The sequence below is a fragment of the Amycolatopsis sp. PS_44_ISF1 genome (genome assembly GCF_032335455.1).
Taxonomy (GTDB): Bacteria; Actinomycetota; Actinomycetes; order Mycobacteriales; family Pseudonocardiaceae; genus Amycolatopsis.
Genome location: NZ_JANUXO010000002.1, coordinates 1,601,454 through 1,832,139, shown reverse-complemented (window position 1 = coordinate 1,832,139; position 230,686 = coordinate 1,601,454). Strand labels below are relative to the sequence as shown.

The following is a 230,686-nucleotide window of genomic DNA, read 5'->3' as shown; positions in this document are numbered from 1 at the left end:
TGTCCGTGGGCCCCCTCTTCGCGCGCTGGTCAAGGCGGTCATCACGCACTCGACGCCACTTGTGCGCCGGCCACCACAGCTTGGCACCGTCAGGGTCCGCGCGGACGTACACGCCGCAGCCGTACCACCGGTTGGCGGTCAGGCGCATGGCCCATTCCTCGTGGAATAGCTGCCTGAGCACCTTTCTGACGAGGCGAACCGATGTCCCGGCTGAGTCAGGCTCGTCAGTCAGGCCTCGGGCCGCGTCAATCGCCGCCGTGATGGACTGGGCCGAAGCGGGCAGCTCCAGCGACTCCAGGACAGCCACGACGCTCTGCCTCGAAGGGCGGTGCCGCCGCCGACGCCATCCCGGCATTCTCACGCTTCTGCCCTCCCCGATCCCGAACCGATCCGCCGACGCCCAGTATGTCCCGTTCACCCCTACGGCCACACAGCGATCGATGGGCACCACCCTCACGGATCAACCGCGCCCCGTCTCCAAAAGAAACCCCGACATGATCACCATCGCCCGATGTGGGCACCGAGTCGTGCCGAGTCCACTATGGACGTCGGTTCATAGACGGCCTCTGAGGAAGAAAGTGCTTATGCCGCGCACGATCAGGCCGCGGTGTCGCCGGCGGCGACGTTCGGCGGGCGGTCACCGGAAGCGCGAGCAGCACGCCCTCGTCGCTGACGTCCGGCTGCTGAGCACGCCACTCGCTTTTCGTCACATGGCTGTGTCGTCGCCTTCGCGATCTCATGCTGGCATTCGTTGACCGCCATTCCGGAGATCAGCGCGGTCAGGTCGTAGTGGTCGGGCGTCGTCCGGGGCTCCGTCCGGAACGTGGAAGAAGTTCCCGTTGTCCCCGCTCGGCTGCTCCATGCAGCATCTCACTTTGCGTCAGCGTCGATGACGGACAGGAAGCTCCAGTGTGCCCGGAAGACACGGACGCGACGGGCCGAACCTCGAATGGGTGATGGTCGTGGCGCGGAAGAAAGGACCACACTGGGGTGAGACCTGTAACAGCCGGTGATCATGTCAGTCGTTCATGTGTCACGCGTGGTTCCTGACGTTGCGGGCCCGTCGCTCCCGGTGTCCGCCGGGTGGTTACGAGCGAAGGGAAACTGCGATGTCCCGTTCTGAGTCTGACGCGAAGTCCTGCGAACCCGGCAGTAGTGAGAGTGGTGAGGTCCGCAGACGGCCGGTGGTGCGGTGCCTGGGTGGTGTGGTGGCGGTGGTGTCGTCGGTGGGGTTGGCTGGAGTGGGGCTGGCACCGGCGGCCTACGCCGCTTACGACCACACTTTTACCGCGTCCGGAGCCGGGTCGGTGTCGATCCCGGCGGGTGTCACCACGATCACGGTCACCGCGTGGGGGGCCGGCGCCGCCGGCGGTGCCCCCAGCGGTGATCGCACATACAGTGCCGGGGGCGCGGGCGCGGGCGGCGCGGTGTCCTGCACGGTGCAGCTGGCCGCCCACAGCACCGCTCTGAGCATCCCGTTCTACGTCGGCGCATCAGGCAGGGTCGCAAGAGGCCCGATCGGCGGTTTGGGCGGCGCCGGCGACTCGGCCCTCAACAACGGGCAGAACGGCGGCGCCGGTGGCCTCGTCGGCTCGGGCACCGGAGCTACCGGTGGCGGTGGCGGTGGCGGTGGCGCGGCGACCACGGTCGGGGGGACGCTGCTGTTCATGATCAACGCTCCCGGTGGTGGTGGCGGCGGCGGTGCCGCCGACAGGCGAAATATCCTGGACCCGGACAGCGGTATCGGCGGTGGTGGTGGCCGCGGCGGTGGCGCCGGCGGAGGTGCGGGCACTTCCTCGAGTACGGGTGACGGTGGCGGGGGCGGTGGGGGCCTGGCCGGTACGTGTGTGGCAGTCTCCGGCGGCGGGGCAAGCGTCAGCGCCTCGGGCGCCTCCGGGGGTAACGGCACAGCCGGCAGTGGCACCGTTGACGGCAGAGGCGGTGCGGCGGCTGTGGTGGATGGTCAGAGCGCCGGAGCCGGCGGCGGGGCTTCCACGGATGGCCGAATAGGTGCGGTGCGTATCCGGTACTGACCGGATCCCGATAGCGTGGTGGCGGCCGGTGGGACGGGATTCTGCCGGCCGCCCGGCCGCCCGCCGGGGTTCGCCCGCCCGGCTGTACTCCGGGAGCGCGCGGGGGCGAGCGCAAGAGGACCTCAGGTGTGGGTATCGAGGCCTACCGGTGCGACGCAGAAGCGCTGCGAAAGGTGCTCGCCGAAGCCCGATGATCACATGTCGCGGGCTCGCTGCTTTTCGACCTGGCGGTGGTACTTCTCCGTCAGCGACCCGTCGCTGGTCGGCACGTGACGGCGGTGCAGCTCGGGCTCGTCGTCGTGGTGGAAGTACCGGTACCGCGCGTCGTGGGCTTGCGTGGCGACCCAGATCCGCCAGGACGTCGCCAGCACGTCCTCCAGCCAGCGCCGGGCGAACACGCGCCGGTTCGCCACCCGCGACATCACCGCATCCAGCAGATTCCCGATCTCCTCGTGCAGTGCCTCGCTGTCCGGGTCGAGCAGCGACAGACATTGCTCGGCAAGCATCCGCGCCTCGTCAGGCAAGGACCCGCGGGTCTCGCCGACGCGGAACGGGAAGCTGGCGTAGCGGCGGTAGCAGTCGATCACGTACTCGGGGAAGCCGGGGAACCGCTGCGGCCAGTCGTCCCCGCCGGGCAGGGTGTAGTAGTCCAGCAGCATGAACAGATCATCGAGGTGCAACGCGTCCTCGGTGACATCCGGGCTGGGCTCGTCGAAGTTTTTCACTCGGGCTACTTCTCCCGTCGGCGACATGTGATCACAGCGGGAGCGCTGCACAACGCCCCGAGGAACCGTAACGAACCGGCTACCGTCGTGGTTCCCGATGTCGCTGACGTCTGCGGTCAGGTATTGCCGGGACGGCGACAGGCGAGGATCCATTGGGGGGTCCGTTGGGGGTACCAACAGGGGTTCATACGGGGGTGGAGGTTAGAACGGAACCCCCTCGCCGGCGACAGCATCGGCGTTGACCGGCAGAGACGTGCCGGTAAGGGGATCCGCTGGTCTCCATGTCCTGCACCCCCGGTTGGGGCAGTCCTCCGGCGAACATCGACTAGACGATGATGGTCAGGGCCAGCTCGCCCGTGGCTTCGGGCACTTCGATCCGTTGAACGTTGCGTCAGGAGCCGGCCAGTGCCTGGGGCTTGCGGGTCAGGCGCGACATCCTCAGGCACCACACAGACAACATCCCTCACGATGCGCCACCAGCCGTGCCAACCATCGCCCGTACCTCTGCGCCATCCTGGGCCTAGCCCAGAAACATCACTCCCACTGGGCGGGCGGCACCCGCCAGCACCTGTTGTCACACGTGGGCGGCCGGATTCGCCGGGGTAGTGGTCGTCTCGGTGTGCTGGCCTGGTGGCCTGCATTCGTTCGTTGGGGTCGGCGACGCGACCACAACGAACCTGATCGACGTGCTGGTCTCGGTGGGGCATGTCCGGCGCGACCTGTGGCACGAACTTACCTGTGATGGGCTCGCTGCCGACCATGCCGCCAGCGCGACCTCTGGGCTGCGGCTGGCTCAGCCTGGTGTCACCGGGTGGCCGGGCAGTCCTATTGTGACGGCGCTGAAATCACCACGCCGACCCGTGAATACGGCGTCAGCCGCGTCGCGGTCCGCACCGCTGTGGCCGATCTGGCCCGTTGCCGGCCCGACAAACCCGTATCGGTGGCCATCGAGGCGAAGCCGATGTGGAGCGAGATCCATAGCTGCACGAACCGGGGTTCTAGGTCAAGACCCGCACTGATTTCTCCTCTTGCCGACTGTCCGTGGCCGGGGCCTAGCCCTCCAGGCGCCCGGTCCTTCACGATGGCTTTCGCCGATCCGGTACTTGCGGGCCGTCCAGCCCCGATCCGAACCTCTCTCTCCGATGGTCTCGGCCGACCGTGTGCGGGCTCACACGCAGATCCGCGGAAGCGCGCCGGTAATTCGTAAGCCCGGCACCTCATACGACACCCCAGCCTGATCGGCTCTTTACACCTGCTCGGTGAGTCTCTCGTCTGCAGGTGGCCCACCGCCTGCACCGCCAGTCCCGATCGCGACGGGCCCCCTTTCGGGTGCCCCCGTTGCCCGATGGCCGCGCGGCCGGCCCGACAATCGGCGTTGTCCGCGGTGTCGCACGTTTACCAGGTGACGGGCATGGTGCGGGGTCCGCGTACGAGTGCTTGGTTGCGCCAGGTGGTGTTGCCGGTGAGGCGGAGGTGGGGGAAGCGGGTGAGTAGGGCGGGGAGGGCTTCGGTGATTTCGAGGCGGGCGAGGGGGGCGCCGATGCAGTGGTGGATGCCGTGGCCGAAGCCGAGGTGGGGGGTTTCGGTGCGGGTGAGGTCGAGGTGGTGTGGCTGGGTGAAGTGGCGGGGGTCGTGGTTGGCGGCTCCGGAGGCGACGAGCACGGGTTCGCCGGCGTGGATGAGGGTGCCGCCGATGGTGATGTCTTCGGTGGCGTAGCGCGGGAAGCTCGCGGCGTTGGTGAGGGGTACGAAGCGCAGGAGTTCTTCGACGGCGGTGCGGATGAGGGCTGGGTTTTCGCGGAGGCGGCGGGCTTGGGCGGGGTGGTCGAGCAGGACGTGGACGAAGTTGGCCATTTGGCTGACGGTGGTTTCGTGTCCGGCCACGAGCAGGTTGACGCACAGGTCGACGAGTTCGGGTTCGCTGAGGTGGTGGCCGGTGTCGTGGGCGTCGGTGAGGGTGGTGATCAGGTCGGGCCGGGGGTGGCGGCGGCGGTGGTGGATCAGTTCGGACATGTAGGCGTGGAGCTCGTTTTGGCCGGTGTCGTATTCGGGTTGGGTCATGCCGCTGGTGGTGAGGGCTTCTTCGCTCCAGCGCCGGAAGCGGGGGTGGTCCTTTTCGGGGACGCCGAGGATGCGGCAGATGACGGTGACCGGAATGGGCAGGGCGTAGTGTTCGATGAGGTCGGCTGGTGGGCCGGTGGTGTCCATCCGGTCGAGGAATTCGTGGACGATGCGGCGGACCTGGGGGCGGAGGTTTTCGATTCGGTGTGTGGTGAAGGCTGGGGTGATCAGGGTGCGCAGCCGGGTGTGGTCGGGTGGGTCGATGCCCAGCAGGCCGCTTCGGCGTCGTACCGGTGAGGTGCGTGGTTCGCCGGGGTGTTGCGCGTCGGAGCGGCTGAAGCGCCGGTCGCCGAGGACCTGGCGGGCGTCGGTGTAGCGGGTGACCAGCCAGGCCGGTTCGCCGTGGGCCAGGCGGACGCGTAGCAGTCCGTCGCGTTGCTGGGCTCGGGCGTAGTCGGCGGCGATGCGGAGACCGGGGTTGTGGTCGAAGGGGTAGGGCGCGGGGCCTGGTTCTGGGGTGGTCATCTCCGACCTCACTCAGGGGAGAACTCGCCTGTGGGCGCCAGATACTCGGCCGGACACGTGGATCCCGGGCGGCCGACTCCTGCGCCGCAGTAGTTTTGTGACGCGGTGGTGTTGTGGCGCAGGAGCCGGGAATTCTGCTGCGAAGGGGCCAGGCGCGGGGATGTGTGTCAGCGGTGCTTGATCAGATGATGGTGAGCAGCGCGTCGACGGTAGCGTTCGGCTCGGGGGTGGCGGCCGAGCAGGTGGTGGCGTCGGTGGTCGTGCCGACGAAGCCGGTCATGTGGCCGGCGAAGGTGCCCGAGGTGATGGTGCCGGGGAGGTCTTCGGTGCCGGAACCACCGGTCTTGGTCTCCGCGGTCTCCCCGCCCGCGGCCGTGCTCGTGGTTCCGTCGGACCACTTGAAGTGCCCGGTCGCAGTGTGGTCGGTGGTCGCGCCGGTGCACTGGGCGTGCTCGGTACCAGTCGCCGTGACGGAGATGGGCCGAAGTGCTGTCGTCCCCGTGCAGCCGGTGAAGGAGGTCGCTGTGTAGGTAAAGTTAATCAGCTGGCTGCCGACGGTGATCGAGGGGTGGAAGGTCACCGTACCGTGGGTTGTACAGCTCAGCAGGGACAGCGCGGGATGGGCCATGGGGGCCGCAGAGGCGGGGGAAACCCACATCCCGGCAGCGGCGGCCAGAGCGAGAGCGCTCAGGCCGGCGACGGACCGGCGGGCAGTGCGATGCATGGGTGTACTCCTATCGGGCGGACGAAATGAACGGGAAGCGGCGTCGGCGGCGCCACCAGACCGAGGGAACGGGAAGGCCGGTTAGGGCCAACCCCAGATTCCTCCCGCTTCCGGATTATGGCAATACGCCAATGGATGCGAATTCGGTGGCGCCGACCGTAGGGGCAGCAGTGCTCGGCGATTGGGCAGATCGTGCACCGTCGCGTGCACGGCGCGCATCCGTTCAACAGCAACGATGCACTACAGAGTGGGACTTGATATCGAGCCGGGACCGCGGGGTTCCTACACGCATCGGTTTTAGCTTGATCAAATGCCGAATATTCCATTCATGGGTTACGGACTAAAGCCGCGTGACTGAAGTGGGCATTTTTTTCAGCGCATCGTGCGTGTCGCAGGTCTTTTCGGGTGACATCGGAAACGGCAATGCGTGCGCGGACTCGTGATGTCGTCGCTCATGGTGCTCGACGGGGGGCGCCTACGGGCGGGAAACGGCGGACAGGGCGTTGAGTGCCGCGGGAGACAGCCAGGACGGTGAGCCTGCCGTAGGCTGACGCACCGCCCGGAGAAGGTGCGCTGCCAGGCCGGTGCGCGGTTCATTCGTGGTTGCCGTCCGCGGTGGCGTCGCGGCCGGGGCTGTGGGCGGGGGGCTTTCCGGCCGGGTCGAGGGGCGGCTTCGGTTGGGAGCCGGTCCGTATCGACCGCAGGAGGGAGCTGCCATCGGGGACGCACCGGGAGCAGATCCGGGCGTGGTTGTCCCAGTTGCGTCGCTGGGCGGCCCGCAGGCGCTCGACTGCCTCGTCCAGGCAGGCGGGCAGCGGATCGCTGCCGGGGTCGTCCCGGGTGGCGGTGAGCTGCTTCAGCAGGTCCCGCAGGAGACGGGTCATGGCGCGGTGCTCGGCGTTGAGGGTGCCGGACAGGCCAGGGGGCAGGTGGGGAGGCTCCATGGTGGGGCGGATCTCGTCGCGGTAGGCGTCGGGGGCGAAGGAGGCGGCGTAGGACATGGCGGCGGTGGCGGCGTCGAGCAGGACGGTGACGTCGTCGACCAGCCGGGCCAGCCGGCTCCACTGCGCGGCCCCGAGCGGGTCGAGGGCGCCCTCGAGGGTGGTACACATCTGGACCAGCAGCAGGTGGAAGAGCTGGTGCCCGCGTTTCCAGCGGTGCAGGCCGGGGTGCGGCGTGGTCTCGTCCGGCTCGCGGTCACCGGGTGGGGTGGTCCCGGCCCATGCGGTCAGGGCGGCCCGGTTGACCGCGGCGAGGCCGGAGCGGAGCCGGTCCTGTTCGGCGGGGTCCAGCCCGGTGCGGGCGAGGTCGCCGACGACCTGGTCCTGGAGGTCGAGGCAGGTTCTGGTCCAGTCCAGCAGGTCCGGCCGGCCCCGGACGATGGCGAAGTAACGCTCATAGTCGGCGCGGCCGGCGAGCCGCCCGCGGCCGGGAACCCGGGAATCCTCGGGAAGGCCGACCGGGTGGGGCTCCCCGGGCGCGTTCACGGTTTCACCCGGTCCTGGTGGTGCTGCCGCACCAGGTGCTCCACCCGCTGGTGGAGGTGATCCAGGTAGGGCTCGGCCTCGGGTTTCATCAGGACGCTGCGCAGCACCGTCACCTCGCTGCCGTCGACCGGGATCGCGGGGTGGCGGGCGGCGAAGGCGCCGGCCTCGACCCGCAGGGTGCTCAGGTACACGGGGTCCTCGGCCTTCATGCCGCGGTCGAGGACATCGGTGCTCGCGGCGCTGAGGGCGGCCGTACCGGTCCACGGCGTGGGGGACCGGGGGAAGTACGTCACGATGTCGAGGTCCGGCGGCTGGAACAGCTCCAGGTGCGGCGACTGCTGGATCATCCGGGCCCAGTTCGTGGCGGCCCGGCGGCCGGCGGCGAGGACGGCCCCGAGACCACCGCGGTCGAGCGGCAGCAGTTCCTGGGTCAGCCACAGGGCGGCGGCCGCCGCGCCCGAGCGGGAGCACTCGAGACTGATCTCACCGAGGTGCGGAGCGGACGAACTGAAGTAGGTGTAAGGCGAGTCGTGCCGGTAGAAGCGGGCCACCGCCGGGTCGCCGAACAGGACCGCACCACAGCCGTAGGGCTGCAGGCCGTGCTTGTGGGGGTCGACGACCAGGGAGTCGCAGCCGGCCAGCGCGCGCCAGGGCCGCGGGTCCACCAGGGCCGGGCCGTGGTCGGGATCGTCCTGGGCGAGAAGGGTGAAGAACCCTCCGTAGGCGGCGTCGACGTGCACGCGCGCACCGTGACCGCGGGCGAGAGCGAGGATCTCGTGCACCGGGTCCACCGCGCCCCGCCCGGTGGTTCCGGCCGTGGCGACCACGGTCCCCACGTCGCCGGTGGCCAGTACCTCCGCCAGGGCGGCCGGGTCCATCCGGCCGTGCGCGTCCGCCGCCACCGCGCGGGTGGGCAGTCCCAGGAGGTGGCACATGCGGGCGTGGGTGTAGTGCGCCTCCGTGCTGAGCGCCACCGCCGCACCCGGGTGGCACTCACGGGCGACGAACAGGGCTTCCAGGTTGGCGATGGTGCCGCTGCTGGTGAGGTGACCCAGATGGTTCTCCAGGCCGAACATGGCCGCCAGCCGTCCGACCGCCTCGGTCTCCAGCGCGGAGGTGGCGGGACCACCGTCCAGCGCGTGGTTGTTCGGGTTGATCAGCATCGCCGCCACGTAGCCGACGACGGCCACCGGATGGGGCGGCTTGAGCATCTGCCCGGCGTAACGCGGGTGGAAGAAGGGGTAGCTTTTGCGAAGCCGGGCGACGAGGACGTCGAGCGCTTCCCGCAGGGCCGGTTCGTCCACGCCCAGGGACGGGTGGACCGCGACCGGACCGTGACTGCTCGCCCAGTCCCGGATCTCCGCGGTCGCCCGTTCCAGCCACGGACTCAGCTCCATTTCGCTCCCCGGATCCAGGTCTGACGCGGAAACGTGCAATGCAGGTCATGCTGTCGCGCTGTGCATGATCAATGCGTACTGTGGTGCGTTGTGCGCCTGGCGGAAAATCCCCGCTCCGATGTCGTCGGCGCCGAGATGCTCCAGAGCAAGGAACAGCGCAACTGGCCGCGGAAAACCGATGACGGGCCAAGAATGCCTACCGCCGCCGAGTGTCGCTGTGCAGGCAATGGTGAACCGAACGCCCGCTGCCGTCGCAGTATCAGGGTGTCCCTCACGCGGGCATGTGCGCAACACCCATAAGGGTCGTTGACGGAAAACGCCGGCCGTGCGCAGTCCTCGCCCCGTGCCATACTCGGAGCCCGGATGGGCCAGGCCATCCTCAGGCGCTCACCGAGTTGGTCCTTCGCGCTCCCGTCGGCAGGTGCATCACGGTGGCAGCGGGGGAAGCCCGACGCCCGGGGACTACGCCGGATGTGGGGAGGACACCTATGGACCGCACCGTGCGCAGAGCCGGCGAGCAGGACCGGGAGGCGGTGGTGGGCCTGCTCGACGAGGCATTGCGCGACGACCCGGTGAGCAGCTGGGTCTTCCCCACCGGGACTCACCGCGCGGCCCGGCACCCACGCCTGATGGCGGCGTTCGTCGACCGGGCGCTGAAAGGGGGGTACATCGACATCACCGCGAATGTCAGTGCCGCGCTTCTCCAGATCCCGGTGCGGGAGAACGTCTCCTGCGTCGACGGCCGGGACAGTGGTTTCGGTGTCGATGCGCCGGCTCGCCTGCGCGAGGCCGTGGACCCGGGCAATGAACGTGTCGAACTCCTGGACCGGGTTCTCGCCACCGCGCATCCGCCGACGCCGGCGCACTGCTATTTCACGATGATCGGCGTCACGCCCTCGCGGCAAAGTGAGGGACTGGCCTCGGCGCTGATTGCCTGCGCGCTTGGCCACTGTGACGAGGAGGGCCGTGCTGCGTATCTGGAGGCGAGCAATATCCGCAGCCGACGCCTGGCAGAACGCTTCGGCTTCCGTCTCCACGGCCCCGGACTCCCGCTTCCCGGCGGCCCGGTGATGTGGCCCATGTGGCGCGATCCGAGCCGGTGAACGTCCCCGCCACCCAGGCCGTCACTGCCGGGCACACCGCAGTGCCGGCGGCAACGTCACGCCAGCGCGCAGGGACAGCCGGTCACATGCGCGCAGGCTGGCCCATCATGATCGGCGCTTCCCGGATCGGTTGCGGCGATGATCCCACCCGCTCAGGTGTGGTGTCGACATCCCTCACGAAATGCGCGACGGTAACTGTGATTCTGTAGAACAACTTATTGGGCTCGGTCACTTTAGGGCTAATCCCGTGCGGGCGCGAACCTGCCCGGCCGTTCCCGCCATACCATCACCGCATGCTGTCGAATCCAGTGAGAGCGGCAAGTGGCACTGATTGCCGGGCCGGCGTCCGTGTCATTCGGACGTCACGGTACGGCGGAGACGCTCGTCCTCGCCGTAGAGGCCCTTCTCCTCTGGCGTGACCGGAGCGGCCCGCGGTGCCATGGGCGCAGATCGCCGTCATGTAGGCGGGAGTGAGAGACGATCTGAGTGACCACGTGTGGAGGGAGCGCGGACGATCGTGGGAACGCCGGACGCTGAGGAATGCCGACGGCCGCAGCGTACTTCGGCCCGGCGAGCTCGGCCGGACAGTGAGCTTGCCGACCGTTGCTGAATTTTCGTCCCGTGCGCGAAGTACACCGATGGGGTGTTCGAGATCATCGCACCGGCGCCCGACTGGCCGTCGGAGAAGGTGGGTTCCGCCTGGGGTTGGGTGGCCCGCGAGCACCGGATCGGCGGGAAGCCGTGGTGAAGGACCGAGCGCTTGGAGAGCTACGCCCCGGCGACGGACAGTCAAGCATGAGGAGATACCCAGTGCGGGTCCTGACCTTGAACCCCGGTTCGTCCAGCTTGAAGGCGGCACTCGTCCGTGACGGGACTGCTGTCGGGTGGGCGGCCTGGCCCGGTGACTCCCCCGGCGCGGCGCTCGACGCCCTGCGGCGCTGGTCGCCGCCGGACGCGGTGTCGGTGCGGTTCGTGCACGGCGGCGGCCACAAGGACCCCGCTCTGGTCACCGACGGTCTGCTGGACGATTTGCAACGCCTGGTTCCCCTGGCGCCGAACCATCAGCCACTGTCCCTGGAACTGGCCCGCGAGGCCAGCAAGCGACTTCCGGCCGTGCCGGTGGTGGCCTGCTTCGACACCGCCTTCCACTCCGGCTTGCCCGATGCGGCCGCGCACTACCCCCTGCCCCGCGCGTGGATCCGGCAGTACCGGTTGCGCCGTCACGGGTTTCACGGTCTGTCCTGCCAGTACGCGGTGCGTCGCACCGCGGCATTGCTGGGTCGCGACGCCGGCGAACTGCAGGTCATCTGCGCCCACATCGGCGCCGGGGTCTCGGTCACCGCGGTCCGGGACGGGCGCAGCGTGGACACGTCGATGGGAGTGACGCCCCTTGAAGGCCCGGCGATGGCGACCAGGTCGGGCTCGATCGATCCGGGACTGCTGCTGCACGTCATGAGCACCGCGCCGATGGGGCCCGAGCAGATGGCCGAGGCCCTCTACCACCATTCCGGTCTCGCCGGGATGAGCGGGACCAGCGGTGATCTCGGTGAGGTGCAGGCCGCCGCGGCAGCGGGCAGCGCCGACGCGGCGCTGGCGATCGAGGTGTACGTGCACCGGCTCCGGCGGGAGATCGGCGCGGCGGCGGTGAACCTGGACCGGCTGGACGCGCTGGTGTTCACCGGCGGGGTGGCCGAACACCAGCCGGAGGTGATCACCACGGTTGTTGAGGGTCTGGGGGTGCTCGGCCTGCGGCCTGCGCCCCCGCGGCCCAGCGACGACGATGGGGTGATCAGCGATCCCGGTTCGGCGGCACCCGTGCTCCTCCTGCACACCCGGGAGGATCTGGAGCTCGCGCGGGGCGCGGACACCGTGCTGGCCGGTCTCAGGCACGGGTGCAGCTCGCGGTGATCACGTGGGCGCACTGTCCTCGCCCGGACCGGGACCGCCCGTCGACGGTGACCTTGGTCCCGGCGACCGGTGGCCTGTGGCCGTCGCGGTGATCGCACAGGCCGCAGTTGACTGAAGTTCGTCCGAAAAGCGCCGAGGGAGTGGCCATGATCAAGCAGGTCGTCAACGCACCCGAGTACCGGCCGGGCGGGTGGACGGTGGCGGAGGCCGAGGTGCTGGCGCGGTCGGTTCTGCGGGCACCGTCGGTGCACAACACCCAGCCGTGGCTGGTGGAGCCGCTGGAGGGGACAGTGCTGCTGCGGGAACGCCTGGACGTCGCGTTGCCGCACCACGACCCGGACCGGCGAGATCTGGCGATCTCGTGCGGAACGGCGCTGGCCCATCTGGAGCTGGCGGTGCGGGTCCTCGGCCGGCGCGCCGTGGTCACTGTGCTGCCCGATCCCGCGCGTCCGGGTGTGGTCGCGCGCATCGACACCCCGGTGTCGCTGCCGCCGTCCGACGAGGACTTGCATCGCTACGGCGCGATCATGGTCCGGCGCAGCCACCGTGGGCGGTTCACCGGTCTGCCGGTGCGCGCGGCTCAGCTCAGGCGCGTGACGCAGGCGGCGGCCACGGACGGGGTGCGGGTCCGGCGGCTGCACGGAACGGACGATCTCGCGCCGCTGCTGGAGCGGGCGGCGCGCACCGTACAGCACCACGGCGGTTACCAGCGCGAGCTGGCGCTGTGGATGATCCGCGATCACTCCGCGCACCGGCACGGTGTCGGTATCGGGTTTCCCGCGCTGCCACCCGGCCAGCTGCCCTGGGCCGGGCTCGTGCGGCGCGCGACGGTCCTGCCCGAACTACGGGTACTGCGCAAGCGGCTGCGCGCGGAAACCGTGCTGGTGTTCTCGACCGCCGGGGACACGCGGCTCGACCACATCCGGGCCGGGTACGCGCTGGAGCACGCCTGGCTCGAAGCGGTGACCATCGGGTTGTCCGGGGCGGTGCTCACCCAGCCGATGCACGTGCCCGAGGTGCGCGCAGCGCTGTCCGAGAATTTCCGGATCGGGGGCTATCCCCAGGTGCTGCTGCGGTTGGGCCGCACGATCGGGGGAGCACCGCCGAGCTTGCGCCGGGGACTGGCCGAGGTGCTGATCACGCGGGGCGGGTGCCGCGACGCCCGCGACGGTGACCACCGGCTGTGACGGCCGGCCCCGCACGATGCCCAGCTCGCGCCTGCGGCCCCGGCGTGGGCGTACCGAGGGCGAAGCTGCCGCACCGCGAACCTGATCGAGGAGGCAACATGCACGCACATCCAGGCGATTGGCTGGTGATCAAGGGGGTTCGGGTCGATCTCCCGGAGCAGCGCGGCCAGATCGTCGCAGTCGGCTCGCCGGAGGGCAGTCCCCCGTTCACGGTCCACTGGCTGGCTGACGACCGGATCTCGACGGTGTTCCCCGGGCCCGACTCGGTCGTGCTCACCGGGGCAGAGCTGGCGGCGCGTGACGAGGCCGACCGGACACGTTTCGAGCGGTCGAGCGCACTACGACACGACGGGAAAGGGACATTTCGTGCCCGGACCTGACGCGGCTGGTTGGGGGGCAAAGGCCACGGCGTCCGTGCCGGGATCCGCCGGTCCGGTGCCCCGGTGGCTGTGCAGGAGTAAGCCGCGCTGTTTCCCTGACGCTTGTCGTTGTGGCACGAGGAAAGGATGCGTCGCATGCTGGTACGCGCGCTGAGGTCGTCGCCGGTACGGACGGCACATCCGTGGACACCGGTGAAAGTGGCCGCCGCGATCCTGTCCGCGCACGGCTTCACCGCGCTGCCGGTGGTCGATGAGGACGAGCGGCTGGCCGGGATCGTGACCGAGGCGGACCTGATCTGTGACCGGGTTCCGGCCGAGGTGAGAACACGGCACCGGGAGCCCGTCGGTCCGGGGACGATCGACACGACAGTGGGCGCGGTGATGACGGCCCCGGCCATCGCGATGACTCCCGGCACCGACGCGGCCGAGCTGTGCCGGGCCCTGGCCGACGAGCGGATCCGGGCGATACCGGTCGTCGGCAATGCCCGGGTGGTCGGGATCGTCACCCGCGGCGACGTGGTGCGGGTCCTGGCCCGCCACGACCAGAAGATCGCCGTCGACGTGCGGCACCGGCTGGGGATCTACGGAGGACCCGGCCGCTGGAGGACCGAGGTCCGCGACGGCATCGTGCACATCGTCGACCACGGCAGCAACCGAGGCAGCAACTCAGGCAACGGGACCGATCACCACGCCGCGACGCTGCTGGCGCTGGCGGTGCCCGGGGCACACGCGGCGGACACCGGGTCCGCGGACGAGGAGGCAGGATCATGACCGATCGCAGCGCGACCGTGCTCGTCGGGATCGACGGGTCGGAGGGGTCCGCCGACGCGGTCCGGTGGGCGGCCCGGCTGGCGGCCGGGCGGAACCTGCGGCTGGAACTGGTGCACTGCGTGCCGATCGCGGCGCTGTACTACGGTGGCGGGCCGGTCGGCAGCGAGGTGCTCTTCGATCAGCTCCGTGAGGACGGCGACCGGATCGCAGCGCAGGCGCACACGCTGGCGCTGGACACCGCGCCCTCGGTGCAGGTGCGCACCGAGGTCTGCCTGGAGCCGGCGCCGGCGGCGCTGATCGAGCGGTCCCGGGGGGCGCGGATGCTGGTGCTCGGCCGCACCGGCACCGGTGGTTTCACCGGAATGCTGCTGGGCAGCACGGTCGCGACCGTGACGAGTCACGCCCGGTGCCCGGTGACGGTCGTCCGCGGACGTCCCGGTGGCGGCGCTGTGCCCCAGGAGGGGCCGGTGGTGGTCGGGGTGGACGGCAGCCCGGCCGGCGAGGCCGCGATCGCGGCGGGGTTTGAGGAGGCCGCCTTCCGGCGGGCACCGCTGGTCGCGGTGCACGCCTGGGCCGATGGCGCCCACGACGCGTTCCCCGCCTCGGCGGGCCCGGGACCGCGGTGGGAGACGCTGAAACCAGCCGAGGAACGCCTGCTGGCGCAACGGCTGGCCGGCTGGCCGGAGAAGTACCCCGAGGTGCCGGTGGAACGCGAACTGGTGCGGGACCGGCCACGCAACGCGCTGCTCGACGCGTCCGCCCGGGCGCAGCTGCTGGTGGTCGGCAGCCGTGGGCGCGGGGGGTTCACCGGGATGCTGCTCGGCTCGACCAGCCAGGCCGTGATCCACCACGCCGGGTGCCCCGTGCTGGTGACGCGGCCGGAGACGTCGTGGTGACCGCGCTCCCGGCCCGGGCCGGGACCCTCACCGACCTCGCACTGACTCAGCTCGACGCCCAGTGGCGGGCGGCCAACTACCTCTCCGCCGGCCAGATCTACCTGATGGGCAACCCGCTGCTGCGAGAGCCGCTGCGGCCCGGGCAGATCAAGCCGCGCCTGCTCGGGCACTGGGGCACCACCCCCGGCCTGAACTTCGTGTACGCCCACCTCAACCGGGCGATCCTGGCGCACGACCTCGACGCCCTGATCGTCGCCGGGCCCGGGCACGGCGGACCGGCCCTGCGGGCGAGCACCTGGCTGGACGGCAGCTACTCCCAGCTGTGGCCGGAGGTCTCCCGGGACGAAGAGGGGATGGCCCGGCTGTTCCGGCAGTTCTCCTTCCCCGGCGGGGTGCCGAGTCACGTGTCGCCCCACGTGCCCGGCTCGATCCACGAAGGCGGTGAACTGGGCTACTCCCTCGCCCACGCGTTCGGCGCCGCGTTCGACAACCCCGGGCTGCTGGTCGCGTGCGTGGTCGGCGACGGTGAGGCCGAAACCGGGCCGCTGGCGGCGAGCTGGCAGTCCAGCCGGTTCCTCGAACCGCACCGCGACGGTACGGTCCTGCCGATCCTGCACCTCAACGGCTACAAGATCGCCAATCCGGCCGTGCTGGCCCGGATCCCCGCCCCGGAACTGGATTGCCTGCTGCGGGGCGCCGGGTGGGCGCCGATCTACGTCGAAGGCGACGATCCCGGGCCGATGCACCAGGCCATGGCCGCCGCGCTGGACGCAGTCGTGGCCGACCTCGCCGTCCGGGGCCGGGACGGGCCCGGTCGTCCCCGGCCGATGATCGTGCTGCGGTCCCCGAAGGGCTGGACCGGACCGGACACAGTGGACGGTGTTCAGGTGGCGGGCACCTGGCGGGCCCACCAGGTGCCCCTGGCCCGGGTCCGGGAGGACCCGGCGCACCTGCGCCAGCTCGAGGACTGGCTGCGGTCCTACCGGCCGCACGAGTTGTTCGACGACCGGGGCCGGCCCACCGCGGCGGTCACCGCACTAATCCCGTCCGGTGACCGGCGGATGGGGGCGAACCCGCACGGCAACGGCGGGATCCTCCTGCGCCCGCTCGCCTTGCCGGACGTGGCCGAGCACGCCGTGGACGTCCCCCGGCCGGGTGCCGGCACCGCCGAACCGACCCGGGTCCTGGGCCGGTTCCTGCGGGAGGTGTTCCGGCGCAACGCCGAGGCGGCGAACTTCCGGCTGTTCGGGCCGGACGAGACCGCCTCCAACCGGCTCGACGCGGTGTTCGAGGCGACCGGCAAGACCTGGCAGCTTCCGCCCGGGCCCCCGGGGGACCACCTGGAGCCGGCGGGCCGGGTGATGGAAGTGCTGTCCGAGCACCTCTGCCAGGGCTGGCTCGAGGGCTACCTGCTCAGTGGCCGGCACGGGTTGTTCTCCTGCTACGAGGCGTTCGCGCACATCGTGGACTCGATGGTCAACCAGCACGTGAAGTGGCTGCGGACCCACCGCGACATCCCGTGGCGGCGCCCGGTGGCGTCGTTGAACTACCTGCTGACCTCGCACGTGTGGCGCCAGGACCACAACGGCTTCTCCCACCAGGACCCCGGTTTCGTCGACCACGTGGCGAACAAGGCCCCGGAGGTCGTGCGGGTGTACTTCCCGCCGGACACCAACACCCTGCTGGAAGTGGCGGCGCACTGCCTGCGCAGCCGCGACTACGTCAACGTGGTGGTGGCGGGCAAGAACGAGACCCCCGACTGGCTCGGTCCGCAGGACGCGGCCCTGCACTGCGCGCGCGGCCTCGGCATCTGGGAGTGGGCGAGCACCCGGCCGGACCGGGAACCGGAGGTCGTCCTCGCGTGCGCCGGGGACGCCCCCACGCTCGAAGTCCTCGCCGCGGCGTCGATCCTGCGCACGGCCCTGCCCGACCTGGCCGTGCGGGTGGTGAACGTGGTGGACCTGATGCGGCTGCAGCCCGCCGCCGAGCACCCGCACGGTCTCGGCGACCGGGAGTTCGACGCCCTGTTCACCCCGGACCGCCCGGTGATCTTCGCCTACCACGGCTACCCCTGGCTGATTCACCGCCTGGCCTACCGCCGGACCGGTCACCTGCAGTTCCACGTGCGCGGCTACACCGAGCACGGCACCACGACCACCCCGTTCGACATGCTGGTGCTCAATCACCTGGACCGCTTCCAGCTGGTCATCGACGTGCTCGACCGGGTGCCCGGGCTGCTGGCGACCACGGGTCCGCTGCGGCAGCGGATGACCCACGCCCAGGAACGGCACCGGCGGTGGATCACCGAGCACGGCGAGGACCTGCCGGAGGTCCGGGAATGGCAGTGGACCGGGCAGTAAAGCCGCGCGGACACCCGTGCGCGAGCTGGACAGACCACGGACCGGGCACGATATCCGATGGCTCCGGGTGGTTCGGCGGTGCTCGTAGGCGTCGTCTCGGCACCCGGCTGGGCCGGGTCGTGGCCGTGATGAGAACCGACTGGGATTCTCGCGGCGCCGTTTCGCTGCACCCCAAGACGACGGCGGGCCCTGCGGGCCGGCCGGGCAGGGCCGAAAGTCACTGGGCCGAACCAGCCGTCCGTATGCGGGGTCGGGGGCTTTCGGCCCTGGCCGGTCCGGCTGGCCGTGACCAGGATTGGAGTGGACGGAGCGCTGGTTAGCGCGTCCGGGAGGGAAAGGTCATGATCTCGTCCACCGCAGCGCTGACCCGGGCCGACATCGGCGTGCTGATCCGGGCCGTGAGCCGGGCTCCGTCGGTGCACAACACGCAGCCCTGGCGGTTGCAGTTCCGTCGCGCCGACATCGATCTCGTCGAGCGCGCCGACGTGTCGTTGCCCCGCCACGACCCGGACCACCGCGACCGGCGGCTTTCGTGCGGAGCGGCCTTGGCGCACCTTCACCTGGCGGTGCGGGTGCTCGGCCGCGCCGGTACCACATCCCTCGGCGGGGACGGGAAGATCGCCGCCACTGTCCACACCGGACCCGGACCGGTCCCGGGTCCGGCGGAGCTGGCCCGGTACCACGCGATCGGCCGGCGCCGTAGCTACCGCCGGCGGTTCACGGCGCAACCGCTGGGCCACGACGACGTGGCGGCACTGCTCGCGGCCGGCGGTGAGCTGGGCGTGCCGGCCGTGTCACCGGCGCGGGTGGGTGAACTGGGGACGATGCTCGGCTTCGCCACCCGGGTGCTGCGTGACGATCCGGCCTATCAACGCGAACTGGCCAGCTGGACCACCTCCACCACCGGTCGCGCCGCGGTGGGCAGCGGCGACGGTGTCCCCGCCGCCGCACTCGGCGACGGTCCGCCACCCGAAGCCGGCCTGGTCCGGCGGGGCACGCCGGTGCCGGACGACGCCCACCTGGCTCAGCGCCTCGCGGCGGAGACGGTGCTCGTCTTCTGCACCGAGGAGGACACCTGGCGGGCGCAGCTGATGGCCGGTGCCGCGCTCGAACGGACGTGGCTGGAAGCCACCGTGCGCGGCTTGTCCGGCTCGGTGCTCACCCAGCCGCTGCACCTGGCGGGATTCCGGGAGCGGCTGGCGCGGCGGCTGGACCTGCCCGGGCTGCCGCAGGCGATCTTCCGGTGTGGTCACCCGGCAGACGCGGTACCGCCGTCGCCCCGGCTGCCGTTCCCGGAGCTGCTGCCCGGCGAGATACCCGAAGGCTGGGCACCGGGCTCGTGACCGGGTTTCATCGTGCGAGCCCCAGCCGCCGGCGGGCACGACACCGGGACCGGTACCGGGCCGCGCTGGCCGCGTCCAGACGGAAGGAGTGAGACATGAGCCTGACGGGAGACCGCCTGAGGAGGTGGTGGCGCCTGCTCGTTCCCCGGCGCGACTCGGTGGCCCGGCCCTCCGACCGGGTCCAGGCGGTGTTGCTGCTGGTGGCCGTCGCGATCGGGCTGGTGGCGCTTCCGGTGTCGGCTGCGGTGGGTTCGGAGCTGTATGCGCGGCAGATGCAGGTGTCGGCCGAGCAGCATGCCCAGCGCAGCCCGGTGATCGCGGTTCTGCTGGCCGACAGCGTTGCGGCCACTCCGGGCGGGCGGGTCGACCTCCCGGGCGGTTCGGTGGCCGCCGACGCCACCTGGCAGACCCCGGACGGCAGTACGCACACCGGCCGGGTGCGCAGCAGGACCGGGATGCACCGCGGGGACGAGGTACCGATCTGGATCGACCGCTCCGGCCACCCGGCCGACGCGCCGCTGAGTTCCGGGACCGTGCTGGCGGACGCGGTGAGCGCCGGAGCGGGATTGTGGAGCGTGATCTGCCTGGTGCTGGCGTCCGGGTACGGGCTGGCGGTGGCCGGGCTGAACCGGCGGCGCCTGGCTCGCTGGCAACAGGAATGGGACGCCGGAGACGCCAAGCACACGCCGTCCTGAGCCCGCACCGGCCGGTGGCAGCCCGGCTCGCTCGGCCCGGGCCATGAGCCCGGCTACGGGCTTGGTCCGGAGCAACAGAGGGGACGCCGCGCCGATCGGGAACTACCGGATCCACACCCTCGTGGCCGGCACGGGGGCCTCCAGAGCTGACACCAGTGAACCACGGGACCGGCCCCGACCAGGGCGGGTCCCCCGGGAGATGAGGATGACCATGAACGACACCGCAGCCGGCGCCGCAGCCGGCGATCTCGTCCGCACCCTCGCCGGCGGGCGGGCCGCGGGCGACTCCACGATCGCGATCGTGGGTGCCGACCCGGTCTCGCCCTCGCCGCACCGGATCGCCGAAGCTTCCGCCGCGGTGATCGCCGCGTTCGGCCGTGAGGTCGCCGCAGCCGACGAAGACCGCGGCGCGCCCGCGCAACGGATCACCGTGACGGTGCCGGATGCCCTGGACCAGCTACGGGCCCCGTTCCTGGCCGAGGTCAACGGCGTCGGCCCGGAGGTGCTGTCCGACGACCCGGGCCTGCTGGGCCTCAACGCCTTCTACCCGGCCCGTGACGGCTGGGTGTTCCTGGTGTCGACCTATCCGCATCTGCGGGCCGCCGTGTGCGATGTCCTGGGGTGCCCGCCGACCGCCGAGGCGATCACCGACGCCACCCGGATGTGGTCCGCGGTGGAGCTGGAGGAGGCCGTGGTCGCCGCGGGCGGGGTCGCCGCCGCCGCCCGCACCGGCGGGGACTGGGCCGGGCACCCGGTCGGGCGGTATCTGGCCGCCCGACCGGTCGTGGAGATCGACCGCATCGGCGACGCCCCGGCCTGCCCCTGGCCGCCGGCGGGGCCGGGCCACCCGGATGAGGGACGGTGGGCGCCGCTGGCCGGGATCCGGGTGCTGGACAACACGCACGTCATCGCCGGGCCGCTGGCCGCGCGCCTGGCGGGTGCGTTCGGGGCCGAGGTCGTGCACACCTCGCGGCCCGACCGGCCGGATCCGATCGGGATGCTGGCCATCACCGGGGGCGGCAAACGCAACGCCTACGCCGACCTGCGCACCCCTGCGGGCTGCCGGGGGTTCGACGCGCTGGCCGCTGCGGCCGACGTCATGCTGTGCTCCTACCGCAACCTCGCGCGGTACGGGTTCGGGCCCCGTGACCTCGCCGCCCGCCATCCGGGGATCGTCGTGGCCGAGCTGCACTGCTGGGGTCCCGACGGCCCGTGGGGCGCCCGGGGCGGGTTCGATCAGCTCGCCTCGGCGGCCACCGGATTCGCGCTCGACGAAGGCGCCGCGCGTGGGCTCGAGCCCGGCCGCCCGGCGCTGCCCCCCACCCATCTGCTCAACGACTACCTGGCCGCCTATCTCGCCGGAGCCGGCCTCGTCGCGGCCCTGAGGCGACGCGCGGTGGAGGGCGGGTCGTGGCGGGTGCGGGTCAACCTGGCGCGGGTGTGCATGTGGGTGCGCTCGCACGACCTGTTCCCGCCCGGTGGCGTCGCCGGGATCGCCCTGCCCGAGCCCACCATCGCCCGGTACACGGTGACCGGCCCCCTGGGCACCCTCACCGAGCCGGTCATCCCGATCACCTTCTCCGGCCATCCCACTCCGACCCCGGGCGTACCCACCCTGCTGGGCACGGCCCCGCTCACCTTCACCGGGCAGGCCGCGGCTCGCGGCTCGCAGCGCCGGGCGTGACACCGCGCATCGTCACGCCCTGCCGATGCGATCGTGGTGGCCTCCGGGCGAGGCCGGCGAGGTCGTGCCCGCTGCCGGGGACTCTCGTCGACCACCGCCGGGCCGAGCCCGGCGGTCGTGCCGTGGACGCACGCTGCTGCTCCGTCCCCGGGGTCTCCGGCCGAGATCGTAGTGAGGAGTCGCCGGTGGCGTTCCGGCGTTCTGGCAGCCGCACTCCGCCGACCGGACCGCGGCGAGGCTGCCGTCGGATGTCGCGTTCACGGACCGGACTAGGTGTATCAACCACGAGCCTTGTTGACAGCGACGACTGGTGGCGGGGCTTGGCGGCATGGCGAGGCCGCAGCAGATGGGTGGAGTTTCAAATGATTGGATTATCCATGTACTATTGGGTTCATGGATGACGCACAGTTGAACGAAGAACTGCTCGACTGCCTGTTTGCGATCCGCACCCAGGTCCATGGCGAGTTGAAGGGGCTGGCCCGCGAAGCGGGACTCACCGACACTCAGACCGACGTGCTGTGGAGGCTGAGTCGTGGGGACGAGATGACCGCGCGCCGCCTATCCGATCTCCTGCATTGTGATGCCTCAACCGCAACGTCGATGATCGACCGGCTTGAGAAGCGCGGGCTGGTCCGCCGAGTTCCCCACCCCACCGACCGACGCGCGAAAATTATCCAGCTCACCCTAGAGGGATGCGCACTGCGCGACCGCGTCATCGAGCACACCACCCGGCACTCGCCCTTCGCCCACCTCGACCATGAGAGCAGATTGCGTCTTCATTCGCTGCTCCGAGAGGTGAACGACGGTGTCCGGTCGGCGGACGAGCCCATCCCCGGCAAGAACAACCACGACAAGGAATAACAGCAATGAGCAGCGCGACCACAGTCATCACTGGCGGTGCGTCTGGCCTGGGGCTGGTGACGGCACGTCACCTGGTCAAAGCCGGGCAGAGCGTCGTCCTCGTCGGCCGTGACGCGGCCCGCATCCGGGCCGCCGCCGACCACCTGCGCCCCCTCGCCCCCGCCGGAGACAATGCGCCTGCACTGCGGACGTACGCTGCCGATCTGGGGCAGTGGTCACAGGTGCGCGACCTCGCGATGAATCTGGCCGCCGATGCCGTCTCGGTGGACGTGCTCATCAACAACGCGGGTGCGGCCTTTCCCCGATATGAACAGACAGTTGACGGTGGTGAGCGCACCTACGCGATCAACCACCATGCTCCCTTCCTGCTCACGCACGCTCTGCTCGCGGGGGGCGCCCTCGCCCCCAAGGCGCGGGTCATCAACCTGTCCACCTTCGTGGAGAAGCGCGGCAGGCTTGACGCTAGTGACCCCGATGTTGCGGGGACATCGTGGAACAGCCGCTTCTACAACCAGATCAAAGTCTACGCAACCAGCAAACTCCTTAGCCTTCTAGCCACCCGCGAGCTTGCCCAACGCCTGCCCGATGGCATGAGCGTCTACAACGCCAATCCCGGCATGGTGAAAGGCACCGCGATCAACAGCAACGCCGGCGGTCTGATGCGGCTGACGGCCCCGCTCTTCCGTCCCTTCGCCATCACCCCCGACGAGGGCGTGCAAACCTCCGTCTGGCTCGCCACCACCCCGTCGGCCCCGCAGCCCAGCGGCGGCTTCTTCAGCCGGTCCCAGCCGGACTCCCCATCCCCCCTCTCCCAGGATGACGCCCTCGCCCGCATCGTCTACGAAAAGACAGCCGCCCTCCTCGGCATCGCACCCATGACATAAACGCAGCGCGAACACCAGAGGCCCTGCTACGGCAGCCGCCGAATGGTCACCGCCCGCTGCGCGTCGGATAGTTCGCGAAGTCCGCCGACGCTCCCGGCGCCGAACTGCTCGCCGCCCAGCGGGCCAGGGAAGTGCCCTTGGAGACCGTGACCACCGCCCCGGCCCCACCTCACCTGGGCGGGCTGGGGCGCCTTCTACTAAACACCCACAACCCACGACGCCCATGAGGCCCCTATGCCCCACCCCAATGCACGATTGACTACCCACGGCAGACGGCTCCTGGTCGCCCGCGTCCGAGCCGGCAGGCCCATCGCTTACGTGGCCGACGAGATGGGCATCTCCCGAGCAACTGCCCATAAGTGGGTCCGGCGATGGCGAGATGGAGGCGACGGAGGGTTGTATGACCGCTCCAGTCGGCCCTTGACGACACCGCACCGCACTTCGCCCGACGTCGAAAGCCGCATCTGCAAGTTGCGGCGCGAGCGCAAACTCGGTCCCGCACGCATCGGACCGATCTTGGACATCCCCGCCTCCACCGTCCATCGCGTCCTGACCCGCCATCAGCTGAACCGGCTGAGCTGGATGGACCGGCCCACCGGGCAAGTCATTCGGCGCTACGAGCGCGAGCGTCCTGGCGAACTGGTCCACGTCGACATCAAGAAGCTCGGCAACATCCCCGACGGCGGCGGACATCGGATCATGCCCCGCCAGCAGGCCGCCGGCAATCGACAGGCCACAACCGAAGCGCGCAAGAACGGCAGTCCCAAGATCGGATACTGCTTCGTCCACACCGCCGTCGACGATCACTCCCGCCTCGCCTACAGCGAGGTCCTGTCCGACGAGCGCAAGGAGACTGCAGCCTCCTTCTGGGCGCGAGCGAACACCTTCTTCTCACAGCACGGCATCACCGTCGAGCGTGTCCTCACCGACAACGGTTCCTGCTACCGATCCGGGCTGTTCGCCCAGACTCTCAGCGCCGCCAGCATCATCCATAAGCGCACGCGCCCCTATCGCCCGCAGACGAACGGCAAAGTCGAGCGCCTGAATCGCACCCTGCTCGACGAATGGGCGTACATGCGCCCGTATCCCAGCAACGCTGAACGCACGGAAGCCCTCACCGGCTTCCTCCACACCTACAACTACCACCGATGCCATGCCGCGCTCAGCGGTCAGCCGCCTATCAGTCGCGTCAACAGCCCCGCGGGTCAATACAACTAGGCCGCTGTCACTGCGGCACCCGGCGTTCCCCGTGGAGTTGCAGGGCTGGTCACCGGAGTGCCCGGCGACGCCGATGATGCGGCGCACGTCCCGGGCGGTGGTGTTCCGATTCCGCCCGGCGAGCCGTCGTTCCTGTGCAGAGTGTCCTGCTCGGTGTTTCGCGAGGTGCCTTTCCTGCCGGGGCGGGGGCGGCCGGGGGCGGTGTTGACCGGTCCGGGGGGGCGATGGTGTCAGCGCGCGACTTCGACGTCGTCCAGTACTCCCAGGGCATCCGGGACCAGCACGGCGGCAGAGTGATAGGCGGACACGAGGTAGGAGGTGATCGCGTGGTCGCTGGTCCCCATCAGCCGGACGTTGATGCCCGGCTGGTATTCGTCGGGGAGCTTTGCGGGGCGCAGCCCGATCACCCCGGCGTCGTCCTCGCCGGTGCGCAGGGCGAGGATGGAGGTGGTGCCGGTGGCGGTGACGGGAATCTTGTCACACGGCAGGATCGGCACTCCGCGCCAGGCGTTGACTCGTTTCCCGTCCACGACGGTGATGCCGGGGTAGACGCGGTGGGCGGTGCAGGCCCGCCCGAATGCGGCGATCGCGCGGGGATGGGCGAGGAAGAACTTCGTCTTCCGTCGCCGGCACAGCAGGTCGTCCATGTCCAGCGGCGTGGGTGGGCCGGTGCGGGTGGTCATGCGCTGTCCGAGGCCGGCGTTGTGCAGGAGCCCGAAGCCGGGGTTGTTGACCAGTTCGTGTTCCTGGCGTTCGCGCAGGGCTTCGATGGTCAGCCGCAGTTGTTGTTCGAGCTGGTCGTGGGGCTGGTTGTAGAGGTCGGTGACCCGGTTGCGCACCCGCAGCACGGTTTGCGCGACGGCGAGGTCGTATTCCCGCGGCGCGGGATCGTAGTCGGCGTAGGTGCCGGGCAGCGCCGGTTCTCCGTCATGCCCGGCGGACAGATCGATGGTGGCTTCACCCTTGGTGTTCTGTGGTTTCCGCGGCCGCCTCGCGGCGTCGGCCACATGGGTGCGCAGCGAGTCCAGCCGCCCGTTCAGCCGCGCGTAGGTCGCTGCCGGTAACACCAGGGTGGTGACACGGGTGGCCGCACGGGCGGTGAACGCCCACCTCGCACGCTCACCGGTGAGCAGTTCCGCGCCGAGGTGATCACCGGCGGTGGCGGTGGGCAGCGCGGTCTCGTCGCCGTAGTGGCCGGCGCGGTGGCGGGTGACTTTGCCGTGGGCGATCAGCACCACCATGTCCAGTGGGGTGCTTTCGCTGAGCAGGGTCGCGCCGGGTGCGTACTCGCGTTGCTCGAACGCCTCCGCCAGTGCCGTCAACGCCGCCTCGTCGTCGAAGTCGCGCAGCAGTTCGAGTTCGGTCAGTTCGGCGGGAACGACGTGGACCTGGGCGCCGGTGGTGTAGAAGGTGAGTTTCCCGTCGCCGAGGGCGTAGGTCAGCCGCCGGTTCACCCGGAAACTGCCGGCGGCGACGTCGACCCAGGGCAGCTGGGTGAGCAGCCAGCGGGGGGTGATGCTCCGCATCTGCGGCCGGGATTTGGTCGTGGTGGTCAGCGTCCGCGCCGCGGCGACATCGAGGGACCGCTGCGGGGCGGTGTTGTCGCCGGTGCCGGTCATGGGGTCGTCCGCCGATCCGGTTCGGCAGCGGGCCGTGTGGTGGTGGCGGGGGTGGTGCGGGCGGCGCCGGTGCCGAGCCCCGCCGGCCCGAGCCCCGCCGGCCCGAAGGCCGGCGGGGACAGGCCGGGCCCGGGCTTCGGCGGACGCACCTGCGGCGGTCGGGGCGGGGCCGGCATCAGCTTTCCCGGCCGAGTTCGACGTTTTCCAGCACCGCCAGCGCGTCCGGGACCAGGACCGCCGCGGAATAGTAGGCCGAGACCAGGTAGGAGATGATCGCCTGTTCGCTGATGCCCATGAACCGCACGTTGAGCCCCGGCTGGTATTCGTCGGGCAGCCCGGTTTGGTGCAGCCCGACGACGCCCTGGGCTTGTTCGCCGGTGCGCATCAGCAGAACCGGGCTGGTGCGGGTGTCCGACACCGGGATCTTGTTGCAGGGCAGGAGCGGGACGCCGCGCCAGGCGGGGATCTGATGGCCGCCGAGGTCGACCGAGCCGGGGTAGAGGCCGGCTTTGGTGCATTCGCGGCCGAACGCGGCGATGGTGGCGGGGTGGGCGAGGAAGAAGCCGGGGTCCTTCCAGACCAGGGTGAGCAGTTCGTCGAGGTCGTCGGGGGTGGGTGGGCCGGTGCGGGTGGGGATGCGCTGGGCGAAGTCGGCGTTGTGCAGGAGGCCGAAGCCGAGGTTGTTGACCAGCTCGTGTTCCTGGCGTTCGCGCAGGGCTTCGACGGTGAGGCGGAGTTGCTGCTCGATCTGGTTGTAGGGCTGGTTGTAGAGGTCGGCGACACGGGAGTGCACGCGCAGGACGGTCTGGGCGACGGAGAGTTCGTACTCGCGGGGCTGGGTGTCGTAGTCGGCGAAGGTGCCGGGTAGCTGGGGCTCGCCGTCGTGACCGGAGGCGAGGCAGATGTCGGCTTCGCCGTGGTCGTTGGACGCCGCCGTCCTGCGGGCTTGGTAGGCGCGCAGGTGGGTTTGGAGGGTCCCGGCGCGGGAGAGGACGTCGTCGAAGGCCGCGCGGGGGAGGGTGAGGACGGTGCAGGCGGTGACGGCTTTGGCGGTGAACTCCCAGATGCCGTCGGTGCGGGTGAGGGCGGTGTCGCCGAAGTAGTCGCCGTCGGCCAGGGTGGCGAGGGTGGTGTGGTCGCCGTAGGCGCCGGCGCCGATCTTGGTGATTTTGCCGTGGGCGATGAGGAACACGTGGTCGGCGGGGGAGCCGAATTCGGCGAGGATGTCGCCGGGCTGGTAGTCGTGCTGGGTGAAGCGGGCGGCGAGTTCGGTGAGGACGGTGTCGTCGTCGTAGCCGCGTAACGGGGCGAGTTCGCCGAGTTCAGGGGGGATGACGCGGACGGTGGCGCCGGTGGTGGTGAAGGTGACGCGGCCGTCGCCGACGGCGTAGGCGAGGCGGCGGTTGACGCGGTAGGAGCCGGCCTCCACGTCGATCCAGGGGAGGGCCTTGAGCAGCCAGCGGGAGGAGATGCCCTGCATCTGGGGCACGGACTTGGTGGTGGTGGCCAGGGTCCGTGCGGCGGCGCGGCCGAGGCTCAGTGGTGCCGGTCCGGGTTCCACCGGGTCGGTGACAGTCACAGCGAAAACCACCCAATCGGTTCGGAGAGTGTCAGGACTGGTAACGGGGGTTGGTGGCGTGCCAGGTGAAACCGCCACCCATCCAGGATCGGACCCCCACGAGGAAGCGCTGCAGTTCCGGGGACGGCACGGCCATCAGCTCGCGGTGGCCTTTCTCGAAGTCGTGGACGATCCGGTTGTGCAGCGCGATGGTGGCTTCGACCGCGTCCTCGACCGGGCAGCCCCGGTCCGCGGCGATCTGCAGGACCATGTTGCAGACCGGGTTCTCGTCGGCCGCGTCCTTGTCCACCGAGAACAGGTCGTTGACGAGCACCGACGCCGTTCCGGCCCGCATCATCGCCTCCCGCACCCGCGGGTCGTAGTAGAGGGGCGCGGCCAGCTCGTAGCCGCCGACGGCGTCGACCAGGGTCATTGACGTGTAGAAGCTGTCGTGCTGACGCGCCGCCAGATATTCCCATGCCGGTGGATAGCGGCCGGTGTGACGCCATGCCGCGTAGGCGTCCCAGCTGACGAACATCGCGAACGTCGCGTAGCAGACGCGCTGCACGAGCACCGGCGAGCCGTGCCGGCCCAGGTGGTCGATCGCCGAGTGCAGCCCGGCCAGGATCGGGTCGGCCCGCAGCGCTTGGTCGAGCGGTGCCGTGAACTCCCCGGCCGGCGCGACCGGATCCATGGCCGCCATCACGAGCGCCAGGCGCGGCGGGAGTTCGGTGGGCGCCGCACCGAGCTCGCTGTCGTCGGCGTAGTAGTCGTCTGCCGCCCACCAGACCGCGTTCAGCTGCGCCGCGACGAGCAGCCGGTCCGGGTCGTCGCAGTCGCTGTGGGCGAGCATCGCGAGCCTGCCGAATCCCGCGCCCGCGATCTGCTCGAGGCCCGCGCCGGTGAACCCGCAGTCCCCGGCCCACGCGACCAGCCGCCGGTCGACCTCTGCGGCGAGGGTGTCGTCGATGCGGCCCGCCACCGGGCAGTACAGCGGCGACGCGCTGCCGTCTCCCCACGGCAGATAGGCATACGCCGGGTCCGGTCCGGGCGCCGGCGCGAACTGCGTCGCGATCCGCGCCGCGGACGTGCCGAGGCCGAACGGTCCTGCCAGCGCCGACGCGGCGTCGCCGGCCGTCCACTGTGCACACCCGGTCATGGTGGTCTCCCTGGGCTCAGACGCGGTCGGCGGCGATGAGCAGGTAGTGGAAGCTGCCTTCGCGGTACGCCGTCAGGAACGGGTCCTCGATGCCGGTCGCGACCGACGACTGCGCCCGCAGCTCCCAGTAGGGGATCGTCGCCGCGGTCAGGTCGACGACGGTGATCGGCACGAACCCGTTGTCGGAGAGCGCTTTGAAGTAGTCGCCGCGGGGGTGGATGTTGCAGATGTAGTGCTGGTCGATCTGGCTCACCGCCCGCGACCGGCCACCGGTGACGTCGTTGTAGCACCCGGTGATCGTCACGTACCGCCCGCCCGGCACGAGCTGCCGCGCGTGCTCGGCGAACAGCTCGTGCAGGTCGACATACATCGTGCTCTCGTTGTTCCAGATACCCTGGAACGCCCCGGTCTCGAAACCGGTGTCGAGCATGTTCCGCAGGTGGTACCGCACCGAGCCGTCGATCCCGCGCTGCCGCGCGTGCCCGTTCGCGAACTCGATCTGCTGTTCGGAGATGGAGATGCCCTCGACCTGGCAGCCGAAACGCAGGTGCGCCATCACGCTCGTGCCGCCGCGACCGCAGCCGGCGTCCAGCAGCCGGTCCGAAGGCGAGATCGGGCCCAGGTGGTCGAGCAGCACCTCCGCTTGCGCCGTCTCGAGCCGGTGCATCTCCGCGATGATCGTTTCGTCACGCGTCGCCTCGGGCGTCTCGAGGACGGCCGGGTCGTAATCGCCGAGCCCGTAATGGTGGTGGTACAGACCGTCGACGTCGCCCAGCCGGAGGTTGACCGGATCCTTTTCCGCGTTCCAGTAGTCGGCGACCGACCGCTGGTAAGCGGTGCGGGCCACGGGCTGGTCGATAGCGGTCATAGGGCATCTCCTCGGTCGGTTTCGCTGGGGGGACAGGGGAATCGGCCATCGCCGGACCAGGTGCCCCGGCTTCGTCCCCTGGGGATCGACGCTAGCGCCGCGAGTTTCGCGGGGACAAGGAGCTTTCACTCGCGCCGCGCGGGCATTGCCCGTCTGGCCCAGCGACCGCCCTGCACGGGGTGGCGCCGCTACGGCCCGCGACACTCGATCGGGAGCCGGTGGGCCCGGCCGGGGGACGGCACGCCACCGTCGGTGCCAGGCGATGCCGGTGTGCTCCATCATGGCTCCAGCACGGCCCGCGCCGGGACATCGCCTGGGATGAGCGAAAGTATGCCGATCCGGGCCAGCAGGCGATCGGCGCCGGGCGCACGGGCAGCGGAACTTGCCGGTGGCTGCCGGCGTCGCCGGTATGACGCTGATGCCTCGGCGCCCGTGGACCAGTTCACCCGGCTGGGCGACTGGAAGAACACGTTGAGGCAGTCGATCCGGTGCCGCTTGATGTTGTGCCCGCCGGGTTGGGACCTGGCGTGGGCCAGGTAGCGCTCCAACAGCGGCCGGTCGACGTCGGCGAGCGAGTCGGCACCGACCATCGCTAGGAAGTCGCTGAACCGGGTCAGGGCATCGACTCCGGCGCGGGCCGCGCCGATGCTCAGCCCGGACGTCAGGCGCAGCCGAGTCCATCGCTTGCCCAGATGACGCAGCCGGGGATGGGTGATGCGGTCGAACCGCAACCGGTCGCGACCACAAGGGCGACCGCCAGGTCCGGCGATGCCCGGCAACCGGTCCAGCCGCCAGATATCCCTGGGATATCCGACTTCCCAGCCGTCGCCGTCGCGTAGTGCTTCGATCGCATAGCGGGCATCGAGCAGGAAGATCAGCGATTGATCCGGGCGAGCTGCGGCCGCGACGCGCCACTGCTCCTCGCTTAGGTCCAGCAACGAAGCGATGCCCAGCGTCGAGACGAGCCGGACAGCGGGTGTGACCATGCGCGGCGGTGCGACGCGGGAGCGCGCGTCGTAGCGACATTGCAGCGCGTACCGAAACTCTTGTCTCAACTGCGGAGCGAGACGCGCAGATCGATGTGGGCGGTACCGACCAACTCGCAATCGGTGACGAACCGTTCGAGATCGGGTCGACCGTGTCGAAGCCAGCGGGCATAATGGCCTTCGCAGAACAGTTTCGTGCGGCTCTCAACCCACAGATCACCGAACGGCAGCCGACACTGCGCTGATGCGAGGTTCTCGGGCGTCAGATCGGGGTCCTCCCAGGCGGAGAGGTCAGGCTGCCCGGCGCGCTTCCCATAGCCACAGTGCGTGCGGCACAACCCGCTTCGGTGCCACCGCGAATGTCGGCACCCTTCGACCATGCAGGCCGCCAGCGCCCTGCGACCCAATGTCGGCGGACCGGGATTGGCGAGGAACTGCTCCATCGACGAGTAGTTCTCCTTGCGGAAACGCTGCCAGTGGGCGCAGCACAAGCGTTGCTTCAGCGGTTCCGCGGTCCGGTCGCAATCGGCGGCGATGCACTGGTCGGAGATGAAGACAGGGTCGTTCGACGCGGGAACGTAGATCTCGGCGCGGAACTCCGGCCGGACCACAGTCATAATCCTCGCCGGCACCGAACCCGCAGCGGGCTTCTCGGCAGGTTTCACCAGCGGACCTCCCGCCCGGTGAACCAGCCCGCAGCCTCCAACGTTCGGCGGGCGTCCTCGACGGTGAGGTGACCATACGTGTCGATCGCGGTGGTGATCGAGGCGTGGCCGAGCAGCTCCCCGTTTGCATCAAAAAGACCGAGCAGCAAAGCTGTGGATCGCTCACTACAGGTGACTTATCCCAGGTCAGAGACTGTATCAGGTCCGGCGAGACAAGACAGCCACTGTCCTGTCTCGCCGGACCTGATGCGAGCACGCCGGAGTTGACGCGCGTCGCGCGCTACCTGATGCGGGTCTCACGAAAGTGATGCCGGGGGCCTCTCGCGCAGCTGTTCGGCAGGGCCGACCGGCCGCCGGGGCGCACATGGCCTTGTCCCGTGCCGCGACTGAAGACTTCACCGCTCCTCACCGTCTGCCGAATGGCTGTATTCAATCCGGCGAAAAGCGTAACGGTGCGCGGTCAGCCACGACTCACCAAGGTGAGAGCCACATCACAGAAGGGAAGTTCGTGATGACAACCCGCGCAGCCACCGTCGCAGCCGTGCTCACCGGCGGCATCCAGACCGGCCTCACCCTGCGGCGCTGCTGACCACATCGCGCCGAACGCCTGGGCCCATCCGAGCCGGGCCTGCCCCAGGATCGGGGCCAGACCCGGCCCGGCACCTCCCGCCAGAACGAACGCGTGAGCCCCCACGGCGCCGGACGCAACGATGAATACCCACCCGCCGCGGCGGGCGAGTTCCCGCCCGCGCACCTCGGGCAGCCACCACACCACGAAGGAGCACCCCACCATGATCACCTCATTACGGCGCACCGCCACCGCGGGCGCGATCACCGCCCTGGCCGCCAGCATCGTGGCCACCGCCCCGGCACAGGCCGTTCCCCAGGACCCGCCCGTTCTGGTCACCTGCACCGGCGGCCACGGCACCTACCGCATCCACCAGGACCAGACCGTCAACGGCCACGGCGAGTTGACCGGCTGCACCTCACCGTCCTGGGCCGGCACCCGGACCGCCACCACCACCAGCACCGGCACCGCCACCAGTACTGGCACCGCCACCACCAGTACTGGCTCCGCCACCATCGGCGGCTTCGAAGAAACGACGCTCCTGATGCGCACCGTCACTACCATCGTCTGGCATCTTGTGGACAACCCCACTACCACCGAGTCCACCGACCAGGTCTTCACCCGCACCCCCGCCACCACTGACTGGGGAACCGAACAAGGCACCGGCACCTCCACCGACGGCACCATCTTCACCCCCTCCACCTACGCCGACGCCGACCGCGTCACCACCGTCACCAGCACCGGATCCGGATCCGGGACAGGCAACCCAGTCAACGTCATTGTCCAGGTCATAACATCGATCCTGAACCTCATGAGGCTGCATCAGTAGCGGCGGCGGGGTGGTCCCGGGGCACGGGCTCCGGCCATGCCCGGCTCGGTCCTCGGGTGCAGGGCGTGGCGGCAGCGGTGAGGGTGACCGGCCAGGTACGGGTGATGGCCTGCCAGGCGGTGCGCAGCGACACGTCCTTGGGCCAGGACGAAGCCAAGATCCGCGGTCGGGTGTCCGAGCTGGATTGGGCCGCCCTCGCGCACGCCCAAGCGATCGTCAAGCTCGATGGCTCCCGCATTAGCCACTTTCTAGTGGAACAAAACCCCTCGATGTGGTCTCAACCGATCTGAGTCCGCGCAGGTCGAGAAAGGACGCAAGTGGCAGTTGTAACGAGCCAGGACAGCCGCCACGACGGTGCCGCCGGGCCCGCTAGCGGACGCCACGCCCCCGGACGGCCGGTGAGACCCCGGCCCGGGCCGCCCAGCCCGCACCGACGACTCCGAGCACCTGGTCGTGATCATCGGATCCCTCGACGATCCCGGCGAAGACCGGATCCGGGCCGGTCACACGAGACAGCGAGACCTGCTGACCGCCACCGCGGCCGGTCTCGACGCGACGCTGCTCGCTCCGACGGTCGAGGTGCCCGCCGCCCGGACCCTGCTGGGCGGGGGCTGGTGGCCCAGGCTGTCCTGCGCCTCGGGCACACCGCCCCCAGCCTCGCGACGGTGAACGACGTCGGCATTCGGGTCACCTTGCCCGGTCCGGCATCTGCATCACCCGGGCATCGGCCGGCGGGCAGGTTTCTTATCCGGGCGGGACCGGCGCGTCCGCGTGATCACCGTCGCGTGATCACCGCGGTTCATCGCCGAGTCCGGTGAGATCTGGCCGACGGTGTCCGCGCGGGTCCCGGATCCTCCTGGGTGGGCCGGAGGAGCACGGGTGCCGCCGGGACGGGCCAGGTGTCACCGTGGCCGCGCCTGCGTGGCCGGTGCGGTTCGCCGAGGCGAGCCGGGGTGTGCCGGTCGCGCGGTCACCGTGCGAGGTGATCCGGCTCAGCCGGTGATGCTCGCCGTCCCCGTTTCGAGGTGCCCGCTGAAGCGGCGCAGAAATCGCGGGTCGGCGTCGAGCGTGGCCGAGAGGTCGTACCAGCCGGAACCGTAGTCGATGACATTCCAGTCCTCGATCATCGTCTGGCCTGCTGCCAGTGGGTAGCTCCACGGGCCGTCAGCACGGTAGTTGCTCGCGGCCACGGTAATTCCGACCGTGGTCGTGCCGCTGTTGTGCATGGTGAGGCGCAGCTTGTTCTGCGCGGTGTAGCTCCCGGTGACCTCGACGCCGGCTCCCGCGCTGTTGGCGTCGCCGGTGAAGACCCAGCGGAACCGGTTGGGCCCGTGGACAGCGATGCCGTACTGGCCGCCGCCGAACATCTGGATTCGCCAGGTGTCGCTGATCTGGGCACCCGGCGCGAGGTCGTAGGGCCACGGCCCGTCGGTCTGCCCGTCGGTGCGGTAGGCCATCAGCTGCACCGCCGCGGTGCCCTCGTTGGCCAAGGTCGTGGTGAGGATCTGATGGTCGGCGCTCACTGCCGCCCCCACCGATGGCTGGTAGGGCAGCGGCCGGGCCGGGCGGGTGCCCGTTTCCTGGACCGGGGCCTGTTGCCCACCGGGGACGGGCGGTGCGGGCTTCGGCAGCTTCTGCTGGGTGTCGTCGGCCTGCTGGCGCATCGCGGTCGTGTCGGGCAGCACGGGGATCTGGAGGTTCGTGGCACTGAAGTCGAAGCACGTCATCAGGTCGCCGGAGATCGCGCGGCGCCACGCACTGATGTTCGGCTCGGCGACGCCCGTCCAGCGTTCCAGGAACCGGAGCACCGATGTGTGGTCGGTGACCTCCGAACTGATCCAGCCGCCGCGGCTCCACGGCGAGATCACCGTCATCGGCACCCGCGCGCCGAGCCCGATCGGCTTGCCGCCGATGTATTCCCCCGCGGTCCCGGGCGGTGCGATCGGAGGCGGGACGTGATCGAAGAAACCGTCGTTCTCGTCGTAGTTGATGAACACCACGGTGGATTCCCAGAGCTTCGGGTTGGCCCAGAGGGCGTTGAGCACGGCCTGGGTGTATGCGGCGCCGTCGACCGGGCGTGCTTCGGGATGTTCGCAGTAGCCGTAGGGCGCGACGATCCAGGACACCCGCGGCAGCGATCCGCTGGCGCAGTCGGCGGTGAACTCGGCCAGGACGTGATGGACGTCCTTGCCCTGTCCTGAGTCCGGGGCCCAGTCCTTGAGGACTCCGGCTCTGCGGGACAGCTCGCTCGCGTAGTCCTGGTGGTAGGCGTTGAAGAGCCAGAGGGGGTTGTCGCCGTAGTCGCCGATGAACGGGGGGTTCTTGTCGCCGGCGGCGGGGTGTTCGGTGTTGGCGTAGACCTTCCACGTGACTCCCTGCTGCTGCAGGCGTTCGGGGTAGGTCGTCCAGCCGAACACCGGCTGGTAGTCGTTGGCCGGGTTGCCGTTTGCCGGACCGCCGTTGCGTCCGTCGGCGTCGATGGTCCCGGTGAACAGATAGAGCCGGTTGGGTGTCGTCGCCCCTTGCACCGAGCAGTGGTAGTGGTCGCACAACGTGAACGCATCGGCCAGCGCCCGATGGAACGGGATGTCGCCGGCGCTGAAGTATCCCATGGTCATCTCACCCTTGGCGGGTATCCACATGGTGTTCGCCCCGCCTGCGATGGCCTGGTGCTGATCGGACCAGCCGTGGCCGAGGTCGCCGAGGTCCTGGCCGTCGACGCGGCTGGTGTCCACCTGGAACGGCAGGAGATAGCCACCGTCGGTGCGACTGGGGTCGGGCTGGTGGAAGATGTCGCGGCCGTCCGGCTGGACGATCGCCGAGCGGTCGCCGTAGCCACGGACGCCCTTCATCGTGCCGTAGTAGTGGTCGAACGAGCGGTTCTCCTGCATCAGGACAACGACGTGCTGGACGTCGTCGAGACGGCCGCGCACTCGGGGCTCGGCGAGTGCCTCGACCATGCCGGGCGCCAGGGCGCCGAGGGCGCCGGCGGCGGCGATCCCTCCGAGGAAGCTGCGGCGGGTGAGTCCGGAACGATGTGGGCCGGTCATGACGGAACCTCCAGGGAAATGTCGGCGGTGGGCAGCCGAAATGGAGAAAACCAGTGGCGGGGGTTGATTCGGGCAGGCATCGCGCAGCGCGGGATCGTGTCGATGTCCTCGGCGGCACCGCGCAACCAGCCTGCTGTGATGCCGCGGTGATCCGCGGTCCGGGCCGACGGCTGCCGGGGTCCGGTGCCTGCGGCCCTCGGCACCCGGCGCCTGCGGTTCAGGTCACGGTGAGGTCATCGCAGTAGGCATATCCGGTGCCGGTGCTCTGGAAGCAGTAGACAGTCGCCGTGCCGGCCGAGGCGCCGGTCGTGAACTGGACCGACCCCTGGGTGTAGCTGGTCGCCGTCACGGTCGCGTAGGTCTCGGGGCCGCCGTACGCCTTGACCCCGATCCGGACAGCGGCGCCCGTACCCGCGGTTTTCGCCCAGCCACTGAGGGTGTAGGTGGTGCCGGGCGAGACGGTGACCTGCTGCTCGGCCGAGGCGGGGGCGGTACCGAGCCGCAACGCGAAACCGCCGCCGTGGGTGTTCCCGGCCACTGCTGAGGCGTCGTGCCAGGCGTACCACGGCGTGAGCGAGCCGGACTCGAAACCACCATTGGCCAGGCGGGCGCAGCCGGGGGATACGGGCGAGCGCTGGTGAGCGCCGATGTCCGGCGCGCAGGAAGGGGGTACCGGGTTGCCCCAGTAGTCTCGCCCGCCGTTGCCGAGGATGGGCCTGCCGGCCCCGATCGCGGGGGAATCGGCGGCGATCTGGTATCCGCCGGCGCTGCTGATTCCGGTACCGGCGCCGCCGGGCGAGGTCAGCATCGGGTCGCCGGTCAGCTGGCCGGCGGGGCCGCCGGGGTGGTTGCCGTTGAGGATGTTGCTGGAGAAGGTGTACCGGCTGGCGTAGTGGGCGTCAAGGTAGCTGTAGCCGCCGGAGCCCTGGTTGACGATGATGTTGTTCGTGATCGCGAGCGCGGTCGCGGTGTTGTACTCCTCGAGGATTTTGGTGGTCGAACCGGGGCCGAGATACACGGTGTTGTTGTAGAACGCCCCGTCGGTGGCCCCCGCTGCCATGATGATCCTGGACTTGTCGTTCTGGCTGACGTTGTACCGCACCACGCCGTTCGCGGACGTTCCACCACAGCCGCAGTAGAGGATCATGCCGCCCTCGTTGTCGTGGCTGTAGTTGTACTGGAAGACGGTCCGGTCGGTGCCGTAGTCGATGTCGAAGGCGGTTCCGTCGTTGGTGTTCGCGGGCCGTCGCACACGGTATGCCTCGTTGTACTGGAATGTGACGCCGTCGGCGTTCCACGCCCAGATGCCCGCGTTGTTGACCCCGGACCGCATGTTGACGTCGTAGGCGACGTTGTATTCGGCGAGCCCGTCTGCGGTGTACTGCATGACGATGCCGTCCCCGCCGATGTCGTGCACGGTGTTGTTCCGCACGATGACATCGCTCCACGGGTAGTAGTTGTCCACATGTGCGGGGCACCCGTCCCAGCCCATCGATGCGCGGCACCTCCAGGTGGTTGACATGGTGATGCCGGAACGGTCCACCGAATAGACGTCGTTTCCGTCGAGCACCACGTCGGCGAACTTCGTCCGGGTCGTGTCACCGAGCACGTCGAGGTGGATGCCGGAGCTGCCGCCGAGATCCTTCGTGTTGTCCCCGTTGACGTCGTGCACCGTCAGGTTGGTCAGCCGGTAGTGGGTGCCGGTGCCGAAGTCCCGCAAGGTGATATAGACGCCGCGGCGGTTCCCGGCCGTGGCACCGTGGTTGGTGACCTCCAGGTTCCGGATCTCCCAGTACTGCTGGTTGTCCAGCCGGACGGCCTCGGGTGCGCCGCCGCCGGCGATCAGCGGCTTGGCGCCGGTGCCGTAGGTGTCCACGATTACCGGTGCGCCGGCCGCCCCGGAGCCCTGGGGCTTGAGCACCCCGTTGCAGCTCGTGCCGCGTTTGATCAGGAGCTGCTCTCCCGGCTGGAAGACCTGACCGTTGACGGCGGTGAGGGTGTTCCACGGGTGGGCGACCGTGCCGTCGCCCGCGGCGCCGCCCGAGCAGTCCAGGTAGTAGGCGGTGGCCGTCGCCGACGCGGGTGGCGAAACGCCGGCGGTGAGGCCCGCGACCGCAGCCGCGGTCAGGGTCAGGCGGCCGAGCAGGCGCCGGAAGGTGTGCCGCATGGTCAACTCCTCGAAGTGGGGGCGGGAACCGGGGACAGCAGGTCGTGCAGCGCCGGGACGATCCGCTGGGCGGGGGTGAGCCCACCCCATCGCTCGGCGATGATTCCGCCGCTGGTGACGAGAACGGTCTCGGGCACCGTGGCGGGCCGGTACACGGCGGCGGCGGCCGCGCCGGACGCCTTCCCGAGCACCGCGACGCCGGCCCGTCCGAGGTCCCAGTCGTTCGCGGCGTTGACCAGCTCGTCGTCACTGGCGCGGCCGGTGCCGTCCACCGCGAGCACGAGTGCGTCTCCGGCGTGCTGAGTGGCCGCACTCTTCAGTACGACCAGCTGGCTGCGCGAGGGCGAGCCGAGCCCGCCGGTGAAGTCGACGAACGCGAGCAGGACGGCACGCCGGGCCGCATCGACCCGATGTCCGTCGGCGGTCGTGCCCGTGACGGCGGGGACCGCCGACCCGGTCAGGGGCGCGGTGGCAGCGGAACTGCCCGCGACCGGGCCGGCGGCGCATGCGCTCGGGCCGACGATCAGTACCGCGGTCAGGAGCGGGGCGGCGAGCGGGCACTTACGTCGTCGGGTCATGGCCACCCTCACCAGTGCGTCAACAGAGTTGCTAAATAATCAGCGCGCACCTCTTGATTGTCAATAGTGTGGATGAATTCGGGGATATGGGGGTGCGGCAGGCAGCGGGGCGCGCGGACGCAGCACCGCCACGGTCGCTTCTTCAGTGCCTGCCGGGGACCTCAAGCGGCTGCGGGCGGGATGCCGTCGCGGCGCCGGGCTCGGGGAGGCCGGGCCGCGGTGGGCCGGCGCCGCCCGGTCGGAGGCGGCAGCGGGCGCGATCGGCCGCGATGGTGGCACCGGCCCGGATCCCGTCCGCCGGGCCGGCTTCCGCGCGAGGGCGAGCGCCGGTGATGCCGGGCTGCGGCGTTCCGGGGGCCGGCGGGAGACCCGCGGCGATGCGGTATTAAGGCCGGGGCGTCACGGCGGCGGCGAGGGATTATGGGGTTACGCCAGCTGTTCCCGCAGCGCCGCGACACGGGCCTCGATGTCCGTGCCGTCGCCGATCAGCGGGCGGCCGAGCCCGACGGCCAGCGCCCCGGCGGCCAGGTAGGCGCGCACCTGCCCGATCGCCACCCCGCCGACCGGTACGAGGGGGATGTCATCCAGCGGGGCGCGCAGGGCGCGCAGATGGTCCGGGCTGACGGCGGGGAAGAGCTTGACCGCGGCGGCCCCCGCATGCCACGCGGACATGACCTCGGTGGCCGTTGCGGCGCCGCACAGCACGGGAACGCCGAGCCGGCGGGCTTCGTCCAGGACCTCGGTCACCAGTGCGGGGGTGACCAGGAACGCCGCACCGGCCTCCACCGCCGAACCGGCGTCGGCGGCGGTGCGTACGGTTCCGGCGCCCACCAGCGAGTTCGCCGGCCGCAGGGTGGCGATGGCGTCGAGCGCGCCCGGCGTGTTCAGGGTGATCTCGACCAGCGGGAAGCCGAGGTCCGCCAGGGTGGCGGCCTGGCGCACGGCGGTGTCCGCGGACGGGGCACGGACGATCGCGAAGGCCCGCCGCTCGGCGAGGACGTCCGTGATCACCATTCGGCGAACGCTCCGTCCCGGTGCCGCCACACCTCGTTGCGCCATGCGTGGCCGAGCTCGGCGGCCCGGCGGACGGCGGTTTCGTCGACCTCGATCCCCAGGCCGGGACCGGTCGGCCGCGGGATGTGCCCGTCGGTCATGGCGAACACCGCCGGGTCGAGGAGATACTCCGGCGGGCCGCCGCCGGCGTAGCCCTCGCCCAGGCTTTGCTCCTGTATGAGGAAGTTCGGAGTCGCCACGTCGACGTGGAGGCTCGCGGCGAGGGTGATGGGCCCGAGCGGGCAGTGCGGCGCCACGGCGACGTCGTGCGCCTCGGCCATGGCCGCGATCCGGCGCACCTCGGAGATTCCCCCCGCGTGGGACAGATCAGGCTGGGCGACGGCGATGCCGGTGCCGAGCACGTCCCGGAAGTCCCAGCGGGAGAACAGGCGTTCTCCGGTCGCGATCGGAATCGTGGTGCCGGCGGCGACGCGGCCGAGATCGCGGGCGTATTCGGGGAGCACGGGTTCCTCGGCGAACAGCGGGAGGTAGGGCTCGAGGACGGGCAGGATGCGCCGGGACGCGGCGGTGGAGAACCGGCCGTGGCAGTCGATGGCGATGTCGACGGCGTGGCCGACCGCTTCGCGCACAGCGGCGACGCGCTCGGCGATGCCGCGGACCGCGTCGGCGGATGGGAGGTGGGGCAGCTGCCGGGACGGGGTGAATTTGACCGCGGTGTACCCGGCTGCGGCTTTGGCCGCCGCGTCGTCGGCCAGTTCGGCCGCGCTGTCGCCGTGGATCCAGGTGTACATCCGCACGCGATCCCGGACCGGGCCGCCGAGCAGGTCGTACACCGGCACGCCCAGGGCCTTGCCCTTGATGTCCCACAGCGCCTGGTCGATACCGGCCACCGCGCTCGAGAGCACGGGCCCGCCGCGGTAGAAGCCGCCCTTCGACATCGTCTGCCAGTGGTCCTCGATGGTTCCCGGGTCGGTACCGGTCAGTCTCTCGAGGAGAGTGGTGACGCAGGCCCGGACCGTTTCGGCGCGGCCTTCGACAATGGGTTCACCCCATCCGCTCACTCCTTCGTCGGTGTCGATGCGCAGGAACATCCAGCGGGGCGCCACGAGAAAGGTCTCGAAACCGATGATCTTCATGGTCTCCGTCCACGATTGCGCGGGCTCATGCGGTGGCTAGTAGCGCGGCGGCGATCCCGGGGGTTTCTCGCAGCACGAGCGCGGCACCGCCGAGGGCGCCGGCCCGCGCCCCCAGCTCGAGTGTCGCCGCGACCACCTCGACCTCCCGGGTGGCGGCCATCGCGTATCGGTGCAGTGCGGTCCGCAAGGGCTCGAGCAGCACCTCGCCCGCATGGGCGAGTTCGCCGCCCACGACGATGCGATCGGGGTTGAGTAGATTGCAGATGTTGGCCAGCACCCGGCCGACGAGCCGGCCGACGTCGTCGAGTACACCGAGGCACGCCCGGTCACCCGCCTCGGTGGCGGCCAGGACGTCGGTGAGCGAAACGTCCGGGCCCAGGCTGGGGCGGAGGGCGGCGAGCACGGCCGGAACGGCTGCGTACTGCACCAGGCAGCCCCGGTTCCCGCACGGGCAGGCCGCGCCGTCGATGTCCACCGACATGTGCCCCAGCTCGCCGGCGCCGCCGGACGCGCCGCGGTAGAGCGCACCGCCGACGAAGATGCCGGTGCCGATACCGCTGGAAAGCCCGACGTAGAGCAGCTGTGCGGTGTCGCGGCCGGCGCCGTACATCGACTCCGCGACTGCCTCCAGCCGGGTGTTGTTCTCCACGAAGACCGGCACGTCGAGATGCGCGCCGAATTCCGCGGCGACATTCGTGCCGGCCCACGGCTGGCCGGGCAGGGACGCCGCGACCACTCCCGACGCCGGCGAGACCTGACCGGGCACGCCGACACCCACGCCGATCAGGCCGCAGCGCAGGTGGCCGGAGGTGTGCAGCAGGTCCTCCAGCAGAGCCAGGCCGGCCGAGACTCGTTCGGCCCGCGAGGCGCCGGGCGGCACCGAGACGCCTGCGTCGGCGATCGGGCCACCGGAGAGGTTGGTGAGATGGCAGTGGATGTCCTGGAGCGTGAAGTCCAATCCCGCGGCCGCCCCGGCCGCAGGGTTGACCGACAGCACGTCGCGCGCCCGCCCGTCCACCGTGCGGTCGTTCGGCGGCTCCCGCTCGAGCACCAGGCCGCGGCCGATCAGCTCCGTGACGATGGTGGACACCGTCGTGCGGGACACCCCGGCCAGCCGGGCGAGCCGCGCTCGATGCATCGGCCCGTCCTCCAGCAGCAGCGAGAGCAAGCGCTCCTGATTGGTGCGCCGCAAGCTCTGGAGCGAACCCCCAGCCTCGGTCGTCATGGCACAACCATACCGCGTCGTCCATCATTTGCGTCAACTGTCTTGACATACTTCGGCGGAACGTTCAGGGTTCTGTCCCATCCCGACCCCGACGAACGAGGGACCAGCGCCGATGCCGCCGAACGCTTCGCTCCAGCCCCTGGTCGTCGTGACCGGCGGGCTCGGCCGGATCGGTGCGGTGATCGGTCCCGCGCTGGCCGGGTCCGCCCGGATCCGTGTCGTCGATCAGGCGACCTCACCGCCGCAGTTCGCCGCGGAACTGGTTTGCGGCGACCTGTCCGACCCGCGTACCGCCGACCGGGCGCTCGACGGCGCGGACGCGGTGGTGCACCTGGCCGGTCTCGGCGACCCCCGCGCCGGATGGGAGGAGGTCTACCGGGCCAACATCGTCACGACCCGGCACGTGCTCGAGGCGGCGGAGCGCCACGGTGTACGCCGGATCGTCCTGGCCGGCTCCGTGCACGCCATGGGTGAGTACAACCGGCCGGCCACCCGGCCGGTCGACCCGGCCCGCCCACCCCGCCCGTGTTGCGCCTACGGCCTGAGCAAAGTCGCCGTCGAGCTGCTCGGCCGCCTGCACGCCGAGCGGACCGCAGCGTCGGTGGTGGTCCTGCGGCTGGGCCTGACCGGCTGGCCGCTGACCGAACGCCGATACCTCGGCATGTGGCTGTCCGACCGCGACGCGGCGCACGCGGTCCTCGCCTCGCTCACCGCACCGCCGGGTTTCGGCGCCCACTTCGCGGTGTCGGCCAACACCCGCCGCCACTGGGACACCGGCTCCGCGACCAGCGCATTCGGCTACCGGCCCCGTGACGACAGTGAGATCTGGGCGGCGGTCACCGGACCGCCCGCCGAACACGTGTGCCGGCTCTTCGGTCCCGCCGAGGACCCGCCCCGCCCATCCCGCTACGACAGGAATCCCCGATGAAGCACATCCACCACAGACCGGCTCGCTGCCTCGCGGCCGGACTCACCGCCTGCCTGACACTGACCGCGTGCAGCAGCTCCGGATCCTCCGGTGCCGACGAGCTGACCTACTGGTCGCTGTGGCGCGCCGAAGAGCCCCAGGCACAGGTGATCAAGGCCGCGGTGGACAAATTCAGTGCCGCGACCGGGGTCAAGGTCCACCTGGAGTTCCAGGGCCGCGACGTGCGGACCAAGATCGGCGCGGCCCTGGCCGCCAACCGCGGGCCCGACCTGTGGGACCAGGGCTCGGATGTCATCTACTCGGCCACCGTGCTCACCGGGCAGGCTGCCGACCTGTCCGACGTCTACGCCACGGCCATCCCGGGTGAGGGCGCCAAGGTGGGTGACGTCGTCCCGGCCAAGTACCTCGACGTGCTGCCGAAGGACCCCGACGGCGGAAACCGGTGGATGGTGCCCTACGAGGTGGTCTCGGCGCAGATGTTCTACAACGGCGCCGACCCCGACTTCGCGAAGCCCCCGCGGACCTGGGACGAGTTCATGTCGTTCTGCGCGACGCTCAAGGCGAAGGACAAGCCGTGCCTGGCCTCCGACGGTGACCTCGGCTGGGAGAACTTCCTGCTCCTGGATTACCTGCTGGTCCGCGATCACGGCCCCGGTACCCTCGCCCGGCTCTACCAGGACAAGACCGCAGCCGCGTGGGCGGACCCGGGTATCCGGGCCACCGTCGAGCGGGTCGGGCAACTGACCCGTGGCGGTTACCTCAGTGCCGGTTACGACGCGTCGAAGGCGCCCACTCAGCAGACCAAGTGGGCCCAGGGCGGCGGCGGGTTCCTGGTCAACGGATCCTGGGTGCCCTCGGAGGTGGCGAAGCTGACCGCGCCGGGCGGGAAGCCGGCGGCGCCCGCCGTGCCGGTGACCGGAGGCGGCAACGACCAGGCCGACGTCACGCTGTTCGGCTGGTCGGTTCCCAAGAAGGCGAAGAACCCGGCCGCGGCCAAGAAGTTCATCGCCTACTTCATGAACAAGACCGTTCTGGGCGGCATCGCGACCACCGGCGGCAACATCACCCCCCGGACGGACATCCCGGCCCCGGCCGCCCTCGCCGACGTCCAGAAGATCCTCACGGCCTCGCCTTCGCGGCCCGTGCTGGACAACCTGCCCGGCGACTACGGCGACAAGGTCCTCTTCCCCGCCTACCTCGACCTGTGGCGCGGCAAGACCGATGCCTCCGGTTTCGTCGCCGCGGTGCGGGAAGCGCAGGCCGCCTACTGGAAGAGCCAGAGCTGATGACTGCTCTGGTCACCCGGCCGTCCGCGCCGCCGCGGCCCCGCCACCGCAAACGCGGACGCGGGACGAATGCGCTGGAACGTCAGCGCCGACGGATGTTCTGGCCGTTCGTCGGGCCTGCTCTGATCGTCTACGGTCTGCTCTTCCTCGCACCCATCGCCTATTCGGCGTGGACCAGCCTGTTCAAGTGGGATGGGCTCGGGGACATGCAATGGCGGGGACTCGGCAACTACGGCTCGCTGGTTCAGGACCCGGTCTTCCGCACGTCGGTCACCAACACGCTCAAGATCCTCGTCATCGGTGGCGGGCTGACCTTCGTCGTGGCCTTCGCGCTGACCCTGGCCCTGCGCGAGCTGAAGTCCCGGATGTTCGCACGGTCGGTGCTGTTCTTCCCGTGCCTGATCAACGCGCTCGTGTTCGGCGCCGCCGCCGGGTTCCTGTTCAACCCGGACGGCCCCGTCAACGCCGCCCTGCGGGCGGTCGGGGTCACGACCCCGCCGCGCTGGCTGGCCACCGACAACCTGTTCACGCTCATCCTGTGCGTGCTGGTGTGGAGCTCGGCGGGCTACTACACCACGATCATCATGGCCGCGGTCGACCAGATCCCCGGTTACCTCTACGAAGCGGCCGAGCTGGACGGCGCGGGTGGCTTCCGCCGTTTCTGGCACGTCACCCTGCCCCTGGCCTGGGACGTGGTGACGGTGTGCGCCGTGCTCTGGACGGTCAGCTCGGTGAAGGTCTTCGAACTGGTCCTGCTGTTCGGCGGGGGCAACGCCGGCAACCCACCGGCCGAGACGTGGACGACCGCGGTCTACGTCTACGCCACCGCCTTCCCCCAGAACTCTGCGCCGAAACTGGGCCTCGCCTCCGCCGCGGCGCTGGTGAGCCTGGTTCTGGTCGGCCTGTTCACGCTTCTGCTGCGGCGCATCATGCGGCGTGAGCCCATCGAGGACTGAGGAACATCGTGCGTTCTCCGCTGAAGAACCCCGCCCGAGTCCTGGGTGGAGGCCTGCTCTGGCTCATCGTCGTCGCCGACCTCGCCCTGCTCGCCTGGATCCTGCTCACCTCCCTGCGCTCGACCACCGACATTTTCCACTCCCCGTTCGCCCTGCCGAAATCGGTGGACATCGGCAACTACACGAAAGCCTGGCAAAGCGGCGGTTTCGGAGACGCCGCGCTCGCGAGCGTGCTGGTGGCGACGGTGTCGTCGGTGCTTGCCGTCGCGGTCGCGGCACCGGCGGCGTACATGCTGGCCCGGCGACGTACCCGTACGTCCTCCGCGCTCAGCATGACCTTCGTGATGGGTGTGGGGGTGCCCGGCCAGGTGCTGCTGGTACCGCTGTTCACCGGGCTGGCCCAGGTGGATCTGGTCAACAGCTACACCGGCCTGATCCTCGTCTACACCGGGCTCGCGCTGCCCTTCACCGTCTACCTGCTCACCGGATTCTTCGCCGGAGTCCCGGCCGTCCTGGAAGAGGCGGCGGTGATCGACGGCGCGAGCGGCTTGCGCACCTTCACCCAGGTCATCCTGCCGGTGGTCCGCGGCGGGCTGATCACCGCATTCCTGCTGCAGTTCATCAGCGCCTGGAACGAGACCCTGTTCGCCGTCGTCCTGATGCAGTCCGCGGACCGGGTGACGCTGCCCGTCGCCCTGGTCAACTTCGTCCGCTCCCAGCAGTTCAGCGGAATGGATTGGGGCACGATGTTCGCCGGGATGTGCATCATCCTGGCGCCCATGATCGCGCTGTTCTCCTGGCTGGGCAGCCGCATCGTCCAAGGCATGACAGTAGGCATCGGCAAGTGACCGCGAACCGCAGACGTCGCACGTCGCCGGAACGACCAAAGCTGGCGTGCCTCGCGCGAGCGACTGCTGCGCAGGTGAAAAGCAGCCCCCAGCCCATCCGGCCCATCCGCGCTGCCCACCCACCTGGGGCCGGCCACTGAGTGCAGATCCGTGAACCACACCGGCGGTCTGCTGGGTGAACCTGCGCTGCGCGGGTCCGGTCGCGGCCGGAGGGGTACTCGGCACCACCGGCCAAGACCGGGAGGTCGAGGGCCGCGCACAGGCCTCGACGGAACTGCAGGCGTGGCGCCGGAAATTGGACGCGGATCCCTCGCTACGGCGGTGATTCACTGCCGAAGCGGGCGCGGTGGACGACACCGCATTTCCCGCGGGGCGCCGTGAGCCGGGAAAACCGGACCATGCCGGCCCCGTCGAGACCATTCGATGGGGGTCTCCGCGCATGCTCACCGTCGCCGAGCAGGTACCGCTGCGCGTGGTCGGGGAGCGGGTCACCTGACGACTGGCGGCCCGGCAGGCCGTGTGGGCAGAGCGGCGGGCTGAAGACTACAGCCCTGAAGGCGGCGGATTTCGCGCTCGACCGTCGCTCCGGGCAACGGCAGTAGACCTGCTGCGAGAAACATTCCGACCACCGCGGCGCATTCACAGAGGGAGATCTCGGTGCGGTCACGGCGTGATCTCGCTTCAGCCAAGCTCATTGTAATGTCGATCACATCTCTTACCCTCAATGGGTGTTTACATTCGCCCATTAGGAGGTTGTGATGCGTAAATCGATTGCCGCCACGCTGGCCACGGGAGCGGCCGTGGCCATACTCGCCCTGGGTGGCGCCACTGCCGACGCCGCCACCGTCACCGGCTCCGCTAACGTCCCCACACTCGGTAGCAATTTGACAGCGTTTGTGGGAAACATCCTCATTTCCACAGGAAATATCACCGCCGCGTTCGACCTTGGCGCTAAATAGACAGTCACGCCTAGTGGCAGCGTCACCGGTGGGGCGGTGCCGGTATCTGATTGCCGTGGGCGGTAGGAGGTTGTCTTGATTTCCGGCACCGTTCTGCGGTGAGCGTGGTCGGTGTCTGACCGGGTGCGGAGCCCTCCGACCGGCGGGGACCGGGTGGAGGGCTCCACGAGCCTCACACACACCCGGCGCCGCGCCGCCCGATGCCGCCACCACCCGCGAATAACCGCGGCCGCTTCTTTCTGTTGCCACCGGCTGTCAGCGGCAGGCCTCGCTACGGCGGGTCAGGTCGATGCAATGCCGGTAGACAGCGGCGCCTGCGCACATCCGATAAGCCCCGCGCTGGTCCAGGGCCCCCGGGCGACGCCCTGCATCACCGCCGCGTCGAGCAGGGCCTGAGCGACGTCGGACGAGACGATGACCTGGCGGCCGCGGCGGGTTTCACGGCGCAAGGCAGGCCGGGCAACGGCACCCGGAATTTCGGGCGCGGGAGCCCTCGCCGCTGTGGTCGCGTCGGTGAATCCGGTGGCGCGCCGCCGATGCGGCCGGGCAGACTGGCTTCGGCGAACAGGTGGGTCTGGCGCGCGTGCTCTGCTCGTCGGTGGGCCGCCGTGTGCAGCCCAGCTCCGGCGCGACCCGCCCCTGCTTACCGCCCCGGGTCCACCCGCACGCCCACCTTGTCTGTCGCGACACTCTGCCGGGTCCGCTCATCGACTCGACGGGATTCCGGCGGGGCCAGGAGCGCCGTATCCGGGTGATCAGCCGATCCGGTCGACGCTCCGGGCCGGATGTCGTCACCGGATCCTTCGGCGACAGCGCTGCATCGGTGATCGTGCCGGATCGGGTGGTTTGCCTCCGGCGCGTGTGTTCGCGGCCGCGCGACGGTAGCCACGATACTGCCGGGGTGAGCGAAAGTCCTCAGCAACGCCGCGCCCGGGAACGCCGTGAGGTCTTAGTGGCCACCCGCCCTCGGCCCCAGTTTTCCCTAGCCGCCCGCGCCCCTGTGGCCAGGCGAGAGCAGCTCGCCGATGCCCAGCTGTGCCGGACGGCGACCCGGGACGACCGGGACACCGTCCGGGTGTCCTGGACTGCCGAGTGGGGCATCCGCGACGACAGCCCCGGCGTCGAGCAGGGCAGCGAGAACCTCGGCGAGCTCGTCGCGGTGATCCTGGACGACCTGCGATCACGGGCTTGCCACAGCATCATCAGGCTGGAGTGGACTTTCGAGGGTGACCCGCCGGAAAAGACGACGATCGAGAACGAAATCGCCAGGCTGGGTGTGGCGCTGCCGGCCACGGTGACGACATGAGCGAGCCGTAGCTCTCCTCCCGCACCGGCTCCCGAATTCTGAAGATGCGTGCGAGGCCTTGAGCCGTCCGAGTCTCGATGAGCTTGGCCGTCACAGGCGGTATTGCGGAGGAGAAGCTGCCGCGCACCGCCCGCTTCTACCATGCCCGGGCTCTAACTGCGGCGGGGCGGCCAGTGTGGCGAGCCGGACGTGCACATCCGCCGGCGGACACGAAACGGCGGGGAAGCGGCAGGCCCTGGTCCGGCCCTGCGACTTCCCCGCCCGGTGCCGGTAACGGCTCCAGTGTCAGGTCGCGACCACCAGGACCAAGACCAGGGTGACGGCGGCGCTGGCGGGGTGGAGCTGGCCAAGACATCTGGTTTCGTCATCAGGCTCCAGCCGGCCGGAACGACCCCCTGCGTGGGCGTTCGCGGTGAATATTCCATTTAAACGGGTATGGTCGATGACCGCGATTCGCATGCCCGTGGCAGGGCTCAGGGGCGGTAGAACCAGGATGAATCGATGGCGCCGTTGAGCCGGTTTCCGAGTTCGCGGGAAAATTTCAGCAGGAAGCCCAGAGGGCGGTGCTGGATGACGGCGTGGGTGATCATGCCGTCGTCGTCGGTGGTCAGCAACGTACTGCCGCTGAAGGGGGTGCCGTCGAAGGCCTCGCCTTGCCAGGTGAGGCAGGCGACGTTGGCGTCGGTGATGGTGCCGGTGAACTCGAGCTTGTCGTAGATCGAGGCTGCGGCTGCGAAACAGGTTTTGGCCAGATCGCGTCCGACGATGGGCTTGTAGATGGCCGGGGCCTCGACGACGACGTCCGCGGCGAAAGCTCGTTCGAAATCGGCGGCATCGCCCGAGGCGAACGCCGCCGCCCAGACCTGGTCAACGGCGGGTGTGCTGTTCATAGGATACAACTCCTTCGTGGTGACAACGGTGATGATGCGGGCGATGCCCGTGGAACGGGATGCCCGGCGGTACCCCGGACGTCCGCGATCGTGCCGCACGAGCACGATCGCCGTGGACCCGAATCGGACAGGGAAAGCGATGCTCTCCACGCCGGCGAATGAGCGATCCCTGGGATTCCGGGTCTTTGAAAATTGTTTCACCGGCAGTCCGGCATAGAAGCCAGTACACCAAAGGCTGCGATGCCCCGCCACCCGCGCACCTCGATCGGCGGACATTCCCGCCGATGTGCCCACACAGAGGGTGTCCTCTGTTTGACTCGGTGGTGGGTAACCAACCCCCGGTACCAGCTGCTAAAGAGTCAAGCATGTTTAGGTTCTTTCATGCAACGGGTTCAATGCTGTTGTGAAGCATCTTACAGATTCGCGGCGGCCCTGCTAAGAAATAGACAAAGTCGGTTAGGGTATGTCGTACGGGCTGGTGTCGGCCAAGCGAGGCGGGAGCACCCGCCGCCGGCGGCCCGGGTGATGCTCGCAGAGCCGAGGAGGACGCGATGGACGGGGATGTAACCGGGGTCGAGGTCGGCGAGGTGGCGGCGCCGGCCGAGGATGGCGTCATGCTGCGTGGCCTGCTGTACCGGCCGCCGGGTCCCGGGCCGTATCCGGCGATCACGCTGGCGCACGGATACGGCGGGGTGAAAGAGCACGGCCTGCTTCGGTACGCCGAGGCGTTCGCCCGCGCGGGTTTCGTCGCGCTGGTGCATGATCACCGCAACCTGGGTGCCAGCGGGGGCGAGCCGCGCCAGGATGTGGATCCCTGGCGGCAGATCGAGGACTGGCGGCGGGTGATCTCGTTCCTGGAAGCGCGGCCGGAGGTCGATCCCGGCCGGATCGGGATCTGGGGTACCAGCTATGCCGGCGGGCACGCCATCGTGCTGGGTGCCACCGACCGGCGGCTGCGCTGCGTGGTGGCGCAGGTCCCGACCATCAGCGGGTTCGAGCAGGGCAGACGGCGGGTCGCCCCGGAGGATCTCGCGGCGCTGGAACACACCCTGGACGAGGACGAACGGGCCCGTTTCCGCGGCGAGGCCCCGCGGTATCAGGCCTTGGTCAGTGCCGACCCGTCGGTACCCGCCTCCTACCGTTCTGCGGACGCGGTCGGGTTCTACTCCCAGCCGCTGCCCGAGGGGGTCGTGTGGGAGAACACGGTCACGGTGCGCTCGACACGAAAGGCGCGCATGTACGAGCCGGGAAGGTGGGTCCGGCGGGTATCACCGACCCCGCTGCTGCTCGTAATTACCGATCGGGACACCATCACCCTGACCGACACCGCGCTGGCGGCCTACGAGCAGGCACTCGAGCCGAAGCGGCTGGAACTGCTGCCCGGGGGGCACTTCGACCCGTATGTGGCCGGATTCGCCCAGTCCAGCCGTGCCGCCGTGGACTGGTTCACCACCCACCTGACCTGAACGGAACGAGAAACACACGATGACCTGGACGGCGACCTCCCGCTACGGCCTGTACCCGGCCCCCGGTTTCCTCGGTTTCGTGCACAACCTGCTCAACACCGAACCCGCGGGACGGCCCCGCCGGCCCGACCTGCTGGCCGATCTCGCCTCCGCGCAGGAGTGGGCCGACGCGGCGACCGGGGAGTGGGCGGCACTGGCCGGCACCGCGGCACCTACGGTGGTGTTGGGCGAGCCTGATCTGGTGGCCGTGCGTAATCTGCGCGCCGACCTGCACACCGTCGTCGCCGGGCACACCGCGCACGCTTCGGCGCTCCCTGTCCTGGCGCCCGTGCATCGCGCCGGCGCCACCGTGGAACTGGGCAGCGACGGGCGGATACGACTCGAACCGCGAGGCAGCGGCTGGCGGGCGATGGCGTCCCTGGCCCTCATCGCGATCACCCACGCCCAGGCCGAGGGCACCTGGCCGCGCCTGAAGGCCTGCCGCAACCCCCGTTGCCAGGCGGCGTTCTACGACCGGTCCCGCAACAACAGCGCCGTCTGGCACGACGTCCGGGCCTGCGGCAACCCGGCCAACTTACGCGCCCACCGCGCCCGCCAACGCGACGGGCATCGACCCTGAACGAACGGAGCATCGATGATGACCAGCAACGCGCCCACCGAGTTGTCCTACCAGGTGTTCGTCTCCGACGGAGTGCCCCGGCACACCGACGTGCGACTGCCCGACGGTGGGCCGATCATCTCATCCCCCCTGTCCTCCACCCTCATTCACGGGCGCCACGACGCCGTGCTGGTCGATCCCTCGTGGACGATCGAGCAGACCACCCGGCTTGGTGACTGGATCGAGGCAACCGGCGTACGCCTGCGCGCCATCTACATCACCCACGGCCACGGCGACCACTGGTTCGGCACCGCCCAGCTGCTCGAGCGGTTTCCCGGCGCCACCGTCTACGCCACCGACGGCACCATCCGGCTGATGCACCGGCAAGCCACCTCCCGACCCGAATTCTGGGACGTGCTGTTCCCTGGTCTGATCGGCGAGACCCCCGTCCTCGCACAATCGGTGCCCCACGACGGCTTCACCCTCGAAGGTCACCGCCTGGTCCCGGTGGAGACCGGGCACACCGACACCGACGACACCACCGTGCTGCACGTACCGGACCTCGGCCTGGTCGTCGCGGGTGACGTCGTCTACAACGGTGTCCACCAGATGCTGCAGGAGCTGGGCGAGACTGGCCTGCAGTCCTGGCTCGACGCGCTCGACACCGTCGAAGCCCTCCACCCGCGCGCGGTCGTCGCGGGACATAAGAACCGCGCACTGCCTGACGACCCCGCGGCCATCAGCCACACCCGCCAATACCTGCTCGACGCTCGCGAACTGCTGGCCACCAGCCCCAGCCCGTCCGCGTTCTTCGACGAAATGAGCGCCCGGCACCCACAACGCCTCAACCTCGGCCCCCTCTGGAACAACGCCCTCACCCTGCTCTCGTAACAACCGATCTCCCCCCTCCCCGCCGGCCTGGCCCGCGGCCGCGAGCCCGAACACCCCACAGGCAAAGCGGATACATCGGTGCGCTCCGTTTCCGGGCGCCAACGCGGAAATCCTCACACCGCCGCGATCGATCACCCGGACAGGTGGCATGCCGTCACCCGGAGGAATGGCGCGACAGCCATCGAACCGCTCGTCCCGTGCGCAGGGGCTGTTCACGGCCACGCTCGGATTACTGTCGGCGCCGGCGGATCAACGCCACTTGCCGACGGAGTGTCCCGGAGGCGGCAGCATTCTGCCGAGCTGAAGAGTTCCCGGCTGAACACTGTGCGACATCCGCCCCCGCGAGCCACGGGCGGCTGGTGTGACGAGGATGCCGAAAGTGTCCATGCTTGGTGCCTGCGCGCTGCTGCCTGACGACACCGCAGTGAAACCTTCGTCTCCGCGTCAACGGCCGGGCGCACGGCGGTGGACATGGTGCAGAAGCGCACAGCGCCGCGCCCGATGCCGCTAACTGCCCGGCAGCCACCGGGGTGGGCACGATCTACTGTTTGACCTGAGGGGGTTCTGTGCCCACAGTGCAGTGGAATGACGGGCGGGTTCCGGGCTGGCTGGCCGGGATCGCCGGCATGCCGGCGGGTACGCGATCCGTCCCCCAGGTGAGTCCGCAGTTGCCGGTGAGCGCGGCGGTGGCGTTGATGGACCGGTACCGGGCCGGGCAGCTGCCGGTGGTCGAGCGCGGTACGTGCGTGGGGATGCTGACCCGCCACGACGTGGCCTCGGCGGAACCCCGCAACGATCCGCGGTTTCCGTTGCTGGTGGGGGAGGTGTGCCAGAAGCCGGCGCCGGTGGTGCGCGCAGGCACGACCCCAGCACGGGAGACCGGCCCGGCGGTGGTCCTGTACGGGACGATCGTCCTGGGCGTGTGGGACCCCGCGGGTACCGAGGGTAAGAGGGGCGGGCCCCTGGGACGGCATGCGGGCCGACCCGCCACGGTAGCGCTGCACCGCGACGGTGCCACCGGGGGTCGAGGATCGTGGAGCCGATGGGTGTGGGTGAAAGCAAGGGTGTGGCCAGGCCGTGACCGGCGGGGTGGCCGGGTCCGTTCGGTTTACCGCTGCGGTGACGCCAGCCCGGAGTCGGCGGGGATGGAGGCCCGGGTGAGCCTGGTGCGGAACACCCAGTAGGTCCAGGCCTGGTAGGCGAGGACCAGCGGGGTGAAGATCGCCGCGACCCAGGTCATGATGTGCAGGGTGTAGGGCGTGGAGGAGGCGTTGGTGACGGTCAGGCTGTGCGCGGGGTCGGTGGTGGAGGGCAGCACGTCGGGATAGAGGCCCCAGAACAGGGTCGCCACCACCGCGATGATCGCGCCCGCGGTGCTCGCGAACGCCAGCCCGTCGCGGTCGCGGAGGGTGAACACCAGGCCCGCCACGAGCAGGGCCGCGCTGATCGTGGCCGTCAGCCAGGTCCAGCCGCCCTGCTCGTAGACCGTGTATCCGAGGAAGCACCCGCCCAGCACGATCGCCGCGCCACCGAGGGACCGGCTCAGCCGCTGAGCTCGGGACCGGATCTCACCGGCGGTCTTGAGCGCGAGGAACACCGACCCGTGGAAGGCGAACACGCTCGCCAGCGCCAGGCCGCCCAGCAGGGAGTACCCGTTGAGCAGAGTCAGGAAGGTGCCGGTGACGTGGTGGCCGGCGTCGAGCGGGACACCGTGCACGATGTTGGCGAACGCGACGCCCCAGAGCACGGCGGGCACGGCGGAGCCGCCCACGATGATCCAGTCCCAGGTGGCGCGCCAGCGGGGGCTGTCGAGTTTGCCGCGGAACTCGAACGCCACCCCGCGCAGGATCAGGGCGACCAGGATCAGCAGCAACGCGAGGTAGAAACCGGAGAACAGGCTGGAGTACCACAGCGGGAACGCGGCGAAGGTGGCGCCGCCGGCGACCAGGAGCCAGACTTCGTTCCCGTCCCAGACCGGGCCGATGGTGTTGATCAGCATCCGGCGTTCGGTCTCGTCCCGGCCGAGGACACGCAGCAGCATGCCCACCCCGAAGTCGAATCCCTCAAGCACGAAGTAGCCAGTCCACAAGACCGCGATGAGCAGGAACCAGACGTCGTTGAGTGTCATGTCGTGGCCTCCGGTGTCAGTAGGCGAACGTCATCGGCCGCGGCTCGCCGGCGCCGGGCTCCGCCGGTACCTCCGCCGGGGGCGGGCCCGCTTTGGCGTAGCGGAACATCAGGATCCCGTCGACGGCCGCGAGCACCCCGTAGAGCACCGTGAACACGATCAGCGAGGTCAGCACGGTGCCCGCCGCCACGGTGGGGGACACCGACTCCGCGGTGCCCAGCACCCCGAACACCGACCAGGGCTGGCGGCCGGTCTCGGTGAAGATCCAGCCGAAGCTGTTGGCCAGGAACGGCAGCGCGATCGCGGCCGTGGCGGTGGGGAAGAACCAGCGCCCGCGCGGGCTCCGGTCCCGCCGGAACAGCCACAACCCGGCCAGCGACAGCAGCAGGCAGAGCACGCCGAGGCCGATCATCAACCGGAAGCTCCAGTAGGTGAGCGGGATGTCCGGGCGGTAGTCACCGGGACCGTACTGCCGCTCGGCGGCGGACTGCAGGTCGTTGATGCCCTCGACCTGGCCGTCGAAGGACCCGGTCGCCATGAACGACAGCACCCGCGGGACCCGGATGCTGAACCGTTCCTGCGAGCCGTCCAGGGAGCCGATCGTGAACAGCGAGAACGACGCGGGGGCGACGGTGTCGTAGAGCGCTTCGGCCGCGGCCATCTTCATCGGCTGCTGCCGGGTCATCAGCCGCGCCTGCAGATCGCCGGTGACGACCGCACCGAGACTGGCGATAAGCACCACGACGAGGGCGAGCTTCATCGAGGGCCGGAACACCTCCGGGGACGTGCGCCGCTTGAGCTGCCAGGCGCTGATCCCGACCACGAACATCCCCGCGGTGAGCAGGCAGCCGGTGAGGGTGTGCGCGAACGCTCCGACCGCGGTGGAATTGGTCAGGACGGCGACGAAGTCGGTCAGCTCGGCCCGCCCGGTCGCGGGGTTCACCCGGTAACCGACCGGGTGCTGCATCCAGGAGTTGGCGGCGAGGATGAAGTACGCGGACAGCAGCGTCCCGATCGAGGCCAGCCAGATCGTTGCGAGGTGCAGCTTCTTCGGCAGCCGGTCCCAGCCGAAGATCCACAGGCCGAGGAAGGTCGATTCGAGGAAGAACGCCAGAAGGCCTTCGATGGCCAGCGGCACACCGAAGATGTCACCCACGAACGTGCTGTAGTCCGACCAGTTCATGCCGAACTGGAACTCCTGGACGATCCCGGTGACCACCCCCATCGCGAAATTGATGAGGAACAGTTTCCCCCAGAACTTCGTCATCCTGCGATAACGGTCGTCCCCCGTGCGCACCCACGCGGTCTGCATGCCGGCGACCAGAAAGGACAGGCCGATCGTCAACGGCACGAAGACGAAATGGTAAACGGTGGTGATGCCGAATTGCCACCTGGCCAACTCCAGTGCACCCATGAGATTGAGTCTCCCGCTCGAAGCCTGCCCGGACAACAACAGCATCACCGGGTGTCACCCGGTGAGTCAGGGCACACCGTCACGTCCTCGGAGGTCTTAGGTCCTGACCCGCGAAGATTCACCCGGACGATGCGACTGCCCGGTTCCCGCCAGGCACCCCTGCGGCGGCTCCGGTGCCCGGATCCGGCCGGCGCGGCCCCGCCGGGCCGTGGCCGCGTCCCGCGCCGGACGGAGCCCGCCGCCGGTGACTGCCCGTGTCTGCGGGTCACGTACCGGAGTTCGTTGACAGCCGGTGGACGAGGCACGCATCATTGAGCATCGAAACTGACTGAACCTGCACTTTGAGGGCCTGTTGGATGCAGATTCAGTCGTCGAGCGTGGGATGGGACCGGATGGTCGTAGTGGCGCGCAGGGCGAGACCGCTGGGGACGGGTCGCCAGTCTGCGGGTCCCGCGGCGAATCCCGTCATCGGCCCGTGGTCGGTGAAGAGCAGGCAGTCTCCGATGAAGGACGTGACCCCATGAGCAGTTTCAGCAGGCGCCGGTTCATGCAGGCAGCGGGCGCCGCGTCGGTGCTGCCGATGCTGTCGCAGAGCGTGGCCCGGGCCGCCGCCGTTCCCGCGGCCCGCCGGACGGGCAGTATCGAGGACATCGAGCACGTCGTGGTCCTGATGCAGGAGAACCGTTCGTTCGACCACTACTTCGGCTCGCTCAACGGGGTCCGCGGGTTCGGTGACCCTCGCCCCGCGACGCTGCCCGGCGGCCGCAGCGTCTGGCACCAGCAGGACGGCGAGGAGACCGTCCTGCCCTTCCGCCCGGACGTCGACGACCTCGGGCTGCACTTCATCCAGGACCTCAACCACAACTGGAAGGGCACGCACCAGGCGTGGAACCGGGGCAACTACGACCGGTGGATCCCGGCGAAGACGCCGACGACCATGGCCCACCTGCAGCGGGAGGACATCCCGTTCCACTACGCGCTGGCGGACGCGTTCACCGTCTGCGACGCCTACCACTGCTCCCTGCTGGGCGAGACCAACCCGAACCGGTACTACCTGTGGAGCGGGTGCGTCGGCAACCTCGGTGACGGGACCACGCCGGTCATCACCAACGACACGCCGAGCGCGGGTCACCCCTGGACCACCTACCCGCAGCGGCTGCAGGAGGCCGGGGTGAGCTGGAAGATCTACCAGGACATCGGCGACGGCCTGGACGCGGCGGGCAGTTGGGGGTGGATCGGGGACAAGTACCGCGGCAACTACGGGGACAACGCCCTGCTGAACTTCCGGGCCTACCGCGACGCGAAACCCGGGCAGCCGCTCTACGATCGGGCGCGCACCGGCACCGATGTCTCGGCCGGGCAAGGGTTCTTCGACGAACTGGCCGCCGATGTCCGGGGCGGGACCCTGCCGCAGGTCTCCTGGGTGGTCGCCCCCGAGGCCTACACCGAGCACCCGAACTGGCCGGCGAACTACGGCGCCTGGTACGTGGCCCGGGTCCTCGACGCCCTGACCGCCGATCCCCGGGTGTGGAGCAGAACCGCGCTGCTGATCACCTACGACGAGAACGACGGGTTCTTCGACCACGTCGTCCCGCCGTTCCCGCCGGAGAGCGACGCGCGCGGAAAGTCCACAGTGGACGTGACGCTCGAACGCTACCCCGGCAGCGCCGGCTACCCGGCCGGTCCCTTCGGCCTCGGGGTGCGTGTGCCGATGCTGGTGGTGTCCCCGTGGAGCACCGGCGGTTTCGTCTGCTCCGAGACGTTCGACCACACCTCGGTCATCCAGTTCCTCGAACGCCGCTTCGGTGTGCACGAACCCAACATCACCCCGTGGCGGCGGGCGGTGTGCGGCGATCTGACCTCCGCCTTCGACTTCACGCGCACGAACACCCGGCGCACCGCGCTGCCCGGGACCGGGCAGTACGAACCACCGCCCGAGCACGAGCAGAACCCGGAGGACTACGTCCCCCCGCAGCCCTCCGTCGCGGCCCTGCCGAAGCAGGAGTGCGGGCAGCGCCCGACGCGGCCGCTGCGCTACCAGCCCTACGTGGACGCCCGGGCCACCGGCGAGGGCGCGGTGTCGCTGACCTTCAGCAGTGGTGACCGGGCCGGTGCCTGCTTCCTGGTCCGGTCGGTCAACCGCGACGACGGGCCGTGGACCTACACCACCGCCGCGGCCACCACCCTGACCGACACGTGGCACACGGCCTACTCGGGCGGTACCTACGACCTGGAGGTCCACGGCCCGAACGGGTTCCTGCGCACCTTCCGGGGCCCGGGGACCGCGGTCGCCCCCGAGGTCACCGCCCGCCACGACCCGCGAACCGGGAACCTGCGGCTGGACCTGCACAACCCCACCGGGGCCGTGCTCACCTTCGTCCTCACCGACGGCTACGGCCGCAACAGCGGGAACGTCCGGGTCGCCGCCGCGGACACGGTCCGGCGCACGGTGCGCCTGTCCGCGAGCGCGGGCTGGTACGACCTGAGCATCACCGCCGAGGACCAGCCCGGCTACCTGCGGCGCCTGGCGGGCCACGTCGAGACCGGCGCCACCGGCCGCAGCGACCCGGCCCTGATCACCCACTGACCGGATCGCGCGAGAGCCCCCCGTCTCACCGGCGACGGCGGGCCCGTGACGCTGTGGACGTCCGTAACGCCGCCAACACCGCCTACCGCACCTCTTTCGCCAAACTCGCCGCCGAGACCCGCCTGAAACGGGCAAAAAATGACAAAATCGGCACGACTGGCAGCGGGGGCAGCACTGTGGAGGATCTCGCCCAGTCCGCCCTCGGCCACGACCTGTCCGACGAACGCTACGAAGCGCTCCGCGGCATCGGCTACACCGGCTCCCGCCATTTCACCTGGCTGGAGGCGCTCGACTTCGCAGGCCGAGGCCCCTGGACCCGGGCTGAAGTCTGCTACGCCCTCGGCGGCACCACCGATCAGTGCCGCCCGGACGGGCCGCTCGGCGGCCCCCGCCGGCTTCGTCTGCGACGTCTTCCTCTCCGACATCAAGTCCTGCGCACGGCTCGACGCCAAAGCCTGCGCCGCCATGGCCGCCGGCACCGCCGGACGCGGCGCCAAGATCATCCGCGAAGCAGCGGGAATCAGCGAAGAGGCAGGTAAGGCAGGAAAACTCGCGGGTCGCAGGGCGCCTGGCTACACACCGGCTCCCAAGGAGCCGCCGCCTGGACTGACGGGCCCGGTGCTGGCAAACGGACGACGCCGGTCCAAGGGGGCGGCGGGCTCTGCAAGAGGTGGAAAGACGACCAGGGCCACATCTACGAGTGGGACTCGCGACACGGCGAGTGGGAGATGTACGACAAGCGTGGTAAACATCAAGGTGTTCTCGATCCCACCACCGGGAAGCCGATCCCTGGAAAAGGCCCCGACCCCTCCCGGCGCATCGAACCATGAATGATGATCATGCAGTCGGATGGCAGATCGAGGCATTCCGGGAGTCGGACGAGCTCTTGGCCTGGTCTGTGGATCTTCCTCCTGGGGCCAGCCATCACGTGCTGGAAGCTGTCCTCGGTATGGACAACCTGTCCATACCCGAGGGTTATCCGATCACGGTGACACAGGTTCGTACCGCTTTGGACTCTTTTGATGTGCCGGCAAGCGAGGCCGGCCCACTCGACGACGTCCGATTCACGTACTTCATCAGTGCCTTTGCCGATACCCGCATCACGAAGCCAGATCCACACTCGCCCGCCTAGCGGTAGATTGCCAATGTCGGCTGCCGGGCGCGGTCCGCGGTGGCTGTCCCGGTGCCAGTACGGCTCAGCGCCGGGCCGCACGGATCTTATCCACCGTGCCCGCCGCGTCGCAGTGCATTCCGCCGCCGATCACCAGAGCGGTCACCGGGTGGTCTCGTGGTCCAAAGGAACTTTCAGGACAGAAAAGAAGCTCCACGCGGTCGTGGCCACGGGCCACATCATCGATGAGGCGGACGAGGCCCGGTTTTCCCCGCTGACGGAGGAGCACCTCCATTGCCTGGGTCGCCATGCCTTTACCGCGTCGAGCCCAGCGGAGGCTTGTGCCCGTTACGCGACCCTGCCGCACCCGGCGAACGCGACCACGACGGACCTCACGGCACGACCACCGCGCCGGCATCGGTGACGCGTATCCCGCTACGCATACCCGGCTGTCCGCCGTGGGCAGGCATATATCTTCGAGGTGTTCCTGCGCCCCGTGTAGGTGTATGCCGTTGTTCGAGGCGAGGACGGTAGTGCTCCACGGTTCGGCTGCGCATGCGCGGGTGACGACGGTTCGTACTGCGGCGACGGTAAGTACCGACGGCCTGGTTCTGGGTGCATTCCCTGCACGCAGGAACGTCAGTCCACCTGACGTGACGCCGCCCTGATTGGTCACTGCGGGCCCTGGTGCCCTGGGAGCGGAGAGCCGGTGGGCACCGCTACTCCGTAGTGGACGCTCGCCGAGCGGCTGGCATCAGCACGGTCCGGTGGAATCCGAGGTTGTCGCGCCGCGGGAGTTTCTCGTGTGGAGGACCAGACACCGGTCGGGGAGGTGTTCGGACAGCGTCTTCTGGGCCGTCACGCGGTAGAGCTGGGCCATTTACGAGCCCAGGTAAGTGCTGCGGGCCCGAGTCGACGGTGGCTTCGGCAGTTTTCGTGAGGCCGATCCGGCACCTCCCGGAAGTCTTGGCACAGACCGGGTCCCCGATGGCAGCGCCGTTGCCGAGGCGGGTGATGCCTCGCCCGCGCGGCTCGAGGTGCGCGGGCGGTGTTTCCGGCGGCAGAGGTGACCCGGCGGGGCCGTTCCGGACGTTCGTCACTGCGATCGGTGACGATGGACTCCGGCGCTGGAACGGCTTGGTTTCCTACGCTCGGAGTGAGCGCGCGGTGTGGCGCGCGGGAGTTCCGGGAGGGAGCGATGTCATGAGCGCCATCGGGTCGGCGCCGGTCGGCGTGGTCGTGGATGGTTCGGACGGTGCTGGGACTGCTGCGTTCTGGGCGGCGGTCGAGGCGGAGCGCCGGGATGCGCCGCTATGGATTGTCACCGCGGCCGGGATCGGGGACACCGGTTCCGGCGGGTATGCCGTCGGCCTGGGGCGGCGGTCCGCGGTTGCGGAAGCCGATGCGGGCGGTGTTCTGCTCGGCGTACGGTCGGCGGTCGTGTCGGCCTTCCCGGGTGTGCATGTCATGGTCGAGACTAGCCACCTCGGCCTGGTCTCGGTCCTGCGGGAGATCGCACGCCGTGCCCGGATCCTGGTCGTGGGCGAGCCGTCCGGTGCGATCGCGGGACTGTTCAGCCGGCTGTCCTGCGCCGAGCTGGCTGCGACGGCGCACTGCCCGGTCGTCGTTGTGCGGGGGCGCGAGCATTTCGGTGGCCCGGTGGTGGTGGGAGTCAAGGGAAGCCCGATGAGTGCTGCGGCGCTGTCGTGGGTGTTCGAGGAAGCATCGATGCGCAGGTCCCCTCTGGTGGCGCTCTATGCCTGGCGTGACCGGGACGCCGCCGGGTCGCAGGGCGAATCGCCGTGCGAGACCGGGCAGCGGTTGCTCGCCCGGCGGCTGGCCGGCTGGGCGGAGAAGTACCCGCAGGTGCACGTCGCACGCCGGATCCAGGCCGGCCCAGGTGTTGCTCGCGGAAAGCGCCCGGGCCCAGCTCGTGGTCGCAGGCAGCCGCGGCCGTGCTGGTCTGACCGGGCTTCTGCTCGGTTCGACCGGTCAGGCGCTGCTGCACCATGCGGCGTGCCCGGTCATGGTGGCCCGGACCACGGAAACCCAATCAGGGAGGGAACAGCAATGACGACGATTCCGGTGTCCGCGGTGATGACCGCGGATCCGATCACGGTGGGCCCGCGTACGTCGTTCAAAGACATCGTGGAGCTGCTTACCGCACAGGAAATCAGCGCGGTCGGCGTCATCGACAAGACGGGTGCCTTGCTCGGGGTGGTGTCGGAGGCTGACTTACTGCCGCATCTGCAATGTGCCCGGGCACGCCGGTGGCCGCACCGCAAGCAGATCCGCAAAGCGCACGCTTGCCTTGCGCAGGACCTGATGACCGCACCGGTGGTCACGGTCGATGCCGACGACCCGATCGCGGTCGCCGTGGCGAGGATCGCCCGCACCGGTCTGCGGCGGATGTTCGTGCTGCGCCAGGGGAAACTGGTCGGAGTGGTGGCCCGTCGCGACCTGATCCGGGTGTTCACCCGCAGTGACAGGGATCTTGAGCGCGAGGTCGATCACCGCGTCCTGCACGATCTGCTTCGCCTCGGCCCGGAACAGGCCCGGGTGCAGGTACGGGACGGGGTGGTGACGGTGGTGGGCCGGGTGGAGCGGCGTAGCGACATTCCCCCGGTGACGCGGTTGATCGAGGATGTGTCCGGCGTGGTCGAGGTGCGCAATCGCCTGGACTTCGTCTGGGACGACGTCGATCGGGGTGCCCCCGGGATCCGGTCACGTCATCACGCGCACGGCTGAGGCAGCACGCCAGGTAGCCGACCCACGGCCCTCTCCCCGATCCCGGTGGCCTGCTCGGACGTCCGCTCATCGGGTGCGTCCGGCTCGACACGCCGATCTTGCGTCCGGCAACAGCGCAGGCGGTAGTCCGGGCCGGCCAGCACGAAAAATCCGGTAGCTCGTACGGGAACGGATACCGCGCATCGGAGAGCCGTCCCCGGGCCGGGGCGGGTAGGGCGAGGCCCGGACGTAGGAGCACTGGCCCGGTCGGTACCCGGCGCAGACTCGCGCTGTCCCCGCCGCGCAGGCGCCGCGCGGCGGGTCGTCGTAGGCTCGGGGCGCGGGAGCGTCAGACCGGGAGGTGGGACATGGTGCGCGTGTTCCTCGTCGATGACCACGAGGTCGTCCGCCGGGGTGTTGCCGAGTTGCTTGAGGAGGACACGGAGCTGACGGTGGTCGGTCAGGCCGGTAGTGTCGCCCAGGCCCTCGCCCGGATTCCGGCTCTGGCCCCGGACGTCGCTGTGCTCGATGTGCGGCTGCCGGACGGCAACGGGATCGAGCTGGCCCGGGAGCTGTGCTCGCGGCTGCCCGCGCTGCGGTGCCTGATGCTGACCTCCTACACCGACGAGCAGGCCATGCTCGACGCGGTGCTGGCCGGGGCCGGTGGCTTCGTGATCAAGGACATCAAGGGCGTCGACCTGGTCTCGGCCGTGCGGGAGGTCGGCGCGGGGCACTCGCTGCTGGACGCGCACGCGACCGCGGCGCTGATGGCCCGGCTGAGGGAGGGCCCGTCCGGGAAGGGGCCGCTGGGTGCGCTGTCCGATCAGGAGCGGACGCTGCTGGAGCTGATCGGCGAGGGGCTGACGAACCGGCAGATCGCCGAGCGCATGTTCCTGGCCGAGAAGACCATCAAGAACTACGTGTCGCGGCTGCTGACCACACTCGGGCTGCAACGGCGCACCCAGGCCGCGGTACTGGCCACTGAGCTGCGCACCGACCACCACTGACCTTCACTCGTGCGCGTGAAATCCGGCCAGGAAATTCACGGATCGGGCCGGGCCGGTGCGAGCCGGACGTCGCTCAGAGTCCTGCGGTGGACTGGGGGCCGGGGATGGCGCGCCCGAGGCGCAGGACAGCCTGGGGCCACAGGCCTCCGCCCAGTAGCGTCCGCAGCCGCGCTCGCGCGGCCGGCACCTCGACCGGCGGGGCGAGGAACGCCGCGTCGAGACCGGCCGCGGTGGCGGTCAGCAGGACCCGTTGCCTCGCTTGACCGGCCCGGATCCGGTCTTCACTGGTGTCGTCCAGGGATCCGATGATCACGACGAGGGGCTCGGTGCCGTCGATACGTGCTCGGCTGCACGGGCCGGGCTCAGGCCGGATCCACCCCTGGCCGTCCGGGGACATCGTGTTCGCTGCGTGCCCGGCGGCACCGTCGCAGCGGCCGGGCCCGCAGACGCTCCAGGGCCGCTGTTCCGCGACAAACGCGGGGCTGGACAGCTGCAGGGGGTGGCTGCCGTGTATCAGCTCGCGCAGCCGGGTGAGCTGGTCTGGGCCGGGCCGGTGTAGCCAGGCCTGTTCGACCTCGGCGGCGCGCCGCAGGTCGGCGAGCACGGCCCTGGGAACCGCCGAATCCCGGAATGTGACACGGCCGGTGCACCGGTGGGGGATCGTCCCAGCGAGCCGGACCAGCCGCGGGTTGGGCCGTATCGCGGCGAAGGGCCGTACCAGCGCGAGCAGTGTCGGTGCGTCGCGGTGGGGCAGGATGCTGGTGGCCGGGTGCGCGCCGAGGGCGTGGATGGCGGTGCGCAGGGTGAACAGCGCCGCGCCGCCGGACAGCAGCAGTTCGCGCTGGCCGGCGGGCGGTGGCGCGCACCGCGGGTCGGTGTGCAGTTCGAATCCGGCGGGAGTGCAGCGCACTCGCCAAGCCGGGGTGGGGCGGGTCGAGGACGCCCGCGTCGCGGCGCCGAGCACGTCCTTCACTTGATCGGCGGTCAACAAGCCGATCGCGGTGATCGGTGGTGTCATGGTGTCCCTTCGGTACCGCGGTGCGGACGATGGTTTCGGTGTCGCGGTGGCCTGCGGTGACGATCCCTCCCCGCGCGGCCCTGCCACCAGAGGAAAAAGTCACCGGGGACCACACCGTGGCGGAGGAAGGTCGGGCACGTGGCGGAGACCGACGACACCGGAGCGCGCCGGACGGCCGGCGCTCGGGCCGGGCTGGGGCTCCGGGAGGCGCTGGGCGACCTGCACCAGCGGATCGAGCTGCTGATCCGCACGCGGGACAAGACCGACGCGTTGCTCGACGCCGTGCTCACGGTGGCCTCCGGGCTCGACCTGGACGCCACGCTGCGGCGGATCGTGCAAGCGGCGATAGATCTCGGCGAGGCTCGCTACGGTGCGCTGGGCGTGCTCGCCGAGCACGGTGGCCTGGCCCAGTTCATCCACGTCGGGGTCGACGACGCCACCCGGCGCCGCATCGGCGCCCTGCCGCAGGGCCGCGGCGTACTCGGGGTCGTGATCGACGAAGCGAAGCCGCTGCGGCTCGACGACCTCTCGGTGCACCCGGCCTCGGTCGGTTTCCCCGCGCACCACCCGCCGATGCGCACGTTCCTCGGTGTCCCGGTCCGGGTGCGCGACAAGGTGTTCGGCCGGCTGTACCTCACGGAGAAGAACGACGGCGAACCCTTCACCGACGAGGACGAAGCCGTGGTGCAGGCCCTGGCCGCCGCAGCCGGGATCGCGATCGAAAACGCCCACCTCTACCGGCAGGCCCGGTGGCGGCAGCAGTGGCTGGCCGCCACCAGCGAGGTCACCACCGAACTGCTGGCCGGCACCGACCCCACCGAGGCGCTCACCCTCATCGCGAGCCGGGCCCTGGAGCTGACCGGCTCGGACGTCACGATGCTCGCCCTGCCGAACTCCGGGCGGCTGGACGCCGACGAGGACTCCGGCGACGAGACCGGAGATCTGACCATCGCCGTCTGCGCGGGCACCCGGGTGGCGCAACTGCCGGGTACCCGCGTCGGCGCCGGGGTCGCGGCCGCGGTGTACCGGGACCGGACCCCCCGAAGCGTCGAAACGCTCGAGCTGGGCGGACACCACTTCGGCCCCGCCCTGCTGGTGCCGCTGCGCGCGGGGGAACGCACCACCGGCGTCCTCATCGCCGCCCGGGCCACCGCGGCCGCGGCGTTCGAAGCCGCCCAGCTGCCCGTGGTCGCGTCGTTCGCCGACCAGGCGGCCCTGGCGCTGCGGCTCGCGGCCCAGCAACGGGATGCGCGGGAACTGGATGTGCTCAGCGACCGCGACCGGATCGCCCGCGACTTGCACGACCAGGTGATCCAGCGGCTGTTCGGGATCGGGCTGTCCCTGCAGAGCACCCAGCGCCGCACCAAGTCGCCCGAACTGCGCCGGCGGCTGGAGGAGAGCCTGGAGCAGATGCACCAGATCATCCACGAGATCCGCACCGCCATCTTCGACCTGCACGGCGGCGCCACCGGCGGCACCCGGTTGCGGCACCGGCTGCACGACGTCGTCGCCGAACTCACCGACCACGTCGCCATCCACCCCACGATCACCCTGGCCGGCACCCTCGACACCCTGCCCGCCCAGCTGGCCGAACACGCCGAAGCGGTGGTCCGGGAAGCGGTCAGCAACGCCGTGCGCCACGCGGACGCCTCGACCGTCGCGGTCTCCGTCGCGGTGCAGGACGGGCGCCTGCACATCACCGTCGCCGACGACGGCAAGGGCCTGCCCCCCGACGTCGAGCCCAGCGGGCTGGGCAACATGCGCGACCGGGCCGAAGCGGCCGGCGGTGCGTTCACCCTCGGCTCCGGCGAAGACGGTGGCCTGAAGGTGGAGTGGTCGGCCCCCCTCGGCTGACGCCGGGCCGAGGTCCTCGGTCCCGGCCGATCCGGGTCCTCCGGCGGTATCGCGACCGGCCGGTCTGCGCTGGGCTGAACGGGTCGCCGCCACTTCGGGGAAGGAGGTCGAGATCCCTGCGCCCGGCATCTGCGGCTAGAGACCCTATGGGAAGGGAATTCTGCTCCACCGAACCCGGCACCGAGGTACGAAAAGAAGCACGGTGTGTCGCATCGCCGGGGCCGCTGGCGTTCGGGCTCGCTCTCCAGTAAAAAACGGGTCGCCGGATTCACGGTGGCCACCCCGCGGTGGGTGAAATTTCGGCTCGGGCGGAATCCCAGCCCACCGCGCTCGCGCCCAGAAAATTCGGTCTCCACGCCCGCGAGCCTGTTGCCCGACTGTGCCGCGGCCGTCCGAGCCTCGTGGTTCTCGTGCGCACGGATCAAGCGCGGATCCCCGGGTCAGTGACGGGCACGGTCCACACCGGGACCGTGGGGGACCTTGGTCACCAGGACACAGACCTTGTGGCCCTCGTCCCGGCCACGATCGCCGACGATGCTGGATGAATCCGATCGACGAGAGACCGGGAGCCGACGATGAGCCGAGCACAGCCGCTGGTGTGGGAACAGACGCTGGCCTCCACCGTGCGCGTCCTCCCCGTACAACACCCAGCCCTGGCGCTTCGTCGTCAAGCCGGACCTGGTGCAGATGCGGCTCGATCGAGCCTGTGTGCCCGTCGTGACCGATCTCCGGGCCGGCGAAGCGCGCCTGGCCTGCAGCGCCACCGCGCTCAGCGCCATCACCGCCCTGCGGGCGGGCGGGGTCGGGGTCGAGACCCGGACCCTGCTGGACCGGCCCGGCTCGACCTGCTCGCGACGCTGCGGCTGGACGGGAAATGCAAAGCCACGGCCGAGGACGGCCACCTCGCCCGGGTCGTTTTCCACCGGCGCACCAACCGATCTCCCTTCCTCGGTCAAGAGGCCGGAATGACACTCCAACGGGTGCTGCTCACCGCGACCGTCAAGGGCCTGGCCACGTCGTTCCCGACCCACCCCCCGCGAACCCCCGCGATCCGACGCGAAGTCGATCAGTTATCCCCGGATGGGGGGCGCTCGCAGACCCGGCTACGGCTACCGCACCTTGCTCACCCTCTTCCGGCTCGTGGAGAGCGTGGCGACGGGGACCGCCGATCGTGGACTCGGGTGCGGATGGGGCGGCGGTCCGATGCGGTGCCGCGACGGCACGGGACGACGGATCACCGTGTCGCCACGATCGTGAGCTGTCACCCGGATCGGTTTTTCTTCGCTTATCGGGGTGAACAAACAATCGTGCCGTGTCCTCCCGTCATCGTGGTGGTGTAGGCAAAAGAGTCTCAATTCATATTGTCCTTCGCGAACAGGGGAGTCTCAGGATATGCGTGCAATCCAGTACAACCGGTTCGGTGGCTACGACACCCTGGAATCAGCCACGGTGCCCGAACCGGTGCCCGCCCAGGACCAGGCAGTGGTGCGGATGACCCTCGCGGGGATCAACCCGCTCGACAACACCGTCCGATCAGGCAAGCTACCGGCCGCGGCCGTGAAAGACTTCCCCATCCGCCCCGGCGGCTTCGGTGTCGGCGTCATCGACAACCCCGGGGGTTCCGACCTGCCCGCCGGGACACGAGTGGTGATCAGCGGCGGCCGCTACGGCGTGGGTGTGGACGGCACCTGGGCCGATGCCGTAGCGGTCGACCCCGAGCACCTGCTGGCGGTTCCCGATGCGGTCGACGACGTCGCCGCCGCCGCGCTGACCACCGGCGCGGGGTACCTCACCGCATACCTCGCTCTCACCGAGCTGGCCGGTTTCACTCTTGGATCGGCAGTGCTCGCACCGGGTGTCGGCGGGGCGGTGGGACAAGGAGGGGTCGAAGTCGCCACCGTGCTCGGCGCGAGTCACGCCATCACCACTGCCACCAGCACGGCCAAAGCGGAACAAGGACGAGCCCGGGGGTACCAGGTGATCGACCTGTCCCAGGAATCGCTGAAAGAGGGTGTCGCGCGGCTGACCGGCGGTACGGGCGTCGACATCGTCCTCGACGGCGTCGGCGGCCCGCTGACCGGTGAAGCCCTCGGCGCCCTCGCCCGCGGCGGCCGGCTGATCAGCATCGGCTACGCCGCCGGACCGCACGCGATGATCAACGTCACCGATCTGATCTGGAAGAGCGCCTCCATCCACGGCTTCCAGTTCGCCCGATTCACGGCCGAGCAGGTCAACACGGTCAACCGGACCCTGCTGGAGCTGGTGGAAAACCACCGGATCGACCCGGTGGTCGACCGCGTGTTCCCCCTGGACCAGGCCGCGGAAGCCGCGCGGCACCTGAGCGAAAACGGCCCTTTCGGCCGGGTCCTGCTGAAAATGTGACTGCTCGTCGCTGACGGGCACGTGGCGTGGGTGAGAAGGGAACCGGCCTGTCCGAGGCGCTCGACATATGGTTCCCGGGATTCTTCGCGGAAACAACGTCGAGCGCCAACGAGTGAAGTTCCGGCTTCCCGCCCCGCGGCCGCCTGGGCTGGAGTGTCGGTGATCCGGCCCCGGGGCGGGTCTGGCGTTCGTCGCGGTGATTGGGTAGCGCACTCGGTCATCGCACCGACGCCGGCGACCCCTGCGCCCGACTGTTCATTACCAGCGCACCGCAGGCGCCACCAGCGGCCCGTCACCGGCATGTCCGCCGGTCATCTCGACTTGTCGGGCTATGACGCCATGTCGCCGACCACGGTTCAACGCCTTCCCGCCATCTCCCATGGCCGCTTCGCAGCTGGATACCGGACCTCAACGCCCGCTCCTGCTCGATGTCAATGTCAGGAGGGAAGTGCCGGTAACGGCCAGCCAGAGCAGGCTCCGAAATGGTGCTGACGACCACTCCCTCTGCATCCTCAGGTCCGGGCGAAGTTCGAGTCCGCGTCCGATGTCGTCTGGCCGATCAAGGCGCACTCGCCGCGCTGCCGGGTCATCCCCACCGGCCAACGCCACGGACGGAACCCGCGCCTGTCCAGCGTCTGCCGGGTGTGAGAAATGACCCGCTCACGCGGACTTCGCCGCGTATTCAACCGGACCCCGATCGGTCGGATGCGGCGGAGTTACCACCTCGTCGACGGTCCCGTCGACGAGGTGGCAGCCGAACGTGACCGCATCCTTGACGACCCGGCTGCGTTCTCGTGGCCCTTACCGGTGACACCGTCACCACGGGCTTCGACTCGTCGGCACGTGGATATTTTGCGCGGTCATTTACTCCGGGGGAATCGACGGCCGTGGTCTGTAAACGTATGCGGTGGTTCCGCCCATTGTGCGAGGACTTACTGCTAAGCCTGTCAGCTGAATTCGCCGGTCAATCTGGCCTTGTGGGCGGGCGTGCTGCGGCCGAGTCGGCTGCCCGGGCCGTGGCGCGGTAACGGCCCGGAGTGGTACCGAATTGCCGCTTGAAGGCGTGGGAGAACGAGTAAGGGCTGCTGTAGCCGACCTGTTGCGCCACGGTGGCCAGTGTGGCGTTGCTGTGGCGCAGTAGCGCGGATGCGGTCACCAGGCGCCACCAGGTGAGGTAGCCCATCGGGCCGTGGCCGACCGCCGCGGTGAACCGCCGGACCAGCGTGGGCCGCGACACCCCGACGGCCGCGGCGAGACGGCTGATGGTCCACGGGCGGGCCGGGTCGGCGTGCAGAGCCGTCAGCGCGGCCGCCGTGACGGGGTCGGCGAGCGCGGCCGTCCAGGCCGCCTGCGGGCCGGCGCCCATGGTCCACCAGCGCATGGCATAGACCAGGACGAGGTCCAGCAGGCCGGGAAGCGCGGCCGCTGCGCCTGCCTGCCCGGGACGCTGCTCCAGTTCCAGCAGTCGGATCACCGCACCCAGCTCGGTTGCCTCCGCGGAGGCCCGGTCGATGTGGATGACCTCCGGCAGGTCGGCCAGCAGCGGAGGCAACCGGCCGGCGGGAAGCCGGTACTTGCCGCAGAGCACGTCGACGACACCGGACCCCGGTGCGGGCCCGGCCCCGGCCTGGGGTTGGGCGCTCCGCCAGGACGTGAACGACACCGTGCGCCGGCGGGCCTCGGCGGGATCCAGATACTCGCTCGCCACAACGAACCTTCGGGCTCTCGGGGTGAGCAGCACGACGTCCCCGCGCGCCAGCGCCACCGGTTCGCCTTCGTCGCGCAGCAGCCAGCAGGTACCCGTGAGCACGGTGAGGAACGCCGTGCCCGTGTAGTCGTCGAGCTGCACACACCACGAGCCGGTCAGGTGAACGCGATCGGAGGACGGCCGACCGAATCGGGCGGCCGCAATGGCATTGGCCAGCAGGTCCATCCGGCCAACGTAGCAACCGGATGAGCGGCGCGACCGTGAGACGACCACGCAGGCACGTGATCCGGCGACGCATCGAGCTCACCTCGCCGCCGCCCTACCGTTGCGCCATGAGCACTGCTGACAACACGGCCGCCGCTCCCGCCGTCGTCCTGGGTGAGGTCGAGGTCGTGCGGCTGATCGAGTGGCACGGACCGTTCGGCCCGGCCGCCGCGGCGTTCCCGGACATTCCCCCGCACATCTGGCGGGACAACGCGGACTGGCTGGTGCCCGACCACTACGAAGCGGAACACGAACTCGCCGTGCTCGCCCTGCAGACCTGGCTGCTGCGCAGCGCGGGCCGGACGGTCCTGGTCGACACCGGTATGGGCGACGGGCACCCACGGCCCGGCTCACCGCCGTTCGACCGCTGGCAGGGCGGGCTGCTGGACCGGCTGCGCGCGGTCGGCGTCACGCCTGGCGATGTCGACGTGGTGGTCAACACCCATCTGCACGTCGACCACATCGGCGGCAACACCGTCGAGGCCGATCCCGGCGAGTGGGTACCCGCATTCCCGAACGCGCAGTACCTCATCGCGCGGGCCGACGACGCATTCTTCGGCCCAGGCAACGCCCACGGCGCCGGCACCCAGGACGACGGACGCCTGGTCTACGAAGACAGCGTCGCACCGCTGCACCGCGCCGGTCAGACGGTGCTGTGGGAGGACTCCTATCGCATCGACGAGAACCTGACGCTGGAGGCGGCGCCCGGGCATACACCGGGATCGTCGGTGCTGAGCCTGCGCTCCGGCCCGGACCGGGCCTTGTTCGTCGGCGACCTCATCCAGAGCCCGGCCCAGCTCGTCGACCCTGCCTGCAACAGCGCGCACTGCGTCGATCCCGCAGCCGCCCAGACCAGCCGCCGACGCCTGCTCGACCAGGCCGCACGGGACCGCGCGTGGATCATCCCCGCCCACTTCGGCGGCGCGGGTGCGTTCATGACCGACCCGGACGGCGGCCACCACACCTGCCATCCGATGGGCCAGACCGGGACGCCGGTCAGACCCCCGCGATAGCGGCAAGCTCGCCATGACCGGCAGCGTGCCTCATCTGGATTGGGGTCCAGCAGGGCAAGGTCATCACGGGCCGGGCGAGTTGCCGCGACGGCCGATGCGCGATGCGGTGGGAGCGCTGAACGAGCCGCTCATTCCGCCGGGTGTGGCATGCCTGCAGGGTGGCGGAATGTTGCGGACCGGCGATCGGCGGTGTTCACCGCGACGGTGTTCGCGCCGCCCAGCGGGGGCGCCTGGCGTCATCTGCCGCCCGATTCCGGTATTTCTGCGACGGCAGCACACCGCCGGTCCACCAGCGGACCGAGGCATGGCCATGGCGCGCCACGCACCGGTCGGCATTGGCCGACGGTACCGTCGCTGATGAACCTGTCACCGTTCAAGTCGAAGTGGGGCATCTCGATCGGGGCCCCATCCGGCATCTACGCCAAGCCGCACTGATTGACGAGCACCGCTACTGGGTGATGATCGGCGTATCGGGAGTGACGGGGCCGCCGGTCGTGCGGACGCGCTCGATGCTCCGGTCGAGATTGACCAACCTGATCACAAGCCATGATCAATATCGGCCAGTTGTGACTGCACTGTGGCGAGCCTTTCGGATAAGAAAGGCAGCTGCCCGACGCACCTGCAGGCGGTTCGGCCACCGCTTCGTCCGGACACTGCATTGTGTCGCTTACCTCGTTGCGGGGCCACCACGCCGGCAGTCGTAGCCATGCTGAATGTCGTACGAAAGTGGAACGGTTTCTCGATCGGCGGGCGGTGCGTTCCCGATGTGCGGTCAGCGGCATGAGCGGATGTTGTCGTCCTGGCGGGGTGAATACCGGCTGGCAGACCGCGGAGCAGCTCGGTGCGTAGGTTGTGCCAGGCCGACGCCAGCGGAGACCTCACCGTTCACGCGGTTGACGGTGTCGCTGGCAGGCGACACGTCGGGACGGTGACTCATCCAACCGCTCGCTCTGCCGTGGTCACCCTGTCCGGAGAGGCTGGGCTAGAGCCATGGTCGAGGAGGTGATGGGCGGGACTGATCGTGTCCCGCCCATCACCGGTGCTGGGGTGGTGGGTCAGGTGATGATGAGGACGAGGCGGCCGCGGACGTGGCCGGTTTCGCTGGCGTGGTGGGCGGCGGCGATGTCGGTGAGGGGGTAGGTCCGCTCCACTGGTAGCCAGAATTGCCCGCGTTCGATGAGTTCGCCGATGGTGGCCAGGGAGTGGAAGGCGTTGCCGTCGACGAATCCGTTGCTGAAGTGGACGCCGTGTGCTTCGGCGCCGGCGACGTCGGCGAGGGTGATCACGTTTGTCGGGTCGCCGCCGGTGAGGGTGACGAGTTCGGGGAGGATTCCGTTGCCGGCGACGTCGAGGGCGACGTCGACGCCATGGGGGGCGAGGGCATGCACGGCGTCGGTCATGCCGGGGCCGTAGGTGACCGGTTCGGCGCCCAGGGTGTGCAGGAAGCCGCTGTTGCGGGCGCCGGCGGAGCCGATGACCCGGGCGCCGCGGGCGCGGGCGAGCTGGACGGCGGCGGTGCCGACCCCGCCGGAGGCGCCGTTGATGAACAGGGTGGTTCCGGTGGTGACGTTCAGCTGGTCGAGGCCGCGGGTGGCGGTTTCCAGGGCGGCGGGCAGGCCGGCGGCGTCGACGAACCCGAGCGACTCAGGGATGGGTGCCCGGTAGGTGAGCAGCGCGTATTGGGCGGCGGCGGCGTGGTCGTCGGAGATCCCGAAGACCCGGTCGCCGACGGCGACGTCGGTGACGCCGTCACCGAGTTCGTCGACGATGCCGGCGACGTCGGCGCCGGTGGTCTCGGGCAGGGTGGCGCCGAAGTTGAGTTCACCGCGGCGCATTTTCGCGTCGCTGGCACTGATTCCGGCGGCCCGGACGGTGATGCGGACCTGGCCGGGGCCGGGATGCGGGTCGGGAAGGTCCACGATCTGCAGGACCTCGGGTCCGCCGTAGTGCTGGAACTGTGCTGCTTTCATGGTGATCGTCTCCTGTCGGGTGCGCTGGTGCGCGGGAATCGGCGGGGGTGGGGTGGTCAGACGGTGCGGCTGTGAGGGATTTGCCGGGTGTAGTCGAGGTCCCAGTCCTCGACGCCGATGGCGATGATGCGGTGGGGATGGACGCAGATCATCGCGTTGTCGTACTGCTCGGGGGTGGGGACGCCGGTGAGTGCTTCGGCGTGACCGCGGATTTCCAGGGAGCGGACCCGCCAGGGGTCGGTGCTGGGGACGTCGTCGATGACCAGTGCGATGCGGCCGTTGTCGGCGACGTTGCGGAACCGGCGGCTGGTGCTCAGCCGCAGGCCCAGCAGGTCGATGGTGCAGGTGCCGGGGTTGTAGCTGAACCCGACCGGGCTGACCTGCAGGGTGCCGTCCGGCTGGGCGGTCGCCACCCGGCACAGGTGCTGCTCGGCCATGTACCGGATCTCTTTCTCGGTGAACACGGGTCTCCTCGGATCAATCGATGCCGCGTACCGGCAGCGGGGGGTGGGTCAGGGGGTGAGGGCGGGCTCGGTATCGGGTCTGGTGGCAAGGGGCCCGGGGCGGTAGAGCCCGGCTGCGAGCAGCGCGGCGGCGAGGAACAGGGCGGCGGCGATCCAGAACACGAGGTGGTAGCCGGCGAAGGTGGCCTGAGCGAGGGTGGCCGGGTCGGCCGCGGTCGCGGCGTGGGCGGTGAGGTAGCGGGTGGTGGCGGTGGCGCCCAGGGAACTGAACACCGCGAGCCCGATCGAGCCGCCGACCTGCTGGGTGATGTTGGCCATCGCGGAGGCCACCCCGGTTTCACCGGGCGAGACGCCGGTGGTGGCGGCGTTCTGCCCCGGCCCGAAGATCATGCCGAGGCCGAGCCCGATGATCAGCAGCGCGGGCAGCACCCCGCTGGTGTAGGTGGAACCGGCGTCGAGGCCGGTGAGCAGGGCCATCCCGGTTGCGGCGAGCAGGCTGCCGGCGGTGACCACGGGCCGTGGCCCGACGCGTGGCAGCAGCGCCGCGCCGGACACGATCGCCCCGCCCATGATCAGCACGACCATCGGCAGGAACGCCAGGCCGCTTTGCACCGGGGTGAACTTCAGGGTGTCGGCGAGGTAGTAGGTGACGAACAGGAACACCGCGAAACCACCGGTGCCGGAGATCCCGATCGTCAGGTAGGAGGCGCCACGGTCGCGGTCGAGCACGACCGGCAGCGGCAGCAGCGGGTGCGTCACCCGGCGTTCGAACAGGACGAACGCGAGGAGCAGGAGCACGCCGAGCGTGACCGGGCCGAGGGTCACCAGGGCGGTCCACCCGGCGGTGGCGGCGTTGCCCAGGCCGTAGACGAGGCCGAACAACCCCAGCAGCGCCAGTACCGTCCCGGCGAGGTCGAGCCGGGTGCGGGGCGGGCGGGCCCGGTCGCGGAGGAACAGCCACGCCCCGGCCACCGCGAGGACGGCGATGACGACGTTGACGTAGAGACACCACCGCCAGGACAGGTTCTGGGTGAGGACCCCGCCCAGGAGCAGGCCCAGCGCACCACCGGCGCCGGAGACCGCGCCGAACACGCCGAACGCGCGGCCCCGTTCGGCGGCGTTGCCGGCGAAGGTCACCGACACCATCGACAGGGCGGCCGGGGCAAGGGCCGCGGCGAAACCGCCCTGGGCGATGCGCGCGATCAACAGCAGGGTGAAGCCACTCGCGGCGCCGCCGAGCGCGGACGTGGCGGCGAAACCGATCATGCCGATGACGAACAGGCGCTTACGGCCGTAGAGGTCGCACAACCGGCCGCCCAGCAGCAGCAGGCTGCCGAAGGCCAGGGCGTAGCCGGTCACGATCCACTGGCGGTTGGAGTCGGAGAAGGCCAGGTCGCGCTGCGCGGTGGGCAGGGCGATGTTGACGATGGTGGAGTCGAGGATGACCGTCAGCTGGGCCAGGCTCAGCACGAGCAGCGCCAGCCACCGGTTCGGGACGCTATCGGACTTCATGGGGCCTCGTTCACTCGGAGATCAAGTTACCAACGTTATATTAGACTTACCGATGATAAGTCAACTGTTGATGGGTAGAGTGAGGTCATGACCGACGATGTCCTGTGGCTGCGCGAGGAACGCCCGCGACCATCCCGGCGCGCCACGCCGCTCACTCTGGAACGCATCATCAGCGCGGCGGTCGCCGCGCTGGACTCCGACGGTGCCGAACGGCTGACCATGCGCCGGCTCGCTGAACGCCTGGAGGTCACCTCCACGGCGCTGTACTGGCATGTCTCGACCAAGGAGGACCTGCTCGCCCTCGCCCTCGACCACATCGTCGGCGAGGTACCGGTCCCTGCGCCGCAAGCCTCGCCCCGGGCCGGGATCCGGGCGCTGCTGCTCGGCTGGCGTGCGGCGATGCTCGCCCACCCGTGGTCACCGGCGCTGCTCGGGCGTCCGCTGCTCGGGCCCCATGTGCTGGCGCGCACCGAGTACCTTCAGGCCGCGCTCCTGCGAAGCGGGCTGGATGGAGCGGATCTCGCTGCCGCCCGGCAGACACTCGTGAGCTTCGTGCTCGGAGCGTCGATGGCCGATGCGACCTGGCGCCGGCTGGGTGACCCGGACGTGATCGCGAAAGTCCGTGCGCACATCCTCGGCTCCGCCGAGCGCTACCCGGCCCTGAGCACCTCCGGCTTCACCGACGCCCGATGGTCCGACGACGACCTGTTCGACACCGGCCTGAACCACCTGCTCGACCAGCTGATCCCCGCGCCCTGACCGCCACGCCCGTGTACGCGCGTCCGCTGTACCCGGAGGCCCTGCCGACGACCCGCACGGTGGCGACGGGGCGTTTCCGCGGATCGGTGAAGTAAGTAGGCCAATCCGGGTACCCCCGGCCGGGCTGCTCGTGCTCGCTGGTGGAGCTGTTCCGTGAGAGTGTTCCGCGTGCCGTTCCGGCAGCAGGCTGCGGACTGCGGGAATGGACCGTGATCGCTCGCTGTGGGGTTCCGCGGGGATGGCCGCATCGATCGTGGCGACGTCGGGTCTGCGGTCTTCTGATGGGACAGCGGCCCGGCGACGGACTGGACGGTGTCGCTGACCGTCAGCCGTCTTCTCGGACGGGAAGTTCGTTGACGCCGAGGGCGAAGTCCACGTTTCCCACCCCGTGGTTGGCGAGGCCTACCGCGACCACGCCCGCTCCTTCCAGCCAGTGCGCCATTGCCAGGCCGCCGGTGTCCAGCGGACGCATCCCGAGGCTCTTGATGAACCCCTCCACGCTTGCTTTGGCCTGTGCACTGTCGCCGGCGAGGAAGACGTCGGGCCACCCCTTCTCCAGGACATGGCGGAAGACGGTGTTGAACGCCTTCACCACGCTGGCGCTGGCCGGGAGGACCTTGGCGATTTCCTGTGCGATCGAGGTCTCCTCGCGGTGGGCCAGCCCATCGAAGGTGGAGTTGAAGGGATTGCTGATATCGACGATGACCTTCCCCGCGAGGGCGTCGCCGAACTGGGCGACGACCGATAGGACACCGCCGTGCAACAGGGCCACGATGACGATGTCCCCGGCCGGGGTGGTGCCGCATTCGCCTGTCGTGGCGCCTGCGCCGAGGGCCTTGGCCAGGTCCGCGGCTTTGGTCTGATCGCGGCCCATGACCTCGACGGTGTTGCCGCCCGCTATCGCCCGTGCGCCGAGGGTGGCGGCCATGTTCCCGGTGCCGATGATGCTGATGCTGCTCATGAGATGTCCTGTCCTGATTGTGAATCGTTCGGTTCAGATGGCGGTGGTGCCGCCGTCGGCGACGAGTTCCATGCCGTTGACGTAGCCCCACCCGCCCGTTCGACCAGCGGTCCATCACCACCTGCGCGACCTGGTCGAGGTAGAAGTCCGGGGTGTCCTCCAGGTGCGCGAGAATGCGCGGGGTCAGCCAGCCCAGGCCGGCCATCCGTTCGCGCAGCAACCGTTTCTGGGCTTCGACATCTCGGTGGTCGACGTCGGGATCGGCCGCGGGGAAGGAGAACATGGCCATCGCCCGGGTGTCGTCGGAGACGGGCCGCAGACCGGCGGAGCGGCCGGACTCCTGATCCGGTGCAAGGATCTCGACGTCCGGCGGCCTCGATGTGGGCCCTGAACGGCCTGCTGCGCAGGGGATTTCTGTTGCGGTGGTTTGCCCAGTGCCTGCCGGACCGGGTGCACGCGGTGGCCTTCGTCGGGTTCTTGGTGGCGGCGCTGATCGCGGTGCTCCGGCATGCAGACCGACCTCAAAGTCACGGCGACAGAACCTGTGGGGTGCATCACCATGACGGTCAAATACCTTATGGCCAGGGGGAACACACTGAAAGTATCCTAAGTCGTCACTCTAATGGAGGTTTACGGCCGTGATCATGACTGTCACTCTCGAATTAATCGCCAAATAACACAGCTATTTAGCGATTGTTATTGTGAGAGGGGAAGCTTTTGATCACAAAGTCTGTCTCGATATTCGTGGCTGCTGTTACAACGGTTCTTGCGACGTCTGGAGTGGCTGCTGGCAGTCCGACAGCCGCGCCTCCTGGCCAAAGTGTCCAGCGCGTCGCCAACATGACTGCGGTCAGGATTGATATAAGCGTCAAAGACAAAAATGGTCGTATCGTTCATGTTCCTGTGAAATCTGGCGAAATTCAGGCGAATCTGCCGGACTGTGGCCAGTTGCCCAAGCAGTTCACGCCGCAGGACCCGGTATGCGCAGCAAGCACTGCTCAAGGAAACTTCACCGGCCAAATCAACTACGATGGCCAGAACCCCTACACCTTCCAATGGTCGTTCGTGCTCAACGCCGCTACTGCGGCGCTTGCCACTGGTCCGATGGTCGAGGATGCGGATATCTTTGCAAACGGTCAGCGTCTCGGAAACTATCATGATCACCATGCGGGAATTCCATCTGATTACACGCTGCACTCCTCGGTTGGCGGCCTTACCACTGCCGTAAATTATCAGCTGGGCGTGCATGAAGTTTTTCCCACGGCGAACGGCGCGCAGGCCACAGTTAATGCGACTTTCGACTTCGCAATTACACTCGTTCGTTGACAGGTTAAATTTTTCCGAGTCGATCTTCCTTGGCCAGGCGAGGTACACTTAGTGAGCTAGGATTCGCTCAAAGATGCACGAAGGAAGTCATGGCTGATCAGAAAGCGTTCGATAGCTCGCTATTTATTCAGGGGGGGCAGGGTGCTCAGTCGGGAACAAAACTGCCAGCTCCCGACTGGGCCCCTGACATCGGTCGAGCAGTGGCCGACATGGTGGCTGCTTGCCGCCGGCAAGAAGATGCCGCCTGGGTAGGAGATATTGTGTGGTCTTTTGGTGTAGTCGATAAAACTGCTCTACGGGTATTCCTGACAGCTCCTGATGGGCAGGTTTTTGGCTACGATGTGGCCTATGTCGGAGATGCTGAGCATGCGCTGTCCGAAGTTGCCGGCGGTCTTCAAGATTTTATTGTCGATGGCCGTCAAGTTGGCCTTCCGACAGTACCGGGAACCGAACGACCTGCGCAGGCTTCTGTTGTAGATGGTGTTGCGTCTTGGTATGACGCCGCAACGGAATGGAAATGTCAAATCGGTAGCTATCAAAGCGAATAAGAAACTACTAGCCAGCACAGAATCTTGCCGGTTACGCCGAACTGCTGGTGGCGGTTGCTTAAACCGTCGTGACCACGATGCACGCGCGGAGCCCGTCAAGTGCTGAATCACACTGCCTGACCTCGCCGCCGAGGTGACACGCCCCACGAGTGCACCCGTCGTCGACTGCGAGACCACGTCGAAGCCTCTGATCGTCAAAGCTCAGGGGCCGGTTTGGTGACACGCCGGTCAGCGTTCGGGGCTGGTGATCGACTGGCTGTCAGGCAGGGTGGATGGCAGATCCAGTCCGGGTGTGCAGGCCGACCGATCACGAGGGTCAGCGGCTGCAGCAGATCGCGAAAAAGAACCGGCTCCGCAGTGCGGCTGCGGCGGGCGATGGTAGTGCTCGCCTTGGCCAGAGGAAACACCGTTCCCACGATCACCCGGCTGGTCCAAGGCGGCGAGGACACGATCCGCGGCGTGATCCACCGGTTCAACGAAGCGGAGCTGGCCAGCTTGGACCCTCGGTGGGCGGGTGGCCGTCCCCGCCTGATCAGCCCTGAAGACGAAGCCCTCCTCGACGCGACGGCTACCACGCGACTTAAGGAACTCAAGCAGCCCTTCACCCGCTGGAGGCGGCGCAGGCCGGGCGGGAACGGCTGCGGCAGTTCCTGCGCAAGCACGAGATCAGCTTCCAGCATACGAAGACCTGAAAGGTATCCCACGACCCGGACCGGGATACGAAGCTGGCCAGGACCGGGCAGGTCACCAGCAGGTTCCCGGATCAGGTGTTCACCTTCGACGAGTTCGGTTCACTGACCATCCGGCCGCACCTGGGAGCCGGTTGGGCCCGACAAGAACATCCGGACCGGCGCCCGGCGATCTATCACAAGCTGCAAGGAGTCCGGCAGTTCCACGGCTGCTACTCCGTCGGCGACGACACCCTCTGGGGCGTCGTGCGCACCAAGAAGTCCGCCGTGAACACTCTGACCGCGCCCGAGTCGATCCGTGCCTCGCGTCCGGACGGAACACCGATCTGCATCATCCTGGACAACCTCTCCGCCCACCGCGGACAGCCGATCCGCAACTGGGCGGCCCGCAACAAGGTCGAACTGTACTTCACCCCGACCTACTCCTCCTCGTCCAATCCGATCGAGGCGCACTTCGGGCCGCTGCGCACGTTCGTCATCGCGTGATCGAACCATCCGAACCGTCCGGTGCTAGCTCGTCGGCTGCACGAAAATGTGCAATGGCGCAACGCCAACGCTTGGCGCCTCGACATGCTCGCCGTGCAACGTCGTGAACGCGCACGAGTCTGCAGCGAAAAGGGCATCCGCTGGGGCAACCAACACCTCACCCCTGCCGCCTGATCAACCCGGGCGAACCTATCTGGACACAGCACTAGTGCGGCGCGGGGTCGTCGTCCGGCGGGAGCTGGTGGACCACGATGTCCGGCCCGGCCGCCGTGTCCGGGTGGGACAGCGGCTCGGCGGGCCGGCGCAGCAGGACCGCCAGCGCGGCGAGCGCGAGCACTGCGGCCCCGATCAGTACACCGGCGCCCGCACCGAGCGAGGTGGTGAACGCGATCGGCGGCCCTGCCTTGAATGCCGCGGTGAGCACAGCAGCCTCGTTGGCGAGGTGGACGAGCAGGAAAATCACGGCAACCACGGTGACGGCGCCGGCGGGCACCGCGGCGCGTCCGGCGGCCCGGGTCACCCGGTCCGGCAGCCGTGGCGCGAGCCCCACTGCGATCGCCACCATGGCCACCAGCGACCCGATGACGACCAGCGGCCCGCCGAAGTACCGCGGGATCGAGAACGGTGTGTTCCGCATTCCGGTCGACCACGCCGTGACGTGGTAGGCGACCTCGCTGTGCCCCAGGGTCAGGCTGATGGTGCCCAGGTCGAAGAATGCACCGATGATCAGCAGTCCGCCGGTGACGAGCAAAAGCACCGCACCGGGTTCGGGGAACCGGTGGACGGCGGTCTCCTCCGCCTCGGCGGCGGGGCCGAATTCAGCCATCGGGCGATCATCCGACCCCGTCCGCGGCTGCGCGGTCTCGGCCCCGACCTGGGGGAAGCCGATGGTTCGAGCGGACGATCGGAGTTGTGGGGTGGTCGGGGCCTGGCACCCGCCGGGCATCGTCGACATCGTTCTTCACTGCCGGGATTGTGCTGCACTGCTACGTATCACGAGCCGGTTGCGCGGGCGAGTACCTCACTGTCGTCTCATCCTGGATGGCCGAACAAGCCGCCGGTGTTTCCGGGGGGCTGGTTTCCCTGTTGCGGTGGTGACGTCTGGAAGGCCCGGTAGCGTTGCTTGGTGACGCACCGGATGACAGCGTGCATGAATCTTGCGCGGTCGGGCACTCGCACTGCCCAGCGTTCGTCGGTGCGGGTGTTCCACAGCACGCCCGTCTCGTGACCGCCCATCACCAGGTAGAGCGCCAGCTGAAGGAACATGGCGCGGTCGAGTTCGGAGACGAACTTCAGTTCGAAGACCTGGCCGTCGTGCACGGCGTCGGCGACACCCACGAACCGGACAGGCGTCGCCGACGGCGACCCGAGAGCTGTACCAGTAAGGTTCATCGGTACCTGGGCTTCGCAGTCGCGGGGAAGCTGGGTCGCCAGCCGTCTGGTCAGCGCGTCGCGTATGTCGCTGCTGACTTTCCGGGTGACCTGCTCGGCGTAGCGCATCTGGTCGGTGTCGACGGCGGTCAGCAGCAGCGCATCGTGCCAGGGGTCCTCGTTCAGTTTGATGCGCAGCTGCTTCGCGATCGGTTTGGGGTTCAGCATCACTTCGAGGGCGGGGTTGTACCGGTCGAAGAAGACCGCTTCCTGGTAGTGCCCCACCACGGGAGAGAGGTCGATCAGCCCGTCGACGCGGTCGATGGTGATCTCCTCGCCTGAGCCGTCGTCGAGGCGTCGCCGGTCTAGCAGGGCGATACACGCCTGGAGGTTCTCCGCGTAGGTGAAGTCGAAGCAGTCCGAGGCCAGCAGTGGCTTGTCGTATTTCGGCTGGTCCTCGTTGAGCAGTTGGGTGAACCGATGCACGGGGATGAAGCCGATGCTGCGGGGTTGACGGCGGGCGTGTGCTGATCGCACGAAGACGACTTCGTGCTTCCCGCGGGACGCGGCCACCAGGAACACGTTGCGCATGACGGTGGTGTCCACGTTCGGGAAGCTGCAGCGCATGTCCCACATGTTCTCGTCGTAGTCGAACACCACACTCGTCGGGCGTTCCAGGCCTTTGCTGGAGTCGAATGTGGTGAATACGGCGGTGTTGTCGTTATAGGTGACCGATTTGTCGCCGTCGCGGATGGAGGCGTAGACGGTTTCTTTGTTGAAGACCTCGCTATCGTGGTGTTCCAGATGGTTCAGTGCCTCGGACATCTGCCCGTTGCGTTTGCCCAGGCACAGCAGGTCGCCCGGATTCTTCGCGCGCATGAGATCAAGCGCATCGGAGTAGGAGACGTACCGGATCGTCTGCGCGGGGTTGACGCCTACCACCGGCTTGTTCCATGCCTCGGACAGCAGCTCGCCAAGCTCCCGGCCTGCCCGGAAAGACTGTGTGAACGGCATCAGCTCGGCCTGGCGGGTGATCTCCCGCGTGAACCGCTGCACGTCCAGCGTGGTGTTCGACTGCACTTTCTGCGCCAGATCACCAACCAGCACGGTCTGCATCGCCGGGTTCAGCGACTTGATGTTGCGCAGCAGCTGCGCGTATTCCTCGTTGATGTCCTGGTACTCGTCGACGACGAGCAGATCGAAGCGCGGAAACCACGCCGACATTCTGGCGAAAGCGGAGTTGAACCGCCGGATGGATTCGTCCAGGCCGCACGTGATGCCCGCCCGGAGCAGCGACGGGTACACGATGCCGTGGTAGTTCTGCACTTTCGCGTTCCGTACCCGGCGTTGCGCATCGGCCTTCAGCAGCTTGCTGTAGGTCAGGTACAAGACCTCTCGGCCTCGACCCACTTCAGTGCACAGAGCCTGGATCGCGGTGGTCTTGCCCGATCCCACCGTGGCATCGACGATCACATCCCGCCCCGCGCGCACCGCGTCGATCATCCGGCGCTGTTCGCCGCTCAGCGGAACAGCCGACACTGCGGCGCTGCGGCCATGACTCCCGCGAGGGCTGGACACCCGGGCTGGGCTGACGACCGTCGCGAAGTCCGGATCGGCTACGAGCCGCGCCCGCAACACCGCCTCGCCATCGGCTCGCATCGCCGGCCGCAGGCCCCGGGGCAGCAGCACCTGGCACCGAGCTTGCACCCCACCGGGCGTACGTTCCAGCGTCTCCGCCAGCACCTCCAGCGCCACACCGCGCCTGAGCCCGTCCAGCAGGGTCGCGGTGTCCTCCCCAGACCAGGCCGCGCCCGCTCGGCGTGGTGCGGACGCGGAGTCGTCACTCCGGCTTTGAGTAGTCACCTCAGCACGTTATCGATAATCATCGACGCCATGCGCCGGTTCCGTGAACCCAGGCCACGAGCTGCGCGAGTTCTGTTCAAGCGCCGGTGGGCGCGACCCGGTGACACTGATGTAGGACGACGTCGCGATTCCAGACTGCGCCACGTTCTCGTGCCGTCCGATACCGGCGTCTCACCCGGTCACGATGCCGGTACGCCGCCGTACCGATGGGCGTCTCGACAGCATGACGTGACGCCGTTGCGCGAGGTCGCTGCGCTCGATGGGTATGCGCAACGCGAGCGGTTCGACGGCCCGGCGGGCCTGGGTGATCTGCTGCCAGCGACGGTCGGAGAACGCCGGGATTGTGAAGCCGCGGGAGGGTAGTCGGTCGGCGAGACCCGCACCGACCACCCGCACGAAACCTCACCGACCACCCGCACGAGCGCCTCGCGCACGACGGCCAGGCTCCCCCTGTTTCTCGGCGAAGCCCTGCGGCTGGAGAACCTCGCGGGGAAGCAGCTCCTGCGCATGATCGCGTTCCGCAGGCGTACATGGACTTGCTCGGAAAGCATTGACGTCCCCGCCGAGGGTGGGGTGCGGGCCGTTCCAGTCATCGGCCGGTTGCGTCGCACAGGCCCTGGCCCGGATGTCGCCGTGCTCTATATCCGGTTGCCGGAGGGCAACGGGATCGAACTGGCCCGTCAGCGGTGCTGCCGGCTGCCCGCGCTGCGGTGCCTGATGCTGACTTCCTACACCGATGAGCAGGCCAGATTCGACTCGGTGCCGGCTGCCGACCTGCGCACCGGCCACCGCTGAGTCTCACCCGTGTGCGTGAAGCCGGCCGGGAATTTCGCAGTCCCCGTGACCGGCGCGGGAGTGGATCGAATGCAGTGGCATCCGGAGAGCAGCCGGAGCGGCCCGGCGGCGGTCAACGAGCCGCCGGGCCGCTTGCGCGAAGGCTCAGAACGGCTTGAGGGGAAGATACTTGCCGTCCAGGGTGATGACGGCACGTTCGCCGCCGTCGGGGTCGGCGATTTTCCGGACGTCGAGCTTGAAGTTGATGGCCGAGATGATCCCGTCCCCGAACTGCTCGTGGACGAGTTCCTTCAGGGTGGTGCCGTAGACCTGGAGCATTTCGTAGAAGCGGTAGATGGTCGGGTCGGTGGGCACCCGGTCCGGGATCGAGCCGCGGGCCGGGATGGTCTGCAGGAGAGTCACCGCGTCCTCGCCGAGTTCGAGCAGCCCGGCCACAGCGCGGGCGGCACCGGCCGGCAGTGCCTGCTGGCCGAGGACGGCGGCGGTGGTGAAGGCGACCGAGAATCCGGATACGTCGGCGATCTGCTGCCAGGTCAGGTCCTTGGCGATCTTGGCCTGCACGGCTTCGGCGGCCAGTGAGATTCGGGCCGAGGGATCGAACTGTGAATGTGCCACGATGAAACCTGCTTTCTGCGTGCTGTATCGCGAGGATTGTGAACAACTGAGGGTAATTCCGGAACGAGGCATGTCGTTCCGTCGGAATGGCCAGCCCGATGCCGGGATTCAGGCCGCGTGGGTGATGCCGAGGTCTTCGACGGCACCGCTTGCGATGTCGAAGACCCAGCCGTGAAGGGTCATCTTCTGCTCCGCGCAGGCTTGGGCGATGGCCGGATGGGTGGCCAGATTCGCCAGTTGCGTGTACACGTTCTGTCTGATCAGCGCGGTCACCGGGTCCGGACGGCGCCCGGCACCGGCGGTGCGGGCGACAGCGGAGTCGGCATGCCGAAGCCAGGCGGCGACAGCGGGGACGGCGGTGAGGTCGTGCCGCTCGGCCAGGGCGGTCATGGCGCCGCAGCCCGAATGGCCGCAGACGACGACGTCGCTCACTCCCAGGACCGCCACCGCGTACTCGATGCTTGCCGCGACACCGTCGCCGCCCGGGCGGTGGGCGGGTATCAGGTTGCCGGCAGTGCGGATCACGAACAGCTCGCCCGGTTCGCTCTGCGTGATCAGCTCCGGCGGGATCCGCGCGTCGGAGCAGCCGACGAAAAGGGTGTGCGGTGCGTGATGCGTGGCTAAACTCCTGAATAGTTCGGCTTTTTCCGGGAAAACCTTCTCCCGGAACCGGTTGATACCGGCGGCCAGTTCAGTCATAGGAGCTCCTTCTGTTTCACCGGTCTTTCCGGGTGACACATTTCATGCTGCCGCCGGCTGGTCCCGGTGTCCAAGACTCGCTGTTCATCGCCGGAATTCGTTTCATCTATAGTCGGGGCATGGTCGCTGTCGAACTGCGTCACCTGCGGTATCTGCTCGCGGTCGCCGAGCACGGCAACTTCACGCGCGCGGCCGAAAGCATGCATGTGTCCCAGCCCACTTTGTCCCACCAGATCAGGCAGCTCGAACGCATGGTGGGCGCGCAGTTGCTCGATCGCAGCGGGCGGGCGGTGCGGCTGACCGACACCGGCATTGCCTACGCCGAGCACGCCGGGCGGGCGCTTCAGGACCTGGCCGCAGCGGAACGCGCGGTCCACGACGTACGCGATCTCTCCCGCGGCCGGGTGCGGCTGGCGCTGACCCCGACCTTCGCCGGCTACCTGGCCGGCCCGGTTACCGCGGCAGTACACGGCCAGCACCCCGGCATCGACGTCACGGTGACGGAGGCGAACCAGGATGGGATCGAAGCGCAACTGCTCGCGGACGAGCTCGACCTGGGTATCGCCTTCACTGGACCGCACCTTCCCGGTATCACCGCGGTCCCGCTGTACACCGAGACGTTGAGCCTTGTCACCCGGGCCGAGGGCGCGACGGTACCACCCGGCCCGCTCCCTGTCGGGCAGTTGCACACCTGGCACCTGGCGCTGCTCAGCACCGACTTCGCCACGCGCCGGCACATCAGCACCTATCTCGCCGACCACGGGGTGACGCCGCGCATCGCGGTCGAAGCCAATTCGATCCACACACTGACCGACATCGTCCGGCGAACCACGCTCGCCACAATCCTGCCCGACGAGGTCGCCCACGAGCTGTCCGGACTCGCAGTCACCACGCTCTCCCCGCCGCTGCCCGCCAGAGAGGTCACCCTGCTCAGCCGCACCGATGCCTACCCGAGCGCCGCGATGCGCGCCACCACCCAGCTGATCCACGACTTGACCCACACCCGCGGGTACCGGCTGGCCACCGGAGCGTGAACAAGACCGCGACTCCGGCCGGAAAAAGCGCCTCGGCCGCCCTGGAAGCCCATGTGCCCCCGGCAGAGCTGGTCGACTCCTGATTCGAGGACAAAGCTGTTGTGCCGGTCAGGCACCGGTTCAGGGTTTTCCGTGGAGTATGGAGTCTTCTGTCCGTGGGGATGGAGCCCGGTCCGCCGCGCGGGACGCAGCGCGGCGGACCGGTGCCGTTGTTCGTCCGTCACCCGGGACGAGGTGGGTAGCGGGTCAGTTCACGGACCAGCGCTGCAGGCTGGCGCCGGAGTCGGCTTGCTGGGTCACCAGTGCGCCGTTCGCGGTGGACGCGGTGGTCAGCGACAGGCCGGAATGCGCGGACGTGAATTGGTAGCTGCCGTCGGATTGCCGGGTGGCGGTCCAGTGCTGGTTCGTGCCGCCGGTGCAGGTCCACTGGATGATGGCGGTGCCCGCGGTGGTGGCGCCGCCGTTGACATCGACGCACAGCCCGGACTCGATGCTGCGCAGCTGGTAGGAGCCGTCCGGCTGCTGGGTGAAGGTCCAGCTCTGGTTGGCGCCGCCGTTGGTGGTCCAGGTGTCGAGCTGGGTGCCTGCCGCGGTGCTGTGGTTCGGCACGTCGAGGACTTTGCCGCCGACGGAGATGGTGTGTGTGCCGGTGAGCCCGGCGGTGCCGACGGCGGTGATGGTGAGGGTCTGCTGCGCAGCGGTGCGGCCGCCGCCCACCGCGTTGCCGGTCGTGTCGGTCCAGTGGCGGACGGGGGTGGTCTCCGCTAGCCGGCTCGAGGTGGCCGAGAGGCCCAGGACCAGGCCGCTGTAGCGGTTGACCAGGCGGTAGGTGCCTGACGCCGTGGGCACGATCCACCACTGCTGGCCGACCGCCGGGCCGCTGTCCGTGGTCACGGTCGGCGCGGTGCCCCAGGCCCTGGTCGAGGTGGAGGACGAGGGGATGCCCAGCAGGCCGCCGCTGGCGACGTTGGTGATCCGGTACGAGCCGTCGCCGTTGGCCGCGAAGGACCACGCCTGCTGCGTCGAGCCGTCGCCGGGGGCCACGGAGGTCGTGGCGGAGCCGCTCGCCGCCTGTGCGAGCACGCGGCCGTCGCCGTTGGCGATCGTGTAGGTCTTGGTCGGATCGAACGGGACCGCGGCGCGCGTTGGGTTGTCCAGGGTGAGGTTGACGTACTCGCCGGAGGCGTTGCCGGAGCAGCCGAACGAGCAGTAGGCGCGGAAATTTCTGCCGACGATGGTGGAACTGGTCCTGTTTCCGCTGTCCACGAACCACCGGTACCACGAGGCGGCGTGGTAGCTGCCTGTGTCACCGATCAGGTGCCACTTCTGTGATGCGAGGTCGTCGGTGGCGTAGAGCTGCTGCGGCGCGTTGCCACTCTGGTCGACCGCCTGGGGCTCGCCGATGTACAAGCCCAGGTAGGCGTTGTAGGTGATGTCCATGACGAACAGTGGTGATGTGGCCGGCATCGTGCCCGCAGCGATCTGCTGGGCGGACGTGCCGGTGCTGGCCGGGTTGTACTCCTTATCGGCCGGGGTGTAGCCGGTGGTGTTCGAGGAGGTGACGGGGACCTGGTTGCTCTCCTTGCCGCCCACGCCCGGTTCCGACCACGCGCCGTTGTACCACTTGCGCCACGAACCGGGCGCCATCTTCGAGGAGATCGGTGCGCGGGCCACGTGCGAGTAGAACGCTTTCCAGCCGCCGCTCTTGTCGACCACGCGGGAGCCGTAGAAGACGTAGAAGTAGCCGGAGGCGGTGTCGACGTAGAGCCGCTGATCGCCGGCGCCGTAGTAGTAGGTCTGGTTCGGGAACGCCGCGGTGTCCCCGCGCTTGGTGCTGTAGGGCGAGGTGAGCACGTGCGAGGTAATTTTCCAGGTTCTGCCCTGATCGGTGGACACGGCGTGGTCGATCGCGTCGTAGTGCAGGCCGTCGCCGAAGGGTTGCGGGGTGAACTCGTTGTGCACCAACCCGTACCAGTCCCCGGTGTCCGGGTCCACCCATGTGCCGACCAGGTCGCAGTAGTTGCGCTGGGCGTAGCCGGAGCCCGCCGGTGCGTTGGTCGATTGCAGGCCCGTGGGACTGTTGTTGCACCGCCAGGTGGTGTCGTTGTTCTGGTCGCTGGAGTTCGCCGGGTTGACCGCGTTGCTGATCGCGCCGGACTTGGTGGCGTCGTCGAAGGTCGTGCCGGTGTAGAAGTCCCAGCGGCGTGGGTCGTTCGCGCCGTAGAGCGCGAGGGACTGCTGGAAGTAGAACGTGCCGTCCTTGTCGATGTACGGCGTGGCCGGGGAATCCGTCGGGTAGGACCAGCCGCCTTTCGCGCCGACCGTGACGGTGTACCCGCCGGCCGGCGGGGCGGCAGCGGCCGATGCGGCGGGGAGCGCGCCGCCGCCGAGCAACACGACCGCGGTTGCCGCCACCGCGGCGGCTCGCCGTCTGCCGCGTCGGATCCTGCACGGCGGGGAGGTCTGAGCAGGTCGCATCCGGGCTCCTCAGTCGTCTCGCGAATCGATCGGGCGCTCATACCGCGGCCCCCGCCGCGATCCGGTCGTGGAGAGCGGACTGCGGGGTGGGCGAGTGGCTGTGTCGGCCTGCGCAGTATGTGAACACACGGTGTTCGTTCTTGCAAGGTATTGTTTCTTTTTGATCACTAGTGAGCAGTATTTGGTGAACATGGGACGATCTGACCTTTCGGCCGTCGCCTAGAGCAACATTCCCCTCCGGAGAGTCCTGAACGGCTTTCCGGCAGGAGTGTCACCCTCGCGGCAGCCCGGCGGGACCGATGGCGCGAACGACTCGAGCAGGGCGGCGACGCTACCCAGTGGCCAGGCGCTCGACCGCGGATCACGTACTCGTCGGTATCGACGGCGAGGAGATCGCCGGTGCCACAGGCGGTAATGCCGAGAGGACCGGTGGCCAGGCGAAAACCGGACCGGTCCCGGTGATAACCTGCGCCGGCCCGAATGGTTCACGTCTCACAGGCACCGTGGTCGTGGCTACGATGACGGCTCAACTCGCCGGCGGCTGATCGACGGGCTCTCGGCCCGGGTCCTCCGCCGAGCCGGAGGCCGTGTGCGGGCCCGGCGTTACTCGGATTAGAAGAACATCCGCCAGATTTTGTCGGCGGTGTTTTCCAGGTGGTGCCATTCGGTGGCCACGGCTTTCTTCCCGGCTTCGAACAGGTCGTTGGCTCCTTTTTCGATCTTGTCGCGCACCGATTGCGGGAGCGCGTCCCATGCCAGTTCGGCTGCTACTCCGACCACGACTCCGGCGAGGGCACCGCCACCGCTGGCGATCACGGCCGCGCCCATGCCGAGTGTCTTCGTGGTGAGTTGTTTGGCGATGACGTTGCCGATCAAACTGCTGGCGGTGGTTTCGGCGAGGTTGGTCGCGATGGATTTGACGGGTGGTTTGCCGTGGGCGATGTCGTAGGCGATCGAGCCGGCGGTGGCCACCTTGCCGAGGAACTTGCCTCCGAACTCGTCGGCCCCGAACTTGGCGATGTCGGCGTGGGTGGTCTTGAGCTGCTGCCCGCTGATGCCGGGTTCGCTGCGCCACTGGGCGATGACGGGATTGCTCTCGAGTGCCTGGGCTTTCGTCCGTAGTTCGCTGATCCGAGCCTCGGAGAACCGCTCGATGGTTTTGCCCACGAACTCGGCCGCAAGCATGACCTGCTTCTCCACGATCTCACGCCATACCGCTGTGATCATGGTCGCGGCCGCGGAGAAGACGAGCACCAGGCTCCGCGCCTCGGCGCAGGCCGTTTCGTAGGCGGCGAGCAAGCGCTGGTGCCGGGCGTCGGAGGCGGCCTGGACCACCGGGTCGGCCCAGCATTCCCCGATGGATGACGGCTCGGAGATGACCGTCCCGGCCACCTGCAGACCGGCGGCGATGGCTGCGTCGACGGTACGGGCCATCCCGGCCTGCGCGGTGCGGAGACCCTCGGCGAACTGGTCGAAGGTTTCCGCGGCTTTCATGACGTCACCGGCCAGCTGGTCCTGGCCGCTGCGGATGTGGTCCATCCGGGTGCCGAAAGCGGCTGCAGCCGGGCCGGTCCAGCTGGTCCCGGACATCTCCCGGCTGCGGATCACGGCGACGGTGGTGTCGTTGATCGTCGCGGCGAGTTGCCCGCGCAGCCAGGTGGCCGTGGCGTGGATGCCGTCGGGATTCCCGGAGATGAGGGTGTTGATCGGCATGCTGTCCTCCTTCGCAGGGCGGGTCAGATCAGGTGGTCCACAGCTGCAGCACGCGGTCCCGGGCATTCTCATCGCCTGTCCGGTAGGCATCGGCGGCCGCGCCGACGGCGTCGCCGATGGCGCCGAGACCGATCGCGACCTGGGCGGTGGCGTCGAGCAGGTGCGCCAGCACCGCGCCGGCGGCGCCGCTGAACTCGCCGGCCTCGGGCGTCGCGGGTACACCGCCGGTGAGGCTGTCCACGCAGGAGTCGGCCTGATGCAGCATCCCTTTCACGGTGGCGAGATCGTCGTAGGGGATGGTGAGGATTTCGCCGTCGTGGCTCATCGCGGGCCCCTGCCGTTGGTGCGGGCGTGGTAGGGGACGGGCAGGTCGAGCAGCACCACGTCGAACGGGGTGACCCGGTCGAGCTTGTCCAGGTGCGCGGTGACGGCCACGACCCACGGCTGGGTAGCCCCGCAGAACGCGGTGAGCCGGTCGAGCGCGGTGTAGGCGAGCAGCGCCACCCGCCCGTCCCGCATGACCCGGGTCCGGACCGCGACGACCCCGTCGGCCACGGGCCGCACGCACGGCAGGTAGAGCAGCGGGGGCGCACCGGCCGGCACGGTCTCCGGCGCCGTCTGCGGCAGCCGCTCGGGCTGCCAGCCCGGTTCGAAGCTGCTCACCAGCCCTCGCTGGTCTCCCGGCCCGAGGCCGGGGATGTCGAACCATGAAGTATTGCTCATCACCTGCTCCTTTGGCGTAATCCCTGTCCCGCCCGCCGACAGCCGCCCGCGATCGTGGTCACCGGAGACGGTGAGTACGTGGGGCCGGGAGTTCATCGCGCTGCGGCGGGGTAGAGGCTGATCGCCTCGACTCGAGGTGTGTCACCGGAATACGCGGCAGAGCCGACACGGTGACGGGACGGTGGTACTGACTGGATCAGGGTCAGGCCGAGGATCATGCCGATGACGCCTGCCCAGATCGCGAGCAGGAACAAGGTGCGTACCGAGCACAGGACCTTCATTCATCCGCTCCTCCCACGGTCTCTGCTCCTGGCCCTGGCCTGTCCGGCAGTGCTGCCAGCGCAGAGTGACCCCTTCTAGTCATACTGACAATTTCATGCTGCCCCTCGAACGGTAGCGTTGAGACCTCTTCTGGTCAATGAGACTAGAAGATAGGGTGTGGTTCATGCGGATCCCGAAGCTGCCCCCGTGCGCGGTCGCGGTCGACCTGGCGATTCTCACCGTCCGCGAGCAGGCGCTGCAGGCTCTGGTCATCGAGCGCGCCACCCCGCCTTACCAGGGCGTGTCCGCCTTGCCGGGTGGTTTCCTGCTGGCCGGGGAGACGCTGGAAGACGCCGCGCACCGCAAGCTGACCCAGGAGACCGGCCTGGATGTCACGCGCCTGCACGTCCGCCAGCTGCACGCCTACAGCGCCCCCGGCCGTGATCCTCGCGGCCGGATCGTGTCCGTCCTCTACGTCGCGCTGCTGCCCGACCTGCCGTTGCCCGCCGCCGGCGGCGGAGCCGCGGCCGCGACCTGGCGGCCCGCCGGGGAACTGCTGGCCCAGCCGCAGGAACTGGCGTTCGATCACCACCAGATGCTCACCGACGCCCTCGAGCATGCCCGCGACACCCTGTCCGACACGACCGCGGCCACCACGTTCTGCCCGCCGGAGTTCACCATCGCCGAGCTCCGCTCGGTCTACGAGGTCATCTGGGGCACCAGGCTGGATCCCTCGAACTTCCACCGCAAGGTCACCCGCGCCGAGGACTTCCTCGACCCGACCGGGAGCAAGGCCGCCACCGACGGCGGCCGCCCGGCCGCGCTGTTCCGCGCCGGACCGGCCACCCGGCTGCACCCCGCCCTGCTCCGCGAACGCCACCCGAGGACCCCGTAACCCGACACCAGCACTGCGCACTCGCTCACCCCATCGGCACGAGCCCGCGGAGGATGCCATGACCCCAAGCAACGACACCGTGCTGGGTATCGCGGTGATCTGCACCGCCCTGGACGTCGAGTACCGCGCGGTCCGCGCGCACCTGGACGGCCCCTTCGACGAGCGCGAGAAGAACGGCACCCTCTACCAGGTCGGCACCTTCGCAACCGGTCACGGACGCTGGGTGGTCGCGCTCGCGCAGACCGGTGCCGGAAACACCCAGGCCGGGATCGAACTCGAGCGCGCGATCTCGGTGTTCCACCCGCAGATCGTGCTGATCGTCGGCGTCGCCGGCGGCCGCAACGACGTCGAACCGGGCGACGTCGTGGTCGCCGACGAGATCTACGACTACGAGTCCGGAAAGGACACCGCCAGCGAGTTCCTGCCCCGCATCAAAACCACAGCACCGGCCCACCGGCTGCTCGCCCGTGCAAAAGCCCTGGCCCGCGACGACGCCTGGCAGCACCGCATCCTGCCCGCCGCCCCGCACCCGTCGCCGAAGGCGGTGATCAAGCCGATCGCCGCGGGCAGCAAAGTCATCGCCGACCGGAACTCGGCCACCGCCCGGTACCTGGCCGACCACTGCGGGGACGCCGCCGCGGTGGAGATGGAGGGCTACGGGTTCCTGCACGGCGCCTACGTCAACGACACCGTCCACGCCCTGGTCGTGCGCGGCATCTCCGACCTGCTCTCGGGCAAAACCGCGACCGCCGACGCACACTGGCAGCCCGCCGCATCCCGCCACGCCGCCGCGTTCGCCTTCGAACTCCTCGCCCGCCACACCCCACCAGCGGGCCCCGCGAACCGCGAGGTCCCGCACCAGCTGCTCGCGGCGCCGGCGAAGTTCGTCGGCCGCGCCGACCAGCTGGCCGAGCTCGACCGCGCCCTCACCGCGGCTGAAGGCTCCCCGCCCGGAGCCGGTCCGGGTGGCGGCGCGACGGCGGTGATCTCCGCGATCGGCGGCATTGGCGGCATTGGCAAAACCTGGCTCGCCCTGACCTGGGCACACCGGCACCTGGACTGGTTTCCCGACGGGCAGCTGTTCGTCGACCTGCACGGCTTCAGCCCCACCGGCGACCTGATGGACCCGGCGGTGGCGGTGCGCGGATTCCTTGACGCCCTGGGCGTCGAGGCGAACCGTATCCCCATCGACCTCGACGCTCAGGCCGCGCTCTACCGCCACCTGGTGGCCGGGCGGCGGATGCTCATCGTGCTGGACAACGCCGCCACCAGCGACCAGGTCGCCCCCCTGCTGCCCGGCTCGCCGTCCTGCACCGTGCTGATCACCAGCCGGCACCGGCTGGCCTCGCTGATCGACCGGCACGGCGCCCGCCACCTGCCCCTGGACGTCCTGTCCCCCGAGGAGGCGCGCGGCCTGCTGGCCGCCCGCCTGGGCGCCGCCCGCGTCGCGGCCGAACCCGCGGCGGTGGACGAGCTGATCCGGCTGTGCGGGGGCCACCCGCTGGCGTTGTCGATCACCGCCCGTACCGCCGGGCTCCGCCCCGGTGTTCCGCTGGCGGAGGCCGCCGCCGAGCTGCGCGAGCTCGGCTTGGAGGCGCTCGACCACGACACCGACCCGCCCGCCAGCCTGCCCGCCGTGCTGTCCTGGTCTCTGCGTTACCTCACCTGCACCCAGCGCACCGTGTTCGCGCTGCTGGGCATCGCCCCCGGTCCCGACACCACCCCGCCCGCCACCGCCGCCCTCGCCGGCCTGCCCGACCGCTCCGCCCGCCAGGCACTGAACGGACTGGAGAACGCGTCCCTGCTGGAACGACGGCCGGGCTGCCGCTACGCGATGCACGACGTGGTCCGCGCCTATGCCGCGGACACCGCTCACACCACACTGCCCGAGCAGGTGCGGGACGCAGCCCTGACCCGGGTAAGCGACTTCCACCTGCACACCACCCACGCCGCCGACCGCCTCCTGTACCCCCACCGCCCGCTCCTGTCGCCCGGGCCACCCGCGCCCGGCGTGCACCCGCACCCGCTGCCCGACACCGCCGCGGCACTGGCCTGGATGGACGCCGAGCACGCCACCCTGCTGGCCACCCAGCGCACCGCCGCCACCCTCGGCCACCACCACACCATCTGGCACCTGGCCTGGAACCTGGCCACCTTCCACCAGCGGCGGGGACACCGGCACGACGCGGTCACCACGTGGCAGGCCGCACTGCACGCTGCCGATCACCTGCCCGACCCCGCTATCCGCGGCCGCACCCACCGGTTCCTCGGCCTTGCCTGTTCCCAGTTGGGCCTGCACGACCAAGCCACCACCCACCTGAAGCAGGCCCTGGACCTGGCCCTGCGCCACCACGACCCCATCGAACAGGCCCACACCCACCGGATACTCGGGATCGCCTGGGAACAGCGAGGGGACGACCGGCAGGCCCTGGAGCACGCCCACCACGCCCTCGACCTTTACCGCGGCCTCGACCTGCCAGTGTGGGAAGCTGGCGCGCTCAACGCGGTCGGCTGGTTCGCCGCGCGCCTAGGCCGGTTCGACACCGCCCGCGAGCACTGCCAGGCCGCCCTCACCCTGAACCGCCACCACCACGATCCCGACGGAGAGGCGGCCACCCTGGACAGCCTGGGCTACATCGCCCACCACACCGGCGACCACCACCAGGCCCTCGACCACTACCACCACGCCCTCACCCTGCGCCGCTGCCTCGACGCCGCCTACGAGGTCGCTGGCACCCTCGACAGCATGGGCCATCCCCACGCCGCCCTCGGCCAGCATGAGCAGGCCCGCACGGTGTGGCGGGAGGCGCTGGAGCTGTACCGGGACCAAGGCCGCGACGCCGACGCCGAACGCGTCCACCGGCAACTTATCGAACTCGACGACCCCGGCAACCACATCGCTCCGGACAGGCCCTGAGCATGTCGGAGACTCAACGAGGCACCGTCGACCATCGAGCGCAGCATCGGCGCCGCGCGGAGGATTGTGCCCCAGGGGGCCTGCCGAGCTACGCCCGGAGCCCGCCTAATGCCTGGTCAGCGGTGTAGTGCCCGGGGAGTTGGGTGTGGAGGGCGGTGAGGTCTTCGGCGGTGGTGTCCATGACCCCCGCGCTCGTTGAAGTCGAGCAGTTCGCCGGTTCGCTTTCAGGTCCGGGCCTGCGAAGAACATCGGAACTGTGACTAGCTAGGTAGAAATCAGAAGTCTAGTTAGGTAGGGTTGGGGCTATGGCTGGACCCCGGATGACACCGCAGACGATCGCGGTGCTGCGCACGCTTCTGCAGGCCCCCACTGAGCCCCGCTACGGACTGGACATCGCCCGCCAGGTCGGGCTGAAGACCGGGACGCTGCATCCGATCCTGGCCCGATTGCAGCGGGCCGGGCTGTTGGAGAGTTTCTGGGAGGACGCCGCCGATCACGAGGACGCCGGGCGTCCGCGGCGGCGGTATTACCGTTTCGCCGGTCATGGAGCCATCGCCATCGCCCGTCAGGCCGTCGACCGCGCTGGCCCGGCCCCCGCCCCCGCCCCCGCCGGCAGGCGTCGCGGACTGCGTCCCCAGCGCGAGCACTGAGGGGGCGCCGCCATGGATGACCCCCGCGACACAGACAGCAGCCACGAGACCGCCACCGCTCAGCTCATCGCCGGAACCATCGCCATTGTCGTTGTTGTTTTATTCGCCATCGGTGCTGTATTCGTCGTCGGCTTTGTCGTCTGCATCTTTATTATGAGTGTTTTCCGCATCAGTGGCACTGTCAGCCTCGGCACCTTCTTCTTCAGCGTCGTCGGTGCCGGCACCGCCGTCGTCGGCGGTATCCCACTCATTTTCTTCCTCCGCACACGCGTCAGTACGGGGAAGACTTCCCGCCGGGGAGTGGCGGCTCCCTGTTTGGTGACCGGTGCCGGGCAGCTGCTGCCCGCCGAGGTTCGGGAGCAGTACTGCGAGGAGTGGGCCGGGTGGCTGGCGGACCTGCGCGAAGGCGGGGTGTCCCGGGCCCGCTGGTGGGTGGAGGTACTGAGCATCGTGCTGGGCGCCGCGCCCCGGCTCGCGGTCACGTTGCGGTGGACCGCGCGGCGGGAGGCGGACCGATGAGTCGGCTGGGTACCGCCGCCGGTACCGCGAGCGCGACCGGCGGTGTCGGAGCGATCGCGGCCGGGCTCCTCACCGCAGGAGGGTGGGCCGGGGCAGTGCTGCTGGGAGTGCTCGTCCTGGTGCCGGTGGTGGCGTTGTGCTGGGTGCTGGCCGACCCCGATCGCCCTGCACGTCTCGCGCTGCTGCTGTCCACCTGGCGACGGCCGGACGCCCCCGCATCCGCCCCGGCACCCATACCGCCGGTACCCCGCCCACCCGCCGACTGACGCAGGAACACCGTCGCTCGCACACGGTTGCCGCGGCTGCACGGGACAAAGCGATTGTCAACAGGAAGCGAGCCGGAAAGAGGCGGGAAGTGGACAAGGAACAGCACTTCGAGATGCTTCAGGAGAGCGCGGCCACGGTCAGCAGCTCTCCGGCCAGCCGCAAGGCATCCGTCATCAAGAAGCGAGGCCGCAGGCCCAGCGAGTCACGACACTCGACGAGCTCAAGAAGGCCCGCGACATGCGGTTCGAGCGCATCACCGCCGCCATCAAGGACCGAGTCCCGAAGGCTCAGGTCGCGCGTGAATTAGGGTTGGACCGAACCAACTCGTATAAGCTCCTCGACGGCAAGGACGACGGCGTCGGGACGTGAAGCATCGGTGAGACCGCCGGACCGTAGTACCGGGAAACGAATGCGGGGTGGCAGTTCGTGCAACTATACGAACGAGTCGATTACTGGTGACGTATCGGTATTCCAACCGCGCTGTATTCGGGTCGTCTTACGGAGAGAGCTTGGGCGTTGGACGGCGCTCATCGACGCGACTCGTGGGTGTGGTAGTCCTCCTAGCAGTCTGGTTTCCACGCGGGTGTATGATTCACGGCCAGCGCACGACTGATCTTGAGTGGTCTGGGGATATGACACACGGAGACGATCACTGGAAGCGCCAGGCGCAGATCGTGCGTTACTGGCGGGCAGTCGAGTACTTCAGCCCACCGAAGGTCGACTCGGTGGATCCCGACAAGAACGTCCGAGCTGTGAGGAAAGGACGCGGACTGCCTTGGGAGTCCGGGGTGCTGAAGCCGGCCAAGACCGATTACGTGTGGCGACATACCGTGTATGCCGGGATATTCGACGTCAGCAAGGTACGCGAACTGCTCTTGAACGTCCTGCGGGCGCCCGATGGCGAGCGGGACTTCGATGGCCGGGTCGGGGGCCAGACCGCGCTGCTGAGTTTCGCCGTTGACAGCACGGGTCACCTGCTCAAGGACAGCATCACCCTATCGTCCTGTGCCTGGGCAGTGAGCAGGACCGTGCTACCCGGTCCGGGAAGTCCTGAGTGGCTCACCGGATTCGAAGCGGATGAGTCGCGCTTGATGGACTATCTCTTCGAGATTGGCGATGGGAAGATCGCGGTCGAGCCGAGCGGCGGCAAACCGACCGGACTCATCGCCGGCACCGCAGCGCGAGTCGCCTTGGACATCGTAACCGGCGGAATCTCAGCACTGCCTGCAGTGATCGGCATGGTCGCCGCACCGGCGGTGGGCTCCATCGCAGCGAAGGTCATCGAGAAGGTGGGTGACGCGTTCGCCAAGGACTCCAATGATTCGATCGGCGCGGTGGTCAAGGAGAAGAAGGAAAAGCGCGAGCAGGAGAGGAAGAGTGAGATCGATGGGCAGGACGCGCCTGTCGCGTTGGGTGGCAAGGTCCTGACGGTCGATGATCTGGCCGCCATCACCCGGTGGGTCGCGGAGACCCTGGGCATCGCCGAGGTACTGCGGCCGGACTCGATCAGGGTCAAGAGCACGCAGATCCCGGCGAGATCCGCCAATGAGGTCGCAAGTGACGATTTCCTCAATAGCTTTTATGCCGACGATCTGGAACGGGTGGCCAAGGCTGTAGAGGATAAGGATATCGGCCCGGCGCTGGCCGGGTATTTGCGGTCCGACGAATCCATTGACGTCCAGCGGCGCGTGGATCTGCGCAGTCGGCCGCAGGCCGTGCTGTCGTTGTTGCGGCCACAGTCGATGCCGCTGGGGCGCTGGCCTGCGGAGCCGGATCGTCCGTTGACCTTGAGTCAGCAGTTCGCCATCAATCAGATCGTCGAGAGCACGCAGGATCCGGCGTCTACTGGCGTGTACGCGGTCAACGGTCCGCCGGGCACAGGCAAGACGACCATGCTACGGGACATGATCGCGGCGCTGGTGGTGGACCGGGCCATGCGATTATCCAAGCTGAAGAACGCACGTGAGGCATTCGCGAAGAAACCCGTCCGCTGGACAGTCGATGAGGGCGGCAAGCCCCGCACGAAGTCAATTCATCCACTGCGATCAGACCTGACTGGCTTCGAAATCGTCATCGCGTCGTCCAACAACGGCGCGGTGGAGAACATCACCCTCGAAGTGCCTGCCGCGAAGACCATTGATCGGGAGACGTTCCCCGAGGCCGACTATCTCGCCGAACCCGCTACCCTGCTGACCGGCACGCCATGTTGGGGTGCGGTCGCTGCTCGGATGGGGCGGCGTGGCAACCGGCTGGATTTCGTCGATCAGTTCTGGCGGGGTATCCCTGACCGGCGCAAGAAGGCAAGCCGCGAGGCGCAGAAACTGCGTGGACTGAACAAAATTCTCTTCGAGTTGGGCAACAGCTTGGAGAACGATCTGCCGTCCTGGCCCGAGGCGGTCGCGCGATTCAACGCCGCCGTCGATGAAGTACGCAGACTGGTGGCCGAGCGAGAGGTGATCGCCGACCTGCTTGTCCGGCGGAATGAACCAGATGCGACATTGCGGTCCTTGCGGGGCAAGGCCGAGAGTGCGCGTGGCGAGGTCGGCCGCCTTCAAGCGCACGAACGCGATCTGCGCCTGCTCGTTGAGTCCGCGAGCAACGAACTCGTTGGGGTCGAAAACGCTGTTCGGAATGCCCAGCATGCGCTGGTGAGTGCGCAGGACAGGATCAACCGGGCGTCACTGCGCCTTCAGGCGGCGGATACCCGCCTGCGCAATCATGCCGAGAGCAAACCCGGATTCTGGCGTAAAATGTTGTCCAGGCAGGCCCTGAGTGATTGGACAAATGAGGGCAGGCCGCTTACGGAGGGACTCGCGCACGCCGACCAACTGGCGGATGAAGCCGAACGGCAGTACAGCAATTGCGTGGCAGTGCTCACGGCCCGGCAACGTGACCTGAACATAGCCTCTGAGAAGGTCGGCGAGTGGAGGGCCCGACTCATCCGCTGCACACAAGCGGTCGCCCAGGCGCACAGCCAGGCCAACGCCAGCGTCGGCGCTATCGCGGCCAGGGAAGCCGCACTTGAGCATGAAGCCGAGCAGCTCGCTGACGCCTACCGTCGTTGGCCCAAGACGGTTCCCGGGGATGAATGGCGGGTTGCGCCGGACGATCGCGCGGCGATGGAACAGCGGGAGACATCCGCACCGTGGATGGATGAAGAGCTTGCCGCGGCAAGGTCTCGAGTCTTCCTCGCTGCGCTGGATCTGCATCGGGCCGTGCTGACGACGGAGCCGGAATTCTGCAGGAAGAATCTGCTGCCGGTGATGGACGTGGTCGGTGGAAGCGCGCCAGCCGATCTTCCGGAGAGCACCGTTCTGGCTGCCTGGCAGTTGCTGTTCTTAGTCGTCCCGGTCGTATCGACGACGTTTGCCTCGATGCCACGAATGTTTGCCGCACTGGGCCGTGAGGCGCTGGGTTGGTTGTTCGTCGATGAAGCCGGGCAGGCGGTGCCACAAGCAGCCGTCGGTGCTCTCTGGAGAACACAACGCGCGGTGATAGTGGGTGACCCGCTACAACTGGAACCAGTTGTCACCCTGCCGTGGTCCGGGCAAACACGTCTGTGTCATCAGTTCGGAGTCGACCGGCAATGGGCACCACAGAACGGGTCCGTTCAGTCGATCGCCGATCGACTGAACATCTTCGGGACCTGGTTGCCTGGTTCCGAAGGATCCGGATACGCCTGGGTCGGGTCGCCACTGCGCGTGCATCGCCGGTGTGACCGGCTGATGTTCGAGGTATCCAACAACATTGCGTATGACGGGATGATGGTCTACGGCGTCCCCACAAGGCCGCATTTTGACCTCGCACTCCAGGACACCTGGCTCGATGTCGGCGCCCAGCCCAAGAGCTCGTCTAAATGGAATCCCCTCGACGGGCGTTGTGTAAACGACTCGCTGGAACTCATCCGGAAACGCATCGGAGAGCAGATGGACGCCGAGCTCGAAGCCTCCGGCAACGAACCGCCCGAGTGGGCCTCGGCCGGTGAGGGGCGCAACGCAGAGCTCCTCCGCCGCCTCACCGCTGCGGTGTTCGTCGTCAGCCCGTTCCGCGAAGTCGTCCAGGAGCTCCGTAACCGGAAGGAACTGGAGCCGCTGACGAAGGCGGCCCGGGTGGGCACCGTTCATACGACTCAGGGCAAGGAGGCGGACATCGTCATCCTCGTCCTTGGCACGGCGACCGATCAGGAAGGTGCGCGAGACTGGGCCTCGCGAACGCCCAACCTGCTGAACGTGGCCGTTACCCGAGCTCGACGGCGACTGATTGTCATCGGCGACTACCAGAACTGGTCGAAGCACCCCAACTTTAGTGTGCTCGCGGGATACGGCATGCAGAATTCGAGTGGCTTGCTCAAGGTTGTCAAATACGGTGGCAAGTGAGCGAGAGCGTCGGGTGAGTGATCATTCTTGTTCTTTAGCGGAGCGATCACCTGAGCTCGGCTGGCTTCGGAGAAGTTGTCGAACCAGGACCAGAAACCCTTGAGCATGTCGTCGATCTGATCGCGGGCCCGAGCTCGAAACGCCGGCACGATCAGCAGCCTGGGGAGGTCATTCAACGTCGGCGTGCCGGGCATCGCGGTCAGGGTCAGCAGGCCGGCACGCAGGCTGCCGTCGGTGTGCGGGCCCCAGGAAAGAGTTGAGCACGGGCGGGCGGGCCCGGGAGTCAGGTGCTTCACTCATGATCACCTGGGGTCTCCGCCGACAACTCAGACGTTAAAACTCAAGCTAGCGGCTCCGATTGCTCAATCGTGCCCGCGATCTGCCCATTCACCCGATTCAGCTGATCCATCGCCACATCGACCACCACGGTGTGGGGTAACCACAACACCCTCCCACGGCCGTCTGAGTTTTACTCGTTCGGTTCCTCCGGCTCCTGCTTTGGAGCGCTTACGTGTGGAAAGCCCGGTTTGGATGGTTGTCGCGACCCGGGCGTCGGCGCCGGAGGTAATTCCGCTCGGGGCCGGCTCTGGGGTGAACGCGGTGCAGGGGGTATACGAGACTCGGCTCGTGGCAGGCCGAAAGGGCGTTTGTTCACCAGTCCGTCGGGTCGTGACGCTGCGGACCGCTCGGTCGCGTCCGGCACCGTACGCGGGGCCGGCCGGCGGGTGGGTACCGCCGGACTAGGATTGCCTGATGCTGCGGACCCGCCGGCTCGGCTTGAGTCCAGCACTGCGGATCCGCTGGCGTCGACGATGAAGCGCGCGCCCCGGTCGGAGTCCGATGCGGCGGACGCCGAGGATTCCACTGCGTTGGACCGCGGGCCTGCGCCTAGCTGCGGGAAGCTGGGCCGGCTGTCGATCCGGCCGCCGGCGGCGCCTCCGGTCTTGGTCACTGACCCCGAGCCGTACCCGAGGCGCGTGAGGCCGCCCCGGTCGTGCAAGGTCTGCGCTGTGTTCTTGTCCGAACGTGCGCTGCCTGCTGTGCCGCTTGTGAGCTGTGAAGGGCTACCTCCGTAACGGCTACCTCCGGGTAACGCCTTCGGCTCGCCTGCGCCGCCGAGCGTGCCACCACCAGGTCCGCCGTCGTACGGTCGCGGACCCTGCGGTCTGCCTTCCCCAGGATGACCACCGACGTCACGGACGAGTGCTCCCGCGCGCGCCGTCAAGGCCTTCGGATCGCCATTGGTGCCCCCGGCGTTCGTGGGCGCGGCCGAGCTGCCGGGCATGTCCGTACCGGCCTGTGCGGTCTCACCGCCCACTTTGCTGCCGAGCCCGGTGGCGAGCTTGTGCCCCAGGGCCATGCCCGCACCCGCACCCGCACCTGAGGCGAGGGCCGGCAGGAGCCCGCTACGGCCAGGCCGCGGCGCGGTGTTCGTGTCGAGGAACCTGTCGACGAGCTTGGTGAACACCTCGTCCATCGCCTGCAGCGCAACCTTGCGTACACGCAGAAGTGCCAAGGTGACGCCGATGATCAGAAGCGAGGAGACCAGGGTCAGGACCACGACGACGATTCCGCCGAGTACGGTGCTGCCGAAGAGCCCCCCTGAAGACATCAAGTTCGAAATCGGCCCGGCGATGATGTCCGGGATCGCGGTCAGGAATTCCGAGACGAACTGGTAGATGAACAACGTGACCAGCACCTCGAAGATCAGCGCAAGCGCGTGGACGATCACCTTGCTGATCGCCGCGAGCGCGCCCAGCGCGGCGAACGGAACCGCCGCCACCAGGCTGAATGTGCGCTTGACTGCACCCGCCAGCATGCCGATCGCGTACCAGAATCCGAGCAACGCGATCGAGCCGAGGACGATGGCCGCGTTGAACCAGTACATGAACTTCGCCGGACCCGTGCCGATCTGGGACACGGCCATGTGGTTCTCGCGAGTGAATCCGCTGGTGGCGTTGTTCGAGGAATACATGGTCAATGAACTGGGGCCGAAGCCGGTGTTGAGATAGTTGTACATCGACAGTCCCGACAGGTTGCACGCCGCCGGCGCGTTGTTCGCCCAGACCGTGAAGCCGCAGCCACTCTTCACACCCGGAGTCGTGTACGTGGTCGCGTCCCCGCCCGGGTTGCTCGACGTCAGCCCCTTGTCGCCGACCGACAGCACCGGATGCTCGGTCGGGGTGGTCTTGGCGTCCTCGCCGAACTCATCGACATCGCCGTATCCGCCGTCGTCACCGATGAACCACCCTTTCTTGTCGTCGGTGTCCACGCGGAGCTTGGTGATCGAGCTTTTCACGCCCGACTCGAAGTCGCTGGCTGCGACCTCGTTGCTGGCGATGTAGTCGCCGATGATGCCGAATGTCGTGAACACCGCACCGGCATCGTCGATCGCCGTGCGGTCGAGGCCCGTTGTACCCTCGCGCCATGCAGTCTGCGCGTCCGTGACTCTTTTTGCGTCAGTGATACCGGCGTAGGTGGTCCCGTGTGTCTGCTTGTTGATGGCGAGAGCGCTGCCGCGTACCGACATCATCGCGTCCGCACTGGCCTGCCCGTTGTCCCAGGCGATGTTCGCTGCCTCGGGGATCCCCAGCCGGTCGTTCATCGCCCATGACTGGAAGTCGACATACGTGCTCAGCACTACGCGCGTCGGACCGGATTGCTGGGCCAGTAACGAGTCGTCGAACTTGTCGAGCACGCCGGTGTACAGCGATCCTATGAGCGGCAGACCCACTCCGATGTAGACGATGCGCACGATGAGCTTCTTGATCACCGAGCCCCTGTCGACTTTCGTGAAGAGGATCAACGCGACCACGGTGAAGGCGATGAACAGCGGGACCAGCGCCTGCCAGGCCATGCCGTTGATCACGTCGTACCAGCTGTTGATGAAGCTTGTCAGGCCTTTCAACGGAGCGGGTGCGTTGCCGCCTCGCGTCATTCCCTCACCGAAGGTCGTGTTGATAGCAGAAACGGCCTGTCCGAACCACAGGAACGGGTTGATGATCTTGAGTAGCTGGATGATCAGGGTGAACAGTGTGCTCGTCGCAAGCGCCATCGCGTACAGCATCCAGTCAGGCGGGCTTGGTCCTGATCCTGACCATAGCGAACATGTATAACGCCCTATACCGTCGTTGTTGACCGAAGCTGAGGTAGGCGCCTCGTGAATTACACTCTTCTTCTGTGGTCGCTTGGCATTGCCATCATCGGATCACTGCTGCTCATTTCGGCCCGGATGCGCCACCGGCGCTGGCGAGACCCGCAGCGGCTGTTCACCTGGGAGCAGAAGAGGCTGCTCCTCTACCGCAGCGGGCACCGCTGTGAACACAAGGTACTGCTCTGGACACGATGCCGGACTACCACGCAACTGGAAGCCGATCACGTCCTGCCGTGGAGCAGGGGTGGTCATACTCAACTCTGGAACGGAGCGATCCTGTGTCAACGGCACAACCGTCGCAAATCGAGCCGTGTCCCCACCACCTTCTACCGCTGGCGGCTTGCACGTCGCCGGGCAAAGTGCTGATCGTCATGTCCCGACGCCGAACCTGCGGTTCTCGCCGGCTCGACCCATGCATTGTCAGGTGCACGCCGGATGTGCTGTTCTACGCCGAGCGCGCCGGCTTCACTGTCGTGCAGGTGCGCGCAGCATCGCGCGATCCGCGCTGGGTGAACCGGGTCCGGCGGCAACCTGCCCCGGTACATCAACGCAAGCCCCGGTATCGCTACCGCGGCCGCGGTGTCGCCGTCATCGCCGAGGGAACCACCGCCATTGCGGTCATCGTCGACGGCCCGCGCAAGATGCCTCCTGCCGAGTCGCGGCGCTTCACGGATTCAGCGGGTGACCCGGCCCCATCGTTCCCGGTGTGTTCGCGCGGCCGGTCGTGACGGCCCGCGTCATGAGGTACGGGCCATCTGAACGGAACTCACATGACTACGCCGCCATCCTTCTCGTCACCGACAGGGCGGCCGGCATCGTGTGCAAACTACTTGTCGGCGCCTTGCAGATCACCGAACTGGGCGGCGGGTCGTTCGACGTACCTCGATATCGCGTCGCAGCGCTCTCACGCGACGGAAATCCCCGGCGACCGGCCGGCGCCCTGCTCACAGTCCGGGAACGTGAAGTGCTGAGCTGGGCCGCGCTGGGGAGATCGAACGCCGAGATCGGCAGCGAGCTGTACATCTCCACCGAGACGGTGCGTACGCACATGGCACACGTCCTGCGCAAAGTCGGTGCAGTCAATCGTGCCAACGCCGTTCATATAGCGCACCTCAGGGGTTTGCTCTTCCGGATGGAGGGCGGGCAATGACGTCGGGTTCGCGCCCAGAGGCGAGGTCAACGCAGGGATTTGAAAGCCGCACCGCACGTCGAAGTAATACGCTCAGTTGGACGGGAAAAAGGTCTTTTGGAATCTGACCCGTAAAAATCAAAGACAACCGGAGCCCTGGCTCGGGAGTGTTCTCGGTGTCAGGCGGGAGGTGAAAGCCGATGGACAAGTTACTTGCCATTCTCTCGGTAAATAAGGGAGATATCGTGCAAATCGGCTTGACGGAGTATTATTTTCATGTCACCGATGTCGTGGAACTGAGCCATCCGGATGCTGGTGGCGTGGTGTGGCATGGCAGCTACTTTCAGTGGAAAGATCACAAGTGGAGTAAGCCGACCGTCGTGCACATGCACGAAGGCAAGCCGAGGCCCATGGTCATCGATCAAGCTACGCGTGAAATGTTCGGCTGGAATGAGATTGTTTGAAACGATCGTGTCGTTCGCGTGATGTGTATCGCGGCCACGATAAACCCTTCGTGCGACTGGGAATCAGCACGGGTGCCGCTCCAGCCGACCCGTGATTTGGATAAGGAGATTACGCCATGAGTGAACAAATTCTCGTTGCTATCATTGCCGTCCCGCTCGATCGGGCTAGTCCTCCCGCGTTCGACCGGGGGCACCTGATGATCGACGAAGTTTCGGATACATCGACGTTTGTTTTCGACGACCCCGAGACAGACCTGGCGGCGCTCGTCGACGGTTTCGATCCTAGTGTCGGACTTATGCCCGACGGATCACCGACTGTCGCCGTCGTGCGACGTGCCGGGCACATCATCATCGACGACCTCAAGCAAGCGCTTGAATCCTCTGGCACATGTTCCGTTGCCGTGGCCGGGTACCGCCTGTACATTTCCGGCGGTGTATCCGCAGGCGATGGCACCGATGCCGCCGAAGCGATCTGGAACGCCGGCATGTTACCCGGCACTGTGCTTCAGGCCATGGGCTTCATCGTCAACTACGACAGGCCGCTGTCCCGCTCCAACGGCGGCACCGGTCGTGTCACCGACACGGACGTAGTCGACGCGCTGGCCCTGGGCCTCGGCACAAAACTCGACTGGTCCTGCCACGATTTGAACTGGATTGCAGATGCCATCGGGACGGTGCGCGCACGCCCTGGTGATGCGAAGTGTAGCCCTGAAAAATATTTCACTGAATTCATCGATAAGTTTACGTTCAATCCGGGTAATGATGATTTTCTCATCGGTTACGTCGATGAAGCCGTGCCGGTGACGGGTGGCAACCACGACAACAACGACGAGCGTGCAGGCTGACCTCGGTCCCCGCGGCCGTCCAGGAGTCTCGACCTGTGCGGTGTCTGCAGGTGAGGGTCCCGTGATCGCGCGGGCGCCGCCACCGCACCATGTCGAGGACCCGTCACCGCCTCCGATCCGCTGGCTTTGTGTTCAGGTATCTGACCTGCTTGCTGCGCTGTATTAGCTGTCACGCTGGCATGGTGATGTTGTCGACGGTTCTCCCGGTGCCGTGGGTAGATGGTGCCAGGTGAGCTGTGAATTCGGCGATGACAGGTACTGTGACGACGCATAGAGTGTAGACATGACCGACGATCACGACATGCGGGACATGCGGATGCCGAAGTTCAATGCGCGCATTGTTCCGACGAGCCAGATCAGGAACGAGCACCTCGACGAACTGGTGAAGCGTTACCGGCAAGGCGAGGACACTCCGCTGTTTTTCGGTGACGGCAACCAGCCGGAAGCAGCTGTCATTCCCTTCAGGGTTCTCATGGTTCTCATGAAGAGGCAATTCGCCGATCACGAGAAAAACGAGCGTACGTTTCGAGATGAGCTGTCGAATCGGATCAAGAACGCCGACACGCGCCGTGCTGCCGGTGAGGCCGATGTGAACGTGACGGTCAGGCAACTCGCCGAAGGCCTCGGTTCTGTCGGTCGGGAGTGGGCCGAGAAGCGCAATAGCGCGCGATCTGGTCAGGCGGATTGCGATGGATAGGCTTCATCGCATCAGTTTCGTGGTGTTGCCTGGTTTCGAGGACGACCTCCGGGCGCTGCACGCCGTCGCAGAACAGGACCGGCATAGCCCGGAGAGCCGACTTCTGCGCGTGGTTCTCAACAAGCTGGAGCATATCGCCCAGGGCGAGCGACCCACGCACTCGCTGGCATGTCCACCCGAATACCCGGACCTCTCCGATTGTGTGACCACCTACGTGTCGCCGGACCAGGACCGGAAGCCCTCACACCGGCTGGTCTGGCGGGAACGGATGCCCGACCATCCTGGCCAGCCGATCACCCGTGAGATGATCGCGCTCGGAGAGCGCGACGCGGCGCAGGCGTACTATCTGGCCGGCCAACGCCTAGGTCGTCCCGTGGGCTTTACGCTTGCCGAGTTGCGGAAGCAGCGTGAGCCGATCGCGACGTCACCTGGGCAGCGAAAGCGACAAGTTGATGTCGCGGAGCCACCCCCGGCTGAGCCGGGTTTCGAGTGGGGCTGATCGTCACACGCCATACTGCTGGTGACCCGGTGCGCCCCGGGCGACTGACGTGACGGTTGCCGCATCGGCGATCGGCCACTGCGTATCCGCCGCAGCCACGGCGCGTCGCCGCGCACCTGACGATTCTCCGAGCCGGTGACGGCCGGACTGCTCGAACGCTGAGAGCAGCTCGTCTTCGACGGACACGCTAATGCCGCCGGCGCCCGCGGAGTTCCTGACGGGACCGGGCGGCTGTGCGGTGTCCACCGGCAGCATGGTCGCCATCCACCTGCCCGGCTTCATCGTCAGAGGCTGGTACTTCTGCGAGGCGCCCGAGTACACCGTCTTCTGGCCGATCCCTGCGCCGGCCTCGACACCCGCCGACCGCCCACTACCGAAGGAGATCTGTGATGAGCACCCTCATGACCGAACGGGACGAGGCCGCCGGAGCCACCCCGGAGCGCTACCACTACACCCGCGTCGTCGAAGTCGGCGGACGCACCGTCCGAGCCCGCGTCGAACGCGGCCTCTACCTCGATCAGAGCTGCGCCGTCGCCGAAGTGCTCAACGGTCAGATGACCTGGACGAGCCTCGCCGCCGACGCACCTGCCAACTGGTGGTACGACACCCCGAGCCCCGCCTCCACCGTCCGCACCGGGACCGTCCTCCGCCCCCTGACCGACCGTCTGCTTCAGCGCGCCGCCGGCATCCTCGCTGACCCACCGACCACGACCACCATCTCACCGCACATGCACGGCGCGATCAGTGCGCTCCTGGCAACCTCTTACGGCTTCAACGCCGAACGCCGTATCGACCCCGACGAGATCACCTGGGCCTACACTTACGGCGGCGCGCTGCACATCATCGAACACCCCGACGGGGCCGTCACCTTCACCAAGGCACACCACGAGGACTGCCCCTTCCTCATCAGCCAAGACAGGCGGGACTGCGACGATGAGTGCGACTTCGCGCACCCCGCCGACGCCGAGCGCGACACTCACAGCTGATTGTCCGGCTGACTACGAGACGGCTGACCTGCCATCCGGTGTGAAGATGTCCGATCGTGCAGAGTCCCGGTGATGCCGTCGCATCACCGGGACTCTTTTTGTCCTAACCCAGTGAGACGACCATCCTTGCACGTTGTAATCATCCTGACGGGTGAACGCTCCGTCTCCTCGGCCGTTTCGCGCTGCGTGTCGTGGGTGGTACCCAGGCCATCCGGACCGGATTGGTGTGGTGAATCCCGCGATTGGCACGACCGATACGGATTCGGCTAGATCTCCCAATCCGGTTCGATAACCGCTGTCTGGCCTCTTCTGGGTTCGTAGTCGACCGTCTCGATGATCGACCGGGTCGCCGGGTCGCGGCGTGTACCGATGACGCGGGCGTGGGACTCTTCGAACTCCCGCTGGGCTACGACCCGGTGCGCGGCGTCGAGCCTCGCGTGGACGTTCATGGATGCGAACTCCAATGCCGAGTCCACCGACGACTGCGCCGCCTGCCTGATGGCGCTCACCCTCGGTGTGTTCTGCGCCCGTTGCTGCGCCCAGCGGGCTTGGTCGTCGGGCGTGACGTAGCCGAACATCCCGGCGAGCCGCGATCCGTACCGGTCCTGCTGATGCTGTTCGTCGCTCATGACTGCTCCTGTTCTCGTTCGGCCGCTTGATCGCTGTCGTGCCCCGGACGGTGCTCGCCGGGGTCGGTTCCCCTGGCCGCGTATCCCCAGTCGAATCTGGTGTTCGCCTGGGTCGTGTGCTCTGTGCCTGCGTAGTACACCCGGGGTTTGGTCCGTTGCTCGTGGACGAACCGGACCGGATCGTCGACGGCGTCCTGCAGCGTCGCCGGCCAGTCGTGGCCGAAGCTCAGCATCAGGGTCGCCTCGACACCGGGGTGGTGTGCGGCGACCTCCTCCATCGCGTCGGCGAACGCGTTCGAGTAGACCTCCTGCTGCGCCGCCGACGTCAGGCCATCGACGGCCATACTCGCGAGCATGCTCTCCGCCTGGTCGAGTCGCTGCCGGAGCAGGGGAGGCAATCCCCGGGTGTCGAGGCCCTCCTGCCTCGCGGCGAAGCCGACGAGGTAGCCCATGACACTGCCCGCGTAGGCCTGCTGGTCGTCGCGCTGCAGGCCGTCGAGCATGGAGGTCACCATCGTTTCCGCCAACTGGGCCTGGTGGGTGTCGGGGTCCATCGGGCGGCGCAGCGTGAACATCCCGTCATCGGGAATCGGGTGCCCGAGCTGGTCCTCGAACTCGCCGGTCCAGACCTCGTGCACCCGGCCGGTGCCGGTCATCGCCCCGGTGTGGGCCGGGGCCTTGACGATGCGGCCATGCGCCATGCCGTTGAACATCAGGCGCAGCTCCGGCTCGGACTCCAGCCGCTCGCCGATGATCATCCGCGCTCGCGTGACGACCTCCTGCCGGTCCAGCCCATCCTCGGCCATCTGGCCGCGCAGCCGCCGGCGCATCGCGCGGTAGCTGGCGTAGATCTCATCGCCGTCGGTGTCCGGGGCGCGCATCCTCCAGAAGGCATTCTCCATGAGGGCGACCTCGGTCATCGCTGCGGATTCCGGGGTGAACATCTCGCGGTGGCCGCGGTCGCGGTGCTCCATCGCGTTTACCCGGTCCTGCCACCTCTTCGACAGGTACGCGTTCCGGTCGGTCTTCTTGCCGTCGCGGTGTGCCAGGAACTGTTCGTCGCCTGCGAGTGCCGGATTGCGGGAAAGTTTGGCCGCGGTGCGCGCGTCCACGATGTCGTTGTGCCTGATCGCCTGGAGCTCCGCGAACGACAGCATCGACACTGCACGGGCGTCGATACGATCCTGGATCTTGTCTTTGAACGGCTGCAGGTAGGCGTTCATCTCCTCCCGGAAGTCGGGGGAGAGCAGCCGCATTGCGGTCATCATGCCGGCGGCCTGGATGATGGTACTGGGGTTGACCCCGCGGGCAAGCGGCTTGAGGCAGCCCTGCATCATCATCTGCATGTAGACCTGATGCATGACGTTGAACTCTCGCTCGCGTTCGTCGTCACTGAAGCCCGGCACCAGCAGGTGGGAGTCACGCAGTGATCGCATATATTTCTCACCCGCCAGGGTGGTTTCCGCCCGGAGCGTGAGCAGTTGCTCGTGCAGGTCCAGGCTGTCGTCCCCCGCCGCAGCCCGCTCCTCGTCTGCTGCGCGTCGGCGCGCCCGGTCAGCCATTCGGGCCCAGGTCGTCGCGCCGAAGAAAGTGCGCGCGCTGTCGCGCAGGCGGTGCCGTGCGTGCCTGTCCCGCGGCTCCCACTCGCCGACGACCTCGGCGTCGTCGATGTCCTCCTTGCTGCCATTCCAGGAACGGGCGTAGGCGTTCCGTGGCCGCTCCGGTTGCTCGTCTCCCGTCCCGGGCCGGCTGCCTGTGGTCGAAACCGGCAGCGTCTTGGCCGACCGGCCTCGGGCCTCCAGTGCTCCCGGTTCGGTGTCCTGCGTCATGTCAGAGTCCCATCGCGTAGTCGTCGGTATCCGGCTGGCCCCCGGGGTCGAAGGACGGTGCGCCCGCCGGGCGGCGGGTGCCTGCGCCGACCGCATGCGGTGAGCGCCGGTGCGCGCCCCGGGCCCGTGCCGGGTCGGCAGTGGCGACCACGTCGGGTTTGACCACTGCGGCGCCGACCCGGACGTCTATCGCCGGCGTGTCCAGATCGCCCGGGTGGGTGGTGCCCAGCGCGCGATCCATCTCGATCAGGGCCTTGCGGGTGCCGGCGGGGGCGAACTGCCGGTTCTTCTCGCCGTCGTAGACGCTCGCGCGGCTCCTGGCCGCCTGCAGGAGGACGCCGAAGTTTCCGCCGTAGGCCATCTGGTCCATCAGGGGGCCCGCGAGCGCCGGGTCCTCCTCGAGGTTGCGGATCAGGTGTGTGTCCGGGTCGTGCAGGGCGTGCGCGACCCGGGTCACGTAGTCCGGGTTGACCATGACGCCGAAGCCCTCTGGGGAGGTGTAGAACTCGACGAACTGCGCTACCCATTCCTCGGTGGTGGCCTGGACCGGCTGGCCGTCGGTGATCTCGGGCCGCCACTGGTTCGGACCGGCGTGCTCGAGCCTGCGCCCGCGCCACAGGTCGCGTCCGGGGCCCTGGAGCATCTCGTACTTGTGCCGGGCCTCGGCGGCGTCGTGCTTGGCCTGCAGGATCGCCTGCGTCACGGGGTAGGTCACCTCCAATACCGCTTTGAGGTCCGCGTCGCGCAGCGCCCGCACCGCCCGCTGGCTGAAGGAGCCGCCCAGCCCGGTGCCGTGCGCCTTGATCGCCGTGGCGAACATGGAGGCTTCCTGATCCGCCTGGGTGAGGCCGGGCGTCCCCTGCTCGTCGCCGAGGTTGCGGGCGTAGCCGGCGAGTTTGCGCTCGTTGCCCTTGGCTCCGGTCTCGACGCAGACCTCGCGCACGCTGTCCAGATGGGCCGCGTGGGTGTGGAACACGAGTGCCGTGCCGAACTCGCTGCGCTGGGCGTCCCGGTAGAAGGCGCTCAGCCGGCCTGTCACGTCTTCCCGGCGTGCCCGCGTGGTGTCCGCCGGCTCTGCCTCCGCACCCCAGCAGATGAGGTTCGCTGCACCGCTGAGCTGGTCTAGCTCCTGGCCCAACGTACGGCTTTTCGACAGCGCGACCTGCGTGTCGAGCGAGATCTGCATGGCAAGCGGGTGCGTTCCGCGCTCGTTCCGCACACCGGTGTCCAGGAGGTTGGCCGGGACGGAGAGCTTCTGGTGAGCCTCGGCTTTGGCCGCCTCGCTGTGCAGCTTGACCACCGCGACCGCGTCCCCGTCGAAGTCCCCGTCGAAGCACTGGTCCATCACCGGGTTGATCGCGGCGCCGGTGAGCCGATCATCAATCGCGACCCGCAAGTAGCGCACACCCGCGTCCCGCAGGACCGGGTCACGCCACACCAGCGCGTGATCGCCCTGGGCCAGGCCCAGCTGCGAGGCCGTGGCCGAGCTGATGGCGATCTGATCGACGTCGAGCCGCGGGTCGGCGGTCCAGACCATGGTCGCCGAGTCGGGCAGCCGCGAGGACATGAGTCCGGTCTTGAAGATGTTGCTCTTGCCGGTGAGCACTCGGTTGCGCACGTCGGTGGTGATCGCCTCGAAGGCCCGCTGGGCCCGGGAGATCGCCTCGCTCATACCCTGGCGAAGGTCGGCGCGTTTGCCCGACGAGAGCCCGTGGCCCTCCAGCTGCTCGGCCAGGTAGCGATAGCGGCAGGCCTCGACGAAGACGTCCTGGTAACTGCGGGTGTGGTCGTGGGTGACCGAGGTCCCGTCGTCGAACTCCTGGCCGCTGCGCAGGTGCGAGGAGAGCACGGGCAACCTCCAGGAGCTGGCGGTCACCGTCTCGGTCTGCTCGCCGCTGGGGTAGGTGAGCGCGAAAGGCAGCTCCATGTCGCCGCCGCGGTCGCCGATGAGGTGGCCGAAGACCTTGCGCATCGCCGTGGTGTTCAGCCCGGGGGACTGGTCTGCCGCGCGGGGCTGGGTGCGCTGCAGCTCGGGCATGGGGATCAGCCGGCGTTCGGGTCGTTCGTCGACGCCGTCGACCTGCCCGACCACCCGCAGGGTGCCGTCGGCTTCCATGTCCAGGCCGACCACGAGCAGATACTCGCGCAGGTTCGCCTCTGCCTCGCTGTTGGGACTGTAGAACTCGTGCATGATCGCCGGGCAGCCCTGCGACTGCAACGCCCACGCGAGCTGGGAGGACGCCTTGCGACCCTTCCCGGCGCGGACCTGTTCGTCGTCGTAGATCTTCGTCTTCTCGTCCACCGCCATGTGCGTGACGATGAAACGCATCTGGCCGAGGGTGCCGCGCTGGTACTCGCCGTCGGGGGAGAACAGACCCGCGACCCGTCCGGTCATCAGCTCGCGCGCCGAACCGGCGTTGCGCCGGGAGATGAGACTGAACGGGCTCATGACGACGTCAAGGTCCGCATTGGCCCTGAACCAGGCCACCTCCTGCTCGATACCGTGCTCGCGGGCGTCCCCGGTCGTCATGAACCGGTCGACGATCAACGAGATGACCCCTTTGTTGCCGTGCAGATCGCTGATCTTGTCCCCGACGACCAGATCGCGCAGCAATCCGCCGGCTCCGCGGATCTGGTGCTCGGCCGCGAACTCCGCGCTGACCACGATCGGGTCGTCGGCGGTCCATCCACCGAAGGTCATCAGCGCGGTGCCGGTGGGCTGGGTGACCGTCGAGGACTGCATGATCGTCGAGGCGGTCATCTGCTGGCGGTCGAACGGGTCGAAACGCAGTGTCGCCAGCTCGGGGCGGGTCATCAACGGTGTCCTCGTGCCCCGCAACGTCGCCGGGTCGCCGGGTCGGATCGACCCGCCGGGCGTGACCTCGGCGTCCGCGGTGAGGTAGCGCACGATGCCCTGATTGGTGGCGCCTCCGGTCATCACCGGGTCGAAGTAACCCGCCGGTGCGGCCACCTTGTTGTGGTCGAGTCCGGTCAGCACAGCCATGTTCCGGCCGCCGGTGCGGCGCCAGGCGTCGAAGTGGTTGTCATCGGCCGGGTCGATGTGGTCACGCCGGGCGCGGTACTCCGCGTAGACGGTGGAGCCTTGCTTGATGTCGTTGGAGTAGCGCACCCGGCGGGCCTCGGTCTCGAGGATCGCCCGGGTCCACTCGTCCAGATGCGGGGTGATCCGGCCCGTCGACTCGTCACGCTCGTGCGTGGTCGCCCGTTCGATGAAGTCGACGGGATGCTTGGTGCCGTAGAGTTGCCGATACACTGCGTTGAGTGAGCCCGGCTCGCCGACCTGGCTGCGGCCTGACACGATATCGCCGGCGAGCTGGTACTGGATCCGTTCGTGCATGAGCTGTTCGTAACCGCGCAGAACCGTGCGCTCCTCCATCGAGACCGGAGCCTCGCCCGGCTTCTGCGCGGCGATGCGGGCCTCATACCCCGCGACGATCAGGGCGTTCTCGCCGCTGGCGAACCGCGTGACGATCTCACCGTGTGCACCGACGTCGAAAACCTGACCGATCTCACCGGAGACGGGCGCGACCGTCCTGTCTCGGCGAAGTTTCCCGCCGCTCCAGCGGATGACGCCCTGCTCGTCGATCAGGATCTCCCGCGGTACCGTCGCGTTGCGGACCAGGCTGTCGCGTACGGTCTCACCGATGCGGCGCATGAACGCCGACTCATGGTCGTCGATCGGCCGGGCATGGTCGGCGTCGAAGCGCACGATCCGGTCCTTGAAACGGGTCGTCTGGAAACCCGAGCCCATCATCTCGTCGGCAGGGACTTCGCAGCGGCGCAGTGCCGATGCGAGATTGTCGAGATTGGACCACTGGCCGGTCGGGCTGGTCATGTACTTCGCGACCCGCGCCGGGTCGAAGCGCAGGCGGATCCATGCGCCGTCGACGTCATGGTCCTCGGGCTCCCACGTGCCGACCAGCTCGAAGGGCACGTCCTCGGCGTGCGCGCGGACTTTGTCCGGCGCCGTACCGTGGTATGCCAGGTTGCCCAGGTCGGGCAGCTGGCCGGCCTGCAGCTCACCGATCTTCTCCAAGCGCTCGCGGTACATCTGCTCGGTCGCCCCCGGCCGCAGCAGCTCGCTGCGCGCCCCGCTCAGCACGTCGAAGTACGCGCGCTGGATCGCCGCGATCTCCGCGTCCGACGAGTACTCCGGCTGCTCCAGCTCATCGAGGACTCCGCCGGTACGCTCCAGTTCGGCGGCGGCGTGGGCGATGAGCCTCTCGACGCCGAGTGCCGTGTGCAGGTTGTCCCGCGCGCTGTCCACAGCCGCCCGCGCATAGGCCTGAGCGGGCTCCGCGTCGACAAAGAAAGTCGGCAGCGAGCGGTTGTTCGCGTCGCGGCGCAGCCACATCTTCCACCCGGGCTGGGAATCCGGCGCACCGGGGACCGCGTAGTCGGCGACGACGAACATCGATTCCCGGCCGATGTGGTAGGCGTCGGGAACCTCGGCGATGGTGCGTCCGCGGCCGTGCTCAGGGTGGGTTGTGCCGGCTTCGCCAACGGCTCGTCCGGGCAGGTCGGTCCGATCGATCCGCTGTCCCTGGGCGAAGCGCAGCAGCCGTACAGCGTCGGCAGGGGCGGGGGAGGGTACCGCCATGGCTCCCGACACCCGGTAACTGGTCGAGAAGCGCAGCACCGTGCCGCTGTCATAGATGCGGGCGCCGGCATACTCCTCCTGACGCGTGTCGGTGAGCCGGACCTCCATGCCGGTGCCCGAGATCCGGGCCTTGATCTGACCGGTCTCGCGGTCGCGCGCTACTTCGTAGGGCACGCCCTGGGCTTTGAGCTCTTCGAGAATCGCCGCCGACCGTGCGATCGCGCGCGGGCTCATGAACCGATGGGGGTCGAGGATGCCGGTGTGCGGGTCACGGCCGCCGTCGATGACCCAGCCGCGGACCTGGTCGTACTCCTGCCGGCTCATCTTGTCCATGAGTGCCGTGAGTCCCGCGGCATCGTCGGTTGTCATCGCCGGCCCGGCTTCGTGCGCCCGGCCCTCGTCGTCGATGCGCCAGAGCATCATGTTCCCGTGCCGCGGACCGGCGAGGGCTCCGACTTCGCCGGCCGCCACACGCATGATGGTCTCGTCGGGAACATAGACCAGGGCGGTTCCCGCCTGCTTCACCGTGGCCCGACCCGACCAGTCCGGCGAGTACGGGCTGACCGGCAGCCATGCCGGTGCCGGGCCCGGCTGCGCGCCCACACCAGTGATGGCGGTGAATTCCCGCTGGAACTGCTGGTAGCGGGGATCCCGGGGGGAATGATCGCCGAACAGGGGCGCGCAGCCGGGCAGGTTGTCGGAGAATGCCTGGTCGAGGGCGCTGAGGAAGTCCGCGACTGCGAGCCTCGTGTGCGCCATGCTCCAGTGCTGCCCGTCCGGAGCGCGCGGCCTCTCGGCAAGGACCGCGTCGACGTGCGTCCGGATGGCTTTCGCCTGGGAAATCGGAACGATCTGCCCGGTCTGCTCCCGTGCCTGCCCGACAGCCCTGTAGAACACGTACTCGTAGAAGTACCCGCGCAGTCCATATGCCTTCTTCATCGCTCATCAGCCTCCTGCGGAGCCCCGGATTACAGCCACCCATAAAGCATAAAACGACGATTCAGTGCGAGTCGATAGGCAATTCGAAACGTGGTCTACGCGGATGTCCTCACGCGCGGACCTTCAGGATCGGAATTCGGCGAGCCGTGTCAACTCGACGTCATCTCGGTGGCCATCGCCCGGTCGAAGCTGCCGCCGGCGAGGTCTTCCCAGCTCGGCAGCGAGGCCAGGTACTGGTAGAAGGCTGCGTGGACCGTCACCGTCGCCAGCGACCGCAGGTCCTGCTCGGTCACGTCCTGTTCGGCGAAGACCCGCGAATCCCTGTCGCGGATTTCCCCGTTGAGCCGACGCGCCGCCTCGGCGTATTGAGCCGACCGTGTGTGGCTGATGTATGTCGTCGACCCGTCGGCGCTGCGCAGTTCGCCGTCGCGGCCGGGCGAGAAGTGCTCATGGTCCTGCTCCAGGTCGACCTGCGCCGTCTTGTACGCCTCGCTCAGCTGCAGGTCGAGGCTCTTGACCTTCGCCGAACCGTCCGGGTTGACCAGCATTTCCCGGCTGATCGTGCCCTCGGCGTACATCTTGCGCTGCCGCTTCCTGCTCGCCGCCTCGCGATCGGCGACCTCCGCGGCCACCAGGACGTTGTCCACGAACTCGTCCTCACCGAACATCATCGTTGCCTCGTAGTCGTCGGGGTCGACGACCACCGGGGCGTGCGAATCCAGGCCGGCGCCGGTGGCCATCAGTATCGCGACGACCTCCATCACGTCGTCGGAGTAGACGTCCGGGTCCAGACGCGCGATGTCCACGTCCCTGTACCCGTAGGTCTCCTGGTAGAGCGCTTTGGCGTCGCCGGAGCACACCGCCTGGCGCATCCGCTTGTCGAGCATCTTGACGAAGTCCGGCTGGTTGGTCCGCACGTCGAAATCGATCGCCGACGACAGAGTCGGGATCGTCTGCAGCGAGTACTCGTGCCCCGGGTGGACGATCGTGTGCTGGAACAGCCGCCACGACATCGGCAGGGCGAGGGCGTTGCGATTCCACACCGGCGCGTCCCCGGCCCGGAAGACAATCGAGTTGCGCGGCGCGAGGAACGCCAGGTCGTTGTAACTGATCAGTGGTTCTTCCCTGGTGTTCATCGTGTAGGAGACGCGTCCCTCGGTCTTTCCGCCCACCATCTTGTCCAGGTCCCGGCTGATCTGCTTGGAGTCGACGTACGACCTGTGGGTCTTGCCGCTCATCTTCTCAAGTGTCTCGATCATCAAGTCGTCGGTGGATTTGAGGAACACGATGTTGCTGGTGTTGCCCTGCACGATCTTGTCCACAGACTCGCCGTAGAGGTCGAGCAGTTGCTGGAGGGTCTGCAGGATCAGCGTGAATTCCTGTGACTGGCCGAGGCCGATCGAGAGCATCGTCGCGAAACCGGCGATACCGTGACCCTCGGACTGGAGGTTGCCGAGTTCATCGAGCATGAACCGGGTCTTGTACAGCGGTTTCTGGTCACTCTTGGTCATGTACGACTTGTCGAAATTCAGGTCAACCAGTTGTTTGACCAGAATCAGGATGAGCTTCGCGTATTTGGACAGGTGCGGGGGAGTCACCAGGAACACCGCCTTCGGTGACTCCGAGTACCGTACCGTCATCCGCGTGATCGCCCGCGTCTCGCCGGAGATCTTCGCGGGATTCCCGTCACCGGAGAAGTCGAGCCGGGTGTGCGGGTACATCGTGTCGCCGGCCGCGAACGAGACGATCCTCCCGCCGTGCCCGCGGTCGTCGCGCTCGGGACGCAGCTCGCGCAGCACGCCGTTTTTGATGATCTTCTTGCCCGTGACCGCCTCGATGACGAAGTGCCTCCCGTTGAGCGAGACCTGGCAGTTCTTCTTGAAGTGGAAATAGAAGGTGCGCACCAGCATCTTCGACTGCGGGTTGACCAGTTCAAGCTTGATCCAGCCCTCGTCCGCGGGGAACTTCCCTTTGAAGTAGTACCGTGCCCAGCCCTCGGTCGTGACGATGTCACTGTGCCCGAAGTCCGCACCCAGGTCTTCGGTGAACATCGGATCGCCATAAGCCGACCACACCGCCTGCAGGCCCTTGAGGTGGTCGCGCTTGAGGTAGTTCGGGGCAAAGCGGACGCCGAAGCGGCGGGGAAAGCTCAAGCCGCCCAGATCGGTGTTCTGCGAAGGCTTGCCGCTGGTCAGTGTGGAGATCGTCGGGTCGGTGAAGAACGACATGGCGGTGATCGCGATACCGTAGACCGAGGCGAGCATCTTCTCCGCGCCGGCCATGGCGCGCAGCGCGTTGTTCGCGTTGCCGATGAGCGTGCGCATGGTGTTGGTCGGCAATGCCTCGGTGGCGTTGAAGAACAGGGTGAGCATGTCCTGCTCGGCTTTGCCCTCCCAGAGGAAGTCTTTGTCCGCAACCTTCTCCTGCTCGGAGTCCAGAAGTTGCGGGTCGTCGTCGAACTCGCCGGCTTTGATCCGCTTCTCCAGCTCGGCCGCCGGGTTCTTGAGCTTCTTCGAGGTCAGCTGGACGAACAGCTGATAGCAGTTGTAGAGCGAGACATGCCCCCACATGTCGTCGAGCTTGCTCTCCAGCGTCTCCGGGTCCATTCCCGTTGCCGCCGCCGCGTCGCGAAGCTCGCGTTCCTCCTCCAGGTAGAAGTCGATGAGTCCGTAGGCGGCACGCTTGAACGCGTTGTTCGCCGCGTTGGGCCACACCGGGTCTTCGGCACCGTCCAGGGGAAAGAACACATCGGCGATGTTCTCGACGTACAGCGCGCACTTGGTGCTGTCGCCCTCGCGGGCGGCCTCGGCGGCCAGGCCGAGCACGTTGTAGATGTCGGTCTTCATCGAGTTGATCAGATTCATCTGCACGGGCTCGAAGCCTCGGGTGACCAGTGCGATGTAGAACTTCACCAGCAGCTCGCCCTTGGGGTCGTTGACCACCATGTTCGACGGCGCCTTCTCCCTGCTCCACATGTCGATCATCTGCTCGATGTAGGTCTGCCCCTTGCCGGCGCGGGTGATCGCCAGGACCATGGTGTTCACCGGCGTGGTGTCGACTATGTACGCCCCGGCCGGACGCTGGACCTCGTACTCCGGGAACTCCCAGTCGGCCCTGATCAATTCCGCCACGGTCGGGTAGGGGCCGAGCTTCTCGTGGTTGCGGCCGTCGGGGTTGTACGGGATCAGCGTGGCGTCGTACGTGCGGCGCAGGCTTCGCTCCCGAGGCACCCCGGACGCCTCGAACAGATCGTCACCGAACCGCTCGTCGATGATCGGCAGCGTCACCGTCAGCGGATTACCGTCCGTATCGTCCATGATCTCCCCGGCGTAGTAGACGAGTCTCCCGTCCTTGTCGATGACATCCGTCTCGGCGCGCTGGGCCACCTCGACGGTCCCCAGACCCTTTCGCAGGAGCATCATGTGGCTGATCATCGAGTTCGCCTGGACGCCCGAGTGCGCGCCCGCATCGGGGAACCAATCGTAAATCCGCTGGATTTCCTCGGGCAGCGCAATGTGTTGGTCGTTCTGGTATTGATTGATGTCCGCCGTCGTGGTCATCAGGTTCGCCGCGGCCACCCGCCGCGACGCCCAAGTGCCGACGGCGGTCATGACCAGCAGACCCGCGCCGATGGTGGCGAAAAACTTGAACGCCGAGACCGTGACGAGCTGGCCGGCGATACCCGTCTCGCGCGGATGGGAGCGCGCGTTGCCCGTTGTCGGCGCGTCCGCGTTCTCCGGGGCTTCGGCCGTGGTCCACCAGCCGGGGACCGGAACCTCTTCGATGGCCCGGTAGCACCGTGACCCGATTTCCGGATTACCGCTCTGGTTCACCGGGCGGTAACAGGTCACCGGCACACCGCCCCTGCCGGTTGTGGTGTCTTCGACGTAGTACGAGGCCTGCGACCCGTTGTGGCCGCCGAGGACTCCTGGCCGCCGGTCCAGGGTTATGCCGGCCGAGAGTAGCGCTGCGCAGATGACCGAGTAGAGGATCCAGGCCGTGATGGCCACGAGCACTCCTGTGACCATCGCCGCGACGATGCCGGGTGCCTTCGACCGCCGGGCCTGCAGCCTGCCCCGGTCGAGCTGCTGGTCGTCGTACACGTCCCGACTCGTGAGTGTCTCGCCCGACGAGCGGGCCGAGATTTTGTCCCAGCTTTTCGCCTTGGGACTCGAGGACCGTCGCTTCCTCACTCGCATCGCAGGTTCTCCTCCCGAAACGGCTTTGTGCACCGGACCGAACCCCCGGCCGGTAACGGCGCGCATGTTCGCTCTCCCGGTACCGGCGGGTCGCGCCGCCAGGTCCCGGCCGGTTCAGCCGCCCAGGGCGCTCCCGGCGATGAACCCCGCCAGACACGCGAACAGCGCCACCGCGATCATCAGGACGAGAAGAACCCGGATCCACCGCCCCTGGATCTCCACCTCCCGCGCCAACGGCGCCTCCGTTTGCTTCAGGCGTTCCGCCCAGCGGCTGTTCGCTGAGCTTTCGGCCGTGTCCCGTTCCTTCATCAGATCGGCTGTACGCGCGATGTAGGACTTCACCTGCTCTTGCGTGACACCAAGGCGATGCTGCCATTCCGCGTCGTGGACCCGCATGCGCGCGGACGCGTCGGCGCGGATGCGTTCGAGCTCCCCTTCCATCAGGCGGATCCGCTCGGTGTGCTCGTTCCGCATCGTCTCCATGTGTGCCTCGTGTTCGCGGCGCGCAATCGCCACCGCGTCAGTCGACCGCTGATGCTCGGCGAGAGTTTCGGCATGAGCGATGTCGGCCTTGCGGTTGTCGTCGACCATCCGCTGGATCTCGGTTCTCCACTGGGCCAGACGTGCCGCCTCGGCGGCCAGGTACTCCGACTGGCGCTCGGCGAGCACCTCGAAGATCTTCGTGGTCCCTACCTGCATCATCAGCGCGGCGTCCGCCCGGCGCACACGCAAGATCTCCTGCTGGTCATGGGAGTACGCGTTTTCCACAATGCGGTCGATTTCCGCTGCCGCGTCGGCCTGATCCCGCTGCATCCTCGGGCGGTGGCGCTCATCATACCGGATCTCGGCATCGAGAGCCGCCTGCTCCGCACGTTTTTTCGCTTCGTGCTCGTGGTCGTGGGCGATCCGGGCCTTGGCCTCCCGGATCTGCTGCTCTTTCGCCGACTCCCGCTCGCGATGTGCCTGCTCCGCGCTGTCCTTGATGGATTTGTATCGGGAGCCGTCTCGATCGGTGGCCACATCCCGGATGACCTGCTGGGCGTGCGCCGACAGGAGCGTGACGCAGAGGACCTGCAGCTCGGCTTGGTGGGTATGGCGCAGCTGGGTGAGGTCGGCGTTCGCCTGCCGGGTGAGCTGGGCGACCTGGGCACTTAGCCACTCGGTCGTGCCCTGAGGCACATCAATCTGCACGACCGATGCGGCGATCGCGAACGTCGCGTGAAATTCGGTGAGCCGCACTTCGAGGTCGAGCTCGTCGGACAGGAACCGGCGGGCGATCTCCTCCCGCGTCTGGTCCTGATCGGCCAGCTGTACCACCTCATCACCGTCCAGGGGGTGGATCGGCACGTCGTCGTCGTCCTCGTCGAATTCCTCCATGCCGCCGGTCTCGAGGAAGGCCGGGTCGTCGTCGACCGTGGCCGTAGGCTCAGCCGGGACTTCTGCGTTCCCGGCGGGGGTGAGGGGCTCGTCGGTGAAGACCGGTTCGTCAACCGGAAGCGGGTCGAAGATCGCGTCACCGTCGTCGGCACCCGCGCTCTCGGAGGCTGCTTCTGCCTCGGCGATCGCATCGTCGGTGTCCTCGGTGATCGTCGTGCCGCTGTGTCTGCGCCATGCCTGCGGGCCCACAGCGGCCTCGAGGGTCATGCTCTCCGCCAGCACGGCTTTCGCCCGGGCGACGGTTGCCCCGCTGACCAGGTCGATGTCGACGTCATCGCCGGGCTTCGGCCACACCACGGCCCAGCTGTATTCGGCGTGACGGAGGAGCGCGAATTCTTCCATCCGCTCCAGTGTCTCCCCGGTGGGGATGATCCCGAAGTAATCGTCTGCCAGCATCTTCGCCGTCGCCAGTGTCTGAATGTGGTCGGAGCCGATGAGCTGGATGATCGAGCCCTTCGCCTCATCACGCCCGTGACGCTTGCTCAAGCCGCCGATTGCGTCGGCAAACAGCACGAGCATGACCCACGCCGTGCCACTGGGGAAGACGAACGGCGTGTTCGACCGGAGGAGATCCACGGCCGCAGGGACCGCAGTTTCCCTGACCACCGAGGACAGAAGCTCGTCCGGCTTCTTCCTCCGCTCCTTCTTCCGGGTTCCCGTCGCCGAGCCCAGTGCGCCCATTGGTGTCGTTCCTTTCGGCGATAAACACAACAGAATTGATTTTGGCGATTGTTGGCGACGAATTGCAGCGTATTGTGCAACGTACGTCGGTGTCGTGTTCGGACGAGGTCAGCGCACCGCGCTGACCTCGACGTGCGCATCAGAGGTGAGCAGCTTTTTGTCATCGCTGACCAGGTCTCCCAGGACGTCGATCCGGATCCGCTGTTCCGCCGGGTGCTCGTTGATGAATGCCGCCACTGCGGTCGTGACCTCATCGGTCATCTTCGCCACGGCTGCCCGGGCGCCGCCGGCGTCGGAGTCGGTGTCGGCCTTGTCCTCGATCAGGTAGCGGAGCACCCTCGCGTCGATCGTGACCCGCACGTTGTGCTTGATGAGCACATCCTGGACCATCGAGTGCAGTTTGGTGCGTACAATCTTCCTCTGCGTTGCCAAGGACAGCGGCTGGAACGGCACGATGGCGTCGATACGGCCCAGCAGCTCGGGTGGCAACCGGTTGTCCCGGGCGGTGTGCGAGAGCGAATGCCGGATGAGTTTCTGATACCCCTCCAGCTGCCGGCCGGAACCGGTGTCGTCCTGAGCGTAGTCCGCGATCGTCCTGTAGATTTCAGAACCCGCGTTCGTGGTCAGCACGATGTAGGTGTTGAGGAAGCTCACCTCCCGGTTGTGGTCGTCGGAGAGCCGACCGTCGTCGAGGATTTGCAGGAGCACGCGCGTCACCATCGGCGAGGCCTTCTCGGCCTCGTCGAACAGCAGCACCGCGTGGGGCAGCGCCCAGACCTTCTTCGTCAATTCGGACCGGAAACCCGCCAGTGACGAGTCCTCGGCATACTCGGTCATGTCGAACCGGATGAGGTGACGCTGGTCGTCGCCGAAGAGCAGGCCGGCTAGTTGCTTGGTCAGCTCCGTGTTGTGTGTGACCACGAACTGGCCGGCCTGATAGAGGTGCTCGTCGTCGTCGATGCAGATGCAGGACGCGGGCTGCCGCTCCGGCAGCTTAACGATCGACGTGATACCCACCATGTCGAACTTCTTCATGCGCTCGCGACCCGACGTGGCCTCCGCCGCCGCCTCGGCGAGCCCCCGCTTCCGCGGGAGTGAGAAGAACAGAGGCTTGTCCTCATTGCCCACTTTCACGTACACGGTGTGCTCGGCTGCCTCTCGGCCGTTCTGTCGCACTGGAGCCCGCGTACGCAACGAGCTGGCGACACCGAGAGAAAACAGTATGTCGCGTACGTCCCGGGCCAGCCCCAGCGAGGTCGTTGCGAAGGAAACGGCGAAGCCGCCCGTCGAGCTGTCGATGGTGCCATCGGTGTCGAACAGGCCACGCACCAGCTCCCAACGCTGCTGCACCGACCCGTGCCGATACGGCCGCGGGATGCGACGCTGCCGTGAGTACGCGCCGATGAGCTCGGGGACCGACGCCAGCACATCCTTCGTCTGGAACAGCGAGTCATGCCCCTCGGTCGCACCGACCCCTACCGGGAACAGCCAGCTGTAGTTCTGCGCGGACTGCTGCTTCGGAGCCGACCCCAGCCATTCACCGACCATCCACACTGTGTGGCCCGCGTCGGCCGCGCTCGACGACAGCGTCAGCTGCCGCTGCGTCAGGCACCCGTTGCCGATAAGCACACCCAGCACGTAGGGGTCGACCTCAAGGTGCTGCTCCGCCCATTCCACCGGCTCGTTCGCCGGGATGAAAAATTTCAGGTGTGCCCGGGAGTCCCCGGTATAGGTGCGCACGACGCCGCGCGCCACTATCTCCTCGGTGCTCAGCACCATCGGCGCGACGTCCCGCCCTGAGTGCCGCTTCGAACGCTGTCCGGCTGTGTAGACTGCCCACAGATGCGCGCCGGTCACATCCAGTGTGCGCCCGTCCCAGAACGCGACCCGGTAGACGTCGCCCACGCCCTGCGGGAACACTCCGAGGACCTCTGCCGGTGTCCCACGGCGAGTGAATACGCGATCACCCGGGACCAGGTCTCCATGCCGTTTCCAGGCGATGGATCCATCCCGCGGGCAGACGGGCACCTGAGTCGAGTCGACACACGCCTTCCCCACGCCGGTACTGCCGGTGAACAGGAACGAAGCCTCCGGGCGCGACTTGTCGTTCAGATCGGCCACCGACAGTTGTAGCCGACGCGCGACCACACGGGTCGCCAGGTCCTGGCTGTAGACCTTGGCGTCCAGCTGCTGCTTGATCTTCGCACCGTCGACCTGAAACGCCACGTTGACGCCGAGGGATTCCTGCAGCACGTCCGACAGCAGGCCCCGATCGATCACGCGCCCGGTGAGCCGGTGCCAGCCGATCATCGAGTCCAGCACCAGGATCGACTTGCGGGGCTGCATTGACGCCGGCATGTAGCGCTGGGTGTACTCGTAGATCATCCGGAAGAGGCGGTCGTCGTAGAACTGGTCTGCGACGTCGTACTGCTCGGCCATGTCCCGCAGGATCTCGAGAGTGGTGTCCCGGCCCGGAGGCGTAAGGTTAATACGCTGCAAACGCTCGACCAAGGGCTGGTTCGGCGAGATGTGCTTGTGGAACTCGCCGTAGGTCGTGGCCGCGATCACCCTGAGGCCGCGCGAGCCGGATGCCGCGAGCACGGGCTTGATCGCCTCGACGGCGGCATCGGACAGTTGAACGATCTGGTGGAACTCGTCGATGAACAGCACCAGCTCGCGCCCCCCGCGCGCGACGAAGAGTTCGGCCTCGTCGAAAAAACGCTTGATCATCGCGGCCATGTTCTCAGCGTTGCCGGCTTCGGAGATCATGCGAGCCGGGTCCACCTCGAGATACAGGCGGTCCGGATCGGCCCGCATCGTCGCCTGGACCAGCGAGGTCTTGCCCATGCCCGCTTCGGCCAGGAGCAGCGCGTTGCACAGCTCGGGCCGGCTCATCGACGCTAGCAGCTGCAGCTTCTCGTGCTCTCGACCGATGATCTCGCGTGGGGGACGGGCGAGTGGAACCGACAACTTGGCCAGCAACGGGTAATGGTCTGAGAATTCTTCATCGTGGGACATGCTGGAATGACCTCGTGTCGAGAGCGGGATGTGTCGGATTGCTCAGCGGCGTGTGTGCTGGACTCCGTAGCTGACGCTCGCTCAGTCACCACCCCTGCCGATGCTTGCCACGAGACTTATGCCGGGAAGAGGGTGCTTGTGCCTGAACCGGGGACAGCGATCACCGCGATCCGGAACTCCGTCCATCGCGCCGGTCCGCAACTCCACGTCGTGGTCCTGCCATCGCGTGCTGGTCGAATCGGGCACGTAGCCCTCGCCTGATGCACCGGATCGAGCGGCCGGGGCTGCCGGCCGCTGGCCGCTGTGCTGAGTACTCGGAGTCGCCGGCGCGGATCTCCCGTCCGGTCCGGCATTCTGCGTGATTTGTGTGTTGCCGCGGAAGACTGCCGCGTTCGTCCACCTTTTTGCCTGGCACGGCCCCAGGGGCCAACCCCGGGGCCGTGCCGGTGGCGCCCGCAGCGCAGAAAGCTCAGCCGATGGCGGGCTCGTTGACCTTGGCCTGCTCGGCGACCCCGGTCTGCTCTGCGGCCGGGGCCCTGCCCTGCACCGCGCGCATCAGGGCTGCGGCTCGGACGGAATCGAACTGGTTGTTGAGCGTGTCGCCATCGACCTCGAAGTCGGAGGGCTGCACCGATTTGGTGTTCACCACCAAGCCGGTACCGCGTGTAACCGGCATAACGTTGGCTTTAAAGCCGTAGACCGTGCCGATCTGAGTACCGTCTTTGTTCGCGATCGGCTCCCTGTTCGGGCCCGCTGCCTTGATAATCTCGGCCATCTGGTTGGTCGAGTACGGTACGCCGTAACTCCAGCGAGGCTTGTTGTCGTCACGCTCGACGCGTTCCGACCGCAGATGCAGGTTCGTCTGCCCTGACGCCCGCGAGTCCCGTGCGTCGACCTGAACGTCGACGTACTGCGTCTTGCCGTCCTTGGTCAGGTTGGTGGGGAAGACCCGAGCGAGGAGGTTGATCTCGGTCATTGCGCCCTTACCCTTGAGAGATACCATGATCTCGTCCTTTCGTGGGGCTGGAAGTCAGTTGGCGGACTGGACGGTCTTATCTGCATGGTCCGAGATGAAAACGGCTGTGCCGGCCGGACGTCTATCACTCTAATGGCCGTGGAGACAGTCGACAAGCACGTGAATCATCTATCAGAAAACGACTCTGTCGAATTCGATAGGTCATCGGCCTCCGGAATGCAAGTGGTCACCGTGGCTGTGCCGGTCACGACCGCGTCGATGTGCGCTTGCAGGCGCACCGCCAAGCCGGAGCCCAGCGACGAAGCAGCCGACCGCCGCGCCGGTCCTGCCTGCTGGTGCCGTGCACGTAGCTCGGCGATCGTCGAGGGCACCACCAGGACGCCGGGCCCGTCGTGATTCCGGGCGGAGGCCGCCAACTCGCGCGACACCTGGGCCATCGTCGCGACATCGTCGACCGGGAGATCCGTGATCGCCTCAGCCTGGCCGGACTGGTCGAGGTAGGCCATCGCCCCCAGGAGCAGCCGGCGACGTTCGGCGGCGGCCGACAGGAAGATCGACCGCGACTGCGGCCCGACCTGGGCGCGGGCGACGAAGTCGGCGCCGAGATGATGCAGGTCAAGGGCCTTGACCTGGTGGAAGTCGTGTGTTTTGACCGCCTCGATCGCCATAGTGGTGGAGGCGTGGCCGGCCGGGCTTCCGGGGTCGGCTGTGAGACCGGACCGCAGCAGCAGGCCGGATGTGGACAGGTCGGCGCGCAGAGCCTCGACGCGTTCGGCATAGACCCGTGCCATTGTCGTCATGCGGGCATCCAGTAGCGCCTGACCGGCGGTGCCCCCAGCAAGGTGCCCTCCTCCGGGCTGGTCGTAGATGTCGCGACCCAGTTGCTCGGCCTGCACGGGGTCTGTCATCCGCTGTAGCGAGGTGTCCTGGCGCAGAGCGGTCAGCGAACGCATCCGCCGGCCGTACTCGGTAACCTGCCGCAGTCGCTTGTGCCAGTAGCCGGTGTTCCCGAGGAACGGCAGGAAGTGCTGGTACTTGGCCATCACCCGCCGGTGATAGTCCGACTCGAAACGATAGAAGTCATACAGCGGCCGTGAGACCTCCGCGGCTGGATCCCTCTCGTGCGCCCGTTCCCACTGGCGGGAGAGGTCGCGGTAGACCTCGGCCTGGGTTCTGTGGTGACGCTGCCGGATCGCGTAGCTGCGCAAGCGGAATCCGAAGTGCACCAAGCTGTCCGCGGCCCTGGCGTGCTGGCGTGACGCCATGTGCTCGTAGTCCGTCCCCATGACCTCGAGCATTGGTGTGCGCACCCGCAACTCGGCCTGGGGGAGATCCCGCAGCATCTGATACACGGCACTGACGGCCTGCGCCGTGATCTTGGCACGATCCCGGTCGGGAAGCTGGTGCCGGTGCTGTGGCGCGCGGTCTTCGTTCTGGCGCCACTGGTCAATGTGGCCGGTGACTTCTTCTACCGCTGCAGGTAAGGGGAGGCCAGCGCGTTCCAGTTGCTCGGTCACCAGTTGGGTGACCAACCGGTTGCCCTTGCGCATGCGGGCGTCATCCGAGCCTGCCCGCCACAACGTCCGGTCGGCGGGCAGGCTCGCCAGCGCGAACTGGGGTAGTGACTCGGCGTTGATGCGCTCGTGTGCCCAGCGTTTGATGAACGTGGTGACGTTGCGCCGGTCGTAGTCGGCGGCGGTAAACAGGCTCGCCACTGCCTGTTTCCCGCGAAGCCAGACGTCGATCCCACGGCGCAGCGAGGACTTGTGCCGCTCCAGCACCTTGCCGCGCTGTGTGCCGTCCTTCATGAGCGATCCCGTACCCGCGTCGAACATGGCCAGGTGACAGTGCACGTGCTCGGTGTCTACCTGGATGACGCCGATCCAGCGGAGGTCGTCGAATCCGCTGCCACCCGCGCCCATCCGATCCAGGCCGTGCCTGATGGCCATGCGCAGCTTCATCTGGTCAAGGTGGCCGCGGTAGTCCCCGCGGTCGTGGTATCGGAAGCCCTGATCGACGATGCCGTTCTCTCGAAGGAAGTGTTCGGAGAAGGAAAGCACCGTCTTGAGCACGGTCTTGCCGCTCTCGAAGGCCGTCTGGATGTCCCTGGCCGCGGCTCGAAGCTGCTCGTCCGACAGCGAGATCGAGTCATAACCGAAGGCCACGCCGCCGGCCCCCTGGGCCCGCCGCATCGCCGCCTTCGCCGCGTCGCGCGAGACCCCCGGGTGCCTGACGGCCGATTCGCGCGCCCTGTAGCGGACGTTGATGTCCTCAGCACGCAGCCGCCGGATGGGGGCCAGCGGCTCCGTGGCCCGACCGCGGGCCATGTAGCGGATGACGTAGTCGCCGGGCGTCGCTCCGCGGGAACCCGCGCCACCGGGGCGCGGCACACTGAACTCGTTGACGATCACCACCGACTGCTTCAGACCCACGGCATGGTCCCCTGTCTCGTGAACGGCATCACTTCGCCTCTCGCCGGCTGGATGTCAAGACCCGAGGCCGCGCTCGTCCTCGCCGAGGTGGGTGTCGGCGCCGGCGGTGTACGGAGCGGCTTCATCCCGGCGCGCGTGGGGAGCCGACGGGTGCATACGCTGCTCCGGCTGCGCTTCCCGCTGCTCGTGTCGCAGGTCGGCGTCCGGGGGAGTGGCCGGGGAGTACCCCGGCCGTGGCCGCCCCACATGGTCGCCGGCCGCGCGCAGCGGCTGTGCCACGTGCGTGTGGTAGAGGTGCTCGGGCGTACCCCGGGTGCCCTCTCGTTCGCCCCGGTACCGCTCATGCTCGGCGGCGATATCAGCCTCGACCTGCTGCAGGCGTGTGCTCACTGGGTCCGCCTCGGGCGGAGTGTCGCCGGCGGGTGGATCAGGCCGTTCCGGCTGACCGGGCAGGTCCAGTGGCTCTTCGGGGAACAACGGATCGACCACGTCTGTGCGCGCCCGCAGCTCCTGCTCACTGGAGACCGGCGTGATGCGCGACAGGCCGCCCTGTGGGGTGTCGTCGATGTAATCGGTCAGGTCGTAGCCCGAGGACGCGAGGTCGATCTCGAGCCCGGCGATGTTGTGTACGCGAGTGAAGACCACCGGCAGCCCGGCTCCCGTAGCCGGCGGAGCTAGCACAAGCGCATCCATCACGGCCGGTAGTTCCCACTCGATGCCGGTGAACCGCTGCTCGGGCACGGCGAAGGCGCTGTGGAAATACCCCTTGGCCGCGAGCGTCTGCAGTTGCCGGTCGTCGAATTCGTAGAAGGCGTCGACCCTCTCGCCCTGCTCCGGTGCGTAGATCACCCGGGAAATCCCGTACGGCAGTGCCGTCTGCGGGGCAAGCCAGCGCAACTGCCCGGTGATGTGCAGGTAAGGGCGGTAGTTCTCATTCCTGTCCCAGTGTTTGAGCTCGGCAGCTTCCACGAAGACACCGATCTCAGCGGGCAGCCCCTCGCAACGGTGAGTTGTCACGCCACGTTCGCGCAATACACGTCCGGACCACACATCGTTCATGGTCAACCCCGCGGTGCGCATTATCGGCTCCTTCCGCATTTTTTCTTCGTACTGTGCCGTTTACCTGACGCTTGATGTGGTTGCGGGGGCGCCGTCGGCGCAGACCCTCCATGCTCACTGACATGGCGGTCGCGGGTCTTCTTGATGCTACGTGTGCTCCAGTGCCACAGTGCGCGCATCGCGGCTATCTCGCCGGCAGCCAGGATCGCGACCAGGAACAGCAGCGGCGTCAACCACATTGCGAATGCCCCGGCCGCCGTCAGGTTTCCGGCGGCTGCGCCTGATTGCTGGTGCAGCCAGGCTGCGAACATCGGGACGACCACGGTGGCGGTCACGAACGCGAGCAGATAGTCGGCGATGAGGACCACCAGGCGCAGGACCATGGCCCACAGCACGACGGGAACTCTTGTGCGGCTCCTCGGCAGCAAGCCATGGCGCCGGGTTCTGAGTAACCACCGCGGTCCCGGCCTGTCGTGCTGCACGGCCGCGGCGCGGATGGTCTCTCTGCCAATGGCATGGGGACTCTCGGTCGTGGTGTCCGGAGACCGGATCGTCATGGTTGTGTCATCCTTCGTGATGTCGTCACAGGTGGAAATGGCGCTCGTGGCTTTGCCCGCCATGTGAGGTCCTGCACTGACCGATGTGAGCTGGACGCTGACATCTGCGGGCCGCTGCCAGTGGCCCCGATGTCCGGTGTCGCCACCAGGACGCGCTTCTGCGCGCTGTTCTCGGTACTTGCTCAACGGGCACGGAAAACTCTGTCATGAGTGTATATCGGTCGAATTGATGAGTCGAGTGACTGTCTCATGATTGATGACGTCATCGTGAATGACGGGTGCGGGCACTTGCCGGTGTGCCGGCAAGGCTTGATACACGGCGGGCGGCAGAGACTGTGAGTGTCAGTAGCATCCGCCGACTGTTTGCTCTGGCCGCCTGGTCGGGCGTGTGTTGCGTGACCGCGTCGGAGGCGGTCTGAACGTCGACCTCAACAGCGTAGGTGTAGTCACCGGCGGTGGCCCTGGTGATCTCGATGTCCGGGTCGCCGTCGACCGACGAGTGCAGCCCCTGCGCGTCGATATAATAGTACCGTGTGCCGGCGGCGTCCTGGTTGTACCGGGAGGGAGGCATGAAAATCTTGAGGAACGGGTCGTGTTCGGTTATTCCGTACCGCTGTTTGAGCGTGGTGCGGGCGTGCTCGTAGGACGTTCCCGAATTCCAGGTGAATACCGTGGTGATCAGTGAACGGATGATTTCCACGTCCTTGTCCATCCGGATCCGGCTGAACCCGAGTGAGATCATCACATCGTTCTCGGTTTGCCGGTACCTGGCCGATTGTGCCGCCGTGACCTGTTTCTGCAGCGCTCCGATCGTGCTGACCTGCTGTTCGAGTACTGCATCCCGTGTGATCCACGCCGCGCCGACAACGCCCGCGACGACTGCCAGCAGCGCTGCGGTGGACAAAATCGAAATATTACGGCGACAGAATCCTGGCGGGGGGCTTTGCCGACGGACCGCCGTCGTCTTCGCGTTGATCATGTCCCGCCCTTCGGCCTGAAGAAGAGGGCGCCGGGTCCCGGTTGCCCGGCTGCGTGCGGTGTGGTGCCGGTGGGGCTCTGGTGCTGCGCACCCGCGGTCGTCACCACCACGGCCAGATTGTCGAACACCCCGCCCGTACCGTCATAGGTGTAGATAGCGCTTGCCCAGGCGAGAATGTTGCCGGACGCTTTTTCCCGGCACAACCACACGGCTCGTGCTCTGGTCGCTGTGTCTGCGGTCTGCGTGTGGACCTCGGGCATGACTGCCTCGATCGCCCAGGCGTATGTGGCGGGGTCGGATGCCTGCGGCCCGTCGTAACGCACGTACCAGGCGAAACGCGGATCGATCCTGCTGTTCGCATCGAACGGTGCAACGTTTTGCCAGGTGTAGGCGTCGTGGTCATCGGCCAGATAGGAACTGCGGCTGAACAGGGTAGCCAGGACCCTGCGGTGCTCGGCGGTCGCGACCATAGCTGTGTTCGGAGCACCGTTGTCGGTATCAGGCTGGATGCTCGACTCGCGATAGAGCGTTGCATAGGTCTGTTGCGCGTCGCGGACCCTGATCGCGCTGGCTGCTGCGGACCGGGACAGCTGAGTCATCCTCTCCGCCAGATGTGTGTCGGCACGCACCGCCAGACCGTCGGCCACTTGCCCCTCCAACGAGGTGATCCGTGTGTCGTTCGCGGACCTCGCCGTGTCGAATATTCTGCTGGTCACCGTCGAGACGATGACCAGCGCGAGGATGGCGAGACCCATGCCGGTGCCGAGCACTCGCCGCAGAATCTGGCTGCGCTCCTCGGGCGGACGTCGCTCACCTCGCCGGCGGCGGCTGACCCACCATGCAGCGAGATCCGCTTCGAGCCTCACCCCGGTCAGCTTCTCGCGCGCCGGTGCATCCACAACAGGATCAGCCGCGGCTCTGTCGCGCTCTGGGGACGGCGGCTCGTGTTCGCCGGCGTTGTGCTGTTTCACCGTCACGATGGACTCCTCCTTCTGAGCCTGCGGTTAGGCGTCGTTCCCTGGACCGGCGTTGTGACGATGTGCTATCGGCTGTGGAAGTTGTCATGGAACGGATCGAGAACGCACCCGGGACGCATGGTGTCCCCGTTGCCGTCAGCATCCGGCCGGGTCACGATTTCTTGATCTTGTCGGCGGGCAGCATCAAATCCGTCATGTCCACGAACCTCCAGCCCGCCGCGGTCATCTCCGAACCGCTGGCGAGCCGGACCCGGCCCATGAAGGCGCAGTACCCGGCCTCACCGACGATGACCGTATCGCCCTGGACGCCGAGCACGACCAGGGTGTGCCCGGCAGGTCCCGAACCTGGACCCGAACCAATCGCATACGGAGTAGGCGTGGTTGTCACCTGCTTCCCGGTCTGTTGCGCGATCGTGTACGCCGTCCGGATGCCGTCGCCCTGAGGGTAGGTCTGGAAGGTGGTGTATTTATTGACGAAGTACGTCGAGAAGGAGACGCAGTTCTCTGCGTGGTTGTCCCCGCAGGATCCGGGGCCCCCCGCCTCGCCGTAACGTTCGTCAAGGAATTTGTCGCCTTCCCGGTTGAAGAGATCGACGAGTTCCTGGGCCTCCGTGCGGGTCATTCCGCCGTTCTTCGGTGCTACTCCGCCGGCATCACCGTTGGTGTCACCACGTGCACAGTGACCGGTCATGGTGCCTGTAGTGGTACCGAGGCTGCCGACGACGTCGCCGACGATGTCCTGCACTCCGCCGGTCACGGAGTGATCGGCTTTCCAGCCGCTCATCTTCCCGAACCACATCTCAGCGGCCTCGGCGCGGAGGGCGGTCCGGCTGGCGCCGTCGGCGGAGCGCTCCCACGCGCTGTGGAAGTGATAGGCCGCTGCGGATGGTGAAGCTTGCGGGACCGTCAGCATGTTCTTGAAGACGGCCACATCGGCCGGGTCGTCGCCCTGCAGCATGAAAGCCAGCTGCGCCTCGATGGTGTACCACGCGGCGTTATTGGCCTTGGCGTAGTCCAGCAGCATCATCGTTCTGCCGTTGGACCACTGCCCGAGACCGATCCCGCCATGGGATTGACCGGGGATCTGCGTGAAGTTCCCGGTCCAGGCGGCCTTCTTGAGCGGGCCGATGCGGTAGGGCTCGCTGAAGATGCTCTCGACCGAGGTCGGGTCGACTCCGGATTCCCGGCTCCAGTTGCCCAGGATGCCCGCAATATTCGCCTCGGACATGCCCCAGCTCTTGAGGACCGAGAAGACGATCTTCGCGTTGGCCTCTGTGTTCGCCGTGACCACGGCACCCGGACCAGAATCGCCAGTCCGTGGTGCGGCGACCGTGCAGGCATCGTGGGCGGAATCGCGAGTGCCGTCGGTCAATGCAGTGTTGTCGATCACTCCGGTGACGATTGTCGCCATCAGCGTGACAGTGGCACCGGTGGCGACCACGCCGGTCACCGCCGCGGCCACAGGAGCTGCCGTCGCCGCGACGGACACGCCCAGTACCGTGCCCAGGGTGCTCGAGAGCACGCTGCCTAGTGCCATGAACGGTGCGACGATCACCCCGGCGGCTGCCTTGACGACACCCATGACGAGGGTCCACACCAGGCTGGCCACGTTGACCGTGATGGCCATGAGCGCGAAGAACATCGACTTCAGCCAATTGAGCAGCGCCATGAGCATGACCACGGCCATAGCAGGGGGCGTCCCGCCGGCAACGCCACCGACGGCGGCACCTGCCGCGACCCGAGAGCCTGTAGCACCGTCAGCACGGTTGTAACCTGTACCGCCGGCGCCCAGGTGCGGGCGGCCGGGCAGTTCGGTTTCCGTTGTCTCGTCAGTGGGAGCCGGTGGGCTGCCGACCGTGGGCCTAGCGAGGGCAGCGCCGACCTCTGTCGCCGCGCCGATCGCCGCACCGTGCGGACCGCCCTGGCTGACACCGTGCGTGGCGCCGGCCAGAGCACTGTCGGTGTAGCTGCGCCCGGCGCTGTCACTGTCGTCCTCCGCTACCGTCTCTGCGACGACACCGGCAAGGTCGTGACCGCGTGGAATCAGGTTCTTGGCTCTGGGGCCGGTTGTCACTGCGGTGCCTGGGGTCCGGGTACGAGCCCCGGACGATGGGGGCAAAACCTTGGGGGACCGTCCCGGTGAGTTCCCGTTCGTCGTAACCGGCGTGCCGGGTTGCGCCGCGTCGTACGGCACCCCCGGCACGTTGGTGGGCATGGCCGTCCTTTCTGAATGGATGCGAGGTGGGGATAGCCGAGTCGCTCAGTAGAGCGTGGTCACGACATGGCTTCCGTCGTGGACGGAACTGTTGGACCGCACATCACGCAGGTTCGCGTCGAGCCGGAGCAGATCGAGCGTCAGCTCGGACTGATACGCCGCCTTGTTCTTGGCGTAGTCCTGGTACGCCTGTGACAGGTTGTTCATGACGGTCGTCAGCGGTCGCATGGTCACGTCGGAGGTCTGGTAATCACTTCTGAGGTTCGAGCCGTCGGACAGGATCCACGGCATGTCCGAGATCTGCTGGGTAGCGGTATCAGCTTTTTCATCGCGCTTCCGGGCCAGGAACTCCGCGTAGTTCTGACCGGGGGGCACTACGACGTCCAGGTAGCCGTGGTAGACGTCGCCAGTGCGCCAGCTCAGGTTGAGGCCACCTGGAACGACATGGTCAGTGTGCAGAGTCAAGGTCGAGACACCGTCCCGGGCCTCCGCTGCGGAGACGCCGGTGATCTTGTCACCGGTCATCATGGCCGGTGGTGGCGGTGGGCGTAGGAACAGGCCGTCGACCTGGGTGGTGCGCAGGTCGGAGGTGTAGGACTCGATTTGGGCGAGGTTCGCCCGCATGGCCAGCAGCTTCTGATCGAGCTTGGCGCGGGCCGTTCCCTCCTGTGGTTTGAGGACAACATCGTAGTAGGCCCGCGTCGGGTCGAAGCTCGGCGCGTCCAAAGCGGGAATTGTCGTGATCGCCGTCGCTCCTGGATTGATGAATACCCGCCACTGGTCAAATTTCCGGAAGCTTGCATCGTCCGTCATCTCGTCGACGCCGGCCTGGCGATGCACGGTTTCGTCGTAGGAGAGCTCCGCGTTCGCCCGAATCGTCAGATTGAGCACCTGCTCATCGAAATTTCGGTGTGCGGTAAGCAGGATGCCGAGATATCCGGTCGAGCCGAAGACGTGAATGGTTCCCGCGATGTCGCTGGTGGTCACTGTCTCGTTGGTGAGGTCGGTGTCCGATCCCAAAAGAAAAGCCTGGTAGTCCGCTGCGTTGTGCGAGATCGCTGCGCTGGCTGGAAAGTGCATCATGACCAGGGTCTTGTCCCCGCGCGTGTTGGTGAAGACCCCATCGACATCACCTTTGAGCGCGGTCTTGGACGTAGTGAATGTCGTGGTGTACAGGGCTGTCCGGGACAACACATCGCTGCCCGTCTGCAGAGCCGAGATCACGGATCCGCTGATCACGGCAATCCCCGTGAGTGCAAAGGCGGCGACGAACACCCCGAAACGCTCGATGGCGTGATGTGAATCCAGCTTCAACGTACGCCGGAATGCGCGTGCTTTCCCGGTGATACCCATGCTCGATCCCCACCGTTCTTGCCCGCAGCTGGCTGAGATACCGGCCGACTGGGCAAGTGTTCGCCGGTGCGATGGCTTGATGGCTCATGTGACTAGTGGCGACAAATCAGCCGGGCAACTCGTCGAGCCTTTGGACAATGACTGTGCCGCCTCCCAGGTCTTCGATGGTTTTCTGTCCTCCGGAGCCGATCGCGGATACCAGCGACCAGCCGCCGGTGGCAAGGCCGCCGCCGACCAGGACGAGCAGGGCGATCGTGGTCCAGCTTTGATGCTGAGCTGACGCCTGCGGGTTCGCCATCAGTTTTCTGATGAGGAGCACGCCGCCCCAGACCAGGCCGATCGCGCCGAAAGCCATGAGCGCGAGACCGCCCCAGAGCTGGATTGTGGACTTCGCGTTCTCCAGGAAGCTGGTCAGGTCCCAGGCCCCGGTGGGAAGCCCTGGTGGTTCCGAAGTCGCGTTGACATGGATCGTCACCATCGTCCATTCCTCTCGCCTTTCGAATCGTTCGGGACCTTCCGGGTGAGCTGCCAACGTCAGGCACGACAAAGTGACCGAGGTGATAACGCCACCAAATCTGCCGCGTGGCTCACCCGAGTAAGCCACGAGTCCGATGAGGGGGTGCCGTTGGCCCAGGCTGCCGGTTGACTGCTGCTGGACGGGTCTCGCGCCCATCCGCACTTCCAAGCTACATGATTAGATAGATCAGTGAATAGTGCGAATTATCGGCTGGCTAGACGTCCCATCGGCGGGACGACCTTGCAGAGGCGCGGCTCAGAGCGGTGAGGTGGCGTCGGGGCAGGCACACGGCCCGCTGGCTTGGACGGGTCCTGGGCGGTCTTGTCGCGTACACCGTTCATGCCACACGATTCATCAGAACGTGAAAATGACCAGACGGATCCTGACGGCGACGGCTGGCGGGCACGCTGGCCGCATATCCAGCGCAGCAGCGCAATCACAAGAAGCCGTCACTCAGAACAAGGTGTCGCGTGTTCGCAGCGGCCGGTACCCGGTCGGGCCGAGCTGGGCGAGTTCCCCCGTCGGTGCCGGCCTCGATCGCGCCGGAGAAGGAACGCTGCGGACCTAGGTCGTCACCTGCCCGGCTCGTCGGCGAGGCAGGCGCGCAGGATGCCGACGTGGTCGGGGTCGAGGTCGTTCGGTGTGAGGATGACTTCGTCGGCACCGGCGAGCCGGTAGTCCGCGATAGCGGCACGCAGCTGGCCAGCGGAGGTGACGGTGTGAGCGATGGCTTTGGCGACGAAATCCTGGCCTAGATCGGCGTAGTAGTCGCGGACCGCGGCGATCCCGGTATCGGCGCGCTCCGGCCCCAGCGACACCATCACCGACACCACCAGGCGAGGGGTTCCGCTACGGCCTGCGGCGGTGAATGCGGTGCGCAGCCGCTGCGCGAACGTCATGAACTCCTCCGGGGTCATCCCGCCCGCGACCCAGCCCACGCCGTGCGCGACGACTCTACGAATCGTCTGCGCGGACCCACCGCCGAACAGCAGTGGCGGACCACCCGCAGTCACCGGGACAGGGCCGAGGCCCGCACCCGCCCACGTCGCCCGGACATCACGCAGCCACGAGTCGAAGATCTTCCCTCGTTCCCCGAACGCCACCGGGCTGCCCACGTAGTCACTCGGCCGCCCGCCCGGCGCGAGACCCAGGCGGAGCCGGCCCGGGCCCGCAAGCGCGTCAACTGTCGCCGCCGACGAAGCAAACAGCCCGGGATGACCACGGAGCGGAGCAAGCACGACGCTGCTGAACAATCCCACTCGGTGAGTGACCGCCGCCGCGGCCGCCAACGTGGTCAGCGGTTCCGGAGTGGACCACGCCGCCCGGTCGGACACCGCGAACGTGTCGAAGCCGGCGTCCTCGACCGCACGGGCCCAGTCCGGAATGTCTTCGGGTTTCAGCGAGCGCACATGCCCGGGCAAAGCGATACCGATCAGCATGTCCGGCAGCATGAAACCTCGATCCCGGTCGAGATCAACAACGGTGTGACCCATGTCGCCCGGAGTTTCTGCGTGCCGCCGGCCGGCTGAGGTGATGGTCTCCGGACTCCGGTGCTGCGGTGCTGGCCGGTCCGCATCGGCGGGATTCCCGCGCCGTCACCGAGCGCGTGGGGATCCAGTGTCCGGCTGGTGGGTGAGAATGATAGCCGCGGCGGGGCAGGAGTTGGCCGCTTCGGCGGCGACGCCGTACCGGTCGTCGCGGGGGCCAGGAGCACGACGATGCCGTCGTCCTCGTGCTGGTCGAACAGGTCGGGCGCCGGCAGGACGCAGGACCCGGCGCCGCAGCACTTGTCCTCGTGGATGCTGATGCGCAGTGTCATAGCTATGTCTCTCTCCGGGTTGGGTTGTCTGCCGGTGTCACGGAGGTGTGCCCGGCGGGGGATGTGGCGCGGGCGGCGGCGAGGCGCAAGTTCGGCAGCCGGGTGAACAGATCGGTGAAGGCGACGCGCCATCTCGATGCGGGTCAGTTGCCGGCCCAGACATCCGCGGACGCCGTGGCCGAAAGCCACGTGCAGCGTCCGGGATTGGTGCAGGTCGAGCTCGTCGGGCTGCTCCAGGGCGGTGCCGGCCGCGGCCGGTTGACCGTCGTGCTGGCGGTCATGGGCGGGTTTTTGCGGGGGTAGGTCGTCGTTGATGAGCGGCGGATTCGGTGCTTTGGGCGCTGGCGATCAGCTTTCGTGGCTGGATGTGGAGGGCTTATTGGGGTTGTCGTGGCGCTCCATCGCTGCCTGTACTCGTTCGGCCATCCTGATCCGCGACCGGTCACGTCCGCGGCCGAGCGATCCACTGGCTCGAGCCGCCGAGATGGCTTCGCGGATCGCTTCGTACTGGGCGTGGTGGTCTTCCCGCCGGGCCAGGTCCAGGCTGAGGCGGAGTGCGTGCCACTGCTCGAAGCTCGATCGCGGTCGCCGGATGACTTCCGTGATGAGGGGAACCGACACCAATCGCAAATCCCCCAGCATCAGTCCGAGCGCTGTGATCCGGTTTCCGTCCCGACCAGATCGGAACAGGTTCTCCACCGCTGAAGCGTTGATGAAGTCGAATTCGGCCATCTTCTGTGCCTGCTCGACCAGCTCACCCAGCGCGGCGTTACGTTCCCGCCCGCTCGGACTACCTTCGCGGAGTTCCTCGTAGCGTGTCGCGAGCGGCTCCATCGCAGTCAGTAGCAATCGGGCCTCGAGGCGTAACCGGTCAGCCTGCTCACTGTCGCCCTGGGCGTCGGCTTGGTCAGCCTCGCGCAACTTCTCCGCCACCGCGCCCAGCTGAACCTTGACCCCAGCGCCCTCGACGCTCTCCAGCCGATTGGTGAACACAGCGACGGCAACAAGCACCGTGCCCGCCGCGACCAGGGCCGACGCTCCGGCGGAATTGGTGGTCACGAACACCGCGGCCGCGCCGGCCACCAGCAGCCCCGCACCAACCAGGGACACCCCGAGACGCGCCAGCACCGACACAGCCACCTACGACCGCCGCACTCGTCTCGTCACCGGCAACCTCCCGTCAAAGTCGCCACACCCTAGCGAGGCCCCGCCATCGACGAGTAGCGATCGATCGAGTGAGGCTGGGTGTTCCTCCGGGTCGCACGGCGTTGCCGATGCTCGATCCGGTCGGAGTGCGCGAGTGAAGCTTGGATCAGCCTCGCGAATTGCAGTCCCTTGGAGGCCCCAGCATTCGTCTGCCTGCCGGTGGGCGGTGCGTGGCGGATGCGCCTTACTAGCCTGGTGCTCGTTGAGGAGCATCGTGATCCTCTACCCCTGCGCTGCTCGGCCCGCTTGGCGAAAAAGGGGCTGCTGAGTCGGATGCTCGGCGGCGGAGAGGAAGAAACCGACGTCCCTCATCCCCTCGATGACCGAGTTGCTATTCCGGCCTCGCCCGGCTGTTCGACGGCAAACAGCCGACTTCTTCGCCGATTGCCCCAGACGATGAACATCTGACCCGCAGGAGCGCACCGTGACACCCTGGCCCTAGGAAGCCGCCGATTTCGCCCAGCTCATCGGCCGGCTTGCAGAGTCCGGACTCATCACCGATGCCACGATCATCGAACTCGGCATGAACACAGAATACCTGCGGGAGCGCCTGCACCGCGCAAGTTCGCTCTGGGATATCTGGAAACAGCAGGCCAAACCGGCACAGTGGCTGACCGAGCTGGCCGATCAAGAGCCTTACGCAATCCTTTCCAGCAACGCCAAATCTGCAACCTAGAGCGGCAGGGGGTCATCCTCGGCCGGCGCGCCCCGGTGATGCCGCCGAGCACCTCGGCCACGGTCGGGATCTGGAGCTCAGCGTCGACGTCTGCAAGTCCCCGGATCCGCAGCCGCCGCTGCAGCTTTGTCTTGCCGGCGCCGGACCTGTCCCTGAACCCCGTCTCGGCGCTGGGACGGGGGCGGTCACCGGAGCTGGTCGAGGAACGCGGTGAGCAGCGGGTTGACCTGGAGGGGGTGGGTGAGGGGCGGGGTGTGGGCGGCGCCGTCGATGACGTGGACCGGGCCGGCCGCCGGGAGCTGCTCGGCCAGCAGGTTCATCCGGTCCTGCGGCAGCGCCGCGTCGTGCTCGCCCCACATCAGCAGGGCCGGGCACCCGATCTCGTCCAGCCGGGCGGACACGTCGTCGCGGTCGAGCAGGCATGCCGCGGCCGGGCCCAGCGGCAGCGCCGCGGCCTCCCGCCACCGCCGCTGCCACGCCTGCCGCTGATCGGAGTGCCCGAGCAGCTGGGTGGCCAGCGGGCCGGTCAGCTCGTCGGCCGGGCCGTGCTGGCGCAGCCCGGCGAACATCTCGGTGTAGCCGATCTTGTCGGCCGGGTCGCACGGGGTGGCCTCGGTGTCCCACAGCACCAGCCCCGCCACCCGGGCCGGCGCCAGCAGCGCCGCCCGCAACGCGATGAACCCGCCCTGCGAGACCCCGCCCAGCACCGCTCGGTCGACGCCGAGGTGATCGAGCAGCCCGAGGGCGTCGCGGGCGTGGTCCCAGTAGGTGTAGGCGGTGTCCTCGGGGGCGTCGGGGGTCTGGCCGTGCCCGCGGGCGTCCCACGCGATCACCCGCCACCCCGGGAACACCGCGGCGATCTGCGCGGCGAAGATCGTGTGGTCCAGGAAGTAGCCGTGCCCCAGCAGCAGCACCCGGTCATCCGGGCCGCCGGTGTCGGTGAAGAACAGCGGTATTCCGTTCACCGTCGCCGTCGGCATACAAGCCCCTCCACGAGGAAGATCGGGGTACCCGCGACTCGCGGCGCCCGGGCCGCGGTCCTCACGCAGCCTACCGGCCTGCCACCACAGGGCACCCGGGATTACCCGGTTACAGCGGACCCGCCGCAGCTGATCCTGGCCGCGCGGGCACTGGCCGAGGTGTCGGCCGATGACGTTGCCGGGTTCCCCCGAGAACACGACGGCGAGGCTCTGACGGGGGCTATCTTGTCCTGGAGCCGCGCGCCTGGCGGCATCCGGAGTGGAGGGTCGACGCAGCGTGAAGAAGGAAACGATCATCTGGATCTACGCCGGCGTGCTCGTGGCCGTCGCGATCGTGGACTGCTACCTCGTCTTCACCTTCTCCAACCCCGTGCCCACTATGATCGTGGCGGCCGTCGTGGGCACCGGCCTGATGATCCAGATGCTGCGGGTGTCCAGGCGACCACGCTGACCACTGCCCCAGCCGTAACCGTCAACCCCCGTCGGCGGCCGCGGTGGAGCGGGTGGCTTCGACGACAATCCCGTCGGACCGCCCGGTGACCGCGGCCCGGACGGACTCACCGGAGCAGCCAGCACCGGCGCCATCACCACCCACTGACCACACCCGGCAACGAAGAGACCGGACCTAGGTCAGGTGAGGCATGAGTTGCGTGGTCGGAGTTTTTTCTTCCGGGGGAATAAGAGGAGTCGGGCGCTGAATAGGCAGGCCGTGACGTGTACAGCGGCACAGAGGGGCGCCACGGTGTAGATGATGACGGCGATGATCGAGTGTGACTGGTGCTGGCCGGGATGGTGCGCCCACAGGGATAGGGCATCGAGGTTCCAGAAGGAGAATCCCAGTGCGGTCGATCCGGCATTGATGGTGATGCCGTAGAGGAGCGCGAAGATCATGCCGCGTCGGCGCGGGTCGCCAGTAGCGCTCCGGCGGGACGCCATGAGGATGATTCCCGCGAGCGCCAGGCCGGCCGGGGCGATCATGCCGAGCAGGAGGGGGACTCCTGTGAAGGGGGTGCCGGGGTCGTGGAGGCTGTGGTTGAGCAGGGGGACGGCGACGGCCAGGAGGACTCCGAGGGCGGTACACGCTGCACCGCATCCTGTCGTGACGGCACGGATTGTCGTCGCGAGGTGTGCAGGCGACGTCACCGGCCGGGTGGAGGCCGCGAAAGTAGGGGGATTGTGCATGAAGAGTCCGTCCTGTGGTGGAGAGAATCGGTGCCCGGGTGGCCGGTGCCTGTTGCGTGAAGAGCGGTGCTGGTGGTCCGGGTCGATCGTGGCTATCCGGCGGCGGCCGGGATGTCGAGTTCGCAGGAGAGGGCCCGGTGGTCGGAGACGATGCGGCCGTGGTCGGGGACGTGGACGCGGTAGGAGCCGGGTACGAGGGTGACGGGGGCGCGGTTGCTGATGGCGATGCGGTCGTTGCGCATCTGTGCGGCGGCGCCGCCGGCCGGGTTGATGGTGGGGGTGAAGTCGCCGGCTGCGGTGCCGGCGTCCCACCAGCCGTGCTCGAGGAACCGGTCGTAGGACCCGGTGTTGATCCGCCAGCCGGTTGCGGTGCGGACGCCTTTCTGGCTGAGTTTCCAGGGTTGGCCGTGGTCGCGGCAGTGTTGTTCCCAGTCGGCGGGCATGGTGTCCCCGGCGGCGGAGCTGGTGGCGTTGAAGTCCCCGGCGATGATGGCGGCCTCGCTGGCGAGCTGGGCGTCCTGGTCGGCTTGCAGGTCGAAGCCGACGGGTCCGGTGGATCCGTTCCAGTGCACGGATTTCAGCCGTATTCGCTCGCCGTTGATTCGTGCGACGAGGGTGTTGGCGTGGACTTTCCGGCCGTCGAGGCCGTGCCAGTGCTGCGGGATGACGTAGCGGGTGTCCACGAGCAGGCCGGGGACGTTGATGGAGCCGGGAACGGTGGAGATGAACGGCATGTAGGGCACGGAGGGGATCCTGCGCCCGTCGGTGTCGGTGGTGGTTCCCCACAGGCGGCCGAGACGATGGACCACTTCCAGCAGGGGCTGGGAGTGATAGCTGCCGTAGTGGGTGCATTCGCTGAGGACGATGATGTGCGGAGCCTGGTCCACGACGGACAGCATCTGCTCGAGCTTGTCATGGTCGTGGAATCGCGTGGTGGTGTCGTAGCCGCCGCGTTTGAGGTTGGCGACGAGCATGCGGACGCGGAACGGGCCGAGCGTCACGGTGAGGTCCTCCGGGGGAACGGTCGTGGGGCCGGTGGCGGGCAGGTCAGGCGTGTGGTGGCGGGTGCGGTGGTGGCGTGGTCCTGGGATGCGTCGGCTGTGGTGGTGTCGTGCCGCAGCGTTCGCGCAGCGAGGCCAGGACGTATGCCGGCAGGCCGTATTTGCGGGTGAGGGAGTCATCGGTGCACCCGCGGGCGGTGTCGGTGGCGATCTGCCGGGCGAGCGTGGTCTGCTCGGCTGCCGGGAGCCGGCTGATCGCGCCGGGGCGCAGGGGTTCCCCGGCGAGCGCGAGTATCTGGAGTATTTCCGCGACGCCGGTCGTGTGCAGGTGCGCGATGATGTGCAGGTCCTCGCGTTCGCGGTAGAGCCGGATGATGTGCCGGTGTTCGCCCTCGCTGGGCATGGCGTCAGCTCCTGGGGTTGTCTCCGATAGCGGCCGGAGCCGGGAACCCAACTGGGGCATCAGTCCTGCCGCCGCCGCGCCGAGCGGGGTGCGGGGTGCGGGGTGGTGAGCTGGCGGTGATCGGGCGGTGGGTCCGGTGGCTGCGCGGTTTAGCGGACGACGGTGAGCGGGGCGGTGATGGCGCCGGCGACGTCGGTGGTGAAGGCACACAGCTTCGTGGTGGGGCCGTGGCTGGAGAGGTGGAACGATTTCTGGGCCGCGACGGCGACGGCGACGTCGCAGGAGTTCTGCTCACCGGTGGTGGTGAAGATCGCGGGGTGGAGGTTGAGCCGGCCGATTGTGGTCACGGGGCCGTTATCCGATCGGGGGTGCTGGGCGGCGGTGTAGTGGTCGCGCAGGTCTTCGGCCGTGTAGCGCAGCGTCGGCTGGCTCGTCGGGTCGGTGGCGAGTCGCCACTGCCAGGCCGGGACGCCGGTGGTGGTCGGTTGGCCGGGGCTGAGGGACCACTGGGTGGGGAACGGGGCGGGGATGGTGCGGCACGGCTCTGTCGTGAGGCTGCTGGTGTCGATGGGGTGCGGGATCGCGAACGGCGGTGGCGCGGATGAGGTGGCCGTGACGGTGGGGCCGGGGTGGCTGCAGCCGGTGGCGATGAGCAGTGCGCTGATGCTCAGCACGCCCGCGGGCGTGCGGCACGGGTGGGACATGACGGTGCTCCTGGTGGTGTGGCGGACGGGTGTGGGAGGTGGACGCGGTGGTCTCGTCGGCTGCGGCGAAACGCCCGGCGTGCGGGGTCGGTGCTCCCGGCGGCGCGCCCGGGGATCAGGGTGTGGCCGTGGGCGATGAGCCGGCCGCAGGTCCGGGTCCGGCGGGTTCGGCCGCGGTGGTGGCCGCCGTGGTTGTGGCGGGGCGGGGTGGGCTGTCGGCGGCCGTGGTGGCGTCGGCCGGGACGGCGGTGCTCAGGTGGTCGTCCGGGATGATCACTGTTGCTTGCATGCCCCCGTGCACCATGGGGGCCAGGTCGACGCGGAACCGGTGCCGGCGGGCCAGCGTTCCGACGGCCGCCAGGCCGATCTGCGGCGGCTGCCCGAGATCACCGAACGCGGGGGTCGCCCGTCCGGACGCCCGCTCGCGTGCCCGGGACAGGTGGTGCTCGTCCAGTCCGCGCCCCTGGTCGGTGATCGTGACGGCCCACCCGTGGTGGACCGGCGTGAACGCGGCCTCGACGGGGCTGTCGGGTGGCGAGGCGTGGGCGGCGTTGTCCAGCAGCTCCGCCAGTACGTGGATGAGCGCGTCGATCACCTCACTGTCCACAGTGACCGGCGGTGTCCCTGACACCGTGACCCGGTGCCCGGCGGTGATGCGCCGGGCCGCGGTCCGCACGGCCAGCGCCAGCGGCACCGACAAGGCCCCGGACCACTGCTGCTCGAGCTGCGCGCCGCCCAGCACCGCGACCGACTGGGCCCGCCGTGCGAGGTGCGCGGCCGCGCGCATCAGCGTGGAGCAGCCCTCGTGCAGCTCGCCGCCGTCGTCGTGGTGATCGAGCATCCGTTCGGCGAGGGCTTGCAGCGTCTGCGCGCTCTGGTGCCACTGCTGGGCGATCCCGGTCAGCACCGCCGCGGTGTTCGCCGCATGGTCGCGGACCGTCTGCACCAGGTGTCCCAGCGCGGCATCAGCGGCGATGCCACCGGTCAGGTCCCGCAGGATCGGCCGCGGGTGTCCGCCGTCGAGCTGAGCCACGAGCCTTTCCGTCACGGCAGTGATGGTGGCGTCGCGGGCGTCGGTGTCGCGGTGCAGCTGCAGGACCTGGTGTTCGAGGTGGTGGACACGGCCCATCAGCTCCAGCCGGTCCGCGCTGACTTCCTGCATCGACCCGGTGTCGAAGCCCCAGTCCACGAGCTGAAATAGGGATTGGCGGATACGGGCCATGCGTCGTCGGCTCCTGGATGTCGGCCGGGGCGCCCGGTCACGGGCCGGGGCTGCGTGGGGAGGGAGTGGGTCGCGGCGCATCGGGTAGAGGCACAACCCGCCGCTGCCGGGGATCTCGACCGGGGCGTCGCCGGTGAAGCCGTGACGCCGGTAGAGCGGAATGACGGCCGGGCCGCTGGCGTCGAGGCAGACCGGCAGCGGGCCGGCCCGGCGGTCGTGCTCGGTGAGATAAGTCCTCAGCAGCGCGCCGCCGAGACCCCGGCCCCGGCGGACCGAGGCGAGGAACATGAGATGGATGTGCGGGTCGAACGGGGTATGTGCGGCGAACACGGCGTCGAGCACACGGAACCGCTGGTGGTGCTCACCGGTGATCCCCAGCAGGGCCTGCTCGTAGTCCTCGGGGCCGGCGGGTGCGTCCGGGTGCGGGGGCGGCACCCACACCGCGACCGCGAGCAGCCGATCGAGGCTGTCGCGGATGCCCTGGGCCCGGGCGCCGAGGGTGAACGCGTAGTCGAGCTGGAGCTCGAACTGATGACGCAGGCACTGCCAGCGCTCGAGCGGATCGTCGGGGACCAGCCAGCGGCTGATGGCCAGGCCGGTGAACGCGGTGGCGATGACGTCGGCGATCTCCTCGATGTCGCCGGCGCCCAGCTCGAGGACGGGGTAGGGGGTGCTCACAGGCCGTGCTCCCGGGGGTGCTGGTGCTGGTGGTGGTTGGTGCTGGTGGCGATGTCGCGGTAGGTGTGGGGGTGGCGGGCGCGCAGCCACCACGCCCAGCCGCAGCCCGCGGTGAAGATCCCGGCGTAGGTGAGCCGCACGAGGGTGGGCAGCGGTGATCCCGGGGGTGTGCCGAGGAGGGTGCCGAGCTGCAGGAGCACGGTCGCGACCAGGACGCACAGCACCACGCTCGCGGCGAGGGACACGCTCAGCAGCCACGGGCGGGACCCGGCGCGGTCGCGCAGGAAGATCCTCGTGGCGGCGATGGCGGTGAGGGCGAACAGGATCAGCGCGCCGACGGCGCCGGCGGTGCCGCCGATGTAGAACAGGCTCAATACCGGGTCGGCGTGCAGCAGCGATACCAGCAGGATGGTGATCAGCGCGAGCGTGGTCTGCAGGAGGGACGCGGTGACCGGTTCGCCGTAGCGGCGCCCGGGGCGGCCCAGGATCGCGGGGGCGGTCCGGTCGCGGCCGAGGAAGAACGCATACCGGCTGGTCGCGGTATGGAAGCTGATCATGCCCGCCATCAGGCTGGTCACGAACAGCATCCGCACGATCAGCGCGGCCGTGGCGCCGAGGTTGGTGTGGGCGGTGCCGACGAACAGCCCGCCCGGGTCGGCCGCGGCGGCGGCCGCGACCCCGGCAGGGCCGAGGGTGGCGGTGAGGCTGGAGGAGCCGAGGATGTAGACGGCCGTGAGGATCGCGAGGGCGGCGTAGGTGGCGTGGATGACCCCGCGGTGCCGGTCCCGGGCGGTGAGGCTGTGGATTACGGTGAGCTCGGTGCCGGTGTAGCCCAGCACGCCGAGCGCGAGCCGCGCCGCGGTGACCGCGACGGACCCGAACACCACCTGAGGGTCCACCAGCGATGCCGCGGCCTGTCCCGCACCTTCGGAGGAGGGGTGCGCCCAGTTGGCGGTGCCGACGGTGAGGATCATCGCGATCTCGAGCGCGACGAGGACGGTCAGGATCCTGGTGCTGGCGGTGATCCCGCACACCCCCAGCACGCCGGTGATCACTACCGCGGGCACGGCGATGACCTGCCAGGCCACCGTGACCCCGGTCAGGTCGGCTATCAGCGGGGCGGCGATGCTGCCGATCAGGCCGTAGAGCCCGAGCCCGAGGGCGAGGTAGGCGCCGACCGCGACCCACCCCGCGCCGACCCCGGTGATCCGGCCCAGCCCGCGCCTGATGATCGTGTAGAACGCCCCGCTCGCCTCGGCGGGCGGGAACCGGCGTGCGGCGGCCAGGTAGGGGACCGCGAACAACACGAGGACGGCGGCGATCAGCACGAAGGTGGCGGGGAAGCCGTTGCCGCCGGTGACGGCGATCCCGGTGGGGACCAGGCCGGCGACGACCACGGTCGGGGTGGCCGCCGCGAGCACGAACCCCGCGATCGCCCGCGTGGGGATCCGCCCGGGGGCCAGCCCCTCATCCAGCGGGGGCAGCGGCGGCACGAGCGGGCGTCTCGGAGGCATGCGGGGCTCCACATCGGCGACAAGAGGACCAAGGACAAGAACAGGGACAGGTGGGGTGCGGGAAGTCAGTGGCAGGTGGAGTGGTGGGTCAGCCACTGGTCGAGGACGGCCATCAGCAGGCGCACGGGACCAGGTGGCGCCGTAGCCTGCAGCCGGGTGCACACGGCGGTGTCCAGCTGCAGGACCTTGCCGTCCAGCTGCAGCAGCGCGAGGGCGTGCCAGAGCGTCGCGGCCGAGGCGGGGATGGTCGTCCGCGCGGCGGCTTGGGCGAGCAGGTGGCGGGCCCAGCCCACCGGGGCGGCGGTGGCCAGGGTGAAGCCGGGGGCCCGGCCGTGGCGGTGGGTTACGCGGGCTTCCCCGCGCGCGACCAGGCGCAGCCAGACCAGCTGGCTCGCCCGCTCGTCGAGGGCCAGGTAAGTCAGCCACTCCACCACTGGCCGCGGGCGGGCCTCAGCGGCGATGACCGCAAGCACCCCGGCGGTCGCGGTGTCACCGGGTGCGCCGCCGCCGATCGGGTGGAGCATCCCGTCGGGGCTGAGGATCAGGTGCCCGGCCAGGGACAGCTCGGCCAGCAGCATGGCGCCCAGCACCGCCGACACCCGGGCCGGGTCACGGACGTCGCTGCGGTACATGTCCGACAGGTACAACGCGCCCAGCACCTGATCGGCCAGCCGGTCCGAGCCGCGGTAGCCCTCGATCCGGTAGCGCGGGACGACGCGCTTCCCGGCAGTCCCGGCAGTCCACGACAGCGCGGTCTGCGGCCGGGCGGGCGGGACCGGCGCCGGGACACTGCGGGACCCCCGCCCGGCACGCCCCGCCGCAGCCCGACCCGGGTGCGCTGGGGACCGATCCGGGTGGGGTGAGAACCGGTCCGGCGACGGCGCGAACGGGCGCGGGGGCGGGGGTGGTGCCACCGCGGGGAGCACGACGGTGTCCCGGTCGGGATGGGCGGCGCCGAGTGTCCACTCACCGGTCAGCCATCCGCCGCGACGAGGGCCGGGGGTGTCGGCGTGCGGGGCCGTCATGGTCGGGTCACGGCATTGAGGGTGGTGATCACGGCGTCGGCGATCCGGCGCGCAGCCTCGCACGGATCGGTTTTCCCGATGTGCGACAGGGAGATGGTGGCGTCCACTTCGAAGGCGGCGTTGTCCGCGACCCCGACCGCGATACCGCATCGCCCCAGGCTGCTTTCGTCGTCCGGCCCGTAGGCGGCCACCGGAAACCCTTGCACGGGCTGCAGTTCCCGGAAGAACCCCTCGTTGCGTTTGGCGTAGACGTGGCCCAGTCCGTCCTGCCAGATGAAGACGAACTGCAGGGTGATGAGGGACCTATGATCGAGGTTGCCCCAGGAGCAGGTGTTCGCGACTCCGCTGGGCTCCGGCCCTCCGGAGTGCACAGGGGACCCCAGCAGGGTGGTCAGCTGGCTAGGGGTCAGCGCCCTGCAGGGGTCGCTGCCGAGCACCCCGGCCGGCATCGGATGGGCGACCTTCGGCGGTGCCGTGCCCACCGGCGACGGATCCGGCGCCGTGCGGGCGCTCGGACCGGGATCCCGGTCCGCGCACGCGGTCAGCGCCGCCGCCAGCGCGAGCACGACCAGGCAGCACCCGGCCCGCCGGGTGCGCGAGGGTGGTGTCCCCGGGTGGCGAGAAAATCGGACAGACGCGCCCATGGCTACGGTGTGCTTGTCATCGTGGTGAGGACGGCGTCGGCGATGCGGTCGGCCGCATCGCACGGATCGAGGTGGCCGACCAGTTCCCGGGAGATGGTGGCGTCGGCCTCGAAAGCCGTATTTTCCGCTACGCCGACGGCGATACCGCATCTGCCGTACTCGTGGTCGAACTTCCAGCCGAATTCGACGGTCGGATAGCCCTGCACCGGTCCCATTTCCCGGAAGTAGATCTGGTGCCGCTTCGCGTAGACGGTGCCGAGGCCTCTGGTCCAGCCGTAGAGGTACTGGACCGTGATCTGGGATCCGCGGGACATGTTGGACCAGTGGCACATCACCGCGACCGTGTTGTCTTCCTTTTCGACGTGGAGGTCGGTGCTCCCGAGCAGTGTGGTGGTCTGCGCGGTGGTCAGCGCGCCGCACGGGTCGCCGGAGATGACCGTGGCCGGGAGCGGATGGGTGATCGCCGGTGGTGTCGTGTCCGCCGGATCGCCGGTGCCCCCAGTGGGCGCCGGAGCACCACCGGAGCATCCCGACACCAGCACCGCGGACACTGCCGCCGCGGTCACCCTTCGTCGTGGTGTTGAGCGCATGGTTGCCGCGCCGCCTTTCCGTGTGATGAAAGCCCCGGCCGGCCGGGGCCCGGGGCTGGGTGAAGAGCCGCGCCGGCGGCCACGAGCGGGCCCGGTCATCGCGTGACCTGCGCGACGACGCCCAGGCACAGCGACGGCCCGAACGGGTCCAGGCCCCGTTCGTCCGGGATGGGGTGACGAGGCCAGGCGCGGGCGGGCACGACACCGGGATCGAGCACCGTCACCTCGCCCAGCAGGTCGCGCACGCGGTGGGTGTCGCGCAGCGCCCGGGCCGGGAGGTACGGGCGCTGGTAGGACGCGCAGACCTCGGTCACCTGCCGCGCGAGGCCGGGATGGGTCGCGTCAGGGGTGAGGCCGTCGAGGCTGGTGTGGGAGACCACGACCAGGCTGCCGGGCGCCATCCGGTCGGTGAAGCAGCGCAAGGCCTCGGCCAGCACGTCGTCGTTGCGGGGGCCGGGGATGCCGGTCGGATTCGTGCTGACGGTGTCGAGGATGCCGGTCGCCACCAGGCAGATCGGCTCGGTCAAGTCGAGCAGCTGCCGGGTCTGGTCGGCGAACAGGATCGTGCCCGGGGTGAGCAGGTCCCCCTGGACCCAGCCGATCACCGCCTGACCGTCGGCCCCCGACTCCTGGTGCTCCTCGACCTCCATCCGCAGGTACGCGACCACGTACGGGTCGATGTCGACATAGAGGGTCACGCTGCCCGGGCAGCCGGCAAGGCGCTGGTGCAGACCGTCGGGAAAAGGAAGGCCGGAGCCGAGGTCGAGGAACTGCCGGATCCCGCGGCGCACGGCGACCTCGACCGCGCGGTTGCGGAACGCCCGCTCGTCGCGGTACAGCCGCCCGAAAGCCGGCAGGATCCCGGTCGCTGCCCGGATGAAATTCAGGTCGATCGTCCAGGCGAGGTCACCGCCGAGCATCGCGTTAGCGACCCGGGCGGGGCTGTAGGAGGTCGTGTTCAGCCCGGGCAGCCGGAACCGCGCCGCAGCGGCGGCGAGTGCGGCATCGGAGCCCGGGTCCGGTGGCGGTGTCCGGCGGGTCATGCCTGGACCTGCCCGACGACGCCCAGGCACAGTGACGGCCAGTAGCTGCTGTCCGCCTGACTGCCCGTCCGTCGCCACGCCCGGGCGGGCACGACGCCGGGCCACAGCAGCACAAGGTCGCCCAGGAGGCTACGCAGTGCGCCGGCGTCGCGCAGGACCCGGGCGGGTACGTCGCTGTCCTGGTACGAGGCGCAGAAGGCGAGTACCTGCTCCCGCCGTTCCCGGTCCCATGCGTCGTCCGGGTCGAGGCTGTCGAGACTGGTATGAGAGGCGATCAGCAGGCTGCCGGGCGCCATGCGGTCGGTGTAGCAGCGCAGGGCCTCGGTCAGCACGGCGTCGTCATCGAAGGCGTCAAGGATGCCGGTCGTCACCAGGCAGATCGGCTTCGTGAAGTCGAGGAGCTCGCGTGCCGATTCGGCGAACAGGATCGTGCCCGGGGTGAGCAGGTCGCCCTGCACGTAGCCGACACCGGCCAGGTTTTCGGTTTCGATGCGCAGGTCCGCAGCGACGAGCGGGTCGAGGTCGGCGTAGAGAATCCGGTGGTCGAGAAGACCGGTGAGACGCTGGTGGAGCGCGCCGGTGTAGGGCAGGCCCGATCCGATATCGAGGAATTGCCGGATCCCGTGCTCGATGGCGAGCGCGACCGCCCGGTCCCTGAACCTGCGCTCGTCTCGATACAGCTGCTCGAAGCCCGGCAGAATGAGAGCCGCGCGGCGGACGAAGCTCTTGTCGATTGCCCACGAATGATCGCCACCCAACACGAAGTCGCTAACGCGGGCCGTGCTGAACGAACGCAGGGCGATCTCGGGTGGCCGGAACGCGCGCGCAGCCGCGATGAGGGCATCGTCAGAGCGGGACGGTGGAGTCGGTGACGGGGAAGTCATGTTCGCACCCGTCCGACAGTGGCCCGCCACTGCGCCCGGCAGGGCGGGGGCACGCGGGTGCCGCTACCTGCGGCCGCCGGATTCCCGGCAACCGGTACCGGCGATTCAGGCTGGCCGGCGACGCATGAGTGGGTCATCGAGTGTCCTTGGAATGGGTAGTGGGAGCGGACCGGTCGCCGGTGGGTGTCACGCCGGTGCTGATGGAACCGGGTGGGGCCGCGCTGGCTGCGCGGCCGCATCCGGTTCACCTCGGGTCAGCTGGCCGCGCGCAGCTCGGCCCGGCTGGCTGCGACTCGTGTGCGGGGTTCGACCTGGGCGATCTGGGTGGTGATCCACGGCAGGTAGGGCCAGGTTTCGGTGTAGACGTTGACGGTTCCGCAGTGCGGGGCCGGTCCACGGGAAGCGGTGGCGACCAGCAGCCATACCCGCCCATACCGCTGGACCCCGCCGCCACCGGAATCCCCCGCGCAGGTGCCGCCGTTGTCCGGCGCGACGCCGAGACAGACCTCGTCCGTGCCAATGCCCGCGTCCGCGCAATCGGAGTCCGGCACGACCGGGACGTCGGTCTGCTTGAGCGTGGCGCGCAGCGGGCCGTGCCACGACGACGGGTCCGGGGTGTCCTGGCCCCACCCCAGCTCACGCACCGGCAGCCACGGCACGACCGGTGCGATCAGCGCGCCGCGCACCGGGATCGGATGCTCCAGCTGCGCGAGCATGATGTCCCACTGACGGCCCTGCGCGTCCGGCTCACCCCACGCCCACCCGGTCGGGATCAGGAACTGCTTGATCCCGACGCTGACCCCGTGGAACCGGTCGACGCTGCCGCCGACGAAGTGGTAGGTCGCGGGATCGACCGGGACGGACCGCAGGCCCGCGCCCGCGTAGCTCGCCGGATCAGCCGGAGCGGGCTGCAGGCCGTCGTGGTCACCGGCGGACCGCAACGCCCAGGCCGCCCGCCGGCCCTGCGGTGACATCCTCTGGATCTGCGGCGTCGTCGGCTCGACCGTGCCGCAGTGCGCGTTCGACACGATCAAGTCGGTCATGCCGCGGCCGTCGTCGCCCAGTGCGTGCGCCGAGCAGGTGGCCCAGTTCGGGTCGCCGTGGTGGTCGTGCTGCAACGACCCGATCCCGGCCGGCGCCTGCGGCGCCAGAGCGCCCCCGACGATCGCCGATGCCGGACTGGCCGGGCCGGTCACCAGGCCCGCGACGCTCAGCGCCGCGACGGACAGCCCGGCTGTTCTTCGTAACTGCAACGTATGCCTCACATTCTCTGGAAGGGAAGGGGTGAACCGCCGCGCGCGGGTGAGGTGCGGCGGGTGGATACCGGGCCGCGCGCCGCGGGGAAGCAGCGGCGCGCGGCCCGGAACTCAGGTGCCGGCGAGCGCGGCGGGACGTGGGTGATCCCGGCGGCCTCGCCGCGGCGTCAGGCTGCACAGATCGAGAATCCGGGTACCCTCGAGGTCGCCCAGGTAGCCCCGCTCGGCCACGATCACGCCGTGCACCACGACCGCGTGCGCGTGACACGCCAACCACTCCATACAGCCCGTGCACGCATGGGCAACAGGCCCCAGCTCGTCGTACTCCTCGGCGTGGATCAACCGGGTCCAATGCGCCGCCGTGTGCGAGCCGCAGCAGAGCGGGTGGATCAGCGGCGAGCCGAGGTCCTGGCACGGGTAGGCATGCCGGCTGAGTGGCACCCGGGTGTCCGGGCTCGTATCGGCGTAGTCCCCGATGCGGACGTCCAGCCGTACCGTCACCGGACTGCCTTCCGACGGGACGGACGCCGCTGACCGTACTGGCTGTGCCCGGCATGCGGTGCCGGCCGGCGCCGCCGGACATCCCGGCGCGCCCCCAGCCCGGCCGGGATGTCCGCGTCGATGCCGGCTGACCTGCTCCAGACATCGCGCAGGACTCCGGTCCGCACCCACAGTCCCATGCCCGGCAACGATGCTGTGCTCATCCGGAAGTCCGCACCCGTCATCGTCCGGGATGGATGTCCGTCCTGCTGCGGCGGAAACACACCGACGGTCTCGTCATGGTGGACGTCGACTGTGTGCACGTGATCGGAATGAGAATCGGTGATGGTCAACGGCGTCCCCTCCCCAGGGCGCTGGCCTCGGCTGCTGCGCTGTGCGGCGGCCCCGTGGCAGTGAAGATCAGTAGGTGTTGGTCGTCGCCCGATACCCAGGACGAGTCGATCGTGCTGCTGTCGCGGCGTCATTTTTTGTGGCGAGTGCCTGGCGGGACACACTGTGGCGACCGTGCGTCACGGCGCTGGGGCACCCGCTGACCACCGGCATTCTGGAAGAATGAGGCCGGACTTGGCGATGGCGGGGGACACCGCCGCGGGGCCCGTACCGATGCCTGGCCACCCGACGACCCCGGCGATCAGTTCGGAGGCGAGACGTCCCGCCTCCGGAGACCCGTGGGGATACCAGTCCCGCGCCGGTCCGATCGGGCTGGCGAGGTCGTAACCGGAGAGCAGATCGGCGAGTTGCGCCCGAGTCCGGAAATGGACCGGGCCGAGATGGGGTGAGTCTGCGACGCTGGTGGCCAGTTTCTCGGCGACTGCGGTCCCTTCCTCGGTCTCGGGATCGAGCAAGTGTGTCGCGATGACGCAGCTGGACTTGGGCCAGAACATCCTGATTTCGCCCAGCAGATCAGCCGCCCGCTCATCGTCGAGCCGATGCAGCAGCCCCGGTATCATGGTGATCACCGGGCCGTTATCGAAGTCGCGCAGCAGTTCCTGGACTTGCTCGGTGTCGATCGGTTGTGTGGGATCTCCCTGCACGACGTCCACTGCAGGGGAGTTCTCGCACCACACCCGGCTTTTCGCGACGTAAAGAGCGCTGTTGTCGAGATACAGCACCCGCGCATCAGCCGGGCTGATGTAGTCACTGTGGCCCCAAGCCTCGGTATGCAGGGGTTGCCGCGGTGGGATGTCCACGCCCAGCACGAGGACCTTCGCGAACTCGTGCTGACGGATCGCCCACCTCAGCGCGCGCACGAGAAACGACGTCTCCTCGACGACAAGAACATGAAGATCGCTCAGGATCGACCTCAACGTGTCGAGCTTCCGCAGGTCAACTTCGTAGGCCTCATTGCCGCCCAGCAACTCGTTCCGCATCCGCACACGGTGCGGCAAATCATGCTCGTCCAGCATCCTCATTGCCACCCCATAAATTGCGCTGCAATGTTCCGCGGCAAAGTGGGATCCACGCACCTGTGATCAGCCCGGTTACGAACAGCACCGCCACCCACGAAGACAAGGTTCTCCACATCGCGTGAGGCATACGGCGCGAGCACATCAAACAGATGGTCTTGAACTGGTTCTCGAGCCGCCGTCGACAGCGGCTTGACGCACACCGGCGCACCATCGTTATCTGGCGATAGACGCTCGAGCGGCAACTTAGGCGGCCTGATGGGCTGGCTCATCGGAGTCCTCACGGTCGTCGTCCGCATCGAAAGCCCGCCGCGGCCGGCGAACGTAGTTCCCCTAGTCGTGGCGAACGTGTTTATGAGACCGTGACCAGGAGAGGTAACGACAGATGACATTCGATGACATTTGAGAGTGTGGAGACGAGCGTGGTTCGAACTATGACGATCACCGGGACGCGTACTATCTCCGCGGAATCCAAGGCGAGACTGCCCGACTTGTTCGACAGCTACCTCCGGCCGTTCGCTGACCGGGACGCGCACTTCTACCTGGGCGGAGCCGTCGGGATCGATACCGTTGCACTGGACTGGTTGGCCGACCACAGCCAGGCGTCGCTGACCGTGGTGGTGCCGTGCACCGTGGTGGAGCAACCGGCAGACGCCGCGAGTTCGATCCGTCGCTGGCAGGACGCGGGCCGGCTCGTGCAACTGGTCGAGCTGGGCGCCGATAGGCTCGGTACCGCGGCCTACCACGTGCGGAATCGGTGGATGGTGGATCGCAGCGGCTTCGTAATCGGCTTCCCCTCTAACACCCAGCCGGCCAGCGGCACCTGGTACACAATGAATTACGCAGCCGAGCAGGACAAACCGCGGCTCGTCGTGCCGCTGTGAGACAGTCGTGGTGGTGTACTGGCTATCGTGACCACAACTGATCGGGAGACCGGGGCACGCCGGCTGCGCCAGCTGCGCGAACAACGTGGCTGGTCCTGGGCTGAACTGGCCCGTGCGCTGAAGGAAATCGCCCGAGAACTTGGTATCGACGCCGTGGCGACCACGCAGGTGACCAGCATCCAGCGCGCCGTCTCCCGATGGGAAAGCGTGTCCGGCCGCACCAGCCCGCGTGAGCGCTACCAGCTCTTGCTGGCGCACCTCTACGCGCGGACCTCCGCCGGCGACTTGGCACTGGGGCCAGGCTCGGACTTCGATGCTCTGCTGGACGCGCTCCGGCATTTTGGAATGCCAGAGCCTCGAGCCCGGCAACTCAGCGAACAACTCATGCGAAGCGAGCACGGCTCGCGGCTGCTGTTGCTTTCGCCCGCTACGCAGATCGCCGGCGAGACTATGGGAAAAACTTCCTCGACGCTTGATCTCGAGGCTATCCGGCGTCTGGGCGACGTTGTCGCAGTGATCGGCGGGCAAGTCGGCTCGGTGCCGTTCGTCCGACTCCAGCTGCAGCTCGCGCCGGTCGTTGAGTCCTGCCGGCGGTTCCTGCAACTTGATCACGAGCGCCTGCCACTGGACGCCCTGATGCTGCTCGCCACGCGCACCTATGCACTTGCCGGGCGCCTGGCATTCGAAACCCGTGATGACGAAATCGCGTTGGCGATGTACTCCGACGCCATCACGGTGGCCGGAGGTCTCGCAGACCGCAGCCACATAGCGGCGGTCCAAACCAGCTACACCATGGTGACCCTGCACGCGACCGGCGACCCGGAGGCAGCACGCGCGATTGCCCATGCCGCCACGCTCGATGCACATCGCGGCCCCAGCTGCGCAATCCGTGCTCGTGCGCATGCCGTACACGCCGAAATCTGCGCCCGAGCAGGCCAACCCGACGAAGCGGCCACAGCTTTGGAACGGGCCTGGAAAACCGTCGAGCAGCTCACCGCCGATGACCCGTACAGCGGATTCACCGCTGCTCGGTTGAACGGATTTGAAGGACTTTGCGCCCTCCATGCTGGAGACGCCAGCCACGCCCATGAGAGCTTGAACCGGTCGGTCAACTCGCTGAGACAGCCCCAGGACGCTGTCCAGCGCGGTATCGTCAGCACCGATCTCGCACTCGCCCGACTGCGCCTCGGAGACCCTGCGGCCTGCGCCGAGCTGCTTCACTCGGCTGTTGATATTGCCGCAGCCACTGGCGGTCGAGTCGCCGCGCAACGAATTCGATTGGCCCGACGTGACCTTCGACCATGGCGAACCGAAGACTTCATGGCCGATCTCAACGACCATATTCACGATACTTTGATCGGCCGTTGACACATGCTCGCGATAGCCTGGCCGTTCTGTGGCAGGCCTCGGCGGTTCCCAAATCGCCGTCACCATGATTTTCACCGCTGGATCGTGACGCGATGACACAGGAGGTACGGCAGACGAACCTGTCAGGTACGGCCACAGGCCGTCCCCTGAGCCGACCTCCTGGCTGCCCATGATCTGCACGGTCATGTCGCGATTATTTCTGAGAGTGACCATCTAGTACACGGCGCGTGATCACTAGCCGTGTGGCTGGACTGGCGCGATCTAGGCGTTTAAGGCCTAGCCTGATCCGTACCTCTGGTGCATCGGTACGCTCGTCCCCGTGGATCTTCTGCCCTTCGACGAGTACGTGCGCTCTCTCAATAGGAAGCGGATGGCGGGTGGTCTGCTGTTCCGTGACGAGGTTGATCGGGTGTTGCTGGTCGAGCCGTCATATAAGGAGCATTGGGACATTCCTGGAGGTGCATGCGAGGCGGGTGAACCGCCGTGGCGCACTGCAAGGCGTGAGTGTGCTGAGGAGATCGGCATCGATCGGCCACTTGGCCCACTACTCGTGATCGACTACATCCCGTCTGACGATCGCATGCCCGAAGGGCTGGCGTTCATCTTCGACGGCGGCCGCATCACTGACAACGAGGTCTCGGCGTTGACGCTCACCGACGCGGAAGTTGTGTCAGTACGTTTGCTGCCCATCGGCGAAGCCGCTACCCGGGTGAAACCCTCGCTGGCTCGTCGCCTGCGTGTGGCGCTCACTGCCGCGCAGACTGGCGAACATCTCGTGATCTGCGAGAATGGTCGGCCTGTCGCAGGATGACCGCAGGGGAGGTGGGGCTTTGGCGGAGTCGTCGCTGGCCGAAACGCTGGCACAAACCCGGATTGCGCTCGATCTGTCCCAGGAAGAGCTCGCCGATGCCGCGGGTGTGTCCGTCGACACCGTGGCACGTATTGAACAAGGTAAGCGAAAGCAGAGCAGGCCGGACACTTTGCGAAAGCTCGCGGGCGCTCTCGGTGTCTCGGTAGAGGGGTTGCTCGGACTCGCGGTCGAACGGCACTCATCTGACGTAGACGTGGCGCCACTGCGCCGCGCCATCAACGCGGACTCCAGCATCCCCGGGCTGGACGATGATCTCGTTGACACACGTGAGGTGCTGACGTTGCCTGAGCTAATGGCGAGCGCGCATGCGGCCTGGCAAGCATATGTCGACGGCCGACACGGTGAGCTGCTCCACGCACTCCCTGTGGTCCTCGCCGATGCGCGTCGCGCGATCCGGAACGCGAATGAAGATGAACGCGCTGGCGCTCATCGGGTGCTGTCTACCGCCTACCGGCTTGGAGCCGGGATTGCAGGCCGGCTCGAACTCGACGACCTCGCCCACAGGGCAGCCGTACGCGCCGTTGACGCCGCCCGTTCTTCCGATGAGCCAGAGGTTGAGCAGGCGATCTCGCTGCGCTACCTAGCGTGGGCACTTGTCCGCCAGAACCTCCTAGCAGATGCAGAGCGGGTGGCCACCAGGGCCGCGGCAGCCATCGAACCCCGGATGCTCGACCGCGACCCTGTCCGGGCGGGAATCTTTGGAAACCTGCTGTTCAACGCCGCGACCGCCGCCATGAACGCGGGTAGCTCCGGGCGGGCAGACGACCTGCTCGCTGCGGCGAACGCGGCCGCAGTCCGATCCCGCGGCGATACCGCCACCGAGGCGGCAATCTTCGGACCCCGGGTGGCGGCGCTTCAACGCGTGGACTTCGCCGTGCGTGCCGGAGACCCCGAACAGGCGCTTTCGCTGGCAGCAACAGTGCCGACGGCGGTGGGCAACGAGGTGCCTGCATTCTGGGAGGCCGGGCACCGGCTGTTTCTTGCCGCAGCTGCTCTCGAGCTGCGCCGTGAACCTCTCGCTCTTGGCTGGCTTGCGGAGGCACGAGACCTGGCTCCGGACTGGGTTCGGCATCAACCACTGGGCAAGCGCACCATGGGACTGCTCGTCGAGCGGACCACTCGTCGACGCGGTGTCAAATTTGCCGAACTCGCGGCACACTACGGCGTCGGTGCGGCCCGGGGAAAGTCGCAAATCTGACTTCGCGAGCCTGATGACGGGCCTTCCGGCTCTGCCGTCTAATAACGTGGTGAAATTTAACCGGGGTCGGCGCATCGCACCCTGCCGGTGCTGAAGACGGGACAATCGAGCCCATGACGGCCGCCTCCTTGACCGCTGATGACGTCCTGACCCGAGCCGGCAGGCAGGCAGGTATCACAACCAGCGGTGCGCTCAAGATTCGCGACGGTTCCAACGTGATGTACCGGCTCCTGGGCGATGTGGTTGCCCGGATCGGGCCCGAGCACACCGAGGAGGCGGCGGGTAGGCAGGTCGCTGTGGCTCGTTGGCTGGCCTCGGCTGGTATCAACGTCGTCACTCCCGTTGCGGGTCTGGCCCAGCCGACGGTCGTCGGGACCAGGCCGGTGACGTGGTGGGAGCGCATACCGGAGCACCGTTCAGCCACCCCCGCCGAGCTCGGCGCCATGCTGCGGCAGCTGCACAACCTCACGCCGCCGGCCACGCCGGTCTTGGCCGACTTCGACCCGCTCTCCGGCGTTGACAAACGCGTCGCTGCAGCGACGCGTCTGGGGGAGGCCGACCAGGCGTGGCTGGTGGACCGTGTGCGTGCCGTGCGCGACGAGCTGGCCCAGCTCGTCGCGGCCATGGGGCGTGGGGTCATTCACGGTGACGCCTGGCAGGGAAACATCGCGGTTCCGGACAGCTCGGCACCCGTACTGCTCGACCTGGAGCATGTCTCGCTGGGCAGCCGGGACTGGGACTTGATCCCCCTCGCGGTTGACTACGCCGACTTCGCCCGGTTGTCCGACGAGGACTACCACGCCTTCGTCGGCGCCTACGGCGGCCGCGACGTGATCCAGGCCCCGCACTTCCGTACCTTCGCCGACGCCCAGGAACTACGCTGGACAGCCTTCACCCTCGCCAAAGCCGAAACCGACGACGACGCTGCCGAGCAGACACGGCACCGGATCGCGTGCCTGCGAGGCGAGGTTCCCCGGCCGTGGACCTGGGACGCGTTCTGAAGCCCCGTGGGACCGATCGCAGATGCCCGTCCAGCTGATTGACACCTGCCTGCTCACCAGGGAAAACGCCCTCCCCGTGCGTTCCCGTCGAGCTGTCTCACGATCACGGCTGCCGCGAGCTTCGCCGGGGAGATAGGGGCTGTCTGACTCGTCGTGTTGCCAGATGACGACACGCCTCGACGTCCATATCAGTTGACGATCCTTGAGTTACGATCGCCGTGTTGCCCAAGTTTGTCAATTGATATGGACAGGTTGAGCGGCAAAGACGGTGGGGGGTGAGGCCCGTCAAGGCCCCACCCCCGGGTGGTTTCCCTAGCTCAGAGCCGGTACCAGGTTGTCAGGCCGATTAGCACCGTCGTAGCCAGGGTCACCAGCCGTGTTGCCGTCCCGCTCAGCGTGATGCTGAGTGTGACGGCAACACCGCCACTCCGTGCTGCCTCCTGCCTCGGTTTACCCGTGACATTGTCGGCATCCATCCGCGTCTCCTTCCGGTCAGCCGTACCGTCGGGATGACGGCACGGCAGGCGGGGAAGCGACGCTTCCCCGCACACAAGCCACACGGGCTTGTCCGTGTGGCCGGCACGTGGGGAAGCAGTGGACGGCGGAAGCCAGCGTAGAAGCGCTGGCCTGACCTTCGGGGAAAGACACGCTCAAGACCGGCTCTGATCGACATGGGCGCAATCAGGTGAATTACCGTGAGTAATGTCGAGGCGAGGCGGACTCAGTCCGTGACCGTGGCAGGCCAGTGGTGTCCCTAAACGCCTCGCCGACGGGGCGCGCACCAACCTGGACGCAGCCGGCGACGAGCAGATCGGCGTGCGATGCCGGGGGCGGGGGTCCTCCGCGATCCGGACCATGACCCGTCCGGCCGCATCATCGTCGCCGCCGGCGATTGAGACATACCGGCTGCCCGGTAGGCAGCACTGGCCACCGGCATGGTCGGCCCGTCGACCCAGGTCACACCACAAATGGTGATTCAGCACGTGGTGCTGGACACGGTGCCCGGAGGGGTCACCAGAGTGTTCATCGTGGCTGAAGCGCTGAGGTCGCTGCCCGGTGCGCTGACCGGCCCGGCGCCGGCCACCAACGTGCCGATGGCGGCCGTCATGCTCACCGCCGGCGTGGCCACTGCAGCCGGGACTCCGTCCGGGCTGCTGGTGGTCCCGTGCCGCCTGAACTCATCCGGCCCTGACAACCACCATCTCGGATCCCCGATCGCTCCGGCGGCATCACGCCGATCGACCCCATGGCCCGCAACCGTCGCCTCGGCCGATCCGAGGACGCGGCTGCGCTGAGCGACAGCGTCCCCACCCTGGCTCAACCATGGTCATTATTTGAGGTCAGAGCCGTAGAGAATGATCAACGTGAAAGACTCGGGACACCTGTACAACCTCGGCTTGCCCAGATTGACGTACCTACCCCGGCATGCGACCAACTGATGCTTGAGGTGTTCGCCGCCGTCGTCGCCGGGTACCCGGTCTCTGCACCGTCGGCGGTCGGGCGGAAGCAACCCCGTAATCTGAGCAGCGATAGATGGGAGCTGGTGCATGTCGTCACGTCCGGACGAGCGGTCCGCAGCGGATGGTCCCGACGTCGGCAACCCGCAGGCCGACGTGTGCGTGCGGCTGCTCGGGCCTGGTGAGGGAGCTTCGGCGCTGGCGATCGCCACGGGGGCAGGAGCGCCGGGCGCCGACGAGGGCGGGGACCTGCAGGCGGCTATCGATCAGTCCGGAGGCCGCATCGAGATCCCCGAGCTACCCGGTGGCACGGGCTGGTGTTTCGGCGCAACACTGCGCGATCGCCTGGTCGGCGTGGTCTACGCCTGCTCGCCGGTAGCCTTCATCCTGACGCACGGACAGCAACAGCGCCACTATCTGACTCGCTCTCTGGTGGAGATCGAAATCCTCGCCGTCGAGGCATCCTCTCGTGGCCGCGGCGTCGGAGCCACCCTGCTCGCGCGGGCCGAGCAGCACCTCAGGGAACACGGCGTGCGCTTGTTCGTCGCGAAGGTCGACGCAACCGACATGGCGATCCTGCGGTGGTACCGCCATCGCGGCTACACCATCGCCCGCTCCGGCGAAACCTGCACCATCGACACCCCGGCCGGCACCACCGGCATCGATGCCGGTGGTGTCCGCGACACACAGTGGCGCCTCGCCGTCAAAGCCCCCGAACACACTGCCACTCCCAGCATGTCCGGGTTCAGGCTCACCCCGCCACTGACCGCGACGTGATCCGCTTCTGTTGCTGGCTCGGTGCGCCGCTCTGACGGGAGCACGGATAGCGGTCCGGGCGAATCGTGCTGCGGCAGGCCAGGCAGAAGCCGCCGAAATGGGCAGGCGGACCGCTGCGGTGGCCGTACTTGGCGATGCGGACCGTCCCAGCCGGGTCCGTCTGCACCCAGTTCCTTCTCTCCATTACGAAGATCTCGGACCTTGAGATCAGCCGAGACCTTGTTGTCAAGGGGGCGACCGTAGCGGTGGGCGTGCAAGCTGGTCGCACGCGCGTGCGAGTCCGGGTTTGTTCCGGGCGGCGAGCTATCCAGGCACGTGGCCGGATACGGGGACGTCGGTGAGGCGGCGGATCGCGTCGGCGATGTGTGCTGGAGTGGCGTCCACGGTGCTGGTGAGCACGGTGAAGGGGCTGCCATGGAACTTGGTCCGCTGTCGCGCGGTGCGGCTCGACGAGGTGGTGCGGATCGGAAGTGCGTTGAAGACGACGGTGGCCGGCACCGTGCCTGGCTCACGGGGAATGAAACTGATCACCCGGTGCCGGTCCCATGTGAAGAAATACAGCCAGCGGGGCTGGCACGGGTCTACTCGAACCTCGGCCAGCGCAGACCACGGGACCAGGTCGAATCCGCGGGCCTGCACGCCGTCGGTCGTGCAGCGCAGCTGCCACGGTGCGCCCCGCGATCGCAGCAGCGTCACCAGCGCCACGGACAGCCCGACGACGAACACCGCCGGCGCCGCGATAGCCAGCCATGTCGGGAATTGGCCCGTGAGGCTGAAGTACAGCTCGAACACGAGGAACGCCGCCAGAAGGACCACCTGCGGGACAAGCCCCTCGGTCGAGGGATGAAGCAGCAACGCATCCGGCGGTTCGGTCGACCTCATGCTGTTATGTATACCCGGTTTTCGGCGCCAATCATTGAACTTTCGAGTTCCGGCGATGGGCGCGGGCCGGCAGGGTCGCCGGGCGACGCCGCGGTCGACCGGCCCGGCCACGGTGAACCGTCGACAGGCGGCCGAAGGCCGCCACGGGAATGCGGTCGGGGTGCGGGTCTCCTGATATCGACCTAAGCGGCCGGAAGAAGAACGTGGCCCCGCGTCGAGGGGGGAGGGATGCGGGGCCACGTCTCCCCAGTGTAAGACGAGAACGCCCGCTGCGCTGGATAATTTCCGTCGCTCGCCGGCGGCTGACCGACGTGCCCGCGTCGGGGTGACCTGCTGGTCACGTATGGGACAAAGTGCAGACGTACCGCAACGCCGGAAGAGGCTCGCTGCTTCCGGCTTCGCGGTGGAACGTACATCCCCAGCCTGCGAGGGTGGTCATGCCTTCTTGGCGCCGCGCTTGCGTGGTGTCTTCACCGGCTCGGCGTCCCGTTCGTCGTAGGCGGTGAGAACGTTCGCGGGGATACGCCCGCGCTCGGACACGTCCCAGCCGTTCTCCAGTGCCCAGGCCCGGACCGCCCGCGACCGTTCCCGGTCGGCCGCGGTCGGAGGCTGGCTCCCCGCCACGGTCCGGGCCTTGCGTCCGCCGCTACGTCGCGACGCTGCGACGTAGCGGGCGAACTCCTCACGCAGGCTGGACGCGTTGCCGTCGGACAGGTCGATTTCGTACTGGACGCCGTCGAGGCCGAAGGTGACAGTCTCGCTTGCTTCGCCGCCGTCGATGTCATCCACCATCTCGACAAGAACTTTTTGCGCCATGAAAGAGTGCTCCTCAGAAGAGTGTGTTTACGCGATCCGCGCATCGCCCGGCTTAGCCTAACAGCACTCCACAGTGGATAGCCACGCCCCGGGAGCAATTCATGCGCGACTGATGCTCGGTTTGTGCTCCCGGGCTGACCCCGTACCGACGGGCCTGCAGAGCCCGCCCGGGTAGCGGCACCCAGTCCGGGCGCCCGGTGCACGGCCACAGGGTAAACGTTTGCTCAGTACGGCGTCCTATCCAGAAGTCATGGTAAAAACATGAGGCCAGGGCAAATCGTCACCGATGCAGTGGCGGAACCCGCGGTCGGCGACAGCCAGGAAACCGACACCATCGCTTTCGTCAGAAACCCTATGAAGATCACCGTGGTCCACTCTTGCTCTGTGCCGGACCAGACAGCCAGGTGGTACAGGGGTGTGAACAGCAGTCGTGCCGCGTGGACTTCGCCGGGCAGATCGATGGGCAGCTTGAGGTACGAGGTGCGCCGTGGGTATCTCAGCTCGGCTACTGGGTGTCCGAGCACGTGTGCGACGGGGAAGACGTTGCGCGCACGATCCGGTGCGGACTCCCTGCGACGTCTCTGATCTGACCGGCAAACGACACTGCTTCGACGTCAGCCCACTGCGCGTCACGGGAGCCAATTATCCGAGTCGGACGTTTCCCGGGATAGCGCTGAGATTGCGCACGATATCCGCGCCGCTACCTGTGTGGGGTGCGGGGTTCCAGTGAGGTGTCGAGCGCCGTGAAGGTCCGGCCGTCGGCGAGCCGAAACTCCGTGTAGTCGGGCTCGTGGAAGCCGGTCACCGTGTCGCGAGCGCTTTCGCGCAGATCCAGCTCAGGTTCGTCGTCGAGGAATACGACCTCGTCACCCACCTTCATGCCTACCATGATGCCCGACGAGAACAGCCATCGGCGAACGGTTAAGGACAAACGCGGCGCCCCGGCACCACCGGCTGCTCTCGACCACTGGCAACGCCGCGATACTGTCGCTGCGAAGCGACCCGGGGGTGCCGCCGAGACGACCGGCAGCCGCGATTGGTCAGGATGCGGACGTCAGGGATCGTCGCAGATGGTGGCGTCCGGCAGCGGGAGGCTCGGCGGTGTCGATGATCAGGTGACGCTGGGCGGTCCGCAGCACCGTGCACGCCCGGCGGCCGCGCAGCCGTCCCCGCGAGCACGCGCGGCACCGGCCACGGTCATCGAGCGCGTGGGTGTCGAGCAGTTCGCGCCAGGCCCTGGTCAATTGCGGAACCGCGGTGTCGGCGAACGTGGCTTTCGACGTCGGCTCGGCCTGCTCGAGGATGGTGTCGAGATAGTCCAGGCGCTGGTAGACCGCGGCTCGCAGAACCGAGTTCAGGATCTCATCCACGGTCGTTCTCCCCGTGAGGTGGTTCGGCCGGCCACGCAGGCTGATCCTGCGGGGTCGAGGGTGCGGCCGGAAGCCGCCGACGGGCATGCACGTCCGGCGGGAGGACGTCCCCGATCCGCACGTGTGCGGCCTGCAGGTGGAAGACGGCATCATCGAAGTACGGGCAGGGCCAGTACCCGCCGCCGCAGGTCGGGCAGGTGTCCGGCGCGTCCGGATCGGGCAGGTGCCGGGTCAGCTCATTGATGGCCTGGTGGGCGAGCCCGGCGGGGCTGTCCGCCGCGACGACCAGCCCCACCCATGACCGGATGCCGGTTTCCTGCATCGCAGTCACACCCGCGGACCCGCGGCGACCGCCGGGTCGCAGGCACGGGAGTCGCCGATAGCGTGGTGCGTCCCGGTGTGCCTGCGGTGCCCGGTCGCCACCGTAGAGGTCGTGACCGGCGCCGGATCCCGACGGGCCCGGGCCGCAACGGTGTCGAGTGTTCGGGCTTCGGTCGTCGCGCGAGGCAGCGACGCCGGGTCGGTGCCAGTGCCAGTGCCAGTCGAGGGTGCGGGCGCGGCGCTCACGATGCTGCTCCGGAGTCGGTGGCGGCCGGGGTCGGCCGGCCGGTGATCTCCCACTCGGTGAAATGAGCGACGATCCTGTCCCACAGTCCGGGTGCGCCGACCTCGGCCACGTGCATCCGGACCCGGTGCGCCTGGTCGTCCCAGCAGGCCATCACCCGCACCCCCGATCCAGAGTCGGTGTCGGCGTTGGCGTCGAGGATCAGGTGCTCGTCCAATCGCCGGTGCAGGGTCCGGCGCCGATGGATCACACCCGGCAGGCCCGCGGCGAGGATCGCGGCGGCGGCCTGGTGCTCGAGACCGGGCACGAACACGGCCGGGCGCAGCGGCGCGATCTCCAGTGCGGCGGCCATGGCCACGCAACGTTCCTCGCTGCGGGGCAGGGCGATCCCGGTGTTCGCCAGACCGGTCGAGGACGGCGGCCGAACCGGAACGGTCGCGGTCATCACGCCGCCATCCCCTCGACGACCACAGCCGAGGACCCGGACGAGCCGAACATCAGCCTCGGGGCTGCGGCGGAACTGCCCGGAGTTGAGGCGGAACGCAGGCGAACCGCCCCGCCGTGCCGATGCCGGGGCATGTTCCACCACCGGCCACCCCGTCCAATCGGGCGGGGCCGAACGTCGCATCCGCCCGCCGTGGCCGAAATGGCGGTCCCCGGCCGGTTGATCCCGCGGCCGGGCCCGGTTCCGCACTGTGAGCCCGCGGCCGGCTCGACTTCACAGCTCCCTTGATAACGACCTCGACCGGCAACACTGCGTCGGGCGGATACCGCATCGATCACCCCATGCCCGGTCTCAGCCGGCACCCCGCATCGCCGCCGTTGCTGTCTCCGTGCCGGCATCACCGCTCCTCTCACTGTGGGTCTCCTGAGCGTGACGGCCCGGCAGCGTCAGGTCCAAGGTCTGGTAGGCATACCGGGGCGGCAGATAGGACAGCCAGGCATAATCACTGGTAGACAGGCCAAGCAGTTGCGGCAGCGCCGTCGACGCCGGCGTGAGTGTCACCGGAGGGAACGATCGTGGTGCAGACTGACGACGACTGGTTGTCCTCACGAGCCCCGGCGGAGTTCACGCTGAACACATCGTTGCTGCCCGAGGTGCTCACCGCGTACCGGACGGCACACGGCCTGACCCAATCGGACCTGGCGAAAATCATCGGAATCGACCAGTCCTACCTGTCCAAGATTGTGAAGGGGGACCGTAAGGTCTTCGACGTCGAGCAACTCCTGCGTATCGCCACCCAGCTCGACATCCACCCCGAAGAGCTGGGCATCAGCCGCAGCATCCTCGAGCCGGTGACGCCACCGGCCGCCACGGCCCTCGTCGGGCAGGTGGACGGGGTACACGAGAGCCAGTCGTCGTGGACAACCGCGCGCCGGTGGCTGAACCGGCAACGCGGCGAGCTCGCCCGGGCTGCCACCGGGCTGTACAGCGAGGAAGCGCGGATCGGGAACGCCCCTTTTCTCGCCCTGAAGAGCTGGATGCCGGCCCGGCCTCTCGCCTTGTCCGACATCGCGTTGACCTGGTCGGAGGAGGTTGCGCCGATTCCTGTGACGGGTACGGAACCGGAAGTCCACGGGGTGCTGCCGCTGCGGGCACCCGGACGCCGGTTCACCCGGTACACGACAGCGATCAAGTACCTGGACCCGCCCGCGCTGTTCGAGAACCGCTCCAGCTACCGGATGCTCGGCTGCAACCTGCGCGACCCGAATCCCAGCATGACCTTCACCCTGGGTACCTACTTCGACAAGCTCGACGTGTCCGAAGCGGTGGCTCACGAGCTGTCCACGTCCCCGTCTTTCCGTTCCGGCACACCCACGGCCGACTGGGGTGAACTCCCGCTTCGTGGTCTGATCGGAAACCCGTTCGACTTGTCCCGGCGGGCCCTCATGCCCGCCATCGAGACACTGACCATCCGCCGCCCGGACTCCGGTGACCCCACGTTCCTGCTCCACTGGCGTGACCCGCACAAGGTCGCCACGGCGGGCGGGATCTACGGGCTGATCCCCGCGGGAGAATTCCAGCCCTCCACCATCGCTACCCGGGATCGGGAAAACGACTTCGACCTGTGGAAGAACATGGTCCGGGAGTACGCCGAAGAAGTGCTCGGCGAGCCTGAGCGGGACGGCTCCCAAGCCCAGCCGCTCGACTACGACGCCTGGCCTTTCTACGCACAGATCACCGCAGGCCTCCGCGACGGCAGCGTCGCCGCGTACTGCCTCGGCGTGGGAATGGACGCACTGACGCTGACCGCAACCATCCTCACGGTCGTCGTCTTCGACAGCAGCACATTCGACTCCCTGTTCCACGACGCGGTCGAGGTCAACCCTGAAGGCGTCCTGACGGCCACGGCCGGATCATCGACAGTGACCGACGGGCTGCCCTTCACCGAAAGCACCATCCACCGCCTCCTGACCGACGAGCCGATGGCCTCACCCGGAGCCTGCATCCTCGACCGCGCCTGGCGCCTGCGCGATCACCTGCTGCACTGACGGAAACGGATGCCGTCCCGGACAGCAGGCAAGCCGGTGACGCGGGCAGCGCCGAGATCCGGGTTGACGCCGGAACCGGTCACGCAGATGCGCAAGTGCACCTCAGTGACGGGCAAACTCACTCACAGTCACTTCCCGGGAGCCCGGGTGTGCCGGACAAGCGCGAGTCGGGGTGAGCCCGGCCCTGGCCGTTGCCTCGTCCGCCGCCGCACACCAGACAGGGCGCCCCAAGCCGGGCCGTTCGGATCTGCCCTGGCGGCTACCGCGGGGGTGTCCGGGACGACGCGCCGGGCGTTGACATCGTCGGTCGCCGCCCGTTGGGGCGCTGTCGCATCGTCGGGACGGTGCACACCCGGTATGAATCGGCAGCCCTCCGCGGCCGAGGATGCCGACACCCTGCGGGTAGGTGATGGCTGCAGGGCAGCGGGATCATGCGTGGTGATCCGATCGGCCTCGTGCAACGGCGAGTGCGGGGCTCGTTCCACAGGCCTGAAGTGACCGGGTTTTAGCCGCGGCTGGTGACCGCGCCCTCCGTGGTCGCCGGGTCTGTACCCGTAAGTTTTTGTCCTTTGCCAGCGAAGGTCGTCCCAGTTCTATCGAAGCCGGACCGGTCGCGGTTTCCTGCCACCCACGTCTGTCCCGTGCCGTGGTTTGATGAACCTCGAGAGGAGGCGCCGATGACAGGTCAGGAGGTCCCGGCCTGGTTTAGGCATGCCGGCGAGGGCATCGTCGGTAGTTGCGAGTCGGGCCAACTGCTGGTGACAGTCTCAATCGAGAAACTGGTCGACCTGCTCGACCCACTGCACGCGGACCCGTGGTCGGTCGGCCTGGTAACTCGTGACCAGGTCACAGCGGCATTGCGTGATGGACGATTGCGGACGGAGAACCCTTGCTGGCAGGACAGTCCAGGCGCGATGGTTGACTCCGACGCGCATGCGGAGAGGATCGCTTGGCTGGTGCGCTATGGCTGGGACACTGCCGCCGAATTCCTTCAGGTCGAGGTTGACGAGTACGGCGGCATCGGACTGGAAGACGGACACCATCGCCTTTACGTCCTGGCGTTCCTCGGGCTCGACGGGCCAATCATGATCGAGCTGACCGGGTACCTCGATATGGCTGAGATCCTGCTCGACGTCACTATCCCTCGGCTGCCTGCCGACTATGCATCGTCATCGTCCGTCCTCGCGCAGGCTGATTGATCAGTTTGATCGTCGCGCTCGGGCTGCTCTGGTCACACATAGGCCAAGGGCAGAAACCACGCCTGGGGGCTGGTTATTTTGGTTGGTGCTGCGCCGGATGACGGTGGATAGGATTGGCTGATACGGCGGGTGCAGCACGTGATCGGGATTGCTTTTTCTTCGCGCTGGAGTTCGTCGATGCTGCGGGAGGGTGGCAGTGAGAGCCGCCGGCGACATGCTGGAACGTGGCGTTCGGTAGCGTCGAACCGGTCAAGATTTCCGCTGGACCACGGGACCGGCCTCCTGTACAAATTCGACGGCACCTTCATCGTCCCAGACGCACAGAACTGCGGACACTGGCCGGCCATCGAGATCCTGCACGCCTGGATACAGCGAGTTCGGACCAACCCCTCACCGACAGTCGGACAGACTCGAACGACGGAAACCCGCAACCAGCCAGATGTCAATGGCGACGGAACAACCCCTGCTGGCAACGGACAGTTCTGAGAGCATCTGGGGGTTGCGGTGGAAGGATGCCTGTGCACGGACGAGGAAACCGGAACATCTCCACATCCACACATAAAGCGCTACGCCACGATCCGCCGGGACGCCCAGCCGGGGATGCTCCCCACCGGACACCGGCGCAACCGGAGGGGCCGGCAATGGCCGAGCTGACCGAGGATGAGCGGCACCTGATCGCCTGGGCGCGCGGGCTCGCCACAGTGGCCAAGTCCAACGCCGCGCACAATCCCGCTGCCGCGAACTGGCGGTACCACTCGGTTGCCGAGCTGCTGCTGGACCGCGGTCGCCTGTTCACCCCACAAGCCCTCCCCGCAAACGAACTGGGCGATATGGGCCGGTGCTACCTCAACGCCACGCGGTACGCCACCAATCATCCCCCCGTCTTCTACACAGAGGGGTTGGCGATCCACGCCAGCTGCCTCGGTATTAGTAATGAGCATGCCTGGTGTGCGACCGGCACGTCCGCGCTCGACCCGACCTGGCCGGCCGGTCAAGTCTATCTCGGCGTTCCGGTCACCGGTGCCTGGCTGCACGCCCGCCAGCAGGAAACCAGGTGCGTCTCACTGCTGTGGGGCCCGCCGGCGAAAACCCTGCTCAGGGACGGCCTGGCCGAGGACGCCCTCTCCGACGCCGGCCGGCCGCTGCCGGACGAGGCTCGCCTGATCCGCCCGGCCTTCACTGCGTAGGGCCGTGGAGCCAACCACCCCCGATCCGGCTCCGGGAAGGTATTCCGGTGGTTCTGGTTTATCGCAGCATCACGTCACAGGGCGGCTGCTGCGCGAACTGACGAGCATGATGTCCGACGGCGAGGTGCTGCTGTCACCGCGACCACGGCGGGTCGGCTCGATGAAGCCGCTGCTGTTCGGTGTGGCGGTCGCGACGATCGCGGTTGACCGCCGCGCCGACAACGCCGGGTGGCGTGTCCACGACGGAGAGACCCCGGCGCGGACTGGAATGCCTGCACCGACGGACAACAGCGGCCAGTCGCACTCCTGGCAGCGGCAGGCCGGTGAACTGGCGATCCCTGCCGAATGGATCGACCGAAAACTGTTCGACAGCGTCCCGGAACTACGCTGCTTGACGTCAATGTCAATACCACGAGCCGCCGGTTCCTCGGTCAACGATTCGCCATTCCGCCGGACGGGGCGAAGCTGCCGTCACCGGCAGACGAGGCCGCAACCCACCGCCTGATCGGCAGCACGGGCACCCCGTACAGCCACACTGATCTGTCGCGGACCCAGGATGTCGCACAACGCGGCGGCAATGTCGGAAACACAACAGCCCGGCACAACCTGGCGGCTAACTAGAGTCACACCACACCACAGAACAACCCTGACCGACGGAGGACCCATGAACTACAAGCATCCCGGCTGGTGGCACCGCCTGCCACCGGATCGCCTCGCTGCCGCCCAGGGCGACGGACATCTGCGGACCCCAGTGGGGACTGTGATCAGCCACGTCGCTGACGGGCGCGCCCTGCCGAGTACACCTGTGATCGGCACGGTCGCCCTGCCCCGGCCCGCATCCTCGGCGAACCCGCGACACGGAGCGACGCGGTGACCGCCTCCTGGACCCATGTACTCGCCGTCGTCGTCGGCGCTGCCCGGCCCGACGGCGACGTGTACGCGCACTTCGGCTCCCTGCGGGGGTTCGATGACTACCTCGCAGTCGCCGAGCGCCTCGGCCTGGTGCAGGCCGCGCCCGAACCGGTCGCCGACGACGCACCGGAAGTCCTGCTCACCGACGCCGGCCGCGCCCTCATCGACCAGTTCCAGCTTACCGACCTGCCGGAGGGCCGGGCGAACTATTGGAAACTGCGCCACGGCGCGCTGACCGAGCCGGCCGCCACCGAGCTCGCCCGCCGATGGGGCGCCCTCCACGGCGAGCGTTCAACCCCTCAGAACGACGCTCCATGACCTCGACCGGGCACGCCCTGTCCGATCTGCCGCGGCTCGCCGGGGTTCGCCACGACGGGCACGCCGACCGGCAACCGGCCCCTGCTGGCGCACCGCCTCGCGCCGCGGCGTCGGCCCGATCGCCTGAGACGAGGCGAAGGTCCTCGGCCGGGCGTCCGAGACGGACCGAGCCGCCGGTGCGCCAGGGCGGGCGATCGCAGAAACCCATACCCGGTGAGACCGACCCGCCTATGGCAATCGCACGCGAACCGAGTCCCTGCAAGTCGAGAGTGGACGTATGCCTCAGCGGCAATGAGGCAGGACGACCGGCGAGCAACCGCAATCCGCTCCCGCAGCCTCAGCTACCGCGTGGACGGTTCTGGTCGGACCGACGACGCAGCCCCTGCGGGCCGGGCACTAAGGTGTGACGCAATCCGATGGAAGGGGAGCGGGCGGTGACGTCCCGTTGTGCGGTCTTCGTCGATGCCGGTTACGCGCTGGCGGCCGCGGCGACCCGTGTCACCGGTACGTCCCTGCGCGGCGGCATCCACATCGACTACGAGCAACTGATCACCGGGCTCACCACGCATGCCGAACGTCAATCCGGACTCCCACTGCTGCGCGTGCACTGGTACGACGCGGCCCGTGATGGTGTGCCCGACTCGACGCAACGACAAATCGGCCTGCTCTCCCGGGTCAAGCTCCGGCTGGGCCGGATCGGCTTCGACGGTGAGCAGAAAGGAGTCGACCTGCGGATCGGGCTCGACCTGGTCTCGGCCGCGCGCAACGCCGCCGTCGAGGTCGTCTACCTGGTGTCGGGCGATGACGACCTCACCGAAGCCGTGGATGAGGCGCAAGCCCACGGGGTGCAGGTCATCGTGCTTGCCGTGCCGTTGAAAACCGGAGAACCCTACGGCCTCAGCCGACATCTGCAAACCGCGGCGGATGGGATGGAGACGCTCGACGCCGATACACTCGACCACGCGATCACGTCGCGCCGTGCGCGCGCCACGAACACCGCGCCCTTGAAACCGGCGTCCACCGCCGAGCAGCGTCCGGCGCCGACACCGGCAATACTGGCTCACCGCGAACCCCGGCCCATGATCGACAACACAGTGCAACCCGCACCGGTAGAGCCTGCGGCAGCTCCGGCGACGCTGGTGTTCTCCAGCAGCACCGGTGGCAGCTCCTTCTCCGACCCGGCCTATGTCCACAGCGACGAAATGGACGAGAACATCGACCACGTCGTGGATCGGCTGCTGCACACGTGGCTCGAAGGCGACCCGGGTCTGCAGCATGCGGCGTGCGCGGAGAACAGGCCCGAGATCCCGCGTGACGTCGACCGGGCGCTCCTGCTCGACTTGTCCGAAGCCGTGGGCGTCTACGACCTCAGTGACCCGGTCCGGCACCACCTTCGTGCCCGCTTCTGGGTGGCGCTCGACCGGCGGACCAGCTGATCACCTATAACACACTGTGCCGACCAATGACGCGGACACCGTGACCTGTTCGGGTCCCGAGAGATCCGGCAGCACCGGTATTCTTGACTGGTTGTGTCGGCCCGTTGAGTTATCCAGCCCATTCTCTGCGTGAAGGTATCGTCATGCGTTGGTATGTGTGCGACATGGACGACGGTGTGCTTCGTGTCGAATCCTCGCGTCGCGACGCGGTGGAGTGGTGGAAGTGCGACCAGATCGCGACCGACGTGATTGAGCGGCACACCTACGGGCCCGGGTTCTACGACTACCTCGTCGGCGATAGTCGCGAGGACGCCGCGCGTGCGGCGATCGTGTGCGAAGACAAGCTCCCGCGATACGGCATCACCACTCCGCCCTCGCAGATCCAGCCGCTCTACCCTTGTAAAGACCGGCCTCACGAGGCGCGTGAAGCGCTGGTCTGCTCGTAGCTGTCCACACCGCCACCAACCTCATGAGATGCCACACCTAGTCGACGATGTCACCGCCTTGACAGGGGTGTAGGGCGACGCGGTGGTGGAGAACGGGTTGTGCGCGGCCATGCTTGTTGCCCGCGCCGGCCGCGCCGTCGGTCTCGTCGCCGGCGCCTATTTCGTGTACCGATACCGGGAACGGGCCCGCGACGGGCGAGTCTTCTCCAGAACGAAGAAGCTCGCCCAAGTTCCGGAACTTCGCCGCGTGGCGGGCCGGGCATGCAAACCGGGGCACGCCGGTGACCCGCCTCGTTCTGCCAAGGGCGAGCGCTGGAACTGGCTGTTCAGCACGGTGCGGGCACGGCGTGCCCAGCCGCGGCCAACCGTGCCCGGAGCAGCACGGGCAGTCGATGAACATCCGGCCGTCCCGGCGTCCCAGCGAGCTGGGATCGTCGGTGTCTGCCCGTTAGAGAATCGTGTAGGGCACGGGCATCCCTGGAGTGCGTTTTCGGCAGGGCAGTGACCGAGGGGGCACCTGCTCGCAACCGCACCTCTTCTGCGGTCTTGACGCATTGTGTCCCCGCAGCCTGATGGGTTTCTTAGCGCGCCATGACGCGCAGGCCTGCCAGGAGCGTACGCCATTCGATCATGCGGTATCGGTACCGGCGGCAGCCGCTCAGCTCCCCGCGCTCGGATTCGACTGACTCGTCGTGAGCTGCTCGACTGGTGGTGCCGCCGGGTCGCTAGTCTCGGGGTGTCCTGGGTGTTGGCTGGTGCCCGCGTCGGTCGGTGGGATCGGCAGCGTGAAACGGAAGTGAGGCATGAGTGGCCGGTGGTGAGCTCGGCCTGAGTCAGCAGGCTCCTGCGGTGGTCGCGCACGTGGCGAGGTGGATGGCGGGGCAGGAGAAGGTCGTCCGCAGCATGAGCTGCTGGCCCATGGTGCGGGAGGTGGCGGAGGGGGCAGCGCTGCGGTTACCGCCGAGTGTGCCGGCACACTGGCATCAGGGCCTCTACAGCGGCGTCCTGGCGTTGGCGGTGTACCGCATCTGGGCGTCGTCGAAGCGCACGGTGTTCCCGATTCATCCGCAGCTGGTTGACGAGCTGGAAGACAGCACGTCCGGTGAGCTGCCAGGACCGATTTTCGACCGCTTGCCGCGCCCGGATCCTCTGGTGCTGTTTCCGCGTCCGCTGCCGGTTACCACACCGGACGGCTTACGTGGCCGGATTCTCGGGTTCTTCGTCTACGGGCGGAGCGCGGAAACGCGGGGCCGGTTCTGCTCGACCGATGATCCGGCTCGCGATGCGCTGGCCATAATGGCTGTCACCAGCCTGGTGGACGAGCACGGCCATGAACAGGATGTGGACTTGACCCGGTTGACCGTGCCGGTCGGGCGTGAGCGGTTCACGATCGAGGCCGCCACCGAGAACACGCTCAAGGCCTTCGGTGCCGAACCTGGCATGGAGCTGATGTCCGGCGCAATGCGGACCTGGGTGAGCACGCTGACCCGTGCCGCCATGCACGCGTTGCTGTATCTGTGCAGTGACCAGCCCGATGTCGCGACCCGGCCCGTGCCGCAACGACGGGGGAGCGGTCGCGGTAAAGGCAGTGCGGAAAAGCCGCCGCAGATCTACAACGTTGGCTGGGCACTCGGGCCGGCCCTGCACGAAGCACGAGGTGCGTCGACCGACGTCGGGCCCGCGACGTTCCGGACGATCTGGGCCACGAGCGCCGTAGCCGAGCCGACGCTGCTCTTCCATCGTGCTGACCAGCGGATCGACGATCATCTCGCGTCGAGCGGCGCCGAGCTCACCGCGCTGCGGCAGCAACTGCACGACTCCCGCCGGGTAGCCGAGGCGCTGCGTGCCCGCACGATCGACCTAGACATGCAGGTCACCGTGCAGCGGGAGACGATCGCGAGCCTGCAGGCATCGCGGATGCGGCTCGCACAGGCCGCGCTGCGGTATCGGGCCGAGGCCGCTGCCGTCGGCAGCCCCGAACACCTGGACTCGCTGCAACAGCAGCTGCGGCGGCGGGACGACGAGCTGGTGAGCACGCTCGGCACCATCGACGAGCTCGCCATGCACCTGCAGCACGCACGCCACGAGCTGGAGCAGCGCCCTGCCCGTCACAGGTGGCCCCTCGAGCGGGATACCCGCGAGGACACCGAGGGCGATACCTCGCCCGAGGGCGAGCAGGAGCCCGCCCCGTCCACCTGGCTGCAGCTGTGTGAAGCAGCGGCAAGGCTGCCCCATATCTGGTGCAGCCCCGAACTCGCCGAGATCGCCGCGCAGCTACCCGTGCGGCGTGACTGGCTCGCCACCACCTGGCGGGCCATGCGCGCGCTGTCCGGCTACGCCGCGGCGAAGGCGGCGGCGCGCAGCACCGGACACCCACTCACTCCCCTCCGGAATTTCCCGGCCTACCTGCACGCCGATATCGATGGACCCAAGATCTCCGCGGCGCAGGTCGCCGCAGGGGAGAGCGAGTCGGTGATGAACAACCCGCGCCTGCGTGCCCTGCGTGAACGCCCGGCCCCCATAGACGTCGACGCCCGCGGAGCCGCCCTGTACCTGGCTCACATCCGGATCAGCCAAACCGGGGCCTACCCGCGGCTGCACTTCCTCGATGCCACCGAGAAGACGGGACTGATCTGCATCGGGTACCTCGGGCCCCATCTACCCACCTCGTGACGACCCACGGGTGGCGAACCACAACAGCAGCGTGTTCACCGAATGGGGCAGGTCAGTGTACGCAGTCGACCCGGGCTTCACCGCCGAGAGCAGTTGCCTGATCACTACCTCGACCCGTCGAGAACTTCGGCGCGTGCCACCCCGCCGCGCACGGAGCGTCCTGCCGCGACGGGTGCCGGCGTCGGGCTCGCTCTTTCGGGGGACAGGGACCGCATCCCAGAACGCGGGCCTGCCGCCCTCGTCTGTGCAGGTCAAGTCGTCAGGGAAGGGGTGGCGAGGAGCCCCTAGACATGCGGCCAGTGAAGTGTCGCCGGAGTAGCTGGATCGACATTATGCCGGCGTGACCTCTACCTTGTCGCCTCGCCATGGTTCATGCCCGCAGGGTGTCGCGCCGGTCGTCCTGCGTGGCTATCAGGTGGATGCGGTGGATCGCTGCGCAGCCGGACTGGCCGATGGCGGGCGGGGCAAGCTGATCATGTTCTGCGGCACGGGCAAGACCGTGGTCGTGGTGCATGTCGCGGCCACGGTGGTGCCGGTCGGCGGGGTCGTGGTGGTGCTGTGCCCGACGCTGGGGCTGGTGAGTCAGACCTTGGCCGTGTGGAGCGCGACCGGGCCCGCGCATGTCGCGCTCGCGGTGTGCAGCGACGACACGGTCGCCGAGGAGTGGACTCATCCTGCAGAGCTGTCGTGTCCGGTCACCACCGACCCTGCCGAGGCCGCGGCCTGGCTGCACAGTTCGCAACAGGGGCTCAGGGTGGTGCTGGCGACGCACGCCTCCGCCGAACGGGTCGCGGCTGCGCTGCGTCTGGCCGGGTTGGTAGCGGACCTGACCGTGGTCGACGAGGCCCATTGGACCGCCGGGCGGGCGGGCAAGCGCATCGCGGTCGTGCACGACGAGGATGCATTCCCGAGCAGGCGGCGCCTGTATGCGACCGCCACCCCGAGGGTCGTGCTTCCGCCGACCACATCCAGGGCGGACGGGGAGGTGGTCGAGACGGTGTCGATGGACGACGAGCGCGTGTACGGGCCGACACTGTTCGACTATCCGGCGTCCCGGGCAATCGCCGAGGGCTACCTCGACGACTACCGGATCGCCGTCATCGGGGTCCGCCGCCGCGATGCCCTCTACCTCCTGCGCGCCCTGCCCACCACATCCGCCGGCACCGGCGCCCATCGGGAAACCGGGCGGGCATTGCGGCGGGCGGTGATTCAGACCGCGCTCGCCCGTGCCGCGGTGACCTACAAACTCCGGCGGATGCTGGTGTTCACCTCACGGGTCGAGGACTCTGTCGCGTTCGCCAGCACGCTGCATCACATCGTCGACGCTCTCGCTCCTGCTGACCGGCCGCCGGGCCCGCTGACTGCGGGCTACGTGGCCGGTCATATGACCGCGTCCGAACGGGCGGCACGGCTCGCGACCCTGGCCGAGCCCCCGGGCAGCGGGTGGTCGGTGGTGGCAAGCGCCCGCTGTCTGCGTGAGGGCGTCGATGTTCCGCAGGTCGACACCGCGGTGCTGACCACTCCCTCGGAGTCCAGCGCGCACGTCATCCAGGCGGTGGGCCGGGCGATGCGCCCGCACCCGGACGGGCGTGGGGTGGCGTTGGTGCTCGTGCCGATCCTGCTGCCCGACGATCCGGACACGCAGGCCGACGAGATCGGTGACGCCGCGGGGTGGTCGACCGTGGTGCAGACCCTGCGGGCGCTGCGCGCCCACGATGACACGTTCGCCTCTGAACTCGACTCGGCCCGGGCACGGATGGCGCAGGGAGTCTACGCCGATGTGCCGGTGCCGCGGGTGCTTGTGGATCTGCCCGAGGGCTACCGGGGCCTGCTCGACCACGTGATGCCGAGGCTGCTGCGCTCCACCACGTCCTCGTGGTGGGACGGCTACGCCGCCGCTATCCGCTTCCACACCCGTTCCGGGAACCTGGAGATGACCTGCCGCCACGTCGATCCCGAGGGATACGCGGTCGGGCAGTGGGTCCAGAACCAGCAGTACTGCGCCCGCGCCGGCCTGCTCTCGGCCGAGCAACGGGTGCTGCTGGACCGGCTCGGTTTCACCGCGACCGGTGCCCAGGAGAAGGCGTGGCAGACGTTGCTCAAGCACTGCCGCGCCTACCTCGATGAACACGGAAACCTCGCCGTGCCGCAGAAGTACCGGGACCCCCGCACCGGATACCGGCTCGGGCGGCAGCTGAGCAACCAGCGGGTCAGCCTTGCCGACGGGTCGCGCCCGGACCGTGCGGCCGAGCTCGACGCGCTCGGCATGGTGTGGGACATGCTGGAATATCGCTGGTGGAAGATCTACCTGCCGGCGTTGCGGCAGTTCCACGCCACACACGGCCACGGCCGGGTGGCCGCGGTCTATATCACCCCCGGCTCGGACACCATCCGACTCGGCGACTGGGTACACAAGCAGAAGGGCTATGACAGGGCAGGAACCCTCACCCCGCAACGCCGAGCAGCTCTGCAACGTCTCGGGGTCGAACTCCCCGGCCTGCGCCATGCCCAACCGCCTACGACGCGGTAGCCGCCGCTGTCCTGTCCGGCCGGACCTTTCGGACGGACGATTCGCCGACCTGCGTTCCCCACAGTAGGTCCGGACGAGTTCGCCTGCCGGTGTCCGGGCCTAGTGGCGGATGTTGCGAGCGGTCAGCCGTCGAATCGAGGCTTGAGGTTTGAGCGGAGCTGACTGATGACGACCGGCGCTTTCGCTCGGAGCCGCCTCTCGCTGTCCATCAGCAGGTGCCTGCCGGTCTTCGCGCGGTGACCGCCTTCCCGCTCGGCCCAGGGAACGGGTTCGATGGTGAGTGCGAGGAAGCGGGATGGCTGCGGCTGCAGCCGAAATCAGGGCGTGACCGTGAGCTGAGCGGCCTCCCTCAACGTCGGGGTCCGTTCGATGCCGATCGCCTTGCGCGACTCGACGCTGGTGTTCGCGGTGAGCGCGATGGCGCTGGCGAACAGCTCCATCCTGACCGACCAGTCGTGCAAGACGACCGGGTTGAGGCTGCGGTGGTGCAGCATCGCGTCGCCGCCGCGTTGATGGCGGGTGAACCAGAGTGCACGGGTGCGGCGTTTGGCGTCGGCGTTCTTGTCCGGCTTGCGGAACCCGGCCGGGCCGCCGAAGGTCTTGAGGCTGCGGAAGTCGTTGTTGGGCAGGCTGGGTGGGTGCCAGTAGTCGTCCTCGATGCAGTGCGCGACCGAGTCCTCGGCGTCGGCGGGCCGGTAGTCGCGCAGGCCAAGCTGCGCGCCGATCGCGGCGGCGCAGGTGGCTTGGTCATCTAGGCCGCAGGCGGCGAGGCGCCCCCAGCTCAGCGAACCGACGAGTTCGGCGAGCGCGACGGCTTCGGGGTAGGCCGCGGCGAACAGCCCCGCGATGCGCTGAAGGTCTCCGGTTCGGTGCCTGGCGGGATGAGCAGCGCGGTCCGGCGCTTCGGGGTCAGTCAGGCGTCGCCGTCGAGAGCGATATCGGTGAAAGTTTCAGTGCTGCGCGCAGAACAGGAATCCGGTGAGAACGGCGTCGAACGTCGCGGCCGGCCGAGGCGGGACAGCAGCCGTCGGTGCCGGTGCTGCGCGGCGACCACGTCGGGCAGCGCAGCGCGGCTGGGCTGCGGGTGGTCGAGCAGGTCCGGCGGGCCGGTGGCGTGTGCAGATGTAGTCGTGGTGGCCCAGCAGTGGCAGGGCCGGCCCGCCGGGGTGTGCGGCGGTGCCGCGGAGGCAGCCGCGCCGGGTTCGGGGCGCAGCGTGATCCAGTCCGGCTCGGGGGCGAGCAGCTCCAGGATCGCGCGACCCAGACGGGCGTGGGGCTGGCCGGCGAGCTGGGCGAGCGACCCCCTGCGCGGCGTCGACCGCCGCAGGAGCTGACGGTGACCGAGGTGTTCGACCCGCCACAGGAACAGGTTGACGCCGCGGCGTTCGTCGCGAAAGCATTCGGCGCCCGATTGCACGCGCTGCTGGCGGCGCGGAGGCTGGCATACGTTGTCTTCGCGGTGCACGCAATTCACGCCGATGAGCACCGTGTCCACGGTCCACTGCAGGCACACCGCGGCGACGAGCCCACCACGTCGATCCACCCCGGCCCGCCCCCCAACTGGCAAACGCGAGGTGCCCACCATAAAATCTCCGGGCACGATCGAGGTCGTCGACGTACAAGGCGGATTCGATAATCCGGTCGAGCTTGGGCATGTGCTTGTCCTCCTTATCACTACGGTGCGGGGAACCCATCATGAAACTTCGAGTGCAGTCGAAGTCAAGGGGAAACGGACGTGCGCGTACTCGGGTGCGAAAGGTCGGCTGTTGTAGCAGCCGGATGTGGCACCACTTCAATACAACGTTCCAGCTCCACCTGGGGTGGCACCCGACCGCGGAACGGCTGCAGCTGCTCGCCAGCTGGGCCGCGACCCACCACTTCACCACGGCCCCGCCACCCCGCTGATCCACCGGATTCGCCCCCCGGGCATCACCTTCCTCGACGCCGCGGCTGACCAGCCCAGTCCGATACCTCCACACCCCCGGCTGAAACGCGCTCTACACCCCTGACCAGCCCACGTTCAGCCGAGTGGCCCCTTTCAGGGGCACTCGAGTGCCCCCAACGAGAAAGACGACCTGCCCGCCCTGGCCAGAGCCGCCCAGGACGCCCTCGGCCTGCACCCGGCCTCCGCGACGCCGGGCCCCGACGGCAGCGACGCGGTCAAACGATCCTCGGCACGGTCACCACCATCGCCGCCAGGCTCGGTGAACTGCGCAACCGCGGCCACGGCACCGGACACGGCCCCGCGGCCGCCCGGGTCAGGCTCCGACCCCGCCACGCCCACCTCGCCGTCAACACCGCAGTGACCTGGTGCCAGCTGCTGCTCGACACCCTCGCCGACCCCGAAGCGCCCTAGTGCAAGAACACCTGACCCCCCAGCTCAGCCCCGCGGAGGGTCGGCGGCGGTGTCGTACAGCGCCAACGCGTGCGCCGCGACCGACATCGCAAGGATCAGCTGCGGATCCTCGCGTTGCTGCCGCATCGCATTGCGATGCGCCGTCTCCACCACAGCGAATGCGCGTGGATCCGGTTCGCCCGTCGGGGCCTCGGACCTCAGGCTTCGGCCGAGGGGCTTTGAACCCGGCCGGCGGTGATCGGGGCAGACCCTAGGCCGTGGTAGGAGAAGCCCGCGCGGGCGGGCACGCCGGGGTCGAGCAGGTTGCGGGCGTCCACCACGACCCGGTTCGCCACCACCTCGGCTAGGCGCGTCCAGTCCAGCGCGCGGAACTCCGGCCACTCGGTCAGCACCACCAGGACGTCCGCGTCCTTCGCGGCGAGCAGCGGGTCGTCGACCAGCGCGATGCCGGACAGGCCGGGGTGGTCCGGCGCGGTGACGGCCGGGTCGTAGCCCTGCAGGTCCGCGCCGGCCTGGCGCAGGAGTGCGGCGACGACCAGCGCGGGGGAGTCGCGCAGGTCGTCCGTGCCCGCCTTGAACGTCAGGCCGAGCAGGCCGACCCGAAGCTTGCGCAGTGAGCCCTGCCGGTCGCCGGTCGCCGCCAGCCGGATCTTGCCCACGATCCGCTGGAACTGGTGCGCGTTCGTGTCGATGGTGGCGCGGAGCAGGGGGAACTCGAAGTCCGCCTCGTCCGACGCCCGCAGCAGCGCGTGCACGTCCTTGGGCAGGCAAGACCCGCCCCAGCCCGGCCCCGGTGACAGGAACGACCGGCCGATCCGGGGGTCGTGACCCATGCCCTCGGTCACGTCCCGGACATCGGCGCCCAGCCGTTCGCACAGCTCCGCGATGGCGTTGACGTAGGAAACCTTCATCGCCAGGAAGCAATTCGCCGCGTACTTCATCAGTTCCGCGCTGGCCACGTCGGTCAGCACGGCGGGAGCGGGCAGTCCCGCGTACAACCCGACCACCCGATCGGCCGAGTCCGGCCGGTCGCTGCCCACCACGATCCGGTCCGGGTTCAGGAAATCCCGCACGGCGCTGCCCTCGCGCAGGAACTCCGGGTTGCTGACCACTGCGAGGTCGTCGCGGCCCAGCAGCCGTCGGGTCCGCGACGCGGTGCCCACCGGCACGGTGGACTTGTTCACCACCACGCATCCCGGTGGCAGCACGTCCCTGACCCGGGCGAGCACGTCTTCCAGCTCGGACAGATCTGCCGCCCCGTCCGGGCCCATCGGGGTCGGCAGGCACAGGTAGACCACCTCGGCCCGGCGCACCGCCTCGGCCGCGTCGTTCACGAACCACAAGCGGCCGGTCGCCAGGCCTTCGGCCACCAGTTCGGGCAGCCGCGGCTCGCGGATCGGCACCTCGCCGCGGCGCAGCCGGTTCACCTTGGCCTGATCGCGGTCCGCGCAGATCACCTGGTGGCCCAGGGACGCGAGGCAGGCGCCGGTGGTCAGGCCGACGTAACCGGTCCCGATCACCGCGACAGAACGAGTGAGCACAGCAGGCCCCATTTCCGATTCGCGCAGAAGCGCCACTGTTGGATGCCGGATAAGGTCGCGGTAAATGTGACAGAGACCGCCGAAGGGTCACCTGTTCGGCCTATTGCCGACGAGTTATCTGCTACCTTCCTGCACGCTACCAGTCGGCTCCTGGCGTCCTCAACCACTTCACCGGCGATTTGCGGTAGGTGCTGCCCGGCTCGAAAACCTCGGGTTCTCGCGTCTTGTCAAGTCCCGGACTGCCGCGACTACCGGGTGCCCGGCCGCCCTGGTTAGCGTCACCTCGGTGTAGACGGGAGTGCGGGTATTCCCGAGATGTGACGGGTGTCGCCAGAAAGGCAGTCTCAATGACGCTGGATCTTCCGATTGCCGAAGCGAACACTGATGACCCCACCGCGCCGGTCAGACCGCCGTTGTATTTCCACGACGTCATCACCGGGCCATTCGATCACGCGGCCGTCGCCGAATGCGCGACTGCGGTGACCGAAGTGCTGGGCGGCTCCTTCACCGACCGGCTTTCGGCCGAGGGATCGCTGGTGCTCGCCAGCGGCGGCACGCTCGTCGAGGTACACGTTGCGGATTCGCCGGTGGACCCGTCGGCCACGCTGGACCCGGTGTGCCCCGCGGTCGCGCGGAGCCGGGCTGTGCTGTTGTCCAGCGAGGCGCCACCGGGGCCGGGCCGGGCCGGGCCGGTGGTGACCCGCGAGTTCGCCGAGCGGCTGCGGCACTGCGCGGTGGCCTACACCGAGGCCGAGCTGGACTCCATCACCCACGCGATGCCGATGCTGGAGAGCGTGCTGGGAGACGACTCGCCGCTGGCCGGGTGGGCGCTGATCTTCCGCGACCACTTCGTCGAAAACAGCGTCGGGTTCCTGCGGGCCGTCGAACGGTGCGGAATGCCGCCGGAATGGATTTTTGCACTGTCCAAAGGGGACAAGACGGCCCATCGGGACCGGGTGCACGCCACTTTTCTGCGCCGCGGCTACTCGAGCGGCGTGCTGGACAACTCCGTCATCAACCGGACCGCCACGGTGGCGGAGCTGGAGGAGGCCCGCGCCAGCGGCGCTGCCGTGGACCGGTTCATCCACCGCGCCCACCAGTCCGGACGACGGGTGCTGGTGGTCGACGACGGCGGTCTGCTGGCCCAGGGACTCGGTAGCAACCACCTGGTGGAAGAGGCGGTGGACGCCGCGCTGGAGCTCACCGTCAGCGGCTTGAAACGCATCGAAGGCCTGCCCGGCGGGGTGACGATCCCGGTGTTCAACATGGCGCGTTCGGCGTTGAAGGCGACCATCGGCTACAACGAGATCGCGGACTCCTGCCTGCGCCGCGTCCGGGTGCTGCTGGCCGGGCAGAAGGTCATCGGCCGGTCCGTGCTCTGCGTCGGCTTCGGCACCCTCGGCCGCAGGCTCGCGCTGGGGCTGAGGGCGCTGGGGTGCTCGGTGGCGGTGGTCGATACGGACATCATCACGCTGATCCGGGCGGCCGAAGAGGGCTTCGCGACCCACCGCAGCCTGGCCGCGGCGCTGGAGCGGGACCAGCCGTTCCTCATCGCCGGCAGCACCGGGGACCGCGTGGTCTCGCCGGACACGTTGCCGCTGCTGCCCGATGGCGTGTTCCTCGCCGGGTTCGCGACCAAGGACTTCAGCCTGTTCACCGACCAGCCGCACGGCCTGCCGCAGGTCGCCCTGCCCGGCGTCGGCGTCCGCTACCGGCTGCCGGGCGACCGGGAGGTCACGCTGCTGGGGGACGGCCGCTCGCTCAACCTGTTCGAGTACGAGGGCATCCCCAACCGCGGTTACGACCTCTATCGCGCCGGAACGCTCCTCGCGGCCGAAGAGATGTGCCGGCGCTGTGAAGAGCTGGAACCGGGTGTGCACACGACGATCGTCGACGAACTGGTCGGGCGCTCCGGGCTGTACGAGCGGTACTACGCCCGTTACCTGGCCTCCGGGGAGCGGGCCGATGTCTGAGGTGCCGCTGGTGCCCGCGGGACTCGAGGTCTGCGTGATCGGCTACGGCGTGGCCGGGCACCTCCACGAGTCGCTGATGCGGGACTGGGGCGCGCGGGTCAGCGTGGTCGAGGCGGGATCGGTCGCGGATCCGCCGGCTCGGCTGTGGTCTTCGCTGGACCGGCTGCCCTGGCCGGACCGGGTGGACGTCTGGTCGGTGTGCACCCCGACCGATGCCCACCTCTCCACCGTCCGGGCAATCCTGGGCCGGTGTCCCGACGCCCGGTTGATCGTGGAAAAACCGCTGTGCCGTCCGGGTGAGCTGGAGGAGTTCGCCGCACTGCTGTCCGCGCACCCCTCGGCTCGGCTCGTACTGGTGGACCACTACCGCTATGCCGCCGCGCCGAAGGCGCTTTCCCGGCTGCGGGCCGAAACGGTCGGCTACGCCCCGGTGTCCGCCGTCCGGGTGTCGTTCACCAAGGATCGGCGCGCCGATGCCGCGACGGGCCGGTTCGTGGACCGCGCGTTCGGCGTCTTCGGCTACGAGTGGCTGCACATGATCGCGTGCTTGCGTGGTGCGCTGTCGCCGGCTCAGTTCGCCGAGTACCTCGCGACCCCGGTCGACGACTGCGAACTGCGCGTCGGGACGGACGAAGACCTGGTCCCGAACGCGGCCAGGGAGACGACCCGGCTGAGCGACGGCTGCGAGGTCGACCTGTTCTCCACCGTGGTGGGGGCCGCGCCGGGCGGGCCGGTGCCGCCGGCGTGGGTCGCCGACCACGGAGTGGGCCCGGGTGGCCGTCAGCGGCTGCTGCAGGTCGAGTCGGCCGCCACCCTGTTCACCGTCGAGTTCGACCCGGTGGCCGATCCGGTGGGTCAGTCGCTCGGCCGCAACGTGCACCGGTTGTCGGTGCGGCGCGGCGGTCACCGGTCCCGGTGGATCGTCCACGACTCGCCGATGGGCACGGCGCTGGCGAGCGCGCTGGCGACCTTGTCGGCCCGCCGCGGCGATTTCGACCCCAGGCCGATGCACCGGCTGCGGGCACTCGCCGAACGAGCCGTGGCGGTGGCGGCCGCCGCGGCCCACCCCGTCCAGGAGCCTGCCTGATGCCGGGCACGGCCGTTCCCAGGGAGCAACGATGAGCCGGATTTGCCTTCTCGTGCCCACCAACGACTTCGACCGGTATTTCGTCCAGGTCCCGCTCGACGTCGTCTACGCGGCGGGCCAGTTGCGGGCCGAAGGGCACGAAGTGACGGTGTGGGACACGCGGTTCGCCACGCTGCCGCCCGCGCCCGCGCAAGACCTCGTGATCGTGTTCACCGCGATCGCGGACCGGGCCCAGTGCTACCCGCTGGAGCTCGGGCCGGTCCGGGACGCGGTGACGCAGGCCAGGACCCGGTACCCCGGTGCGCGGTTCGTCGCCGTGGGGCCGCACGTCAACCACCTTCCGCGGGCGACGCTCGACGAGGTCGGGGTGGACGCGGTCGCCCGGGGCGAGGCCGATTCGGCCGCCGTGTTCGCCGCGCGCGACGTGGCCGTCCCCGGCCGGGTTCTGCCGAACGGCCGGGCGGGATCGGCCGACCTGCTCGCCCCAGCGGCGGACCTGCCGTCATACCCGGTCATTCCGCTCGAGACCATGGCCCATCCGGCCTTCGACCTCTTCCCGATGTCGCGGTACACCTCCGAGGTGATCGACGGGGGCCTGCCGATGCCGGGCCCGTGCGGGATGGTCCTGGCCGCGCGGGGCTGCACGTACGGATGCACCTTCTGCCACCTGCCGTTCGGCACCCGGATGCGGATGCGGCCGACCGACCGGGTGCTGGCCGAGATCGACGCCCAGCAGTCGGCCGGCCTGGACGCGTTGTTCTTCCTCGACTACGTCTTCGGCATCAACCCGGCGTTCTACGGGGAACTGTGCACCCGCATGACCGGGCGGGGACTAACCTGGCTGGGACAGACCCGGGCCGAGGTGGTGCTGCGCTCCGATGTCGGGGCGTGGGCGGCGGCCGGGTGCCGGGGCATGTGGCTGGGCGCCGAATCGCCCAGCGTGGCCGGCACCGGAGTGCACAAGCGGGTCAGCGCCGAGCAGATCGAGGGCGCGGTGGCCAAGCTGCGCGACGCCGGGATCGTGCCGTTCGCGTTCCTGCTCATGGGCCTGCCCGACGACGAGGCGTCGATCTCTGGGCGCATCGTCGATTGGGCCGGGCAGCTGCCGGCCTGGTTCGGCCTCAACCAACTGTTCCTGCGGCCCGGCACCACGCTCTACGACCAACTCGCCGCCGAGTACGGCGGCGGCCGCCTGCCGGCCACCTGGCCGGAGGTCGAGGCCGTCACCCGCACCTACCGCTCGCGCTATCCGGCCGATCTGGACGCGCAGGAGCAGGCATTGCGCGCGCTGCCCAACTTCCTGGGCAACGCGCTGACCGCGGCCAAGTGAGGGGTGGCACATGCTCGGGTTCGGGATCATCGGGTGTGGCTCGGTCGGCGGGTTCCACGCCCGCCTGCTGACCGGGCAGGCGGCGTTGCGCGGCCGGGCCGAGCTGATCACCGTCGCCGCGCGGGACCCGTTGCGCGCGAAGGAACTTGCCGGTCAGGTCGGCTGCGAGGCGAACACCGTCGAGGAGCTGCTCGACCGGTCCGATGTGGACGCGGTGTGCCTGTGCACGCCGAGCGGGACGCACGCCGAACTGGGTGAGCGGGTGCTGGAGCGGGGCAAGCACCTGCTGGTGGAGAAGCCGATCGACGTCACCCTCGCCGCCGCTGACCGGCTCATCGCCGCGGCCGGGCGTGGGACCGCGATGCTGGACGTGGTGTCCCAGCACCGGTTCGACCGCTCGGCGACGGTGGCCAAGCAGGCGCTGGCCGCGGGCGAGCTGGGCCGGATCACGTCGGTGTCGATGGAGATCCCGTTGTGGCGGGGAGAAGGCTACTACCGGTCCGGTGGCTGGCGCGGAACCCGCGAACTGGACGGCGGCGGCGCCCTGATCAACCAGGGGGTCCACCTGGTCGATCTGGCCCAGTGGCTGCTCGGACCGGTGATCGAGGTCAACGCCCACACGGCGACGCTGGCCCACGCCATCGAAGTGGAGGACGTGGTGTCGGCGCGGGTGCTGCTCGGCGACGGCGTACCGGGCACGCTGCTGGCCACGACGGCGGCCTACCCCGGTCGCACGACCCGCCTGGCGGTGCACGGCGACCGGGGCAGCCTGGTGATCGACGACGACCGGCTGGTCTACTTCCACGCGGCGCAGCCCGGGGCCGAGGTCGACCTGTACGGCGCGTACGGGGCCGGAAACCGGGCGGCCGAACGGATCGGCGAGCCCAGCGTCGAGGACCTGGAGCGCGACCGGAGTTTCGTGCCCTACCAGCCGTTCCGCGATCAGCTGCTGCAGTTCTGCGCGGCGGTCGAGTCGGGGGGCCCGGCGCCGGTCGGCGGGGCGGGAGGCCGGGCCGCGCTGGCCGCCGTGCTCGCGGTCTACGAGTCGGCGGCCGAGGGCCGGACGGTCACCCTCGGGCCGGGCCCCGCCCCGGCCCCACCGCGCCTGGCCGAGGTCTTCGACCGGTGCGCGGCCACCTACGACGACGTCGGCGTGGACCATTTCACGCCGATGGGCCGGCGGCTGGTCGAGCTGGCCGGCCTGTCCACCGGCGACCGCGTGCTGGACGCCGGGTGCGGGGCCGGCGCCTGCCTGGTCCCGGCGGCCCGGGCGGTCGGGCCGACCGGGTACGTGCTGGGCATCGACGTCTCCGCGGGCATGGTGGAGCGCGCCGAACGGGCGGCCGGGCGGCACGGCCTGCGGCAGGTCCGCTGCGCGGTCGCCGACGCGGAGACCGTGGTGCTCAACGCGCCGTTCCTCATCGACGGGACGTTCGACGCCGTGGTGTCCGGGATGGCGCTGTTCCTGATGCCGCACCCCGACGTCGCGGTGGCCCGGTTCGCCGAGCTGCTGCGGGACCAGGGGCGGCTCGCCGTGTCCTGGTGGGCCGGCAGCGATCCACGCTGGGCGCCGGTGTTCTCGGCGAGCAGCAGGTACGGCCGCAGCCACTCGGCCCACGAGCTGGCCGCCGACAGCCCGTTCGGGTCGGTCGAGGCGCTGCACGACCTGCTCACCGCGACCGGCTTCACCGACGTGGCCACGACGGAGGTCGACCAGACCACCGTGTTCACCGGCCCCGACCAGTGGTGGACGTGGCTGTGGTCGACCGCCGGACGGTTGTTCTGGGAGACGGTCCCGGCCGCCGACCGGCCGGCCGCCGAGGCCGCGGTGAACGCCGAGCTGGCCAAGCTGGCCGAGCCGGACGGCTCGCTGCACACCACGGGCACCATGCGGGTCACCACCGCGACCCGGTCGGCGGACCGGTGACCATGACCGTCACCGATCCGTCCACCCGGGCCGCCGTGCTCGACGACGCCTGGCTGGCCACAGCCACCGAGGGGTTCCGCCGTCTCGGCAGCGGTGCCGCCGACCCGGTCAAAGTGCTGCTGGAGCTCACCGACCCGGCGCCCGGCGCGCCCGCCCGGGTGCTGATGGCGATGGACCTGGACACCGGCCGCCTCGCTTTCTCCCGCGCCGGCGAGCAGGACCGGGCCGCTTTGACCGTGGTGCTCACCCGGGAAGACGCGGTGACGCTGCTGCTCGGCGACGGCCGCGCCCGGGTGCGGCTGTTCGAGACCGGCCGGGTGCGCATGCACGGCGTGTTCCTGTTCGTCTTCTTCCTGGACCGCCTGCTGACCCAGGACCCGTCCGGGACGGTGGCCCGGCTGCGGGCGGCAGCCGGGGTGGTCGCCGACCCGGGCGCCGGGCTGCCCGCACACGAGCCGCTGCCGGCCGGCGCGCCGGAGCAGGCGGCCGGCCTGCCGCGCACGGTCGAGCTGCTGCGGGCCGAGACCCGGCGGACCAGTCCAGGCGTGCAGCTGTACGTGTCGCATCGCGGGACGCCGGTGTTCGATGCCGGGCTGGGCAGCGCCCGGCCCGGCGTGCCGATGCGGGCGGACGCCCGGCCGATCTGGTACTGCTGCGCCAAAACCGTCTCCGCGGTCGCGGTCGGCCGGCTCTGGGAGCAGGAGCTGCTCGATCCCTACGCGCCGGTCGCGGACGTGCTGCCGTGGTACTCCGGCGACGGCCGGGAGCGGGTGCGGCTCGTCGACATCCTCACCCACACCTCACCCGTGCCGATGGGGGCCGATCCGTTGCACGGCTGCATGTCCGCGCCCTGGGACCTGCGGCGCGGGGCGGTGGCCCGGATGCCGGTGCCGGACGGCCCGAACGGGGTGCGGATCAACTACGCCGCCTGGTGGGGCTGGTTCGTGATCGCCGAGCTGATCGAGGCGCTGACCGGCCGCGACCACGTCGAGTACCTGGAGACCGAGGTGCTCGGGCCGTGCGGCATGGACCGCACCAAGGTGGTGTTCGACGCCGCCGGATACGAAGCGGACGGCGCGACGCTGCCCCTGATCTACGTGGCCGGCGGCGCCCTGCCGCCCCAGCCGACGTGGTGGTTCAGCACCGAGGGCGCGACCACCACCGTGATCCCCGGGCTGAACATCCGCGGGCCGATGCGGGATCTGGGCCGGCTGTTCGAAATGCTGGTGCGCCAGGGTCAAGGCCGGTCCGGCCGGGTGCTGCGTCCGGTGACCGTGGCCGCGCTCACCGGACGCCACCGGGTCGGCCTCGAACCCGACCAGCTCGGCAACGCGGACTGGTCGCTCGGCTTCCGGCTCGAGTCCCGGCACCTGGGCGAGCGGTGCTGCGCTTTCGGCCGTTCCGCGTCGCTGCGCAGCTTCGGGCACTACGGACTGTGGACGACGGTCGTGTTCACCGACCCCGACCACGACCTCGTCGTGGCCCTGCACCTCAACGGTAAGACGATGCAGGACGAGCACCAGCGGCGCGTGCTCGGGATCTGCGACGCGATCTACACCGACCTGGGGCTGAGCCGGGGATGAGCTCCCGGACCCCGCGACCCGGCCGCGCTGAGGCCATCACGCAGAAAGGACTTTCCGGCATGACCGTCCTACCGTCCGCGGGCTCTGTCCGCGGGTCCCGGCTGATCGTCGCGGGCGGCAACTTCCTCCAGTTCTTCGACTGGATCCTTTACTCACTGCTGGCGCCGGTGTTCGCGACCCAGTTCTTCGGCGGCGACCGGCTCAGCGCGGCCTTCCAGGCGTTTCTGGTCTACGGCGGCAGCCTGCTGCTGCGTCCCCTGGGCGGCGCGCTGGTCGGCCGGTTCGCCGACCGGCACGGCCGGCGGCGGGCGTTGATGATCGGGGTCGGCGCGGCCGGAGTGGCGTCACTGGCGATCGCGGTGCTGCCGGGCCGGTCGACGATCGGGGTGGCCGCCCCGGTGCTGCTCGTGCTGGCGCGAGCGCTGGCGGCGCTCGCGTTCGGTGGCGAGTGGCCCACCGCGGTGACCTACCTGATGGAGTCGGCCCGGCCGGGCGCCCGGCTGGTGCAGGGCAGCTACTTCGTGCTCACCTGCACCGCCGGCGGGTTCGCGGCCTCGGCCCTGGGCACGCTGATGTCGGCGGCGCTGGGGCCGGCGGCCCTGCAGACGTGGGGCTGGAGGGTTCCTTTCGCGGTCGCCGGCGTCCTGTCGCTGGTGCTGTGCTTGCTGCGGCGGGGCCTGGCCGAGACGCCGGCCTACCTCGAGACCGAGCCGGTGGAGCTGGCCGGGAGTCGGCCGGGCAGCCTCCGGCCGGCGCTCGCGGTGGCGGCACTGGCCGCGGCGGCCTCGGTCACGACGACGACGTTCTCCATCGCCGTGCCGGCCATCGCCCAGGACCGGCTGGGCGCTTCGCCCACGGTCGTGCTCGGCGCCAACACCTTGGTCACCGGGGCGCTGGTGGTGCTCGTGCTGCCGATCGGACGGCTGGCCCAGCGATCCGGCCTTCAGCAGACGCTGGCGTTCACCAGCATCGGGTTCGTGGTGAGCCTTCCGGTTCTGTACCTGACGATCCAGCCGACCTTCGGCGGGCTACTGCTGGCCTCCGGGGTGGGAATGCTGTTGTCCACCGCACAGGGCGTCACGCTGCCGGAGGCCATGGCGTCGGTGTTCCCCGCCCGGCTGCGCGGGTTCGGTGTCGGGTTGTCGCAAGGGGTGGCGGACGCGGTGTTCGGCGGGTTCGCCCCCTCCGCCGCGCTGGCGTTCGCGGCGGGCGGCGAGGACGGCTGGTACGTGATCATCGTGTGCGGGCTGGTACTGCTCGGCTGGGGGGCGATCGCAGTGGTGCTGCGCGGCGCGGCCGGCCGGCAACTGGACCCGCTGCCGACGGACGTCACGGTCTGATGGGCCCGCTGCTCATCGCCGCCGGCTTGGTCCTGGCGCTTTCCGGCGCCGCGGTGCTGGCGGCGTTCGTGGAGGCCCGGCGCCGGCTCGGTGCGCGGAATTCGGCCCTGCGCGCGGTGTCCGGGGAACTGCGCGGGCGACCCGAGGCCGTGGGTACGGTCCTGGAGCTGGCCGCGGGCGACCTGGTGCCGGGGGACGCCCAGGTCGAGGACGGTCACGCCGTCGTGCGCGATCTGCCGTTCCCCGGTCCGCACCTCGTCCGGGAGCGCGGCGGCGAGCGGTCGGCGGTGACCGGCGGGGCCCGGATCGTCGAAGGGCGGCTGAGAGTGCGGCTGCTGAGTTCCGGGCCCGGGTCGATCGTCGCCCGGGCCGCAGCCGTGACGGCTCCGTCGGCGGTGCCGCCCCTCGTCGGGTTCGCGGGGGTGGTGCTGCTCGCCGCCGGGGCCGCGGCCGGGGTGCCCCCGCTCGCCGCGGTGCTGGCGGTGCTCGGGGTGCTGCTGGCCGGATGGCCGTTGCGGCGACTCGGTTTCGTGCTCGGGCTCGCCGACCTCGCCGAGGGCGGGCTGCTGGCCAGGCACCCGGACGTCGCGCCGGCCATCGCGGGCGTCGAAGTCGTGCTGATGGACAAGAACGGAACGCTGACCCACGGGCAGCGCCGGGCCCAGTCGCTGGTGGCGGTGGCGGGAACCGACGTGACCGCTCTCGCGCGTGCCGTGGCGCTCTCCGGCCTCGCCGACGAGACGCCCGAAGGATTGTCCTCGATCGAGTTGGTGGTGCGTGAACACGGATCCCCCGCGGCGGTGGCGCCGGATGGCGGATGGTCGGCGGTGCCGTTCACCCCACAGGCCCGGATCAGCGGAGTGGACCTCGACGACGGGACCGAGCTGCGCAAGGGGTCCCGGGCGGCCATGCGGGAGTGGTCGGCGGCGCGGGGGCTGGACTGGCCGGCCGGACTGGACGACCTGCTCGACGAGTACGAGGCCGACGCGATGACTGCGCTGGTCGTTGGCGACTCGCGGGCCGGGCTGCTCGGCGCCGTCGCCTTCGGCGCCCCCGTCCGGGCCCGCGCGGCGGCCGGGATCGCGGAGGTGCGAAGCCTCGGCGTCGAAGTCGTGTTGCTCACCGGGGACAGCCCGGTCGTGGCCCGGCAGCTGGCTCGCCTCGTCGGGGTCGGCGACGTGGTCGCCGAAGCCGACCCCGAGGCCAAGGTGGCGGCCGTCGCGGCCTGGCGGTCGCGGTCGGCCGTGGTCGCGATGGTCGGTGACGGTGACAACGACGCCCCGGCGCTCGCCGCGGCGGATCTGGGCATCGCACCGTACAGCGGCCTGCCCGGCGCGAAGGCCGTGGCCGACGTGGTCGACCTCGATTCCGATCCGGGCAAGCTGGGCTGGGCGATCACGCTGATGCGGGCCCGGGCGGCGGTGGCCGGGTCACTCGTGACCTCCGCGCGGATCGCCGTCGGCCTGGCCGTGCTCGGAGCCGCGGGCACTGCGCTGACCGGATGCGCGGTGCTCGCCGCGGCGGCCGCGGCGGCCGTGCTCGCAGTCGCGACCGCGCGGGTCGTGAGCCGGACCGGGGGGCCGAGTCCGCACCCGTCCCGACCACCATCGTCCACAAGGGAGGCATTATGGCCACTGCGGTGACCGGGGAGCCGGACTTCCCCTTTTCCCGTGCCGATCCGTACGCCCCGCCGCCCCAGGTGGCGGCCTTGCGCGCAGCGGCGCCGGTGGCGGCCGTCCGGCTGGCGGGTGGGCGGCGGGCCTGGCTGGTGACCCGGCACGCGGACGTGCGCACCGTGCTCGGAGACCCCCGGTTCAGCTCGGACGTCTCACGCCCGGGCTTCCCGATGGTCCAGGCGGCCGCGCCGGCCGCGGTGCCCCCGGCCGCGTTCATGGCCCTCGATCCGCCGCGGCACACCCGCTACCGGTCCGCGCTCATCCACGAGTTCGGCCCCCGGCGCATCGCGGCGCTGCGACCGGTCATCGGCGGGCTGGTGGACGGGCAGATCGCGCGGATGCGAGCCGCAGGCGGACCGGCCGACCTGGTCGAGCATCTCGCGTTGCCGGTGCCGTCGCTGGTCATCTGCGCGTTGCTCGGGGTGCCCTTCGGCCACGTCGGCTACTTCCAGCAGCGCTCCCGGGTGGTGCTCAGCCGCTCCGCGGCCACCGGCGAGGTGAACCGCGCAAACCGCGAGCTGGCCGAGCTGATCGCGGGCGTGATCGAGGCCAAGCGCGCCGAGCCGGGTGACGACGTGCTCAGCCGGCTGATCCGGCACGAGGCCGGCTTCACCGTCGAGGAGATGACCACCATGGCCGTGGTCCTGCTCACCGCGGGGCACGAGACAACCGCCGGCATGATCTCGTCCGGAGTGCTGACCCTGGTGCGGGAGCCGGGGGTCTGGGCAGCGCTGGCCCGGCACCCCGAGCGGACCGGGCCGCTGGTCGAGGAGTTGCTGAGGCTGCTGACGGTGCTCCAGTTCGGGGTGCCGCGGACGGCGACCGCGGACCTGGTCCTCGGCGGGGTGCGGATCCGGTCCGGCGAGGGCGTGATCGCGTTGCTGGCCGGCGGCAACCTCGATCCGGACGCCTACCCCGACCCCGGACGGCTGGACCCGCGGCGCTCCGGCCCACGGCACCTCGCTTTCGGCCACGGAATACACCTGTGCCTCGGTCACTCGCTCGCCCGAGCCGAGTTGTCCATCGTTTTCGAAGCCGCTTTCCGTGCATTTCCCGATCTTCGGATGGCGGTCCCGGAAAAACATGTCGAGTTCGCTGAAAACGCGTTCGTGTACAGCCCGGATAAGTTGATGGTCGACTGGTAGGACGCGGTGAAAGACGCTGGCGCGCCTGGTGATAGTTACGCTGGACGCGCTATTTGGCGTGTCCGAAAGCAATAATTGAGACAATCGAGGTAATGTGATTTCACGTCTTGACACCGGGCGGCACAGGTTGAATTATTTGAACTGTCCGCATTTCATTGAATGTCGGTAGAGGAGGTGAAATATGTTTGACATGGACAATTTTGCCCGCGAGGTGATCGACCTGGTCGACGACTCGGGCCGGCTCGAGGTCCTGCTGCGCGGCGAGACCAACTGATCCGAGCGGGTGGGGTGCGGCGTCGCGACGGCGCACCCCACCCGTCGCGCCGTCGGGGAGGAAGAGGGTTCCGGTGCTCGAAGTGGACGACGTGACCAGGACGTTCCGCGGCAACCGCGGGCGGACGGTGCACGCGCTGCGCGGTGTCCGGATGAGCGCGGCGGCCGGGGAGGTGGTCGGGCTACTCGGTCTCAACGGGGCCGGGAAGACGACCCTGACCAAGATCGTCGCCACGCTGCTGCTGCCCACCACCGGAACCGTGCGCGTGGACGGGATCGACGTCGTCGCGCAGCCGCGCCGGGCCCGGGCGGCCCTGTCGGTCGTGCTCGGCGGTGAACGGGGGCTGTACCAGCGGCTCGACGCGCGCGAGAACATCCGGTTCTTTGCCACGCTCAGCGGGGTGCCCCGGCGTGAGCTGGGCGCCCGGTGCGAGGCGGCGCTGGAGGTGGTACACCTCGGGCCGGTCGCGAACCGCGCCGTGCAGACCTACTCGCGCGGGATGCGCCAGCGGCTGCACCTGGCGATCGGGCTGGTAGCCCGGCCGCGGCTGCTGCTGCTCGACGAGCCCACCGTCGGCCTGGACCCGATCGAGGCGCAGAGCATCCGGGACACGGTCGCGGGCCTGCGCCGCGACGGCACGTGCATCGTGCTGACCAGCCACTACCTCGCCGACATCGAGCAACTCGCCGACCGCGTGGTCATCCTGGACGAGGGGCGGACGCTGCTCGACCTGCCGTTGCCGGAGCTGATCGCCCGGGCCCGCGCGGTCGCCAGGGTCACCATCAGCGGCACCGACCGGGATCGCCGCTGGACCACCGAACTGCATCTGCCGGAGTGGACCCCGGCGGCGCTGCACGGGCTGGCCGACCAGTGGCCGGCCGGGCGGATCACCGACGTCCAGGTCAGTCACGCGCGGCTGGAGGACGTGTTCCGGGAGCTGACCGCCGCACGCGCCGAACGGGCCACCCCATGAGCTCGCCGTCGCTGCAGGCACTGGGCGCCTCCGCCCGGGTCCAGCTTCGCAACACACCCGCCGTGCACGTGGTGGTCTCCGGGGTGCTGCAACCGCTCGCGTTCGCCGTGGTGGCCCTGCTGGCGGATCGGGGGGCTTCGGCCGACCCGGCCACGCCGGTGCTCGGCGCCGGGCTGCTCGGGCTGTGGTCGTCGGTGCTCTGGCAGGCGAGTTTCGCGCTGCGCACCGAGGTCTGGCAGGGCACGCTGGCCGGCGTCCTGAGCCGGCCAGCCGGCTTCGCCGGGGTGTTGCTGGGCAAGAGTGTCGTGGGGGCGGTGTGCGGCGCGGTGCCGGTCACGCTGACCTGCGCGCTGCTGCTGGCCGTGCTGGGCGTGCCGCTGCCCGTCGCGCACCCGCTGGAGTTCGTGGCGGCTGCGGTCTCGGCCGTGGTGGCCGCCGTGCCGTTGAGCGTGCTGCTGGCCTCCTCGTTCCTGCTGGCCCGCTCGGCGTCGCGGCTGAGCGAGAACCTGGCGTACCCGGTGTTCATCCTCAGCGGCATGTTCGTGCCGCTCGGGGTCCTGCCCGGCTGGCTGCGACCGGTGGCCTCGGTGTTCCCCTACCGGTGGAGCGCGGACCTGTTCGCCGCGACCCGGCTGGGCGGCCGCACCGGGCCGGACTGGCTGTGGTTCGCGGTGACCGCGGCGGGGTGGTCGGTGCTGGCCGCCGCCGCGGTCGCCGCGGTGCTGCACCGGGCGCGGAGGGCGGGCACCCTTGAGCTGGGCTGAGCCGCCGAGCCGGGCGCGGGCGCTGGCTCGCGTGGCCTGGCGCGACTACCTCCGGCAGTACCCGCCGAGTGTCATCCTGCTGGCGGTGGCGCCGCGGGTGCTGACCCAGGTCGCCTTCTGGACGTTGCTGGCGCGTGCCGCCGGTGGCGCGGGCAGTGCGCGCTACGCGATGGTCGGCGCGATCGGGCAGGTGGTGGTGTCCACCATGGTGGGCCGGGCCTCCGACGTGCTGCTGGAGGACGCCGTGCAGGGCCTGTCCCTGCCGTTGCGGCTGGGCCGCACGGGCCCGGTGACCGTGGTGGTCGCCCGGTGGCTGGTGTACACCCCAGAGGCGGTGCTGGCCGGGCTGCTGGCCGTGGTGGTCGCACCGCCGTTGCTGGGCGAGCCGGAACTGCTGGGGCCGTTGCTGGTCAGGCTGCCCGAACTGCTCGCGCTCGCGCTCGCTTCGGCGTGCTTCGGGGTGTTCGTCGCTTCGGCCGCGGCCTTTTCCGGACGGGCCCAGACCGGCGTGCTCGCGGCGAGCGCGGCCACGTACCTGACGCTGGTCGTGTGCGGTGTGGTGGCTCCATTGCCCGACCTGCCGGTGCTGCGCGAGATCGCCGCGGTGCTGCCGATGACCCACGGGATCGGCGCGCTCCGCTCGGCCGCGGCCGGCCCGGAGCTCCGCGCGGAGACGGTGACCGCGCTGTCCTGGCTGGCGCTCGCCGTCGTGGCGATCCGGGTCCGCTCCCGCCGGGCAGCGCGATCGGGCGGAGACCATGACCAATTCTGACGGATCACCCACGCCGCACGATGAACCCGGCCACGCCCGCCCGGTCCGGTTCGAGCTCCACGCAGACTTCAGCGAAGCCGTCGGCGACGGCCGGGCCGATTTCGGGACAGCAGCCGAGCACCGCGGCGTGGACCCGGTCCCGCAACTGCCCGGCCGCGGCGGGGAAGAGGTTCGGGTCGAACGCCGGCACCGCCCGGACGGTGATCCGGACCGGGCCGTCCCCGGTCCATTCGGTGTGCACCAGCGGGGCCCCGCCGTGCAGCGGCGAAGTGATCCGCGGGTGCAGCGGGGGCCGGGCGATCTCGGTGAACCGCTCCAGCGCGTCCCGCAACCCCCTGGGCCGCAGCACCACCCGGGTGCGACCGCCGTCGCGGGCAGCGGGGGTCTCGGCCCGGCGGCCGACGAAGGAGACGGTGACCTCGTCCGGCTCGCAGCCACCCGCCACCCGCTCGACGAGATCACCGTTGTCGTAGCGGAGCAGCGGTTGCACCTGGGAGAACGGGTGCAGTTCGGTGAGCACCATCCGGCCGATGCCCGCGGTCACCGGCGAATCGTCGTCCAGCGCGACGACCTGGGGCACCACGACCGGGTCGAAGTGCAGCGCGTCGCACGCCGGGCAGACCGTCGCACCGCCGACCACCTCGGACATGCTGTAGCGCTCCACGATGTCGGTCCCGGACCCGAATACCGACCGGAGGTAGTCCCGGACGAGCGGGGAGAGGTAGTCGCTGACGACCACGACCCGGGTGATGAAGCCGTCCCGGACCAGGCCGCGACGCGCCAGCCCAGCGCCGAGCAGCATGAGGTCGCCGGGGTTGCCGGTGATGTCGACGACCGCGCCCTCCAGGCCCGGGAACAGTGGCTCCGCAGCGAGCAGGTCGAGCGCGCGCTCCAGGTCGTTCCCGTCGACCAGCGCCAGGCTGAGCGTGCGGTCCGCACCGGCGGTGCCGAGCAGGCTGGCGTGGGTCCGGGTGGTGAGCAGGGAAGCGTGCACCGTCGGCGGCGGCGCCCCGCCACCACGTCCGGCCGCGGCCCGGCGGATCGCCGTGCCGAAATCGGCGTAAGCGCGCAGTTCTTCCGGCCCCCGGTAACGCACGAACGGACGCCCGGTGGAGCCGCTGCTGCGGATGACCATCGTCGCCTTCCGGCCCGGGTGCAGCACCGAGCCCGCCCCGCCGCCAGGGCTCTCCTTCGTGATCACCGGAACGCGGTCCAGGGTCGTGACGTCCCACGCGCGCGAATCGGCCGGGAGGTCCGCCGAGGACCACAGCGACGCGTAGAACGGGATTTCTCGCGCCTGCTCGACCGTGGTGGGCAACAAGCTCTCCCTGAGCGCGGTCTTGCTCCTGGCCATCGGCAACTCCCGGGAGTGGTCTCGATGAGACGGTGAACGGATTGGTCCTCACAGTAGCTGGGGAATTATTCCGGCGCCACAAAAAAATGGCAAATTTCGGCGACCGTATCGATTTCGAGGATTGCGTTTTTAGTGCACCCATAAAATGGAGGAAAATCTGTGCACCCTTTGTTCTCGGACCCCGGATCAAGCGATGTCGCGCAGCTTCTCGCTGGACTGTCCGAGCAGAAGGTCGAATACGACCCGGGTCTTTCAGCCGTGTTCGTCTACGGCTACGACGAGGTTCGCGCGCTGCTGACGAGTCCTTCGCTGCAGAATGCGCGATTGCGCGATCCGCTGGCGGGCGCCACCGAGGAACAGCGCGCCCTGCACGGTCCTATCCGAGCTTTCTTCGGCCGGTGGCCGGTCTTCTCCGACGGTGACCACCACACCCGGCTGCGCCGGCTGCTGATGCCGCCGCTGAGGGCGGCCGCCGTCGAGGAGGTGCTGGCGGCGCTGCGGCTGCATTGCGGCGAACTGCTGCATGAACTCGCCACCAGGCCCGGGATCGACTTCGTCACCGACTTCGCCGTTCCCCACGTACACCACGCCCTCGGACTGATGCTGGGCGTCACGACGGCCGAGCTGGGCGAACTGGTCGAACCCGCAGGCCGGCTGATGGACTACCTGGCCACACCGAAGGTCAGCGAGAACGCGGAGGTGGGCCACGCGGCCCGCAGCTCACTGGGCACGTTCACCGAGGCCGTCCGGCGGACGCTGCTGCGCACGCCGCGCTCGCCCCTCACCCGGGCGCTCGCCGAGGTGGATGGCGAACTCGGCCTCGACGCGGCCGTCGCGGCGGCGGCGCAGATCATCACCGGGACGATCGATCCCACCACCACCGCGCTGACCGACGCCGTGCTGCACTGGGCCGCGCTCGATCCGGCGGAATCGTCCACAGTGGAGGCCGACCGGTTCACGGCGGAATCGCTGCGGCTGAGCTGCCCGTTCATCTTCGCCCCGCGCAGCGCCACCGAGAAAATGCAGATCGGCTACGTGACGGCGGAGTGGGACACGAAGGTGATGCTCGTGCTGGCCGCCGCCAACCTGGACGCGACCCGCTACGACGGCCCTGCGGCCCTGCGGATCGACGGCCGCGACACGCCTTCACTGACGTTCGGCCTGGGCGAGCACTACTGCCTGGGTGCACCACTGGCCAGGGGCATGATCGCGGCGCTGGTCGAAACCCTGCGGGCCGGTGAAGTCCGCCTCGAAGTGGACGCCGGCACACTGCGCCGGCGCGGCGCGGTCCACGGCACGGCCCGGGCGCTCTCCGCACGGATCACCACCGGGACCTCGGCTCGTGAAGCCGGTCGATGAACGGGAGGCGCGCCGTGACCAGAGCGGCGCTTCGAATCCGGGCCATTCAGCACACGGCGAGGCACCTCGCCGCCGACCACGAGGAACAGGAGTCGCCATGTCCCGCTCAACGGCCCCGTCGCCGCACCCGATCATCGAGATCGGGGTGGCCTTCTGGCAGTCCAAGGCGCTGCTCAGCGCGGTCGAGCTGGGCGTATTCGCCGCGCTGGCCGACGGGCCGGTGCCGGCCGGGCAGCTGAGCCGGCAGCTCGGCCTGCGCAGCCGCGGAGCGCGGGACTTCTTCGACATCCTGGTCGCGTCCGGCCTGCTCGACCGGGACGAAGCCGGTTACCGGCTGACGCCGCCGGCCGCGGAGTACCTCGACCCAGGCCGGCCCGCGACCGACATCAGCGGTTACCTGAGCTTCCTCAACGCCGGGTTCTCCTGGTGGTCCCGGCTGACCGAGGGCCTGCGCAGCGGCGATCGGCTGGACTTCTCCGAGGCGCTGGCCGCGGAGGGGTCCCGCGCCCCGGGCGGCCGCGGCACGCTCGTGCCGCCGGATCCCGGAGCCGACACCTTCGGCGAGGCGTTCGCCGAGTCCGACCAGGTACGCGGCTTCCTGCGGGCCATGACCGGCTACAGCATGGGGGCGAACCGGGCTCTGGTGCACGCGTTCGACTGGGCATCCGTGCGGACCGTGGTGGACGTCGGCTGTGCCGAGGGCTCGCTGCTGGGGCACCTGGCCGCCGCGTGGCCGCACCTCGACTGCGTCGGCTTCGACCTGCCCCAGGTGAAGACCGGGTTCGAAGAGCACCTGGAGGACACCGCCGGGGTCAGCTTCCGGCCCGGCGACTTCTTCAGCGATCCGCTGCCGGAAGCGGACGTGATCGTGTTCGGCCACGTGCTCCACGACTGGCCGGTGGAGACCCGGAAGATGCTGCTGCGCAAGGCGCACGAAGCGCTGGCACCGGGCGGCACGGTGCTGGTCTACGAGTCGCTGATCGACGACGACCGGCGGTCCGGGCTGATCGGGCTGATGATCAGCCTCAACGTGTCGCTCGTGTCCAACGGCGGTTCGGGCTACACCGCCGCCGAATGCCGCGAATGGCTGCGTGAAGCGGGATTCTCCGAAATCGGGGTGTCGCACCTGGACGGTCCGGAGCATCTCGTGGTCGGCACCCGGTGACCGGGCCGGCCAACTTCCGCGACCTGGGGGGGCTGGCGGTGCTCGGTGGGCGGATCGCGCCGTCGCGGGTGTACCGGGGGGCCGGGATCCACCTGCTCGACCGCAGCGCGACCACCGCGCTGGACACGGTGCACGGCGTCCGCGGGTTCGTCGACCTGAGGTCACGCCGGGAGGTCGAGCTGGACGGGATCGCTCCCGTCGGCGCAGCACAAACCCGCTACGCCGTGCCGATCGAACCATCACTGGACGCGCTGCGCCCGGTCGCTCCCCACGACCTGTTACCCGCCAGCTACCTCGTCATGCTCGTCGAACGGGCGCCGGCTCTCGTGCTGGCGCTGCGTTCGATCGGCGCCGCGCTGGAGCGCGGCGCCGTGGTGGTCCACTGCGTCGCGGGCAAGGACCGGACCGGGGTGGTCGTCGCCGTGCTCCTCGGGTTGCTCGGCGCCGCCGACGACACGGTCATCGAGGACTACACCGTGTCCGATCAGGCCCACCCGGCCATTCTCGAGGTCTACCGGCGCAGCCCGAGCGCGGCCGCGGTGACCGGGCAATTGCCCGGCCACCTGCATCGGGCGCCACCGGCCGCCATGGAGAAGCTGATCCGCTACGTCCACCGGCGCTACGACGGCTGGGCGGGCTGGGCGGACTGGGCCGGTGTACCGACCGGTTGCGTGGAATCGCTTCGCACGCTCGTCACACCGGAGACCACCGTGTCTTCTTCGTATTCCACACCAGCACAGGGAGCCGACGATGCAGCTCACCGGTAACACCATCCTGATCACCGGGGCCACCTCCGGGATCGGGCTCAGCCTGGCCACGCGATGGCACGAGGCGGGCAACACGGTAATCGCCACCGGCCGGCGCAAAGACCGGCTGGACGCGATCACCGCCGAGCACCCCGGGATCGAGACACTGGTGCTCGACGTCGACGAACCGGCGTCGATCGCCGCCTGCGCCGAGACGGTGGCCCACCGGTTCCCGCGGCTCAACGTCCTGGTCAACAACGCCGGCGTCATGCGCCCGGAGAGCCTGCGCGGCGTCGGTGACCTGCCCATCGCCGAGGCGGCCGTGACCACGAACCTGCTCGGGCCGATCCGGATGTGCGAAACGTTCGTGCCGCTGCTGGTGGGGCAGGAGAACCCCGTCGTGCTCAACGTGTCTGCGGCGCTGGCCTTCGTGCCGCTGCCGGCCGCGCCGACGGCCAGCGCGACCAAGGCGGCGCTCCGATCCTACACCCAGAGCCTGCGGGTGCACCTGCGCCGGCTCGGCATCCAGGTGATCGAACTGATCCCGCCGGCTGTGCGCACGCGGCTGATGGGCCAGGCCGAAAGCGAAGAGGCGGTGCCGGTGGAGCAGTTCGTCACCAGTGCGCTGGCCCTCATCGCGGGCCACCCGGACGCCGAGGAGGTCTGCGTCGACGAAGCCCGGTTCCTGCGCTCGGCCGAGGCCGAGGGTCGCTACGACCGGACATTCGCCTTGCTGAGCCGATCGGTTCGTGACTGACCCGGGGCATCGTTTTCCCGCCGGCTCGTCGCGCAACACCGGAAAAGCCGAACACGTGCCCGCCGCCGATCGCGCGACGGGCACGTGTTCGTGCTTCTCCTGGCAGAAGAACGCACTTCGCGCCCGGGCGATAAGGCATAGCTGCTACCCGAAGTACTGAACGGAATCGGTGCGCGGAAAATGCGTTGTCGATCACTGGACTACGGACGGCGATCAGGTTAAGCTCGGGTTACCAGCTCGCCGATATAGTCGAACAATGTCGGAATTGCCGTCGGCAGGGGACTGCCCACACGGTTCGGCTGCACCCTTCATTCGCCGCTCGCGATCGAGCCGAAAAACAGGATTTGCTCATCGTCGCCGATGCCGCCTGCTAAGGGTCCACGACGTGCCCGCCGACCCGGTCTCAACGGAGCCACACGAGCCGGCACCCGGACTGCTCACGACGGGCTGCTCATGCTGATGGTGCCGCTGCCGGTGCATAAGGCCGGGGAAGACGTCGGCGTCGATGAACCGGAGGGATATCAAGATCATGGTCGCTATCAATGAAGGACCCACCTCGGCGATGGTCACAAGGGCCGCACCTGCGCGGCTACCGGTCCGGGCATCTGCCGGTGCTGAGCCGGCGACCGGCAGGCGAGATCATCGTCCGGAGCCTGTTCAGGGCCAGCCTGACCGGCACGGAGGCCGCCAGCGTCCCAGGTAGGCCTACCGCCGTGGTCGAAGGCTGGATGCCCGGGAACCGGCGTCATCCACCCACTCGAACAGGCCAGCCGAAGGCGGAAGTCTCGGCTGCGACAGCCAGATCCGGTCTGACACGCTGAGTGGCGAACCTCGGCGAGACCGCCCGTAGCATCGCAGCCTGAACGGAATGCGTATCGTGCTGCCAGCCTGCGCTCAGCGGATGGTCTACCGCATTCACACGCACCGGCTGCGCCGACAGCTCAGAGGTGCAGAACTGCCGGCGCACATCGGCATCATCATGGACGGCAACCGGCGCTGCGCGCGCCAGAGAGGCCTGGCCGACCCGAACATCGGGCACAAGTACGGTGCCGAACACGTCGAGACCGTGCTGTCGTGGTGCCTGCGGGCGGGCGTGAAACAGGTCACGATCTACCTGTGCTCGAACGAAAACCTCGCCCGCCGCGACAGCGCCCAGGTGTCCTACGTGATGCAACTGATCAAGCAGGTGATCATCGCCAAGCTCGCCCGGCCGGACACGGCCTGTGAGGAACATCGGAACGGAAAACGGCGCTAAGGCCGAAGATGGCTGGTCAGAGGACCACCAGTGAGCTTCCCCGAAGATCAATTGTGATCTGCGTCATGCCGCTGGTGAGTGCTGGAGTGGGGTCACCCGGTCCGGTTCTGGACGGGGGCCGCCGGGATATGAGCGATCCATTGACCGGACTACGGGGCGACACGCCGAGGTAGCCAGCACAACCAGTTGACGGTGAGTCGGACGATTCGGCTGAGTGGTTGTGCGTAGAGCAGCACGATCACGCCGGCGACCCGGGACCGCAGCGGCAGGTCGTGGCCGGAGAGCAACCGGCCCAGCAGCGCGATCCGCTCCGGTTCGGGCAGCGGGGCGTTGCGGGTGACCGTCTGAGCCGGCGGTCGAAGCGGCCGGGCGAGCTTGCTGGCCATGGCCCAGAGCAGGAAGCCGCGGAGCAGGAAGCCGCGGAGCCGGTTCCGTTCGTGCTCACCGCGATCGGCGTGCCAGGCGTCGATGTCGGCCTGGCAGCAGGTTCCCAGGGTGCGGCCGCGGTCGGAAAGCCAGCCGAGGAACTCGGTGGCCGCCTTGACCTGCCCGGAAGCGAAGTAGCGCGCGGAGGGGGTGAGCGATTCCCGGGTAGCGCGGCGGCGCAGCCGCGTCAGGACCTCCCAGGTCGCGAACCGCCGCACGATCTGCTCGTGATCGGGGACGCTGATCCCGGCGAGGTATTCGCCCAGCCAGCGTTCGAACGAGCAGATCTGCTTGTCCACCGGTGGCAGCACGCCGTAGGACATGAGCAGCTCCCGCAGGTGCCCGGCTGCCCGCCAGGGCTGGAGGCGGTGGAACGCCTCGTGGGTGAGTTCGATGTCGCCTTTTCCCAGGCCGCGCAGCAGCCTCGTCGCCGCGCCGACGTTCGGTAGACGCCCGTCGAGCCAGCTCAGCCCGGTGCGCGTGTTCTTCATCGCGACGAGCATCCGGTGCAGCGGAACCAGCTCGGGGCGGATCCGGCCGGTGCCGTCGTCCAACAGCTCGGCGACCCGGTCGGACAGGGTGCAGCGGGTGCAGAGGCGCCCGGCGCGCAGCTGGCTTTCCTGGTCGCAGCGCGAGCAGGCGTAGGACGGGCGGAAGCCGGCGCAGCCGGTGCAGATCGCGACGGCGTCGGCCGGCCGGAGACCGGGGAGGATCCGGTGCTCGCCGCACTCGGGGCAGCGCCCGCGGAGGCGCATGGCGCGGCACTCGCACGTGTGGCAGACCGGCCCGTCCGGCCAGACGGCGGCGAAGAAGCCGAACCGGCCGCAGCGCGCGCAGGTCCGCTTGTGCCAGCGCTCGAGCTGCTCCGGCGTGCGGTAGGCGGGACTCACTCGCCGGGCAGGATCCGGGCGGCCCGGGGACGCAGCTTCGCGACCGCGGCCGACGGCGTGGGGCGGTCGTCGGTGGCGGGTCTTGCGGACGCCGGCGTTCTCCGCGGTGGTGGCCACCAAGTCGGCCGGGCTGCAGCCGAGGATGTCGCAGAACGCCGACAGCACCTGCAGCGAGAGCCGTTCGGGGGTTCCCGAGACCAGACGGTGGACCTGGGACGCGGACAGGTCGATGCCCCGTTCCTGCAGCAGCGGAACCAGCTCGGTGGCGGTGAAGATCCCGCGGGTGGCCATGACCTCCCGCAGCCGCCAGGTGTAGCCGACTTTCCGCTTCACGACTGTGCTCCCGGGCTCGCCAGGGCCGCGGCGACCACGCTGTCGAGGTGACGACGCAGAGTGCGTTTGCGGAAGTCCGAGCTCACGCAGGTGTAGATCGAGGTCGTAGACGCGTGTTCGTGACCGACCTGTTCCTGGACGAAGCGCGGGTCCCAGCCGTCCTCGATCAGGTGCGTGACGTAGGGGCGGCGGAAGTCGTGGGGTGTGAACTGGGTGGTGCGGAAACCGGGATGCTCTTCGGCCAGCGCGGCGCAGCGCCGTTTGATCATGTCAGGACGGTGCCGCCGGCGATGACCCGGTCGCTGGACCCGATCCGGCGCTGGAACAGGAACGGCAGCTGGGCGCTCCAGACCTTGTCGTGCGGGTCGAACCTGCTCAGCAGTGAGATGCCGCTGGCGGGGATCGCCGCATGGCGCACTGTGCCGGCCGCAGGTCCACGCGAGCTGCGCCGCCCGGTTACTGCGCCGGTGGGCTCACCGTTCCCGCGGCGCCCTCGATACCACTCTGCGACAGCTCTACGCCGTCACCAGCCTGCTCAACCTGACCGAGCACCTGGTCGCGGAAGAGTTCCTCGACAGCGCCGGTGTCCGCGGTCTGCTGAACCAGCGGGCCGCGCTCAGCGACGAGTGCGCCGACCGGACCACCGAGATCCTCGGCTTGCTGAACGTGCCCGCGGCGCTGTGCGAAGGTGCCCATTGCCTATCCCGACTACGCCCACCGCGCCGTCACCGCCGCTCGTGACGCCTACCGGATGTGATCGGAAGGCACATCGTTACGAACTGGTCGTAGGAGCCCGGACATCGAGACGAGGACCTTCGAGCAGGAACGGGCGGACCGGGTTGAACTCTTGCCCAGCCAGTGTGAAAAATGGCCTGGAATGAATATCGATGATGGTGAAGGGCAAGGAGATCTTTCATGCGGAAGCTCGTGACCGTGGGGCTGGTGGGGCTGGGGGTACTGGTGGCTACCGCGGGCCCCGCGTCGGCTCAGTGGTATGACAGTGAGGCGTTGCCAACTGCTGCCCCGGGATCAACCGTGGTCACTCCAGATCAGTGGTATGACGGCGAAAGCCAGTCGGCCGTCGCCCTGACTGGTGATTGGAGCGGCGCAGACGCATCTGCCATCGGCGCCGCTCTTGCTAGGGCGGCTGCTTCGATCTGAGCGGTCGACCCGGCCGGTTTCCGGTTCCTGGCCTGGGTCGGCGAGATCCGCCGCAATCCTCTCAGCTCGCGTGTCTCGCCGGGGTTTCCTCGATTGCGGCGTCGGTGATCCTGGTTCCTGGGTCCGCCACCACGGGTCTGCTCGTAACCGCCAGGGACAGCCTGGCCGGGTGTAGCCGAGCGGCGAAGGTGCTGCACGTTTCCCAGCCGGCGTTGTCCGGACTGTTGCGGCGAATGTCCTCGCGGACGCGCGTGTGATGCCGGCCGGGGAGTCCGCGCTCACCGACCGGCGGTGTGAGCTGGCCGGGACCTCCGCGCGTCGGCGGGTACTGCGGGTCTCGGCATCTGGCGCTGTCGCGACGGTTGAGCGACCAGTCCTGGTACGACCCGGTCAGCGTGCACGAGGATCACGACGAACCGGTGCTGGCCGGTGTTTTCCGCCGGTTTGTGCTACTTCGCGCTGATCTGCCTTGTGCTGCTGCCGGACCGGGTTCTCCCGGACGGCGTCGAGGGCGTGGCAGCACACTCGCGGGAACCGGGTTTTCATGGTCCTGGACCGAGATCACCCGCCAGCCCAGCTGGAAGTAATCTTGCTCTCCGGAATCGCCGAGCACCCTTGGGTGGACGACCCGGTGATCGGTGTAGCTGCAGGGCGGGCACCCCCGCTCCAGCGTGGCCTTCGATCATTCGCCACTCAGCTTCGTACCGGCACTCTCGACCAGGTCGCCGGCTACGAGGCCAAATCCGTCGCACTGCACCGGGTGATGGAGCGGGCCGCCGCGGCCTCCTGGCCGACGGCTGCCTATCCCGCGAACGCCGAGGCCGTCAACAACCCGGTCGCCGGGCACTCCGCTTGGCGAGGACACCAGATCTGACCGGGCTCACCCGGACGCATGGGCGCAGATCACCTCAGCCCCGGCGCTCGCACCGTTCCCACGGTTCCGAAAAGCTCGCCGGAAACCGATGGCTGATCGGAACCTGTCCCGTGCGCCGGAGCGGCTCGGCGTCCTCGGCAATCGACGCTGAGCAGCTCGTGACGTCACCGAGCCCCGACCGATCCCGGCGCCTTCCACATGTCTAGCGGGGCATAGCCAGCCGACGCCGCCTGGGCGATGGCGCCCTTGCCCTGCGAACTGACGGCCGAGCCCTGCGCGGCGGGCCACTGCTGGGTCTGCGCGACGGCCGGTCCGGCCATCGACACGACCGCACCGGCCACCGCGGCGATGAGCGCACTTACCGCCCCGCTCCTGCGAACCTTGGGCATTGCGAACCCCTTTCTCTCTCCTGCCACTCCGGAAAAGATCAACGACCTGCATGAGGCTACACAGCACCATTGGCAGAGTCAGCGATGAAACCGGCTCCAGCTGCGAGGTATACCCGAACGTCCACCGGTTCCTGACCGAAAGCCCTCCACCCGCCGCGCTGGTGCCGTGTCAGGCAACGTTGACTACGTCATCGATTCTCGCGTCGGGGAGATATTGGCCGGCTCAGTAATTATGCGTGGTCAGGCCGCGCCTCTGCCTGAGTAGCGCGAAGCATCGATCGACAACGTCATGGCCTCGGCAGGACAGTGCAACTGGTGGGCCTTGGACGGAACCAAGTGTGTGGCGAGGTTTGCCGAGAACACTGACCGCTACAACCGCGACACCAGTACCGACAGCGCATCGCCGGTTCACCGAGCGGACCGAGACCGGGCTGTGGCGGCAAGTGCACCACGCAGTGCCGGACAAACTGAGCTACCGAAGGCTGGTCGACCGGTCGCGCGTGGTCCTCGACGGAGCATCCGTCCGGGTCGTAGGGAGGGCGGGCCGACCGGTCCGAGCCCGGTCATCGCGGCCACCCTGTTCGAAGATCCACACGCTCTTCGACTGGAACGGCCGCGCTAAATAGTCGGAATCGAAGCCCAGTTCGATAAAGGCCTATGAGGAACATTGGAACGGAAACCAGCGCTAAGGCCGAGAGTTACTGGTCAGAGGGCTGCCGGTGAGCTTCTCCGGAAATGGACTGTGATCTGCGTCATGGGTGCCGGTGGGTGTGGGGTGGGCTCACTCGGTCCGGCACTGGACGGCCTGCGGGGTGCGGGGTGCGGCGCCGGATCAAGGTGCCCGTGGTCAGCGTTGCTGGTGGGCGGCGGTGTACTGCTCGTCGGTGACGGGTTCGAGCCAGGTGGTGCCGTCGCTGTCGTCGGTGCCTTCGAGCATGGCGATGTGGCTCATGCAGGTGGTGGAGGTGCCGCCGTGCCAGTGTTCCTCGCCGGGCGGGGTCCACACGGTGTCCCCGGCGCGCATGCGGATGACCTGGCCGTCGCGGCCGGCGACGTAGCCGATTCCTTCGGTGACGTGCAGGGTCTGGCCGCCTGCGTGGGAGTGCCAGTGGGTGCGGGCGCCGGGGGTGAAGCGGACCAGTGACGCGATCAGCCGCGATGGCGGTTCGGCTTTCTTGATCGGGGTGACGTAGACGTCGCCGGTGAAGGCGGCGGCGGGGGCTTTTGCGGTGTCGTTGACGGTGGTGCGTTCCACGGGGGTCTCCTTCAGTCGGTGACTTCGGTTGTGGTCGGGTGGCGGGTTACGGGCGTAGCAGGGTTTTGATGGCGCGGCGTTCGTCCATGGCTTGGTAGCCCTCGGCGACCTGGGCGAGGGGCAGGTCGAGGTCGAAGACCTTGCCGGGGTTGATCGTCCCGGTCCAGATGCGGTCGATGAGGTCGGGCAGGAACCGCCGCACCGGTGCGGGCCCGCCCGCCAGCCGCACGTGGGAGTAGAACAGTTCCTCACCCGGCAGGGTGACGTCGTGGGAGACGCCGACGTAGCCGACCGCGCCGCCGGGTCGGGTGCAGCGGATGGCCTGCATCATCGATTCCTGGGTGCCGACGGCCTCGATCACGCTGTGCGCGCCGAGCCCGCCGGTCAGGTCCTTGATGCGGGCGACGCCGGCGTCGCCGCGTTCGGTGACGATGTCGGTGGCGCCGAACTCGGTGGCCAGTGTCTGGCGGGATGCGTGGCGGCTCATCGCGATGATCCGCTCCGCCCCGAGCTCGCGGGCGGCCAGGACACCGAGCAGGCCGACCGCGCCGTCCCCGATCACGGCCACCGTCGCACCGGGCCGCACGTCGGCGGCGACCGCGCCGAACCAGCCGGTGCCCAGGACGTCGGAGGCGGCGAGCAGGCTCGGCACCAGGTCGTCTGACGGCAGGCCGGGGGTGGCGACCAGGGTGCCGTCGGCGAGGGGGACCCGCAGGTATTCGGCCTGCGCGCCGCCGGCGCCGACGAACTCGCGGTGCACGCAGGAGGTGTGGAACCCGGCCTGGCAGATCTCGCAGGTGTTGTCGGAGGCGAAGAACGAGCCGATGACGAACTGGCCCGGGGCGATCGTGCTCACCTGGTCGCCGGCCTCTTCGATGATGCCGACGTACTCGTGGCCCATCGGTGTCGGTGCGGTCACGGGATTGACGCCGCGGTAGTCCCACAGGTCCGACCCGCACACACACGTCGCGGACAGGCGGATGATCGCGTCGGTCGGGGCCTGGATCGCAGGGTCGGCGCGGTCCTCGAACCGGACGTCGCCGGGGGCGTAGAGGACAGCTCCACGCATGATGGGGTGCTCCTTCTCGTGGTGAACCGGCAGGGCGGTGGCCTGTGCCGGCAGGTGGGTGGGGTCAGCGGGCGGTGTAGCCGCCGTCGACCGGCAGGGCGACGCCGACGACGAAGCTCGCGGCGGGGCTGCACAGCCACAGCACGGCCGCGGCCATCTCCGCCGCGGTGCCGAGCCGCCCGATCGGCTGGTCGGCGGCGGCCTGGTCACGGTCGAGGTCACCGGCGTCGATCATGGCGGTGACCATGGGGGTCTCGATGGTGCCGGGGCAGATCGCGTTGATCCGGATTCCGCGCGGCGCGTACTCCAGGGCGGCGCTGCGGGTGAGGCCGAGGACGCCGTGCTTGGAGGCGTGGTAGGCGGCCCGTCCGGGCAGCCCGACCAGCCCGCCGAGGGAGGAGCAGTTGACGATCGCGCCCGAGCCCTGCTCGCGCATCCAGGCCAGTTCGTGTTTCATGCAGGCCCAGATCCCGCGCAGGTTGACGCCGTTGACCTGGTCGAACACCGCCGCGGTCTCCTCGGCCGCGTCGGTCACCGGCGACTGGATGCCCGCGTTGTCGTAGGCGGCATCGAGACGGCCGAACCGCTGCACGGTCGCCGCCACCGCCGCGGCGACCTGGTCCTCGTCGGCGACGTCGCAGTGCACCGCCAGCGCCGGGTGGCCGGCGTCGGTCAGCGCGCGTTCGGCGGCCTGCAGCGCCGCGGTGTCCACATCGGCCAGGGTCACTGCGGCGCCGGCGTCGGCGAAGGCCCGCGCGGTGGCCAGGCCCATACCCGACCCGGCGCCGGTGACGAAGGCGACCTGCCCGGTGAAATCGTAGGTGGGGTTCACGGCACTGCTCTCTCTCGATCCTGCCCGGTGCTCACGCCGGCGCGGTGGTGGTGCTGGTGCGGTGCTAGCCGCGGAAGACGTTCTTCGCCACGGCCATCGCGGCCATGGCCTGGGGCCACCCGGCGTAGAACGCCAGGTGGGTGATCGCCTCGATCAGCTCGGTCTCGGAGTTGCCGTTCTCCTGGGCCAGCCCCAGGTGGTAGACCAGCTGCTCGGTGTTGCCGCGTGCGGCCAGCGCGGTGACGGTGACCAGGCTGCGGTCCTTCGGGCTCAGCCCGGTGCGCTTCCACACCTCGCCGAACAGCACGTCGTCGGTGAAATGCACCAGCCCCGGCGCGAAATCGCCGAACATCTTCTGCGCACCGGAAGGCTCCGGGGTGGTGTTCTCGTCAGTCACGGGGTGTCCTTTCCCGACCGTCCTGTGTGGAGGTCTGAGGTGTCGTCATGTCACGGTGTGATCGTGATGTCCGGTTCTAGTCGCGTGCACGCAGTCCCGCGACCGCAGTCACCGCGGCGGCCGCGGCGATGGCGGCGGCCAGCAGCAGGCTCACCGTCATCCCGGTGCCCATGCCCGCCGGCGCGGCCAGCAGGCCCCGAACACGGCGACGGCGAGCGCGCCGCCGAGCTGGCGGCTGGTGTTGAGCACGCCGCTGGCCGTGCCCGCCTGACGGCGGGGAACCGCGGCGAGCAGCACCGCGATCACCGGGGGGATGACGGTGGGACCGCCCAGCCCGACCAGCACCATCACCACCGCGGTCACCCAGACGGGGGCACCGGGCGGGATCAGCGCGAGTGCCGCGAGTCCCAGCGCCATCAGCGCCAGGCCGCCGGTCACGACCGGCCGCGGCCCGGTCCGTTCCACCAGCCGCGGCACGGGCGGGGTCAGCACCAGCCCGACGAGCATCATCGGCAGGAACACCACCCCGGTCCCCAGCGGCGAGAGGCCCCGCTGCTGCAGCAGCACGCTCATCACGAACGGCATGCCGTAGTAGCCGACCATGAACGCGAACCCGATCACCACCGCCACCGCCACCGCCCGCGACCGCACCAGCGGCAGCGGCACCATCGGATGCGCCACCCGGGCCTGGACCGCCACGAACGCGACCAGCGCCACGACCGCGAGCCCGAACGCCACCAGCACCGCCGGATCGCCGAACCCGGCCCGCCCGGCCTCGATCGCCCCGAACACCAGCGCCGCCATCGCCACCGCCCCGGTGACCTGCCCGGCCCAGTCGAACGGCACCGGATGCCGCCGGGAGCGGGCCGTGCGGGCCAGCAGCACCAGCGCGGCCGCGCCGACGGGCACGTTCACCAGGAAGATCCACCGCCAGCTCGCCAGCGTCAGCAGCCCGCCGGTCACCGGCCCCGCCGACGAGGCCACCGCGCCGCCCATCGCCCACACCGCCACCGCCCGGGCCCGGCTCACCGGATCGGGGTAGGCCTGGCCGATCAACGCCATCGACGAGGGCATCACCACCGCCGCCGCGGCGCCCTGCACGCACCGGAACGCCACCAGCACCCCCAGCGACGGGGCCAGGCCACACGCCACCGACGCGGCCACGAACACCGCCATGCCCCACCCGAACGCCCGTTTCGCCCCGACCCGGTCGGTCAGCGACCCGGCCGAGAGCAGCACCGCCGCGAACAGCAGGGTGTAACCGTCGACCACCCACTGCAACCCGGCGAGGCCACCGCCCAGATCGGCGCGCATGCTGGGCAGCGCGACGTTGACGATGACCGCGTCCAGGGTCACGACGAAAAACCCCAGCAGCGCCGCCAGCAACGTCGTCCCCGGCGCACCGGGCGCCCTGCCGGTGCCCGCGGCGCCAGCCGCCCGGGCGTCGGCGGCGGGGGTGTCCGCCGCGGGCGGGGATGCCGGCGAGGTGGTCGAGGTGGTGCGGGAGGGGGTCACACCACGATGCAACGCCGCCCCGCGCGCCTGCGGCAGGTCGCATCGTTCCGGGTCATGGCGTGACCCCCCTCCGGCCCGGTGACGGTCGTACCGTGGAGGGCATGAGCGCCAAGAGCACCGACGTCCGGGACTTCCTGCTCACCCGCCGGGCCAAGATCACCCCCGAGCAGGCCGGCCTGACCGTCTACGGCGGCAACCGCCGGGTGCCGGGCCTGCGCCGCGAAGAGGTCGCGATGCTCGCCGGTGTCTCGGCCGACTACTACACCCGCCTGGAGAAAGGCAACCTCGCCGGGGTGTCCGACAGCGTCCTCGACGCCGTCGCCTCCGCCCTGCACCTCGACGAAGCCGAACGCGTCTACCTGTTCGACCTCGCCCGCACCGCGAACGCCGGCGGCCGCCCGCTCCGGCCGGGCCAGCAGCGGCGCCGCCCCCAGCAGCGGGTCAGCCCCATCGTGGAGCAGATCCTCGACTCGATGACCACCACTGCTGCGTTCGTCCGCAACGGCCGCCTCGACATCCTCGCTGCCAACCCGCTGGCCCGCGCCCTCTATTCACCCGTGTTCGACAGCCCCACTCGCACCAGCGAGCACACCCCGCCCAACCTCGCCCGCTTCGGCTACCTCGACCCCGCCGCCCGCGACTACTTCCCCGACTACGACCTGTCCTGCCACACCTCGGTCGCCATCCTGCGCACCGAAGCCGGCCGCGACCCCCACGACAAAGGCCTGTCCGACCTGATCGGTGAACTCTCCACCCGCAGCGAGGACTTCCGCACCCGCTGGGCCGCCCACGACGTCCGCCTCCACCGCACCGGCGTCAAACACTTCCGCCACCCCGCAGTCGGCGAACTCGTCCTCAACTTCGAAGCCATGCAGCTGATGACCGACACCAGCCTCACCCTCACCGCTTACACCGCCGAACCCGCCTCACCCACTGCCGAACGGCTGCAGCTGCTCGCCAGCTGGGCGGCCACCGACACCCGCGCCGCGCCCAGCAACCGCTAACCCGTCACCTCCCTTCCGCGTGGATCCCCACGGCCCCGCAGCAGGTTTTCCGCCGTGACCGTGTCCCTGCCCGTGACGGCCTGTGAGGCACATCGGAACGGAAAAACGGGCCGTGGTGACAGCTGCGGCCCAGCACAGGCTACCGATCGGGAGCTCTCTGACCAGCAGTGATACACGGATCCTGAATTTTCGGGGTGATAAAATCACGCCGAAAATTCAGCCGGTCCGCCGGTCTCGGCTGTGATGCCGGCGTTGAGGCGTCCGCTGTAGATGCGGTAGGCCTTGCGCTGGGCGGGTGTTGCCCGGTCGGTGCCCAGCGCCGCGGCCGCGGTCAGCAGCGTGTGGTGGACGGTGGGCAGCGCGGTGACCTGGAGGCTGTAGCCCTGGCCGCGGCGGATCTCGCGGCCGCGGCGCAGAGCGTGGCGTTCGGCCTCTCCCAGGTCTTCGTGGCCGGTGAGGTGGCGGGCGATGGCGCCGGGGATCTCGATCCGTACCGGCGTCGCCTCGACAGCGGCCGGGTCGGGTTGCTCAGGCCGGCCGGGCATCAGGTCGGCCACGGTGGTGCGGACGGCGACGCGGCTGACGTCGTGTTCGCGGGCGAGGGCGGCGATGCTGGTGCCGTTGCGGTAGGCCTGCCGGACTTCGCCGGTGACGCCGAGCTGTTCCAGCCGTGGCCGGCGGCCGGAGGTCGCGCCGGCGGCGTGGGCGGCGGCGAGGCCGTCGCGGGTGAGTTCGTTCTGCAGGTCGCGCTGGAACTGCCCGACCGAGACCAGCACGTTGACCAGCATCGTGGTGGTCGCGTCGCCGGCGGCGAGGTCGACGATCCCCGACAGCGGGCCGGACAGCACCCGCAGCTTCACTTCGTGGGTGCGGCACCAGTCCCGGACGGCGAGGATGTCGGCCAGGTCGCGGCAGAGCCGGTACAACTCGGAGACGGTCAGCCGGTCCCCGGGCCGGGCGTACCCGGCCAGCTCGCGCATCCCGGCGCGCTCGAGCGCGGGGATCTTCGACGAGGTGGCCGGGTCGGTGAACAGCCGGACCCCGCCGGCGCCGCCGGTCAGGCCGGCCTCGGCGAGCAGGTGGGTCTGGCGCAGGGTGCTCTGCTCGTCGGTGGACACCCGCGTGTAAACCAGCTCCGACACGACCCGCCCCTCCTCCAGCCGCCGGGCGCGGCCGAAGAGGACTCTAACTGTCGTCAAACCCTGTCGTCATTGCCCATTGGCCCGCATTGGATTGTGGCGGCGCCGCGGCGGCCGCTCCCAGGGGCTCGGCCGATCCGGTGAGCCGCCTGGACGGGGTGTCGTCAAAGGATCCTTTAACGACACCTATGGAGAAGTGGCGCCCCTGGGGGTGTGGTGATCGTGGTGGCGAACAGGTCGGTCAGTCGCCGGGTCAGGTCGGCGACCTCGGGGCTGGGGCCGGGGGTGGCGGCGGTCAGGGCGCCGTGGCGGGTCAGGGTCAGGAGTCCGTGGGCGTAGATCCAGGCCATCAGGGGAAGGTCGGTGTGCTCGGGGCCGGCGGTGGCGTCGGCGAGGACGTCGAAGGCGGCGGTGCGGGCGGCGAGGAACCGGTCGTCGGACTCGACCGCGGGGATTACGAGTTCGCCCTCGCGGGAATGGCCTCCCGGTTCGAGCACGTCTTCGCCGGTGACCACGCCCTTGGGGGCAGCCGGCACACCGTGGCGGGCCTGCGCTCGTGGTTCGAGCGCCTCTACCGCCTCGCCCCCGACCTGGCGTTCACGGTCAAGCACATCGCGGTCAGCGGACCGCCGTGGAACACCACCGCGGTGATCGAGTGGCGCGACGAGGCCACCCTCGCCGCCGGTGGCGACTACGCCAACGACGGTGTGCACGTGGTGCGTATGCGCTGGGGCAAAGCGATCAGCCTGCACGCCTACCTCGACACCGCGGTCTTCGCCGATTCCTGCCGCCGGATGGCCCAGGCGGGAATCACCGAGGCCGGCGCCGCCCCCATCCAGGACTGAGGATCCTCTCGCTCGTGCGGGGTTGCGGGCGGATCGCGTTTACGGCGCAAGGATGATTTTGCCGGCGATGCCGCCGTTTTCGGCGCGGCGGAGGGCGATTCCGGCGTCGGCGAGAGAATAGGTGGAGTCGATCGGCGAGGTCAGGGTGCCCGCGGCGAGGAGGCCGAAGAGCTCGGTGAGGTCGCGGTGCAGATCGTGGTGGAACGCCTCGGTGTTCTTCCGTCCGGCCCACAGATCGAAAAAGTGGGCTCGGCGGCGGTTGGGCAGCAGGTTCCACAGTTGCAGGCGCAGGTAGTGGCGCATGAAGTACGTCAGGGGGTGGGCGGCGTGGAGGACTCCGGCGTCGCTGAGGCTGACGAGGACGCCGCGGGGGGCGAGCATCCGCCAGGAACCGGCGATTCCGGGACCGCCGATGTGGTCGACGACGCCGGCTACGCCGTGCGGTGCGAGCTCGCGAACGCGCCCCGCGACGTCGTCGCGGCGGTAGTCCACCGGGATCACGCCGTGTTCTCGCAGCCGTTGCTGCTGCACGGTGCTCGCGACGCCGATGACCCTCAGGCCGGCGTGCAGGGCGAGCTGCACGAGGATTGAGCCGACGCCGCCGGTGGCGCCGAGGACGACGATCGTGGCGCCGGCTGGGGCGTCGATGCGCCGCAGCACCCGCAACGCGGTCAATCCGTTGGTGATCACGGTCTCGGCCTCGGCCGCGGTGAGCGGATCGTGCACCGGGACGAGGCCGGCCGCGGGCCGGAGCACCTGTGAGGCCCAGCCCCCGGTCTTGGTGAGCGCGGCGACCCGGGTGCCGACCGGGACGCGGTCGTCGGGGGTGCCGAGCTCTTCGACGATGCCGACCAGGTCGTAGCCCGGGACCAGGGGAAACGGTGGCTGCTGGTAATACTTCCCGCGCCGCATCGCCTGTTCGGCGGCCGAGACGCCGGTGGCCTCGACGCGGATCCGTGCGTAGCCGGGTTCGACCGCACCCAGCTCGCGGGTGCGGCGGGCCAGCGATTCCGGCTCGCCGGGCCGGGTGAACACCATTTCCGTGGTCTGCACAGCTGCCTCCTGGCGTACGGGTGAGGGGCGGGAGATTCTTGGGGACGGGTTCATTGGGGCGGAGTCCTCAGGAACGGACGCCGAGCTGGCCGAGCAGGACGTGCATGTCCGAGTTGACCCAGTACTCGGCGATCCGGCCGTCCTCGATACGGAGCATGTCGGTGCCGGTGAAGTCGACGGGTGTGCCCGGGGCGGCGGTGGCGCCGGGGAAGCCGCCGCTGTAGTGGCCGGTGGCGCGCCAGCGCAGGGCGACGTGGTCGGTGTCGGTGAGCGGCCCGACCTCGAGGGTGAACGTCAGGTCTTTCACCGCGGCCCGTGTGCTGGTGATCCAGCCGGTGAGGGCGCCGGCGTCGTCGATCGAGTCTTCGTCCGCTCCGCCCAGCAGGGCTGCGTGCAGCCGGAACTGAGGGGAGATGATCGTCTCGGCGAGGTCGGGCTCGCCGTTCCACAGTCGTAGCCATGCGGCGATCAGCTGGTGGTGGGGCCGCGTCGGCGCGGTCAGTGTCGAGATCATGGCAGCGCTCCGTTCATTGAGGCAACGCAGTAAGCAAACACTGTAAGTTTACTGAGCGCAAGAGACCACGGCATGTAAGTTCACGATGTAAGCTTTCGTCATGGGTTCATCGGTGACGCCTACGTCCCGCCGGGCGCGGAACCCGCGGGGACAAGGCCGGCAACTGCGCGAGGACATCGTGTCCGCCGCGCATGCGCTGCTGCACGAGGCGGGAGAGGACGGGGTGACCCTGCGGGCGATCGCCCGCAGGATCGGGATCAGCGCCCCGTCGATCTACGCGCACTTCACCGACCGGGAATCCGTTCTGCTGGCCGTCGCGATCGACGCGTTCGCCGACCTCACCCGGTATCTGCGGGCCGCTGCCGATGCCGCGGATACCGGGAGTGGCGGCGAATCCGAAGTCCTGCGGGCCGTCTGCGCGGGCTACCTGCGTTTCGCCCGCGAACACCCCGCCGACTACCAGGTCATGTTCGGCGGAGCCTGGAACGGCGCCCGCGCCGTCGAAACCGGCGCGGTCACCACGGAGCAAGTCCGCGAGCTGGGAGCGGAAGCGCTGACGGTGTTCGCCACCGCGCTGCGGCGCTGCCACGCCACCCACGACGCGGTCCAAGAGGACATCGCCACGGCGGCCACCACCGTCTGGGTCGGCTTGCACGGCCTGGCCCACCAGCGCATCGTGGCCCCCGGATTTCCCTGGCCCGCCGACGCCGAGGCCCACCTCATCGCCAGGCTCACCGGCCTTCCCGCAACCCCGCACCCATGACCCGGCAACCGGCGCTCACCCTGTAGCCGAACAGCTCGCACGATCTCGTGACCGCCGCGCCGCCGTCCCGGTCTGTCGAGTAACCCCGGTGCCGCCACCATAGGCGGCCCTGGGTAAACGAGCCCAAGCACCGGCAGCCGGACGAGCAGACGCTGGTGACAGCCGATGACCGCTAGATTCGCCGACCGCGAAGCCTCTACCCCGTGGCCATCTCCAGCGTCCCGTCGCTGTGTGGATTCTGCACCGTGCAGCACGTGCGACCGCGCACTGTCACCCGCTGCCCCGGCAGTTCTCGTGATCGCGCCCGCATGCGGCGTCTACGCGAGGTCGTCCTCGTCTTCGTCGTCGTGCACGGCCTCGGGATCGGCCAGCGGGCGTAGCCCGCCGGCGAGGCCTGCGGGCAGGAGGAACGAGTATTTGCCGAGCATGTTGATGTGGCGGTGGCGGAACGGGGAGAGCCGGGCGGCGTCGGCGTCGCGGACCTCGGTGCCGTCGGCGCGCAGCTGGGCCAGGATGGCGTCGAGGTAGCGGGTGTTGAACAGCACCACGGCGTTGAGGACCAGGCCGAGGGCGCCGAGCTGGTCTTCCATGCCCTCGTAGTAGCGCTGGCGCTGTTCCCCGCGGCGCCCGTGGAACAGGTCACGGCCGAGGGCGTGGCGGCCTTCCTGGAGGTTGCCCTGGGCTTTCATGGTGCGCCGGTAACCGGGTTCGTCGGCCATCCGCAGCACGTGCAGGGACTTGTGGATCCGGCCGTAGTGCGCGATCGCCTCCCCGAGCTGGGTGGGGTTCCCGTCGCGCGAGAGCATCCGGATCACGTCGTGCGCGCGGACCGCGCCGGTGTGGATCGAGGCGATCACCCGCAGGATGTCCTCCCAGTGCCGGCTGATCCGGCCCAGGTCGATCTTCCCGCGTGCGGTGGTGGTGAACGGCCCGTAGTCGGCTTTCGGGTTGATCCGCCACAGCTTCTGGTCGGGCAGGTCGGCCAGCTGCGGCGCGTAGGTCCACCCGGCCAAGGACAGAAGTCCGAAGACGATGTCGCTGTAGGAGGCGGTATCGGTGACGATGGTCTGCGGGCGGACCCCGCCGTCGCGGTCGTAGAGCACGTCCAGCACGTGCAGCGAATCCCGCGGGGTGCCGGCCACGACCTTCGCGCCGAGCCCGGCGGCCTGGTCGTTGACCATGTTCAGCCAGGTCGCGCCCTTCTTCCGGTTGAAGTACCTCGGGTTGTAGCCGGCGTGCAGGGTCTTGACCGGCACGACGAACCGCATCCCGTCCACCGACGCGACGTGCCCGCCGCCCCACAGCTGCGCCAGCCCGATCCCGGCCTGGGCGTCGATCAGCGCGGCGTTCGCGGCGCGGATGGTGTCCAGGCGCAGGTAGTTCGCGTTGACGTGGGCGAGGCGGTCCCGGGTCAGGGCGGGCATCCCGGGTTTGAGCACCGGGCGCCAGCCGATGTTGCAGGCCTCGGCGACCAGCAGCGCCGCGATCGTGACGTTCAGGTCCGACAGCCGGGCCTCGCCGCCGGTGATCGAGGTGAACGCCGCATCGGCGCCGGTCCAGGAGAACACCTCCAGCAGCACCTCGGGCAGGTCCACGCGCGGCATCATCAGGTGGGTGAGGCCCCGCAGGTTCGCCAGGCTCGGCGGGTCCGCCTCGGCCTGCAGCACCTTGAGGTGCAGGCGGCCGGCGTCGTCGAAGCTCACCGCGGCGTTCGCCGGCAGCCTTCCCGCGACCTCGCGGTAGGCGGTGTCCAGCTGCGCTGCCTGCTCGGCCAGATGCCCGGCCGGCTCCTCCGGGAGCCCGAGGCTGGCCAGCACCATCGGTTTCGTGCTCGTCCAGGCGTCCCCGGCCAGCAGCTTCGCCCGCGGATCGCCCCACTTCGAGGAGTTCACGGCGAAGATGTCGCGGCGTTTGAGGCAGCGGTGGAACTGTTCCAGCACACAGAACGTCCAGGCCCTCCAGTCGATCGTGCCCGGCTCCAGCTCCGGTCCCGCCAGCACCAGCCGCCGCCACGACCCGGCCAGCAGGCTCTGGTCGATCTCGGTGGCGCCGACCTTGTTCCGCCCGCCGCCCCACAACCCCGGTAGCGCCTTCAGCGCACGCAGCACCGCCTCGCCGTCCGGGGCCGCGCCGAACCGGATCACCTGGCACAGCAACGGAAGGAACGGCCGCACCGTCGGATACCGCTTCACCAGCTCACCCCGCCACGCCGCGTCGGCGTCCTCGTCGGCCGGGCCGGCCAGCGCGCCGATGTCGGCCAGCGCCTGGGAGATCTGCGCGCGCGGCACCACCGCCTCGATCTGCTCCCACACCTGCGACAGGCTCACCGGCTCGAACGCGACGTCCACCTCGTAGGCCACACCCTGCGCGATCTCCTCGGTCGCCGACGTGGCCTCCAGCAGCACCCCCACCACCGCGGCCAGCCGGATCGAGGCCTTCCCCAGCTTCGGCCAGGTCTTGACCTTCTGCTTGGCCGATTCCCGCTCCGCTCGCGCCAGCAGCTTGCTCGTGATCAGCACGTCCAGCAGGTCCAGCGCGTCATCGACCGCGCGGGTCTGCAGATACACCACCGTGGCCAGCAACGTCGCCAACCGCCGGCCCTCCGGGTGCCGGCGCAGCAGCGTCGCCTTGCCCTCCATCCCGTACCGGGACAGCTCCGCCAACCGCCGCGGCGGCACCACCGACGCATCCACCTCCCCGAGCCCCAGGCCCAGGATCTCGCCCGCACGCTCGAGCGCAGCGACCATCGCCGGGCCCGACACCCGCGTCGGCGGCCGCCGCAACGCGTCCAACGGGGAATACCGGTCACCCGCGGCGACCTCCAAAAGCCCGTCCAGCAACGCTTTCTGCTCCCCGGTCAGCAACGCGTGCAGCGTCTCCCACAACCGCTGCGTCGCCGCGTCCCGCCGCGACGCCACCAGCCTGACCAGCGTCGACACCCCCGGCAGCAGCACCCGCCGCTCCCGCAGCCACCCCACCGCCGCGTCGAACAACGCCTTCGGCCCGTCCCCGGTCGTCCACGCCCGGCCCTCGACCCACTCACCCAGCTCCAGTTCGACCAGGGTGAACTCGTGCCAGCCATCGGCCTGGCGGATCTCCCAGAGATGCTCCAGCCGGGTCTTGCCCCTCTCGCTGTAGGCCTTCACGCACGACGGGTCGTCGATGTCCAGCTGCTCAGCCAGGTACTCCACCAGCTCCAGCGGCACCCCAGCGAGCGGATCATCGAAGAACCTGCCCGTGAAACGGACCGTGGCCAGCTGCACCGCGAACCCCAGCTTGTTGTGATCACGCCGCTTCGGCTCGATCAGCACCCGGTCCACATCATCGAGGAAGAAGTACCGCTCCAGCTCCGCACGCGAGAACCCCTCGCCCGGGAAACTGCCGTACGCCGACGCCTGATCGTCGGACAGAAACTCAACCGGCAACGCATCTCTCCTGCTGCTGCAACCCGCCCACCGCGGCGGAACCGCCAGCACCCCACCAGCACCACCAGGCACGCGTCAACCAGCAGAACCCCAGGTCAAACCATGATCAACGCTTAGCGCCGTTTTCCGTTCCGATGTTCCTCACAGGCCGACACCGGCTGGCGCGTCCACGTCGCCGCCGCACTCGACACACTGCCCGACACCACAACGCACGCCCTCATCGGCGCCGTCGACACCACCCGCGACTGCGACACCGAGCACCACATTACGCTGGCAACCGGCTACGGCGGCCGCCAGGAAGCCGTCGACGCAGTACGCGCGCTGCTGGCGGAGCACGCCGCCGCGGGGACACTTGACGCAGTGACCGACACCATGTCAACCGAAGACGTGTCGCGACACCTCTACACCGCGGGTCAACCCGACCCGGACCTGGTGATTCGCACCAGCGGGGAGCAACGGCTGTCCAGCTTCCTGATCTGGCGGACCGCCTACTCCGAACTGTACTTCTGCGACACCCTCTGGCCCGCCTTCCGCTAAGTCGACCAAGCCACAGCCGGTTCGGCGCGGTGGCGGTGAAGTCGTGTCGAACCAGGTCACCGTGGGCCGGTGGACCGGTCTTCTTGCCGTTGCGGCCGCGCGTCTGGCCGAACGCGTTCCACCAGCCCATCGACGAGCAGATCCGCCACGCGGTCCGATCCGCCACCGAGCAGCCGGCGTCGCTGGCCTCGTGGTGCGGGAACCGGTAGCCGGACTCCAGGTCATCGTGGTGGGCGTCGAACAACGCGTTCGCCCGATGAGCCTGTTCGAGCTCGGTGGCGGTGATCGGTCGGGCACGCCACCGGTAGTACGACTGTCGGGCGATGTCGAGTGCCCGGCATGATTTTGCCCGTGAATTGTGACCGCGCCTGTTCGCGGATTCCGACTGCGCATGTCGATCCCCCGCGATGATCGATGTCGCTCAGTGGTGACCGCGCTATGGCAATGTTGGATCAAGCGTAGCGGATGCCAGAGATACCTTCGCGCAACTCTTTCTCCGCTTCGATCTGTGAGGTCCACTCGTGGGGCTTGTCGCGTTGCGGCCAACCACGTTACCGGTCGCGGGCACCGGCAGTGGTGCGGTAAGTGGAACAGGTTGTCGCGCGGGTGATTGATGGACGCCGTGTTCCCGAACGGCCGATCAGCGGCATGAGTGGACGGTGGTCCGCAGCTCTCAGCGGCTTACGCCCGTTTCTGTCGTTCGGTGCTGGCTTGAATGGTTGGGGAGGCTGCAGCCGCGTTGCTGACGGCACCATCGACGGGGATGAACGAGCACTCTCGTGGGGAAGTGGTCAGCCATCGGTGGGGCCGCCTCTTCAGAGGCGTTCGATGCGGTCGGCCTGGGGGCCCCGGTCGCTCTGACGCACCGCGTACCGGACCCGGTCACCCTTCTGCAGCGGCTGTGACCCCATGATCACGGACGCGTGGGCGAAGAGATCGTCGCCGCCTGCGTCCGGGGTGATGAAGCCGAAGCCGCGGTCGTCGTCGTAGCGCGCGACGACGCCCTCGCCGCCTCGTGCGGGCACGTCCCGCGCCGCCGGCCCTGCGGCCGCGGCAGGTGCCGACCGCTGCGGCGCCGTCTGAGGCTCGGCGCCCCGGACCAGGTGCACGTCGCGGGCCTGCGGGCCCTTGTCGCCGCTAGCCACCTCGTAGGCGACGCGGTCGCCCTCCGCGAGCCACGTCAGCCCCTCGGTCAGGGCCCGGGCGTGGACGAAGACGTCCCCGGCGCCGGAGTCGGGGTTGATGAAGCCGAAGCCCTTGTCCTCGTCGTACCAGGCCACCGTGCCGTCGGCGCCGTCCGCGGTACCGGCCGCAGCGGGTGAGCCGACCCCGGCTCCCAGCGGGATCACGTGCCCGGCCTGCGGGCCGCGCTCGCCTTCGACGATCAGGAAGGCCACCCGCTGTCCCTCGGTGACCACGCCGCCGGTCACGATGGTGGAGCTGTGCACGAAGATGTCGGCGCCGCCGCCGTCCGGCGACGCGAAGCCGTACCCCTTGCCCGGTTCGTACCAGTTGATGGTGCCGAGCAGGCCCACGGCGCTGCCGGTGGCCGCGTCGGCGGTGACGCGAACGCGCAGCGCCTGGGGCCCGCGGTCGTTCTCGCCGACCTCGAACACGACGGCCTGACCCTCGCGGAGCACTTTCGCGCCGCCGTCCCCGACGATCTCGGAGGCGTGCACGAACACGTCCGGCGAGCCGTCCTCGGGCGCGAGGAAGCCGAAACCCCGTTCGGCGTCGAACCAACGGACGGTCCCTTGCAGCATCAACGGCTCCAGGTCGAGAGGGCGGGCACTGGCCCCCAGTCTCTCTGACAGACCTCCGGTCCGTCGGGCCGGGCCCATAGAGGGGCGGGGCGGAGCCAGGGGCGGGCCGTTGGTTCACCTAGCGACACACCGAGCTTCGGGACCAGGTCTGAGCCCCCAGCGCGAATCCGCTGGTCAGCCCTGTCCCCTATTCTTTGGTACTCCCGCCCCAAGTCCTGGCCAGGAACACCACGATCTCGCATAAGTCGGTGCCCTCCCCGAGTCCCAGCCAAGGCGGCGGCACGTACCAAACTTGTCCACCGAAGGAGGGAATACCGCCGCCACTGGCCTCGGACGTCCTCGCGCGGTGCTGCGATGTCGGCAGCTTGGGCGAACTCGTCGGCGAACTTCGCCGCGCGCATGGCGTCGGACGCCTACGGCTCCGCCCGCGACGCGTTCAGGAGCGCCCTGGCAGCTGGGGCTAGCGCCGAGAAGGCGAGGACAGCGGCGAACGACGCGGTGTCCGCCGCGCTGGCCACCGTCAAACGCAAGCAGGAAGAAGCGAACGGGATCCTGCTGCTGCACTGCAAGAGCCTTCCCGGCGGCATCGGCTACGACGAATGCATCCAGTTCGCGCAGATGTCCGACGCCGACAAGGCGATGCGCATCCTGAGTAATGACTCGCTCTGCCGGCACACCGAGAACATGGGGCGTGGCTTCCAGCAACAGTGCTTTGCCGCCGAGACGAGTCCCACCTTCGCCACTGACCTGGCCTTCACAGCGGCGGCTCAGGCACTCAATGAACTCGGCGCGATCTACGGCGCGGTGGCGACCACGGAAACCGCCCTGCTCGCCGGCTCACTGTGTGCGGCGTTCGAACCCTGCGGGCTCCTGGCCGCGTCGATCATCCCCGAGGGAACAGCCTTCACCTCGTGGATGGCCATCGCAACCGGAGATGCGCTCGTCACCGCGCGAGTCGGCGGCCTGGTCGAAGATAGTTTCGTCGACTCCATTGTCACGGACTCGCGGATCTCCGGCGCGGCCGACGACTTGTGGCGGCTATGCTCACCGAACAGTTTTTCTGGTCGTACAAGAGTTCTCATGGCCGATGGGCAAACTCGGCCCATCGAGGACCTTCACGCAGGGGACCAGGTCGCTGCCACGGACCCAGTCGGCAGGACAACTGCGCCGAACACCAACGGTGTGGCTTCGATCGGTGGCAAGGCAGGTGAGTTCCAGCGGTCCGGCCGCGAGCGCTTTACCAGGAGACCCGCCCATGGTCGGTGTCGTCGTGATGGTGGGTGAGGAGTTCGCCGGGCTGGCAGTCGAGGACGGTGCACAGGGCGGAGAGGGTGGAGAAGCGGATTGCGCGGGCGCGGCCGTTTTTGAACACGGCGAGGTTGGCCGGGGTGAGGCCCACTCGCTGGGCCAGCTCGGTCAGGGTCATGCCGCGCTGCGAGAGCAGCGCGTCGAGCCGACGCACTTCGCGGGTTCCGAGAACCCGGGGCGGGCGGCGGCCTGCCTGTCCGGTTGTCACTCGCGAGCGTTGATCAACTCGATCGTCGCTTCCAGCACACCCAGGCTCGTTCCCGCGGGCACCAGGATGAACTCATCCAGTCCCGCTTCTTCCGCACCATCCAGTGCCCGGTTCACGGCATCGGCGGTGAACGTCGGCATCGCCTGCGCGAACGACTCGATTCCCGGTCCGAAAATGGCCAGGTACTCGGCTGTGAACTCGCTCAGCCGCGGCCCTGGCTCGGGCTCTCCCAGCAGGTAGAAACAACCGCTGACCAGACGTGGTGGTTCTCGGTCAGCCGCGCTCCAGGCGTGTCGGGCGGCCCGAGCAGAGGCAGCCATTTCTTCGGGATCGCCTGCCATGCTGAAACTTGAAATGCCATCAGCCCACTTCGCTGCTCGAGCCATGGCCTTCGGGCCCAACGCGCCCGCCAGAATCGGGGGGCCGCCGGGCTGCAGGCAGGCTGGGCCGATCGGATCGGCGCCCGGGAAGGGCGGTTGGCCCGCCCAGAGTGACCGCAGGCCGGCCACTCCCTCATCGAGCCGATCGTGCCGGCGACTGAAGGATGCTTCGAGCGAACGGTAGTCATGCTCCCGTCCACCTACCCCGACGCCGAGGGTGACACGGCCACCGGACAGTACGTCCATCGTGGCGACCTGTTTGGCGATCAGCGCGATTGGATGCGCGGGCAGCACGGACAGATTGACGAAGATGCGGACGCGTTCGGTGAGCGCCGCGGCGGCTGACATGGTGATCCACATGTCCTGGTTGCGGAAAGTAAGTCGCTCGCCGCAAGAGATACTGGAGAACGGCCCTTGCTCGGCAAGGCGGCACCAGTCCACAGTCGATGCGCGGTCGTAGTCACGGCACATCGTCGGTAGTGCGATCCCAATATCCACAGCGGAATCCTATCGAAGCTCCGGGTGGGCAGATACGCCGACTCTTCAGAGAAGCGGCAGGAGTGCACAATCCGGTGGACTCTTCTCGCCGCCACGTCATCCTTCCCTCACCCGCGTCGCGGCTCGCGCGCAGATGTGCGGCGTGCCGTACTGCCCCGTGGACCGGCCACGCCACGACGGGCCTGTAGCACCTGCCGCAGCCGGGGAGTTCCAGCAGCACGGTGGGGTCAGGGCAAGTCTGCGATGAGCAGCCATAGCCCCTGGTCGAAGAGCGCGCTCAGGTCGGCCCCGGTCAGGTGTTTTTGCGCCTGGGCGAGGTGCGGGTAGTCGCCGTCTCGGATCGCCTAGCGCAGGACTTCGACGTCGGCCTCGTGATGGCCTGTGAGACTGGTGAGATCGCTTGTCAACTGTCGCGGGTTCTCCGCGGCGGTGACGGTGGTGTTGGTGACCGGGGGTGTGGCTGTTCTGGTCAGTTGGCCTGGAGCTCGAAGAAGAGGAAGCCCAGGAACCTCGTGCCGCCGAGCTTCCGGAATTCGTCGGGGAACAGGTCGGGGGCTTCGGGGGCGGCCGGTGGCTCGCTGATGGCGGTGATGCGGAAGCCGGCCCCGGTGAACGCGTCGGTCATGGCGTGCAGCGGGCGGTCCCAGAAGGTCAAGGGGGTGGACTGGCCGCCCAGCGTCCATTCTTCGGTGCGGCTGCGGGTCTGGAAGTAGCGGGGTTCCTCCCCGGCCTCGCGCTGCATCAAGGTGATGACGAAGGGGTGCTCGACCGAGACGAACAGTCGTCCGCCGGGTCTCAGGACCCGTCGCAGTTCGGTCAGCGCCGGCCCCCAGTCCTGCAGGTAGTGCAGCACCAGGGAAGCGACGACGACGAACTCACCGTCGGGGAAGGGCAGCGGATCGGCCAGATCGGTGACCCGCAGGTCGGCCTCGGCACCCAGCCGCCGTCGGGCCAGGCCCACCATGCCCGCGCTCGCGTCGATTCCGGTCACGACCGCGCCCCGCTCGCGCAGCGCGGCGAACAGGGGCCCGGAGCCGCACCCCGCGTCGAGGATCCGCCGGCCGGTCACCTCGCCCGCGAGAGTCAGCATCGCCGGCCGCTCGTAGTAGGCGTTCATCAGGCTGGTCTCGTTCTCGGCCGAGTATCCCTCGGCGATACCGTCATAACCGTGTTCCCTGGCAGCACCAGCGGTGCCCCCGCCGCTCTCCGACGTCATGCTGTCAAGACGTCCCGACGGTGCCGAAGTCGCCGGCGGCGTCGCTTGGCTAGGTGAGGCCGTATATTCAGCTATCGCGGATTGTCCGCAATTGTTGCGGTGAGTGATCACCCGGTGAGTGTCGGCTCGGAGTTGTGTCTGCCATTGCGCGAGCTTAGCCGTGGCGGGGTGGACCATCAGAACAGCGTTACCGGATCGCCACTCAAGCCGCTTCGCCCCAGTTGATCACATACAGTTAACAACCGGGCGAACTCGCGGCAGTGGGATAGGCGATCTCACCAGTCTCACGGCCAGTACCTGACGCGCACCGCAATTGCGAACGACCGGAATCTGCATCTGCCCACTTTTCGGCCCCGACGCTGGCGGTGACGCGGGGACCGGCCGTGCCGAGGCCGCGCTCCGCGGTCCTCGCGTTCACCGCGGCGGCGGGCGTCTCAGGTGATGGGTTCTTGGGGGAGCGTGCTTACGAGCCGTGCCCGCGTCGGTGTCGATGTGTCCAGTCGTAGTCTTTGCTGAGGTACTTGGCTGTGTCGGCGGCGTGCAGGTCTCGTCGTGTCTCTCTGAGCGAGCGCCAGCCGCCGATGATGGTTCGGCGACCGGCTCGTCGGCTGCGCCGATCCAGGAACGCCGCCAGGATGACCAGAGCAGCGATGGTCCCGACCATGCCCAGAAAGAGACTCATGTGCCCGCCGTTCGAGACGTCAGTTGGCGCCAGGGTAGCCCATGTGGTGTCCACGCTGCCCCTGAATGGTGCGGGTCGGAGCTAGATCTTGAGCGGCCTCGCCCCGACACCTCACACAACCTCGGCAGCCGATATCACCTCCCGGGCTTTACAGGAGAGGTGGCTTGACCTGCGTAAACTTGTGGGCCGCCAGGGGCTCGAACCCTGGACCCAAGGATCAAAAGCCCACGGTTCTATTGCGGTGATCTCGAATGCAGGGCTTCTACCTGCTATTTTACAGTCATCAAGATCATGTTTGCGATTGCGAACAGTCGGTCTGGGCTCCGTTATGTCTCCGTTCTTCCTGTCGTGCTCAAGGGGGTCGGATTCTCGGCATGATCAGGCGTTCTAATCTCTAGCGCTCTGGTCGGGAGTTGCTATGAGCCACTCAGTCAGCATCCTGCCGCTCGGGTCCATCCCCGTGGTGGTGACCGTCAGAACTGACCGCACATGCCCGCCATTTCTGGTCGCATTAAAGATCATCGGCATGATCGATATCGGTCGGAAGCGACCGCGCCCTGCATTGTCCTCATGGTCCAGCGTTCCATGCGCCTTGCACGCTACGGCGGACCGCGTTTCCGTCGCTGGG

General features: G+C 68.8%; 204 protein-coding genes and 4 pseudogenes (1 of these 208 running past the window's edge). 102 read left to right on the top strand and 106 right to left on the bottom strand.

Translation table 11 applies throughout. The annotated features are described in order from the left end of the window. A protein-coding gene (locus NYF13_RS22530) for a hypothetical protein (protein WP_315659411.1) crosses the window boundary here: on the bottom strand, window positions 1–307 show its 5' portion. Its footprint begins 116 nt before the window's first position; only the first 307 of its 423 coding nucleotides appear in the window; the start codon lies at window positions 305–307; its stop codon lies off the left edge, out of view. Window positions 308–1,208: 901 nt separating this feature from the next. Between NYF13_RS22530 and NYF13_RS22525 the strand changes: the two genes are divergently transcribed. Further along, window positions 1,209–2,033 (top strand): hypothetical protein, encoded by an 825-nt coding sequence (locus NYF13_RS22525; RefSeq protein WP_315659410.1) that lies wholly within the window; start codon window positions 1,209–1,211, stop codon window positions 2,031–2,033. Window positions 2,034–2,227: 194 nt separating this feature from the next. Here the strand turns inward: NYF13_RS22525 and NYF13_RS22520 are convergent, their stop codons facing one another. The 5 genes from NYF13_RS22520 to NYF13_RS22500 all read right to left on the bottom strand — a co-directional run bounded on the left by NYF13_RS22520 (window position 2,228) and on the right by NYF13_RS22500 (window position 8,952). Further along, a complete protein-coding gene (locus NYF13_RS22520; RefSeq protein WP_315659409.1) occupies window positions 2,228–2,758 on the bottom strand; it encodes a hypothetical protein in 531 nt (176 codons plus the stop codon). A 1,395-nt stretch (window positions 2,759–4,153) separates the two neighbouring features. After that, window positions 4,154–5,344: a cytochrome P450 gene (locus NYF13_RS22515; RefSeq protein WP_315659407.1), complete on the bottom strand. Its 1,191-nt coding sequence runs from the start codon at window positions 5,342–5,344 to the stop codon at window positions 4,154–4,156. A 181-nt stretch (window positions 5,345–5,525) separates the two neighbouring features. Further along, window positions 5,526–6,068, bottom strand: a complete 543-nt coding sequence (locus NYF13_RS22510) for a hypothetical protein (RefSeq protein ID WP_315659405.1) — start codon at window positions 6,066–6,068, stop codon at window positions 5,526–5,528. 593 nt (window positions 6,069–6,661) lie between these two features. Next, a complete protein-coding gene (locus tag NYF13_RS22505) occupies window positions 6,662–7,555 on the bottom strand; it encodes a hypothetical protein (protein ID WP_315659403.1) in 894 nt (297 codons plus the stop codon). After that, window positions 7,552–8,952: an aminotransferase class I/II-fold pyridoxal phosphate-dependent enzyme gene (locus NYF13_RS22500; RefSeq protein ID WP_315659401.1), complete on the bottom strand. Its 1,401-nt coding sequence runs from the start codon at window positions 8,950–8,952 to the stop codon at window positions 7,552–7,554. The genes NYF13_RS22505 and NYF13_RS22500 overlap by 4 nt, the downstream gene beginning before the upstream one ends. Window positions 8,953–9,440: 488 nt before the next feature. On the opposite strand from NYF13_RS22500, the gene NYF13_RS22495 reads away from it, so the two are divergent. From NYF13_RS22495 to NYF13_RS22435, 13 genes are all read left to right on the top strand, one after another. Beyond that, on the top strand, window positions 9,441–10,055 hold the full coding sequence (locus tag NYF13_RS22495) for a GNAT family N-acetyltransferase (protein WP_315659399.1): 615 nt from the start codon (window positions 9,441–9,443) through the stop codon (window positions 10,053–10,055). An 810-nt stretch (window positions 10,056–10,865) separates the two neighbouring features. Then, window positions 10,866–11,963 carry an acetate kinase gene (locus NYF13_RS22490; protein WP_315659397.1) on the top strand — a complete coding sequence of 366 codons (1,098 nt, stop codon included), beginning with the start codon at window positions 10,866–10,868 and terminating at the stop codon, window positions 11,961–11,963. A gap of 146 nt (window positions 11,964–12,109) precedes the next feature. Next, on the top strand, window positions 12,110–13,150 hold the full coding sequence (locus tag NYF13_RS22485) for an Acg family FMN-binding oxidoreductase (protein WP_315659395.1): 1,041 nt from the start codon (window positions 12,110–12,112) through the stop codon (window positions 13,148–13,150). Between the two features lie 98 nt (window positions 13,151–13,248). Next, on the top strand, window positions 13,249–13,530 hold the full coding sequence (locus tag NYF13_RS22480) for a DUF1918 domain-containing protein (protein WP_315659394.1): 282 nt from the start codon (window positions 13,249–13,251) through the stop codon (window positions 13,528–13,530). 135 nt (window positions 13,531–13,665) lie between these two features. Next, window positions 13,666–14,301, top strand: a complete 636-nt coding sequence (locus tag NYF13_RS22475; RefSeq protein ID WP_315659393.1) for a CBS domain-containing protein — start codon at window positions 13,666–13,668, stop codon at window positions 14,299–14,301. Next, complete coding sequence (locus tag NYF13_RS22470) at window positions 14,298–15,197, top strand: universal stress protein (protein WP_315659392.1); 900 nt, start codon at window positions 14,298–14,300, stop codon at window positions 15,195–15,197. The genes NYF13_RS22475 and NYF13_RS22470 overlap by 4 nt, the downstream gene beginning before the upstream one ends. After that, window positions 15,194–17,557, top strand: a complete 2,364-nt coding sequence (locus tag NYF13_RS22465; RefSeq protein ID WP_315659390.1) for a phosphoketolase family protein — start codon at window positions 15,194–15,196, stop codon at window positions 17,555–17,557. Before NYF13_RS22470 ends, NYF13_RS22465 begins: the two co-directional genes overlap by 4 nt. 341 nt (window positions 17,558–17,898) lie before the next feature. Then, window positions 17,899–18,900 (top strand): Acg family FMN-binding oxidoreductase, encoded by a 1,002-nt coding sequence (locus NYF13_RS22460; protein ID WP_315659388.1) that lies wholly within the window; start codon window positions 17,899–17,901, stop codon window positions 18,898–18,900. Window positions 18,901–18,995: 95 nt separating this feature from the next. Then, a complete protein-coding gene (locus tag NYF13_RS22455; protein ID WP_315659387.1) occupies window positions 18,996–19,595 on the top strand; it encodes a hypothetical protein in 600 nt (199 codons plus the stop codon). A 211-nt stretch (window positions 19,596–19,806) separates the two neighbouring features. Further along, entirely contained in the window at window positions 19,807–21,279 is a 1,473-nt protein-coding gene (locus NYF13_RS22450) for a CoA transferase (protein ID WP_315659385.1), read from the top strand. Between the two features lie 393 nt (window positions 21,280–21,672). After that, window positions 21,673–22,140 carry a MarR family transcriptional regulator gene (locus NYF13_RS22445; protein WP_315659384.1) on the top strand — a complete coding sequence of 156 codons (468 nt, stop codon included), beginning with the start codon at window positions 21,673–21,675 and terminating at the stop codon, window positions 22,138–22,140. 5 nt (window positions 22,141–22,145) lie between these two features. Next, window positions 22,146–23,024: an SDR family NAD(P)-dependent oxidoreductase gene (locus NYF13_RS22440; RefSeq protein ID WP_315659383.1), complete on the top strand. Its 879-nt coding sequence runs from the start codon at window positions 22,146–22,148 to the stop codon at window positions 23,022–23,024. Between the two features lie 234 nt (window positions 23,025–23,258). After that, complete coding sequence (locus NYF13_RS22435) at window positions 23,259–24,242, top strand: IS481 family transposase (RefSeq protein WP_315659381.1); 984 nt, start codon at window positions 23,259–23,261, stop codon at window positions 24,240–24,242. Window positions 24,243–24,472: 230 nt separating this feature from the next. On the opposite strand, the gene NYF13_RS22430 is transcribed toward NYF13_RS22435, so the two are convergent. The 7 genes from NYF13_RS22430 to NYF13_RS22400 form a co-directional block, all read right to left on the bottom strand. Next, on the bottom strand, window positions 24,473–25,861 hold the full coding sequence (locus NYF13_RS22430; protein WP_315659380.1) for a family 2B encapsulin nanocompartment shell protein: 1,389 nt from the start codon (window positions 25,859–25,861) through the stop codon (window positions 24,473–24,475). A gap of 175 nt (window positions 25,862–26,036) precedes the next feature. Beyond that, window positions 26,037–27,440, bottom strand: coding sequence for a family 2B encapsulin nanocompartment shell protein (locus NYF13_RS22425; protein WP_315659379.1), 1,404 nt, complete (start codon window positions 27,438–27,440; stop codon window positions 26,037–26,039). 31 nt (window positions 27,441–27,471) lie between these two features. Next, window positions 27,472–28,578, bottom strand: coding sequence for a family 2 encapsulin nanocompartment cargo protein terpene cyclase (locus NYF13_RS22420; protein ID WP_315659378.1), 1,107 nt, complete (start codon window positions 28,576–28,578; stop codon window positions 27,472–27,474). A gap of 16 nt (window positions 28,579–28,594) precedes the next feature. Beyond that, window positions 28,595–29,446 (bottom strand): geranyl diphosphate 2-C-methyltransferase, encoded by an 852-nt coding sequence (locus NYF13_RS22415; protein ID WP_315659377.1) that lies wholly within the window; start codon window positions 29,444–29,446, stop codon window positions 28,595–28,597. Between the two features lie 278 nt (window positions 29,447–29,724). After that, a complete protein-coding gene (locus NYF13_RS22410) occupies window positions 29,725–30,432 on the bottom strand; it encodes a hypothetical protein (protein ID WP_315659375.1) in 708 nt (235 codons plus the stop codon). Window positions 30,433–30,497: 65 nt separating this feature from the next. Then, window positions 30,498–31,097 (bottom strand): hypothetical protein, encoded by a 600-nt coding sequence (locus NYF13_RS22405; RefSeq protein WP_315659374.1) that lies wholly within the window; start codon window positions 31,095–31,097, stop codon window positions 30,498–30,500. A 460-nt stretch (window positions 31,098–31,557) separates the two neighbouring features. Further along, window positions 31,558–31,959, bottom strand: coding sequence for a hypothetical protein (locus tag NYF13_RS22400; RefSeq protein ID WP_315659373.1), 402 nt, complete (start codon window positions 31,957–31,959; stop codon window positions 31,558–31,560). Between NYF13_RS22400 and NYF13_RS22395 the strand changes: the two genes are divergently transcribed. The 3 genes from NYF13_RS22395 to NYF13_RS22385 all read left to right on the top strand — a co-directional run bounded on the left by NYF13_RS22395 (window position 31,952) and on the right by NYF13_RS22385 (window position 33,163). Beyond that, window positions 31,952–32,494 (top strand): hypothetical protein, encoded by a 543-nt coding sequence (locus NYF13_RS22395; protein WP_315659372.1) that lies wholly within the window; start codon window positions 31,952–31,954, stop codon window positions 32,492–32,494. The two genes, NYF13_RS22400 and NYF13_RS22395, sit on opposite strands and share 8 nt — an antisense overlap. A gap of 65 nt (window positions 32,495–32,559) precedes the next feature. Beyond that, a complete protein-coding gene (locus tag NYF13_RS22390) occupies window positions 32,560–32,784 on the top strand; it encodes a hypothetical protein (RefSeq protein ID WP_315659371.1) in 225 nt (74 codons plus the stop codon). Window positions 32,785–32,947: 163 nt separating this feature from the next. Further along, on the top strand, window positions 32,948–33,163 hold the full coding sequence (locus NYF13_RS22385; RefSeq protein WP_315659369.1) for a hypothetical protein: 216 nt from the start codon (window positions 32,948–32,950) through the stop codon (window positions 33,161–33,163). A 323-nt stretch (window positions 33,164–33,486) separates the two neighbouring features. Here NYF13_RS22385 and NYF13_RS22380 read toward each other — a convergent pair whose 3' ends face one another. The 6 genes from NYF13_RS22380 to NYF13_RS22355 form a co-directional block, all read right to left on the bottom strand. Further along, window positions 33,487–35,544 carry a phosphocholine-specific phospholipase C gene (locus NYF13_RS22380; RefSeq protein WP_315659367.1) on the bottom strand — a complete coding sequence of 686 codons (2,058 nt, stop codon included), beginning with the start codon at window positions 35,542–35,544 and terminating at the stop codon, window positions 33,487–33,489. Window positions 35,545–35,761: 217 nt separating this feature from the next. Beyond that, complete coding sequence (locus NYF13_RS22375; RefSeq protein ID WP_315659366.1) at window positions 35,762–37,711, bottom strand: carbohydrate binding domain-containing protein; 1,950 nt, start codon at window positions 37,709–37,711, stop codon at window positions 35,762–35,764. A gap of 2 nt (window positions 37,712–37,713) precedes the next feature. Then, entirely contained in the window at window positions 37,714–38,289 is a 576-nt protein-coding gene (locus tag NYF13_RS22370) for a hypothetical protein (protein ID WP_315659364.1), read from the bottom strand. A gap of 426 nt (window positions 38,290–38,715) precedes the next feature. Beyond that, entirely contained in the window at window positions 38,716–39,303 is a 588-nt protein-coding gene (locus tag NYF13_RS22365) for a bifunctional 4-hydroxy-2-oxoglutarate aldolase/2-dehydro-3-deoxy-phosphogluconate aldolase (protein WP_315659363.1), read from the bottom strand. Beyond that, window positions 39,297–40,439, bottom strand: a complete 1,143-nt coding sequence (gene dgoD, locus NYF13_RS22360) for a galactonate dehydratase (RefSeq protein WP_315659361.1) — start codon at window positions 40,437–40,439, stop codon at window positions 39,297–39,299. The genes NYF13_RS22365 and dgoD overlap by 7 nt, the downstream gene beginning before the upstream one ends. A gap of 25 nt (window positions 40,440–40,464) precedes the next feature. Next, the gene (locus tag NYF13_RS22355; protein WP_315659359.1) at window positions 40,465–41,664 is read right to left on the bottom strand and encodes an ROK family transcriptional regulator; all 1,200 of its coding nucleotides are present in this window, start codon (window positions 41,662–41,664) and stop codon (window positions 40,465–40,467) included. 112 nt (window positions 41,665–41,776) lie between these two features. Here NYF13_RS22355 and NYF13_RS22350 point away from each other — a divergent pair, with 112 nt between their 5' ends. The 6 genes from NYF13_RS22350 to NYF13_RS22325 all read left to right on the top strand — a co-directional run bounded on the left by NYF13_RS22350 (window position 41,777) and on the right by NYF13_RS22325 (window position 47,947). After that, the gene (locus NYF13_RS22350) at window positions 41,777–42,592 is read left to right on the top strand and encodes an NAD(P)-dependent oxidoreductase (RefSeq protein ID WP_315659357.1); all 816 of its coding nucleotides are present in this window, start codon (window positions 41,777–41,779) and stop codon (window positions 42,590–42,592) included. Then, a complete protein-coding gene (locus NYF13_RS22345) occupies window positions 42,589–43,878 on the top strand; it encodes an ABC transporter substrate-binding protein (protein ID WP_315659355.1) in 1,290 nt (429 codons plus the stop codon). The genes NYF13_RS22350 and NYF13_RS22345 overlap by 4 nt, the downstream gene beginning before the upstream one ends. Continuing rightward, window positions 43,878–44,834 carry a sugar ABC transporter permease gene (locus NYF13_RS22340; protein WP_315659353.1) on the top strand — a complete coding sequence of 319 codons (957 nt, stop codon included), beginning with the start codon at window positions 43,878–43,880 and terminating at the stop codon, window positions 44,832–44,834. Before NYF13_RS22345 ends, NYF13_RS22340 begins: the two co-directional genes overlap by 1 nt. Before the next feature lie 8 nt (window positions 44,835–44,842). Next, window positions 44,843–45,682: a carbohydrate ABC transporter permease gene (locus NYF13_RS22335; protein WP_315659352.1), complete on the top strand. Its 840-nt coding sequence runs from the start codon at window positions 44,843–44,845 to the stop codon at window positions 45,680–45,682. 758 nt (window positions 45,683–46,440) lie between these two features. Next, window positions 46,441–46,641, top strand: a complete 201-nt coding sequence (locus NYF13_RS22330; protein ID WP_315659351.1) for a hypothetical protein — start codon at window positions 46,441–46,443, stop codon at window positions 46,639–46,641. Window positions 46,642–47,716: 1,075 nt separating this feature from the next. Then, window positions 47,717–47,947, top strand: coding sequence for a hypothetical protein (locus tag NYF13_RS22325; RefSeq protein ID WP_315659350.1), 231 nt, complete (start codon window positions 47,717–47,719; stop codon window positions 47,945–47,947). Between the two features lie 473 nt (window positions 47,948–48,420). Here the strand turns inward: NYF13_RS22325 and NYF13_RS22320 are convergent, their stop codons facing one another. Further along, entirely contained in the window at window positions 48,421–49,089 is a 669-nt protein-coding gene (locus NYF13_RS22320) for a nuclear transport factor 2 family protein (protein WP_315659349.1), read from the bottom strand. A 299-nt stretch (window positions 49,090–49,388) separates the two neighbouring features. Here NYF13_RS22320 and NYF13_RS22315 point away from each other — a divergent pair, with 299 nt between their 5' ends. From NYF13_RS22315 to NYF13_RS36780, 4 genes are all read left to right on the top strand, one after another. Further along, window positions 49,389–50,303 (top strand): alpha/beta hydrolase, encoded by a 915-nt coding sequence (locus NYF13_RS22315; RefSeq protein WP_315659348.1) that lies wholly within the window; start codon window positions 49,389–49,391, stop codon window positions 50,301–50,303. A gap of 19 nt (window positions 50,304–50,322) precedes the next feature. Continuing rightward, window positions 50,323–50,922: a CGNR zinc finger domain-containing protein gene (locus NYF13_RS22310; protein WP_315659347.1), complete on the top strand. Its 600-nt coding sequence runs from the start codon at window positions 50,323–50,325 to the stop codon at window positions 50,920–50,922. A gap of 18 nt (window positions 50,923–50,940) precedes the next feature. Then, the gene (locus NYF13_RS22305) at window positions 50,941–51,792 is read left to right on the top strand and encodes an MBL fold metallo-hydrolase (protein WP_315659346.1); all 852 of its coding nucleotides are present in this window, start codon (window positions 50,941–50,943) and stop codon (window positions 51,790–51,792) included. Between the two features lie 626 nt (window positions 51,793–52,418). Continuing rightward, complete coding sequence (locus NYF13_RS36780) at window positions 52,419–52,976, top strand: CBS domain-containing protein (RefSeq protein WP_396287700.1); 558 nt, start codon at window positions 52,419–52,421, stop codon at window positions 52,974–52,976. On the opposite strand, the gene cydB is transcribed toward NYF13_RS36780, so the two are convergent. Together cydB and NYF13_RS22295 are read right to left on the bottom strand one after the other, a co-directional pair. Next, window positions 52,901–53,920: a cytochrome d ubiquinol oxidase subunit II gene (gene cydB / locus NYF13_RS22300; protein WP_315659345.1), complete on the bottom strand. Its 1,020-nt coding sequence runs from the start codon at window positions 53,918–53,920 to the stop codon at window positions 52,901–52,903. The two genes, NYF13_RS36780 and cydB, sit on opposite strands and share 76 nt — an antisense overlap. A gap of 16 nt (window positions 53,921–53,936) precedes the next feature. Beyond that, the gene (locus tag NYF13_RS22295; protein WP_315659344.1) at window positions 53,937–55,334 is read right to left on the bottom strand and encodes a cytochrome ubiquinol oxidase subunit I; all 1,398 of its coding nucleotides are present in this window, start codon (window positions 55,332–55,334) and stop codon (window positions 53,937–53,939) included. Between the two features lie 520 nt (window positions 55,335–55,854). Between NYF13_RS22295 and NYF13_RS22290 the strand changes: the two genes are divergently transcribed. The 4 genes and pseudogenes from NYF13_RS22290 to NYF13_RS22280 all read left to right on the top strand — a co-directional run bounded on the left by NYF13_RS22290 (window position 55,855) and on the right by NYF13_RS22280 (window position 59,053). Continuing rightward, entirely contained in the window at window positions 55,855–57,921 is a 2,067-nt protein-coding gene (locus tag NYF13_RS22290; protein WP_315659343.1) for a phosphocholine-specific phospholipase C, read from the top strand. 53 nt (window positions 57,922–57,974) lie between these two features. Further along, window positions 57,975–58,460 (top strand): hypothetical protein, encoded by a 486-nt coding sequence (locus NYF13_RS22285; RefSeq protein WP_315659342.1) that lies wholly within the window; start codon window positions 57,975–57,977, stop codon window positions 58,458–58,460. 96 nt (window positions 58,461–58,556) lie between these two features. Continuing rightward, a pseudogene (locus tag NYF13_RS36775) lies at window positions 58,557–58,751 on the top strand (colicin E3/pyocin S6 family cytotoxin); the annotation flags it as partial. Next, window positions 58,748–59,053, top strand: a complete 306-nt coding sequence (locus NYF13_RS22280; protein WP_315659341.1) for a hypothetical protein — start codon at window positions 58,748–58,750, stop codon at window positions 59,051–59,053. The pseudogene NYF13_RS36775 and the gene NYF13_RS22280, both read left to right, overlap by 4 nt. A gap of 64 nt (window positions 59,054–59,117) precedes the next feature. Here the strand turns inward: NYF13_RS22280 and NYF13_RS22275 are convergent, their stop codons facing one another. Continuing rightward, complete coding sequence (locus NYF13_RS22275) at window positions 59,118–59,342, bottom strand: hypothetical protein (RefSeq protein ID WP_315659339.1); 225 nt, start codon at window positions 59,340–59,342, stop codon at window positions 59,118–59,120. A gap of 677 nt (window positions 59,343–60,019) precedes the next feature. On the opposite strand from NYF13_RS22275, the pseudogene NYF13_RS22270 reads away from it, so the two are divergent. The 4 genes and pseudogenes from NYF13_RS22270 to NYF13_RS22255 form a co-directional block, all read left to right on the top strand. Beyond that, window positions 60,020–60,769: pseudogene (locus NYF13_RS22270) on the top strand (universal stress protein); the annotation flags it as partial. A gap of 19 nt (window positions 60,770–60,788) precedes the next feature. Further along, a complete protein-coding gene (locus tag NYF13_RS22265) occupies window positions 60,789–61,106 on the top strand; it encodes a universal stress protein (protein ID WP_315660389.1) in 318 nt (105 codons plus the stop codon). Further along, window positions 61,103–61,780: a CBS domain-containing protein gene (locus NYF13_RS22260; protein WP_315660388.1), complete on the top strand. Its 678-nt coding sequence runs from the start codon at window positions 61,103–61,105 to the stop codon at window positions 61,778–61,780. The genes NYF13_RS22265 and NYF13_RS22260 overlap by 4 nt, the downstream gene beginning before the upstream one ends. A gap of 347 nt (window positions 61,781–62,127) precedes the next feature. Next, window positions 62,128–62,766, top strand: coding sequence for a response regulator transcription factor (locus tag NYF13_RS22255; RefSeq protein ID WP_315659338.1), 639 nt, complete (start codon window positions 62,128–62,130; stop codon window positions 62,764–62,766). A 73-nt stretch (window positions 62,767–62,839) separates the two neighbouring features. Here NYF13_RS22255 and NYF13_RS22250 read toward each other — a convergent pair whose 3' ends face one another. Next, window positions 62,840–63,784 (bottom strand): hypothetical protein, encoded by a 945-nt coding sequence (locus tag NYF13_RS22250; protein WP_315659337.1) that lies wholly within the window; start codon window positions 63,782–63,784, stop codon window positions 62,840–62,842. A gap of 138 nt (window positions 63,785–63,922) precedes the next feature. On the opposite strand from NYF13_RS22250, the gene NYF13_RS22245 reads away from it, so the two are divergent. Beyond that, window positions 63,923–65,638 carry a GAF domain-containing sensor histidine kinase gene (locus NYF13_RS22245; protein WP_315659335.1) on the top strand — a complete coding sequence of 572 codons (1,716 nt, stop codon included), beginning with the start codon at window positions 63,923–63,925 and terminating at the stop codon, window positions 65,636–65,638. A gap of 1,293 nt (window positions 65,639–66,931) precedes the next feature. Then, window positions 66,932–68,020 carry a zinc-binding alcohol dehydrogenase family protein gene (locus NYF13_RS22240; RefSeq protein ID WP_315659334.1) on the top strand — a complete coding sequence of 363 codons (1,089 nt, stop codon included), beginning with the start codon at window positions 66,932–66,934 and terminating at the stop codon, window positions 68,018–68,020. 964 nt (window positions 68,021–68,984) lie between these two features. Here the strand turns inward: NYF13_RS22240 and NYF13_RS22235 are convergent. Further along, on the bottom strand, window positions 68,985–69,953 hold the full coding sequence (locus tag NYF13_RS22235) for an AraC family transcriptional regulator (protein WP_315659332.1): 969 nt from the start codon (window positions 69,951–69,953) through the stop codon (window positions 68,985–68,987). A gap of 107 nt (window positions 69,954–70,060) precedes the next feature. Between NYF13_RS22235 and NYF13_RS22230 the strand changes: the two genes are divergently transcribed. Continuing rightward, the gene (locus tag NYF13_RS22230) at window positions 70,061–71,005 is read left to right on the top strand and encodes an MBL fold metallo-hydrolase (RefSeq protein ID WP_315659331.1); all 945 of its coding nucleotides are present in this window, start codon (window positions 70,061–70,063) and stop codon (window positions 71,003–71,005) included. A gap of 1,055 nt (window positions 71,006–72,060) precedes the next feature. Here NYF13_RS22230 and NYF13_RS22225 read toward each other — a convergent pair. Genes NYF13_RS22225 through NYF13_RS22215 form a run of 3 tightly spaced genes read right to left on the bottom strand, consistent with a single transcriptional unit; the run spans window position 72,061 to window position 74,951 of the window. Then, a complete protein-coding gene (locus tag NYF13_RS22225; RefSeq protein ID WP_315659330.1) occupies window positions 72,061–72,975 on the bottom strand; it encodes an NADP-dependent oxidoreductase in 915 nt (304 codons plus the stop codon). A 56-nt stretch (window positions 72,976–73,031) separates the two neighbouring features. Continuing rightward, window positions 73,032–73,439, bottom strand: coding sequence for a PPOX class F420-dependent oxidoreductase (locus NYF13_RS22220; protein WP_315659329.1), 408 nt, complete (start codon window positions 73,437–73,439; stop codon window positions 73,032–73,034). Window positions 73,440–73,487: 48 nt separating this feature from the next. Next, complete coding sequence (locus NYF13_RS22215) at window positions 73,488–74,951, bottom strand: MFS transporter (RefSeq protein ID WP_315659327.1); 1,464 nt, start codon at window positions 74,949–74,951, stop codon at window positions 73,488–73,490. A gap of 87 nt (window positions 74,952–75,038) precedes the next feature. On the opposite strand from NYF13_RS22215, the gene NYF13_RS22210 reads away from it, so the two are divergent. Further along, complete coding sequence (locus NYF13_RS22210; RefSeq protein ID WP_315659326.1) at window positions 75,039–75,710, top strand: TetR/AcrR family transcriptional regulator; 672 nt, start codon at window positions 75,039–75,041, stop codon at window positions 75,708–75,710. Window positions 75,711–76,035: 325 nt separating this feature from the next. On the opposite strand, the gene NYF13_RS22205 is transcribed toward NYF13_RS22210, so the two are convergent. Beyond that, window positions 76,036–76,671: an NAD(P)-binding domain-containing protein gene (locus NYF13_RS22205; RefSeq protein ID WP_315659325.1), complete on the bottom strand. Its 636-nt coding sequence runs from the start codon at window positions 76,669–76,671 to the stop codon at window positions 76,036–76,038. Window positions 76,672–77,511: 840 nt separating this feature from the next. On the opposite strand from NYF13_RS22205, the gene NYF13_RS22200 reads away from it, so the two are divergent. The 4 genes from NYF13_RS22200 to NYF13_RS22185 all read left to right on the top strand — a co-directional run bounded on the left by NYF13_RS22200 (window position 77,512) and on the right by NYF13_RS22185 (window position 79,720). Then, complete coding sequence (locus NYF13_RS22200) at window positions 77,512–77,997, top strand: hypothetical protein (RefSeq protein ID WP_315659323.1); 486 nt, start codon at window positions 77,512–77,514, stop codon at window positions 77,995–77,997. 89 nt (window positions 77,998–78,086) lie between these two features. Beyond that, complete coding sequence (locus NYF13_RS22195) at window positions 78,087–78,545, top strand: hypothetical protein (RefSeq protein ID WP_315659321.1); 459 nt, start codon at window positions 78,087–78,089, stop codon at window positions 78,543–78,545. A gap of 375 nt (window positions 78,546–78,920) precedes the next feature. Then, window positions 78,921–79,343 carry a helix-turn-helix domain-containing protein gene (locus NYF13_RS22190; protein WP_315660387.1) on the top strand — a complete coding sequence of 141 codons (423 nt, stop codon included), beginning with the start codon at window positions 78,921–78,923 and terminating at the stop codon, window positions 79,341–79,343. Next, window positions 79,313–79,720 (top strand): transposase, encoded by a 408-nt coding sequence (locus tag NYF13_RS22185; protein WP_315659319.1) that lies wholly within the window; start codon window positions 79,313–79,315, stop codon window positions 79,718–79,720. The genes NYF13_RS22190 and NYF13_RS22185 overlap by 31 nt, the downstream gene beginning before the upstream one ends. A gap of 205 nt (window positions 79,721–79,925) precedes the next feature. Here NYF13_RS22185 and NYF13_RS22180 read toward each other — a convergent pair whose 3' ends face one another. Together NYF13_RS22180 and NYF13_RS22175 are read right to left on the bottom strand one after the other, a co-directional pair. After that, a complete protein-coding gene (locus NYF13_RS22180; protein ID WP_315659318.1) occupies window positions 79,926–80,546 on the bottom strand; it encodes a hypothetical protein in 621 nt (206 codons plus the stop codon). A gap of 206 nt (window positions 80,547–80,752) precedes the next feature. After that, window positions 80,753–82,954 (bottom strand): DEAD/DEAH box helicase family protein, encoded by a 2,202-nt coding sequence (locus tag NYF13_RS22175; protein ID WP_315659316.1) that lies wholly within the window; start codon window positions 82,952–82,954, stop codon window positions 80,753–80,755. Between the two features lie 507 nt (window positions 82,955–83,461). On the opposite strand from NYF13_RS22175, the gene NYF13_RS36770 reads away from it, so the two are divergent. Continuing rightward, on the top strand, window positions 83,462–83,749 hold the full coding sequence (locus NYF13_RS36770; protein WP_396287627.1) for a hypothetical protein: 288 nt from the start codon (window positions 83,462–83,464) through the stop codon (window positions 83,747–83,749). A gap of 144 nt (window positions 83,750–83,893) precedes the next feature. Here the strand turns inward: NYF13_RS36770 and cynS are convergent, their stop codons facing one another. Beyond that, entirely contained in the window at window positions 83,894–84,364 is a 471-nt protein-coding gene (gene cynS / locus NYF13_RS22165; RefSeq protein ID WP_315659314.1) for a cyanase, read from the bottom strand. A gap of 108 nt (window positions 84,365–84,472) precedes the next feature. Then, on the bottom strand, window positions 84,473–85,063 hold the full coding sequence (locus NYF13_RS22160; RefSeq protein ID WP_315659313.1) for a carbonic anhydrase: 591 nt from the start codon (window positions 85,061–85,063) through the stop codon (window positions 84,473–84,475). Between the two features lie 119 nt (window positions 85,064–85,182). On the opposite strand from NYF13_RS22160, the gene cynR reads away from it, so the two are divergent. Continuing rightward, window positions 85,183–86,097, top strand: coding sequence for a transcriptional regulator CynR (gene cynR / locus NYF13_RS22155; protein WP_315659312.1), 915 nt, complete (start codon window positions 85,183–85,185; stop codon window positions 86,095–86,097). Window positions 86,098–86,343: 246 nt separating this feature from the next. On the opposite strand, the gene NYF13_RS22150 is transcribed toward cynR, so the two are convergent. From NYF13_RS22150 to NYF13_RS22130, 5 genes are all read right to left on the bottom strand, one after another. Continuing rightward, window positions 86,344–88,512: an RICIN domain-containing protein gene (locus NYF13_RS22150; RefSeq protein WP_315659310.1), complete on the bottom strand. Its 2,169-nt coding sequence runs from the start codon at window positions 88,510–88,512 to the stop codon at window positions 86,344–86,346. 675 nt (window positions 88,513–89,187) lie between these two features. Beyond that, a complete protein-coding gene (locus NYF13_RS22145; RefSeq protein ID WP_315659308.1) occupies window positions 89,188–90,183 on the bottom strand; it encodes a hypothetical protein in 996 nt (331 codons plus the stop codon). Window positions 90,184–90,316: 133 nt separating this feature from the next. Further along, window positions 90,317–90,613 carry a hypothetical protein gene (locus NYF13_RS22140; protein ID WP_315659307.1) on the bottom strand — a complete coding sequence of 99 codons (297 nt, stop codon included), beginning with the start codon at window positions 90,611–90,613 and terminating at the stop codon, window positions 90,317–90,319. Beyond that, the gene (locus NYF13_RS22135) at window positions 90,610–91,011 is read right to left on the bottom strand and encodes an SAV_915 family protein (RefSeq protein ID WP_315659306.1); all 402 of its coding nucleotides are present in this window, start codon (window positions 91,009–91,011) and stop codon (window positions 90,610–90,612) included. Before NYF13_RS22135 ends, NYF13_RS22140 begins: the two co-directional genes overlap by 4 nt. Window positions 91,012–91,103: 92 nt before the next feature. Next, window positions 91,104–91,292, bottom strand: a complete 189-nt coding sequence (locus NYF13_RS22130) for a hypothetical protein (RefSeq protein ID WP_315659305.1) — start codon at window positions 91,290–91,292, stop codon at window positions 91,104–91,106. Between the two features lie 164 nt (window positions 91,293–91,456). Here NYF13_RS22130 and NYF13_RS22125 point away from each other — a divergent pair, with 164 nt between their 5' ends. The 7 genes from NYF13_RS22125 to NYF13_RS22095 all read left to right on the top strand — a co-directional run bounded on the left by NYF13_RS22125 (window position 91,457) and on the right by NYF13_RS22095 (window position 100,896). After that, complete coding sequence (locus tag NYF13_RS22125) at window positions 91,457–92,167, top strand: NUDIX domain-containing protein (RefSeq protein WP_315659304.1); 711 nt, start codon at window positions 91,457–91,459, stop codon at window positions 92,165–92,167. A gap of 58 nt (window positions 92,168–92,225) precedes the next feature. After that, entirely contained in the window at window positions 92,226–95,084 is a 2,859-nt protein-coding gene (locus NYF13_RS22120; RefSeq protein ID WP_315659302.1) for a tetratricopeptide repeat protein, read from the top strand. Between the two features lie 305 nt (window positions 95,085–95,389). After that, window positions 95,390–95,734, top strand: coding sequence for a helix-turn-helix transcriptional regulator (locus tag NYF13_RS22115; protein ID WP_315659300.1), 345 nt, complete (start codon window positions 95,390–95,392; stop codon window positions 95,732–95,734). Between the two features lie 12 nt (window positions 95,735–95,746). Continuing rightward, window positions 95,747–96,253: a hypothetical protein gene (locus NYF13_RS22110; protein ID WP_315659299.1), complete on the top strand. Its 507-nt coding sequence runs from the start codon at window positions 95,747–95,749 to the stop codon at window positions 96,251–96,253. Next, window positions 96,250–96,519 carry a hypothetical protein gene (locus tag NYF13_RS22105; protein WP_315659298.1) on the top strand — a complete coding sequence of 90 codons (270 nt, stop codon included), beginning with the start codon at window positions 96,250–96,252 and terminating at the stop codon, window positions 96,517–96,519. The genes NYF13_RS22110 and NYF13_RS22105 overlap by 4 nt, the downstream gene beginning before the upstream one ends. Window positions 96,520–96,757: 238 nt before the next feature. Beyond that, the gene (locus NYF13_RS22100; RefSeq protein WP_315659297.1) at window positions 96,758–96,889 is read left to right on the top strand and encodes a hypothetical protein; all 132 of its coding nucleotides are present in this window, start codon (window positions 96,758–96,760) and stop codon (window positions 96,887–96,889) included. Between the two features lie 263 nt (window positions 96,890–97,152). Then, complete coding sequence (locus NYF13_RS22095) at window positions 97,153–100,896, top strand: AAA domain-containing protein (RefSeq protein ID WP_315659296.1); 3,744 nt, start codon at window positions 97,153–97,155, stop codon at window positions 100,894–100,896. Window positions 100,897–101,365: 469 nt separating this feature from the next. On the opposite strand, the gene NYF13_RS22090 is transcribed toward NYF13_RS22095, so the two are convergent. Then, a complete protein-coding gene (locus NYF13_RS22090; protein ID WP_315659295.1) occupies window positions 101,366–103,963 on the bottom strand; it encodes a hypothetical protein in 2,598 nt (865 codons plus the stop codon). Between the two features lie 165 nt (window positions 103,964–104,128). On the opposite strand from NYF13_RS22090, the gene NYF13_RS36765 reads away from it, so the two are divergent. The 7 genes from NYF13_RS36765 (at window position 104,129) to NYF13_RS22060 (ending at window position 107,684) form a co-directional block, all read left to right on the top strand. After that, on the top strand, window positions 104,129–104,416 hold the full coding sequence (locus tag NYF13_RS36765) for an HNH endonuclease (protein ID WP_396287699.1): 288 nt from the start codon (window positions 104,129–104,131) through the stop codon (window positions 104,414–104,416). 71 nt (window positions 104,417–104,487) lie between these two features. Continuing rightward, complete coding sequence (locus tag NYF13_RS22085; protein ID WP_315659294.1) at window positions 104,488–104,778, top strand: hypothetical protein; 291 nt, start codon at window positions 104,488–104,490, stop codon at window positions 104,776–104,778. After that, window positions 104,757–105,200 (top strand): LuxR C-terminal-related transcriptional regulator, encoded by a 444-nt coding sequence (locus NYF13_RS22080; RefSeq protein WP_315659293.1) that lies wholly within the window; start codon window positions 104,757–104,759, stop codon window positions 105,198–105,200. Before NYF13_RS22085 ends, NYF13_RS22080 begins: the two co-directional genes overlap by 22 nt. Before the next feature lie 179 nt (window positions 105,201–105,379). Continuing rightward, entirely contained in the window at window positions 105,380–105,643 is a 264-nt protein-coding gene (locus tag NYF13_RS22075; protein ID WP_315659292.1) for a hypothetical protein, read from the top strand. A 116-nt stretch (window positions 105,644–105,759) separates the two neighbouring features. After that, window positions 105,760–106,488 (top strand): hypothetical protein, encoded by a 729-nt coding sequence (locus NYF13_RS22070; RefSeq protein WP_315659291.1) that lies wholly within the window; start codon window positions 105,760–105,762, stop codon window positions 106,486–106,488. A gap of 283 nt (window positions 106,489–106,771) precedes the next feature. Continuing rightward, a complete protein-coding gene (locus NYF13_RS22065) occupies window positions 106,772–107,185 on the top strand; it encodes a hypothetical protein (RefSeq protein ID WP_315659290.1) in 414 nt (137 codons plus the stop codon). Window positions 107,186–107,204: 19 nt separating this feature from the next. Further along, window positions 107,205–107,684 carry a hypothetical protein gene (locus NYF13_RS22060; RefSeq protein ID WP_315659288.1) on the top strand — a complete coding sequence of 160 codons (480 nt, stop codon included), beginning with the start codon at window positions 107,205–107,207 and terminating at the stop codon, window positions 107,682–107,684. 3 nt (window positions 107,685–107,687) lie between these two features. On the opposite strand, the gene NYF13_RS22055 is transcribed toward NYF13_RS22060, so the two are convergent. Beyond that, window positions 107,688–107,948 (bottom strand): hypothetical protein, encoded by a 261-nt coding sequence (locus NYF13_RS22055; RefSeq protein WP_315659287.1) that lies wholly within the window; start codon window positions 107,946–107,948, stop codon window positions 107,688–107,690. A gap of 125 nt (window positions 107,949–108,073) precedes the next feature. Between NYF13_RS22055 and NYF13_RS22050 the strand changes: the two genes are divergently transcribed. Continuing rightward, window positions 108,074–108,670 carry a hypothetical protein gene (locus NYF13_RS22050; protein WP_315659285.1) on the top strand — a complete coding sequence of 199 codons (597 nt, stop codon included), beginning with the start codon at window positions 108,074–108,076 and terminating at the stop codon, window positions 108,668–108,670. A 266-nt stretch (window positions 108,671–108,936) separates the two neighbouring features. Here NYF13_RS22050 and NYF13_RS22045 read toward each other — a convergent pair whose 3' ends face one another. The 16 genes from NYF13_RS22045 to NYF13_RS21970 form a co-directional block, all read right to left on the bottom strand. After that, window positions 108,937–109,299, bottom strand: coding sequence for a hypothetical protein (locus NYF13_RS22045; protein WP_315659284.1), 363 nt, complete (start codon window positions 109,297–109,299; stop codon window positions 108,937–108,939). After that, window positions 109,296–111,128, bottom strand: coding sequence for a hypothetical protein (locus NYF13_RS22040; RefSeq protein ID WP_315659283.1), 1,833 nt, complete (start codon window positions 111,126–111,128; stop codon window positions 109,296–109,298). The genes NYF13_RS22045 and NYF13_RS22040 overlap by 4 nt, the downstream gene beginning before the upstream one ends. Window position 111,129: 1 nt before the next feature. Then, window positions 111,130–116,688, bottom strand: a complete 5,559-nt coding sequence (locus tag NYF13_RS22035; RefSeq protein ID WP_315659282.1) for a hypothetical protein — start codon at window positions 116,686–116,688, stop codon at window positions 111,130–111,132. A 149-nt stretch (window positions 116,689–116,837) separates the two neighbouring features. Next, window positions 116,838–120,953, bottom strand: a complete 4,116-nt coding sequence (locus tag NYF13_RS22030) for a type IV secretory system conjugative DNA transfer family protein (RefSeq protein ID WP_315659281.1) — start codon at window positions 120,951–120,953, stop codon at window positions 116,838–116,840. A gap of 48 nt (window positions 120,954–121,001) precedes the next feature. After that, a complete protein-coding gene (locus NYF13_RS22025; RefSeq protein WP_315659280.1) occupies window positions 121,002–123,005 on the bottom strand; it encodes a hypothetical protein in 2,004 nt (667 codons plus the stop codon). 108 nt (window positions 123,006–123,113) lie between these two features. Next, window positions 123,114–126,023 carry an AAA family ATPase gene (locus tag NYF13_RS22020; RefSeq protein ID WP_315659278.1) on the bottom strand — a complete coding sequence of 970 codons (2,910 nt, stop codon included), beginning with the start codon at window positions 126,021–126,023 and terminating at the stop codon, window positions 123,114–123,116. A 469-nt stretch (window positions 126,024–126,492) separates the two neighbouring features. Then, the gene (locus tag NYF13_RS22015; protein ID WP_315659276.1) at window positions 126,493–126,999 is read right to left on the bottom strand and encodes a hypothetical protein; all 507 of its coding nucleotides are present in this window, start codon (window positions 126,997–126,999) and stop codon (window positions 126,493–126,495) included. A 164-nt stretch (window positions 127,000–127,163) separates the two neighbouring features. Then, entirely contained in the window at window positions 127,164–129,431 is a 2,268-nt protein-coding gene (gene mobL / locus NYF13_RS22010) for a relaxase MobL (RefSeq protein ID WP_315659275.1), read from the bottom strand. Window positions 129,432–129,485: 54 nt separating this feature from the next. Then, the gene (locus NYF13_RS22005; RefSeq protein ID WP_315659273.1) at window positions 129,486–130,511 is read right to left on the bottom strand and encodes a hypothetical protein; all 1,026 of its coding nucleotides are present in this window, start codon (window positions 130,509–130,511) and stop codon (window positions 129,486–129,488) included. Next, complete coding sequence (locus NYF13_RS22000; RefSeq protein ID WP_315659271.1) at window positions 130,511–131,110, bottom strand: hypothetical protein; 600 nt, start codon at window positions 131,108–131,110, stop codon at window positions 130,511–130,513. Before NYF13_RS22000 ends, NYF13_RS22005 begins: the two co-directional genes overlap by 1 nt. A gap of 199 nt (window positions 131,111–131,309) precedes the next feature. After that, complete coding sequence (locus tag NYF13_RS21995; RefSeq protein WP_315659270.1) at window positions 131,310–132,026, bottom strand: hypothetical protein; 717 nt, start codon at window positions 132,024–132,026, stop codon at window positions 131,310–131,312. After that, complete coding sequence (locus NYF13_RS21990; protein WP_315659269.1) at window positions 132,023–133,003, bottom strand: hypothetical protein; 981 nt, start codon at window positions 133,001–133,003, stop codon at window positions 132,023–132,025. Before NYF13_RS21990 ends, NYF13_RS21995 begins: the two co-directional genes overlap by 4 nt. Window positions 133,004–133,154: 151 nt before the next feature. Then, window positions 133,155–134,678, bottom strand: a complete 1,524-nt coding sequence (locus tag NYF13_RS21985) for a phage tail tip lysozyme (protein WP_315659267.1) — start codon at window positions 134,676–134,678, stop codon at window positions 133,155–133,157. A 585-nt stretch (window positions 134,679–135,263) separates the two neighbouring features. Beyond that, the gene (locus NYF13_RS21980; protein ID WP_315659265.1) at window positions 135,264–136,571 is read right to left on the bottom strand and encodes a hypothetical protein; all 1,308 of its coding nucleotides are present in this window, start codon (window positions 136,569–136,571) and stop codon (window positions 135,264–135,266) included. 106 nt (window positions 136,572–136,677) lie between these two features. Next, window positions 136,678–137,049 carry a hypothetical protein gene (locus NYF13_RS21975; protein WP_315659264.1) on the bottom strand — a complete coding sequence of 124 codons (372 nt, stop codon included), beginning with the start codon at window positions 137,047–137,049 and terminating at the stop codon, window positions 136,678–136,680. 611 nt (window positions 137,050–137,660) lie between these two features. Continuing rightward, window positions 137,661–138,581, bottom strand: a complete 921-nt coding sequence (locus NYF13_RS21970) for an LLM class flavin-dependent oxidoreductase (RefSeq protein ID WP_315659263.1) — start codon at window positions 138,579–138,581, stop codon at window positions 137,661–137,663. 239 nt (window positions 138,582–138,820) lie between these two features. Here NYF13_RS21970 and NYF13_RS21965 point away from each other — a divergent pair, with 239 nt between their 5' ends. Next, window positions 138,821–139,210, top strand: a complete 390-nt coding sequence (locus NYF13_RS21965) for a hypothetical protein (protein ID WP_315659262.1) — start codon at window positions 138,821–138,823, stop codon at window positions 139,208–139,210. A gap of 45 nt (window positions 139,211–139,255) precedes the next feature. On the opposite strand, the gene NYF13_RS21960 is transcribed toward NYF13_RS21965, so the two are convergent. Further along, window positions 139,256–140,041: a hypothetical protein gene (locus NYF13_RS21960; RefSeq protein ID WP_315659261.1), complete on the bottom strand. Its 786-nt coding sequence runs from the start codon at window positions 140,039–140,041 to the stop codon at window positions 139,256–139,258. Window positions 140,042–140,636: 595 nt separating this feature from the next. Between NYF13_RS21960 and NYF13_RS21955 the strand changes: the two genes are divergently transcribed. Further along, on the top strand, window positions 140,637–140,789 hold the full coding sequence (locus NYF13_RS21955; protein ID WP_315659260.1) for a hypothetical protein: 153 nt from the start codon (window positions 140,637–140,639) through the stop codon (window positions 140,787–140,789). A gap of 185 nt (window positions 140,790–140,974) precedes the next feature. On the opposite strand, the gene NYF13_RS21950 is transcribed toward NYF13_RS21955, so the two are convergent. Further along, the gene (locus NYF13_RS21950) at window positions 140,975–141,769 is read right to left on the bottom strand and encodes an alpha/beta hydrolase (RefSeq protein ID WP_315659259.1); all 795 of its coding nucleotides are present in this window, start codon (window positions 141,767–141,769) and stop codon (window positions 140,975–140,977) included. Window positions 141,770–142,046: 277 nt separating this feature from the next. Here NYF13_RS21950 and NYF13_RS21945 point away from each other — a divergent pair, with 277 nt between their 5' ends. Then, window positions 142,047–142,220, top strand: a complete 174-nt coding sequence (locus NYF13_RS21945) for a hypothetical protein (RefSeq protein WP_315659258.1) — start codon at window positions 142,047–142,049, stop codon at window positions 142,218–142,220. 179 nt (window positions 142,221–142,399) lie between these two features. Here the strand turns inward: NYF13_RS21945 and NYF13_RS21940 are convergent, their stop codons facing one another. The 15 genes from NYF13_RS21940 to NYF13_RS21870 all read right to left on the bottom strand — a co-directional run bounded on the left by NYF13_RS21940 (window position 142,400) and on the right by NYF13_RS21870 (window position 155,822). Beyond that, window positions 142,400–142,747: a hypothetical protein gene (locus tag NYF13_RS21940; protein WP_315659256.1), complete on the bottom strand. Its 348-nt coding sequence runs from the start codon at window positions 142,745–142,747 to the stop codon at window positions 142,400–142,402. 296 nt (window positions 142,748–143,043) lie between these two features. Further along, complete coding sequence (locus NYF13_RS21935; RefSeq protein ID WP_315659254.1) at window positions 143,044–143,952, bottom strand: endonuclease/exonuclease/phosphatase family protein; 909 nt, start codon at window positions 143,950–143,952, stop codon at window positions 143,044–143,046. A 46-nt stretch (window positions 143,953–143,998) separates the two neighbouring features. Beyond that, entirely contained in the window at window positions 143,999–144,355 is a 357-nt protein-coding gene (locus NYF13_RS21930; RefSeq protein WP_315659253.1) for a hypothetical protein, read from the bottom strand. Between the two features lie 149 nt (window positions 144,356–144,504). After that, window positions 144,505–145,059, bottom strand: a complete 555-nt coding sequence (locus NYF13_RS21925) for a DUF3558 family protein (RefSeq protein ID WP_315659252.1) — start codon at window positions 145,057–145,059, stop codon at window positions 144,505–144,507. A gap of 115 nt (window positions 145,060–145,174) precedes the next feature. After that, complete coding sequence (locus NYF13_RS21920; RefSeq protein ID WP_315659251.1) at window positions 145,175–146,959, bottom strand: ATP-binding protein; 1,785 nt, start codon at window positions 146,957–146,959, stop codon at window positions 145,175–145,177. Further along, window positions 146,956–148,473 (bottom strand): APC family permease, encoded by a 1,518-nt coding sequence (locus NYF13_RS21915; protein ID WP_315659250.1) that lies wholly within the window; start codon window positions 148,471–148,473, stop codon window positions 146,956–146,958. Before NYF13_RS21915 ends, NYF13_RS21920 begins: the two co-directional genes overlap by 4 nt. 65 nt (window positions 148,474–148,538) lie before the next feature. Then, complete coding sequence (locus NYF13_RS21910) at window positions 148,539–149,498, bottom strand: GPP34 family phosphoprotein (RefSeq protein ID WP_315659248.1); 960 nt, start codon at window positions 149,496–149,498, stop codon at window positions 148,539–148,541. Continuing rightward, window positions 149,495–150,142, bottom strand: coding sequence for a DUF3558 domain-containing protein (locus NYF13_RS21905; protein WP_315659246.1), 648 nt, complete (start codon window positions 150,140–150,142; stop codon window positions 149,495–149,497). The genes NYF13_RS21910 and NYF13_RS21905 overlap by 4 nt, the downstream gene beginning before the upstream one ends. 2 nt (window positions 150,143–150,144) lie before the next feature. After that, window positions 150,145–150,708: a DUF3558 domain-containing protein gene (locus NYF13_RS21900; protein ID WP_315659245.1), complete on the bottom strand. Its 564-nt coding sequence runs from the start codon at window positions 150,706–150,708 to the stop codon at window positions 150,145–150,147. A 119-nt stretch (window positions 150,709–150,827) separates the two neighbouring features. Beyond that, window positions 150,828–151,775, bottom strand: a complete 948-nt coding sequence (locus tag NYF13_RS21895) for an SAM-dependent methyltransferase (RefSeq protein WP_315659244.1) — start codon at window positions 151,773–151,775, stop codon at window positions 150,828–150,830. Further along, entirely contained in the window at window positions 151,772–152,659 is an 888-nt protein-coding gene (locus NYF13_RS21890; RefSeq protein ID WP_315659243.1) for an SAM-dependent methyltransferase, read from the bottom strand. Before NYF13_RS21890 ends, NYF13_RS21895 begins: the two co-directional genes overlap by 4 nt. Window positions 152,660–152,913: 254 nt before the next feature. Next, a complete protein-coding gene (locus tag NYF13_RS21885; protein ID WP_315659241.1) occupies window positions 152,914–153,912 on the bottom strand; it encodes a trypsin-like serine protease in 999 nt (332 codons plus the stop codon). 114 nt (window positions 153,913–154,026) lie between these two features. Beyond that, the gene (locus NYF13_RS21880; protein ID WP_315659239.1) at window positions 154,027–154,416 is read right to left on the bottom strand and encodes a hypothetical protein; all 390 of its coding nucleotides are present in this window, start codon (window positions 154,414–154,416) and stop codon (window positions 154,027–154,029) included. Next, on the bottom strand, window positions 154,413–154,748 hold the full coding sequence (locus NYF13_RS21875; RefSeq protein WP_315659238.1) for a hypothetical protein: 336 nt from the start codon (window positions 154,746–154,748) through the stop codon (window positions 154,413–154,415). The genes NYF13_RS21880 and NYF13_RS21875 overlap by 4 nt, the downstream gene beginning before the upstream one ends. 177 nt (window positions 154,749–154,925) lie before the next feature. Next, window positions 154,926–155,822: an SAM-dependent methyltransferase gene (locus tag NYF13_RS21870; protein WP_315659237.1), complete on the bottom strand. Its 897-nt coding sequence runs from the start codon at window positions 155,820–155,822 to the stop codon at window positions 154,926–154,928. Between the two features lie 434 nt (window positions 155,823–156,256). Between NYF13_RS21870 and NYF13_RS21865 the strand changes: the two genes are divergently transcribed. From NYF13_RS21865 to NYF13_RS21845, 5 genes are all read left to right on the top strand, one after another. Beyond that, the gene (locus tag NYF13_RS21865; protein WP_315659235.1) at window positions 156,257–156,706 is read left to right on the top strand and encodes a hypothetical protein; all 450 of its coding nucleotides are present in this window, start codon (window positions 156,257–156,259) and stop codon (window positions 156,704–156,706) included. Between the two features lie 27 nt (window positions 156,707–156,733). Continuing rightward, window positions 156,734–158,074, top strand: coding sequence for a hypothetical protein (locus NYF13_RS21860; RefSeq protein WP_315659234.1), 1,341 nt, complete (start codon window positions 156,734–156,736; stop codon window positions 158,072–158,074). Between the two features lie 319 nt (window positions 158,075–158,393). After that, entirely contained in the window at window positions 158,394–158,885 is a 492-nt protein-coding gene (locus NYF13_RS21855; protein ID WP_315659233.1) for an NUDIX hydrolase, read from the top strand. Window positions 158,886–158,904: 19 nt separating this feature from the next. Further along, the gene (locus NYF13_RS21850) at window positions 158,905–160,143 is read left to right on the top strand and encodes a helix-turn-helix transcriptional regulator (protein ID WP_315659232.1); all 1,239 of its coding nucleotides are present in this window, start codon (window positions 158,905–158,907) and stop codon (window positions 160,141–160,143) included. Between the two features lie 113 nt (window positions 160,144–160,256). Further along, window positions 160,257–161,144, top strand: a complete 888-nt coding sequence (locus NYF13_RS21845) for an aminoglycoside phosphotransferase family protein (RefSeq protein WP_315659231.1) — start codon at window positions 160,257–160,259, stop codon at window positions 161,142–161,144. 317 nt (window positions 161,145–161,461) lie between these two features. On the opposite strand, the gene NYF13_RS21840 is transcribed toward NYF13_RS21845, so the two are convergent. Further along, window positions 161,462–161,620, bottom strand: coding sequence for a hypothetical protein (locus NYF13_RS21840; protein ID WP_315659230.1), 159 nt, complete (start codon window positions 161,618–161,620; stop codon window positions 161,462–161,464). Window positions 161,621–162,127: 507 nt separating this feature from the next. Here NYF13_RS21840 and NYF13_RS21835 point away from each other — a divergent pair. Continuing rightward, window positions 162,128–162,439 (top strand): hypothetical protein, encoded by a 312-nt coding sequence (locus NYF13_RS21835; protein WP_315659229.1) that lies wholly within the window; start codon window positions 162,128–162,130, stop codon window positions 162,437–162,439. 252 nt (window positions 162,440–162,691) lie between these two features. Further along, complete coding sequence (locus NYF13_RS21830) at window positions 162,692–163,378, top strand: GNAT family N-acetyltransferase (RefSeq protein WP_315659227.1); 687 nt, start codon at window positions 162,692–162,694, stop codon at window positions 163,376–163,378. A 303-nt stretch (window positions 163,379–163,681) separates the two neighbouring features. Here the strand turns inward: NYF13_RS21830 and NYF13_RS21825 are convergent, their stop codons facing one another. The 7 genes from NYF13_RS21825 to NYF13_RS21795 all read right to left on the bottom strand — a co-directional run bounded on the left by NYF13_RS21825 (window position 163,682) and on the right by NYF13_RS21795 (window position 168,017). Then, window positions 163,682–164,260 carry a hypothetical protein gene (locus tag NYF13_RS21825; RefSeq protein ID WP_315659225.1) on the bottom strand — a complete coding sequence of 193 codons (579 nt, stop codon included), beginning with the start codon at window positions 164,258–164,260 and terminating at the stop codon, window positions 163,682–163,684. Between the two features lie 435 nt (window positions 164,261–164,695). Then, a complete protein-coding gene (locus NYF13_RS21820; RefSeq protein ID WP_315659224.1) occupies window positions 164,696–165,076 on the bottom strand; it encodes an Lsr2 family protein in 381 nt (126 codons plus the stop codon). A gap of 700 nt (window positions 165,077–165,776) precedes the next feature. Beyond that, the gene (locus tag NYF13_RS21815; protein ID WP_315659223.1) at window positions 165,777–165,956 is read right to left on the bottom strand and encodes a hypothetical protein; all 180 of its coding nucleotides are present in this window, start codon (window positions 165,954–165,956) and stop codon (window positions 165,777–165,779) included. Window positions 165,957–166,116: 160 nt separating this feature from the next. Further along, window positions 166,117–166,446: a hypothetical protein gene (locus tag NYF13_RS21810; RefSeq protein ID WP_315659222.1), complete on the bottom strand. Its 330-nt coding sequence runs from the start codon at window positions 166,444–166,446 to the stop codon at window positions 166,117–166,119. Further along, on the bottom strand, window positions 166,439–166,777 hold the full coding sequence (locus NYF13_RS21805; RefSeq protein ID WP_315659220.1) for a hypothetical protein: 339 nt from the start codon (window positions 166,775–166,777) through the stop codon (window positions 166,439–166,441). Before NYF13_RS21805 ends, NYF13_RS21810 begins: the two co-directional genes overlap by 8 nt. A 232-nt stretch (window positions 166,778–167,009) precedes the next feature. Continuing rightward, entirely contained in the window at window positions 167,010–167,456 is a 447-nt protein-coding gene (locus NYF13_RS21800) for a hypothetical protein (protein ID WP_315659219.1), read from the bottom strand. 351 nt (window positions 167,457–167,807) lie between these two features. Continuing rightward, window positions 167,808–168,017, bottom strand: coding sequence for a hypothetical protein (locus tag NYF13_RS21795; RefSeq protein ID WP_315659218.1), 210 nt, complete (start codon window positions 168,015–168,017; stop codon window positions 167,808–167,810). A gap of 14 nt (window positions 168,018–168,031) precedes the next feature. Between NYF13_RS21795 and NYF13_RS21790 the strand changes: the two genes are divergently transcribed. The 9 genes from NYF13_RS21790 (at window position 168,032) to NYF13_RS21750 (ending at window position 180,205) form a co-directional block, all read left to right on the top strand. Then, window positions 168,032–169,504, top strand: a complete 1,473-nt coding sequence (locus NYF13_RS21790; RefSeq protein ID WP_315659217.1) for a helix-turn-helix transcriptional regulator — start codon at window positions 168,032–168,034, stop codon at window positions 169,502–169,504. Between the two features lie 677 nt (window positions 169,505–170,181). Further along, a complete protein-coding gene (locus NYF13_RS21785) occupies window positions 170,182–170,703 on the top strand; it encodes a hypothetical protein (protein ID WP_315659216.1) in 522 nt (173 codons plus the stop codon). A 641-nt stretch (window positions 170,704–171,344) separates the two neighbouring features. Continuing rightward, window positions 171,345–171,890 carry a hypothetical protein gene (locus NYF13_RS21780; RefSeq protein ID WP_315659215.1) on the top strand — a complete coding sequence of 182 codons (546 nt, stop codon included), beginning with the start codon at window positions 171,345–171,347 and terminating at the stop codon, window positions 171,888–171,890. A gap of 4 nt (window positions 171,891–171,894) precedes the next feature. Continuing rightward, the gene (locus tag NYF13_RS21775; protein WP_315659213.1) at window positions 171,895–172,395 is read left to right on the top strand and encodes a hypothetical protein; all 501 of its coding nucleotides are present in this window, start codon (window positions 171,895–171,897) and stop codon (window positions 172,393–172,395) included. Between the two features lie 365 nt (window positions 172,396–172,760). Next, window positions 172,761–173,120, top strand: a complete 360-nt coding sequence (locus NYF13_RS21770; RefSeq protein WP_315659212.1) for a hypothetical protein — start codon at window positions 172,761–172,763, stop codon at window positions 173,118–173,120. 416 nt (window positions 173,121–173,536) lie between these two features. Continuing rightward, window positions 173,537–174,556 carry an NYN domain-containing protein gene (locus NYF13_RS21765; RefSeq protein WP_315659210.1) on the top strand — a complete coding sequence of 340 codons (1,020 nt, stop codon included), beginning with the start codon at window positions 173,537–173,539 and terminating at the stop codon, window positions 174,554–174,556. 143 nt (window positions 174,557–174,699) lie between these two features. Further along, window positions 174,700–175,002: a hypothetical protein gene (locus NYF13_RS21760; RefSeq protein ID WP_315659208.1), complete on the top strand. Its 303-nt coding sequence runs from the start codon at window positions 174,700–174,702 to the stop codon at window positions 175,000–175,002. Between the two features lie 849 nt (window positions 175,003–175,851). Then, complete coding sequence (locus tag NYF13_RS21755) at window positions 175,852–177,675, top strand: hypothetical protein (protein WP_315659206.1); 1,824 nt, start codon at window positions 175,852–175,854, stop codon at window positions 177,673–177,675. 340 nt (window positions 177,676–178,015) lie between these two features. Then, entirely contained in the window at window positions 178,016–180,205 is a 2,190-nt protein-coding gene (locus NYF13_RS21750; RefSeq protein ID WP_315659205.1) for a Helicase associated domain protein, read from the top strand. A gap of 317 nt (window positions 180,206–180,522) precedes the next feature. On the opposite strand, the gene NYF13_RS21745 is transcribed toward NYF13_RS21750, so the two are convergent. Next, window positions 180,523–180,699: a hypothetical protein gene (locus tag NYF13_RS21745; RefSeq protein ID WP_315659204.1), complete on the bottom strand. Its 177-nt coding sequence runs from the start codon at window positions 180,697–180,699 to the stop codon at window positions 180,523–180,525. A gap of 419 nt (window positions 180,700–181,118) precedes the next feature. Beyond that, window positions 181,119–181,700 (bottom strand): hypothetical protein, encoded by a 582-nt coding sequence (locus NYF13_RS21740; protein WP_315659203.1) that lies wholly within the window; start codon window positions 181,698–181,700, stop codon window positions 181,119–181,121. A 510-nt stretch (window positions 181,701–182,210) separates the two neighbouring features. Between NYF13_RS21740 and NYF13_RS36760 the strand changes: the two genes are divergently transcribed. Continuing rightward, a complete protein-coding gene (locus NYF13_RS36760) occupies window positions 182,211–182,561 on the top strand; it encodes an abortive infection family protein (RefSeq protein WP_396287698.1) in 351 nt (116 codons plus the stop codon). A gap of 24 nt (window positions 182,562–182,585) precedes the next feature. On the opposite strand, the gene NYF13_RS21735 is transcribed toward NYF13_RS36760, so the two are convergent. Together NYF13_RS21735 and NYF13_RS21730 are read right to left on the bottom strand one after the other, a co-directional pair. Next, entirely contained in the window at window positions 182,586–182,711 is a 126-nt protein-coding gene (locus NYF13_RS21735) for a hypothetical protein (protein ID WP_315659202.1), read from the bottom strand. Window positions 182,712–182,758: 47 nt separating this feature from the next. Further along, complete coding sequence (locus NYF13_RS21730; RefSeq protein ID WP_315659201.1) at window positions 182,759–184,102, bottom strand: UDP-glucose/GDP-mannose dehydrogenase family protein; 1,344 nt, start codon at window positions 184,100–184,102, stop codon at window positions 182,759–182,761. Window positions 184,103–184,581: 479 nt separating this feature from the next. Here NYF13_RS21730 and NYF13_RS21725 point away from each other — a divergent pair, with 479 nt between their 5' ends. The 11 genes from NYF13_RS21725 to NYF13_RS21675 all read left to right on the top strand — a co-directional run bounded on the left by NYF13_RS21725 (window position 184,582) and on the right by NYF13_RS21675 (window position 198,946). Then, window positions 184,582–186,075, top strand: a complete 1,494-nt coding sequence (locus tag NYF13_RS21725; protein WP_315659199.1) for a hypothetical protein — start codon at window positions 184,582–184,584, stop codon at window positions 186,073–186,075. After that, a complete protein-coding gene (locus NYF13_RS21720) occupies window positions 186,068–187,162 on the top strand; it encodes a Gfo/Idh/MocA family oxidoreductase (protein ID WP_315659198.1) in 1,095 nt (364 codons plus the stop codon). Before NYF13_RS21725 ends, NYF13_RS21720 begins: the two co-directional genes overlap by 8 nt. A gap of 31 nt (window positions 187,163–187,193) precedes the next feature. Further along, window positions 187,194–188,492, top strand: coding sequence for a radical SAM protein (locus NYF13_RS21715; RefSeq protein ID WP_315659197.1), 1,299 nt, complete (start codon window positions 187,194–187,196; stop codon window positions 188,490–188,492). Window positions 188,493–188,502: 10 nt separating this feature from the next. Then, complete coding sequence (locus NYF13_RS21710) at window positions 188,503–190,419, top strand: Gfo/Idh/MocA family oxidoreductase (protein WP_315659195.1); 1,917 nt, start codon at window positions 188,503–188,505, stop codon at window positions 190,417–190,419. Window positions 190,420–190,421: 2 nt separating this feature from the next. After that, on the top strand, window positions 190,422–192,002 hold the full coding sequence (locus tag NYF13_RS21705; RefSeq protein ID WP_315659194.1) for a serine hydrolase domain-containing protein: 1,581 nt from the start codon (window positions 190,422–190,424) through the stop codon (window positions 192,000–192,002). A gap of 59 nt (window positions 192,003–192,061) precedes the next feature. After that, entirely contained in the window at window positions 192,062–193,342 is a 1,281-nt protein-coding gene (locus NYF13_RS21700; protein WP_315659192.1) for an MFS transporter, read from the top strand. Continuing rightward, window positions 193,342–194,985, top strand: a complete 1,644-nt coding sequence (locus tag NYF13_RS21695; RefSeq protein WP_315659191.1) for an HAD-IC family P-type ATPase — start codon at window positions 193,342–193,344, stop codon at window positions 194,983–194,985. Before NYF13_RS21700 ends, NYF13_RS21695 begins: the two co-directional genes overlap by 1 nt. Next, the gene (locus tag NYF13_RS21690; RefSeq protein ID WP_315659188.1) at window positions 194,970–196,163 is read left to right on the top strand and encodes a cytochrome P450; all 1,194 of its coding nucleotides are present in this window, start codon (window positions 194,970–194,972) and stop codon (window positions 196,161–196,163) included. Before NYF13_RS21695 ends, NYF13_RS21690 begins: the two co-directional genes overlap by 16 nt. A gap of 347 nt (window positions 196,164–196,510) precedes the next feature. Then, entirely contained in the window at window positions 196,511–197,410 is a 900-nt protein-coding gene (locus NYF13_RS21685; protein WP_315659187.1) for an ABC transporter ATP-binding protein, read from the top strand. Continuing rightward, on the top strand, window positions 197,407–198,174 hold the full coding sequence (locus NYF13_RS21680) for an ABC transporter permease (RefSeq protein WP_315659186.1): 768 nt from the start codon (window positions 197,407–197,409) through the stop codon (window positions 198,172–198,174). The genes NYF13_RS21685 and NYF13_RS21680 overlap by 4 nt, the downstream gene beginning before the upstream one ends. Beyond that, entirely contained in the window at window positions 198,161–198,946 is a 786-nt protein-coding gene (locus NYF13_RS21675) for an ABC transporter permease (protein ID WP_315659185.1), read from the top strand. The genes NYF13_RS21680 and NYF13_RS21675 overlap by 14 nt, the downstream gene beginning before the upstream one ends. A gap of 4 nt (window positions 198,947–198,950) precedes the next feature. On the opposite strand, the gene NYF13_RS21670 is transcribed toward NYF13_RS21675, so the two are convergent. Then, complete coding sequence (locus NYF13_RS21670) at window positions 198,951–200,300, bottom strand: hypothetical protein (protein ID WP_315659184.1); 1,350 nt, start codon at window positions 200,298–200,300, stop codon at window positions 198,951–198,953. A 159-nt stretch (window positions 200,301–200,459) separates the two neighbouring features. Here NYF13_RS21670 and NYF13_RS21665 point away from each other — a divergent pair, with 159 nt between their 5' ends. From NYF13_RS21665 to NYF13_RS21645, 5 genes are all read left to right on the top strand, one after another. Next, entirely contained in the window at window positions 200,460–201,659 is a 1,200-nt protein-coding gene (locus NYF13_RS21665; RefSeq protein ID WP_315659181.1) for a hypothetical protein, read from the top strand. A gap of 97 nt (window positions 201,660–201,756) precedes the next feature. Beyond that, window positions 201,757–202,824, top strand: a complete 1,068-nt coding sequence (locus NYF13_RS21660; RefSeq protein ID WP_315659179.1) for a methyltransferase — start codon at window positions 201,757–201,759, stop codon at window positions 202,822–202,824. Further along, window positions 202,821–203,591, top strand: a complete 771-nt coding sequence (locus NYF13_RS21655; protein ID WP_315659177.1) for a tyrosine-protein phosphatase — start codon at window positions 202,821–202,823, stop codon at window positions 203,589–203,591. Before NYF13_RS21660 ends, NYF13_RS21655 begins: the two co-directional genes overlap by 4 nt. Next, window positions 203,575–204,327, top strand: coding sequence for an SDR family NAD(P)-dependent oxidoreductase (locus tag NYF13_RS21650; protein WP_315659176.1), 753 nt, complete (start codon window positions 203,575–203,577; stop codon window positions 204,325–204,327). Before NYF13_RS21655 ends, NYF13_RS21650 begins: the two co-directional genes overlap by 17 nt. A gap of 868 nt (window positions 204,328–205,195) precedes the next feature. Continuing rightward, the gene (locus tag NYF13_RS21645) at window positions 205,196–205,582 is read left to right on the top strand and encodes an undecaprenyl diphosphate synthase family protein (protein WP_315659175.1); all 387 of its coding nucleotides are present in this window, start codon (window positions 205,196–205,198) and stop codon (window positions 205,580–205,582) included. 149 nt (window positions 205,583–205,731) lie between these two features. On the opposite strand, the gene NYF13_RS21640 is transcribed toward NYF13_RS21645, so the two are convergent. The 4 genes from NYF13_RS21640 to NYF13_RS21625 are packed head-to-tail and all read right to left on the bottom strand — an operon-like array spanning window position 205,732 to window position 207,927. Further along, window positions 205,732–207,231 carry a helix-turn-helix domain-containing protein gene (locus tag NYF13_RS21640; protein ID WP_315659174.1) on the bottom strand — a complete coding sequence of 500 codons (1,500 nt, stop codon included), beginning with the start codon at window positions 207,229–207,231 and terminating at the stop codon, window positions 205,732–205,734. Continuing rightward, a complete protein-coding gene (locus NYF13_RS21635) occupies window positions 207,228–207,500 on the bottom strand; it encodes a tyrosine-type recombinase/integrase (RefSeq protein ID WP_315659172.1) in 273 nt (90 codons plus the stop codon). Before NYF13_RS21635 ends, NYF13_RS21640 begins: the two co-directional genes overlap by 4 nt. Then, complete coding sequence (locus NYF13_RS21630) at window positions 207,497–207,649, bottom strand: hypothetical protein (protein ID WP_315659171.1); 153 nt, start codon at window positions 207,647–207,649, stop codon at window positions 207,497–207,499. The genes NYF13_RS21635 and NYF13_RS21630 overlap by 4 nt, the downstream gene beginning before the upstream one ends. 38 nt (window positions 207,650–207,687) lie before the next feature. Next, a complete protein-coding gene (locus NYF13_RS21625) occupies window positions 207,688–207,927 on the bottom strand; it encodes a hypothetical protein (protein WP_315659170.1) in 240 nt (79 codons plus the stop codon). A 1,084-nt stretch (window positions 207,928–209,011) separates the two neighbouring features. Here NYF13_RS21625 and NYF13_RS21620 point away from each other — a divergent pair. Continuing rightward, window positions 209,012–209,266, top strand: coding sequence for a hypothetical protein (locus NYF13_RS21620; RefSeq protein WP_315659169.1), 255 nt, complete (start codon window positions 209,012–209,014; stop codon window positions 209,264–209,266). 164 nt (window positions 209,267–209,430) lie between these two features. On the opposite strand, the gene NYF13_RS21615 is transcribed toward NYF13_RS21620, so the two are convergent. From NYF13_RS21615 to NYF13_RS21585, 6 genes are all read right to left on the bottom strand, one after another. Further along, window positions 209,431–209,655, bottom strand: coding sequence for a hypothetical protein (locus NYF13_RS21615; protein WP_315659167.1), 225 nt, complete (start codon window positions 209,653–209,655; stop codon window positions 209,431–209,433). An 847-nt stretch (window positions 209,656–210,502) separates the two neighbouring features. Next, on the bottom strand, window positions 210,503–210,910 hold the full coding sequence (locus NYF13_RS21605) for a cupin domain-containing protein (protein ID WP_315659165.1): 408 nt from the start codon (window positions 210,908–210,910) through the stop codon (window positions 210,503–210,505). Window positions 210,911–210,956: 46 nt separating this feature from the next. Then, complete coding sequence (locus tag NYF13_RS21600) at window positions 210,957–211,979, bottom strand: zinc-dependent alcohol dehydrogenase family protein (protein WP_315659163.1); 1,023 nt, start codon at window positions 211,977–211,979, stop codon at window positions 210,957–210,959. 64 nt (window positions 211,980–212,043) lie between these two features. After that, window positions 212,044–212,811, bottom strand: a complete 768-nt coding sequence (locus tag NYF13_RS21595; RefSeq protein ID WP_315659162.1) for a glucose 1-dehydrogenase — start codon at window positions 212,809–212,811, stop codon at window positions 212,044–212,046. A gap of 64 nt (window positions 212,812–212,875) precedes the next feature. Then, complete coding sequence (locus NYF13_RS21590; protein WP_396287697.1) at window positions 212,876–213,163, bottom strand: carboxymuconolactone decarboxylase family protein; 288 nt, start codon at window positions 213,161–213,163, stop codon at window positions 212,876–212,878. A gap of 201 nt (window positions 213,164–213,364) precedes the next feature. Then, window positions 213,365–214,723, bottom strand: a complete 1,359-nt coding sequence (locus tag NYF13_RS21585) for an MFS transporter (protein ID WP_315659160.1) — start codon at window positions 214,721–214,723, stop codon at window positions 213,365–213,367. A 101-nt stretch (window positions 214,724–214,824) separates the two neighbouring features. On the opposite strand from NYF13_RS21585, the gene NYF13_RS21580 reads away from it, so the two are divergent. Beyond that, on the top strand, window positions 214,825–215,727 hold the full coding sequence (locus tag NYF13_RS21580) for a helix-turn-helix transcriptional regulator (protein WP_315659159.1): 903 nt from the start codon (window positions 214,825–214,827) through the stop codon (window positions 215,725–215,727). Between the two features lie 203 nt (window positions 215,728–215,930). On the opposite strand, the gene NYF13_RS21575 is transcribed toward NYF13_RS21580, so the two are convergent. Beyond that, on the bottom strand, window positions 215,931–216,869 hold the full coding sequence (locus tag NYF13_RS21575) for a recombinase family protein (RefSeq protein ID WP_315659157.1): 939 nt from the start codon (window positions 216,867–216,869) through the stop codon (window positions 215,931–215,933). Window positions 216,870–217,042: 173 nt separating this feature from the next. Further along, the gene (locus NYF13_RS21570; protein ID WP_315659155.1) at window positions 217,043–217,363 is read right to left on the bottom strand and encodes a hypothetical protein; all 321 of its coding nucleotides are present in this window, start codon (window positions 217,361–217,363) and stop codon (window positions 217,043–217,045) included. On the opposite strand from NYF13_RS21570, the gene NYF13_RS21565 reads away from it, so the two are divergent. Then, a complete protein-coding gene (locus NYF13_RS21565) occupies window positions 217,343–217,711 on the top strand; it encodes a nuclear transport factor 2 family protein (RefSeq protein ID WP_315659154.1) in 369 nt (122 codons plus the stop codon). The two genes, NYF13_RS21570 and NYF13_RS21565, sit on opposite strands and share 21 nt — an antisense overlap. Window positions 217,712–217,750: 39 nt before the next feature. On the opposite strand, the gene NYF13_RS21560 is transcribed toward NYF13_RS21565, so the two are convergent. After that, complete coding sequence (locus tag NYF13_RS21560) at window positions 217,751–218,764, bottom strand: zinc-binding dehydrogenase (protein ID WP_315659153.1); 1,014 nt, start codon at window positions 218,762–218,764, stop codon at window positions 217,751–217,753. 67 nt (window positions 218,765–218,831) lie between these two features. After that, the gene (locus NYF13_RS21555) at window positions 218,832–219,278 is read right to left on the bottom strand and encodes an ester cyclase (RefSeq protein WP_315659152.1); all 447 of its coding nucleotides are present in this window, start codon (window positions 219,276–219,278) and stop codon (window positions 218,832–218,834) included. Between the two features lie 100 nt (window positions 219,279–219,378). Between NYF13_RS21555 and NYF13_RS21550 the strand changes: the two genes are divergently transcribed. Beyond that, window positions 219,379–220,041 carry a TetR/AcrR family transcriptional regulator gene (locus tag NYF13_RS21550; protein ID WP_315659150.1) on the top strand — a complete coding sequence of 221 codons (663 nt, stop codon included), beginning with the start codon at window positions 219,379–219,381 and terminating at the stop codon, window positions 220,039–220,041. Between the two features lie 317 nt (window positions 220,042–220,358). Here the strand turns inward: NYF13_RS21550 and NYF13_RS21545 are convergent, their stop codons facing one another. Further along, window positions 220,359–223,466, bottom strand: a complete 3,108-nt coding sequence (locus NYF13_RS21545; RefSeq protein WP_315659148.1) for a Tn3 family transposase — start codon at window positions 223,464–223,466, stop codon at window positions 220,359–220,361. A 159-nt stretch (window positions 223,467–223,625) separates the two neighbouring features. Here NYF13_RS21545 and NYF13_RS21540 point away from each other — a divergent pair. Further along, window positions 223,626–224,003, top strand: a pseudogene (locus NYF13_RS21540) (undecaprenyl diphosphate synthase family protein); the annotation flags it as partial. 815 nt (window positions 224,004–224,818) lie between these two features. Here the strand turns inward: NYF13_RS21540 and NYF13_RS21535 are convergent. Next, window positions 224,819–225,538, bottom strand: a complete 720-nt coding sequence (locus tag NYF13_RS21535) for a cold shock domain-containing protein (RefSeq protein WP_315660386.1) — start codon at window positions 225,536–225,538, stop codon at window positions 224,819–224,821. 30 nt (window positions 225,539–225,568) lie between these two features. Beyond that, a pseudogene (locus NYF13_RS21530) lies at window positions 225,569–225,766 on the bottom strand (cold-shock protein); the annotation flags it as partial. A 354-nt stretch (window positions 225,767–226,120) separates the two neighbouring features. Here NYF13_RS21530 and NYF13_RS21525 point away from each other — a divergent pair. Beyond that, on the top strand, window positions 226,121–227,050 hold the full coding sequence (locus tag NYF13_RS21525) for a hypothetical protein (protein ID WP_315659147.1): 930 nt from the start codon (window positions 226,121–226,123) through the stop codon (window positions 227,048–227,050). On the opposite strand, the gene NYF13_RS21520 is transcribed toward NYF13_RS21525, so the two are convergent. From NYF13_RS21520 to NYF13_RS21510, 3 genes are all read right to left on the bottom strand, one after another. Next, the gene (locus NYF13_RS21520; RefSeq protein WP_396287696.1) at window positions 227,004–227,192 is read right to left on the bottom strand and encodes a helix-turn-helix domain-containing protein; all 189 of its coding nucleotides are present in this window, start codon (window positions 227,190–227,192) and stop codon (window positions 227,004–227,006) included. The genes NYF13_RS21525 and NYF13_RS21520 overlap by 47 nt on opposite strands. An 86-nt stretch (window positions 227,193–227,278) precedes the next feature. Then, window positions 227,279–228,160 (bottom strand): LLM class flavin-dependent oxidoreductase, encoded by an 882-nt coding sequence (locus NYF13_RS21515; RefSeq protein ID WP_315659145.1) that lies wholly within the window; start codon window positions 228,158–228,160, stop codon window positions 227,279–227,281. Window positions 228,161–228,629: 469 nt separating this feature from the next. Then, complete coding sequence (locus NYF13_RS21510; RefSeq protein WP_315659144.1) at window positions 228,630–229,376, bottom strand: class I SAM-dependent methyltransferase; 747 nt, start codon at window positions 229,374–229,376, stop codon at window positions 228,630–228,632. Between the last annotated feature and the right edge of the window lie 1,310 nt (window positions 229,377–230,686).

What these genes read in the sequence shown, in the direction of transcription:
- NYF13_RS22515 (WP_315659407.1), bottom strand. Translation starts at nt 5,344, where the DNA reads ATGACCACCCCAGAACCAGGCCCCGCGCCCTACCCCTTCGACCACAAC.
- NYF13_RS22510 (WP_315659405.1), bottom strand. Translation starts at nt 6,068, where the DNA reads ATGCATCGCACTGCCCGCCGGTCCGTCGCCGGCCTGAGCGCTCTCGCT.
- NYF13_RS22500 (WP_315659401.1), bottom strand. Translation starts at nt 8,952, where the DNA reads ATGGAGCTGAGTCCGTGGCTGGAACGGGCGACCGCGGAGATCCGGGAC.
- NYF13_RS22495 (WP_315659399.1), top strand. Translation starts at nt 9,441, where the DNA reads ATGGACCGCACCGTGCGCAGAGCCGGCGAGCAGGACCGGGAGGCGGTG.
- NYF13_RS22485 (WP_315659395.1), top strand. Translation starts at nt 12,110, where the DNA reads ATGATCAAGCAGGTCGTCAACGCACCCGAGTACCGGCCGGGCGGGTGG.
- NYF13_RS22480 (WP_315659394.1), top strand. Translation starts at nt 13,249, where the DNA reads ATGCACGCACATCCAGGCGATTGGCTGGTGATCAAGGGGGTTCGGGTC.
- NYF13_RS22475 (WP_315659393.1), top strand. Translation starts at nt 13,666, where the DNA reads ATGCTGGTACGCGCGCTGAGGTCGTCGCCGGTACGGACGGCACATCCG.
- NYF13_RS22470 (WP_315659392.1), top strand. Translation starts at nt 14,298, where the DNA reads ATGACCGATCGCAGCGCGACCGTGCTCGTCGGGATCGACGGGTCGGAG.
- NYF13_RS22460 (WP_315659388.1), top strand. Translation starts at nt 17,899, where the DNA reads ATGATCTCGTCCACCGCAGCGCTGACCCGGGCCGACATCGGCGTGCTG.
- NYF13_RS22455 (WP_315659387.1), top strand. Translation starts at nt 18,996, where the DNA reads ATGAGCCTGACGGGAGACCGCCTGAGGAGGTGGTGGCGCCTGCTCGTT.
- NYF13_RS22450 (WP_315659385.1), top strand. Translation starts at nt 19,807, where the DNA reads ATGAACGACACCGCAGCCGGCGCCGCAGCCGGCGATCTCGTCCGCACC.
- NYF13_RS22445 (WP_315659384.1), top strand. Translation starts at nt 21,673, where the DNA reads ATGGATGACGCACAGTTGAACGAAGAACTGCTCGACTGCCTGTTTGCG.
- NYF13_RS22440 (WP_315659383.1), top strand. Translation starts at nt 22,146, where the DNA reads ATGAGCAGCGCGACCACAGTCATCACTGGCGGTGCGTCTGGCCTGGGG.
- NYF13_RS22435 (WP_315659381.1), top strand. Translation starts at nt 23,259, where the DNA reads ATGCCCCACCCCAATGCACGATTGACTACCCACGGCAGACGGCTCCTG.
- NYF13_RS22430 (WP_315659380.1), bottom strand. Translation starts at nt 25,861, where the DNA reads ATGACCGGCACCGGCGACAACACCGCCCCGCAGCGGTCCCTCGATGTC.
- NYF13_RS22420 (WP_315659378.1), bottom strand. Translation starts at nt 28,578, where the DNA reads ATGACCGGGTGTGCACAGTGGACGGCCGGCGACGCCGCGTCGGCGCTG.
- NYF13_RS22415 (WP_315659377.1), bottom strand. Translation starts at nt 29,446, where the DNA reads ATGACCGCTATCGACCAGCCCGTGGCCCGCACCGCTTACCAGCGGTCG.
- NYF13_RS22410 (WP_315659375.1), bottom strand. Translation starts at nt 30,432, where the DNA reads ATGGTCACACCCGCTGTCCGGCTCGTCTCGACGCTGGGCATCGCTTCG.
- NYF13_RS22380 (WP_315659367.1), bottom strand. Translation starts at nt 35,544, where the DNA reads ATGACCGGCCCACATCGTTCCGGACTCACCCGCCGCAGCTTCCTCGGA.
- NYF13_RS22375 (WP_315659366.1), bottom strand. Translation starts at nt 37,711, where the DNA reads ATGCGGCACACCTTCCGGCGCCTGCTCGGCCGCCTGACCCTGACCGCG.
- NYF13_RS22370 (WP_315659364.1), bottom strand. Translation starts at nt 38,289, where the DNA reads ATGACCCGACGACGTAAGTGCCCGCTCGCCGCCCCGCTCCTGACCGCG.
- NYF13_RS22365 (WP_315659363.1), bottom strand. Translation starts at nt 39,303, where the DNA reads ATGGTGATCACGGACGTCCTCGCCGAGCGGCGGGCCTTCGCGATCGTC.
- dgoD (WP_315659361.1), bottom strand. Translation starts at nt 40,439, where the DNA reads ATGAAGATCATCGGTTTCGAGACCTTTCTCGTGGCGCCCCGCTGGATG.
- NYF13_RS22355 (WP_315659359.1), bottom strand. Translation starts at nt 41,664, where the DNA reads ATGACGACCGAGGCTGGGGGTTCGCTCCAGAGCTTGCGGCGCACCAAT.
- NYF13_RS22350 (WP_315659357.1), top strand. Translation starts at nt 41,777, where the DNA reads ATGCCGCCGAACGCTTCGCTCCAGCCCCTGGTCGTCGTGACCGGCGGG.
- NYF13_RS22345 (WP_315659355.1), top strand. Translation starts at nt 42,589, where the DNA reads ATGAAGCACATCCACCACAGACCGGCTCGCTGCCTCGCGGCCGGACTC.
- NYF13_RS22340 (WP_315659353.1), top strand. Translation starts at nt 43,878, where the DNA reads ATGACTGCTCTGGTCACCCGGCCGTCCGCGCCGCCGCGGCCCCGCCAC.
- NYF13_RS22330 (WP_315659351.1), top strand. Translation starts at nt 46,441, where the DNA reads ATGCGTAAATCGATTGCCGCCACGCTGGCCACGGGAGCGGCCGTGGCC.
- NYF13_RS22315 (WP_315659348.1), top strand. Translation starts at nt 49,389, where the DNA reads ATGGACGGGGATGTAACCGGGGTCGAGGTCGGCGAGGTGGCGGCGCCG.
- NYF13_RS22310 (WP_315659347.1), top strand. Translation starts at nt 50,323, where the DNA reads ATGACCTGGACGGCGACCTCCCGCTACGGCCTGTACCCGGCCCCCGGT.
- NYF13_RS22305 (WP_315659346.1), top strand. Translation starts at nt 50,941, where the DNA reads ATGACCAGCAACGCGCCCACCGAGTTGTCCTACCAGGTGTTCGTCTCC.
- NYF13_RS36780 (WP_396287700.1), top strand. Translation starts at nt 52,419, where the DNA reads ATGCCGGCGGGTACGCGATCCGTCCCCCAGGTGAGTCCGCAGTTGCCG.
- cydB (WP_315659345.1), bottom strand. Translation starts at nt 53,920, where the DNA reads ATGACACTCAACGACGTCTGGTTCCTGCTCATCGCGGTCTTGTGGACT.
- NYF13_RS22295 (WP_315659344.1), bottom strand. Translation starts at nt 55,334, where the DNA reads ATGGGTGCACTGGAGTTGGCCAGGTGGCAATTCGGCATCACCACCGTT.
- NYF13_RS22290 (WP_315659343.1), top strand. Translation starts at nt 55,855, where the DNA reads ATGAGCAGTTTCAGCAGGCGCCGGTTCATGCAGGCAGCGGGCGCCGCG.
- NYF13_RS22280 (WP_315659341.1), top strand. Translation starts at nt 58,748, where the DNA reads ATGAATGATGATCATGCAGTCGGATGGCAGATCGAGGCATTCCGGGAG.
- NYF13_RS22275 (WP_315659339.1), bottom strand. Translation starts at nt 59,342, where the DNA reads ATGGCGACCCAGGCAATGGAGGTGCTCCTCCGTCAGCGGGGAAAACCG.
- NYF13_RS22265 (WP_315660389.1), top strand. Translation starts at nt 60,789, where the DNA reads ATGCCTGGCGTGACCGGGACGCCGCCGGGTCGCAGGGCGAATCGCCGT.
- NYF13_RS22260 (WP_315660388.1), top strand. Translation starts at nt 61,103, where the DNA reads ATGACGACGATTCCGGTGTCCGCGGTGATGACCGCGGATCCGATCACG.
- NYF13_RS22255 (WP_315659338.1), top strand. Translation starts at nt 62,128, where the DNA reads ATGGTGCGCGTGTTCCTCGTCGATGACCACGAGGTCGTCCGCCGGGGT.
- NYF13_RS22250 (WP_315659337.1), bottom strand. Translation starts at nt 63,784, where the DNA reads ATGACACCACCGATCACCGCGATCGGCTTGTTGACCGCCGATCAAGTG.
- NYF13_RS22235 (WP_315659332.1), bottom strand. Translation starts at nt 69,953, where the DNA reads ATGGACCTGCTGGCCAATGCCATTGCGGCCGCCCGATTCGGTCGGCCG.
- NYF13_RS22230 (WP_315659331.1), top strand. Translation starts at nt 70,061, where the DNA reads ATGAGCACTGCTGACAACACGGCCGCCGCTCCCGCCGTCGTCCTGGGT.
- NYF13_RS22225 (WP_315659330.1), bottom strand. Translation starts at nt 72,975, where the DNA reads ATGAAAGCAGCACAGTTCCAGCACTACGGCGGACCCGAGGTCCTGCAG.
- NYF13_RS22215 (WP_315659327.1), bottom strand. Translation starts at nt 74,951, where the DNA reads ATGAAGTCCGATAGCGTCCCGAACCGGTGGCTGGCGCTGCTCGTGCTG.
- NYF13_RS22210 (WP_315659326.1), top strand. Translation starts at nt 75,039, where the DNA reads ATGACCGACGATGTCCTGTGGCTGCGCGAGGAACGCCCGCGACCATCC.
- NYF13_RS22205 (WP_315659325.1), bottom strand. Translation starts at nt 76,671, where the DNA reads ATGAGCAGCATCAGCATCATCGGCACCGGGAACATGGCCGCCACCCTC.
- NYF13_RS22200 (WP_315659323.1), top strand. Translation starts at nt 77,512, where the DNA reads ATGACTGCGGTCAGGATTGATATAAGCGTCAAAGACAAAAATGGTCGT.
- NYF13_RS22195 (WP_315659321.1), top strand. Translation starts at nt 78,087, where the DNA reads ATGGCTGATCAGAAAGCGTTCGATAGCTCGCTATTTATTCAGGGGGGG.
- NYF13_RS22190 (WP_315660387.1), top strand. Translation starts at nt 78,921, where the DNA reads ATGGTAGTGCTCGCCTTGGCCAGAGGAAACACCGTTCCCACGATCACC.
- NYF13_RS22180 (WP_315659318.1), bottom strand. Translation starts at nt 80,546, where the DNA reads ATGGCTGAATTCGGCCCCGCCGCCGAGGCGGAGGAGACCGCCGTCCAC.
- NYF13_RS36770 (WP_396287627.1), top strand. Translation starts at nt 83,462, where the DNA reads ATGATCGCGTTCCGCAGGCGTACATGGACTTGCTCGGAAAGCATTGAC.
- NYF13_RS22160 (WP_315659313.1), bottom strand. Translation starts at nt 85,063, where the DNA reads ATGACTGAACTGGCCGCCGGTATCAACCGGTTCCGGGAGAAGGTTTTC.
- cynR (WP_315659312.1), top strand. Translation starts at nt 85,183, where the DNA reads ATGGTCGCTGTCGAACTGCGTCACCTGCGGTATCTGCTCGCGGTCGCC.
- NYF13_RS22140 (WP_315659307.1), bottom strand. Translation starts at nt 90,613, where the DNA reads ATGAGCCACGACGGCGAAATCCTCACCATCCCCTACGACGATCTCGCC.
- NYF13_RS22135 (WP_315659306.1), bottom strand. Translation starts at nt 91,011, where the DNA reads ATGAGCAATACTTCATGGTTCGACATCCCCGGCCTCGGGCCGGGAGAC.
- NYF13_RS22130 (WP_315659305.1), bottom strand. Translation starts at nt 91,292, where the DNA reads ATGAAGGTCCTGTGCTCGGTACGCACCTTGTTCCTGCTCGCGATCTGG.
- NYF13_RS22125 (WP_315659304.1), top strand. Translation starts at nt 91,457, where the DNA reads ATGCGGATCCCGAAGCTGCCCCCGTGCGCGGTCGCGGTCGACCTGGCG.
- NYF13_RS22120 (WP_315659302.1), top strand. Translation starts at nt 92,226, where the DNA reads ATGACCCCAAGCAACGACACCGTGCTGGGTATCGCGGTGATCTGCACC.
- NYF13_RS22115 (WP_315659300.1), top strand. Translation starts at nt 95,390, where the DNA reads ATGGCTGGACCCCGGATGACACCGCAGACGATCGCGGTGCTGCGCACG.
- NYF13_RS22110 (WP_315659299.1), top strand. Translation starts at nt 95,747, where the DNA reads ATGGATGACCCCCGCGACACAGACAGCAGCCACGAGACCGCCACCGCT.
- NYF13_RS22105 (WP_315659298.1), top strand. Translation starts at nt 96,250, where the DNA reads ATGAGTCGGCTGGGTACCGCCGCCGGTACCGCGAGCGCGACCGGCGGT.
- NYF13_RS22100 (WP_315659297.1), top strand. Translation starts at nt 96,758, where the DNA reads ATGCGGTTCGAGCGCATCACCGCCGCCATCAAGGACCGAGTCCCGAAG.
- NYF13_RS22095 (WP_315659296.1), top strand. Translation starts at nt 97,153, where the DNA reads ATGACACACGGAGACGATCACTGGAAGCGCCAGGCGCAGATCGTGCGT.
- NYF13_RS22090 (WP_315659295.1), bottom strand. Translation starts at nt 103,963, where the DNA reads ATGCTGTACGCGATGGCGCTTGCGACGAGCACACTGTTCACCCTGATC.
- NYF13_RS36765 (WP_396287699.1), top strand. Translation starts at nt 104,129, where the DNA reads ATGCGCCACCGGCGCTGGCGAGACCCGCAGCGGCTGTTCACCTGGGAG.
- NYF13_RS22075 (WP_315659292.1), top strand. Translation starts at nt 105,380, where the DNA reads ATGGACAAGTTACTTGCCATTCTCTCGGTAAATAAGGGAGATATCGTG.
- NYF13_RS22070 (WP_315659291.1), top strand. Translation starts at nt 105,760, where the DNA reads ATGAGTGAACAAATTCTCGTTGCTATCATTGCCGTCCCGCTCGATCGG.
- NYF13_RS22065 (WP_315659290.1), top strand. Translation starts at nt 106,772, where the DNA reads ATGACCGACGATCACGACATGCGGGACATGCGGATGCCGAAGTTCAAT.
- NYF13_RS22055 (WP_315659287.1), bottom strand. Translation starts at nt 107,948, where the DNA reads ATGGCGACCATGCTGCCGGTGGACACCGCACAGCCGCCCGGTCCCGTC.
- NYF13_RS22050 (WP_315659285.1), top strand. Translation starts at nt 108,074, where the DNA reads ATGAGCACCCTCATGACCGAACGGGACGAGGCCGCCGGAGCCACCCCG.
- NYF13_RS22045 (WP_315659284.1), bottom strand. Translation starts at nt 109,299, where the DNA reads ATGAGCGACGAACAGCATCAGCAGGACCGGTACGGATCGCGGCTCGCC.
- NYF13_RS22040 (WP_315659283.1), bottom strand. Translation starts at nt 111,128, where the DNA reads ATGACGCAGGACACCGAACCGGGAGCACTGGAGGCCCGAGGCCGGTCG.
- NYF13_RS22035 (WP_315659282.1), bottom strand. Translation starts at nt 116,688, where the DNA reads ATGAAGAAGGCATATGGACTGCGCGGGTACTTCTACGAGTACGTGTTC.
- NYF13_RS22030 (WP_315659281.1), bottom strand. Translation starts at nt 120,953, where the DNA reads ATGCGCGCCGTTACCGGCCGGGGGTTCGGTCCGGTGCACAAAGCCGTT.
- NYF13_RS22025 (WP_315659280.1), bottom strand. Translation starts at nt 123,005, where the DNA reads ATGGGCGCACTGGGCTCGGCGACGGGAACCCGGAAGAAGGAGCGGAGG.
- NYF13_RS22020 (WP_315659278.1), bottom strand. Translation starts at nt 126,023, where the DNA reads ATGTCCCACGATGAAGAATTCTCAGACCATTACCCGTTGCTGGCCAAG.
- NYF13_RS22015 (WP_315659276.1), bottom strand. Translation starts at nt 126,999, where the DNA reads ATGACCGAGATCAACCTCCTCGCTCGGGTCTTCCCCACCAACCTGACC.
- NYF13_RS22005 (WP_315659273.1), bottom strand. Translation starts at nt 130,511, where the DNA reads ATGCGCACCGCGGGGTTGACCATGAACGATGTGTGGTCCGGACGTGTA.
- NYF13_RS22000 (WP_315659271.1), bottom strand. Translation starts at nt 131,110, where the DNA reads ATGGCGGGCAAAGCCACGAGCGCCATTTCCACCTGTGACGACATCACG.
- NYF13_RS21995 (WP_315659270.1), bottom strand. Translation starts at nt 132,026, where the DNA reads ATGATCAACGCGAAGACGACGGCGGTCCGTCGGCAAAGCCCCCCGCCA.
- NYF13_RS21985 (WP_315659267.1), bottom strand. Translation starts at nt 134,678, where the DNA reads ATGCTCATGGCGCTGCTCAATTGGCTGAAGTCGATGTTCTTCGCGCTC.
- NYF13_RS21980 (WP_315659265.1), bottom strand. Translation starts at nt 136,571, where the DNA reads ATGGGTATCACCGGGAAAGCACGCGCATTCCGGCGTACGTTGAAGCTG.
- NYF13_RS21975 (WP_315659264.1), bottom strand. Translation starts at nt 137,049, where the DNA reads ATGGTGACGATCCATGTCAACGCGACTTCGGAACCACCAGGGCTTCCC.
- NYF13_RS21970 (WP_315659263.1), bottom strand. Translation starts at nt 138,581, where the DNA reads ATGGGTCACACCGTTGTTGATCTCGACCGGGATCGAGGTTTCATGCTG.
- NYF13_RS21955 (WP_315659260.1), top strand. Translation starts at nt 140,637, where the DNA reads ATGAACACAGAATACCTGCGGGAGCGCCTGCACCGCGCAAGTTCGCTC.
- NYF13_RS21950 (WP_315659259.1), bottom strand. Translation starts at nt 141,769, where the DNA reads ATGCCGACGGCGACGGTGAACGGAATACCGCTGTTCTTCACCGACACC.
- NYF13_RS21940 (WP_315659256.1), bottom strand. Translation starts at nt 142,747, where the DNA reads ATGATCGCCCCGGCCGGCCTGGCGCTCGCGGGAATCATCCTCATGGCG.
- NYF13_RS21930 (WP_315659253.1), bottom strand. Translation starts at nt 144,355, where the DNA reads ATGCCCAGCGAGGGCGAACACCGGCACATCATCCGGCTCTACCGCGAA.
- NYF13_RS21925 (WP_315659252.1), bottom strand. Translation starts at nt 145,059, where the DNA reads ATGTCCCACCCGTGCCGCACGCCCGCGGGCGTGCTGAGCATCAGCGCA.
- NYF13_RS21915 (WP_315659250.1), bottom strand. Translation starts at nt 148,473, where the DNA reads ATGCCTCCGAGACGCCCGCTCGTGCCGCCGCTGCCCCCGCTGGATGAG.
- NYF13_RS21910 (WP_315659248.1), bottom strand. Translation starts at nt 149,498, where the DNA reads ATGACGGCCCCGCACGCCGACACCCCCGGCCCTCGTCGCGGCGGATGG.
- NYF13_RS21905 (WP_315659246.1), bottom strand. Translation starts at nt 150,142, where the DNA reads ATGGGCGCGTCTGTCCGATTTTCTCGCCACCCGGGGACACCACCCTCG.
- NYF13_RS21895 (WP_315659244.1), bottom strand. Translation starts at nt 151,775, where the DNA reads ATGACCCGCCGGACACCGCCACCGGACCCGGGCTCCGATGCCGCACTC.
- NYF13_RS21890 (WP_315659243.1), bottom strand. Translation starts at nt 152,659, where the DNA reads ATGACTTCCCCGTCACCGACTCCACCGTCCCGCTCTGACGATGCCCTC.
- NYF13_RS21870 (WP_315659237.1), bottom strand. Translation starts at nt 155,822, where the DNA reads ATGCTGGACGAGCATGATTTGCCGCACCGTGTGCGGATGCGGAACGAG.
- NYF13_RS21865 (WP_315659235.1), top strand. Translation starts at nt 156,257, where the DNA reads ATGACGATCACCGGGACGCGTACTATCTCCGCGGAATCCAAGGCGAGA.
- NYF13_RS21845 (WP_315659231.1), top strand. Translation starts at nt 160,257, where the DNA reads ATGACGGCCGCCTCCTTGACCGCTGATGACGTCCTGACCCGAGCCGGC.
- NYF13_RS21840 (WP_315659230.1), bottom strand. Translation starts at nt 161,620, where the DNA reads ATGGATGCCGACAATGTCACGGGTAAACCGAGGCAGGAGGCAGCACGG.
- NYF13_RS21830 (WP_315659227.1), top strand. Translation starts at nt 162,692, where the DNA reads ATGTCGTCACGTCCGGACGAGCGGTCCGCAGCGGATGGTCCCGACGTC.
- NYF13_RS21825 (WP_315659225.1), bottom strand. Translation starts at nt 164,260, where the DNA reads ATGAGGTCGACCGAACCGCCGGATGCGTTGCTGCTTCATCCCTCGACC.
- NYF13_RS21820 (WP_315659224.1), bottom strand. Translation starts at nt 165,076, where the DNA reads ATGGCGCAAAAAGTTCTTGTCGAGATGGTGGATGACATCGACGGCGGC.
- NYF13_RS21815 (WP_315659223.1), bottom strand. Translation starts at nt 165,956, where the DNA reads ATGAAGGTGGGTGACGAGGTCGTATTCCTCGACGACGAACCTGAGCTG.
- NYF13_RS21800 (WP_315659219.1), bottom strand. Translation starts at nt 167,456, where the DNA reads ATGACCGCGACCGTTCCGGTTCGGCCGCCGTCCTCGACCGGTCTGGCG.
- NYF13_RS21785 (WP_315659216.1), top strand. Translation starts at nt 170,182, where the DNA reads ATGACAGGTCAGGAGGTCCCGGCCTGGTTTAGGCATGCCGGCGAGGGC.
- NYF13_RS21780 (WP_315659215.1), top strand. Translation starts at nt 171,345, where the DNA reads ATGGCCGAGCTGACCGAGGATGAGCGGCACCTGATCGCCTGGGCGCGC.
- NYF13_RS21765 (WP_315659210.1), top strand. Translation starts at nt 173,537, where the DNA reads ATGGAAGGGGAGCGGGCGGTGACGTCCCGTTGTGCGGTCTTCGTCGAT.
- NYF13_RS21760 (WP_315659208.1), top strand. Translation starts at nt 174,700, where the DNA reads ATGCGTTGGTATGTGTGCGACATGGACGACGGTGTGCTTCGTGTCGAA.
- NYF13_RS21745 (WP_315659204.1), bottom strand. Translation starts at nt 180,699, where the DNA reads ATGCTGCACCACCGCAGCCTCAACCCGGTCGTCTTGCACGACTGGTCG.
- NYF13_RS21720 (WP_315659198.1), top strand. Translation starts at nt 186,068, where the DNA reads ATGTCTGAGGTGCCGCTGGTGCCCGCGGGACTCGAGGTCTGCGTGATC.
- NYF13_RS21715 (WP_315659197.1), top strand. Translation starts at nt 187,194, where the DNA reads ATGAGCCGGATTTGCCTTCTCGTGCCCACCAACGACTTCGACCGGTAT.
- NYF13_RS21710 (WP_315659195.1), top strand. Translation starts at nt 188,503, where the DNA reads ATGCTCGGGTTCGGGATCATCGGGTGTGGCTCGGTCGGCGGGTTCCAC.
- NYF13_RS21705 (WP_315659194.1), top strand. Translation starts at nt 190,422, where the DNA reads ATGACCGTCACCGATCCGTCCACCCGGGCCGCCGTGCTCGACGACGCC.
- NYF13_RS21700 (WP_315659192.1), top strand. Translation starts at nt 192,062, where the DNA reads ATGACCGTCCTACCGTCCGCGGGCTCTGTCCGCGGGTCCCGGCTGATC.
- NYF13_RS21695 (WP_315659191.1), top strand. Translation starts at nt 193,342, where the DNA reads ATGGGCCCGCTGCTCATCGCCGCCGGCTTGGTCCTGGCGCTTTCCGGC.
- NYF13_RS21690 (WP_315659188.1), top strand. Translation starts at nt 194,970, where the DNA reads ATGGCCACTGCGGTGACCGGGGAGCCGGACTTCCCCTTTTCCCGTGCC.
- NYF13_RS21680 (WP_315659186.1), top strand. Translation starts at nt 197,407, where the DNA reads ATGAGCTCGCCGTCGCTGCAGGCACTGGGCGCCTCCGCCCGGGTCCAG.
- NYF13_RS21670 (WP_315659184.1), bottom strand. Translation starts at nt 200,300, where the DNA reads ATGGCCAGGAGCAAGACCGCGCTCAGGGAGAGCTTGTTGCCCACCACG.
- NYF13_RS21660 (WP_315659179.1), top strand. Translation starts at nt 201,757, where the DNA reads ATGTCCCGCTCAACGGCCCCGTCGCCGCACCCGATCATCGAGATCGGG.
- NYF13_RS21650 (WP_315659176.1), top strand. Translation starts at nt 203,575, where the DNA reads ATGCAGCTCACCGGTAACACCATCCTGATCACCGGGGCCACCTCCGGG.
- NYF13_RS21645 (WP_315659175.1), top strand. Translation starts at nt 205,196, where the DNA reads ATGCGTATCGTGCTGCCAGCCTGCGCTCAGCGGATGGTCTACCGCATT.
- NYF13_RS21635 (WP_315659172.1), bottom strand. Translation starts at nt 207,500, where the DNA reads ATGATCAAACGGCGCTGCGCCGCGCTGGCCGAAGAGCATCCCGGTTTC.
- NYF13_RS21625 (WP_315659170.1), bottom strand. Translation starts at nt 207,927, where the DNA reads ATGGGCACCTTCGCACAGCGCCGCGGGCACGTTCAGCAAGCCGAGGAT.
- NYF13_RS21615 (WP_315659167.1), bottom strand. Translation starts at nt 209,655, where the DNA reads ATGCCCAAGGTTCGCAGGAGCGGGGCGGTAAGTGCGCTCATCGCCGCG.
- NYF13_RS21600 (WP_315659163.1), bottom strand. Translation starts at nt 211,979, where the DNA reads ATGCGTGGAGCTGTCCTCTACGCCCCCGGCGACGTCCGGTTCGAGGAC.
- NYF13_RS21590 (WP_396287697.1), bottom strand. Translation starts at nt 213,163, where the DNA reads ATGTTCGGCGATTTCGCGCCGGGGCTGGTGCATTTCACCGACGACGTG.
- NYF13_RS21580 (WP_315659159.1), top strand. Translation starts at nt 214,825, where the DNA reads ATGAGCGCCAAGAGCACCGACGTCCGGGACTTCCTGCTCACCCGCCGG.
- NYF13_RS21565 (WP_315659154.1), top strand. Translation starts at nt 217,343, where the DNA reads ATGGCCTCCCGGTTCGAGCACGTCTTCGCCGGTGACCACGCCCTTGGG.
- NYF13_RS21555 (WP_315659152.1), bottom strand. Translation starts at nt 219,278, where the DNA reads ATGATCTCGACACTGACCGCGCCGACGCGGCCCCACCACCAGCTGATC.
- NYF13_RS21550 (WP_315659150.1), top strand. Translation starts at nt 219,379, where the DNA reads ATGGGTTCATCGGTGACGCCTACGTCCCGCCGGGCGCGGAACCCGCGG.
- NYF13_RS21525 (WP_315659147.1), top strand. Translation starts at nt 226,121, where the DNA reads ATGTCGGCAGCTTGGGCGAACTCGTCGGCGAACTTCGCCGCGCGCATG.
- NYF13_RS21520 (WP_396287696.1), bottom strand. Translation starts at nt 227,192, where the DNA reads ATGACCCTGACCGAGCTGGCCCAGCGAGTGGGCCTCACCCCGGCCAAC.
- NYF13_RS21510 (WP_315659144.1), bottom strand. Translation starts at nt 229,376, where the DNA reads ATGACGTCGGAGAGCGGCGGGGGCACCGCTGGTGCTGCCAGGGAACAC.